At 41.2% G+C, this 230,686-nt stretch carries 202 protein-coding genes, 3 tRNA genes, 2 pseudogenes and 1 other annotated feature (1 of these 208 cut by a window edge); of the genes and pseudogenes, 73 read left to right on the top strand and 134 right to left on the bottom strand.

All coding sequences use genetic code 11. From position 1 onward, the window contains the following. The 4 genes from NE535_RS05255 to trmB form a co-directional block, all read right to left on the bottom strand. Positions 1 to 10: the beginning of a YggN family protein gene (locus NE535_RS05255; protein WP_261297613.1), read on the bottom strand. The gene continues 866 nt to the left of window position 1, outside the view; 10 of the gene's 876 nt are visible here — the first part of the coding sequence; its start codon is at positions 8 to 10; the stop codon falls past the left edge of the window. Positions 11 to 356: 346 nt separating this feature from the next. After that, positions 357 to 1,271, bottom strand: a complete 915-nt coding sequence (gene glsB, locus NE535_RS05250) for a glutaminase B (protein WP_261297612.1) — start codon at positions 1,269 to 1,271, stop codon at positions 357 to 359. After that, complete coding sequence (locus NE535_RS05245) at positions 1,272 to 1,598, bottom strand: 50S ribosome-binding protein YggL (RefSeq protein ID WP_261297611.1); 327 nt, start codon at positions 1,596 to 1,598, stop codon at positions 1,272 to 1,274. Positions 1,599 to 1,621: 23 nt separating this feature from the next. Continuing rightward, on the bottom strand, positions 1,622 to 2,338 hold the full coding sequence (trmB, locus tag NE535_RS05240) for a tRNA (guanosine(46)-N7)-methyltransferase TrmB (RefSeq protein WP_261297610.1): 717 nt from the start codon (positions 2,336 to 2,338) through the stop codon (positions 1,622 to 1,624). A gap of 154 nt (positions 2,339 to 2,492) precedes the next feature. On the opposite strand from trmB, the gene mutY reads away from it, so the two are divergent. The 3 genes from mutY (at position 2,493) to NE535_RS05225 (ending at position 4,866) form a co-directional block, all read left to right on the top strand. Continuing rightward, entirely contained in the window at positions 2,493 to 3,611 is a 1,119-nt protein-coding gene (gene mutY, locus NE535_RS05235) for an A/G-specific adenine glycosylase (RefSeq protein WP_261297609.1), read from the top strand. Between the two features lie 2 nt (positions 3,612 to 3,613). Continuing rightward, entirely contained in the window at positions 3,614 to 3,889 is a 276-nt protein-coding gene (locus NE535_RS05230; RefSeq protein WP_261297608.1) for an oxidative damage protection protein, read from the top strand. Positions 3,890 to 4,068: 179 nt separating this feature from the next. Further along, on the top strand, positions 4,069 to 4,866 hold the full coding sequence (locus NE535_RS05225) for a CBM9 family sugar-binding protein (RefSeq protein WP_261297607.1): 798 nt from the start codon (positions 4,069 to 4,071) through the stop codon (positions 4,864 to 4,866). 400 nt (positions 4,867 to 5,266) lie between these two features. Here NE535_RS05225 and NE535_RS05220 read toward each other — a convergent pair whose 3' ends face one another. Both NE535_RS05220 and NE535_RS05215 read right to left on the bottom strand, forming a co-directional pair. Continuing rightward, positions 5,267 to 5,854: a YceI family protein gene (locus NE535_RS05220; RefSeq protein WP_261297606.1), complete on the bottom strand. Its 588-nt coding sequence runs from the start codon at positions 5,852 to 5,854 to the stop codon at positions 5,267 to 5,269. Positions 5,855 to 5,979: 125 nt separating this feature from the next. Further along, entirely contained in the window at positions 5,980 to 6,528 is a 549-nt protein-coding gene (locus NE535_RS05215) for a cytochrome b (RefSeq protein ID WP_261297605.1), read from the bottom strand. Positions 6,529 to 6,908: 380 nt separating this feature from the next. Here NE535_RS05215 and NE535_RS05210 point away from each other — a divergent pair. Together NE535_RS05210 and NE535_RS05205 are read left to right on the top strand one after the other, a co-directional pair. After that, positions 6,909 to 6,984, top strand: a tRNA-Phe gene (locus tag NE535_RS05210). Between the two features lie 7 nt (positions 6,985 to 6,991). Next, positions 6,992 to 7,067 (top strand) — tRNA-Thr (locus NE535_RS05205). A 629-nt stretch (positions 7,068 to 7,696) separates the two neighbouring features. Here the strand turns inward: NE535_RS05205 and nagP are convergent. From nagP to NE535_RS05180, 5 genes are all read right to left on the bottom strand, one after another. Continuing rightward, positions 7,697 to 8,995, bottom strand: coding sequence for an N-acetylglucosamine MFS transporter NagP (nagP, locus tag NE535_RS05200; RefSeq protein ID WP_261297604.1), 1,299 nt, complete (start codon positions 8,993 to 8,995; stop codon positions 7,697 to 7,699). Positions 8,996 to 9,157: 162 nt separating this feature from the next. Beyond that, on the bottom strand, positions 9,158 to 10,318 hold the full coding sequence (gene nagX, locus NE535_RS05195) for a transmembrane glucosamine N-acetyltransferase NagX (RefSeq protein WP_261297603.1): 1,161 nt from the start codon (positions 10,316 to 10,318) through the stop codon (positions 9,158 to 9,160). Between the two features lie 54 nt (positions 10,319 to 10,372). After that, positions 10,373 to 11,524, bottom strand: coding sequence for an N-acetylglucosamine-6-phosphate deacetylase (gene nagA / locus NE535_RS05190; RefSeq protein ID WP_261297602.1), 1,152 nt, complete (start codon positions 11,522 to 11,524; stop codon positions 10,373 to 10,375). A 338-nt stretch (positions 11,525 to 11,862) separates the two neighbouring features. After that, positions 11,863 to 12,768, bottom strand: coding sequence for an N-acetylglucosamine kinase (nagK, locus tag NE535_RS05185; protein ID WP_261297601.1), 906 nt, complete (start codon positions 12,766 to 12,768; stop codon positions 11,863 to 11,865). Between the two features lie 267 nt (positions 12,769 to 13,035). Then, on the bottom strand, positions 13,036 to 15,729 hold the full coding sequence (locus NE535_RS05180) for a family 20 glycosylhydrolase (RefSeq protein ID WP_261297600.1): 2,694 nt from the start codon (positions 15,727 to 15,729) through the stop codon (positions 13,036 to 13,038). 592 nt (positions 15,730 to 16,321) lie between these two features. Here NE535_RS05180 and NE535_RS05175 point away from each other — a divergent pair. Further along, entirely contained in the window at positions 16,322 to 17,224 is a 903-nt protein-coding gene (locus NE535_RS05175; protein ID WP_261297599.1) for a sulfite exporter TauE/SafE family protein, read from the top strand. Positions 17,225 to 17,310: 86 nt separating this feature from the next. On the opposite strand, the gene NE535_RS05170 is transcribed toward NE535_RS05175, so the two are convergent. From NE535_RS05170 to NE535_RS05160, 3 genes are all read right to left on the bottom strand, one after another. Continuing rightward, positions 17,311 to 18,012 carry a SapC family protein gene (locus NE535_RS05170; protein WP_261297598.1) on the bottom strand — a complete coding sequence of 234 codons (702 nt, stop codon included), beginning with the start codon at positions 18,010 to 18,012 and terminating at the stop codon, positions 17,311 to 17,313. Positions 18,013 to 18,200: 188 nt separating this feature from the next. Next, positions 18,201 to 19,724: a tryptophan halogenase family protein gene (locus tag NE535_RS05165; RefSeq protein ID WP_261297597.1), complete on the bottom strand. Its 1,524-nt coding sequence runs from the start codon at positions 19,722 to 19,724 to the stop codon at positions 18,201 to 18,203. Between the two features lie 77 nt (positions 19,725 to 19,801). After that, positions 19,802 to 22,402 carry a TonB-dependent receptor gene (locus tag NE535_RS05160; RefSeq protein WP_261297596.1) on the bottom strand — a complete coding sequence of 867 codons (2,601 nt, stop codon included), beginning with the start codon at positions 22,400 to 22,402 and terminating at the stop codon, positions 19,802 to 19,804. A gap of 394 nt (positions 22,403 to 22,796) precedes the next feature. On the opposite strand from NE535_RS05160, the gene NE535_RS05155 reads away from it, so the two are divergent. Beyond that, entirely contained in the window at positions 22,797 to 23,816 is a 1,020-nt protein-coding gene (locus NE535_RS05155; RefSeq protein ID WP_261297595.1) for a LacI family DNA-binding transcriptional regulator, read from the top strand. A 65-nt stretch (positions 23,817 to 23,881) separates the two neighbouring features. Here the strand turns inward: NE535_RS05155 and NE535_RS05150 are convergent, their stop codons facing one another. Next, positions 23,882 to 25,168, bottom strand: coding sequence for an NAD(P)/FAD-dependent oxidoreductase (locus NE535_RS05150; RefSeq protein WP_261297594.1), 1,287 nt, complete (start codon positions 25,166 to 25,168; stop codon positions 23,882 to 23,884). 85 nt (positions 25,169 to 25,253) lie between these two features. Continuing rightward, positions 25,254 to 25,592, bottom strand: a complete 339-nt coding sequence (gene glnB, locus NE535_RS05145; protein WP_188841253.1) for a nitrogen regulatory protein P-II — start codon at positions 25,590 to 25,592, stop codon at positions 25,254 to 25,256. A gap of 236 nt (positions 25,593 to 25,828) precedes the next feature. Here glnB and NE535_RS05140 point away from each other — a divergent pair, with 236 nt between their 5' ends. Together NE535_RS05140 and NE535_RS05135 are read left to right on the top strand one after the other, a co-directional pair. Then, positions 25,829 to 26,350, top strand: a complete 522-nt coding sequence (locus tag NE535_RS05140; RefSeq protein WP_261297593.1) for a GspH/FimT family pseudopilin — start codon at positions 25,829 to 25,831, stop codon at positions 26,348 to 26,350. Between the two features lie 293 nt (positions 26,351 to 26,643). Further along, positions 26,644 to 27,168, top strand: a complete 525-nt coding sequence (locus NE535_RS05135) for a GspH/FimT family pseudopilin (RefSeq protein ID WP_261297592.1) — start codon at positions 26,644 to 26,646, stop codon at positions 27,166 to 27,168. Between the two features lie 33 nt (positions 27,169 to 27,201). On the opposite strand, the gene NE535_RS05130 is transcribed toward NE535_RS05135, so the two are convergent. The 12 genes from NE535_RS05130 to murJ form a co-directional block, all read right to left on the bottom strand. Next, positions 27,202 to 27,510: a TapY2 family type IVa secretion system protein gene (locus NE535_RS05130; RefSeq protein ID WP_261297591.1), complete on the bottom strand. Its 309-nt coding sequence runs from the start codon at positions 27,508 to 27,510 to the stop codon at positions 27,202 to 27,204. Then, positions 27,510 to 27,899, bottom strand: coding sequence for a type IV pilin protein (locus NE535_RS05125; protein ID WP_261297590.1), 390 nt, complete (start codon positions 27,897 to 27,899; stop codon positions 27,510 to 27,512). Before NE535_RS05125 ends, NE535_RS05130 begins: the two co-directional genes overlap by 1 nt. Before the next feature lie 3 nt (positions 27,900 to 27,902). Further along, positions 27,903 to 31,457 carry a pilus assembly protein gene (locus NE535_RS05120; protein WP_261297589.1) on the bottom strand — a complete coding sequence of 1,185 codons (3,555 nt, stop codon included), beginning with the start codon at positions 31,455 to 31,457 and terminating at the stop codon, positions 27,903 to 27,905. A 2-nt stretch (positions 31,458 to 31,459) separates the two neighbouring features. Continuing rightward, positions 31,460 to 31,891, bottom strand: a complete 432-nt coding sequence (locus tag NE535_RS05115; protein WP_261297625.1) for a pilus assembly PilX family protein — start codon at positions 31,889 to 31,891, stop codon at positions 31,460 to 31,462. A 37-nt stretch (positions 31,892 to 31,928) separates the two neighbouring features. Then, positions 31,929 to 32,900: a PilW family protein gene (locus NE535_RS05110; RefSeq protein ID WP_261297588.1), complete on the bottom strand. Its 972-nt coding sequence runs from the start codon at positions 32,898 to 32,900 to the stop codon at positions 31,929 to 31,931. A 9-nt stretch (positions 32,901 to 32,909) separates the two neighbouring features. After that, positions 32,910 to 33,458: a type IV pilus modification protein PilV gene (gene pilV, locus NE535_RS05105; RefSeq protein ID WP_261297587.1), complete on the bottom strand. Its 549-nt coding sequence runs from the start codon at positions 33,456 to 33,458 to the stop codon at positions 32,910 to 32,912. A gap of 259 nt (positions 33,459 to 33,717) precedes the next feature. Further along, positions 33,718 to 34,647, bottom strand: coding sequence for a 4-hydroxy-3-methylbut-2-enyl diphosphate reductase (gene ispH / locus NE535_RS05100; protein ID WP_261297624.1), 930 nt, complete (start codon positions 34,645 to 34,647; stop codon positions 33,718 to 33,720). 39 nt (positions 34,648 to 34,686) lie between these two features. Beyond that, positions 34,687 to 35,130: an FKBP-type peptidyl-prolyl cis-trans isomerase gene (fkpB, locus tag NE535_RS05095; protein WP_261297586.1), complete on the bottom strand. Its 444-nt coding sequence runs from the start codon at positions 35,128 to 35,130 to the stop codon at positions 34,687 to 34,689. Next, the gene (gene lspA, locus NE535_RS05090) at positions 35,127 to 35,645 is read right to left on the bottom strand and encodes a signal peptidase II (protein ID WP_261297585.1); all 519 of its coding nucleotides are present in this window, start codon (positions 35,643 to 35,645) and stop codon (positions 35,127 to 35,129) included. The genes fkpB and lspA overlap by 4 nt, the downstream gene beginning before the upstream one ends. 12 nt (positions 35,646 to 35,657) lie before the next feature. Then, a complete protein-coding gene (ileS, locus tag NE535_RS05085) occupies positions 35,658 to 38,480 on the bottom strand; it encodes an isoleucine--tRNA ligase (protein ID WP_261297623.1) in 2,823 nt (940 codons plus the stop codon). A gap of 31 nt (positions 38,481 to 38,511) precedes the next feature. Then, the gene (ribF, locus tag NE535_RS05080) at positions 38,512 to 39,447 is read right to left on the bottom strand and encodes a bifunctional riboflavin kinase/FAD synthetase (RefSeq protein WP_261297584.1); all 936 of its coding nucleotides are present in this window, start codon (positions 39,445 to 39,447) and stop codon (positions 38,512 to 38,514) included. A gap of 110 nt (positions 39,448 to 39,557) precedes the next feature. Beyond that, a complete protein-coding gene (murJ, locus tag NE535_RS05075; protein ID WP_261297583.1) occupies positions 39,558 to 41,126 on the bottom strand; it encodes a murein biosynthesis integral membrane protein MurJ in 1,569 nt (522 codons plus the stop codon). A gap of 258 nt (positions 41,127 to 41,384) precedes the next feature. Here murJ and rpsT point away from each other — a divergent pair, with 258 nt between their 5' ends. Further along, positions 41,385 to 41,651 (top strand): 30S ribosomal protein S20, encoded by a 267-nt coding sequence (rpsT, locus tag NE535_RS05070; RefSeq protein ID WP_261297582.1) that lies wholly within the window; start codon positions 41,385 to 41,387, stop codon positions 41,649 to 41,651. Positions 41,652 to 41,789: 138 nt separating this feature from the next. Here rpsT and NE535_RS05065 read toward each other — a convergent pair whose 3' ends face one another. Then, a complete protein-coding gene (locus NE535_RS05065; RefSeq protein WP_188841265.1) occupies positions 41,790 to 42,086 on the bottom strand; it encodes an ArsR/SmtB family transcription factor in 297 nt (98 codons plus the stop codon). A gap of 134 nt (positions 42,087 to 42,220) precedes the next feature. Here NE535_RS05065 and NE535_RS05060 point away from each other — a divergent pair, with 134 nt between their 5' ends. Further along, complete coding sequence (locus NE535_RS05060; RefSeq protein ID WP_261297581.1) at positions 42,221 to 43,657, top strand: M20/M25/M40 family metallo-hydrolase; 1,437 nt, start codon at positions 42,221 to 42,223, stop codon at positions 43,655 to 43,657. A gap of 155 nt (positions 43,658 to 43,812) precedes the next feature. On the opposite strand, the gene yaaA is transcribed toward NE535_RS05060, so the two are convergent. Further along, complete coding sequence (gene yaaA / locus NE535_RS05055; protein ID WP_261297580.1) at positions 43,813 to 44,589, bottom strand: peroxide stress protein YaaA; 777 nt, start codon at positions 44,587 to 44,589, stop codon at positions 43,813 to 43,815. A 124-nt stretch (positions 44,590 to 44,713) separates the two neighbouring features. Next, on the bottom strand, positions 44,714 to 46,150 hold the full coding sequence (locus NE535_RS05050; protein WP_261297622.1) for an alanine/glycine:cation symporter family protein: 1,437 nt from the start codon (positions 46,148 to 46,150) through the stop codon (positions 44,714 to 44,716). Between the two features lie 491 nt (positions 46,151 to 46,641). On the opposite strand from NE535_RS05050, the gene NE535_RS05045 reads away from it, so the two are divergent. The 5 genes from NE535_RS05045 to NE535_RS05025 all read left to right on the top strand — a co-directional run bounded on the left by NE535_RS05045 (position 46,642) and on the right by NE535_RS05025 (position 53,774). Continuing rightward, the gene (locus tag NE535_RS05045) at positions 46,642 to 49,008 is read left to right on the top strand and encodes a phosphoketolase family protein (protein ID WP_261297579.1); all 2,367 of its coding nucleotides are present in this window, start codon (positions 46,642 to 46,644) and stop codon (positions 49,006 to 49,008) included. A 371-nt stretch (positions 49,009 to 49,379) separates the two neighbouring features. Continuing rightward, entirely contained in the window at positions 49,380 to 50,492 is a 1,113-nt protein-coding gene (locus tag NE535_RS05040; protein ID WP_261297578.1) for an OmpA family protein, read from the top strand. A gap of 293 nt (positions 50,493 to 50,785) precedes the next feature. Beyond that, entirely contained in the window at positions 50,786 to 51,739 is a 954-nt protein-coding gene (gene tal / locus NE535_RS05035) for a transaldolase (protein ID WP_261297577.1), read from the top strand. 17 nt (positions 51,740 to 51,756) lie between these two features. Then, positions 51,757 to 53,391 (top strand): glucose-6-phosphate isomerase, encoded by a 1,635-nt coding sequence (gene pgi / locus NE535_RS05030; protein WP_261297576.1) that lies wholly within the window; start codon positions 51,757 to 51,759, stop codon positions 53,389 to 53,391. Positions 53,392 to 53,588: 197 nt separating this feature from the next. Beyond that, a complete protein-coding gene (locus NE535_RS05025; RefSeq protein WP_261297575.1) occupies positions 53,589 to 53,774 on the top strand; it encodes a DUF3545 family protein in 186 nt (61 codons plus the stop codon). Between the two features lie 126 nt (positions 53,775 to 53,900). On the opposite strand, the gene NE535_RS05020 is transcribed toward NE535_RS05025, so the two are convergent. The 4 genes from NE535_RS05020 to thrA all read right to left on the bottom strand — a co-directional run bounded on the left by NE535_RS05020 (position 53,901) and on the right by thrA (position 59,396). Then, complete coding sequence (locus NE535_RS05020; protein WP_261297574.1) at positions 53,901 to 54,452, bottom strand: hemerythrin domain-containing protein; 552 nt, start codon at positions 54,450 to 54,452, stop codon at positions 53,901 to 53,903. Positions 54,453 to 54,658: 206 nt separating this feature from the next. Next, positions 54,659 to 55,942 carry a threonine synthase gene (thrC, locus tag NE535_RS05015; RefSeq protein ID WP_261297573.1) on the bottom strand — a complete coding sequence of 428 codons (1,284 nt, stop codon included), beginning with the start codon at positions 55,940 to 55,942 and terminating at the stop codon, positions 54,659 to 54,661. Positions 55,943 to 55,977: 35 nt separating this feature from the next. Continuing rightward, positions 55,978 to 56,928 carry a homoserine kinase gene (gene thrB, locus NE535_RS05010; protein ID WP_261297572.1) on the bottom strand — a complete coding sequence of 317 codons (951 nt, stop codon included), beginning with the start codon at positions 56,926 to 56,928 and terminating at the stop codon, positions 55,978 to 55,980. Further along, positions 56,928 to 59,396 carry a bifunctional aspartate kinase/homoserine dehydrogenase I gene (gene thrA, locus NE535_RS05005; RefSeq protein WP_261297571.1) on the bottom strand — a complete coding sequence of 823 codons (2,469 nt, stop codon included), beginning with the start codon at positions 59,394 to 59,396 and terminating at the stop codon, positions 56,928 to 56,930. The genes thrB and thrA overlap by 1 nt, the downstream gene beginning before the upstream one ends. 697 nt (positions 59,397 to 60,093) lie before the next feature. Here thrA and slyD point away from each other — a divergent pair. Beyond that, the gene (gene slyD / locus NE535_RS05000; RefSeq protein WP_261297570.1) at positions 60,094 to 60,654 is read left to right on the top strand and encodes a peptidylprolyl isomerase; all 561 of its coding nucleotides are present in this window, start codon (positions 60,094 to 60,096) and stop codon (positions 60,652 to 60,654) included. A gap of 758 nt (positions 60,655 to 61,412) precedes the next feature. Here the strand turns inward: slyD and trpR are convergent. Next, on the bottom strand, positions 61,413 to 61,688 hold the full coding sequence (trpR, locus tag NE535_RS04995; RefSeq protein WP_261297569.1) for a trp operon repressor: 276 nt from the start codon (positions 61,686 to 61,688) through the stop codon (positions 61,413 to 61,415). 364 nt (positions 61,689 to 62,052) lie between these two features. Here trpR and NE535_RS04990 point away from each other — a divergent pair, with 364 nt between their 5' ends. Then, a complete protein-coding gene (locus tag NE535_RS04990) occupies positions 62,053 to 62,502 on the top strand; it encodes a c-type cytochrome (RefSeq protein WP_261297568.1) in 450 nt (149 codons plus the stop codon). Positions 62,503 to 62,593: 91 nt separating this feature from the next. Here the strand turns inward: NE535_RS04990 and NE535_RS04985 are convergent, their stop codons facing one another. Further along, positions 62,594 to 63,259: a cytochrome b/b6 domain-containing protein gene (locus NE535_RS04985; RefSeq protein ID WP_261297567.1), complete on the bottom strand. Its 666-nt coding sequence runs from the start codon at positions 63,257 to 63,259 to the stop codon at positions 62,594 to 62,596. Between the two features lie 373 nt (positions 63,260 to 63,632). Between NE535_RS04985 and hpf the strand changes: the two genes are divergently transcribed. Together hpf and NE535_RS04975 are read left to right on the top strand one after the other, a co-directional pair. Further along, positions 63,633 to 63,983, top strand: coding sequence for a ribosome hibernation-promoting factor, HPF/YfiA family (hpf, locus tag NE535_RS04980; RefSeq protein ID WP_188841281.1), 351 nt, complete (start codon positions 63,633 to 63,635; stop codon positions 63,981 to 63,983). 114 nt (positions 63,984 to 64,097) lie between these two features. Then, positions 64,098 to 64,217: a sequence feature (Phe leader region), on the top strand. 48 nt (positions 64,218 to 64,265) lie between these two features. Then, a complete protein-coding gene (locus tag NE535_RS04975; RefSeq protein ID WP_261297566.1) occupies positions 64,266 to 66,206 on the top strand; it encodes a chorismate mutase in 1,941 nt (646 codons plus the stop codon). 54 nt (positions 66,207 to 66,260) lie between these two features. On the opposite strand, the gene NE535_RS04970 is transcribed toward NE535_RS04975, so the two are convergent. The 8 genes from NE535_RS04970 to ffh form a co-directional block, all read right to left on the bottom strand. Beyond that, positions 66,261 to 66,599, bottom strand: coding sequence for a hypothetical protein (locus NE535_RS04970; protein WP_261297565.1), 339 nt, complete (start codon positions 66,597 to 66,599; stop codon positions 66,261 to 66,263). A gap of 128 nt (positions 66,600 to 66,727) precedes the next feature. Continuing rightward, positions 66,728 to 67,867, bottom strand: a complete 1,140-nt coding sequence (tyrA, locus tag NE535_RS04965; protein WP_261297621.1) for a bifunctional chorismate mutase/prephenate dehydrogenase — start codon at positions 67,865 to 67,867, stop codon at positions 66,728 to 66,730. Between the two features lie 11 nt (positions 67,868 to 67,878). Continuing rightward, positions 67,879 to 68,970, bottom strand: a complete 1,092-nt coding sequence (locus tag NE535_RS04960; protein WP_261297564.1) for a 3-deoxy-7-phosphoheptulonate synthase — start codon at positions 68,968 to 68,970, stop codon at positions 67,879 to 67,881. A 511-nt stretch (positions 68,971 to 69,481) separates the two neighbouring features. Continuing rightward, complete coding sequence (gene rplS, locus NE535_RS04955) at positions 69,482 to 69,835, bottom strand: 50S ribosomal protein L19 (protein WP_188740919.1); 354 nt, start codon at positions 69,833 to 69,835, stop codon at positions 69,482 to 69,484. Positions 69,836 to 69,869: 34 nt separating this feature from the next. Further along, a complete protein-coding gene (trmD, locus tag NE535_RS04950) occupies positions 69,870 to 70,616 on the bottom strand; it encodes a tRNA (guanosine(37)-N1)-methyltransferase TrmD (protein ID WP_261297563.1) in 747 nt (248 codons plus the stop codon). A gap of 15 nt (positions 70,617 to 70,631) precedes the next feature. Continuing rightward, positions 70,632 to 71,162 (bottom strand): ribosome maturation factor RimM, encoded by a 531-nt coding sequence (rimM, locus tag NE535_RS04945; protein WP_261297562.1) that lies wholly within the window; start codon positions 71,160 to 71,162, stop codon positions 70,632 to 70,634. Positions 71,163 to 71,182: 20 nt separating this feature from the next. Then, a complete protein-coding gene (gene rpsP, locus NE535_RS04940) occupies positions 71,183 to 71,434 on the bottom strand; it encodes a 30S ribosomal protein S16 (RefSeq protein ID WP_160053063.1) in 252 nt (83 codons plus the stop codon). A 192-nt stretch (positions 71,435 to 71,626) separates the two neighbouring features. After that, positions 71,627 to 73,000 (bottom strand): signal recognition particle protein, encoded by a 1,374-nt coding sequence (ffh, locus tag NE535_RS04935; RefSeq protein WP_261297561.1) that lies wholly within the window; start codon positions 72,998 to 73,000, stop codon positions 71,627 to 71,629. 355 nt (positions 73,001 to 73,355) lie between these two features. On the opposite strand from ffh, the gene NE535_RS04930 reads away from it, so the two are divergent. Continuing rightward, positions 73,356 to 74,144 carry a cytochrome C assembly family protein gene (locus tag NE535_RS04930; RefSeq protein WP_261297560.1) on the top strand — a complete coding sequence of 263 codons (789 nt, stop codon included), beginning with the start codon at positions 73,356 to 73,358 and terminating at the stop codon, positions 74,142 to 74,144. Between the two features lie 226 nt (positions 74,145 to 74,370). After that, positions 74,371 to 75,663, top strand: a complete 1,293-nt coding sequence (locus NE535_RS04925; RefSeq protein ID WP_261297559.1) for an HlyC/CorC family transporter — start codon at positions 74,371 to 74,373, stop codon at positions 75,661 to 75,663. A gap of 60 nt (positions 75,664 to 75,723) precedes the next feature. On the opposite strand, the gene NE535_RS04920 is transcribed toward NE535_RS04925, so the two are convergent. The 12 genes from NE535_RS04920 to rpoE all read right to left on the bottom strand — a co-directional run bounded on the left by NE535_RS04920 (position 75,724) and on the right by rpoE (position 85,785). After that, a complete protein-coding gene (locus tag NE535_RS04920) occupies positions 75,724 to 76,248 on the bottom strand; it encodes an Mpo1 family 2-hydroxy fatty acid dioxygenase (protein ID WP_261297558.1) in 525 nt (174 codons plus the stop codon). A gap of 120 nt (positions 76,249 to 76,368) precedes the next feature. After that, positions 76,369 to 76,749 carry a holo-ACP synthase gene (acpS, locus tag NE535_RS04915; protein ID WP_261297557.1) on the bottom strand — a complete coding sequence of 127 codons (381 nt, stop codon included), beginning with the start codon at positions 76,747 to 76,749 and terminating at the stop codon, positions 76,369 to 76,371. Continuing rightward, positions 76,749 to 77,486 carry a pyridoxine 5'-phosphate synthase gene (gene pdxJ / locus NE535_RS04910; RefSeq protein WP_261297556.1) on the bottom strand — a complete coding sequence of 246 codons (738 nt, stop codon included), beginning with the start codon at positions 77,484 to 77,486 and terminating at the stop codon, positions 76,749 to 76,751. Before pdxJ ends, acpS begins: the two co-directional genes overlap by 1 nt. A 71-nt stretch (positions 77,487 to 77,557) precedes the next feature. Beyond that, a complete protein-coding gene (gene recO / locus NE535_RS04905; RefSeq protein WP_261297620.1) occupies positions 77,558 to 78,262 on the bottom strand; it encodes a DNA repair protein RecO in 705 nt (234 codons plus the stop codon). A gap of 45 nt (positions 78,263 to 78,307) precedes the next feature. Then, entirely contained in the window at positions 78,308 to 79,321 is a 1,014-nt protein-coding gene (era, locus tag NE535_RS04900; RefSeq protein WP_261297555.1) for a GTPase Era, read from the bottom strand. Further along, entirely contained in the window at positions 79,318 to 79,998 is a 681-nt protein-coding gene (gene rnc, locus NE535_RS04895) for a ribonuclease III (RefSeq protein ID WP_261297554.1), read from the bottom strand. Before rnc ends, era begins: the two co-directional genes overlap by 4 nt. After that, entirely contained in the window at positions 79,998 to 80,912 is a 915-nt protein-coding gene (lepB, locus tag NE535_RS04890; protein WP_261297553.1) for a signal peptidase I, read from the bottom strand. The genes rnc and lepB overlap by 1 nt, the downstream gene beginning before the upstream one ends. Positions 80,913 to 81,088: 176 nt before the next feature. Next, positions 81,089 to 82,879 carry a translation elongation factor 4 gene (lepA, locus tag NE535_RS04885; protein WP_261297552.1) on the bottom strand — a complete coding sequence of 597 codons (1,791 nt, stop codon included), beginning with the start codon at positions 82,877 to 82,879 and terminating at the stop codon, positions 81,089 to 81,091. 148 nt (positions 82,880 to 83,027) lie between these two features. After that, entirely contained in the window at positions 83,028 to 83,543 is a 516-nt protein-coding gene (locus tag NE535_RS04880; protein ID WP_261297551.1) for a SoxR reducing system RseC family protein, read from the bottom strand. A gap of 36 nt (positions 83,544 to 83,579) precedes the next feature. Continuing rightward, positions 83,580 to 84,509 (bottom strand): MucB/RseB C-terminal domain-containing protein, encoded by a 930-nt coding sequence (locus NE535_RS04875; RefSeq protein ID WP_261297550.1) that lies wholly within the window; start codon positions 84,507 to 84,509, stop codon positions 83,580 to 83,582. A gap of 63 nt (positions 84,510 to 84,572) precedes the next feature. Then, positions 84,573 to 85,178 (bottom strand): sigma-E factor negative regulatory protein, encoded by a 606-nt coding sequence (locus NE535_RS04870; RefSeq protein ID WP_261297549.1) that lies wholly within the window; start codon positions 85,176 to 85,178, stop codon positions 84,573 to 84,575. A 28-nt stretch (positions 85,179 to 85,206) separates the two neighbouring features. Further along, complete coding sequence (rpoE, locus tag NE535_RS04865; protein WP_188841302.1) at positions 85,207 to 85,785, bottom strand: RNA polymerase sigma factor RpoE; 579 nt, start codon at positions 85,783 to 85,785, stop codon at positions 85,207 to 85,209. 232 nt (positions 85,786 to 86,017) lie between these two features. Here rpoE and nadB point away from each other — a divergent pair, with 232 nt between their 5' ends. Continuing rightward, on the top strand, positions 86,018 to 87,625 hold the full coding sequence (gene nadB / locus NE535_RS04860; RefSeq protein ID WP_261297548.1) for an L-aspartate oxidase: 1,608 nt from the start codon (positions 86,018 to 86,020) through the stop codon (positions 87,623 to 87,625). Positions 87,626 to 87,650: 25 nt separating this feature from the next. Here nadB and NE535_RS04855 read toward each other — a convergent pair whose 3' ends face one another. The 5 genes from NE535_RS04855 to nhaA all read right to left on the bottom strand — a co-directional run bounded on the left by NE535_RS04855 (position 87,651) and on the right by nhaA (position 91,002). Continuing rightward, positions 87,651 to 88,040, bottom strand: a complete 390-nt coding sequence (locus tag NE535_RS04855) for a protein YgfX (protein ID WP_261297619.1) — start codon at positions 88,038 to 88,040, stop codon at positions 87,651 to 87,653. 34 nt (positions 88,041 to 88,074) lie between these two features. After that, positions 88,075 to 88,323, bottom strand: coding sequence for an FAD assembly factor SdhE (locus NE535_RS04850; protein ID WP_261297547.1), 249 nt, complete (start codon positions 88,321 to 88,323; stop codon positions 88,075 to 88,077). Between the two features lie 37 nt (positions 88,324 to 88,360). Beyond that, positions 88,361 to 89,293, bottom strand: a complete 933-nt coding sequence (nhaR, locus tag NE535_RS04845) for a transcriptional activator NhaR (RefSeq protein ID WP_261297546.1) — start codon at positions 89,291 to 89,293, stop codon at positions 88,361 to 88,363. Between the two features lie 150 nt (positions 89,294 to 89,443). Continuing rightward, on the bottom strand, positions 89,444 to 89,830 hold the full coding sequence (locus NE535_RS04840; RefSeq protein ID WP_261297545.1) for a hypothetical protein: 387 nt from the start codon (positions 89,828 to 89,830) through the stop codon (positions 89,444 to 89,446). After that, complete coding sequence (gene nhaA, locus NE535_RS04835) at positions 89,830 to 91,002, bottom strand: Na+/H+ antiporter NhaA (protein WP_261297544.1); 1,173 nt, start codon at positions 91,000 to 91,002, stop codon at positions 89,830 to 89,832. Before nhaA ends, NE535_RS04840 begins: the two co-directional genes overlap by 1 nt. Before the next feature lie 684 nt (positions 91,003 to 91,686). Here nhaA and NE535_RS04830 point away from each other — a divergent pair. Further along, a complete protein-coding gene (locus NE535_RS04830; protein ID WP_261297543.1) occupies positions 91,687 to 92,538 on the top strand; it encodes a thymidylate synthase in 852 nt (283 codons plus the stop codon). Between the two features lie 35 nt (positions 92,539 to 92,573). Here NE535_RS04830 and NE535_RS04825 read toward each other — a convergent pair whose 3' ends face one another. The 3 genes from NE535_RS04825 to rppH are packed head-to-tail and all read right to left on the bottom strand — an operon-like array spanning position 92,574 to position 96,189. After that, positions 92,574 to 93,374 (bottom strand): sulfite exporter TauE/SafE family protein, encoded by an 801-nt coding sequence (locus NE535_RS04825; RefSeq protein WP_261297542.1) that lies wholly within the window; start codon positions 93,372 to 93,374, stop codon positions 92,574 to 92,576. 28 nt (positions 93,375 to 93,402) lie between these two features. Beyond that, the gene (ptsP, locus tag NE535_RS04820; RefSeq protein ID WP_261297541.1) at positions 93,403 to 95,637 is read right to left on the bottom strand and encodes a phosphoenolpyruvate--protein phosphotransferase; all 2,235 of its coding nucleotides are present in this window, start codon (positions 95,635 to 95,637) and stop codon (positions 93,403 to 93,405) included. A 27-nt stretch (positions 95,638 to 95,664) separates the two neighbouring features. Then, the gene (gene rppH, locus NE535_RS04815; protein ID WP_261297540.1) at positions 95,665 to 96,189 is read right to left on the bottom strand and encodes an RNA pyrophosphohydrolase; all 525 of its coding nucleotides are present in this window, start codon (positions 96,187 to 96,189) and stop codon (positions 95,665 to 95,667) included. Between the two features lie 799 nt (positions 96,190 to 96,988). On the opposite strand from rppH, the gene mutH reads away from it, so the two are divergent. Both mutH and NE535_RS04805 read left to right on the top strand, forming a co-directional pair. Continuing rightward, positions 96,989 to 97,672: a DNA mismatch repair endonuclease MutH gene (mutH, locus tag NE535_RS04810; protein WP_261297539.1), complete on the top strand. Its 684-nt coding sequence runs from the start codon at positions 96,989 to 96,991 to the stop codon at positions 97,670 to 97,672. Between the two features lie 227 nt (positions 97,673 to 97,899). Continuing rightward, positions 97,900 to 98,925, top strand: a complete 1,026-nt coding sequence (locus NE535_RS04805; RefSeq protein ID WP_261297538.1) for an adenylate/guanylate cyclase domain-containing protein — start codon at positions 97,900 to 97,902, stop codon at positions 98,923 to 98,925. Positions 98,926 to 98,935: 10 nt separating this feature from the next. Here the strand turns inward: NE535_RS04805 and oxyR are convergent, their stop codons facing one another. The 3 genes from oxyR to mnmL all read right to left on the bottom strand — a co-directional run bounded on the left by oxyR (position 98,936) and on the right by mnmL (position 101,599). Further along, positions 98,936 to 99,856: a hydrogen peroxide-inducible genes transcriptional activator OxyR gene (gene oxyR / locus NE535_RS04800; protein WP_261297537.1), complete on the bottom strand. Its 921-nt coding sequence runs from the start codon at positions 99,854 to 99,856 to the stop codon at positions 98,936 to 98,938. 171 nt (positions 99,857 to 100,027) lie between these two features. Then, positions 100,028 to 100,393 carry an Hpt domain-containing protein gene (locus tag NE535_RS04795; protein WP_261297536.1) on the bottom strand — a complete coding sequence of 122 codons (366 nt, stop codon included), beginning with the start codon at positions 100,391 to 100,393 and terminating at the stop codon, positions 100,028 to 100,030. A gap of 258 nt (positions 100,394 to 100,651) precedes the next feature. Beyond that, a complete protein-coding gene (gene mnmL / locus NE535_RS04790) occupies positions 100,652 to 101,599 on the bottom strand; it encodes a tRNA modification radical SAM protein MnmL/YtqA (RefSeq protein WP_261297535.1) in 948 nt (315 codons plus the stop codon). 521 nt (positions 101,600 to 102,120) lie between these two features. Between mnmL and gltB the strand changes: the two genes are divergently transcribed. The 7 genes from gltB to NE535_RS04755 all read left to right on the top strand — a co-directional run bounded on the left by gltB (position 102,121) and on the right by NE535_RS04755 (position 111,568). Then, complete coding sequence (gltB, locus tag NE535_RS04785; protein WP_261297534.1) at positions 102,121 to 106,569, top strand: glutamate synthase large subunit; 4,449 nt, start codon at positions 102,121 to 102,123, stop codon at positions 106,567 to 106,569. 5 nt (positions 106,570 to 106,574) lie between these two features. Beyond that, entirely contained in the window at positions 106,575 to 107,981 is a 1,407-nt protein-coding gene (locus NE535_RS04780; protein ID WP_261297533.1) for an FAD-dependent oxidoreductase, read from the top strand. Positions 107,982 to 108,253: 272 nt separating this feature from the next. After that, the gene (locus NE535_RS04775; protein ID WP_261297532.1) at positions 108,254 to 108,946 is read left to right on the top strand and encodes a 5'-methylthioadenosine/adenosylhomocysteine nucleosidase; all 693 of its coding nucleotides are present in this window, start codon (positions 108,254 to 108,256) and stop codon (positions 108,944 to 108,946) included. Between the two features lie 42 nt (positions 108,947 to 108,988). Beyond that, on the top strand, positions 108,989 to 110,008 hold the full coding sequence (locus NE535_RS04770) for a cobalamin biosynthesis protein (RefSeq protein ID WP_261297531.1): 1,020 nt from the start codon (positions 108,989 to 108,991) through the stop codon (positions 110,006 to 110,008). Between the two features lie 69 nt (positions 110,009 to 110,077). Beyond that, positions 110,078 to 110,467 (top strand): DUF2721 domain-containing protein, encoded by a 390-nt coding sequence (locus tag NE535_RS04765; protein WP_261297530.1) that lies wholly within the window; start codon positions 110,078 to 110,080, stop codon positions 110,465 to 110,467. Continuing rightward, the gene (locus tag NE535_RS04760; protein WP_261297529.1) at positions 110,464 to 111,090 is read left to right on the top strand and encodes a trimeric intracellular cation channel family protein; all 627 of its coding nucleotides are present in this window, start codon (positions 110,464 to 110,466) and stop codon (positions 111,088 to 111,090) included. Before NE535_RS04765 ends, NE535_RS04760 begins: the two co-directional genes overlap by 4 nt. A gap of 1 nt (position 111,091) precedes the next feature. Continuing rightward, positions 111,092 to 111,568 carry a nuclear transport factor 2 family protein gene (locus NE535_RS04755; RefSeq protein ID WP_261297528.1) on the top strand — a complete coding sequence of 159 codons (477 nt, stop codon included), beginning with the start codon at positions 111,092 to 111,094 and terminating at the stop codon, positions 111,566 to 111,568. 107 nt (positions 111,569 to 111,675) lie between these two features. Here NE535_RS04755 and tyrS read toward each other — a convergent pair whose 3' ends face one another. After that, positions 111,676 to 112,872, bottom strand: a complete 1,197-nt coding sequence (gene tyrS, locus NE535_RS04750) for a tyrosine--tRNA ligase (RefSeq protein WP_261297527.1) — start codon at positions 112,870 to 112,872, stop codon at positions 111,676 to 111,678. A gap of 186 nt (positions 112,873 to 113,058) precedes the next feature. Between tyrS and NE535_RS04745 the strand changes: the two genes are divergently transcribed. From NE535_RS04745 to NE535_RS04725, 5 genes are all read left to right on the top strand, one after another. Further along, entirely contained in the window at positions 113,059 to 114,528 is a 1,470-nt protein-coding gene (locus tag NE535_RS04745) for a peptidoglycan DD-metalloendopeptidase family protein (protein ID WP_261297526.1), read from the top strand. Between the two features lie 84 nt (positions 114,529 to 114,612). Beyond that, the gene (locus tag NE535_RS04740; protein ID WP_261297525.1) at positions 114,613 to 115,725 is read left to right on the top strand and encodes an anhydro-N-acetylmuramic acid kinase; all 1,113 of its coding nucleotides are present in this window, start codon (positions 114,613 to 114,615) and stop codon (positions 115,723 to 115,725) included. Between the two features lie 72 nt (positions 115,726 to 115,797). Next, on the top strand, positions 115,798 to 116,496 hold the full coding sequence (aqpZ, locus tag NE535_RS04735) for an aquaporin Z (RefSeq protein WP_261297524.1): 699 nt from the start codon (positions 115,798 to 115,800) through the stop codon (positions 116,494 to 116,496). 138 nt (positions 116,497 to 116,634) lie between these two features. Further along, a complete protein-coding gene (locus tag NE535_RS04730) occupies positions 116,635 to 117,021 on the top strand; it encodes a DUF2750 domain-containing protein (RefSeq protein ID WP_261297523.1) in 387 nt (128 codons plus the stop codon). Between the two features lie 96 nt (positions 117,022 to 117,117). Continuing rightward, positions 117,118 to 117,543 (top strand): hypothetical protein, encoded by a 426-nt coding sequence (locus NE535_RS04725; protein WP_261297618.1) that lies wholly within the window; start codon positions 117,118 to 117,120, stop codon positions 117,541 to 117,543. A 60-nt stretch (positions 117,544 to 117,603) separates the two neighbouring features. On the opposite strand, the gene erpA is transcribed toward NE535_RS04725, so the two are convergent. Together erpA and NE535_RS04715 are read right to left on the bottom strand one after the other, a co-directional pair. Continuing rightward, positions 117,604 to 117,954, bottom strand: coding sequence for an iron-sulfur cluster insertion protein ErpA (gene erpA, locus NE535_RS04720; protein ID WP_055024237.1), 351 nt, complete (start codon positions 117,952 to 117,954; stop codon positions 117,604 to 117,606). After that, entirely contained in the window at positions 117,947 to 118,771 is an 825-nt protein-coding gene (locus NE535_RS04715) for a DUF6776 family protein (protein ID WP_261297522.1), read from the bottom strand. The genes erpA and NE535_RS04715 overlap by 8 nt, the downstream gene beginning before the upstream one ends. A 63-nt stretch (positions 118,772 to 118,834) precedes the next feature. Between NE535_RS04715 and NE535_RS04710 the strand changes: the two genes are divergently transcribed. The 5 genes from NE535_RS04710 to nhaD all read left to right on the top strand — a co-directional run bounded on the left by NE535_RS04710 (position 118,835) and on the right by nhaD (position 125,856). Next, positions 118,835 to 120,559 carry a chloride channel protein gene (locus tag NE535_RS04710; RefSeq protein WP_261297521.1) on the top strand — a complete coding sequence of 575 codons (1,725 nt, stop codon included), beginning with the start codon at positions 118,835 to 118,837 and terminating at the stop codon, positions 120,557 to 120,559. 10 nt (positions 120,560 to 120,569) lie between these two features. Continuing rightward, positions 120,570 to 121,643, top strand: coding sequence for a glucosaminidase domain-containing protein (locus NE535_RS04705; RefSeq protein ID WP_261297520.1), 1,074 nt, complete (start codon positions 120,570 to 120,572; stop codon positions 121,641 to 121,643). Between the two features lie 121 nt (positions 121,644 to 121,764). After that, positions 121,765 to 122,784, top strand: a complete 1,020-nt coding sequence (locus NE535_RS04700) for an aspartate carbamoyltransferase (RefSeq protein WP_261297519.1) — start codon at positions 121,765 to 121,767, stop codon at positions 122,782 to 122,784. A 27-nt stretch (positions 122,785 to 122,811) separates the two neighbouring features. Next, positions 122,812 to 124,098 (top strand): glutamate-1-semialdehyde 2,1-aminomutase, encoded by a 1,287-nt coding sequence (gene hemL, locus NE535_RS04695; protein ID WP_261297518.1) that lies wholly within the window; start codon positions 122,812 to 122,814, stop codon positions 124,096 to 124,098. A 510-nt stretch (positions 124,099 to 124,608) separates the two neighbouring features. Then, on the top strand, positions 124,609 to 125,856 hold the full coding sequence (nhaD, locus tag NE535_RS04690) for a sodium:proton antiporter NhaD (protein ID WP_261297517.1): 1,248 nt from the start codon (positions 124,609 to 124,611) through the stop codon (positions 125,854 to 125,856). Positions 125,857 to 125,932: 76 nt separating this feature from the next. Here nhaD and NE535_RS04685 read toward each other — a convergent pair whose 3' ends face one another. Together NE535_RS04685 and NE535_RS04680 are read right to left on the bottom strand one after the other, a co-directional pair. Then, complete coding sequence (locus tag NE535_RS04685; RefSeq protein WP_261297516.1) at positions 125,933 to 126,976, bottom strand: general secretion pathway protein GspB; 1,044 nt, start codon at positions 126,974 to 126,976, stop codon at positions 125,933 to 125,935. Then, a complete protein-coding gene (locus tag NE535_RS04680) occupies positions 126,976 to 128,619 on the bottom strand; it encodes an ExeA family protein (RefSeq protein WP_261297515.1) in 1,644 nt (547 codons plus the stop codon). Before NE535_RS04680 ends, NE535_RS04685 begins: the two co-directional genes overlap by 1 nt. 128 nt (positions 128,620 to 128,747) lie before the next feature. Between NE535_RS04680 and NE535_RS04675 the strand changes: the two genes are divergently transcribed. Continuing rightward, positions 128,748 to 129,980, top strand: coding sequence for a multifunctional CCA addition/repair protein (locus NE535_RS04675; RefSeq protein WP_261297514.1), 1,233 nt, complete (start codon positions 128,748 to 128,750; stop codon positions 129,978 to 129,980). A gap of 261 nt (positions 129,981 to 130,241) precedes the next feature. Next, the gene (locus tag NE535_RS04670; protein WP_124017059.1) at positions 130,242 to 130,508 is read left to right on the top strand and encodes an Lpp/OprI family alanine-zipper lipoprotein; all 267 of its coding nucleotides are present in this window, start codon (positions 130,242 to 130,244) and stop codon (positions 130,506 to 130,508) included. 271 nt (positions 130,509 to 130,779) lie between these two features. Here NE535_RS04670 and NE535_RS04665 read toward each other — a convergent pair whose 3' ends face one another. The 4 genes from NE535_RS04665 to folB form a co-directional block, all read right to left on the bottom strand. After that, entirely contained in the window at positions 130,780 to 131,619 is an 840-nt protein-coding gene (locus tag NE535_RS04665; RefSeq protein ID WP_261297513.1) for a putative RNA methyltransferase, read from the bottom strand. Positions 131,620 to 131,704: 85 nt separating this feature from the next. Further along, positions 131,705 to 132,505: an undecaprenyl-diphosphate phosphatase gene (locus tag NE535_RS04660; RefSeq protein ID WP_261297512.1), complete on the bottom strand. Its 801-nt coding sequence runs from the start codon at positions 132,503 to 132,505 to the stop codon at positions 131,705 to 131,707. A gap of 44 nt (positions 132,506 to 132,549) precedes the next feature. Beyond that, the gene (gene folK / locus NE535_RS04655) at positions 132,550 to 133,062 is read right to left on the bottom strand and encodes a 2-amino-4-hydroxy-6-hydroxymethyldihydropteridine diphosphokinase (protein WP_261297511.1); all 513 of its coding nucleotides are present in this window, start codon (positions 133,060 to 133,062) and stop codon (positions 132,550 to 132,552) included. A 49-nt stretch (positions 133,063 to 133,111) separates the two neighbouring features. Further along, positions 133,112 to 133,465, bottom strand: coding sequence for a dihydroneopterin aldolase (gene folB, locus NE535_RS04650; protein ID WP_261297510.1), 354 nt, complete (start codon positions 133,463 to 133,465; stop codon positions 133,112 to 133,114). 243 nt (positions 133,466 to 133,708) lie between these two features. Here folB and plsY point away from each other — a divergent pair, with 243 nt between their 5' ends. Further along, entirely contained in the window at positions 133,709 to 134,320 is a 612-nt protein-coding gene (gene plsY / locus NE535_RS04645) for a glycerol-3-phosphate 1-O-acyltransferase PlsY (protein WP_261297509.1), read from the top strand. Between the two features lie 66 nt (positions 134,321 to 134,386). Here plsY and tsaD read toward each other — a convergent pair whose 3' ends face one another. After that, a complete protein-coding gene (gene tsaD, locus NE535_RS04640; RefSeq protein ID WP_261297617.1) occupies positions 134,387 to 135,400 on the bottom strand; it encodes a tRNA (adenosine(37)-N6)-threonylcarbamoyltransferase complex transferase subunit TsaD in 1,014 nt (337 codons plus the stop codon). A gap of 302 nt (positions 135,401 to 135,702) precedes the next feature. Between tsaD and rpsU the strand changes: the two genes are divergently transcribed. The 5 genes from rpsU (at position 135,703) to NE535_RS04615 (ending at position 140,477) form a co-directional block, all read left to right on the top strand. After that, a complete protein-coding gene (gene rpsU, locus NE535_RS04635; protein WP_006080725.1) occupies positions 135,703 to 135,918 on the top strand; it encodes a 30S ribosomal protein S21 in 216 nt (71 codons plus the stop codon). A gap of 7 nt (positions 135,919 to 135,925) precedes the next feature. Then, the gene (locus NE535_RS04630) at positions 135,926 to 136,369 is read left to right on the top strand and encodes a GatB/YqeY domain-containing protein (protein WP_188841385.1); all 444 of its coding nucleotides are present in this window, start codon (positions 135,926 to 135,928) and stop codon (positions 136,367 to 136,369) included. Between the two features lie 90 nt (positions 136,370 to 136,459). Next, complete coding sequence (gene dnaG, locus NE535_RS04625; protein ID WP_261297508.1) at positions 136,460 to 138,187, top strand: DNA primase; 1,728 nt, start codon at positions 136,460 to 136,462, stop codon at positions 138,185 to 138,187. Between the two features lie 147 nt (positions 138,188 to 138,334). Continuing rightward, positions 138,335 to 140,176 (top strand): RNA polymerase sigma factor RpoD, encoded by a 1,842-nt coding sequence (gene rpoD / locus NE535_RS04620; RefSeq protein WP_261297507.1) that lies wholly within the window; start codon positions 138,335 to 138,337, stop codon positions 140,174 to 140,176. 224 nt (positions 140,177 to 140,400) lie between these two features. Next, positions 140,401 to 140,477, top strand: a tRNA-Ile gene (locus NE535_RS04615). 66 nt (positions 140,478 to 140,543) lie between these two features. Here the strand turns inward: NE535_RS04615 and NE535_RS04610 are convergent. The 14 genes from NE535_RS04610 to NE535_RS04545 all read right to left on the bottom strand — a co-directional run bounded on the left by NE535_RS04610 (position 140,544) and on the right by NE535_RS04545 (position 157,704). Next, positions 140,544 to 141,266 carry a DUF599 domain-containing protein gene (locus NE535_RS04610; protein WP_261297506.1) on the bottom strand — a complete coding sequence of 241 codons (723 nt, stop codon included), beginning with the start codon at positions 141,264 to 141,266 and terminating at the stop codon, positions 140,544 to 140,546. A 78-nt stretch (positions 141,267 to 141,344) separates the two neighbouring features. Continuing rightward, a complete protein-coding gene (locus NE535_RS04605; protein ID WP_261297505.1) occupies positions 141,345 to 142,004 on the bottom strand; it encodes an RluA family pseudouridine synthase in 660 nt (219 codons plus the stop codon). Between the two features lie 82 nt (positions 142,005 to 142,086). Then, positions 142,087 to 144,204, bottom strand: a complete 2,118-nt coding sequence (locus tag NE535_RS04600) for a methyl-accepting chemotaxis protein (RefSeq protein ID WP_261297504.1) — start codon at positions 144,202 to 144,204, stop codon at positions 142,087 to 142,089. A gap of 154 nt (positions 144,205 to 144,358) precedes the next feature. Next, positions 144,359 to 145,636, bottom strand: coding sequence for a 4-aminobutyrate--2-oxoglutarate transaminase (gabT, locus tag NE535_RS04595; RefSeq protein ID WP_261297503.1), 1,278 nt, complete (start codon positions 145,634 to 145,636; stop codon positions 144,359 to 144,361). Positions 145,637 to 145,658: 22 nt separating this feature from the next. After that, complete coding sequence (gene gabD / locus NE535_RS04590; protein WP_261297502.1) at positions 145,659 to 147,107, bottom strand: NADP-dependent succinate-semialdehyde dehydrogenase; 1,449 nt, start codon at positions 147,105 to 147,107, stop codon at positions 145,659 to 145,661. Positions 147,108 to 147,137: 30 nt separating this feature from the next. Continuing rightward, the gene (locus NE535_RS04585) at positions 147,138 to 148,424 is read right to left on the bottom strand and encodes an NAD(P)/FAD-dependent oxidoreductase (RefSeq protein ID WP_261297501.1); all 1,287 of its coding nucleotides are present in this window, start codon (positions 148,422 to 148,424) and stop codon (positions 147,138 to 147,140) included. Positions 148,425 to 148,750: 326 nt separating this feature from the next. After that, the gene (locus NE535_RS04580) at positions 148,751 to 149,569 is read right to left on the bottom strand and encodes an ABC transporter permease subunit (RefSeq protein ID WP_261297500.1); all 819 of its coding nucleotides are present in this window, start codon (positions 149,567 to 149,569) and stop codon (positions 148,751 to 148,753) included. Continuing rightward, the gene (locus NE535_RS04575; RefSeq protein ID WP_261297499.1) at positions 149,566 to 150,465 is read right to left on the bottom strand and encodes an ABC transporter permease subunit; all 900 of its coding nucleotides are present in this window, start codon (positions 150,463 to 150,465) and stop codon (positions 149,566 to 149,568) included. Before NE535_RS04575 ends, NE535_RS04580 begins: the two co-directional genes overlap by 4 nt. Continuing rightward, positions 150,462 to 151,598 carry a polyamine ABC transporter ATP-binding protein gene (gene potA, locus NE535_RS04570; protein WP_261297498.1) on the bottom strand — a complete coding sequence of 379 codons (1,137 nt, stop codon included), beginning with the start codon at positions 151,596 to 151,598 and terminating at the stop codon, positions 150,462 to 150,464. Before potA ends, NE535_RS04575 begins: the two co-directional genes overlap by 4 nt. A 134-nt stretch (positions 151,599 to 151,732) precedes the next feature. Next, positions 151,733 to 152,833 carry a polyamine ABC transporter substrate-binding protein gene (locus NE535_RS04565; RefSeq protein ID WP_261297497.1) on the bottom strand — a complete coding sequence of 367 codons (1,101 nt, stop codon included), beginning with the start codon at positions 152,831 to 152,833 and terminating at the stop codon, positions 151,733 to 151,735. Between the two features lie 284 nt (positions 152,834 to 153,117). Further along, positions 153,118 to 154,482, bottom strand: coding sequence for an aspartate aminotransferase family protein (locus tag NE535_RS04560; protein ID WP_261297496.1), 1,365 nt, complete (start codon positions 154,480 to 154,482; stop codon positions 153,118 to 153,120). An 85-nt stretch (positions 154,483 to 154,567) separates the two neighbouring features. After that, positions 154,568 to 155,923: a glutamine synthetase family protein gene (locus NE535_RS04555; RefSeq protein ID WP_261297495.1), complete on the bottom strand. Its 1,356-nt coding sequence runs from the start codon at positions 155,921 to 155,923 to the stop codon at positions 154,568 to 154,570. Positions 155,924 to 155,926: 3 nt separating this feature from the next. Next, on the bottom strand, positions 155,927 to 156,691 hold the full coding sequence (locus NE535_RS04550; protein WP_261297494.1) for a gamma-glutamyl-gamma-aminobutyrate hydrolase family protein: 765 nt from the start codon (positions 156,689 to 156,691) through the stop codon (positions 155,927 to 155,929). A gap of 464 nt (positions 156,692 to 157,155) precedes the next feature. Next, the gene (locus NE535_RS04545) at positions 157,156 to 157,704 is read right to left on the bottom strand and encodes a cupin domain-containing protein (RefSeq protein ID WP_261297493.1); all 549 of its coding nucleotides are present in this window, start codon (positions 157,702 to 157,704) and stop codon (positions 157,156 to 157,158) included. Positions 157,705 to 157,895: 191 nt separating this feature from the next. Between NE535_RS04545 and NE535_RS04540 the strand changes: the two genes are divergently transcribed. Then, positions 157,896 to 159,203, top strand: a complete 1,308-nt coding sequence (locus NE535_RS04540) for an NAD(P)/FAD-dependent oxidoreductase (RefSeq protein ID WP_261297492.1) — start codon at positions 157,896 to 157,898, stop codon at positions 159,201 to 159,203. 96 nt (positions 159,204 to 159,299) lie between these two features. Here the strand turns inward: NE535_RS04540 and NE535_RS04535 are convergent, their stop codons facing one another. The 3 genes from NE535_RS04535 to NE535_RS04525 all read right to left on the bottom strand — a co-directional run bounded on the left by NE535_RS04535 (position 159,300) and on the right by NE535_RS04525 (position 162,341). Next, positions 159,300 to 160,145: a sulfurtransferase gene (locus tag NE535_RS04535; RefSeq protein ID WP_261297491.1), complete on the bottom strand. Its 846-nt coding sequence runs from the start codon at positions 160,143 to 160,145 to the stop codon at positions 159,300 to 159,302. After that, on the bottom strand, positions 160,138 to 160,539 hold the full coding sequence (locus NE535_RS04530) for a VanZ family protein (RefSeq protein WP_261297490.1): 402 nt from the start codon (positions 160,537 to 160,539) through the stop codon (positions 160,138 to 160,140). The genes NE535_RS04535 and NE535_RS04530 overlap by 8 nt, the downstream gene beginning before the upstream one ends. Before the next feature lie 305 nt (positions 160,540 to 160,844). Further along, positions 160,845 to 162,341, bottom strand: a complete 1,497-nt coding sequence (locus NE535_RS04525; RefSeq protein WP_261297489.1) for an aldehyde dehydrogenase — start codon at positions 162,339 to 162,341, stop codon at positions 160,845 to 160,847. 294 nt (positions 162,342 to 162,635) lie between these two features. Here NE535_RS04525 and aptA point away from each other — a divergent pair, with 294 nt between their 5' ends. The 4 genes from aptA to NE535_RS04505 all read left to right on the top strand — a co-directional run bounded on the left by aptA (position 162,636) and on the right by NE535_RS04505 (position 166,866). Then, positions 162,636 to 163,985, top strand: a complete 1,350-nt coding sequence (aptA, locus tag NE535_RS04520) for an omega-aminotransferase AptA (protein ID WP_261297488.1) — start codon at positions 162,636 to 162,638, stop codon at positions 163,983 to 163,985. 69 nt (positions 163,986 to 164,054) lie between these two features. Next, positions 164,055 to 165,551, top strand: a complete 1,497-nt coding sequence (locus NE535_RS04515) for a CoA-acylating methylmalonate-semialdehyde dehydrogenase (RefSeq protein WP_261297487.1) — start codon at positions 164,055 to 164,057, stop codon at positions 165,549 to 165,551. Positions 165,552 to 165,567: 16 nt separating this feature from the next. Continuing rightward, positions 165,568 to 165,933, top strand: a complete 366-nt coding sequence (locus tag NE535_RS04510; RefSeq protein ID WP_261297486.1) for a cupin domain-containing protein — start codon at positions 165,568 to 165,570, stop codon at positions 165,931 to 165,933. A gap of 210 nt (positions 165,934 to 166,143) precedes the next feature. Further along, a complete protein-coding gene (locus NE535_RS04505) occupies positions 166,144 to 166,866 on the top strand; it encodes a TorF family putative porin (protein WP_261297485.1) in 723 nt (240 codons plus the stop codon). A 73-nt stretch (positions 166,867 to 166,939) separates the two neighbouring features. Here the strand turns inward: NE535_RS04505 and NE535_RS04500 are convergent, their stop codons facing one another. The 3 genes from NE535_RS04500 to NE535_RS04490 all read right to left on the bottom strand — a co-directional run bounded on the left by NE535_RS04500 (position 166,940) and on the right by NE535_RS04490 (position 170,826). Further along, complete coding sequence (locus tag NE535_RS04500) at positions 166,940 to 168,238, bottom strand: glutamate-5-semialdehyde dehydrogenase (protein WP_261297484.1); 1,299 nt, start codon at positions 168,236 to 168,238, stop codon at positions 166,940 to 166,942. Then, positions 168,228 to 169,358 carry a glutamate 5-kinase gene (proB, locus tag NE535_RS04495; protein ID WP_261297483.1) on the bottom strand — a complete coding sequence of 377 codons (1,131 nt, stop codon included), beginning with the start codon at positions 169,356 to 169,358 and terminating at the stop codon, positions 168,228 to 168,230. Before proB ends, NE535_RS04500 begins: the two co-directional genes overlap by 11 nt. Before the next feature lie 178 nt (positions 169,359 to 169,536). Beyond that, positions 169,537 to 170,826 carry an NCS2 family permease gene (locus NE535_RS04490; RefSeq protein WP_261297482.1) on the bottom strand — a complete coding sequence of 430 codons (1,290 nt, stop codon included), beginning with the start codon at positions 170,824 to 170,826 and terminating at the stop codon, positions 169,537 to 169,539. Positions 170,827 to 171,539: 713 nt separating this feature from the next. On the opposite strand from NE535_RS04490, the gene NE535_RS04485 reads away from it, so the two are divergent. Then, positions 171,540 to 172,523, top strand: coding sequence for a hypothetical protein (locus NE535_RS04485; RefSeq protein ID WP_088729450.1), 984 nt, complete (start codon positions 171,540 to 171,542; stop codon positions 172,521 to 172,523). A 767-nt stretch (positions 172,524 to 173,290) separates the two neighbouring features. Here the strand turns inward: NE535_RS04485 and NE535_RS04480 are convergent. Both NE535_RS04480 and NE535_RS04475 read right to left on the bottom strand, forming a co-directional pair. After that, positions 173,291 to 173,446 carry a hypothetical protein gene (locus NE535_RS04480; protein WP_261297481.1) on the bottom strand — a complete coding sequence of 52 codons (156 nt, stop codon included), beginning with the start codon at positions 173,444 to 173,446 and terminating at the stop codon, positions 173,291 to 173,293. 1,014 nt (positions 173,447 to 174,460) lie between these two features. Then, the gene (locus NE535_RS04475; RefSeq protein ID WP_261297480.1) at positions 174,461 to 175,990 is read right to left on the bottom strand and encodes a M17 family metallopeptidase; all 1,530 of its coding nucleotides are present in this window, start codon (positions 175,988 to 175,990) and stop codon (positions 174,461 to 174,463) included. A 193-nt stretch (positions 175,991 to 176,183) separates the two neighbouring features. Between NE535_RS04475 and NE535_RS04470 the strand changes: the two genes are divergently transcribed. Next, on the top strand, positions 176,184 to 177,644 hold the full coding sequence (locus tag NE535_RS04470; protein WP_261297479.1) for an aminoacyl-histidine dipeptidase: 1,461 nt from the start codon (positions 176,184 to 176,186) through the stop codon (positions 177,642 to 177,644). A gap of 52 nt (positions 177,645 to 177,696) precedes the next feature. On the opposite strand, the gene dinB is transcribed toward NE535_RS04470, so the two are convergent. Then, positions 177,697 to 178,779 (bottom strand): DNA polymerase IV, encoded by a 1,083-nt coding sequence (gene dinB, locus NE535_RS04465; RefSeq protein WP_261297478.1) that lies wholly within the window; start codon positions 178,777 to 178,779, stop codon positions 177,697 to 177,699. A 132-nt stretch (positions 178,780 to 178,911) separates the two neighbouring features. Between dinB and NE535_RS04460 the strand changes: the two genes are divergently transcribed. Next, positions 178,912 to 179,595, top strand: coding sequence for an FMN-binding negative transcriptional regulator (locus NE535_RS04460; protein ID WP_261297477.1), 684 nt, complete (start codon positions 178,912 to 178,914; stop codon positions 179,593 to 179,595). 87 nt (positions 179,596 to 179,682) lie between these two features. On the opposite strand, the gene bfr (NE535_RS04455) is transcribed toward NE535_RS04460, so the two are convergent. The 10 genes from bfr (NE535_RS04455) to dnaK all read right to left on the bottom strand — a co-directional run bounded on the left by bfr (NE535_RS04455) (position 179,683) and on the right by dnaK (position 192,566). Next, complete coding sequence (gene bfr, locus NE535_RS04455) at positions 179,683 to 180,150, bottom strand: bacterioferritin (RefSeq protein ID WP_261297476.1); 468 nt, start codon at positions 180,148 to 180,150, stop codon at positions 179,683 to 179,685. 157 nt (positions 180,151 to 180,307) lie between these two features. Further along, positions 180,308 to 180,778 (bottom strand): bacterioferritin, encoded by a 471-nt coding sequence (gene bfr / locus NE535_RS04450; protein WP_261297475.1) that lies wholly within the window; start codon positions 180,776 to 180,778, stop codon positions 180,308 to 180,310. A gap of 208 nt (positions 180,779 to 180,986) precedes the next feature. Beyond that, complete coding sequence (carB, locus tag NE535_RS04445; RefSeq protein ID WP_261297474.1) at positions 180,987 to 184,208, bottom strand: carbamoyl-phosphate synthase large subunit; 3,222 nt, start codon at positions 184,206 to 184,208, stop codon at positions 180,987 to 180,989. A 23-nt stretch (positions 184,209 to 184,231) separates the two neighbouring features. Beyond that, complete coding sequence (gene carA, locus NE535_RS04440; protein ID WP_261297616.1) at positions 184,232 to 185,389, bottom strand: glutamine-hydrolyzing carbamoyl-phosphate synthase small subunit; 1,158 nt, start codon at positions 185,387 to 185,389, stop codon at positions 184,232 to 184,234. A gap of 173 nt (positions 185,390 to 185,562) precedes the next feature. Next, on the bottom strand, positions 185,563 to 186,378 hold the full coding sequence (dapB, locus tag NE535_RS04435) for a 4-hydroxy-tetrahydrodipicolinate reductase (RefSeq protein WP_261297473.1): 816 nt from the start codon (positions 186,376 to 186,378) through the stop codon (positions 185,563 to 185,565). Positions 186,379 to 186,471: 93 nt separating this feature from the next. Continuing rightward, positions 186,472 to 187,089 carry a BamJ family beta-barrel-assembly machinery protein gene (bamJ, locus tag NE535_RS04430; RefSeq protein WP_261297472.1) on the bottom strand — a complete coding sequence of 206 codons (618 nt, stop codon included), beginning with the start codon at positions 187,087 to 187,089 and terminating at the stop codon, positions 186,472 to 186,474. An 89-nt stretch (positions 187,090 to 187,178) separates the two neighbouring features. Further along, complete coding sequence (locus tag NE535_RS04425; protein WP_261297471.1) at positions 187,179 to 187,985, bottom strand: M48 family metallopeptidase; 807 nt, start codon at positions 187,983 to 187,985, stop codon at positions 187,179 to 187,181. Positions 187,986 to 188,027: 42 nt separating this feature from the next. Then, complete coding sequence (locus tag NE535_RS04420; protein ID WP_261297470.1) at positions 188,028 to 189,263, bottom strand: DEAD/DEAH box helicase; 1,236 nt, start codon at positions 189,261 to 189,263, stop codon at positions 188,028 to 188,030. A 134-nt stretch (positions 189,264 to 189,397) separates the two neighbouring features. Further along, a complete protein-coding gene (gene dnaJ / locus NE535_RS04415) occupies positions 189,398 to 190,525 on the bottom strand; it encodes a molecular chaperone DnaJ (RefSeq protein WP_261297469.1) in 1,128 nt (375 codons plus the stop codon). A gap of 124 nt (positions 190,526 to 190,649) precedes the next feature. Further along, on the bottom strand, positions 190,650 to 192,566 hold the full coding sequence (dnaK, locus tag NE535_RS04410) for a molecular chaperone DnaK (RefSeq protein ID WP_261297468.1): 1,917 nt from the start codon (positions 192,564 to 192,566) through the stop codon (positions 190,650 to 190,652). A 307-nt stretch (positions 192,567 to 192,873) separates the two neighbouring features. Here dnaK and NE535_RS04405 point away from each other — a divergent pair, with 307 nt between their 5' ends. Together NE535_RS04405 and NE535_RS04400 are read left to right on the top strand one after the other, a co-directional pair. Continuing rightward, positions 192,874 to 193,782, top strand: coding sequence for a DMT family transporter (locus NE535_RS04405; protein ID WP_261297615.1), 909 nt, complete (start codon positions 192,874 to 192,876; stop codon positions 193,780 to 193,782). Between the two features lie 131 nt (positions 193,783 to 193,913). Then, the gene (locus tag NE535_RS04400) at positions 193,914 to 194,240 is read left to right on the top strand and encodes a hypothetical protein (protein ID WP_261297467.1); all 327 of its coding nucleotides are present in this window, start codon (positions 193,914 to 193,916) and stop codon (positions 194,238 to 194,240) included. 112 nt (positions 194,241 to 194,352) lie between these two features. Here NE535_RS04400 and NE535_RS04395 read toward each other — a convergent pair whose 3' ends face one another. Then, positions 194,353 to 194,526, bottom strand: coding sequence for a hypothetical protein (locus NE535_RS04395; RefSeq protein WP_261297466.1), 174 nt, complete (start codon positions 194,524 to 194,526; stop codon positions 194,353 to 194,355). A 248-nt stretch (positions 194,527 to 194,774) separates the two neighbouring features. On the opposite strand from NE535_RS04395, the gene NE535_RS04390 reads away from it, so the two are divergent. Further along, complete coding sequence (locus NE535_RS04390; RefSeq protein ID WP_261297465.1) at positions 194,775 to 195,119, top strand: DUF3634 family protein; 345 nt, start codon at positions 194,775 to 194,777, stop codon at positions 195,117 to 195,119. An 89-nt stretch (positions 195,120 to 195,208) separates the two neighbouring features. On the opposite strand, the gene NE535_RS04385 is transcribed toward NE535_RS04390, so the two are convergent. The 14 genes from NE535_RS04385 to NE535_RS04320 all read right to left on the bottom strand — a co-directional run bounded on the left by NE535_RS04385 (position 195,209) and on the right by NE535_RS04320 (position 209,477). Then, positions 195,209 to 195,802, bottom strand: coding sequence for a DUF3833 domain-containing protein (locus NE535_RS04385; RefSeq protein WP_261297464.1), 594 nt, complete (start codon positions 195,800 to 195,802; stop codon positions 195,209 to 195,211). Beyond that, a complete protein-coding gene (locus tag NE535_RS04380; RefSeq protein ID WP_261297463.1) occupies positions 195,802 to 196,422 on the bottom strand; it encodes a chalcone isomerase family protein in 621 nt (206 codons plus the stop codon). The genes NE535_RS04385 and NE535_RS04380 overlap by 1 nt, the downstream gene beginning before the upstream one ends. A gap of 17 nt (positions 196,423 to 196,439) precedes the next feature. Next, positions 196,440 to 196,967, bottom strand: a complete 528-nt coding sequence (locus NE535_RS04375; protein ID WP_261297462.1) for a DUF2878 domain-containing protein — start codon at positions 196,965 to 196,967, stop codon at positions 196,440 to 196,442. Between the two features lie 40 nt (positions 196,968 to 197,007). Further along, positions 197,008 to 198,243: an SAM-dependent methyltransferase gene (locus tag NE535_RS04370; RefSeq protein ID WP_261297461.1), complete on the bottom strand. Its 1,236-nt coding sequence runs from the start codon at positions 198,241 to 198,243 to the stop codon at positions 197,008 to 197,010. Between the two features lie 102 nt (positions 198,244 to 198,345). Further along, positions 198,346 to 199,164: a DUF1365 domain-containing protein gene (locus NE535_RS04365; protein ID WP_261297460.1), complete on the bottom strand. Its 819-nt coding sequence runs from the start codon at positions 199,162 to 199,164 to the stop codon at positions 198,346 to 198,348. Beyond that, positions 199,161 to 200,429: an NAD(P)/FAD-dependent oxidoreductase gene (locus NE535_RS04360; protein WP_261297459.1), complete on the bottom strand. Its 1,269-nt coding sequence runs from the start codon at positions 200,427 to 200,429 to the stop codon at positions 199,161 to 199,163. The genes NE535_RS04365 and NE535_RS04360 overlap by 4 nt, the downstream gene beginning before the upstream one ends. A 71-nt stretch (positions 200,430 to 200,500) precedes the next feature. After that, a complete protein-coding gene (locus NE535_RS04355) occupies positions 200,501 to 201,271 on the bottom strand; it encodes an SDR family NAD(P)-dependent oxidoreductase (protein ID WP_261297458.1) in 771 nt (256 codons plus the stop codon). A 4-nt stretch (positions 201,272 to 201,275) separates the two neighbouring features. Continuing rightward, entirely contained in the window at positions 201,276 to 201,749 is a 474-nt protein-coding gene (locus NE535_RS04350; RefSeq protein WP_261297457.1) for a nuclear transport factor 2 family protein, read from the bottom strand. 218 nt (positions 201,750 to 201,967) lie between these two features. After that, on the bottom strand, positions 201,968 to 203,266 hold the full coding sequence (locus tag NE535_RS04345) for an ammonia-forming cytochrome c nitrite reductase subunit c552 (RefSeq protein WP_261297614.1): 1,299 nt from the start codon (positions 203,264 to 203,266) through the stop codon (positions 201,968 to 201,970). 91 nt (positions 203,267 to 203,357) lie between these two features. After that, positions 203,358 to 204,569, bottom strand: coding sequence for an NnrS family protein (locus NE535_RS04340; RefSeq protein WP_261297456.1), 1,212 nt, complete (start codon positions 204,567 to 204,569; stop codon positions 203,358 to 203,360). Positions 204,570 to 204,790: 221 nt separating this feature from the next. Continuing rightward, positions 204,791 to 206,260, bottom strand: a complete 1,470-nt coding sequence (gene phrB, locus NE535_RS04335) for a deoxyribodipyrimidine photo-lyase (protein WP_261297455.1) — start codon at positions 206,258 to 206,260, stop codon at positions 204,791 to 204,793. 15 nt (positions 206,261 to 206,275) lie between these two features. Beyond that, positions 206,276 to 207,238, bottom strand: coding sequence for a YbgA family protein (locus NE535_RS04330; protein WP_261297454.1), 963 nt, complete (start codon positions 207,236 to 207,238; stop codon positions 206,276 to 206,278). A gap of 329 nt (positions 207,239 to 207,567) precedes the next feature. Beyond that, positions 207,568 to 208,593 carry a helix-turn-helix domain-containing protein gene (locus tag NE535_RS04325; RefSeq protein WP_261297453.1) on the bottom strand — a complete coding sequence of 342 codons (1,026 nt, stop codon included), beginning with the start codon at positions 208,591 to 208,593 and terminating at the stop codon, positions 207,568 to 207,570. Beyond that, positions 208,593 to 209,477, bottom strand: coding sequence for a GGDEF domain-containing protein (locus NE535_RS04320; protein WP_261297452.1), 885 nt, complete (start codon positions 209,475 to 209,477; stop codon positions 208,593 to 208,595). Before NE535_RS04320 ends, NE535_RS04325 begins: the two co-directional genes overlap by 1 nt. 395 nt (positions 209,478 to 209,872) lie before the next feature. Between NE535_RS04320 and NE535_RS04315 the strand changes: the two genes are divergently transcribed. Continuing rightward, positions 209,873 to 212,611 carry a TonB-dependent receptor gene (locus NE535_RS04315; protein WP_261297451.1) on the top strand — a complete coding sequence of 913 codons (2,739 nt, stop codon included), beginning with the start codon at positions 209,873 to 209,875 and terminating at the stop codon, positions 212,609 to 212,611. Positions 212,612 to 212,625: 14 nt separating this feature from the next. Beyond that, complete coding sequence (locus NE535_RS04310; RefSeq protein ID WP_261297450.1) at positions 212,626 to 214,452, top strand: phytase; 1,827 nt, start codon at positions 212,626 to 212,628, stop codon at positions 214,450 to 214,452. A 336-nt stretch (positions 214,453 to 214,788) separates the two neighbouring features. On the opposite strand, the gene NE535_RS04305 is transcribed toward NE535_RS04310, so the two are convergent. Continuing rightward, positions 214,789 to 215,718: a polyprenyl-phosphate transporter gene (locus tag NE535_RS04305; protein ID WP_261297449.1), complete on the bottom strand. Its 930-nt coding sequence runs from the start codon at positions 215,716 to 215,718 to the stop codon at positions 214,789 to 214,791. Between the two features lie 138 nt (positions 215,719 to 215,856). Between NE535_RS04305 and NE535_RS04300 the strand changes: the two genes are divergently transcribed. The 6 genes from NE535_RS04300 (at position 215,857) to bamJ (NE535_RS04275) (ending at position 220,201) form a co-directional block, all read left to right on the top strand. Further along, positions 215,857 to 216,333: a hotdog fold domain-containing protein gene (locus NE535_RS04300; RefSeq protein ID WP_261297448.1), complete on the top strand. Its 477-nt coding sequence runs from the start codon at positions 215,857 to 215,859 to the stop codon at positions 216,331 to 216,333. Positions 216,334 to 216,362: 29 nt separating this feature from the next. Then, positions 216,363 to 217,247, top strand: a complete 885-nt coding sequence (locus tag NE535_RS04295) for a prohibitin family protein (protein ID WP_261297447.1) — start codon at positions 216,363 to 216,365, stop codon at positions 217,245 to 217,247. Positions 217,248 to 217,433: 186 nt separating this feature from the next. Further along, the gene (locus tag NE535_RS04290; RefSeq protein WP_261297446.1) at positions 217,434 to 218,555 is read left to right on the top strand and encodes a DUF418 domain-containing protein; all 1,122 of its coding nucleotides are present in this window, start codon (positions 217,434 to 217,436) and stop codon (positions 218,553 to 218,555) included. A 54-nt stretch (positions 218,556 to 218,609) separates the two neighbouring features. Then, on the top strand, positions 218,610 to 219,260 hold the full coding sequence (locus NE535_RS04285) for a YceI family protein (RefSeq protein ID WP_261297445.1): 651 nt from the start codon (positions 218,610 to 218,612) through the stop codon (positions 219,258 to 219,260). Next, a complete protein-coding gene (locus tag NE535_RS04280) occupies positions 219,257 to 219,634 on the top strand; it encodes a DUF1294 domain-containing protein (protein WP_261297444.1) in 378 nt (125 codons plus the stop codon). The genes NE535_RS04285 and NE535_RS04280 overlap by 4 nt, the downstream gene beginning before the upstream one ends. A gap of 96 nt (positions 219,635 to 219,730) precedes the next feature. Beyond that, positions 219,731 to 220,201 carry a BamJ family beta-barrel-assembly machinery protein gene (gene bamJ, locus NE535_RS04275; protein ID WP_261297443.1) on the top strand — a complete coding sequence of 157 codons (471 nt, stop codon included), beginning with the start codon at positions 219,731 to 219,733 and terminating at the stop codon, positions 220,199 to 220,201. 695 nt (positions 220,202 to 220,896) lie between these two features. Here the strand turns inward: bamJ (NE535_RS04275) and rsgA are convergent. From rsgA to NE535_RS04240, 7 genes and pseudogenes are all read right to left on the bottom strand, one after another. Beyond that, a complete protein-coding gene (gene rsgA, locus NE535_RS04270; RefSeq protein WP_261297442.1) occupies positions 220,897 to 221,943 on the bottom strand; it encodes a ribosome small subunit-dependent GTPase A in 1,047 nt (348 codons plus the stop codon). An 87-nt stretch (positions 221,944 to 222,030) separates the two neighbouring features. After that, positions 222,031 to 222,867: a helix-turn-helix domain-containing protein gene (locus NE535_RS04265; protein WP_261297441.1), complete on the bottom strand. Its 837-nt coding sequence runs from the start codon at positions 222,865 to 222,867 to the stop codon at positions 222,031 to 222,033. 172 nt (positions 222,868 to 223,039) lie between these two features. Then, positions 223,040 to 223,219, bottom strand: a pseudogene (locus tag NE535_RS04260) (transposase); the annotation flags it as partial. Positions 223,220 to 223,368: 149 nt separating this feature from the next. Beyond that, positions 223,369 to 223,851: a hypothetical protein gene (locus NE535_RS04255; protein WP_261297440.1), complete on the bottom strand. Its 483-nt coding sequence runs from the start codon at positions 223,849 to 223,851 to the stop codon at positions 223,369 to 223,371. Between the two features lie 457 nt (positions 223,852 to 224,308). Then, positions 224,309 to 225,299: pseudogene (locus tag NE535_RS04250) on the bottom strand (transposase). A gap of 264 nt (positions 225,300 to 225,563) precedes the next feature. Next, entirely contained in the window at positions 225,564 to 225,731 is a 168-nt protein-coding gene (locus NE535_RS04245) for a hypothetical protein (RefSeq protein WP_261297439.1), read from the bottom strand. A 43-nt stretch (positions 225,732 to 225,774) separates the two neighbouring features. Then, a complete protein-coding gene (locus NE535_RS04240; protein ID WP_261297438.1) occupies positions 225,775 to 227,064 on the bottom strand; it encodes a serine hydrolase domain-containing protein in 1,290 nt (429 codons plus the stop codon). A 188-nt stretch (positions 227,065 to 227,252) separates the two neighbouring features. Between NE535_RS04240 and NE535_RS04235 the strand changes: the two genes are divergently transcribed. The 3 genes from NE535_RS04235 (at position 227,253) to NE535_RS04225 (ending at position 230,119) form a co-directional block, all read left to right on the top strand. Beyond that, positions 227,253 to 229,001, top strand: a complete 1,749-nt coding sequence (locus NE535_RS04235) for a sensor histidine kinase (RefSeq protein ID WP_261297437.1) — start codon at positions 227,253 to 227,255, stop codon at positions 228,999 to 229,001. A gap of 13 nt (positions 229,002 to 229,014) precedes the next feature. Further along, a complete protein-coding gene (locus tag NE535_RS04230) occupies positions 229,015 to 229,734 on the top strand; it encodes a LytR/AlgR family response regulator transcription factor (RefSeq protein WP_261297436.1) in 720 nt (239 codons plus the stop codon). Between the two features lie 88 nt (positions 229,735 to 229,822). After that, positions 229,823 to 230,119: a hypothetical protein gene (locus tag NE535_RS04225; protein ID WP_261297435.1), complete on the top strand. Its 297-nt coding sequence runs from the start codon at positions 229,823 to 229,825 to the stop codon at positions 230,117 to 230,119. The last annotated feature ends 567 nt before the right edge of the window (positions 230,120 to 230,686 follow it).

Below are 230,686 nucleotides of genomic sequence, written 5' to 3'. Positions count from 1 at the left end.
TGTTAGCCATTAGGTAAATCCTTTTTAAAATGATAATCACGTTTAACAGATAACCGCAAAATAGTGGTTTTAAAACAAACAAACCAACTATTTACTCTGTAACTTAACCCCTGGTTTTGTCATTTTGAACACAGAGCGTTAATATTAAATATACTATTTGCACTAAACACTGCATTAAATAATGCACCAAACATGCCAACAACTAAAATAAATTAAAATTCATTAACTTAACAATAAAACGATATATTAAAACCAAAAAACTCCCACGCTGAAATTGCCAAATAAACTACTTATTAGGCATTTTAATCAATGGTTAATTAAGTTAACGACGTAAGAGGATTATCTGGATAAAAACGTTAGAAAATTGAACGTCCTAATTGCTGGCAAAGATGCTCTAACATAGCGGTGCCTGCCAATGAATTCCCATTAGTATCTAATTCTGGCGACCAGACACACACTGACATATCGCCAGGGATCACCGCAATAATACCGCCGCCAACACCACTTTTGCCCGGCATACCCACTCGATAAGCAAATTCACCCGCACCATCATACAAACCTGATGTTGCCAATAACGCGTTTAACTGACGAGTTTGGACAGGAGTGACTAGTTGCTCGCCGGTTAAGGTTTTACCACGGTTTGCCAGATACAGCATCGACTTAGATAAATCAGCACAGTTCATTCGTAAGGCGCAATAATGAAAATAATTTTTCAGTACCGTTTCAACGACGCCATCAAAATTGCCAAATGACTTCATTAAATAGGCGATTGCAGCATTACGCGCACTAAAAGCAAACTCAGAATCAGCAACCACTTTGTCGTATGCAATCGTCGGGTTCATACTGAGTTTACGCACTACCTCTAACATGCGCTGTTTTGGCGCACCGCTTCGGGCTTGCAATAAATCAGCGATCACCAAGGCACCTGCATTTATAAAAGGGTTTCTAGGCTTACCGCGTTCTAACTCAACTTGTACCAGAGAGTTAAATGAATGACCTGAAGGTTCTTTACCTACGCGACTCCAAATTTCATCTTCACGATAAAGATTCAGTGCCAGTGTAAGGCTAAAGACTTTAGAAATAGATTGAATAGAGAAAGGCTCAAGATAATCACCAGCACCGATTGTTTGCCCGTCAACGGTTGTAACAGCAATGGCAAGCTTAGTGTTATCAACATTCGCTAAAGCTGGGATGTAGTCGGCAACTTTACCTTTACCTAAAAGCGGCCTGACACTGTCGACCGCTTGTTGTAGTAACGCTTGGTTTAGCAATTAGCCCCACCAGATATCATATAAAGTAGACGCTTCCACTTCTTTAACTGGTTTGCCTTGCCAAAAACCGGTAACAGCTGCGATATCTTCATCGGTACATTTACCAATGTGCTGAGTGGCGATAATACCTTGCCATTCTTTATGACCACCGCCATGAAAACCTAATTGACGAGGTTCAATCACTTCATCGATAAACTGATCGACTAAACTATCAATATCCTGTTCTGACACAGACTCTTCAAACGTCCACTGGATGTCAAAACCGAACTCTTGGAACTCATCAACACGTAACTTTTTACGTAAACGACGGCTACGATTCTTTGCCATGATTTTTCTCCTAATAGACGTTATTAATCAATACGTTCGAACATTATATCCCAAACACCATGGCCTAAGCGATGGCCACGGGCTTCAAATTTTGTCAAAGGACGGTGATCGGGTCTTTCTACCACTGTGCCTGTTGCTGATTGGTTTTTATAACCAGGGGCAGCTTGCATCACTTCTAGCATATGTTCGCTGTAATTTTCCCAGTCTGTCGCCATATGGAATACGCCACCTACTTTCAGTTTACGGCGAATAAGCTGGACAAATTCTGGCTGAACAATACGACGCTTGTGGTGACGTTTTTTATGCCAAGGATCTGGGAAGAACAACTGCACACGAGCCAAAGAGCCGTCGGCAATACTGTGCTCTAACACTTCCATTGCATCATGGTGATAAACACGCAAGTTAGTGACTTGGGCTTCACCAGCATCAGCCAAACACGCTCCTACTCCAGGCTTATGCACTTCAATGCCAATGTAGTTTAGCTCAGGAGCCGCTTTCGCCATTTGCACTAAAGATGCGCCCATACCGAAACCGATCTCTAAAACCGTGTCGGCTTCGCGGCCAAATACCTGAGTTAAATCTAAAGCTTCAGGACTATAATCAAGTCCCATTGTTGGCCAGTGTGATTCAATAGCTTGTGATTGCCCTTTCGTTAAACGGCCTTCACGTAATACAAAGCTTCTGATTTTACGAAGGTACTTACCTTCTTCATTAAATTCAGCTGTGGTAACGTCGCTCATTTTCGCCTCTTTATTACAATTATGCGTTTAAAAAACGACTCTATTTGTAATAGTTAATCTTAAAATTTTATTTCAGCCCCGTAGTATACCTAATCTGCTAACAATTGTTTATATAAACCTTGTTTGATTTATTGCCTATCGCTACACTGCGAGGATGAAAAAAGTATCCTCTTTCGCTGAGCGAATCATCGCTTGGTATGACATTCACGGGCGTAAAAAGCTGCCGTGGCAAATAGATAAAACCCCATATAGCGTATGGGTTTCTGAGATCATGTTGCAACAAACCCAAGTTGCAACTGTTATCCCTTATTACCAAAAATTTATGGCACGGTTTCCAACGGTTGTTGATTTGGCTAATGCTGACCAAGATGAAGTACTGCATCTTTGGACTGGGCTAGGTTATTACGCCAGAGCACGTAACCTTCATAAAGCAGCAATTCATATCCGAGATGAATTTGCCGGTGTTTTTCCAACCAAGTTTGAACAGGTATTAGCTTTATCAGGCATTGGGCGATCAACGGCTGGTGCGGTGTTATCTTTATCTCTTGGGCAACACCACCCAATTTTAGATGGTAACGTAAAGCGAGTGCTTGCCCGCCATGGTGCCATTGATGGCTGGCCAGGACAAAAAAACGTTGAGCAAACTTTATGGGATTTAACCGATAAGTTAACCCCTATAAAAGAGGTACAAAAATACAATCAAGCCATGATGGATTTAGGTGCCAGTATTTGCAGTCGTAGTAAACCACAATGTTCAAACTGTCCTGTGGCAATTGATTGCCAAGCCCAGCTAAGCGGTAACCAACATCTGTATCCAGGTAAAAAGCCGAAAAAAACCATCCCAACAAAGCAAGCCTGGATGCTTGTGATGCTGCATCAAGGACAAGTGCAATTAATTCAACGTCCACCCGCAGGAATATGGGGGGGATTATGGTGTTTCCCACAATTTGATGATCAAGCATCTATTGAACACTATGCCCAAAAGCACCAGTTAATTAAATCTGCTATCGACTTAGTCGGATTTAGGCATACTTTTAGTCATTTTCACTTAGATATTACCCCTATTTTAGTCGTCGTCGAACATCAAGAATTATGCTTTTCAACAGCGGATATTAATGGGGTGATGGAACAAACGCCACCACTCTGGTATAACATCATCCATCCAGCCAAAGTCGGTTTAGCCGCAGCAACTGAAAAGATTTTAGCCAATCTTGCTGCTGAATTAGCTAAACACCCCGATAATGTCGCTGCCCCAATACACGTTAAGGAGTAAACATGTCTCGCACTGTAGAATGCGTTCATTTAAATAAATCAGCTGACGGCTTAGACTTCCAACTTTACCCAGGTGCCTTAGGTAAACGTATTTTTGACAATATCAGCAAAGAAGCATGGGGGTTGTGGCAAAAAAAGCAAACCATGCTTATCAACGAGAAAAAACTTAACATGATGAATGTTGAAGATCGTCAATTTCTTGAAGAACAAATGACTAACTTTTTATTTGAAGGCAAAGATGTAGAAATTGAAGGCTATGTTCCTCCTTCAGAAGATTAATCATCTCATTTAGCATAAAAGCCTAAGTGACAATTAAAGGATAAGTGTTTCGCTTATCCTTTTTTATCCTTCATAGTGGTGATAGACAAGGCAAGCTTAAAAACTCGGGTTAAGATCATTCAATTTTAGTCGCTTAGACTTGAACCCGCCTTAAGTAACTCACTAGTATAAGGAACCGCATGTTTAGCCTACCTAATTTAAATAAGACTCTATTCAAGCTGGGTTATTTAACAATGACCTTATGCAGTTTTCAGACATTTGCCGAAACGCCCTCTGCCACAAAAAATCATCCTATCGAAGTAAAATATGCTGATACACCAGTTAATATCGATGGCAAACCAGAGAGTTTGTGGGACAACGCCCCTTGGTTAGCAATCGATCAGCTTATTCTTGGTGTAAAACCAGTATTGGGTGACTTTAGTGGACGTTATAAATTATTGTGGCGTGAAGATAAACTGTATCTACTGGCTGAAATTGTTGACGATGTTTTGTTCGATAAAACTGCCGATCCGACCAAGTTATATTGGGATGATGATTGTCTTGAGTTATTTATTGACCAGGATGCGTCTGGCGGCGAGCATCAATTTAATCACAATGCATTTGCTTATCATGTTGCACTAGACAATCAAGTTGCCGACTTCAATTCATCTCAACAGGCGCAAACCTTTAACCAACACGTTTATAGCCGCTGGCAGCGAGATACGGACCATCCTGAGGTTATCTATTGGGAGCTTGCCATTAATGTTTTTCCTGACTCTTACAATGACAAACTCGCGGCAGATGATAAGTTACAGGCATTAGCCGTCACCTTGCAGCTTGGTGATATTATCGGATTTATGCTGGCCTATTGTGATAACGATGGTTCAGCCGAACGTGAAAGTTTTGTCGGTTCGCATAGCATCACCCCAATCAATGGTGACAAAAATTTAGGTTATAAAACAGCTGATGTTTTCGGTAAAATTAAACTGATTAAATAACCTCAGCTTGGGATGATAAGGCAGACTTAGATTGAGCTCAAACGATGTTGAGTTAACACGAAAGTTTATGGCCTTATCCACTCAAAATACCCATAACAAAAACCGCCATTAATGATAATGGCGGTTTTTTGTTAATATCATCGGTTAATAAGCTAAATAACCTGAACTCTGGATAACAACTTGCTTTCTAGAGGCTATTTTTTACTGAAAACTGTGTTAACTTTGTTTGCAATAGGCCAGCTATTGACGCACAAATTTGCCTTGTTCTAAGAAAAAATATCTCTCTAAAATACATGGGTTAGATATATGTTATTTAATTTCATACATTTAGCTAATCTCTTATCCAGAGTTCAGGTTAAATAATGCGAATGACTTATTCCCGAGTTAAATCAATCGCGAGCTATTTTTTAATCCCTTCAACAACCAACTCAAGCTCAACATTCGCTGAAGCAGGGCCTAAATCCATTTTCATCCCGTAGTCTTTCATTTTAAAAGTGGTTGTACCGGTAAAGCCTGCGCGGTATCCGCCCCAAGGATCATCGCCTTCACCTATCATTACAGCATCAATCGCCAACGGTTTAGTGACTCCGTTAAAAGTAAAATCGCCATTAACAACAAACTTACCATCACCTTTATCTTGTACCGAAGTTGATTTAAAGCTCGCTTTTGGAAATTTTGCCGTATTTAAAAAATCAGGGCTACGTAAATGCTTGTCACGTTCAGCATGGTTAGAATCAACGCTGTCGGTGTTGATATCAACATTGATACTCGCCTGTTCAACTTTGCTGGCATCAAAGCTAAAGTCACCGCTAAAGTCATTAAAGCGTCCCATAACAAAGCTATAGCCTAAATGGCTTACTTTAAATTGGATAAACGCATGAGCACCTTGGGTGTCGATAACATAGTCTGCTGCGTTTACGGTATTGGCAACAAACATTGGCGCTAACATGGCAGAGCTCATTACGGCTGCTATTAAGTGTTTTTTCATTGTTAATCCTTCCTATAGGTTAATGACTTTATGTATTGAGATAACTGTTTATGTGTGACTGAGCGTAACCGATATAATCAAGCAGATTAATATTTGCTTGTTAACAGATTAAACGTCTCTGCCAATTAACGCTTAATACGTAACATACGGATTAAGGTTGAATCTTTGTCTATAAAATGATGCTTTAACGCACCTGCGGCATGGATGATCACCAAACCTATCAAACTATATGCTGCATATTGATGAAATAAACCCGCAAGGTCGGCTTGATCATCAAACAATTCACCCACTGCAGGAAATTGAAACCAATTAAATACCCAAATTGCTCGACCATCTGCAGTAGAAATTAAAATGCCAGAAACCATAATGGACAGCATCAAAAGATAAATAATGCGATGAGCCCAATGAGCACTTTGTTGCTCCCACTGCTTGTGCGTTGCAACTGCTGCCGGCTTTATTGCAATAAACCGCCATAACACTCTGAGTATGGTGATAAGTAACAATAGGATCCCGACACTTTTATGAATATCGGGTGCTGTTTTATACCAGCTGCTGTAATAGGTTAAATCAACCATCCAAAAACCAAGCGCAAACAAACCTATAACGGTTACTGCTGATATCCAATGAATGAAAATGGTGATTAACCCATATCCAGCAGGACTATTGTTAAACATGACTACCCCTTTAATGTGACTTTTGATGCGTTAACACCATGTGAAACAGTTTACTTACTATTTAGTAAAGATAAATCAGTAAAAATAGCCAATATCTTTCTAAAAAATAGAAGTATTGAGTATTTATACTCTTACTACAGCTTCATACGGGACTTTAAAGACTCCTTTGGTTTAAAAAATACACTTTATTGTTCTAAAAACCATCTACTCAGCTAAAAAAACGTCATCGTGGCTAGAATGTGAGCGAACGAGTAAAAAGTTTTTAAAAACTACTTGCACGATAAAAACCATCCCTATATTATGTGCGCACTCCAGACGAGACAGGCATTACACTGTAAGCCAATTGAATCTGAAGTAGATAACTAACACTTAGTTTAGTTGCCCGAATAGCTCAGTCGGTAGAGCAGAGGATTGAAAATCCTCGTGTCCCTGGTTCGATTCCGGGTTCGGGCACCACAATTTAGCCGGCATAGCTCAGTTGGTAGAGCAACTGACTTGTAATCAGTAGGTCCCGAGTTCGACTCTTGGTGCCGGCACCATAAAAAACAAAAAAGCCACTCAATGAGTGGCTTTTTTGTATCTGCAATTTGTCTATATTTCTAATATTCCCCACATTAAACAGCTCAGTTTTAACCGTTAATAAACTGCTCGAATGGGATAACTCACCCTTACGATTAAAAGATCACTATCAGCACCAATACCAATACCAATACCAATAAATCGTGCACAAGTTTGAGGATGTTCAATAATTTCAGTGGTAATGAAGTTAGCCTCGACTCAGGCTTAGGCTTAGGCTTAGGGATAAGCAAACAGTATTTTATTGATATTCAATCTTTTAAAGCAAAACATGAGTGGTGTACTGATAACGAGCAGAATTACCTCATCAAGGTCTTAACTGCTGCAAGTAAATTCAACACGGTTAGTGGCGCAAGAAACAGGTTGATATGTATTTAATATCCCATACCGAGGTTGAGGTAATGGCTACCACCATTCACAGCCAAATTAACACCTACAAATAAACACCTATGAGGTGCGCTTAATACGATAAGCCATATAACCTCCTAGACATTACGCTATTCAGAACAAAAAAAGCCGCTCACGATCAGTGAGCGGCTTTCATAAAATAATTGATGCTGATTAAGCTAAAGCACAAGGCTCAATTTATTGCTTACTTCCAACTTTTCATTTTATGCCCTTTTACGGCATAAAATAATATAAACAGATAACATGGGAACATCACCATGTAGCCGCCTTGCATACCAAGCGAGGTGGCTGAACTAGTTAAGCCCCAAAATAGTGGGCCAAACGCCCCGCCAGCAATCCCCATAATCAATAACGCTGAGCCTGTACTGGTTAACTTGCCCATACCAGACAAGGCTAGAGGCCATACAGCAGGCCATACGATAGCATTCGCTAAACCCAAGAAAGCAATCATTAATAGCGTATCAGGTAACTGTGCGCCACCAAATGGAACTAATAATAAGTCAGCGATGACGTATGATTGGCTATCACCAAACACAATACCTGCAGTTAATAATAAGCCTAAAACCGCACTCACCATTAATGCATTTGGTTGTGAGATAAAGCGAGGAATGCAGATAATGCCGAGAGTATAACCAAGCACCATACAAAGCATGGTGTATGATGTCATCACACCATAGTTTTCAACGCCTAAGGTCAGTGCAAAAGTACCAATGGTGTCACCGGCAATCACTTCAACTGCAACGTATACAAATAACGCCACTACGCCTAGTGCAAGATTAGGATGCGATAAAGCTTGTTTAATTTGACCCTTTTCAGAACCCTGCTCTTCTTGCTCTTTTTCTAATTCTGGTAACGGAGACTTTTTAACTGCAAAAGCTAAGATACCGATAAAGATAGCCATACCAAGATATGGATAAATAAGGCTATTGGCCATTTCATCAATTTGAATTTGAGTTAGCTCGGTACCTACGCGGTCTTTGAAGCTATCAAGAATCAATGCCGTAAACACCATTGGCGCGATAACACCTGCACCTTTATTCAAAATTCCCATCACGCTAACACGGGCTGCGGCAGACTCTTCAGGCCCTAAGCGAACCACATATGGATTTACTGCGGTTTGCAGTAGCGTTTGCCCTGTACCCATAACTAGCTGTGCCAATAAAAACAACACAAAGATTTGGGTTTGCGCAGCAGGTATAAATAGTAGGCCTGCGATCATCATGATACCCATGCCTAGCGCCATACCATTTTTATAGCCAACTTTGCGGATAACCCAAGCGGATGGTAACGCGGTAAAGGTTACTGCAATGTAAAATGAAAACAGGATGAGTGAAGCTTGGAAAGGAGTAAGTTGAAGAATTTGTTTAAGATATGGCATCAAAGAGCCATTCAGCCATGTTGCAAAGCCGAGAATAAAAAACAGAACCGCGACAATTGCCATCGGTACTAAGCTACTTTTAGATTGTTCTTTCGTTGCTGTCATTTCCATAAACCTGCTCATTATTTTATTTATAGGGTCTTTGCGGTTTGTTTGGCCATGATGTGAATTGAGTCACATTGACCAACTTATTCGATAGTAGAACAATTCAACCACTAAGACAACGCTGTCATTTACAACTAAAGCATAAAAAACTCTGTCTTTAATTTAAATTCGAATAAATATTTTACGGCGATACATCCATAATAATATTAGCCATTGCACTGTGATAAAACCTATCACACTAACAAGTTGTTGAGCTGAATCAGGAAAAGCTTGGATTACGCCGCCAAACATACTGCGAGTAATATAATGCCAGTCGATTAAACTCGAACCTAAGTAAACGATGATGGCGTTTGTGCCAATGACAACGAATACAAAAGCCCATTTTTGCCATTTAAGCACATCAATCACTGCATAAAATAAGGCTAAAAAGAGTAAACTCCACCCAGACGTGACCAACACAAAGCTACTGCTCCAAAGGTCTTTATTAACAGGGATAATAGGATTTAATAACCAGCCAAGTGCCAATAACACAAGGCCACTCAGCGTCATAATCAATACTTTTGCCCAATCCCCTTTGGGGTGTTGTTTAACAATAAACTGACCGACAAACACACCAATTAATGCATTGACCACTGCAGGAATAGTTGAGAGCACACCTTCAGGATCTAATGGTCTGTTTTGATAGGCTATGCCTGGACGTAATAATCCATCAATGTAAGCATTAATACTGCCATCCATAGTAAATATTCCTGCTTGTCCGCCAGGAAACGGCATAAAGCATAGTAACAACGAATAACCGACTAATAACCCGATGGTTGTTATTATCTGAGTGCGTAATGAAGTGTGCCATACCAAAAATGCTGCAAAGAACCATGCAAATCCAATGCGCGCTAATACACTCGAAAAACGTACTTGTTCAGGATCAACAGGAACGCCCGTCCCCCAACCATGGTTATAAAGCACACCCAAGCCAATCAATAATGCTAAACGCTTAAACGCATGACGATACAAAGGCATTCGTTGTTGTAATGGCAGTTTATCTAATCGTTTAGGAGATAAACCTAATGCGACACCAGAAAGAAATATAAATAGTGGAAAAATAAGATCATACAATGTGAACCCATGCCACTGACTATGAAGCATTTGTCCGGCGGCTATTTGCCAACCAGCCCACCCCGTCAAAGCAAACATAGCTGCAAACAACCCTTCCCCACCAATAATCCAAAACATGTCAAAGCCACGTAAAGCATCGAGTGACATTAATCTTGGCTTACTGGGTTTATCTTGCTTTACTTCTCTGTTTGCAGCGGCTTCGGCAGACATTACGGCCCCTATTGTTATTATATTTTGGAACATTTGCTGGCTTAAATTGGCAGCCTATTTTGCAAATACTATTTTGCCACCTATGTAGGTTCTGCTAACTTGATTTGCGCTATTTAACAGTACCAAATCAGCTTTAAATCCTGGTTTCACTACCCCTAAGGATTTTTCTAAACCAAGGAATTGCGCCGGATACATTGATGCCATACGCAGCGCCTCATCATGGGATAGTCCTAACATTGTAACGCTATTATTTACCGCGCCAACCATATCAAGCACACAACCCGCTAACTCACCCGTAGAGGCATTAAGACGATCCCCCTGACGCACAACTTTAATGCCAAATAATTCAAAACTTGCGTCTTCACTCATACCGACGGGAGGCATGGCATCGGTCACTAACATCATTTTTCCGCGCGGTTTAGCATTAATTGCCACTTTTGCGGCTGCGCTGTGTACATGGTGTCCATCAACAATCAAACCACACCATGAATCCTGATTTTCAAGTGCTGCGCCGACCATACCCGGTTCACGAGAGCCCAGAGGTGACATAGCATTGAATAAATGAGTGAACCCGCTAGCGCCTGCATCTAATGCGGCTACCACAGTGTCATAGTCGGCATTAGAATGACCAAGGCATACACGCACGCCAGCTTTTACTAATGACTTAATCACCTGAGTAGAGACATTCTCTGGCGCTAAAGTGACCACTTTAATCCCCAAATCTTGACGACTGAAGATAGCTAATTCTTCATCACTGATTTTGCGAATAAACTGCTGTGGATGAACACCTTTTTTAGGAACGCTTAAATGCGGGCCTTCAAAATGTACACCTAATACCCCGGCTTTATTATGTTTAATCGCTTCAGCTACAGCGTCTGCAGCCTTAGCCATTACTGAAACATCGTCGGTAATTAACGTAGGTAAAAAACCCGTTGTTCCAAAGCGGGCGTGGGCGCGACCAATGGTTTCAATACATTCAACGCTAGGTAGGTCGTTAAACAATGCGCCACCACCGCCATTAACTTGCACATCGACAAATCCTGGCACAAGTGTTCCAGCAAGATGATTAACAATGTTAGGGTCGGTATCAACTACGTTTGCAGCTGCGGTAACCGCTGTAATCTTGCCAGCTTCAATGGTTACTGCCATGTTTTGATGAAATGCTTCACCATCAAATAGTCGCTCAACAATCAGGATTTGTTTCATAATACTCTCGTTTTAATTCTTAATTTTTCTTTGACGTTACAGTGTTTGAGTCACTTTTTTCAAGCCTGTTGGCGGGTCAGGGTTTATGCCTAGGGCGATAGCGACTGCTGCTGCATTGATATAAAAGCTTGACTGCTTGGCACAATACTTGTGGAAGAGCTCCAATTACTTCAGCTAACACAAGTATTTAATAGCTGAGCAATTTCATCTGCTGCAATGTGAGCTGCTTATTCCATGATGGTCTTCATTGTCATTGTCACCCTTACTACACTATAAGTATGCAGTGCCTAATAAGTTAATCGAAAAATGGTAAGTTAGAAAACTTACCATTAATGTAATTATGCGACTGACTCTGCTGAATATTGCTGCTGAGCAAACAAACATGCACCAAACTCTGGTGGCGATAGTGAAGGGGAAACTTTTATAGCAACGTCATCATCTAACCAAGTTAATAATGGCTCAGCTAGACCACCAATCATAGAAAAACGACTAGGGTTAATGGTAAATAATCTTCTTGCCAGCTCACTGATATAAGCAGCACCTTCTTTGACGATAGCAATGGCTACTTCATCGCCTTCGTGCGCAGTAGCTAACACAATGCGAGCAAGTTTTGCATAAACACTCGATGATTTACCTGCAAGGTTTTCGACGATACCAATTGCATCATCAACTTCAAAGTAGGCAAGCAATTTATCGGTTAACGCGGTTTCACAGGCGAAACCGTCAAGTGCTAACAACGCATGTTCAGCGGCTTTAAGCCCTAACCATGCGCCACTGCCTTTATCCCCTAATGCAAAACCATGACCACCTAGACTAATGCTTTGATGGCCAACATGTGCATATCCACATGAACCAGTTCCGGTAATAATGACGGCACCATCTGCACCATTATGCGCCCCAATACAAGCCGTATGCAGATCGGTTGTTAAATACATCGATTTGAAAGGGTGCTGCCAATTTGAAATTTGATCGTAAAAATGACCAACATTGACACCAGCAAGACCCAAACCGGCGACAAGTTGGCTACATGCTTCAGGAGGTAGACCCGCGTCGGCTAAAGCAAGCTGAGTGGATTCAGTAATTGATTGAAAAGTTTGTTCTAAACCATGTAATGGATTTGCTCGGCCTGAAACACCTGTGCCTATTTGCTTATGGTCTTGAGTATAAATGGTTGCACGGCATTTACTGCCACCGCCATCGATGCCAATGTAAAGCTGCGAATTGCTAAGCTGATTCTCACCCATGACTTTCCTCTCGGTATTCAGTTTAAGGTCGCTATTTTTTTGATTGTATTTGCGCCTATGAATAAGTTAAGGCTATGTTACACCCAAAATGACAGCGTTGTCATTTATTTTTTATCCAAAAATAACGCATAAAATTAAAATGAAAACTTAACCATTGAAAAACAACATCCTAGAGGCATATTTACGTTCTAAAAACTTGTCTCAGTAAAACAAAAAAGCCGTCAATAACTAAGTTATTGACGGCTTTTAAGGTGTTCAAGGCAACAACTAGTTTACAACTAGTGTGCGCCCTTTTCGCTTACCATCAGGTGTAATCGCACGGACTTCAACCTGACCTTCAACTGCAACAGGGTTAAGGTAAGTCTGCCACGCTTTACCTTGCTCTTTGTATTCAATTTGCAGTCCAGGGAAAGCAATATTTGCGGTTAACACGCCTTTATCATCAATAATGGCCCCCACTGTCGGCACTCGATATTCAATACCTGCTTTATCAAGTTTAGCTAACTCTTTATGGCCTAAATGGTTAGCCATTTTTTGCCAATCAGTAGCCTGCTGCTGTCTCATTTGAACACTAAAGTGTTGAGTTGATTGGTTATATACCGCGCCATCATATTGATACGGAACTTCCCATTCAGGTTTGTTCCATGCTCTTTCTGCTAGCATTAATAACCTTGGATAAATCATGTATTCAACTGTTTGATCGCTGCGTAATGTTTCGCTCCACAGCTGTCCCTGAATGCCATCAAAGGTTTTACCCGCAACGATTGGCCCACTGGTTTGTTTACCATTTTCATCAACTTGAGGACGATCATCAGCTTCAAATGGATTGCCTTCAATATCTAGCCATTGTTCAGCATTGGCTGGTAAATTACCTGGCATAAAGCTGAATATGTGTTTGCTATTTAACCCCCTTGATGCCCAATAATAACCGTGTTCTTTAGGATCGGCTTCATAAGGGAAATCAAAATAAAGCACTTCTGGATTTGATAAAATCGTTGTCCAGCCATTGTTAACTTGCTGATGAGCACGTTGATAGCCTTTATGCGACACAACATCCCACACATTACTTTGCGAATTTGACGGCATATTGTCTGGATTAGTATGGCTCATACCGTCGCTCCAACCTGCCGGTTGAATGCCTTTTTCAGCTAACATATTAGCTACGCGTTCAATAAAGTAAGGACCAACTAGCTTGATATCTGTTACGCCGTATTGGTTATTAGCAATAAAGTCATGACAAATAGGCGACTCTAACCATGCCCCCGCTGTTTCGTCAGCGCCAATATGGTACGTCGTTAAAGGCTGTCCGGCTTGAGTGTGCAGGGCTGCAATTTCAGTAATGACTTTATCGACAAAATGATAAGTCGATTCCATACACACGTTAAGCGTGTTGTCGTCATAATACTGAACCGATGAATATTGGGTAGTATCATTAGGGTCAGTAAGTAGGAACTCTTTTGCTGCTTGCTCATCGCCCTTGGCCATAAGATTGCGGTAACGTGCATCCATTGATTTGATTGCAGCACGTGAATGACCAGGCATATCCATTGACGGAATCACCTGAATTTGGCGCGCATCCGCATACTGAATAATGTCAATATAATCAGCTTTGGTATAGTAACCATTCACTTTAGTATCAACAAAAGGGCCACTGCCTAGCTGGGGTAAAATACAGCTTGATTCGGTTATATCATGGCATCGATTGCTGCCAATATCGGTCAACTCAGGTAAGCCATTTATCTCTAAACGCCAGCCTTCGTCATCACCCATATGTAAATGTAATTTGTTAAGTTTGTAGGCTGCCATTTGATCAAGCAGATCTAACAAAAACTGTTTACTATGGAAATTACGTGACACATCGACATGCATACCACGGTATTGATAACGTGGACTGTCATCAATTTTCATGGCATTAATGGTTAAATCGTTGACATCAACTAGCGAAGTAATAGAGGCAATTGCGTAGCTAAAACCACTGGGTTCACTTGCCTTTATCACAATGCCCGAATCAGCAACAGTTAACTGATATGATCCCGCTTTTAGGTTATCAACTGGCGATAACGCTGCAAATGAGACTTTCACACCATTTTCGGATTGTGGCACACCGATGCGTTCAAGACGGGCTAAAGCCGCTTGAATGTCATCAGCATTTAACTTTGCATCAGTAAAGCTTTGAGTGTCTAAGGTGATGCCTTGTGATAAAGAAACCGCTTTGACGTTCTCTAACAAAACTTGAGTTTGAGGTGTCGGTAATAAAGAATTTTCGATTAATGCGGGTGCAACTGATACAGCTTTATTTTGTTCAAATAAAACACCCGATTTTGCCCAGACTAATTTATCTTTATCAGTGCGCTGATACTGCCTTTTAGCATCAACAAATGCTTCGACATATGGCCTTACTTCCATGCCCGTGTCAGCATCAATTTCAACGCGCGTGCTACTGATGATCTGTGGTGCTAATTCAATTCCATTAGCATCTTTAGCAACGATATAGTAATTAGGCATAAAGTCGGTTTCAGACAATTGCCATAATTCGCCACGAAAACGCACTGTTTTTACCTGCCCCGCTTTAAAACCACCAAATTTATCCGTTGGCGTTAAACGGTGAAGATCGCCTTTAACACGCTCAATAACAAACTCGTCATTCAGTACCGTTTGAATTGGGCGCATCTGGCTAAAATAGATTTCCCAATCACCATGCAACATATCTTTTGGGCTAGTGAAATCAATCTCAGCAATAAAACAACGCTCATCCGCTTTAGCATCAGCTGGACATGCTTCTTCAGGTAAATTTGAAACTAAGCGATATTTAACGATAAGTTGATCTGCAAATTCGGCGAGATGACTCTGCTGCCAGCTGGCTGTGGCTGAAGTGGTAGTTGAAACTGTAGATTGTGATGGAGAGCAAGCTGTCAAACTTAATGACATCATTATGGCACTGAGCGCCCAAGTCGTTTTCATAGCGTCCTCGTTATATATCTTGTTTTTATTAGGGCTTATTGAGTGTGGTCTGTTGATATGATAACCAATTAATACTTCATCTAGAGTCCAACCCTTAGAATTTTACATTGTTGGTTTATTCATTACGCCACTTTATAAAATGAGTGCTCGATAAATGTTCAATTTTAAATTTAAGGAAAAAAAAAGCTGGGACATAAATCTGTTAAGACATGTACCCAGCCTATACTCGTTTCTGGGGAGAGACTAAAAGTATATTAAAGAGATAATGTCGCTCGCCCGACCGAGCTAACATTATCAAGCATGAATCAGAGACCTCTTCCTCTTCATGTTGACCTTAAATAACAGCGTTACCCACAAGCAATGACAACGCTGTCATTTATTAAGTTACCTAATTTATTTAATGAGATCTACATCTTTTTGACATAATTTTATTAACGCAAGCTTAATTTTAAACAAAGTTGTTAAATATCATCGTCTTACAAGTATTATCAACACCCAATAAAAAGTCACAGTGAATTAACATCGTCAATGACAAGTGGTGAATGCACTGATAGGATAAATTCAACTTCACCTTCTGGCTTTTTCAGGTTATATGCAGCTAAAACGTCGTTTACCTAAAATACATCCCATTATTTTTATCACCGCAATAAGCTTGATTGGTTTATGGCTGCAGTGGGCAGTGACGACCCCAAATATAGATCAACTGTTTTTAAGTCATAGCGGCTTTTTGTTTTTAGGTGTCTGCGGAGCCATATTTGCTAACGCGACAGGCGCTGGCGGCGGCGTTATTTTTATCCCAGCGTTTTCTGCTTTAGGTTTTAGTCCTGCAGAAGCGATCACCACCTCATTTCTAATCCAATGCTTTGGTATGACGGCAGGGGCCATGACTTGGTGCCATTATTACCTTAAACAACATCATCAAGATGATTCATGGCAAGGCTTTCCCATTTTGGTGGCCTGCTGCGCCCTTTTCTCTATTTCAGGCCTATGGATAAGCCAATACGCAGCACTTAGCGCGCCAGTGTCTTTACATGTCAGTTTTAGTGTATTTTCTATCGCCCTAGGCGCAATTATTATTGTAAATAGCCTTAAAAACATCAGTTCGCATTCTTTGACCACATTTAAAACTTCACCTGTAAATGATTGTATTATGCTTAGTGGGCTCAGTTTTTTGGGCGGAATAATTACAGCCTGGTTGTCGGTAGGCGTTGGCGAGATAATCGTTATCTATCTTATGCTAAGAGGATATTGCACCAAACTGGCCATTGCTACAGGCGTGGTCGTTAGCGCAATGACTGTGTGGTCTGCGACACCGATTACGCTAAGTGCTGATTCTGTTGCTAACTTTGAAGTATTACTTTTTGCGGGCCCTGGAGCATTATTAGGCGGATTAATTGCCAAACGGATTGCATTATTTTTTTCGGTGATCAAGCTAAAAATATTTTTTGCACTTTGGATTATGCTTACAGGCCTAGTCATGATAGCGGTGGCTTAGCACTGTCGTTATCAATGAGAACAAAATATACAGGCATAAAAATGGCGCATTAATCGCGCCATTTTTATCACTTGGGTATAAAACGATTAACGTCCTAATACTTCCATACGTGCTAAACGATTAACTTGGTTGATTGAGCTTAAGTGACCATATATAGGACCAAGTAAACCACGCTTTTTCAACTCTAAGAAGTCCTCATCAGACAATGAATTCAACTTTTGCTCATCAATTAGGTATAGACCATTGATATTGCGCTTCTCACCAGCAACATCAACGGTTAATGTTTGACTAATCAATAACTCTTTTTCAGCTAAAAATCCAAGAATACCGCGAGTTGCTTGATCTTGTTCGAAATGAGTGATCAGGGCTTTTTTACGAGCTTCTAAAAAGGGGGTTTCTTGCTCGCCATTAAATAACGCTTGGCCTTCAGTCTTACTGACTTCTTTAGCCTCTTCACGTATCCCAATCCACACTTTATCTTTTACTTCAGGATTTAACACTAATCCTAATGGGTAATCTCGGATCACGGCTGGGATATATAAACCTAACCACTTACCATCTTTAACACTTAAATTTTGTCCAGGCTTTAAACCTAACATAGCCACTGATTGAAACTCACCAGTCTCACTGTTTTTTACGAATACAATTGGGTACTCAGTCGCAGCACGAGCAATTTCATGCAGAGTTACAGGCACAATGTGCTGTTCTGCAACATGGTTAAAATCACTTGCAGTGATTTTAAGTTCACCATGCTTTGCTTGTTCTAGTAGAGTAATTGGGTTAGACATCTTGGCTCCTTGAGGCGCTTCTCATTCAATGTGAACACTGTAATAACGGCGCTTGGCAAACGTTATGTGTGTTTAAAATAAAATTAGTACTTGAAACTACCAAGTTATCCAGCTTTTTCAAGTGGCAACGTGGCTTATTCAAGATACTGAACATCAATAGCTTAAATAACCATCAAAAATGGTTGAAATCATACTTTTTGAAAACCGAACTGATGGATTTTTTGTAGCAAGTCTCTATGGGAAGGCAGCTGCTGACATAATAAATTTGCACGCTGCTGTATCCTATCTGCATGCTTTTTGGCTTCTATTAGCGATAGTTCGCCAATTTGAGGCGTTTTAGTCGCATACTTCATGCCGTAAAGCACATAGAGATAATTCTCAACATTAAACACTTCAAACTTTGAAAATAAATCTTCACTCATTGGGACATATTCGTTCCACAAGGCAAGTTTGTTTTGCAATCCCTCTGGAATGGTTTGTGGATCTCTATTTTCAATCCAAAAGTCAGAATCGGTGCGGTCCGAAAGACAATAATGCATCTTAGCAAACTCAACAACCCGCTCCCACGCATAGGTCATGGTTTGATTAAATCGTTCTGATAATGCAGCCATTTGTGCTGTACTCGTCGGAAAGCGATTAGCTAAATATCCAGCAGCAAAATCAGTTAGCATAATAGATGTGGCTTCAATCGGCTCTAAAAAGCCTTGAGCCAAACCTAAAGCGACACAATTTTTAGCCCAAAATTGTTTTCGATAGCCTACATTCATCGGGATCGTGCGATAAGAGTATTGATCTAAGCGTCCTTGTAAATATCGATTGAGTTTTTGCTGCGCTTGCTCATCTTCAAGATGGGCATTTGAATACACCAACCCAACACCTCGACGGGAGGATAAGGCTATATCCCAAATCCAACCGGCCTGATGAGCCGTTGCTTTTGTGTACGGCGGAATAATGGCATCTGATTCGGTTGGCACTTGAACAACAACGGCTTTATTAACAAATAACTGCTGAGATTTATCGACGAAAGGCACCTTTAATGCTTTAGCTAACAAAATAGACTCAAACCCACTGCAGTCGATATAAAAATCAAACTTTTGCTCACCACAGGTATCCAGTATCAAAGCATCTATACTGCCATCGAGGTGCAACTTAGTGTCAACCACATTGGCTTTAATATGCGTTACACCAAATTTTTGTTGCGCATTATCGGCCAATAATAATGCAAATTTTGCTGCATTTAAATGGTAAGCATACCCCTGAATAGCTTGATATTCTGGCGTTGTAATCAGCTTAGGTGCGAGGTTAGCCTCACAAACAGCATGCTGACTTGACACCAGTTTGCTGTACTCTTGCATTGGTGTTTGAAGCCATAGCGCTGATAAATCATCTCCCATTGGACTTGGTGGGTCAAACAGATGATGATAAAAATTAGTGGGTCCATGTAACCGCTTATCAAGCCAGTTTTGAAACTTAATTGATTGCTTGAATGTCACGTCACAGCGCTTGATGAACTCTGTTTCACTAATACCAAAACTGTGTAATGTCTTGCGGATAGTCGGTACAGTGCCCTCCCCCACACCAATGGTCGGAATGTCAGGTGACTCAATTAAGGTAATTGACACATTCTTGCTAAGTAACGCTTTTCCAAGATGATTAGCGGCTAGCCAACCCGCCGTACCACCACCAATGACAGCAACTTTTTGAATATTCATACGACGACCTTTGAATATAATAAAAAGCCCAGCATAGGCTGGGCTTTAAGGCATATCAATTAAAAAATTGATTCAAATTAGAAGCGTAGGTTTAAACCAAGCTTGTAACGCGCTTCACCTTCAAAGCTCCATGCTGGGTAACTATTTTTTAGCTCAGGCTTAACGTCGGCGCCATCTGGTGCAACACCTAACTGTACGCTGTCTTCTTCAAGTAAGTTAACCACTTCAAACGACACACCTAAATAATCAGTGATCTGGTAGTTAGCACTTAAATCAACAGTACCAAATGCTTGATGCTCACGGTTACCATAGAAACCTGGTAATTCGCGGATCATATATTCACTACGCCAGTTATATGCAACACGGGCAGAGAAATCATCCATTTCATAGAAACCCACTAAGTTAACAGTGTGCTTAGATGAATCAGAAAACACGCTCACTTGGTCTGGATAGTTTTCAGCATCAGCATCTGAATCAGCGAAAGTATAGTTAGCTGAATAGCCTAGGCCGTTATCAAATGCATCTTGTAATTGAAGTTCGATACCTTGGATTTGACCACCAGTACCATTTTTCTTCGTTGATACAGTCCACTCATCAACACCAGAGTTAGGGTCGACGATACCAATGCTTTGACCTAAAACCTGTGCAGAGGTAATAAATGAGCTGATATCTTTAATAAAGTAAGAGGCACCAAATAACCCGTCTGGACTGAAGTACCATTCAACACCTAAATCAGCTTGAGTTGCTTTAAACGGCTCTAAACCTACATTACCAGTATTTAATACTTCATTGCCTGCTGTGCCGTCATTGTAACCAGCTAAAGACGAAGCTGAGAACATATCACCGTAGGTAGCACGAGAGATAACTTGTGAAGCAGAAGTACGAATAATTACGTCAGATGCAACATCAAATGCGATGTTAATGCTTGGTAATACATCGTTGTAGCTTGCTTTATTAGTGCTTAACTCATCAGCATAAGTGCCGTCTGCTTGAAGCTTATAAAAATCTGATTCAGCGTCTGTAGAAATATAACGTAAACCAAAGTTACCACGCATACCTTCAGCATCGAAGTTAGCCATTGCATATACTGACAGGTTTTTCTCGTTAATTGTGCCGTAACCTGACTTATAAACAGTACCGTCAGTTGAGAAGCCGTCAATTGCTGCCCACGCATCAGCTAGCATTGCATCCATATTAGGTTTAGGCAGTGTGAAACCAGCGCCTGATGAAACTTGACCGTTGTAATACGCTGAAGCATCTTTTTCAGTAATAGAAGCTTTAACATTTGCTGGTAAAGTCAACTGAGTAACATCATGGTCTGCATAACGTAAACCGGTTTTGAATGAAGTAATTACACCTAAATCAACAGGAACTGTGAAATCAAACTGTGCATAAGTTTCTTCATCAGAGTTTGGTTGGCTTCTCAGAGCCCAACCCGCTGGCGATAATTGACCACCGAAATCTTCAGCTGTGAAGTTTTTGTTAGCGATATTAATGTCAATTACTTCGCCTCTGGCATCATATGTACCAGCGTAATCAGCAGCAGTACCTAACCAGAAACCGTAGTTAGACGTTAAATCAGTACCACCTTCAGATTTAGTATTACCTACACGGCCTTCTACTTTAAAGTTTTCGGCTTCATAGTCGAAGTTTAAGTCATAGGTATTTGAATCCATGTTTGCTTGACGGGCCCAAGTTTGCGCCCAACCTGGATTAGCGCCTTTACCGTCACGACGATAGAAAGTACAAGTACCAGAAGCGTTACGCTCTTCACATGCTGCATCTTTATCATCAGGGAACATTACAAATAAAGACGTGTTAGCGTTGTTCGCTTTCATATCTAAACTCATGATGTTTAAACCGAAGTTTAAGTTATCCATTGGGCTGTATTGGAATGCACCATTAATCGCAGTACGCTTACGCTCTTGTTCGAATGTAGTCGGAACAATATCACCCCAACCTAATAAAGATTCGATACCGTTACGTTGATAATTTGTTTCTGAACCCGCAGCAGAGATTAGGAAACCGAAGTTTTCGTCATCATTTTTCCAGCTGTAAAGGCCAGATAATTCAGGATCTGTTTCTTCTGAAATTGTACCGTAGTCACCTTTAACGCTTAAAAATAATGAACTAGCGTCTAAGTCTAATGGCTTACGAGTTTTAACAATTACAGTACCACCGACACCACCTTCCGGTAAGTCAGCTTGAGATGATTTGTAAATTTCAATACCACCGACCATTTCAGGTGGCAATAAAGAATAGTTGAAGCTACGGTCAATACCCTGTTGGTCGAACCAACCTGTAGATGCCACAGAGTGACCGTTCAACAAAGTGCGAGTTAAACTGCTTGATGCACCACGAATCGATACACCTTGGCCTTGGCCAAATTGACGATTAACAGCTACACCAGGAATACGTGCTAAAGATTCACCAACATCACCGTCAGGGAACTTACCAATGTCTTCTGCAGTCACTGCATCAACAACGGCATTTGAAAAACGCTTCTCGTTTACAGAAGCTTTTAAAGATGCACGCATACCGCGCACTTCAATTTTTTCAATATTTTCATCAGCAGCAGTGGCTTCATCTGCGGCATAAGCGCCAACAGATACAACACTGCCAAGTAGGATTGCGATGTTAGTCGCTAGTACATTTTTCTTAAAGGTTGATGGTCGCATCTTTGTTCCCCTTCCATAACTTATTATCGTTTTTGAGTTCATAACCATTCCGACGGAATGACAACGCTGTCATGTCTAGAGCAAACATTACACAAAAATTAACAGCCACGCCACAACAAAATAACTATTCGCTGTTTTTTTTTACTACTTTATTATGCAATTTATCATTATAAATGATGATAAAACTTTATAAAACATGGATGTAAATAATGTAAACACGATGTAAACACTGCTATTATCGCCTCAAAAAGCAAGCTGATCCTACCTGTTAAAAAATTGATGATTGCCTATTTTTTTAAAAACTCGCACTATTACCCGATAAATAACCCATGAAAGCGATCGATTACGGGGGATCAATTTAGTGGGTTTCGCCTGAAGAAGAGCTAACTTTTACATGAAAGTAACCATAAATGACGTTGCCAAATATGCCGGCGTGTCGATAAAAACAGTATCTAGGGTCACCAATAAAGAACCCTCAGTGAAACAAGCAACAATTGATAAAGTGAATCAAGCCATAGCAGCGCTGAATTACCAGCCCAACCTTGCAGCACGAAATCTTGCCAGCACTAGCTCTTATGTTATTGGTTTTATTTACGATAACCCAAATGCCTATTATGTGATTGATATGCAAAATGGCATTTTATCGGCGTGTAATGATCGCGGGTTTGAGCTATTGATTCATCCTTGCAATGCGAAATCTGAATCCATCTGCGATGAGCTTACTTCTATGGTGAAGCATTCAAGACTTGCTGGGTTAGTGCTGACGCCACCTATGTCTGAAGACCCAAATATATTGGCGGCCTTAGATAAGATAAACGCCAATTACGTTAGGATCATCGCCGGTGAAAACACTGACGAACATAAAGGGCTAACGGTATTGGTAAACGATAAGCATGGCGCAGTTGAAATCACTCAGCACTTAATCAGTCTTGGCCACCAGCATATCGGTTTTTTAAGTGGTGACCATCAACATGAATCGACAAAAGAGCGTTTACTTGGATTTAGAAAGGCTATTGAAAGTAACCAGTTAACAGTTAATGAAAACTGGGTTCTTGATGGAAAATATTCATTTGAATCGGGTGTAGAAGGTGCAAATAAGCTGATCGCGATGAAAAACCGCCCCTCGGCCATTGTGGCTTGTAACGATGAAATTGCAGCGGGAGCATTGTTTGCAGCCCGTTTAGCGGGGCTTGATATTCCGAAAGATTTATCGATTGTGGGATTCGAAGATAGCCCATTCTCGCGCCAAACATGGCCAAAATTAACCACTGTTCACCAACCCAATGTTGAAATTGCACAGATAGCAACGCAACTGTTGATCAATAAACATAAAGATCAAGGTGGTGAAAAATTCAAAATCTTTACACCTAATCCGGTTATACGTGATTCATCTGCATCACCTCATATCAATTAATACTCTGTACTTCATAAAAAACGTCTCCATATAGAGACGTTTTTTCTTTTCAGTATTTGCCATTATTAATGCAATTTCAGTTTTGGTCTTTTCCAACGAAGCAATTTTTGTGCAAGACGGTAAACGAACGCAGACATCCAACCATAAAGACTAATAAGGTGACGTTGATACAAAGAAATATACATAATACGAGCAAGATGGCCTTCAACAAAAAAGGTTCCAGTACGTAAGTTCCCCATTAGATTCCCTACTGCAGAAAAACGGCTTAAAGAAACTAATGAACCATAATCTTTATAAATAAAAGGTTTTTCAGGTTGATGCTTCATTTTTAAACATATGTTTTTAAATAATGTTTCAGCCATCTGCGCAGCTGCTTGCGCTCTTGGCGGCACAGGCTTGCCATTATCTTGGATCAGTTGAGCACAATCACCAAGCGCATAAATATTGTCGATGCCCTTCACTTGCATATATTGATCAACATCAATTTGATTACGAGGCGTGATAGGTAATGCAGAAAAACTCTCTAACACCTTAGGGCCTTTCACTCCGGCAGCCCAAACTTTAATATTAGCATTAATCGTTTCACCGCTAGAGGTTATAAACCCATGTTTTGTAACTTCTTTTACTTGAACGGCTAAATGTAATTTAATACCTAATTTTGATAACACTGCCTGTGCGCGTAAACTCACCTGTTCAGGTAACTGAGGCAATACTTTTTCTGCGGCTTCGATAAGGTGTATTTCTAAATGTTGTTTTGAAATATGACTATAGCCATATTCAGCAACCGACTCGATTACATGATGCAACTCAGCAGCCAGCTCAACGCCGGTTGCGCCAGCACCGACAATGCCAATACTCAATTTGTCTTGTGTTTCATTTAATTGCAACAAGGCATCTAACAGTTTGTCATGAAAACGGTTAGCGCTATTCAAACTGTCTAAAAAGATGCAATTCTGTTCTGCCCCTAAGGTGTTAAAACTATTAGAAACGCCACCCAAAGCAAGCACTAAATAATCATATTCTATTTTTCTTTGTGGAATGATGACTTCATTTTCATCGTTGATAACAGCAGCGAGTTGAATAGACTTAGTTTGTGGATCACATTGCTCAATACAGCCGCGCACATATTGATAGCCATTTTTTAAACCATGATCTCGATATTGTAAACCTTCAATCGACTGATCAATGACGCCGACAGCCACTTCATGCAGTTTAGGTTTCCAAATATGAATGGTGTTTTTATCAATTAAACAAACATCCATTTGTTTACTGAGTCCAAACTTGCGTCCGAGTCGAGACGCTAACGCTAAACCTGCAGCGCCACCACCAACAATGACAATCTTTTGAGCCATGACAACAATCCTATGAATTACATAACTTAAACAGACAACGTTTTAACAAAATTAAGCTAATAAAAAAGGCCATAAAGGCCTTAGGTCATACCGCTTCTTCGTTTTCCTCACCGGTACGTATCCGTATTACGCGCTCAACTTCAGTCACAAATATTTTGCCGTCACCTATTTTTCCTGTTCGTGCGGTATCGACAATAACATCGATAGCTTGCTCTAAAAGATCATCTTGGATCACTAACTCAATTTTCACTTTAGGTAGAAAATCAACCATATATTCAGCACCGCGATAAAGTTCTGTATGACCTTTTTGGCGACCAAATCCCTTTACTTCAGATACTGTCATGCCAGTAATACCAATCTCTGCGAGTGATTCACGCACATCATCTAACTTAAATGGCTTAATAATGGCTTCTACTTTTTTCATTTAATCACTCCTAAAAGGGCTAAACAGGCGAATTAACTTGCCTAAGATGATGTAACTTTTAAAGTTTATCGTAACAAAATGCAACTGTTCGATATCTTACTTGAAAGCAACTTATTTTTCTGCAGCATTTTGAACTTATTTTAAAACCGTATTTTCAGTTAAAAACCTAATCATCGACTATAATTTAACCAACTGCTGCGGGATGCGGCTTTATTGTTATCAAGGATGAATCAACTATGCACTTACTTCACCGTAATACTGGGTTTAATTTGGTTGAGCTGATGACCACCATAACCATTACTAGCTTGCTCTCTGTAGTAGCATTCCCATCTTTTAATGCTATTCAGCTGCAATCAAGAGTGGATAGCAATATAAGAACCATTCAACACTCGATGCAATTCGCTAGAAACATGGCCATCAGCTATGGCACAAGAGTGACTGTCTGTCCTCTAGTGCAAGGAAAGTGTAGTAACAACTGGCAGGCTGGTTTTTCTATTTTTTCAGATGCTATGCCAACAAATCAATTAGATGCACAAGATGTTATTTTAAGAGAAGTGGGTCCTTTTCATCGTCTGGATATTATTCAATATAATCGACCAGCTCTTCGGTTTCAGCCTGATGGTCTAGCATCTGGCACAAATGGCACATTCACTTATTGTCCAGAAACTTTTGATAGTCCTTATTCTAAAGCACTTATCATTAACCAAGCTGGGCGAGTGAGGTTATCGACTAAGAAGAATATCGCCTGCAAGCCTTAATCTTCTATCACGATTAAGTACACTTACTTATCAGCAAGATACATTAGCTAAACTATTAATAATTATGATTTTATATTTGCTTTGTAATTACCAAATATTAATGAAGCGCCTCTTAAAAGAGATAAAAGTTTAACATGAAAATAAATTTTACATTGTTTGTCTTCCACTTAGACACAACGCTCTTTAACAGTATTGCGAATACAGGATAAGTTTGCTTGAATGAAACAAATAAATCGCTGAATTTATACTGTCACTTGGTTATACTAAAATTAATATGCCCAAGGATAATAAAAATGAAAATTCAATTTAAAGGGTTCACACTAGTTGAGTTAATGGTCACTGTAGTAGTTGCGGGGATATTATTGACAGTAGGTGTCCCTTCTTTGGTCTCTATGTATGAAGGAAACCGAGCCAGAAGTGCTATCAGCAATATAGAATCAACTATGCTATTTGCTCGTAGCCAAGCAGTGAGTTATGGGAGCCGTGTTTCTGTGTGCCCATTTAATGGATCGAGCTGTGATGCTGACTGGACTAATGGATTTAGTGTGTTTATAGATAATGGCACTTTAGGTACTTTAGACAATACCAACGGCATACAGGATACTGTATTAAGAACAGTAGATGCGGTCAACAATAAGGATTTTATCAAATCAACTCAATCTCGTTATACCTTTAATGCCGATGGGTTAGTACATTTAGCGAGTGGAGGCACTTTAGTATACTGTGCAGGTGACAAGAATAATCCTGACTCTCGGGGTATTATCATTGGTGTATCAGGAAGAATTTCAGCTATAGAAACCGCAGTAAACTGTAACTAAGTAAGTTACAGTTTACTGTTATGATTTATGACATTATCGAACTGTTTTACTATCCAAATCTTTTGCGCTTTTAGATTTAAATTTTTCATCTAATATGGCACATTCGACAACATCTTTAATATAAACATCTTTAGAGTTTGCATCTTTATATTTGGTTGCCGGCAACTTTGCTTGCATCAGTTGAGTTGTAGACGTTTTCCATTTATAAAATGTAATGTCAAAGCCGTTAGTTGTTTCGATGTAACATTTATAATCTACCATTTCATCAGCCTGAACATTCGCAGCAGAAACGAATATTCCAAGCAATATAATTAACATTACTTTGGTTTTCATTAAGTTCATTACCAACACTCCTTAGGTGATTTTACGCCCGCAGCATCCAATGAAATAGTTAAACAGGCGCTGTCTCGTGTTGCCTGAGCGCCTTTCGCCTTAGCGGTAGCAGTGAAAATCCCCCCTGCGACGGTAGCATCAACTTCATAAAAAGTATTATCCACAACCCAAGGATCAGCACTGAACCCTAACTTAGTCATATCGGTAGTGTAACTTTTATGATCTAAATAATACTGTTCTTGCTTGTTGGCAACATTCATGAGGCCAGCTAATCCATCTGCCCTTGCTCCCTTAGTAACGAAATCAATATAACTTGGATAAGCAATTGATGCTAAAATACCAACAATAACAACTGTAATCATTATTTCAATTAAGGTAAAACCGTTATTATTTTTCATTCACTACTCGTCTATATGATAATAAATTTTATTTACGCCTAGCCCACCGCCAATACATTTATTATCACCAGGAGGACATCCATCTTCAACAGGCTGAATTTTTTTCATTTCATCACCTGCTGCACCAATCCCAATTAAATACATGTAACTGTCACCTTCACCGTTAGGTGGGATAACCAATTGAGGAGTATCGGGTACTCTTTCACCCATTTCATAATATTTTTCAGCATAAGAGTAGGTGCCTTTGTGTAAGTCAAAACCATAAAGACGTCCTTTACCAGAAACCAAACATTGATTTGATGATGATAAATCTCCAGGTACATAGGACGTAAAGAAAACCCTTCCTTGTACAATTGATGCTGCTGCTAGAGACTTTTCACCCGTATCAGTAAAGCGATAGTACCAACCTCGTTTAGTGCCAAAAACTAAGTTTTCGGCCTCAGTTTTAGGCGGTGAAGACGTGATGTCGTACAACTTATCGATAGTCAGTACTTCTGGAATTGTATTTCCACTAGAAGATGCGAATGACTTGCTAGCAACATTACGATCCTGAAGAGTAAAAAACATATCCGAACGGTTCTTATCGGAAGGATGTGGTCGATTTCCAGACCCAATAACGACAGCATCATAAGGCACATTCTGATATGTTTTAATCGTTTTCGTGCCGCTACCATCAGTCACTTGAACTTCAGAAATATTAGTGAACACAGTTTGTGCAACTGCAGCCTCAGCGAAAAATCGACGGTCTGTCGCTTTAGAGTTACCGCCTAAGCTGGCAAACTTAAAAGCTGACCATTCAGATGTTTTGTCACTTGGCAGATCAATACGCCAAACATTCGCCCCTGTATCGGTTGCATAAATTCTGTCGGTTAACTTATCACCATTACTATCTAGTATAGCGACGCTATTGGGAATACTGTCAACAATTCCAGGCAAGGCCGTGACAGCTGTGCCTGATGATGGTTGGAATGAGTGTAATAAGTTTCCAGTTTCAGCATCAAGAATATACACGCCACGCCCATTGCTATCATCAGTACCGACCTCAGCACCATCTTTTGTTGCAGGAGCATAACCTGCACCAACAATAATCACAGGCTTCGCATTATCTTTATTGGTAGAACCTACTGGCCAATTTGGGATATAAGTGACTACAGGCTCAGACCAAGTCTGGCCCATTTCAGACATACCAAGATCATCTGCACTTTTTCTCCACATAAATTTGGGCGCGTCAGGAACGGTAATATCTAATGCATAGTAAGATTTACCGCCACGTCGCATCCCCATAAACAACCAAGCTTTTTCAATGCCCGACGCCCCGGTCTTAACATGTGCAACGGGGGAACTATCGAGCCCGTATACTGAATGTACGCCGCTAGGGACATTAGCGCGAAGCTCTCGAATATTTGGTAATAACTCATAGGGCATAAAGGCCCATGACTCTGTCACGCTATCACCAGCATCTTTAAACATATGTAAAAATCCAGCATTAGTCCCAACGAGGACACGTAAGTCTGGAGTTGATTTTGTACCAAAATTGATCGCTAACGGTTTTGAATGTAAAGGGTCTCCCATTACATCTTTACGCATAGTCGTAGGTCCACCAGTATCAGAGTCAACATCCTTACCTGTCGCCCAAGTAAAGTAACTTTCTAACTGGCTAGTATCGACGCCCATATATGACGCAAGTTGTGTGTCTCCACCGGCATATATTGACGCGTTATTCTTTGAAAACGCTGTCAGACCACCACCGCTTGCAAAATTACCGTATAAGGTTCGAGTACTAGTATTGCTCAGCATATGAGCAACTCCACCAATTGTTACATCGTTACCGTCACCACCATCACTTGAAGCTTGGCACACGCTGCTTGGTGTCCAGAATGAACAGGCTGATGACTTTAGATTCCCATCAGCACCAATGGCATTGGATCCTGTTTTATCAACAATATCGCCACTACCTGTCACTTTGAACTTTTTCATGTTGCCCATCCACCGTGGACCTTGGTTGGGTACAAACATGGCATAGTAGACTGAATCGAATGTTTGAGTTCTATCAAAGTTGTTACTGGCAATTGAAGGTGATGTAAAACTGGCATTCACCTCTAAAATTTTAGTGAACACTTTCTGCAATGCTGAGCTTAATTCAGTAGCACTCTTGGCTGCAAAATATTGCCCACCACCTAATTCAGCCGTTTTAGTCAATAACAGAGCCGCATCATCAGCGCCATCACTAAAACCAATAGTAAAGGTACTGACATTTTGATCTTCCGCTAAATCAGGATTCACATCATTATTGTTCATCCAGCCAGCTAAATTAGGTAAAAAACTGGTAAACGCTGGTTTTATATTCTTAAATCCAACCGTATCCACTCTAGGTAATGCTTTAATCATGCTGTCGGCATTATTATCTAACGTTGGCACACCATCGGTTATATAAACCACATAGGCTCTGTTTTGACATTCTTTAAAGGGTGATTTGTAGTTGGAGCCACTCTCGATTGTGGTATCTCTTGGCGGTTTATTTGGGGTATAACTGTAACCAGACGGTTTTTTGTCTTTATCACCAAAAGTTACCGACTTGCCGGAGAAATAGCGATAAGACTCATAAAGCGTTTCACATAGAGGAGTATTAGTTTGTGGGTTTAAATCTGTAATTGTATTCAATAAAGTAATTTTATTGGCTTCTGACATGGTTTTAATGCCTGAAATAATTCGACCACCGTCAGCATCACCTTCATCAAAAGCATTAATATTAAAAATGGCTAAGCCAAAATCGACACTAGGCGTGGTAACAATAGTGTTTTTAATCACTTCTTTAGCGATATCGATACGGCTTTTGGGTTCGATCACTTTTGGACCATGGTACCAACGTAAATAATTATCTGAATATAAGGTGATTGCTTGTCCGGTACCAAAACCCGTTTGTTTGGCTTTAACTAATGCCGCATCAATTTCACTTTGACTCGAACCACTGCCTACTTCGGTATACCTTTGAGGAGTCTTTTTTGTACCCGCACTGTCTATGGGAAAACCACTCGGTTGATCTTTCGCATTACGCCACTTTTTATTATCTATATCATCAAAGCAATCTATGACCTCAATGTTAGCACCATTGTTGTCAGGCACTTCTTTCCAAGTACCATTTTGACCAGAAAACGAATACTCACGAAAGAATCCGGTAAATACGCCATAGTCATTTAAATATTCCCATGATGTTTCACAACCATTAATATCGCCTAAAAAGCGACGACTTTCTGAAGGACTGTCTGGGACGGGAAGCGAGGTATTATCAATGCCGCCTTTTGTAAAATAGACCATTCTTTCTTGCAATGAATTATCACTGCCAACGGCTGGGTAGGTGACAGATGGGTCATAACCAGCTTCAGCACTATTTTCGATAGTTCTCATTGAACCTGAATTATCAAAAATAATCAGTACTTGCGGCCTAGAACCCGTTCGGGCTGTCGATTCGAATACATATAATTCTGTATCATCAGCGAAACTAGAAGCCGAAAATCCCACAACGGCGAAAAGGGCTGATATTAGTAAATATCTAAACATGATTAGCTCCCAGTTAACACTTCTTGCTCGATACCGGATACCACGGTAACTCGCCCTAATTGACTACGGCCAAATGCTGCTGCACTTGATATTTCAACACGTCGACAACTGATTAAATTAGCTGAATTGGCTTTAGTACTACGCTGACAACTTACGTCCCCATTTGTCATTGGAGTCATGGTATTTGTTACCCCTAGTGCGGCATCATTAGCTACAGTCACCGCAGCCATATTTGCCATTGTAGTTCCTTGATTTGCTACAATAACTTTATCTTGAGCCCCTTGTGCCGACATCATCGCTTCAACTCTTTCTGAGCCTGCACCAGCCATGCGTAAAGATTGAGTAGCATTAACAGCTAAAGCAACACCAATCACTGTCATAATCACCAAAATTATCAGTGAAAAAAACAACACTATCCCTTGCTGTTTTTGTATTGAAATTTTCATTTTTATCACCTTAGTATCATTGATACTAATTTCTTATTAATACAGGATTTTCTAACACAACTGTCGTTGATACCACTTTCCTTCGATAATGATCATTCAGCGGTCCTATGGTTTTATCGCCCAATTTGTAGGTAACATCATTATTATAGCTATTGTCTTTGTCAGCTGTACGAACAAGCAGAAACAGTCTTAATGACACTAATCGTTGAAATAACTCATTATCCCACATCAAAGGTGTGACATTTTGCACAGGCATATAACTATCAGCAGTATCATCTCCATTGTTATCAAAACCATAGAGTATTCGCATATTTTCAATACCTTCAACTAGCTGTTCATCATTTTTCATGCCATTACCAATTGAGAGTGTTCTGCGTTTTAACACTGGGATATCGCCATCTCTCTCAATATAATAAATGTGATGTTGGTATTCCCAGATACGACTATTAGATAATGCAGGCGGAACAGCACTGCCATTGAAAATCTCAATCTGGCTTGAAGTCGAAGCAGCATAATAGCGAGTATTATTCATGTTAGCGGCTAAAACTGACGGTCCGATTAAACGTTTTACCTGAATAACATCTGTACCGTTTTTAGGTGTTATACAGGTAAAGCTTTCACCACTAACGCCCGCTTCATATCCCCAAAGCCGTCTAAAGTGCGAAGGTTGATTATTTGGAAAGCTAGCATTATTAGCACCAGCACCAACACAATCATTTGGCACAGCTGTTGCCGAAATAGTGGTATTAACCCCAACCACAAAATCAGTACCTGTAATATCCCCTGTAAACCCTAGCTGACTTAAATCTCTTTCCATTATGGCTAATGCAATACGGCCATTTTCTTGTAATTGATTAAAATGACTAGTTGTAGTGACATTAGTTGATGACATACTGAACATCGCGAAAAGGCCAGCTGTTAAAAACAAACTGATCACCATTGCGACCATTAGTTCTACAAGTGATAATCCTACTTGATATTTAAACAATTTTGTCATCATTTTACCTTACATGATGGCCGTATTTATAATGAGTGCGCGTCGTCTATCACTTGAAGTACCGCAGCCTTTAGCAAAGCTACTGGCATCACTTAGTCCATCGGAAGAAGCGCTAATTCCTCGCCATGTTAATACAACAGTCACATTCATTCCGCTAACATTTATACATGCCGTCGCTGAATCTAATCCACCAACACGGTCTCCGGCGACTTTTTCATTGTCGCCAAGAAACAGTTGTTGCCATTGGTATAGATCCCATAAACGGGTTTCAATGCGACTGCAAATACTATTTCCACCAATAGCAACATCACAAGCTTTACTTGGTGCAGCAGACGCTCCTGTGTAAGTACCAGCATAATTGACTATCTCAGGACGATTCATGCGCATGCGATTAACAATATCATTGGCATAATAAGAAGCTTGAGTTTGCTGGAAGGATTCAAAGCTACCTCTTTTGGCGACAATGTGTAGATTGAAAATGCCAATTAGGCCTATCACTAGAATAACCAGTGAGACCATCACCTCAATGAGAGAAAATCCTTTGACTTTAGCTTGCATGTGTCAAGCCTTCGACAATCGCCATAATTTTGACCTCAAAAATATCGTTTTAAGCTTAAAAATCTATAACTTATACCGTATGTGTAGACAAATAATTCTAACTTACAAGTTGGTAACAATCTAGTTTAATCTGTTTACGTTTGCGTAAAGCGACTATAACTAACAACTATACTCCGATTAAAATTTAAGCACAAAAAAACCCGTAACTAAAAAGCTACGGGTTTATTTAATACAGTATGACTGAGAAAAAGCGCTTACGCTACCTTAACTCGGCAGGCACTGCAAAAACGATATCTTCTTTGCGCCCTTCCACCTCAGTGATCACGCTAGGCGCATGTTCAGCAATCGCATTTACAACCTGCTGAACTAACACTTCTGGGGCCGAAGCTCCAGCAGTAACAGCGACTTTGGTGACGCCTTCAAACCATGAAGGTTCAACATCAGCGGCAGTATCTACTAAATAAGCCTGGGTTCCAGTTTTTTCAGCTAGTTCACGTAATCTATTTGAATTTGAGCTGTTTTTAGAGCCTACAACAATGAGTAAATCAACTTGTTCAGAAAGTTGTCTTACCGCATCTTGACGGTTTTGAGTCGCATAACAAATATCATCTTTACGCGGACCTTCAATAGAAGGGAAGCGTGCTTGTAATGCAGCAATAATATCTAGTGTGTCATCAACAGATAATGTTGTTTGAGTAACAAAGCATAAATTATCAGGATTTTTTACCGTTAGGGCATTAACATCTTCTGGCGATTCAATTAAATAAACCCCGCCGTCATCATTATCATATTGCCCCATTGTGCCTTCAACTTCAGGATGGCCTTCATGACCAATCAAAATGCACTCAATACCTTTGCGGCTAGCTCGGGTCACTTGTAGATGCACTTTAGTCACTAATGGGCACGTCGCATCAAATACTTTTAAGCCACGAGTTTTAGCCTCTTTTCTTACTGCTTGTGAAACACCGTGAGCACTAAAAATAACAATTGAATTGTCAGGTACTTGATGCAGCTCTTCAACAAAAATGGCACCGCGATCTTTTAAGTTTTGCACCACATAACGATTGTGCACCACTTCATGACGAACATAAATCGGCGGTTCAAATAGCTCTAATGCGCGCTCAACGATACTAATAGCCCGATCAACCCCCGCACAAAAACCTCGAGGATTCGCTAATAAAATATTCAATTTGGCAGAGGTAGGATCAACTTTTAACATTGCTAATGTTTACTCCGTGATGACTTTGACAACGTCCAATTCAAAAGTGACTTTACGCCCAGCTAAAGGATGATTTAAGTCTACAGTGATTGAATCACCCAATGTTTCACGCACGATACCAGGAATTTCACTGCCACCGGGGCCTGCAAAACTGACAATGACACCAGGCTCTAATTTCATGTCCGCCGGAAAACGACTCCGATCCATATGGTGAATCGCATCTGGATTCGACTCACCAAAAGCATCTTTAGCCTCTAGGGTAAAAGTATGCTTATCACCAGCAGTTAAATTAATAATCTGTGCTTCCAAAGCAGGACTTAAACTTTGATCACCGATATTTAATCGTGCAGGTTTGCCAGATGCTTTAGTGCTATCAGCAGTAGAGCCATCTTCAAGAATGATATTCATATGACAAACAATCGCGTGAATATCTGGCTTATTTAAATCGGTCACTTTGGTTGCTCCTGTTCAGCATTTACTACATCAGGTTTAAATGCTTCCCAAATAATCAGTACTGCACCAATAAAAATAGCTGAGTCGGCAATATTAAATGCAGGGTAATGGCTGGTGTTCCAGTAGAAATCGATAAAATCGACAACAAAACCATGCATTAAACGATCAACTAGATTACCTAATGCGCCACCTATGACTAAGGTGTATGCAAGGTTTGTACGCAGCATTTGATGTGATTGCTTTCTTAACCATATAGTCAGTATTGTACTAAATCCTATGGCTACTACAGCAAAAAACCATCTCTGCCAACCACCTGCATCACTTAGAAAGCTAAAGGCTGCACCGTAATTGCGTACATAAGTAAAATTAAAAAATGGCAACAACTGAATTGAGTCATATAATTCAAACGTATTCAGCACCCATTGTTTAGATAGCTGATCTGCAATAAACACAAATACAGCTACCCAATACCAACGCAAGCCACTGTCCTTCCAATTTAATGGAGCAGTACTCATAAAATCATACCCTTATGCAAACTCGCGTTTTTCGCCTTCACCTTCAATATTGGTCACACAGCGTTGACACAATGTTGGGTGAGCTTCAATGGTGCTAACTTCTTCACGGTGATGCCAGCAACGTTCACACTTTTGCGCATTACTTTTGGTCACCACTAATTTAAGGCTTTCGAGCTCTGTAACCACTGCATCTGCTGGTGCATCGGCTAAAGGTGCAACAACGGCTTTAGAAGTTAGCAATACAAAGCGTAGTTCATCATCTAACTTAGCCAACTGCGCCATAAGCTCGGTATCAGCAAATAGCGTCACTTCAGCTTCTAATGAACCACCAATACGCTTATCACGACGGGCTTGTTCAATCACTTTGTTAACTTCATTTCTAACCGTAAGCAGCTTCTGCCAATATTCATCGCTTAAGTCAGAGTCAAGCGTTACAGATTGTAATCCTTGATACCATTCTTCAGTAAACACATACTTTTCACGTTTACCCGGTAGTAACTGCCACACTTCATCCGCGGTGAAGCTTAAGATTGGTGTGATCCAACGTACCATAGCTTCAGCAATGTGGAATAAAGCCGACTGACAACTACGACGCGCATTACCATCTTGTTTAGCGGTATATTGGCGGTCTTTAATAATATCTAAGTAGAATGCACCCAGTTCAACTGAACAGAACTGCATTAACTTTTGAGTGACGAGATGGAAGTTATATTGATCGTATGCGGCAATAATTTCATTTTGCAACGCATCTGCACGGCGCATAACCCAGCGATCTAATGCCACCATATCTTCTGGGGCTACCATATCGGTTTCTGGATTGAAGCCATTCAAGTTAGCCAATAAGAAACGCGCGGTATTGCGTATACGTCGATAAGCATCAGCACTGCGGTTTAGAATTTCATCTGAAACCGTCATTTCACCGCTATAATCAGTTGCGGCAACCCACAAACGTAGAATATCAGCACCGAGTTTGTTGGTAACTTGTAATGGCGCTATCACGTTACCGACAGACTTAGACATTTTGCGGCCTTTACCATCAACGGTAAATCCATGTGTCAGCACTTGCTTGTATGGCGCTTTGCCATTCATAGCCGTTGAAATCATCAGTGATGACATAAACCAACCACGATGTTGATCGCTACCTTCAAGATACAAATCAACTTCATGGCCTTGGAACTCAGGACGTGATGCTACAACCGATGAGAAGGTTGAACCAGAGTCGTACCACACGTCGAGTGTGTCTGTCACTTTGCGATATTGTGAAGCTTCTTCACCAAGTAGTTCAGACTCATCTAAATCCCACCAAGCTTGAATACCCTGTTGCTCGATACGGTGCGCGATACGCTCCATCAACGAAACACTATCAGGGTGTAACTCTTCGGTTTCACGGTGTACAAATAAGGTGATTGGCACTCCCCATGTGCGTTGACGTGAAATACACCAGTCTGGACGGTTCTCAACCATTTTCTCGATACGGCTTTGACCCCAATCAGGTACCCACTGTGTTTTTTCAATTTCAGCTAATGCTTGAGTACGTAGGCCTTTGTTATCCATCGAAATGAACCACTGTGGCGTTGCACGGAAAATAATCGGGGTTTTGTGGCGCCAGCAATGCGGATAACTATGACGATAAGCTACATGATTCAGTAATGCGCCTTTTTCTTTTAAAAGTGCTACCACGTTATCATTGGCTTTAAACACATGTTGACCAGCAAAGAATTCAGTATCAGGCTTAAATACGCCATTATCACCCACAGGGTTTGCAACTTCTAAATCATATTTTTGACCAACAACAAAGTCGTCTTGACCATGACCAGGTGCTGTATGAACAATACCCGTACCAGCGTCGGTGGTAACATGGTCACCTAAAATTGCGGGGACATCAAAACTTAAAAAAGGATGTTTAAAGCGCGTTAATTCAAGTTCTGCACCTTTGATTTCACCAATAATAGTATGTGAATCAAATGCAAAACGTTCAACACATGACTCAACTAACACCCGACCTAAAATCACCGCTGCGGTTACACCCTCTTTGGTGTATTCCACTAAGCTGTAATCTAATTCAGGACTGAGTGACAATGCGCGGTTAGCCGGTAATGTCCAAGGAGTGGTTGTCCAGATGACCATAGAAACGGGATAAGCGTAATTTTCAACGCCGAACTTAGCCGCAATGGCTGCGCTATCAGTCGCTTCAAAAGCCACATCGATTGCGGGTGACGTTTTATCTTCGTATTCAACTTCGGCTTCAGCTAACGCTGAACCACAATCGGTACACCAGTGCACAGGTTTAACACCTTTATGCAAGTGGCCACTGTCAATCACTTTCGCCAGTGAGCGAACAATATTCGCTTCAGTGCTGAAGTCCATGGTCAGGTATGGGTTGTGCCAATCACCTAACACGCCTAAACGGATGAAGTCATCACGTTGACCTTCAACCTGAATAGCCGCATATTTACGACATTCTTCACGAAACTCTGCAGCAGAAATTTTCTGCCCAGGCTTACCCACTTTTTGCTCAACTTTCAGCTCAATAGGTAAACCGTGACAATCCCAACCAGGGATATAAGGCGCGTCAAAACCTGACATGGTTTTAGACTTGATAATAATGTCTTTTAGGATTTTATTAACTGAGTGACCAATATGAATACTGCCATTCGCATATGGAGGGCCATCGTGCAAAATAAACGGTTTACGACCCGTTCTATTTTCACGAATGTGTTGATACAGCCCATCTTGCGTCCAGCGATTTAACATTTCTGGCTCGCGATTAGCTAAGTTACCACGCATCGGAAATTCAGTTTCCGGCAAATTCAAAGTCAGTTTATAGTCGCTCATTGATCCCATACCGTTGTTTAAGCTGAATACATCAGCTTGCATCAAAGCTGAACAAAGCCTTGGCTTCATTCGCATCATTCAAAATTTGTTTTTTTAGTGCATCGAGTGATTCAAAAGGTTGTTCATCACGAATTTTTGCCACTAATTCTACTTCTACTCGCTTGCCATACAAGTCACCATCAAAATCGAATAAGTGCACTTCTAATTGGCAAACTTGGCCTTGCACCGTTGGTCTAAAACCAATATTAGCAACACCCTCATATATATCACTGTCATCCCAAAACAAACGCACTGCAAATACACCGCGTACTGGAACAACTTTCCTTTTTAAAGCAATATTTGCCGTTGGAAAACCTATGGTTCTGCCAATTTTTTGTCCGTGGGCCACTCTACCACTTAAGATAAAGGGGTGTCCCAGCAACCGCCTTGCTTGCTCTAAGTTACCAAGCTGCAGTTGCTCGCGTACTAAGGTTGAACTCACACGTTGCGAGCCAACAATAAAACTTTGCGTACTCACCACGGTAAAACCAAATTCTTTTCCTGCAGCGACCAACATATCAAAGGTGCCTTCACGGCCTTTGCCAAAACAAAAATCGTCACCAACTACGAGGTATTTCACCCCAAGCTTATTAACAAGTAAATCTTCAATAAAAGCTTGTGCGGGTTGACTGGCAAAAGAAGGTGTAAAGTTAATACACAATAAACGGTCGACTTCTAGCTCATCAAGTAAACGGACTTTATCACGCAGCAAGCTTAACCTTGCAGGCGCTTTGTCGCCACGAAACAATTCTTGTGGCTGAGGCTCAAAGGTCATTATCGTTGCAGGTAACTGAAAATGATGCGCTTTATCTACCAAACGTTTTATCACTTCAGCATGGCCACGATGCACACCATCAAAGTTACCAATGGAGAGCACGCACCCATGATGAGAAGGTAATATATTGTGTATACCGCGGATTAATTCCATTACGCCAATGCTTGCCCAAGTAATTTGATGATAGTAAATCGGCAGATTATATACCCAAAGCCCTATTCACTTAAACCCACTAACTCTATTAAGCCCGTTTAATTCTATCTTTATCGTGAAACAGGGGCTTTTTTAATTTTCCATGGCCTCACGCCAAGTAAAAGCAACGTCATTAAATAACTGATTGCACCAGCAATAATTAAGGTGATAAGCATCAGCATTCGATGACCAATATTCCAACTCAGCCACTGAGATTGATCTGGGGAGAAATAAAATAGCAAACCAGACATCACAGCTGTAGCAACAATAATTTTAAAGGTAAAAATCAAAGTAGAACGGCTGACTTGATACACCCCAGCTTTATGCAGACCTCGATACAGTAACCCAGCATTTAGCAGTGCGGACATTGATGTTGCTATCGCTAAGCCTACATAACCAAAAGGAATAGCAAAAATAAGGTTAAAAAACATATTGGTTACCATAGCAATTATGCCAAATTTAACCGGTGTTTTAGTATCCTGCCTTGAGTAGTAGCCTGGGGCTAACACCTTAATCATCATAAAGCTCAGCAGGCCGGCACCATAAGCCACTAGACTGTATGAAGCCATTTCAACATCTGTGATGCTAAATGCTCCACGCATGAATAGCACCATTAACATTGGTTGAGCGAGTAAAATCAAGCCGAACATCGCGGGCATACCCAAAAGCAAAATAGCTTTAACTCCCCAATCCATTGTGTGACGAAACCCTTCTCCTTCAGCATTAATATGCTTTTTTGAGAGCGCAGGTAAAATCACCGTGGCGATGGCAATACCAAATAATCCGAGCGGAAACTCAAGCAATCGATCGGCGTAATATAGCCAGCTAATCGATCCCGTCATTAAAAAGCTGGCTATAAAAGTATCGAACAGTAAGTTGATTTGCGAAACCGAAACGCCGAAAAGCGCAGGGATCATTAAAGTGCGAATTTTAACCACACCAGGATGATGCCACCCCCATGAAGGTTTAACTAAAGCACGATCTTGGATTAAAAAAGGAATTTGAAATATAAATTGTACTAGGCCACCAACAAAAACACCCCATGCTAATCCAATTTCAGGGCTTTCCATGGTAGGCGAGACATATAAAGCAAATGCAATGATCGAAATATTAAGAAAAACAGGCGTAAACGCTGAAACAGCAAAGCGACCTCTGGTATTTAAAATTGATCCTGCTAAGGCGGTAAAGGTGATAAACCACAAATAGGGGAAGGTGATTTTCAGCATTAATGATGCAAGTTCAAATTTTTCGGCATTCGGGCCATCATTTAACCAATCTAAAAACCAGCCTCCGCCAAACAATGCCGCTAATATAGGTGAGCCTAATACCCCAAAAAGTGTCACCAATGTAACTAATCCCCCCAAGGTACCGGCAACTTTACCGATTAACTCCCTTGTTTCTTCTGGAGTATGCTTTTCTTGGTATTCAGTTAAAACAGGTACAAAAGCTTGTGCAAAAGCACCTTCTGCAAACAGTCGACGTAAAAAGTTTGGTATTTTATTCGCGAAAAAAAACACATCGGCACTACTTCCCGCACCCATTAGGTTTGCAATGACAACATCCCGCACCAAACCCAATACGCGTGAAATCAATGTCATAGCACTAACAATCACACCTGATCTTATTAACTTTTTACTCAATTGGCCCCCTGAAGCACATCCTGCCCACAAAATTTAATGGGATTTGTCACAAATATTCTAACCAAGCCCTGTCACATAGGCGAAAGAGCTGTTAGAATTGCCGCCACATATTACACGAGTGGGTTGAAGATAAGCACGCTCGATTGAAATTTTTATCTTTATGATGGCATTTCAATCATTGTCGTTGACAAAGCGACAAAAAGCAGGCATATTCCTCGGCCTTTAAAAGTATCAAATCCAGTTTTTAGGAGTTGCACCTTGGCTAATAGCAAGTCTGCAAAGAAGCGCGCGCTTCAGTCTGAAAAGCGTCGTCAGCATAATGCAAGCCGTCGCTCTATGTTACGTACATACGTTAAAAAAGTTATCGCTGCTATCAAGAGCGGTGACCACAAAGCGGCTACAGAAGCGTTCGCAGTTGCACAACCAATCGTTGACCGTATGGCGACAAAAGGCCTTATTCACAAGAATAAAGCTGGTCGTCAAAAGGCACGTTTGAATGCTAGAATCAAAGCACTAGCTGCTTAATTTTAGTAATCAATTTAAAAAACCGGCTTAGGCCGGTTTTTTTATGCCTAAAATTTAACCCTATCTTATTTATGTTTTTTGTTGCAATAAAAAAGCCTTAATCAGGTTAATGATTAAGGCTCAATACAAAATTGAAAACTAGTGGCAATACATATTATTTAGCACTTGAATTAACGCTTTCACTTCATCACTTTTTAACGAGTAATAAACAGTTTGTGCTTCTTTACGTGTACACACTAAGTCATCCTTTCTTAACCATGCGAGGTGCTGTGATAACGCAGACTGACTCAAACCTAGCTTTTTATTCATATCGCCAACGCACATTTCACCATCATTTAAAAGGTGGCATAAAATAAACAATCTACGTTCGTTTGCTAGTGCCTTCAGTAACACAACAGCATGATCGGCTTGTTGTTGCATTTTTTCTATATTCATCACCCGAAATACTCTCCTCATCTAACCTTAGCCTAATATAGCGTCACCTTAAAAATAGAGTCGGGACATGAAGCACACTTTTTGGTAGATTGTTTAAAAAAGTGAGACATAGTTAGAATATTTGAAGGAAACTCATGAAAAACTATACGCACGTCAGCTTAACCGCCTTATTTACAATGGCATTATTAGGCTGTCAACCGACCTCCTCCTCGGTTCAAAAAAAACCTGAATTGGTCATAAATAATTCACAAGACGCAATCATTAGTCAGCAACTTGCCCAAAAAGCCTTAAATTCAAATGTCGCTTATGACATCGTTGAATCACTGACGGTAGAAGTGGGTCCAAGGTTAGCTGGAACAGACAAAGATATCATGGCGGTTGATTGGGCCATGGAAAAGTTATGGTTGATGGGATTTGATAAAGTTTATAAAGAATCTGTTCAAGTACCCGCTTGGTCTCGCGGCCATGCAAGTGCCAGTATCATAGCGCCATATGATCAGCCTCTAGTGATTACCGCACTAGGTGGAAGTGTTGCGACCCCAATTAAAGGAATTCAAGCTCCGATTGTACGATTTGAGTCATTAGAAGAACTTACATTAGCCTCTCCTGGTCGCATAGAAGGTAAAATAGTATTCATCGACCATAAAACTGAGCGTCATAAAGATGGTAATGGTTATGGTGTGACTGTGGGTGGTCGTTCAAAAGGTGCCGTTGAAGCCGCTAAAAAGGGAGCGGTTGCTATTGTCATTCGTTCAATAGGCACAAATCACGACCGTATGGCACACACTGGCATGATGCGATATGAAGAAGATGTACCTAAAATTCCTGCAGCGGCAATGTCTATTCCTGATGCAGAACTGATTAACGACATGCTTAAACGCGACCCTAATATTGTGATGTCATTAAATATGACCTCAGAAAACCTTGGTATTGCAACATCATATAATGTCATCGCCGAAGTGACTGGCAGCAGTAAGCCTGACGAAATAGTGCTAATCGGAGCACATTTAGACTCATGGGATGAAGGCACAGGTGCAATAGATGATGGCGCAGGTGTGGCAATTGTGACCGCTGCGGCAAAGTTAATTCAAGATCTGCCGCAAAAGCCAGCTCGCACTGTAAGGGTTGTCTTATATGCTGCTGAAGAAGTGGGCTTGGTCGGCGGTAAAGCATACGCTGCTCAACATGCGGATGAATTAGATAAGCACTATATTGCGGCAGAATCTGATTTTGGCGCAGGACCAATTTATCAAATAGACTTCAATGTCGCACCTAGCAGCTTTAGTCAGGCACAACATCAAGTCTCTGCAATGACGCTATTTGGCGTCGCGTTAGGCACAAACGATGCGTCTGGTGGCCCAGATGTATCTATGATGCCGGGTTTAGGCGTTCCTGTTGCATCATTAAAACAAGATGGTACCGATTACTTTGATTACCACCACACGCCTAATGACACCTTAGATAAAATTGATCCCAAGGCATTAGCCCAAAATGTGGCTGCTTATGTTCAATTTGCTTATATGATGGCGCAATCTGAAATTGATTTAAGACCGTTAGCTTCGTCTAAATAATTTCAATGTCATATTGATAAAAAAGCCCTTATTAAGGGCTTTTTTGCATTAACTGATAAAGCGCTATTTAAGCTGAGGTCTGGTTTAATAGGTAACCTTCATTGCACTCATGACCAACAATCCCTTAGCTTACAATCTTTAAAGCCTTACAAGCTCTAAACTTGCTCTTCTCGTAAAAACACAGGGCTATTCGGGGTGGATTGCGCGGGACTATAAAAATAGCCTTCAAGATCAAATTCGAGTAATGCTGATAATGTCTTAGGTTGCTTATCTATCAAGTATCTTGCCATCAAACCACGGGCTTTTTTGGCATAAAAGCTGATGACTTTGTATTGTCCATTTTTGCAATCTTTGAACACTGGCGTAATTAACTGACCATTAAGTTGTTTTACTTTTACCGACTTAAAATACTCATTAGAAGCTAAATTAATAATGATGTCATCACCTTGTTCTAGTAATGCATTATTTACCTCTTTGGTAATGGTATCGCCCCAAAAAGCATATAGGTTACTTCCATGAGGATTAGCAAGCTTTGTTCCCATTTCAAGGCGATATGGTTGCATTAAATCTAACGGCTTAAGTAATCCATATAAACCAGATAGTATGCGTAAATGTTGCTGTGCTGATTGAATTTGTGCTTCAGATAAACTATCCGCATCAAAGCCTGTATAGACATCACCTCTAAAAGCAAAAATGGCTTGCTTGGCGTTATCGGGAGTAAAGTTGGGCTGCCACTGTGCAAATCGGGCTGCATTTAACCCTGCAATTTTATCACTGACCTTCATCAAGCTGGCTATATCAACTGGCGAAAGCTCACGACAAACCTTAATAAGTGATTCACTGTAGGATAATAATGTTGGCTGAGTGAATGTTTTCGTCGCAGGGGGATTTTCAAAATCTAATGTTTTGGCAGGTGATACTAAAACCAGCATAGTTTGCTCCTCTTTCTTAATTAGGTTTATGATACGTGACTAATATAAAAAAACCATGCTAAATCAGCATGGTTTTTTCGATTAAGCTAACGCACATTTTCAATGCATTATATCTTTCTACTATCTATGACTTATGTTTTGCGGAGCCGTCAGGCCAAATCTTTTCTTCTAATTGATCAGCTAACTCCGGAAATTTACTGGTATCAAATACGGGATCTTTGCCAGCCTTAACTTGCTCGCGATAGTCATTAATGACTCGAATAGCTAAACCTGATAGTAATGAAATGGCGACAATATTCACCAAGGCCATTAAGCCCATTGAAACGTCGGCTAAATCCCACACCAAACCAATTTTAGCCATAGCACCAAACATGACCATGCCTAATACAATCAATCTAAAAATGGGTAACGCCTTTTTACTATTACCTGATAAAAACATCACATTGGTTTCAGCATAAGAGTAGTTTGCAATAATCGAAGTAAAACAAAATAGCAAAATGGCAGCTGCAATAAATCCACCACCCCAACTGCCAACATGTGAAGATAGGGCATTGATTGTCATACCAATACCTTCACCAGAGCCTGCGGCCTCACCTGATAATAAAATAATTGCTGCTGTCGCGGTACAAATCACGATGGTATCGAAAAATACCCCCATCATTTGAATGTAACCCTGTGATGCTGGGTGATTCGGATTAGGAGATGCGCTGGCGGCAATATTTGCCGCACTGCCCATACCGGCTTCATTTGAAAACAAACCACGTGCGATACCAGCTTGCATGGCTTGCGCAACACTATAAGCAATGGCACCACCAGCCGCTTCTTGCCAACCAAACGCACTATTGATAACAAGCATAAACACTCTAGGCAGCTCGGTTACATTCATCATTACAACTACAAATGCCATCAAGATATAAGCCAGCGCCATCACAGGTACAATAAATTCAGAAACCTTAGCCACTTTCTTTAAACCACCCATAATAACGACGCCGCTAAAGGCTGTGATCCCAATCCCCACATAAAGCGGATTAAAATCAAATACCGTCGTCATTGCGCCAGCAATGGTATTAGCTTGAACAGCATTAAAGACTAGACCAAAACAGATAATGAGTAGAATGGAGAATAAAATCCCCATCCAACGCTGCCCTAAACCTTTCTCCATATAATAAGAAGGGCCGCCGCGATATTGTCCATCCACATCTTTAACTTTGTAAACTTGAGCAAGTGTGGATTCGATCATTGCTGTGGCCATGCCTAAAACCGCAATAGCCCACATCCAAAAAACAGCCCCTGGCCCTGCAACACCTATTGCAAATGCTACACCAGCCATATTACCTGCACCGACACGCGCTGCCATACTGGTACAAAATACTTGAAAAGATGACAAGCCATTCTTTCCTGGTCGGCGACTTATAGAAAGTAACTTAAGACCATGACCAAACTGGCTAAACTGAATAAATCCCAGTCTAATGGTGAAATATAACCCTGCACCCACTAGTCCGTAGACTAATAATTTGCCCCATAGGAGGTCATTTAAAAAATTAACGATCGTCTCTAACATTGCCATAATGCTTGTCTATTCCTTTGGGATAGCTTTATTTTGTGCAACCTAAGTATAAGCACGACAAAATAAAAATATCTTAGTTATTTGATTATTATAGATTTAATGTAATAACTGAGTAATAACCCGTTATTTAACTGGCTTCATTATACTCATTCAACAAACTATCTCTAATTTAGTTTGCCCAACTAAACTGAAATTTCAGTGTTAATTGTATTTTTTTAACAAGAGCAAATTAACACGAGCTGTCAAACTGATCTTGATAAGCTGATCGCAAAAAAACATTCCTCCCCCGCCAGAATAACAAATCGACAACCTTATAAACTGCTCAAAATTAAACCCGTTAACACTTCAAAAACAATACTGCTGTTTTTTTATCCCATCTGGTTAGCAAAAGTTTGAACCATCACACATTATTAACCACAAAATAAGAATACAGTGTTCTTAAATTAAGACTAAGTATTTTATATTTCACTATGTACGAGGCCACTATGACAACTGCTAATGAAATTATTGCTCTGAAAAAATATGTTAGAGCTACCAATTTTCTTGCTACTTCACAAATTTATCTTAAGCAAAATGTATTGTACAAACGCAAGCTTGAGCACACGGATATTAAGCCAAGATTATTAGGCCACTGGGGAACATGTCCTGGTATCAACTTTGTTTATGCCAACGTAAACCGTCTTATCGTTAAACATAACCGTGAATTCATTTATCTTGTTGGCCCAGGACATGGTTTCCCTGCAGTACAAGCTAACTTGTTTATGGAAGGTTCATTAAGCCATTTCTACCCAGAAACAATTCCTTTCACAGAAACGGGTATCGAAGATATCTGTAAGAAATTCTCAGCAGCTTACGGTTACCCATCACATGCTAACCCTGAAGCACCGGGACAAATTTTAGAAGGTGGTGAGCTAGGTTACTCATTATCCGTTGCTTGGGGCTCTGTTCTTGATAACCCCAATCTTATTGCAACCTGTTTAATCGGTGACGGTGAAGCAGAAACAGGTCCACTAGCTGCATCTTGGTATGCTAACCGATTAGTGTCTCCTGCTAATAACGGTGCGGTATTACCTATAGTGCATATCAATGGTTATAAAATTTCAGGTCCAACTCGTATGGGCCGAATGAGCCATGAAGAACTTGATTTAGAATTCCGTGGCCTTGGTTACCATCCAATCATTGTTGATGATGAACTTGATACTGACATCTATGAACAGATGACAGCAGCAATGGATTTATCTTATGACATGATCACAGATATTCAACGCCGAGCTCGTTCAGGTGAAGATGTCGTTAAGCCACGCTGGCCTGTCATTTTAATGAGAACAGCAAAAGGCTGGACTGGTACGTCAGAATACGCAGGCAAGAAACTTGAAGGTAACTGTGAATCGCACCAAGTTATTGTCAACAACTGTGCTACCGATAAAGGCCATTTAGAGGCGCTTGATCAATGGTTAGCCAGCTATAAATTTGATGAGTTAGTCCAAACTACAGAATCTGGCGAACTGGTCTTTGATAAAGACATTTTATCACTCGTGCCACCAAAAGATTTGTGTTGTGGCCGTCAACGCCTAAGCTACGGTGGTGAAGTGGTACGCGCATTAGCCAATCCTGATCTGGCTAAACTAGGTTATGGTCCTGAAACACCTCGCGGTCAACGTGGATACTCTATGTTGAAAATGGGCCAATGGATGCGTGATGCCTTCAAACTGAACCGCGATCAACGTAACCTGCGTATTTTTAGCCCTGATGAAACCTATTCAAACCAATTACAAGCTGTGTTTGAAGAAACAGATCGCGCATGGCAATGGCCTATTGAAAGCTGGGACGAAGATATGTCTCGTGATGGCCGAGTGATTGAGTTGTTATCTGAAAACTTACTTTTCGGTATGCTTCACGGTTACACTGTAACCGGTCGTCACGGCATGTTCCCAACGTATGAGGCTTTCTCTCAAGTTGTGTCATCAATGGCTGACCAATACTGTAAGTATGTGCATGCTAGCCAAGACATTCACTTCCGTAAGCCAATCCCTGCGTGTAACGTTGTGTTGTCTTCACTATTAGAACGCCAGGATCACAATGGTTATTCTCACCAGAATCCGTCATTCTTGGGCGCAATGTTAGAGAAACATCCAAACATTATCTCTGCTTATTTACCAGCAGATGCTAACAGCACTCTGGTTTATACTGAACGCGCATATGCAGACCGAGATAAATTAAACATTATCGTAGCGGGTAAAAAATCACTACCACAATGGTTATCATTAGAAGAAGCGCGTAAGCAGGCTAAAGATGGCATCATGGTGTGGGATTTCGCATCGGATGAAAATCCAGATGTAGTACTAGCTGGTTGTGGTGATTATGCCACTCAAGAATGTATGGCTTCACTCGTACTCATCCGTGAGATTTTACCTAGAGTGCGCATCCGTTTTGTGAGTGTATCTGAACTCCACAGCAGTGGCCTTGGCAGCCTTAAATTCCAAAGCAAGCCTTGGATGATGGATGAAGTCTTCACTGAAGATAAAGGCGTGGTATTCAACTACCATGGTTATCCAAATACTATCAAAAAACTCGTATTTGATTATAAAGGTAACCGCCGTTTCCGTATTAAAGGTTATGAAGAAGAAGGTTCAACCACCACACCATTCGATATGGGTGTACGTAACGGGACTTCTCGTTATCACTTAGTGATAGATATGGCCTATAAGTTGTTCCAACAAGGCGTGATTGACGAAACACAACATGTTCGCATAACAACAGACATGCTTCAGCGTTTGGTTGACCATAAGAACTACATCAAAGCAAATGGTGTTGACCCTGAAGAAATTGAAAACTGGGTATGGACAAGATAAGCATTTATTCAGTATTAATTAAACGCCATACAAATAATACTTAATCAAATAAATGCGTCCCATGGGCGCATTTATTATTTGAGGACACTTTATTAAAACGCCCCCTCTATCAGCAACATAATTCTAACACCCAGCACACCCCCCCCAAAAAAATGTAAAATAAACTGAAGATGTCAATCCCCTAACTCTTCCTTTATTTTAACGTTAAACATAAATTAATCATTTTTACTATGGCAAATCACTCAATTAGCAACGATAATTACGCCGCTGACTAAAACATAATGGATTCACCTATCAAGTGTCAGCTTCACATGTTTATAACAAACTAGAAGCATGTGTATTGGTGAAGTAAAATAACAAAGGACTTATAAATGATGAAGAACACATTAAAAGTAGTATTACTCACCTCTATGTTACCTTTTGCTGCATCTGCAGCAGAAGGAATGTCTCCTTGGTATGTAGGTGGCGGTTTAGGCGTAAACAACTACGAGCCAAACTGTGACCAAAAAACCATGAAAGTATGTGGCGAAGACGACCCGTATGCATGGGATGTATTCGGCGGATACTTATTCAATGATTATTTCGGTGTGGAATTAGGTTACCGTGACCTAGGCCGTGCTGAATGGGTTGACTACAGCAACAAATTAAATGATGTTGGTGCTCGTGGTATGACTTTAGGTTTAGTTGCGTTTTACCCATTTGCTGACAAATGGTCTTTATCAGCAGAAGCTGGTGCAATGAACTACCTAATTTCTAACAAAAAGCAGTGGAACACTGAATACTATAGCGACAGTGGTATTGCACCATATGTTGGCGCTGGTATCGGTTACAACTTCACTGAAAACCTAAAGTTAGCAGCTAAGTACCGTCGTTATGAAAACTTAGACGAAGAAAAGTGGAACACACTTTCTATGGAAAGCAACTACTGGGGTCTTGAACTAAGCTACCGCTTTGGCTCTGCCGCCCCTGCTGCTGTTGCCGCTCCAGTTGTTGCAGCTGTAGCTGCTGATGTTGATTCAGACAATGATGGTGTTGTTGATCGTTTAGACAAATGCCCTAACACACCAAGCGACCATAAAGTAGATGCTACAGGTTGTACAGTATATGAAATGGCAACAACTAAGCATGACTTAGGTGGCATTTTATTCGCTAACAACTCTTCTGTGATCAATCAATCTTCATATGCTGATATCGAAAAGTTAGCAAACTACATGAAGAAAAATCCAGAGCACACAGTGATCATTGAAGGTCATGCTTCAAATGTTGGTAAAGCGTCATACAACATGACACTTTCTGAGCGTCGTGCTAACTCTGTTGCACAAGCTTTAGAAAGCAAATATGGTATCAGCAGCAACCGCATCAAGTCTGTTGGTTATGGTATCACTAAGCCTATCGTTGAAGGCAACACACCTGAAGCGAATAAGCAAAACCGTCGTATCGAAGCTATCGTTACCGGTACTGAAAAGCGCGCAGTACTAAAATAATTTAGTCTATAACGCTAAAATGAAAAGCCGCTGATTTCAGCGGCTTTTTTGTTTTATGAACAATCTAAAACACCATAAATTGTTGCTTTAAACCTAATTAGCATACTAGATATTTAAGCTAAGTTATTTCATCCGTAATCAAATACGGAATTAAGCTACAATAAAAAACCGAATTTAAGTAAAAAGCTGTAATTTTTCGTAATTTTTTTACAAAAAAAGTTGGAATAAAGGGTAAAATCGCTTCTAATAAAGGGATTGAAACATTCATTTTGCTTATCGAGAGGAAACGTTACATGGCCAACGCACTCACTCAACTCAAATCATTTACCACAATTGTTGCAGATACAGGTGACATTGAGGCAATCAAACGTTATCAACCAGAAGATGCGACCACCAATCCATCATTGATTTTGAAAGCCGCACAAATTCCTGAGTATGCCTCTTTAATCGATAATGCTGTTGCTTGGGCAAAAAGCCAAAGTAACGATCAAGCTCAACAAATTGAAGATGCTGGTGATAAACTTGCCGTTAACATTGGCGTTGAGATCCTAAAACTTGTCCCTGGTCGTATTTCAACTGAAGTAGATGCGCGCCTTTCTTTCGACAAGCAAGGTTCTATTAATAAGGCGCATAAGCTTATCAAGCTTTATAAAGAAGCTGGAATTGATAAATCCCGCATCCTAATCAAACTAGCTTCAACCTGGGAAGGTATCTGCGCAGCGAAAGAGCTAGAACAGGAAGGCATTAACTGTAACCTCACCTTATTATTTAGTTTTGCTCAAGCAAGAGCCTGTGCTGAAGCTGGTGTTTATCTTATTTCTCCTTTCGTAGGCCGTATTCTTGATTGGTACAAAAAAGATACCGGCAAAGACTACACCGCAGAAACGGATCCTGGTGTGATTTCTGTTACTGAAATCTATGATTATTACAAACAACATGGCTATAGCACCGTAGTGATGGGAGCGAGCTTCCGTAATATCGGTGAGATTATTGAATTAGCAGGTTGCGATCGCTTAACCATTGGACCTGCTCTATTAGAAGAGTTAGCCAATACTGATGTCATTGTGACTGAAAAACTTAAAGTGGTCTCGGCATCATCAACTGCGCCGACTGCGCTAACAGAAGCAGAGTTCCGTTGGGCATTCAACGAAGATGCTATGGCAGTGGATAAATTAGCCGAAGGGATCAGAAACTTTGCAGTCGACCAAGGTAAACTTGAGGTCATGCTAAAAGAGAAATTAAGCTAAACAAGGACTGTAAATTAATGACTCAATTAACACAATCAGCCACATGGCAACAATTAGCCACTCATACTGCGGCATTACCGCACATGCGTGAGTTATTTGAGAAGAATGACCAACGCTTTAATGCAATGCACTTAAAGAGTTGTGGGCTATTACTGGATTATTCAAAAAACCGTGTAAATGAAGAGACATTGGCATTATTGTTCAAACTTGCCAATGAAGCACAGTTAACAGATAAAATTGCTGGCATGTTCTCAGGTGACATCATAAATAACACCGAGCAACGCGCGGTATTGCATACCGCTCTTCGCAGTAAAGCTTCGCAAACCATCAACGCTGAGGGACAAAATATTGTGCCTGAAGTGCAACAGACCTTGGCTAAAATGGCAGAGTTTGTAGAGCAAGTTCAAAGCGGACAATGGACTGGCTATACAGGTAAAGCCATCACTGACATCGTCAGTATTGGTATTGGTGGATCTTTTCTTGGGCCTAAAATTGTCACCCAAGCTTTGCGACCTTATTGGAAAGGCTTAAATTGTCACTTTGTGGCCAATGTTGACGCCACTTCGATTTGCGAGAAGTTAAAAGGATTAAACGCAGAAACCACTCTGTTTGTTATGTCGTCAAAGTCCTTTGGTACCCAAGAAACACTCACAAATACATTAAGTGCCAAAGAGTGGTTTTTAGCTCAAGGCGCATCGCAGCAAGACGTAGCACAGCACTTTGTTGCCGTCACATCTAATGTGGCCAAAGCTACTGAATTTGGAATGGATGCTAACAACATCTTCCCTATGTGGGATTGGGTTGGTGGACGTTATTCATTATGGTCAGCCATTGGATTACCTATTGCACTTGTTATTGGTATGGATAACTTTAAAGAACTGTTATCTGGTGCCTTTGACATGGACCAACATTTTCAGCAAGCTCCTCTAGAACACAACATGCCTGTGATCATGGGGATGCTATCTGTGTTGTATAGCAACTTTCATGGTGCCCAATCTCATGTGATTTTAACTTACGATCACTATTTACGTGGTTTACCTGCTTATTTCCAACAACTGGATATGGAAAGCAATGGCAAGTCCGTTACCTTGAATGGCACAGCGGTAGATTACAGTACTGGCCCAGTTATATGGGGAGGCGAAGGTACAAATGGTCAACATGCTTATCATCAGCTGTTACACCAAGGTACTGCACTGATCCCTGCTGATTTTATTTTGCCGCTACAAAGTCATAATCCGCTCGGTGAGCATCATAATCAGCTAGCATCAAATTGCTTCGGCCAAACCCAAGCGTTAATGCAAGGTCGTACCTACGAAGAAGCATTAGCCGAAATGAGCTCAAGTAAGCTTGATGATGCTCAAAAGCAGCTTATTGCTAAACATAAAGTGATGACTGGCAATAAACCTAGCAATACTTTATTGATGGATAAGTTAACGCCACCGACCTTAGGTGCATTAATTGCACTGTATGAACACAGAACGTTTGTTCAAGGGATAATTTGGCAAATCAATTCATTTGATCAATGGGGTGTGGAATTAGGAAAAGTACTAGGCAATGATGTACTAGACCGAATCGGGGCCGAAAATGACGCTCAAGCGTTAGATTGTTCCAGCAATTCTTTAATCAATTTGTATCGTCAAGGACAGATTTAATCACTAAAAAAGCCAGCGAAAGCTGGCTTTTTATGAGTTTGAATTTAGCAATTTCAGCATAGAATCCTAGCGAGTGATTTATTTATTCATCAAAGCTTAACCTCAGGTTAACATTAATGAAACATAACTATTGCACCCTATGATGGAAATATGTTATTTATCTGCATAGAGACATCATAATAACAAGGGAGGTTACCATGGATCGTTTAGATTATGGTTGTGCGTTAGATGAAGTTGTTGAAAGACCAAGCCGTACAAAAAGTTCAAACAAAAAACGTAAATGGCGCGAGATTGAAGCAATTAAAGATAAGCAGCGCTTACTGAAAGAGTTACAAGATATTGATGACTCTTTCGAATTTGATGCAAATACTTTAGTATTATAAATATTAGCTCAAGTGAATATTTATTCAATTATGCATGAATATAAAAGAGCACCCTAGGGTGCTCTTTTTGATCTATCTACTTGTACTCTATCAGACTTAATCTAATAGGGAATTACGACAAATGCGCTATAACTTCATCTTTTTATCGACATTGGCAATATACGTGCGAAGATCATCAAAAATTGCATTATCATTTTCACTAAATAGTGGATCATCAACTAGTTTTTTCTGGCATAAATGTTCAATTTTCTGCCAATCTTCCCCATCCAATGATTTAGCAAAATGAGGAAATATTTCTTGTTCCTCAAACTGCATATGTGCAACTTGGAGCTTAATATAATTGGCTAAATCATTAATTAACTTCTCTCTTGAAATCACGATATCAGAAAGGATCATATTTAAACTGTACATTAAAGAACCTGATACCTGGGCCAGCTTGTCATGTTCATCATGAAGCTGCTCACTGTTTGGCACTGACATTTTTTTTACGTAATATTGATAGGTAATATCTTCTAATGGGTGGTGGCTGTGTTCAGCATAACCTTGCATATACTCAACAATGTCTCTAACAAGGTTGAAGTTAACTGCTTCACCTTCAATTAATCGGTTATTTTTATTGCTGAGTATGTCCAATAATATGGCTATATGTTGGTGATCTCGCTTTAATCGCTTAAGCATAGTCTTCTCCGTCATGTAAACCTCACTAGTCTATATTTTAGTCAAAACTCATAGTATTTCCCAATCTACTCTATTGATAAATATTAGTTATGACCAAGATCATGTTCTAGAAAAATATCTCAATCCCCTAAAACAAAAAAACACTCAAAAAGTTGAGTGTTTTTTAAATAGCAAATCAATTATTAATCGAGTCTAACTCGCAAGATTTAACGAAGCGTAGCAAATAAATGAGATTTTAACTGACTGAAATCAGCATCCAATTCAACTGATAGAATTGGCTTATTCGCTACGGCTTCTAGTTCAGGAGGAAGCGGTAAGTCAACTTGTAACTCACGATCAACAACATCTTTGAATTTCGCAGGGTGAGCCGTGCCTAAAAAGATACCGTATTCATCTTTAGCCAGCAATTGACGTAAACCCTGAGCGGCAATTGCAGCATGCGGCTCTGATTGATAACCTAATTGATAAAGATTTTTTAGTGCTTCTGAGGTTTGTAATTCATTCAACGCTAAGCCTGTAATATCAGATAACGGCCAGCCCATTTGCTGACAAATCGCTTCTACTCGAGGCCAATTACTTGGCTCGGACACATCCATTGCATTAGACATAGTTGCCACTGTATCGTGCGGAGCCCAATCCCCATTTTCAAGATAGCGCGGCACTGTATCGTTGCTATTGGTTGCAGCAATAAAACGTTTGATTGGCAAGCCCATAGCTTTGGCAAACAAGCCTGCGGTTAAATTACCAAAGTTTCCGCTAGGCACCGATACCACAAAGTTTTCATGACCTGCTTTTTTGGCTTGGGCAATCGCTTCAAAGTAATAACATATCTGCGCTAACAAGCGGCTAATATTGATTGAATTTGCCGAGTTTAATGCCAGCCCTTCGCGCACTTCCGCATCATCAAATGCTTGCTTAACGAGATGTTGGCAGGCATCAAAATCAGAATTCACCGCCACTGTATGGATGTTTTTACCTAAAGTGGTGAACATCTTTTCCTGCAGTTCACTGATTTTTCCCTTAGGATACATCACCACAACTTGCACTTTGTCTAGCCCATAAAAAGCATCTGCTACTGCTGCGCCAGTATCGCCTGAAGTGGCAGTTAAAATGGTTAATCCTTTATCTGCTGACAATAAATTAACGCATTGAGCCATAAAGCGGGCTCCAAAGTCTTTAAATGCTAAAGTAGGGCCATGGAACAACTCTAAACAACTACGATGGTAATCAACCTCGGCAAGTGGCGCTTCAAAGGTAAATGCGTTATCCACTAAACCATCGACATTATCCTGACCTAACTCATTCGCAAGCCATGCGCCGAGTACCTTCTTACTGCGCTCAGCAAAAGGCATTGCCAACAAGTCATCAATATTGTTTAACACTGGAATTGATTTAGGAAAAAATAGCCCTCTATCTTTACCTAATCCCAACTGTACTGCTTGACTGAAGTTCACTTCCTGAGAAGGATGTTTTAAATTATATAATTGCATTACCATTACCTATAAAATTGAATACGGTTTGTCAGTTAAACGAGGCGAGTACCCTGTTCATCTAATTGACATACATGGGCAAAACCACCTTGTTCTGTCACATAATGTTGCTCTAACCACGCTTTCGCCTGTTGTGCTTTTTCTAATGAGTCGGTTACGCTAAATAAGGTTGGTCCGCTGCCGGATATCCCAGTTGTTAGCATTCCTTGCTGTTGCAGTGCTTCTCTAGCATCAAGGTAACCTGGGATCGCTGCTGCGCGATAAGGCTCTGCTAATACATCTTTAAGCACTTCAATCGCCATGTCTGCATCTTGCTGGTAACTGGCATGCACAAATGCACTCAAGTAACGACCAAACTCTATCGCCACAGCTTTATCGTATTGTGCTGGCAATAAGGCGCGCATTTTTGCAGTGGATAATGAAATACCAGGATATGCCACCACCCAATACCATTGCTTAAAGCTTGGAATAGGCGCGCACACTTTTTTAGCGGTGTTAAGCATCAGTTGCATACCGCCTAAGTAACATGGCGCCACGTTATCATAATGAATACTACCTGATATTTGCCCTTCAAATTCGCCCATTAATAGCAATAGCGCTTGTTGGTCAAATGGCTGTTTAAAATGTTCATTCAAGGCATAAAGTGCAGCAACAACCGAGCTAGCACTAGAACCTAAGCCACTGCCTACGGGTAAATTTTTCTCTAATACTAATTTTACCCCGTCGGTTCGCTGTAATTTCTCAAGAAAAAATACTGCACATTGATAGACGATATTTTCAGTCAAATTGGTTGGCAGTTTATGTGCCCAAGCCCCGACTTGCTCAAATTCAACACCTGTATCGATATTGCTAATTGTGACACGGTCACCTAACAAACTGCCATCGATTGGGGCTAACGCCGCCCCTAACAAATCAAAGCCTACGCCGACATTTCCCATAGAGGCTGGTGCATAGACAGTGATTGCTGCTTGATTACTTTTATCCATTACAGCCCTACCTCACGTGTCCAATTAAGTGTTCTTAATACATCGGCAAAGACACCTGCAGCAGTCACGTCAGTACCGGCGCCGTATCCACGTAATACAAAGGGAATAGGTTGATAATAACGGCTATAAAATGCAAGGGCATTCTCGCCACCTTTTACGCTGTATAATGGATCGTTTGCATCAACTTCTATTATGCGAACATGACACTTGCCTTCGTCGATTTGGCCAACATAGCGCAACACTTTACCTTCGGCTTGCGCTTTGAGTACACGCTCTGAAACTTGAGCATCTAAGCTAGGCAATTTAGCCATAAATGCGTCCACATCACCGCTATCATCAAAATCATTTGGTAAAACCGATTCAATGTTGATATCGCTTAACTCTAACGCTAAGCCGACCTCCCGGGCTAATATCAGCACTTTGCGAGCAACGTCCATTCCGCTTAAATCATCACGAGGATCGGGCTCTGTAAAGCATTTATCACGAGCAATTGATGTAGCTTGCGACAAACTCATGCCCTCATCCAGCATACCGAAAATATACGATAATGAACCTGATAAAATACCATTAAACTTATGCAGTTTATCACCCGCACATAAAAGCTTTTTCAAATTATCAATCACGGGTAGGCCTGCACCCACGGTTGTTTCATATAAAAATTGACGACGTTGCTCTAAACTAACTTTGCGTAATGATTGATAAAACGCATAATCACGAGTGTTGGCCTTTTTATTAGGAGTAACCACATGAAAACCTGCATTCATCACATCTAAATAGCGGTCGGAAACTGCGGCGCTTGAGGTACAATCTACTAACACTGGATTGAGTAATTGCTGCTCTTGCCCAAACGCTAGTAAGGCATTTAAATCATATGCTTGAGCATTATCACTTATTAATCCTTGCCAATTGGATAAATCAACGCCATTACTATCGAGTAGCATTTGACGTGAATTAGCAATTCCGCAAACGCGAATACTGATATGTTGCTCTTTGAGCATTTCATTCTGTTGTTTTATTTGCTCAAGCAGCCCTGCTCCAACATTCCCCGCGCCAACTAAAAACACATCAACATATTGCTGCACATCAAAGAAAGCTTGATGACAAGCCCCTATGGCATGCTTAGTTTTACCTTGCTGAATGACCGTCGATATTGAACGCTCAGAAGACCCCTGGGCAATCGCTATGATATTAACGCTCGCTTTGGCCAGCGCACTGAAAAACTTAGCCGCAACGCCTTTATGAGTTTTCATCCCATCGCCAATCAAGGACACAATCGCTAAACCTTGACGTAACTCGATAGGTTCTAACAGTTCAGACTTTATTTCTAATTCAAACTCTTGTTCTAATGACCATTTAGCTTTAGCTGCTTCGCTGGTTGCCACACAAAAACTAATGCTGTATTCAGAAGAACTTTGCGTAATAAGCGATACCGAAATACCACTACGTGAAATAGCCGCCAATGTTCGGCTGGCCATCCCAACCATGCCTTTCATACCAGGGCCTGATACGTTAAACATTGTTTGATCGTCAAGATTCGAAATGGCCTTAACTTGCAGTCCCGTTTTATCGGCATCGTTAGACACTAATGTGCCTGGTGCAGATGGGTTAAAACTGTTTTTGATGTAACAAGGAATATGATATTGAGCAATAGGAGCAATTGTTTTAGGGTGCAAGACTTTTGCCCCAAAATAAGAAAGTTCCATGGCTTCTTGATAGCTGAGCTGTGACAATAACTTCGCGTCTGTCACCACTCTAGGGTCTGTATTGTAAACGCCGTCAACATCAGTCCAAATCTCACAACTTGAGGCATCTAAACATGCCGCCAGTACTGCTGCAGAATAATCAGAACCATTACGACCTAAGGTGACAATTTTTCCATGGGCGTCCGCAGCAGTGAAACCCGGCATCACCCAGACTCTGTAATCATTTAAAGGCAGCACAGAAAAACGTGGCTTACTTACATTAATATCCACAACAGACTCTAAAGGCTGCCCATGTGCAAGGAATAACGACACAGGATCTAATTGTGCTGATGTAATCCCCTTCGCGAGCATAACTTGTTCCATTAATGCCGCAGATAAGCGCTCACCAGACACCACGATTGCAGCTCTTACTGAATCAGGGCATTCACCCAATAAGCAAATCCCTTCTAGCTTATGTTTCCATTGCAGCATTTGGTCATTTAACTTCACTTGCAGCACAGCCTGCTGCGCTGACGATAACAACTGTTCGCTTGCTTGTGCATATAAAGTATTAAATACGGTATCGATATGCTGAACAACAGCCTGATATGATTCCCCCTTTACCGCTAAATCAACCATCTCTAACAGCGCATTAGTAATCGTTGCTGGCGCTGAAAGTACGGTTGCTACAGGTTCTAACTTAGAAGACTCAGCAATAATATCTGCCGCCATTAAAAAACGCGGCCAATTTGCTAAAGATGTACCACCAAATTTCATTACTTTCATTTCGTCTTCTCCAGTCAAATACATGACATCAATGCAAAAATTTATAATAAAAAAGCCCGCTTCCTTTGTGGGGAAGCGGGCTATTTATTGAATTCTTTTTAGGATGTATCAGCCCGCCCCCACTATGGTAATAGTGGTGGTTGTAATAATTGTTGTAATAACAACGTGCTTATATGCTGACATCTTGCTCACTTACTAAATTCAGGTTCGAAGCTGTATACGTAATCTTACTCGTTTACGTAGCGCCTTATTGACTAATGCTTACAGAATTGCTTTTTTAGCACTATATTGTCAACCCCGCTTGTCGATTTATTTACATATTAACTAACATTTAAGTTGATTTATTTAAGATTACATATTTCACAATCTGAAACATCAATACAATTAGCAATGAAACCAAGCAAACACTTCATTTACGCTAACGTAAACGCGAAGAATGGTAGATTTAAAAACTGTATATTTTTCATAGCATAAAGTAAGAGTTGGGCTAAAAGCCTATTTATCTACCGCTTAATGATACTTAATATGTTAACAAGAAAGCTTAAACCCTTTTCATTTTGGTAAATCAACGTCCAAGATCAAAATAATTAGAATTTAAAGCATTTAATCACTAGAAATTTAGCAAAACCTGATGTAAATCATCGCAGCAAAAATAAAAAAAATGTATTATGCGCCGATATCAGCTATTGGAGTCTTTATGAAAATCTCAAAACATGCAGCAGTAACTATTCATTACCGCCTAAGCGATGCTCAAGGTCAATTGTTGGAAAGCTCTTTTGATGCTGAGCCAATGATTTATTTACAAGGCACTGAAAACCTTATTCCTGGTCTAGAAGCAGAATTAGAAGGTAAAGTTGCTGGTGATAAATTTGAAGCAACTATTCCAGCAGAACAAGCCTATGGCGAATATCACGAGGGTTTAAAGCAAGAAGTCCCTTTAGCCGCTTTTGGTGATATCGAAGATATCGTACCGGGTATGCGCTTTATTGCAGAAACAGAAATGGGCCAACGTCCAGTGCAAGTTACCGAAATCAAAGATGATACCGTTGTTGTTGATGGTAATCACCCTCTTGCTGGTCAAGCTTTAACCTTCAATGTTGAAGTTGTTGATGTTCGCGAAGCTACAGCAGAAGAAATTGCTCACGGTCATATTCATGCCCACGGCGGCAGTTGTGGCGGTGGTCATGATCACGACCATGAACCATGTGACACTCAAAAACCTGGATGTGATGGTAATGGCGGCTGCGGTTGCCACTAACACGATATAAGCTTCAAAACTGATTAAGACTAGTAGGTGATAATCATCACACTAGGATCAGTAAAAAGGTTGAAATCTATAGAAGTCGCAGGCTAAAAAATAGCCTGCGACTTTTTTTATGGACTATAATTAATACAAGTGCGGTCGGTAAAACGGGCGCGTCTTAAACCGTGTTACGTACACGTTTCCCCATCTTTTTGATTACGGAAGATTTTTGAACTTTGGGTAGTGAACGAGACTTTTAATCGTAATAATAATTAATGAGCAGCGACGGAGTGCTTATGTTAATTAAACCTGTATACGAGCTTTTACCTTACACTTACATCGTAATTGGTGGTGTAAGCGTGCTAATACTGCAACAACAGTATGCGATAGCCGCCGCCATTTTGCTTTATTTATCAGGAGCCCGAATTTATAACCTTCGCTCTGAGAATCGACGAACGGATATAAAACGCAAGCGTAGGGAAGGTGTCATGCCTGACTGGTTGTATGCCTACATGCCATTTTTGTACATATTGTCAGCCGCATTGCTTTATCGTTTTTACCCTAAAGACTCTAGTGCGCTATTGGCCATCTGTTTATTGACCTTCGGTACATATTTATTACTTAGAAGATCGACCTACAGGAGGCACAAAATTCCCGCCTTAAGGGTCTAAGCATTCACAGTAAGAATGATATAAACAACAAAACCGCTTGATATTACCAAGCGGTTTTTCATTTTGTTCAGTTGTGCTAAGTTTATATTTATTGTCAATAACTTATAAAATCAACTTTTGTACTTGTTCACGCTGCTCTGCTGACATATTTTTAAGGTAATTTGAACAACGGGTAATAGTCGCAATACTCACCTGATACTCCGCAGCAATTTGTCTTTGACTTAACTCTCCAGCCAATAAGGTTTGAAACACCTTTAGTCGTCCAGCTATCGCGCTACGTTCTTCTTCTGTTAGTAATAATCGAAATAAAACGGCTAAATCATCATGATTCGAATGAGTCAAAATTTTCTCGACTACTAAACTCCAGTTCGCTCTCATAGTTGCTCTCTTTAATAAAGTCATATAGATAATAACAAGTAACCCGCTGAAAGCAAAAGCTAGCCGTAAAGTAATAGGCCTTACATTTATCGTGGATGATTATTTGTACAGAATATCAAAATAAACTAATATGACCATAAAAATTAAATAACATAAAATCATAGAATTAATGCCAAATCTTTTGTAAAGCATGGTTTAACATCCAACTTAAAATCGAGGTAAATCATTAATCTAAATGGCAAGCTGAACACTAAAATTAAGCTTTTGTAAATTTCGCTCACATTCGGAAACAATCTAAACGTGATATCCGTTTGAAAATCTGTAAAATAATGTCATTACCCACCTAATAATTATAGAGAATATGATGAAAAAACTATTGATTGCAATGACTGCTACTGTATTGCTTGTACCAAGTGTTTATGCAAATAACTTTAAAGACACTGAGCATGCAATTGACTACCGTAAATCGGCGTTTGGCCTAATCGCTTATAATTTTGGCGACATGGGTGCGATGCTTAAGGGTAAAAAAGACTTCGATGCCGCTGTATTTGCTAGTCGTGCAACCAATGTTGCTGCGCTTTCTAAAATTCCACATGAAGGATTTATCACTGGTTCGGATAAAGGTGATACCGATGCACTCGCTAAAATTTGGGCTGATAAAGCTGATTTTGATAGTAAGATGACTCAGTTCCAAGAAAATGCTGCTAAGTTAGCAATTGCTGCACAGGGTAGCGACTTAGGTCAAATTAAAGATGCATTCGGTAATACAGGACAAAGCTGTAAAGGCTGTCATGATGTCTATAAGAAAGACTAAGCTAAATACCAAACTCTAAAACATCAAACCCCATACTCTTATTCAGAAATATGGGGTTTTTCATATCAAACCTAACAACATCTTACTGTATTTACATATATTTTACAGCATTGGCTAACACACTAAACCAAACACAAGCAAAGATAATCGCAAAAAGAACCAATCCAATCCAAGCTTGACGCATTTTAGGTTGTAGCCCTTCTACTTTGAGATGTTTATAGCCAGTGAACATCGCCTTAATAAGATTCTCGCCTTTCAACAGATAAATCACCACAGCCAAAACGTGCATCGCAGAAAATCCCAAAATTAGATTGAAATTTTGTTTATGCAGCCAAGTCATTGTGCTTGCGGTTGCAGATGAAACATAACTATAAAGTGGGCCTTCGGTGAAAATATCATCAGTTGCAAATAAACCGCTGACTAACTGAATTGTCAGCAAACTGAGCAACAAAAGTACCATATAACCTCCCATAGGATTATGACCTATGGATTCTGGCTTTTGTGGACTAGAGGCATATTGAATGACTTTTTTAGGGGAACGAACAAAGTGACTAAATCTAGCAGTATCACTCCCCATAATCCCCCAAATCAGACGAAAAGATAAAATCGCCATTAGAAGGTAAGCAAATACTTGATGAAGGCTCATTTCACCAGCATCAGCACTCCACCATAAACCAATAAGGAGAGCAAGCATGCTCCAATGAAATACTCTTACAGGTAAGTCCCACACTTTGATTTTTTTCGACTGAGAATGCATCTAATAACTCGACTTGAATAAATGTTTAATCATTCGCCATTGCGAACCCCTTAGGCATTATAAAATTTTTTATATCAATTAGGTGAATTCGAAACGTAAAGAAATGTAAGAAATATTACGATTGATGTAGACAGGAGATTTTAACGAGAAATAAAGTCAAAAAAAGAAAACACGCTGGGTTGTTATCCATTCAAATATGCGCCTTAAAAAGTGGCTTTACAAGCGGTTTTCAGTATCTTTTTAATGAAAATGTCTAAGCGATCAAATTTGCTTCTTTCAGTAAAACCCCTATCAAATTATGTGATGAAGATCACATTTTATATGTAATAACTTGGTAATCTGAAATTAAGCAATACAACAGAAGGTTCAAAATATGCTGAAAATCACTAGCAAGCAACTTGAAGTCACTGCCCCTATTCTTGAACGCATCGAAGGACAAATTGAAAAATTAACAAGACACGATGTTCAATTAATTAATCCACATATCATCATCACGCAGGAAAAGCAGCTCTTTAAGATAGAAGCCTCTATAGGCTTGCCAAGTGGAGAATTATTTGCCCAGGCGAAAAATGAAAACCTTTACGCAGCAATCACTGCAATGGGTAAAAAGCTGGAGAAACAGCTAAATCGCCTGACCGATAAACCCCAAGCTCAACGTCATGCTACATTTGAAAATGCAGAAGATGACTTTGAATATGTATATAAGGAGGAAACAGCAGCTTGATTTTATTATTAAACACACAGAGCGCATCCTCGGATGCGCTTTTTATTGCTCTTTCTGCAAAGTGAGTAATTTTACATTGACACTTATCAAGCTACGTTTTAGTTTTAAGCCATGAATCAAATATTACGTCGCGTTTTTATTTTCTTTTTTATGCAGCCCAAATAGGGAGGCGGTTTTTCTGTATCAAAAAGAAAATGAAAATACCAAAGCCTCCCAACGGGAGGCTTTTTAGTTTTTACTCGTAAATGAAGTAAATCAGTTAAATTATATTAAGAGGTGAGTATGAATAAACCACAAGGGTTAAATCTAACTCGAGAACAAATTACATCGTTGGATAACGAATTACTGACCTTACTCTCAAAACGTCGAGAATTAAGCCTTGAAGTAGCCCGTAGCAAAGAAGTCGATGTCAGACCTATCCGAGACACCCAAAGAGAGAAAGAGCTGTTAGAGCGTCTAGTACAGCAAGGACGCGAAAAAGGCCTTGATGCGCATTTTGTTATTTCGCTATATCAAAGCATTATTGAGGACTCTGTACTTAACCAACAAGCTTTTTTGCATAGTAGAGCAAACCCTGACACCCAAAAACAGCAATACACTGTAGCGTTTTTAGGGGCAAGAGGATCATACTCTTACTTAGCTGCAACACGTTATTGTGATCGACGCCAGGTCACTATGGTTGATTTTGGTTGTCAAAGCTTTGATGACATTGTCAACGCAGTAGAATCTGGCCATGCTGATTACGGTTTTTTACCCATAGAAAATACCTCTTCAGGATCAATCAATGAAGTTTATGACGTATTGCAACACACCAGTTTATCGATTGTTGGTGAAACCACCATTGAAGTCGGACATTGTTTACTGGCTAAACCTGGGGCAAACACGGCTGAAATTAGAACAGTTTATGCCCATCCACAACCCATTAGTCAGTGCAGTCGCTATTTAAGCCAACATCCTGAGTTTAAACTAGAGTACTGTTCCAGTAGTGCTGAGGCGATGGCGAAAGTGATTGAAGCGGATAATGCAAACGTTGCAGCTATTGGCAGTGCAGAAGGCGGTGCTTTATACAAACTAACCGCAATTGAAGATGGCCTTGCCAATCAAAAAATAAATCAAAGCCGTTTTATCGTGGTCGCCAGAAAAGCTGTCGGTGTACCGACACAGCTACCGGCAAAAACCACCTTAATTATGGCAACAGGTCAAAAACCAGGAGCGTTAGTTGAAGCCCTGTTAGTGTTAAAAGCCCATAACTTAAACATGTCGAAGCTTGAGTCAAGGCCAATACCTGGTACACCATGGGAAGAAATGTTTTATATCGACATCGATGGCAATCTTGCACATCAAGATGTTCAGCAAGCCATTAAGGAATTGGAACGTTTAACTCGCTTTATTAAAGTGCTTGGCTGTTACCCTTGCGAGTCGGTAAAACCAACTCAACTATCACAAGCTCAGCTGTTAATTGAACCCGATAGCTCCAAAAAAACTGAATTAACTACAACCAATACCAACATGTTAGAAGCAAAGTACAGTCGAAAATATAAATCACAAGACAGCGAAGTGCATTGCAAGCATTTGCAAGTTGGTGGCACTCACTTTGGCGCATTTCAATTTGTTAGTAATCCTCAAAATGAAACTGAATTAGCCAGTCTTGCAAAACAAAGTAAGGAAATGGGTTTTCAAGCCATTATTCTTCATCAGTCTTCAACTTTTATTGGTGATAGCAAGCTTAAAAAATATTTTCAAATTATCGAACAAGCTGGTCTTGTCAGTGTTATCTATGTTGAACACGAAGCCGACATCACCTGCAGCCACTTAGCTGATATGGTAATGTTAAGCGGCCAGAATATGTATAATCAGGATTTATTAGATCAGCTAGGATGTTTGAATCTGCCAATAATAATTGAGCGTAATCACATTGCCAGTTTAGAAGATTGGCTGTCCTCAGCGCAAACAGTGCTAACCAAAGGCAATCAACAGGTGATTCTGTGTGATTCTGGTATAAGAAGTTTTGCAAAACCCGATACTATAAACTTAGACTTGTCTTCATTAGTTGCGGTTAAGCAAACATGCCACTTGCCGATTATTTGTAACATTAGCAATGAAGACGAAACCTTAGGTTACAGCCAAGCTAAAGCAGCAAAACAGTTACAATCAAACGGGATTGTATTGTCCTACCCTAACACGACAGCCAGTAGCCGTTTACTCCACGATCTCTATCAATAGGTAAAAACAAAAATGCCGGTAAATACCGGCATTTTTTTATTGCTAAGTGATAACTTAAACCATCAAACCTTCATTTAAGCTTACCCAACCTTTAAATATGCGATAACTAAACCAACTGATACCAAGCAAGTACATGGTGATACTTAACCATGTAGGGTTGAAGCAATAACCGGCAATAAAGAAAGGGCATAAACCGATAATGCTTAGCCTCTGCCAGCGAAGGTGAGAACCAAGCAATGAATTAGGTTGAATGTTCTTCTGAATAAGATTAAGCCAAAAGCTAACTAATACGGGAATTAAAAATAACGGAAAAGCACTCATCATGGCATATAGAAAATGACCGACTGTTTTATCTTGCGGTGTCGATGTAGACAGCATATTGGATGTTGTCATGGGCTCATCTCCATGGTGAATGATAAAAACTACACAAATTGCATCATGACAACACAATAATCTTTTCACAACACTATAAACATAAGCCCTAGACTAAATTTACGCAATCAACAAACGATGAAAAATGCTTAACCTGCTTTCATATCATTAACTGATTGCAACATCGCTCTGCTTTCATGTTGAAACTGTGGTGCAAAATCACCGAACCATTTTGCCACACGCTTAAACTCTTCTACAAATGTGCTTCTGTCGCCAGACTTTAACAATGCAAGCGCATTTCGATAGTTGTCTAAATAGTCACTAATCGCGTCTTGGCTTCCTTGTTGGGCAAAAATAATATCGGCATAAAGCTCAGGATCTTGAGCAAACAATCGCCCTACCATAGCCAGCTCTAATCGGTAAATTGGTGAACTAAACTGTAATAAAGTATCAATGTCGGCCTGCTCTTCACATAAATTCATGCCATACACAAAGCTAGAAAAGTGACGCATTGCCTGAACCAGTTGCATCGCTTTATCATGTTTGACCGGTTCAGCTTCAACAATTCTCGCCCCCCAAATAACTATTTGATCTAGCAGCCATTGATAAGCTTCAGCATGACGTCCATGACAAACCACAATGACTTGTTTGGCGAGACTGCCAACATCTGGACCGAACATAGGATGTAAACCAACGACAGGTCCTGTATGTGCACTAAGCATGGCTTCAACCGGTTGCTCTTTGATTGAAGTTAAATCCGCTAAAATACATGTTTCAGGTAGATTGGTGAGATGTTCTCGTATCACATTACAAGTGACTTTGATGGGAACAGTGACAATCACTAATCCAGCACCATCAAATAAGCTATTGGCACGGTGCCAATCATCTTTATCTAAGCTTTTCACTTGATAACCAGATAATGTTAGCATTTGGGTAAATAACTGCCCAAGCTGACCTTCGCCGCCCACAACCACTATATGACCTAAATCATGCTTGACCTGTTTAAAACCAACATCTTTTTCATTCAAATAAGATTCACGCATTAATCGACGTAGAATATCCTCAATCAGCTGTGGTGACACATTCATTTTTTGCGCTTCATCACGACGTTTTGCTAACATAGAAGCTTCACGTTGCGGAGCGTAAATTGGCACTCCGGCAGCATGCTTTACCGCACCAACTTGGGCGACTAAATCTAAACGTTTACGTAATAAATGAAGAAGTTGTTGATCAACCCCATCAATTAAATCGCGTAGTTTTTCTAAATCAGCGGTGGTTTTTTCGTTCATCATACTTTTCATTAACCATTAACAACTTGCAGCATATCGAATCGAGTCGGAAGCACTGCAGATAATTGGTTAGCGCCTTGTCGTAATATCGTTTCTGTGGTGGTCCAATCGATACAAGCATCTGTAACAGACACACCATATTCGAGTTCATTTAAAGGTTTATTCGTGCTTTGATTACCCGCATTTAAATGACTTTCTAGCATAACACCAATAATGGATTTATTGCCCTCAACAATTTGATTAAATACGTCTTCACATACTTGTTTTTGACGATTGTGATCCTTAGAGGAATTTCCATGGCTACAATCAACCACAAGCCGTGCATTTAGTTTGGCGTTGTGAATTTGTGTTTCACATTCTGCAACACTTTGTGCGTCATAGTTTGGTGAAATTCCACCACGTAGAATAATATGCCCATCAGGGTTACCTGCCGTTTGTAATAAACTGACCTGCCCTTCTTGGTTGATCCCCATAAAACGGTGACTGCTTGCAGCCGATTTTAATGCATTAATAGCAACATCTAACTTACCTTCGGTACCATTTTTGAAGCCAACAGGCATTGATAGCCCCGATGCCATTTCACGGTGAGTTTGTGACTCAGTTGTACGTGCACCAATTGCCGACCAGGTAACCAGTTCTGAGATATATTGCGGACTAATCGGATCGAGCGCTTCTGTCGCTACCGGTAATTCCAGCTCTGCTAGCCAAATCATCAACTCACGCGCCATTCTTAAGCCTTTTTCAACATCAAAAGACTCATCCATATTCGGATCATTGATTAAGCCTTTCCAACCAACAGTTGTACGAGGCTTTTCAAAATACACTCGCATTAAAATATAAAATTCATCACTGAGTTCATCATGTAATTTTTTGAGCTTCAATGCGTATTCTTTAGCTGCATCGATATCATGTATAGAACAAGGTCCTGTTACCACAAGTACACGGCTATCTCGCTTGTGTACAATATCCGCAACCGTTTTACGTGCATCTAAAATATAGCGATATGCATGTGCAGAAAGAGGTAACTCTTGCTTAAGTTGAGTCGGTGTAGAGAGCACTTGCTCAGAACTAATATGAACGTTGTTAATGGTATCTTGCTGCATGATATCAACTCACTTTTTATCTTTTAAAAGGCAACAATGTAAAGCTTGCTAACAGTAATTAACACCTTACATGTAATTTTGTAATGATACACCATTACATCTTAGCGCTAACTATGCCTGCGAGTCAGAATGATATCAAGGGTTATTTCAATCAAAATGTGAAAATGTTGTATTGACCCAAATGACGCGCCCATTTTTAGTAGATGTAACATATAAATAGATTTCTTTAACTTAACAATTTCAGCTGGTATGGCTAAATTAAAAAAGAAGTTAATAAAACTAAATGAAAGAGTAGCAAGATAGTGGCTTATCCACTTTTGATTGAATAATTTGCTTTTTTGCTTTTTTGCTTTTTTGCTTTTTTGCTTTTGTGCTTTTTTGAACGATATTGTTGATATACCGATAAAACCTAAAAATCATCGCACCTCTAGCCTCAAGTATAAAAACAAAAAACCGCCTATCGGCGGTTAGTTGTGCGAACACTGCATCTTTTAAACTAAATTGATAACTATTACTTAGTTGCCAATTTTTCACGGATACGTGCAGATTTACCTGAACGCTCACGTAAGTAGTAAAGTTTAGCACGACGAACACGGCCGCGACGCTTAACTTCGATGCTAGCAATTAATGGGCTGTGCGTTTGGAAAGCACGCTCAACACCTTCACCATTAGAGATTTTACGAACTGTGAATGCAGAGTGCAAACCACGGTTACGTTTTGCGATAACGATACCTTCAAAAGCCTGAAGACGCTCTTTATCACCTTCTTTTACGCGAACTTGAACTACTACTGTATCACCAGCACCAAATTCAGGTACGTCTGTTTTCATTTGCTCATCGTTGAGCATTTTAATGATGTTGTTCATAACTTACTCCGTTCTAGAATAACTGAAGCGATGACTATTCGGACGTGTCCGTTTCGTTAATAAACTGCACTAATAGTGCTGTTTGTTCGTCAGTCAGAGCTAGATTTTCAAATATTTCTGGTCGTCGTAAAAAAGTTCTTCCGATACTTTGTTGCAACCGCCAGAGTCTAATTTTTTCGTGGTCGCCGCTTAGCAACACTGCTGGTACATCCATGCCATCTAAGTTTTCAGGGCGCGTGTAATGAGGACAATCCAGTAACCCATCAGAGAAAGAATCTTGCTCTGCTGAAGCTTGCTTACCTAGTACACCTGGTACTAAACGCGCCACTGAATCGATTAAAGTCATTGCTGGTATCTCACCGCCCGAAAGCACGTAATCACCAATTGACCACTCTTCATCCACTTCAGTTTGAATGATGCGCTCATCGATACCTTCGTAGCGACCACACACTAAAATCAAACTGTCTGATTTAGCTAACTCAGTTACGCCTTGCTGATCCAGCTTGCGTCCCTGAGGGGATAGATAAATCACTTTCGCTCTGTCACCCGCTGCAGCTTTTGCTGCATGAATGGCATCTCGTAAAGGTTGCACCATCATTAACATTCCAGGTCCACCACCGTAAGGGCGATCATCAACCGTGTTGTGTCTATCATGGGTGAAATCACGAGGATTCCACGTTTGCACCTCAAGCAGGCCGTTTTTTACGGCTCGACCCGTCACCCCAAAGTCTGTAACGGCACGAAACATCTCTGGAAACAGGGTTATAACCCCTAACCACATGTGTTGTACCTCGACTTAGAAGTCAGGATCCCAATCCACTGTTATCTGTTTACCTTGCAAATCCACTTTTAAAATGAATTGTTCAGGGACAAAGGGGATCATACGTTCCACTTTGCCAAAAGCATCTTTGGCATTAGCTTTAACAAGTAATACGTCGTTTGATCCTGTTTCCACGATCTGGTCAACAATACCCATGTTATAGCCGTTACTATTTGTCACTTCACATCCGATAAGATCTCGGTGATAAAATTCATCATCACTGAGTTCTTTCATTTGTTCAGGCATAATTGCAATTTCACAATTTGTGAGCATTTGCGCCTGTTCCCGTGACGATACTCCTTCAAGTTCTGCGATAATCGCTTTACCTTGTGAGCGCCACTGGCTGACTTTAACTTCACGCCATTCCCCTTGGTCATAAATGAGCCATGGAGAATAATCAAAAATGCCTTCAACAGAATCGGTATAGGCAGTGATTTTTAGCCAACCTTTAATGCCGTGACTTGCGCCTAATTTTCCCAGCACAATCGGCTGTTGGTTACTACTCATCAATCTATACCTAAACGCAATTAAGCAGCTGCTTTACGTGCGTCTTTAATTAACTTAGCAACACGCTCAGATGTTGCCGCGCCAGTAGCAACCCAGTGCTCAACACGGTCTAAATCTAAACGTAAAGTTTCTTCTTGACCACGAGCTAGTGGGTTGAAGAAGCCTACACGTTCGATGAAACGACCGTCACGAGCATTGCGGCTATCAGCAACAACGATATTGTAAAATGGACGCTTTTTTGCGCCGCCACGAGCTAAACGAATGGTAACCATGCGTTTTATTCCTCTAATGATTTGCTAGAAGCAAAAATAAAAACTGGAACCCGTGTTCGCGAAGGTCCCAGAAAGAAAGCCGGAAGATTTTACCTGACTTTGAAACTATTGCAACCCAATGTGCCGTTTTTTACAGCAAAACTGGATTATAGTTGCAAAGCAAGTGTTCTCTTACGGAGATTGAAATATAAATTAACGGCCAGGCATTTTCATGCCAGGTGGAAGCATACCGCTCATTCCTCGCATCATTTTTTTCATGCCGCCTTTGGATGACATTTTTTTCATCATCTTTTGCATTTGAGTAAATTGTTTCAATAAACGATTTACATCTTGAATTTGTGTACCTGAACCTAACGCGATACGACGCTTGCGTGACCCTTTGATAACATCTGGGTTTTTACGCTCTTTGGCTGTCATGGAGTTAATAATCGCTTCCATTTGCCCGGTCATTTTTCCATCTTGAACTTGCGCTAAGGCTTCTGGAGGCAGTTGACCAACACCAGGCAGCTTTTCAATCATGTTCATCATGCCGCCCATGTTTTTCATTTGCTGCAATTGTTCACGAAAGTCTTCTAAATCAAAGCTACCACCAGCTTTCACTTTTGAAGCAAGCTTCATGGCTTTGTCTTTATCGACACCACGTTCCACTTCTTCAATGAGAGACAGCACATCACCCATACCAAGAATACGCGACGCGATACGATCTGGGTGGAAAGGTTCAAGGGCGTCAGTTTTTTCACCAACACCTAAAAATTTAATCGGTTTACCGGTAATACTACGAATTGATAACGCTGCACCACCACGAGCATCACCATCAACTTTGGTTAAGATAACCCCAGTAAGTGGTAATGCTTCATTAAAGGCCTTAGCCGTATTTGCCGCGTCTTGACCTGTCATAGCATCAACAACAAATAAGGTTTCAATCGGTTTTATCACCGCATGAAGTTCTTTAATTTCGTCCATCATGGCTTCGTCAACATGCAAACGACCTGCAGTATCAACAATAACAACATCAATAAACTTTAATTTGGCATGAGCAATAGCCGCTTTAGCTATATCTAAAGGCTTTTGGCTCACATCTGAGGGGAAAAATTCAACCTCAACTTCTGCGGCTAGTGTTTCAAGCTGCTTAATAGCCGCGGGACGATAAACGTCAGCACTGACCACTAATACTGATTTTTTATGGCGAGTGCGTAACAACTTACTAAGCTTAGCGACAGAAGTGGTTTTACCCGCACCTTGTAAACCAGCCATCATAATTACGGCAGGTGGTTGTGCAGCTAAATCTAATGCTTCATTCGCCTCGCCCATTGCGCGTTCAAGTTCACTTTGAACAATCTTAATAAAAGCCTGTCCTGGACTTAAACTTTTTGAGACCTCTTGACCAACTGCGCGCTCTTTGACGCTGTTAACAAATTCTCTTACCACAGGTAACGCAACATCAGCCTCGAGCAAAGCCATGCGGACTTCACGTAAGGTGTCTTTAATGTTGTCTTCCGTTAATCGACCACGACCACTGATATTTTTTAGTGTTCTTGATAGTCTGTCAGATAGATTCTCAAACATTTAACTGCTCTTAATACGCTTCTCGATAATGCGCACTATTATACTCAAAATTTTTTAAGATGCGCGCTTGTGTGACAATTTATTCATTTTTAGTCCAAACGACCGGATAACCTTGGTATAAAAGCATTGGCTTTAACACAAACTCAATCGATTTTTCCTGTGTTTAGAGCATCATTTATGACACAACGTAAATTATTTGCAGCTAAGAGTAGGATACTGTTAAATTTTGCGTATTAGGTCACTGCCCTTATAGGGTAACTTCATGTTAGTCTAACCCTATAATGCCCGTGTACTTTTTATGGCTTGATATTTTATCCAGTCAACATGTCTGTATAACTTGATAGGTTCAAATCGGATGGTTATTTTTTCTGCTTCGGCTATGTTGTTTTATTGTATTGCATTGATCCTTGCTACTAGCCGGCTATTTCATGCTGATGGCCCTAATCGCAAACTCATTATGATCATATCTGCTCTGGGTGTGGTGATGCATGGTTTTGCCTTATCGAATTCCATTTTTACCCTTGATGGGCAAAACTTCAGTTTAACCAATGTAATATCAATGGTTAACTGGATCATCGCCTTTACCTTTACCGTGACATTACCACGACTAAAAGTCATTGTTGTATTACCGGTAATTTATGCCTGTTCTATCATATCTGTTGCTTTACTGTGGTTGTTACCACCTCAATTTATTACTCATTTTGAACTACATCCAGAAATTTTGGCCCATGTAGTGCTATCACTGATGGCTTATAGTGCCTTGATGATTGCAGCACTTTACGCACTCCAGTTATGGATGATTCAAAATAAGCTCAAAACCAAAAAAATGATCATGAGCCCTTCAATGCCACCGCTCATGACAGTTGAGCGTCAGCTATATCACTTAGTAGTCATCGGGTTTGTGTTACTCAGCCTGTCACTGATTACTGGATTTGTCTTTCTTGAAGACATGTTTGTCGAAGGAAAAGGCCACAAAGCGATATTATCTATCGTCGCTTGGTTGGTTTATGGCGCAATGCTTTGGCAACATTACACTATAGGTTGTCGTATCCGAACGGCGGTGCTTTATAGCTTATCGGGAGCAGGTTTATTGTCACTAGCCTACTTTGGTGCCCGTATTGTCAAAGAACTTATCCTCAATTAATTACCTTTATTTGTGTTTGAATATAACGGCTATCTAGCTAGATAGCCTTATCAAAGCCCACTACTTTTTTGCAAGTTTATTGCGATAACAACCACTTTCTTTTGCAGTTTAGGGATAATATCCCAGCATATCTCTTGACTCTTTTTGTCAGTCATTAATAATGTCCAACTTAACTCATCCATTTTAGCTGTAAATACAGCTTGTATGCTTTTACGGAGCCCCCTTCTTGGACGCTATATCTACCAGCGCACTCCTGATTTTTCTTTTGGTTTTATTACTGATCTCAGCTTATTTTTCTGGTTCAGAAACCGCCATGATGACTTTAAACCGCTACCGGCTTCGTCATCTAGCAGGTAGTGGACACAAAGGCGCCCAAAGAGCGTTAAAAATGCTCGATAGACCAGATCGCTTAATCGGTCTTATTCTTATTGGTAACAACTTAGTCAATATCCTAGCATCCGCTATCGCGACAATTGTTGGTATGCGTTTGTTTGGTGATGTGGGCGTTGCTATTGCCACTGGTGTTTTAACCGTAGTGGTATTAATTTTTGCAGAAGTCACTCCTAAAACCTACGCTGCCTTGCACCCTGAAAGAATTGCTTTCCCTTCAAGCATACTTCTGAAATGGTTACTCATTCTTTTACTTCCTTTGGTCAAATCACTCAACATTATCACCACTGGATTTTTACGCTTGATGGGCATAAAAACCGTACAAACGGATGATGCATTAAGCCAGGAAGAACTTCGAACCGTAGTGCATGAAGCCGGCGCTTTGATCCCGCAACGTCACCAAGAAATGTTGCTATCGATATTAGACTTAGAAAAAGTTACCGTTGAAGATATTATGATTGCGCGTTCAGACATATACGCCATTAACATGAACGATGACTTTAAACTGATTAATAAACTAGTCACTCAAAGTCCACATACTCGGGTATTGGTATATCGGGACACCATTGATGATGCTGTTGGCTTTATTCACTTACGTGATGCTCTTCGCCTACAATCGAAAGAGCAATTCAGCAAGTCATCATTGTTACGTGCCGTAAAAGAGCTGTACTTCATTCCAGAAGGCACACCGCTGAACGTACAGCTAGCCAATTTCCAACAGAATAAAGAACGTATTGGCCTTGTGGTTGATGAATATGGTGATATCCAAGGACTCGTGACACTTGAAGATATATTGGAAGAAATCGTCGGTGATTTCACCACATCTATGATGACCACCCCGAGTGAAGACATTAATATTCAACAAGATGGTAGTTTCTTGATTGATGCAACCATTAACATTCGTGATTTAAACAAAGAAATGAAATGGGACTTCCCCATCGATGGTCCTAAAACCTTAAATGGCTTAATTGTGGAGTATCTTGAAGATATACCTGCAGCTAAAACAAGCCTTCGTTTAGCGGATTACCACATTGAAGTCATAGAAGTTGCCGACAATATGATCAAACTGGTCCGTATTATGCCAAACTCACCCATTGTTGATAAAAGCGATGACGATGAAATAAGTTAGTATTTTCATTAGATAATAAAAAAGGCGCTTAGCGCCTTTTTTATTCAGAAAAATCAATGACTACAATCCTCGTTTAGCCGCTTCAATAGCTCTACGCTTATCTCTGGCGATTGGTGTAATTTCAGCATTTAGCTGCTTTTCCCAACCCAATATAAAATACAATTCTGCCATTAAGAAGAATGGACCAATCAGCAATTGGTTCAAATCATCCATGAATGCAGGCTTGGCTTTTTCATATTTATGGCCAACAAATTGAATTATCCAGCCAATGATAAATATTGAGATAGCCAGCATGAATGGCTGTGCCGTATGAACCGCCATCTCCGAGGTAATCAATACAGGAATAATAAACAAGGTTAACCCTAAAGCCAATTTGACATGAAGCTTGTAGTAATAAGCCAATACAAACAACATCAATACCATAGCCGCACTTAATTCCACCCCTGCAAGTTCGAAACGGATCGTGCCTAACATCAAAAAGGCCGACCAAATAATCATTGGCACCCCAAAAAAGTGCGTTCTGATGTTTTTGGGATTCAAATGGACACTTTTGTAAGTGGCTAGTTGTTCTACGGCGGATTTCATAATGGCTCTCAAAGTATATTGTTATAATGATGTTAATTTAGCGCATCTGTGTTCATTTTAAAAGCTCATTAAAAAAGGCGCTAATGCGCCTGATTAAAATCCATAACAATAACTCAGCGACTAACTTTCTAGGATCACTGTCGCCACCGCATAATGTAGTTCATCTGCGATGCTGATAAATCCATGACGACCATTCAATAACTCAAGCCGAGCTTTAGCACCATCACTAAAAGTCAGAATTGGCGCACCGTTTTCATCATTATCAATATGAATATGCTGAAAAGATACCCCACGGCCAATACCCGTGCCTAGGGCTTTAGCAGCAGCTTCTTTAGCGGCAAAACGTTTTGCGAGAAAACGTTCTGGTAATTTGGATTGTAAATACACAGTAAACTCAGCATCGGTTAAAATACGCTTAGCTAACTTGTCGCCAATGCGTTCACGTTGTTCACGTATTCGTGCAATTTCAACAATGTCAGTACCTATGCCAATAATTGCCATTATTCGCCTCTGCGACCTTCAAGCATCAACTGCTTCATATCGCGTACGGCCTTTTCAAGCCCATCAATTGCAGCGCGCGCAACGACGGCATGGCCAATATTTAACTCATATAATTCCGGGATCGCCGCAATTGGCTTCACATTATGATAATGCAGCCCGTGTCCAGCATTAACCACTAAGCCTTTACTGTGGGCATAAGCAGCCATTTCTGCAATACGTTTTAGCTCTGACGCCTGTTCTGCATCTGTGTGTGCATCAGCATAACAACCTGTATGTATTTCAATGTAAGGTGCACCAGATGCAACAGCTGCATCGATTTGCAGTTTGTCTGCGTCGATAAATAAAGACACTTTAATGCCATTTGCTGCCAAGCGGGTTACTGCTGAAGTGATTTTATCTAACTGACCAGCGACATCTAAGCCACCTTCTGTGGTTAGCTCTTCACGCTTTTCAGGCACTAAGCAAGCGTAAGCCGGCTTAACTTCACACGCAATCGCGATCATTTCTTCAGTTACAGCAAATTCAAAATTCATTCGCGTCTTAAGGGTTTTTGCTAATAAATACACATCTCTGTCTTGAATATGGCGACGATCTTCACGTAAATGAATGGTAATACCATCCGCGCCAGCATGCTCGGCAACAGCAGCCGCATGAATTGGATCTGGATAATTAGTGCCACGAGCCTGACGAAGGGTCGCAATATGATCGATATTAATACCTAAAAGAATAGCGCTCACGGAAGGTTCCTTAACGTGATGACAAAATAGTGTGAATGTTATTGTACTGACAACTGTGGTTGAATTCGAGATTATTTAATGAATAGTTGACGGCTTAATAATGGCTTAGTGCCTAGCAAAGGCGCTAGCAAGAAACGCATTAAGCCTTTAGCCGAGTTAAGGTGCTCAGCGGGCAAATTTTCAAGCTGAAGAGCAATCAACATTGCACCTGGCACTACACTTTTACCGTGGTTAAATACGCCTACAGCATGCTGTAATACAGGAATAAAGCCACAATCGGCTTCTAAACGATAGAAACTCTGGGCATCAATCGCATTCCCCTCAACATCATATTGCAAGGATGGTAATGCACCTAGCTCGAGTAACAATGCTTTCTCAAAAAAGCGTAAGTGGCTTGAGCAAAAGGCCTTAGCCAAAGCTAAAACACTTCGATGATAAGCTAAAAATAACGCTTCGGTTTGGTGCTCAACCGTTAATAACCGTACGGTAAGTTCGTTTAAATAAAACCCTGAATACAAGCTATTGCCTGTTAATGGAATGGCTGGGGCGGCAGCTTCAATATGGGTAATAGTTTTTAACGATAAATTCTTGGCTTCAGACTGGGCACTAAATTGAATAATGAGGGGTTGAAAAGGTTGTAAAATGGACTTAATGGAACGTTTACCGCTGCCAGTGCGAACGATGGCATCAACTCGCCCGACACCATCAATGAGTAAGTTAACTATCACGCTAGACTCACGATAAGCACGGTGATGTAAAACATAGCCACGTTTCATTGTGGCCATGTTAATGTCACCTGATGAGTGTTACCGCCAAAGTGGTTAGTCTTCACCATAACCTAAGCTACGAAGCGCACGTTCATCATCAGCCCAACCCGATTTAACTTTGACCCAAATCTCAAGAAACACTTTATTATCAAATAGGGTTTCCATATCTAATCTGGCTTGGGTAGCAATGGTGCGTATACGTTCGCCTTTATTGCCAATAACCATGCGTTTCTGGCCATCACGTTCAACTAAAATCAGTGCATTGATTTGATAGACACCATTGTCCATCATTTTAAATTGCTCAATTTCAACGGTGCAATCATAAGGTAATTCATCACCTAAAAAGCGCATTAGTTTTTCACGGACAATTTCCGATGCCATGAAACGTTGTGAGCGATCGGTGACATAATCTTCAGGAAAGTAAAACGGTGCTTTAGGAAGTGACGTTTGCGCTAACTCTAAAATACGCTGCACGTTAGTGCCTTTATTCGCTGAAATAGGCAAAATATCATCAAAGTCAAATTTCTTGCCCAATTCACTTAAATAAGGGAATAAGGCCTCTTTATCTTTGATGTTATCAACCTTATTAATGGCTAACACAATTTTACGATCGTCGTTACGATGCTTGATTTTTTGTAAAACCATTTCATCGTCAGCAGTCCAGGTCATGCCATCAACAACAAAAATCACCATAGACACATCAGCCAATGAACTGGCAGCGGCACGGTTCATTAAACGGTTAATGGCGCGCTTTTCTTCAATGTGTAAACCTGGCGTATCAATAAATACGATTTGTTTAGGGCCATCGCTATGAATACCCATAATACGATGGCGCGTTGTTTGTGGCTTTTTAGACGTAATGCTGACTTTTTGGCCAAGTAATTTATTCAGTAAAGTCGACTTGCCCACATTAGGACGGCCAACAATGGCAACCATACCGCAATAAGTCACATCATATTGAGCTGTGGCCTCGGGTGCTGCAAGGTTCATTCTTGACAATAACTCATTTAAGCTTGGCTCATTTTCAGCCTGTGCTTGTTGATCTGGCAAGTCGTTTTTCTTGGTCATTTGTTCAGTAACTCCAACACCTGAGCGGCCGCTAGCTGCTCAGCTTTTCTTCTTGAACTTGCTACGCCAATAACGACATCAGCCAAATCCGTAATACGACACTCAACCGTAAAGGTTTGATCGTGTGCTTCACCTTCAACTTTAACCACCTGATAGTCAGGTAACGGCTTTTTAAAACCTTGAAGGTGCTCTTGTAAAATAGTCTTAGGATCTTTTTGATTGATGCCTGGCTTAATTTTAGCTAAACGTTGCTCATACCAGCTCAATAATAAAGCACGGCAAGCATCAATGTTCGCATCTAGATAGACTGCACCAATGATGGCCTCAACCGCGTCAGCCAAAATAGATTCACGTCTAAAGCCACCACTTTTAAGTTCACCTGGACCTAAAAATAGGTAATCGCCTAACTTAAACTCTTTAGCAATCAAGGTAAGCGTATCGCCTTTCACCAATGTTGCACGCATACGACTTAAATCACCTTCCGTAGCTTTGGGAAACTGGTGATATAAAGCGTCCGATATCACAATAGATAAGATCGAATCACCTAAAAACTCTAAACGCTCGTTATGTTTATTTGCTGCACTGCGGTGAGTCAAGGCTTGGATCAATAAGTTAATGTCGTTAAATTCATAACCTAAGGTACGACAAAGTCTAGGTAAGTTTTTAATCGGTTCCATTACTTAATTCCACCCGTGCGCTCAAAACGAACTCCACTTGGTACCCACGTAGGTAAAAAATCGCTTGCTTCGCGGTCAAACTCAAAACTTACCCAAATAGCGACCGCTTTACCAACAAGATTAGCTTCTGGCACGAAGCCCCAAAAACGACTATCTGTACTGTTATCGCGGTTATCACCCATGGCAAAGTACTGCCCTTCTGGTACAACAAACTCACCGGTTTGTGTCCCCGCTTGCTGATAAAAATGCTGTCTAAAATCAGGGCGAGATGGATTGATTAAAATATCATGCGCAAAGCCAGATGTTATTTCAGTGTAGCGAGTCAAAGGGACATTTTCTTGAGTAAACTCACCTTGGTTAAGTTCAACATGTTCAATAACCAATGGCTCTGGACAAACATTATCTGTGCTACATTTAGGCTGGATACTCAATTGCTTATTACGGTATACCACTGTATCACCCGGTAAGCCTACAACACGTTTAATGTAATCAATTGATGGGTTTTCAGGGTATTTAAATACAAATACATCGCCCCGCTCTGGCTCACCAGTTTCGACTAATTTGGTGCGCCATACAGGATCTCGTAAGCCATAACTGAATTTTTCAACCAAGATAAAATCACCCACTAGCAAGGTGGGCATCATTGACCCTGATGGTATTTGAAATGGTTCGTAAATAAATGAACGCAGAATCATTACAAATGCAATCACAGGAAAAATAGAGTGCGCGGTTTCGACTAACACTGGCTCGCGAATAATTTTATCAATTGCTTCGTCACTGAGTTGTTTTGAACCAGATTGAGCTAAAGCCAATTTCTCTTTGCGTTTAGGGGCAAAAAATACCACATCAATCAGCCAAATCAGACCGCTGATAAGGGTGACAAGTACAAGAATGGTAGAAAAGTGAGCTGCCATTACTGATAGAACTCCTAATTATAAGTCTTACACTTTAAAGGTTATTATCTAAAAAAACAGTGTAAGCCATTGTCGACGACTCATTACTGACAAACTTTTGCAGATAAATTAGATTTATTATAACGATAACGCCGCTAAATGCGGCGTTATCTTAGAAGCAATTGAGTTAATTATGATTAATCATTTAACTTCAATACTGCTAAGAATGCCTCTTGAGGCACCTCAACGTTACCCACCTGCTTCATACGTTTCTTACCTTCTTTCTGCTTATTAAGCAGTTTCTTCTTACGTGAAACGTCACCACCATAACACTTAGCGGTTACGTCTTTACGCAGGGCTTTAATCGTTGAACGCGCAACAATTTGACTGCCAATCGCGGCTTGAATTGCGATATCAAACATCTGTCTTGGAATAAGCTCTTTCATTTTTTCAACAAGGGCTAAACCACGATGACGAATATTAGTGCGGTGAATGATCATCGCAAGTGCATCAACGCGATCGCCATTGATCAGGATATCTAAACGCACCATATCAGCAGGATCAAAACGAATGAAGTTATACTCCAATGACGCATAACCACGACTTGTTGACTTCAAACGGTCAAAGAAGTCCATGACCACTTCTGCCATTGGGATATGGTAAGTAACCGCTACTTGGTTACCGTGGTAAACCATATTGGTTTGCATTCCGCGCTTATCAATACATAAGGTAATCACGTTACCCAAGTATTCTTTTGGCACTAGAATATTCGCTTCAACAATTGGCTCACGCACTTCTTCAATGTTATTTAATGGTGGCAAATCTGATGGATTATCAACATAAATAATATCACCATTGGTCATTTGCACTTCATAAACTACAGTTGGCGCAGTGGTGATCAATTCAAGATTATATTCGCGCTCTAAACGCTCTTGAACGATCTCCATGTGCAGTAAACCAAGGTAACCAATACGGAAACCAAAGCCAAGTGCACCCGATGTTTCTGGCTCGAAAAACAGTGATGCATCGTTTAGTGATAATTTGTTCAATGCTTCACGGAAGTTTTCATATTCGTCTGTCGAAATAGGGAAAACACCCGCATAAACCTGAGGTTTTACTTTTTTAAACCCTGGAAGCGGTATCTCTGCACCATGTTTGGCATGAGTTAAAGTATCACCTACTGGTGCGCCATGGATCTCTTTGATACCAGAAATCACATAGCCTACTTCACCCGCTCGTAGCTCAGGCTCGTCCTGTTCTTTAGGCGTAAAAATACCGACGCGATCCGCGTTATAGTTTTGTCCGGTAGACATCACTTTAAACTTGTCGCCTTTCTTTAGCACACCATGTTTAATACGTACTAAAGACACCACGCCTAAATATGCATCAAACCAAGAGTCAATGATCAGCGCTTGTAAAGGTGCATTTTCATCGCCTTCTGGGGGAGGGATTTTAGCCACAATTTCTTCAAGTACATCTTCAATACCAACGCCCGTTTTAGCTGAGCAACGCACAGCATCCATAGCATCAATACCAACAATATCTTCAATCTCGGCAGCAACCCTATCTGGCTCAGCTTGAGGTAAATCGATTTTGTTTAGCACAGGAACCACATCAAGGTTCATATCTAACGCGGTATAACAGTTCGCTAACGTTTGCGCTTCAACACCTTGACCAGCATCTACCACTAACAATGCACCTTCACAGGCGGCTAGTGAGCGAGACACTTCGTATGAAAAGTCTACGTGTCCTGGAGTGTCAATGAAGTTTAATTGATAAATGTTTCCATCTTTAGCTTTATAGTCCAAAGTCACGCTTTGGGCTTTAATGGTAATGCCACGCTCACGTTCAATGTCCATTGAATCGAGAACCTGAGCAGCCATCTCGCGGTCACTTAAGCCGCCACAAAACTGGATAAGACGATCCGATAAGGTGGATTTGCCGTGGTCGATATGGGCAATAATTGAAAAGTTTCTAATGTGTTTCATTATGAGGCAATGACTACTACTAAAAAGGGTGAAAAATATGGTGTGAAATTGTACCTGATAAGGGTGCTAATACCAATCAGATTCATCATCCATATCTAAATCAAGCCTAAAATTGTCTAAAAACAAAGGCTGAATTTCATTGAATGAACTAAATTTTGCGGAATAAATCGACCTGCTGGCCTAAATTACTGATGATAACGGGTTGTGCGTTGGCTTCAATCTTATGTGCAAAGTATTTGCCTATTCGCCAACTTAACGCGGCCCCAAATAAGGCTAGAATCATTGCACTAAGATTAGTATCAAGCTCAAGGCCAAACGCTAATAAATGCCCTATGCCAGCGAATAAAAACAGCCCTAACAGAGGAAGCAAATAGACCAATGCCGCAGCTTGAATAATCACACTTTCAGGAAGACCCAACTTCAACATATCGTTCTTTGCGTAAGGCTGTTCACTTGCAATAGAAAATCTCTGTGTTTTAACAGAAAAGGCTTTAGCCACTGCAGATGTGCCACAATTTTCATTATTAGCACAGTGATTACAAGCACTTTTTAACTCAACCTCTACCATTACCCAACCGTGTTGATAATCAACCACTTTAGCCAACTCCTCTAATAAAGAACTTGGCTCAGGTTGGCGTTCGGCAAATTTGGGTCGATTAGACATAATCAAATTACTTATGGTTGATGGGTAATTATCGCGCTACTTTAACGCTAAACTTCGGGCAATGCGCTCTAAAGTTTGACTTGGTACTTTACCTAAAGCGACCACTTCGGCGTTACCCACTTTTTCAACCACCATAGACAAGCCATTTCTGGTAACTAATTCTTCGGGCATTGGGCCTTCAGGCGCTCTAGCAACATAAACCGAAATATTGGCTAAGCCATCAGTCAAGGCAATATATTCAACGGGCTCGTGAATACCGATTAAACGATGATTATCACTGACCACCATATCAAACCCCTGCGGTAACCAGGTAAACTGCCAATCTTGTGCATCTTTACGATCGGCTTGTTTGATTACATCAGGCCAATCATGTTTGCTGGCTTCAACTAAAATACTGGGAGACTCTTTGAATTCAATGAGTTCAATAACCATTGTCTGTTCAAGTAATTGTTTTTCACGATTAAGCGTGTCATATCGCAAGGGTAAATAGGTTTCTAAATCTAGCCAGATTTGAGCATCATAACGATATTCGTCTTTGGCAATAAATCGGATCATCTGACCAGCCCTACCTGCAATGCGACTGCGGCCGCCAAGCACGAATTGATAGCCCTGCTCTAGCTTACTTATGTCACCATATAAAGATACAGGCCAAACCCCCTGAATAAGGCTGGCATTAACACTGTATGGCGGTTGGTCATGCTCTAAAAAGGTAACGGTATTATTTACTTTGACCGCATTTTTGGGCGGACCATTTAGGTATTCTAAATAGGCTATTCGCTTATCATCTACCGTACCTTGTAAAAATACCAAAGGACGTACATGATCAGCTTGAATTTGCACAACAGAGGCCTTGAACTGTGTTTCGCTAAGTGCTTGGCTCATGTTGACAAGCCAATCTTTTGCTGACAATTCTTCACTATGGCTAAAAGGGGAGATGATTAACAGTGCTAGCAGGAAAAGGCGCAAGCTAACTCCTAGAAAGTAAAACAGCAATGGCCTATTAAACCATTGCTGAATGGAGAATAAAAGTTATTGGTTGATTTCAGCTTGGTTAGCTTGCTCAACTTGAACACCTGGATTTAAGCGTTGTTGAAGCATGTGATCTTGAATGTAAGCGTTAATACGTTTGCGCTGTTCAAGCACTTGCTCGTTTGTATAACCTTGCTGATTCGCTACCGGCCCTGTTTGTAAACTCACAGGAGACATAGTTCCCACTAGCGGACGGGTGTTAAACACGGGTAATGGCGACTCTACGTCTTGAGATTGATCGTAAGACTGCACACCAACAATGGCAACTAACGCGACACTAGCAGCAATAGCATATTGACCAAACTGCTTAAACAGTGATACCACATTCGATGTATTTGGCGTGTTGGCCGCAACGCTTTGTTCTTCTATCACGATGCTATTTTTAGGGGCCATGATCGTAGGCTCTAACTCAATAGCAGCTGCAATACTTGCTGTAATATCTAAGTCGATGGCCGTGGGAAGTTCACCACGCATCGCATCACCAATCATGTGATAACGTTGCCACTCTTGATGAGAATCAACATCAGATGCAAGTTGAGTTAATGTTTGCACATCAACTTCGCCATCAACTGCTGCAGATACCCATTCTTGACTTGATTTAACCATTTTTCACCTATCTTAAATAATAAGGCTATTACTTTTCCAGTAGAGGCTGGAGCTGTTTATCGATTGCTTCTCGAGCGCGAAATATTCGCGATCTTACCGTACCAACGGGACAATCCATTATATTGGCAATATCTTCGTAACTCATACCATCTAATTCACGTAAAGATATCGCCATTTTTAATTCTTCAGGCAATTTATCGAGAGTATCAAAAATCACTTTACTCATTTGATCTTTCATCAATAAACGCTCTGGTGAAGCAAATTCTTTTAAAGCATCACTGCCTTCATAGTATTCAGCTTCTTCTATATCTACATCATTCGCAGGCGCTTTTCGCCCTTGAGAAGTAAGAAAATTCTTTGCCGTATTAACGGCTATTCGGTACAACCAGGTATAAAAAGCACTATCACCACGAAAGTTAGCAAGTGCACGGTAAGCTTTAATAAAAGCTTCTTGTGTTACATCAGCTACATCCGCTTGATTTCGAACATATCGTCCAATCAGGCTCATGACTTTGTTTTGGTATTTCATTACCAACAGGTTAAAAGCGTTTTTATCGCCTTGCTGTACACGCTCAACTAATTGTTGATCACTATATTGTCCACTCATCCGAGCCGACTACTCCTAAATCTGTATCACTGATATTCAGTCGCTCGAATCCTGTTCATATAAGTAGACTGAGCATTTCGATAAAAGTTCGATAAAATATAAAAAAAAATTCATTTTGCTGGCTTTTTGCCAAATAAACACGAAATAGCACGAACAAAATATCGGCTTAATGTACCCAAGTATGGTGTTTTGATTTACCATTACTGAACCATTTCTTTACCCATGATACCCGATGACACAAGCAGTTGAATACCAATCTGACATTTTGGTTATAGGTAGCGGTGCGGCAGGGCTCACTTTAGCACTCCATTTGGCAGAAACATCTTCTGTGATTCTTCTCTCTAAAGGCCCTTTAGCTGAAGGTTCAACCCTTTATGCCCAAGGTGGCATTGCTTCCGTATTTGATGAAGGTGACACGATAGAATCTCATGTAAATGACACCCTTATAGCGGGTGCCGGATTATGCGATAAAACCGTAGTGACTTTTACCGCTGAAAATGCCAAAGCGTCTATGCAGTGGCTGATAGATTGTGGTGTGGCTTTTGATAAAGAAGAAACATCAGATAATCAAAAAGATGCGCCTTATCACCTCACCCGAGAAGGCGGTCACAGTCATCGTCGTATTTTGCATGCTGCTGATGCAACAGGCAAAGCAGTACAAACCACACTGCAAGAACGCGCCCTTACCCATCCCAATATTCGCGTGTTAGAACGCTATAATGCAATTGACCTCATTACATCTCGTAAGCTTAACCGCCCAGGTAACCGTGTTCTTGGTGCTTATGTTTGGAATCGAGATAAAGAGCACGTAGAAACCATTACCGCTAAATTTGTTGCACTGGCAACGGGTGGATGTTCAAAGGTTTATCAATATACTTCCAACCCAGACATTGCCAGCGGTGATGGTATTGCAATGGCGTGGCGCGCAGGTTGCCGTGTAGCCAATATGGAGTTTAACCAATTCCATCCAACGTGTTTATACCATGCTGAAGCCAAAAACTTCTTACTATCAGAAGCATTAAGAGGTGAAGGCGCTTACCTTCGTCGTCCTGATGGCAGTCGTTTTATGCCTGAATTTGATGAACGAGCTGAACTCGCCCCTCGAGATATTGTCGCAAGGGCTATTGACTATGAAATGAAACGTTTAGGTTCCGATTGTGTCTATTTAGATATTAGCCATAAGCCTGCTGACTTTATTATTAAACATTTCCCGACTATTTATCAGCGTTGTTTAGAGTTAGGAATTGATATCACCAAATCTCCTATTCCAGCGGTGCCTGCGGCACATTATACGTGCGGCGGCGTAATGACTGATTTACATGGCCAAACTGATTTAAATGGCCTATATGCTATTGGCGAAGTGGCCTATACCGGACTGCACGGCGCGAATCGTCTGGCAAGCAACTCTTTATTAGAATGCCTCGTGTTCGCCAGAGCTGCATCTCAAGATATTGAAAGCCAGCTTCAAAAAATTAAAATGCCAATTAATGTGCCTAACTGGGACGAAAGTAAGGTGAGCAACTCAGATGAAGAAGTTGTCATTGCCCACAACTGGCATGAGCTAAGACTGTTTATGTGGGATTATGTTGGCATTGTACGAACGGATAAACGATTAGAGCGTGCACTGCGACGTTGTATGATGTTACAACAAGAAATCCAAGAATATTATTCTAATTTCCGTGTGAGTAATAACCTGCTGGAATTACGAAACCTGGTGCAAGTGGCTGAACTAATTATTCGCTGTGCGATGGAGCGTAAGGAAAGCCGAGGATTGCATTATAATATTGATTACCCTGAACTTCTTGAAAATTCAGGACCAACAATTTTACAACCAAACTAAATATGTTTCGTTAAATAAAATGTAATTAACTAGACTGCTGTGCAAGACGACATAAGGTTCTATACTGAGTGTCGTCTAGCATATCAGCCCATACACAACATATTTGTCGAGAGTGATCTTCAAACTCAAGATAAAGCATACAAAATAAAGGACAAATAAAAGCCGGTTTACCAAATTTAAACAAGTCTTCTGTCGCTAATCGGCCACCTGAAACCCCATCTAATACTATCTGGCATTGCCAATGCCTTAATCGACAAAGTTGTCTAATGAACACGATGATGACGACAACAATACACCCGTAAAAAATGAGCGTTAATAAAGTTGATTCTAGGCTTGGCCAGGCGATGAAACTCGTCATCACGACAGCAAATATTAGCCAGTAACAAAGGTATTGATGAAACGACGCCCTCAACACAAAGAGACTTGTGCGAGGGACCTTTACTGTTTGCTTATGGTGCTGGGCGTCCACGAACTTTTATTACCATCGCAGCTAAATCGACATCAGGGCATTGTTCATGTCCCATAAACCAAGCAAATAACTCAGGATCTTCACACTCTAATAAGCGAATAAACGTTTGCTTATCGTTATCAGGCAATTGTTGATAATGTGTCTCAACAAAGGGTTGAAACAATACATCAAGTTCTAGCATTCCGCGACGACAAGCCCAGCGAACTCTAGCTATATTCATTAATTCCAACACATACTCCTGCAATAATAAGGACTAACCACTAGGGTTAATCAGCGAAACCTAAACGATTATCAAAATCTTGTACTTGTTGATCTAACCCTAAAAATAAATCGGTAAAATCAGTTTCAAGTAAACTTTTTACTGCGGGATGTTGAATCATTCGCTCAGCAAACATGACATGATATTCTTCTTTAATATCGGAGGTTTCACCTAATAAAACCATTCCTTGCGAAAGTATATCATGTCGATAAATAGACGGTGCAACAAAAATACCACGTTTGAAATACCCAAAAGCTTTCATCATGGCTGCATCATCAAACTCACCTAAAATACTCACGTTAAGATTTTTTTCAGCGAACCAACTATGCAGTTGTTGCCCAAGAGAAGTACGGATCCCGGGGATCAATAATTTCTCTTGTTCTAAACAAGTAGGAAATGGCGCATCGATTGAGTGAGCGCAAAAAAAACTTACCCCACATTCACCCAACTTTTTAGATAAAATATCGCTATATTTTAACGATTCACCCGCACAATCCGATAAAATTATATCTAATTTGTGCTCACGTAAACGAGCTATCAAGCTCTCATGGGTTGATTCATAACATGCTAAATGTATAGAGCCGTCATGTGGAATAACCGTTAACAATACCCGGCTTGCAAGCGCTTTTGAGAGCGCATCAGCAATGCCAACCTCAAAAAGAACCGATGTATCTTTTTGGTAGTTGAGCAAATCAAGCATTTCATAACTCAAATTAAACATTTTATCGGTATAGCGAAAAACAACCTCACCTAATTCGGTTGCTTCTAAATTACGTCCAACACGTTTAAATAATGACCCCTTTAAACGATTTTCTAATAAGCGCATCTGTCCCGTTATTGTTTGCGGCGTTAAACATAAGGCTTCAGCGGCTTTGGCAACGGACCCTTTGCGCTTAACCATCCAAAAATAGTAAAGGTGATTATAATTTAGATGTTGCATAACATACGCCTTTTAAAGAATACGCTTTAATTAACAGGCTAACTGTAATTAGCTATATTGAGAGGAGCATTTACAAAGCAATGAAATCCCTCTGACTTATAAAAAAAATCGCCCACAAGCGTGAGCGATTTTAGACAAGTAAAAAATACATTACTGCTTACGACAATCCATCAGCGAATTAATGACTGACTCAAGTTCATCACTGTTTGAAACGTTATCCATTGCTACCTGTTCAGATAAAGCATCTACAATGTCACTTTTAATCGGTACTTGGCTGGCGCAATATTTACTGTTCGCTTTTTGATAGCGTTTTCCAGCTCGATATTTTAATGCCCTAGACTCATAACTATTGGCTTCCACTTTCTTTGCAGGTACATCTTTACGGTACATTAACGCACCATCAACCACCCCCTCAAGATAGCTTGTGCAACTTGGACTCGTTGAATCTTTTAAGCACACGTCAAATGAGTTTGCAGACACTGGGAAAGTAAACACCCCGAGGCTTGCCACTATAGCGACAACAGATAACGTTTTCATTATTTGGCTCCTTTTTTCGGTAACACCTTGTCTAACCAGAAGTACCCCAATAAAGCCGCAAGTAATGAACCTGTCAAAATGCCTAATCTTGCAAAATCACCAAACGCTGCTGGTGAGTTTTCAAATGCAAGTGAAGCAATGAAAACTGACATGGTAAAACCAACACCACACATAGCCGCCACAGGAGCAATATGTTTCCAACCTATACCTGGTGGTAATTCTGCCCATTTAAGCTTAACCGCAATAAAGCTAAACAGTAAAACACCAATAGGTTTACCCAACACTAACCCTAAAATAATACCAATGGTAATGGGTTCAGCAAAAGAGGCAAAAGTCATATTAGCCAATGATAAACCAGCATTAGCAAATGCAAACACAGGTAAAATTAAGAACGTACTCCAAGGATGTAAGCTATGCTCTAGGTGCTCTGAAGGCGATGTGCCATCTTTAGCCCTTAATGGAATACAGAAAGCGATAATCACACCTGCCAATGTAGCATGTACGCCCGACTTCAATACTGCAACCCAAAGAATGAATCCAAGTAATCCATACGGTGTTAATGATGTCACCCCTTTTCGATTTAAGACAACCATTAGTGCAATCGCAATAGCTGCAATAATCAAACTCAGCATCGATAAATCTGTACTGTAAAAGAGTGCAATGATGACAATAACACCCAGATCATCAATGATCGCCAGCGCTAATAAGAATACTTTTAACGCGACAGGAACGCGATTTCCGAGTAACGCCATAATACCCAAAGCAAAAGCAATATCCGTAGCAGCAGGAATAGCCCAACCCACTTGAGTTGCAGGATCTGAGTAGTTAAACATCAAATAAAATAGCGCAGGAAATAGCATACCGCCAATAGCGCCAAAAGTAGGTAAAGAGGCTTTTGCGACTGTAGATAATGCCCCTTCTAATAGTTCACGCTTAACTTCTAAGCCTATCAACAAGAAAAATAGTGCCATTAAACCATCATTAATCCACAACAACAGTGGCTTATCAATATCTAATGCACCGACACGAACTTGTACTTCAGTATTTAAAAAACCTTCGTACAAACCAGCTAATGGTGAATTTGCTAAAATCATGGCCAAGGCGACAGAAATCATTAAGATGATCCCGCCAGCGGACTCTTGGCTCAGGAAGTTTCTAAGTGCTTTTTCCATTTGTAACTCCTAAAAATCGATGCTTTGAGTCTATACCAGAACATTAAAACAAATATAATCGAATGTTTCGAGCTTATACATCGAAAAAACCGAGTTGAGTGCACATTTATTCGTTTTTACTTACTTAAAGGCCATAAAATCACTGTTATTCCATTAGTCAGCTCTTTCCACTAATCATCAATAACTTATCAATTTGATGATAAATGCAACATAAATGTTAAAAAACATTTATCAACCAGTATTAAAATTGATTGCAATGTAAACAACAGTTGATTTTATTAGGGTAAATTCACTTTCAGAAATAAGCATAGCTTTATATTTATTAGGCTGATGATAATCCCATAATTTAACACCGCACAAAATGCACTCACGAGCACTCAGCTCCCCTGATGCCATTAATCAAGAAAAAACACTTTTTAGTCTGCTAAAAAGCTAAATAATAGCCAACATATAGCGTCTTAATTTAACAAGTAAAGGCATTTGCAGCTTACACATCTTAATTTGGATTAATCAAAAAAAAACGATAACCTACTGAATTTGATCTAACGCCTTATATGCGGCAAAAGTCTATCTCCAAAGTGCAAATTACTTTAAGTATAAATAAATATCGATAAATAATGGGTTTATGCCTAAACGACACAAAGGTATACTCAGCCGATAACGCACAATAAAATCAGGGACACCATGAAACAGTATTTGGATCTTTGCCAACGTATCGTTAATGAAGGCACTTGGGTTAATAATGAACGGACAAACAAGCGTTGTTTAACCGTCATTAATGCCGACCTGACATACGATGTTGCCAATAATCAATTTCCACTGGTAACAACTCGAAAAAGCTTCTGGAAATCAGCAATTGCTGAAATTATCGGTTATATGCGCGGTTACCAAAGTGCGGCAGAGTTTCGCGCTCTTGGCACCAAAACCTGGGACGCTAATGCGAACTTAAATGAAGCATGGTTAAAGAACCCAAATCGTAAAGGCGAAGATGATTTAGGGTTAATATATGGTGCCTTAGGACGAGCGTTTCCAAAACCTAATGGAGGTCATGTTGACTTACTGCAAGGTATTGTTGATGACCTTTCTAAAGGGATTGATAATCGTGGCGAGATCCTGACATTTTTACACCCAGGCGCATTTGACTTAGGCTGCTTACGCCCATGCATGTATGAGCATCACTTTTCATTATTAGGTGACACCTTATATCTGAACAGTACACAACGCAGCTGTGATGTTCCGCTTGGGTTAAATTTCAATATGGTTCAGGTTTACGTATTATTGGCATTAATGGCGCAAATAACGGGTAAAAAACCAGGTCAGGCCTATCACAAAATTGTTAACGCCCATATTTATGAAGATCAACTAGCACCAATGCGCGATATTCAACTCAAGCGTGAACCTTTTGCCTCACCTCAGTTAATCATCAATCCAGATATTAAGAGCCTTAAAGATATTGAAACTTGGGTCACATTAGATGATTTTGAAGTTGAAGGTTATCAGCACCACGATGCGATTCAATATCCTTTTGCGGTTTAACATGTATATTGATATTCAGTTAACTAAACCATGAGTTAACTGAATATCATTTTTAAACCCACAATAAATAATAGGCCTGCAAAGGCCTTTTTTAGTTTTGGCGTAGGTAGTGTGCTAGCCGCTTTAACGCCAAGTGGTGCAAAGATCATTGAACTAATAATGATGCCAAATAGCGCAGGAAGATAAATATACCCTAGGGTACCAGAAGGTAAATCTGGCGCATCAAAGCCTGCAACCACGTATCCTGTGGTGCCTGCAATCGCAATCAAAAAACCCGTCGCGGATGAAAAACCAACGGCCTGTTTCATCTGTAATCCACAGAAGCTTAAGAAAGGCACTAATAATACGCCACCACCAATGCCCATCATTCCTGCGACTAATGCAATAATCACAGAGATCAAGAACAAAACGCCATCGCCAGGCATTTTCCCCTCACCCTTAGATTTAAACGGGAATGCCATTTGCAGAGCCATTAACACCACAAAAACCGCAAAAGCTTGCTGCAATTGATCTGATGGGATCAACTCAGAGACAAAACCCGCAGAAAGTGCACCAATAATAATCCCCGGTAAAATTGGTTTAAATAATGGCCAGGGGATATTGCCGCGTTTGTGATGCGCGGTAGCAGAAGACAAAGAAGTTAAAATAATCGTGCTAAGCGACGTTGCGATCGCCACGTGAGTTAATTGTGAAGAGGTTATGCCTACCCAAGGCAAAATGTACAGCAACGCTGGAACAATAATAAGACCGCCACCAATACCCAGTAATCCGGCTAAAAAACCCACTAAAGAACCTAATGCTAAACAAATAGCAAAAATAAGTAGAAAATTGTCCAAGGTTGTCCCCTAAAATACGCCCTGCGGTTTAATGCAATATATCTTCTAAGTGATGTTGTTCAGTAAAGGTTTGCAGAAGTTGCTTCACTTGCGTGGCATTTGACACGGCTAAACATCGCTCTAATAACAAATTAAGTTGATTGCATGACACACGCCTAAGCAAATAATTAATCCGCGCTAAGCTTGCTTGGTTCATACTAAGTTTTGTGTAACCCATAGCGACCAAAAGCAAAGCCCCATAAGGCTCGCCGGCAAGCTCACCACAAACACTGACATCTAATTTGTACTGTTGACACTCATCTAATGCGCGCTTTAATGCCCGTAAAATACCGGGATGATAACTATCAAACAAAGAGCTAACACTGGGATTATTGCGATCAACTGCCAATAAATATTGCGTTAAATCGTTACTGCCCACGGAAACAAAATCAACTCTTTTTGCAACATCGGCCAATTGATACAACAATGCAGGCACTTCTAACATCACGCCAATTTTAGGACGAGTCAAGACACTAGCGAGTTCAACATTTAGCTCTTCATAAGCTTGCTCTAAATATTCTAAGGTTTGATCAATTTCATCTAGATTACTGACCATAGGCAACAGGATTTGCAATTGCTGACCTGACCCGCCCGCTTGCAACATTGCTCTTAATTGCACTAAAAAGAGTTCAGGATGATCTAAAGATAATCGAATTCCACGCCAACCAAGAAAAGGATTATCTTCTTTGATCGGCAAGTACGGTAATGGCTTATCACCGCCAACATCAAGAGTGCGCATAACAACCGGTCTTGTTCCTGCGGCGCTCAGCACTTGTTGGTAAACCTTAATTTGTTCGGCTTCACTCGGGAAGCGCTGGTGCAACATAAACGGAATTTCAGTTCGATATAAACCAATCCCATCCGCTCCATCAGCAATGGGTGATTCCATACCACTTAGTAAGCCCGCATTGAGATATAGATGAATACGACGGCCATCTAATGTTTCAGCAGGAAGGGTTAGCTCTGCAGAAAAACGCTTTTGCTTTTCAACATCAGCATTTATCAGCACACGATACTCATCAACCACAGTTGGAGAAGGTGAAACTAACAATTGGCCACGAGTGGCATTTAGCACCAATAATTTATTATCAATATTGGTATCTAAAACCTGTTCAACACCAATTAAAGCGGGGACCCCTAGTGCGCGCGCAAGTATGGCAGCATGCGCATTCACCCCGCCTAATTTAGTGACAATACCGGCTAATTTATGCCGAGGGAATTCAGCCAACATTGTGGCATCAACTTCTTTGGCAACCAGTATGACTGGAGTATCAGGTTCTAATTCTAATCGATCGGGCTCAATAAGCTGACGTAATACTTTTTGGCCTAACTCACGAATATCACTGGCACGTTCTTTTAAATAGGGATCGTCCATCGCCAAGAACTGTTCGATATAACGGATGGAAACTCGGCTAACAGCGGATTCTGCTCGCCATCCGCCAGCCACTTCACGAACGTATTCACCACCAAGGCTGTTGTCATCAAGTAACAGTTTAAAAGCAGAAAATATAGAGGCGACGTCTTCGGCTTGATCATTTTCAAATCGTTGCGATAGGGCGTTTAACCTATCTCTGCTGCGGTTAATTGCCAACTTAATACGATGGGTTTCGTGTGCAATGTCTTCACACGCTAAATCAGCTTGCTCTAAAGATATCGCACCACCAAGCACAAATCCTTTGGCAATTGCAATGCCACTTGATGCTGTGGTGCCACTAAATACCACTTTGTCTTGGACATTCGAGATAGCCGCTCTATTTTTTAGACTGCGAATAACCACAGCTAACTGCGCAGCTAGCGTCATTAAAAAGGCTTCTTCCCCCTCACTAAACTGTCTAGGTTCGGGTTGTTGCACCACGATGACGCCAACAACCATCTTTTGGTAAATGATCGGTACAGCCAGAAAGGCGCGATATTCTTCTTCTTCTACTTCGGGGAATAATTTAAAGCGGGGATGCACTCTTGCATCAGCCAGATTAACCGCTTCTTCACGCTCAGCGGCTAATCCGACCAACCCTTGTGACAAGGGCATTTTCACATTGCCAATAGCAGAACGCTGCAGTCCTTCAGTCGCAGAAAGTACAAGCTGTTGCTGCTCAAGAAGATAAACCGAACAACACTGGGTTGCCATAGCTTGCTTGGTTTGAACAACCAATAACTCAAGCGCAACGTCTAACGTATTAGCCGCAGCGACTGCCTGTGTAATGTCCCTAAGTGTATTTAACACTTTCTTCCCGTCCTTTAATTATGGCAGTTAATTTCGGTTGCGACCTCTTCGTCTATTTTGATGAACTTCTCTGGCTTGCAGTGCTAGAGTCGTCACAGCAAACTCTTTCATCACCTTACGATAAACATCTCGTTTAAAAGACACTACCTGCCTAACAGGATACCAATAACTGACCCAACGCCAATCATCAAACTCTGGATGACCCGATGAATTCAAGTTGATGGTATTGTCATGCCCTTTCAGTTGTAGCAAAAACCATTTCTGTTTTTGTCCGATACACACAGGTTTGCTGTCTTGTCGAATTAACCGCTTTGGTAAACGATAACGTAACCAAGCACGAGAAGTTGTCAGAATTTGAACATGTTCAGGTAAAAGACCGACTTCTTCATATAACTCACGATACATAGCTTGCTCAGCAGTTTCGCCTTCATCAAGCCCCCCCTGTGGGAATTGCCAAGAATGCTGACCAAAACGTCTTGCCCACATTACTTGACCGAACTTGTTACAGATAATGATGCCCACATTTGCGCGAAAGCCGTCGCTATCAATCACATGGACTCCAATTTCACAAAAATTTCATTAATGTGATTGTTTCACAAAGCTTGGCTATCGGCAAACCCCTATTTTCAACATAATTTGGGATAAATATGGATTTTAAGGTATTTTATCAACAGCACGAATCGTTGTAATGATGTGTTATCCACAAAATCTGTGGATATCTCTGTTTGAAACTTCCGTAAACTGGGTTATTTGATTAAAAAAACAGTCATAGACTATTGATTCAAAAAAAACACAAAATAAAATTAAACCAATAAAAACAGACTTTTAAATATTAACCTCGCAATTAAAACGCATCAAAACCAATTAAAGCTCACTTTTTAACCGCACTTAAAGTTATTCTACAAACATCATCGACACAATAAAACTTATTCACAAATAACAACCGAATATTTATAAAAAAAGCGATTTTTTCGTTAAAAAAGTCATTGACGATAGCTTTTACATCGGTTAAGACAATAACTTTACTGTGTTATTCAACAAAACTGTGGATAACTATGTGTGAAATACTAGGGATAAAAGCGTGTAACTTTTTTAAAAGGCATTTATACAAAAAACAAAAAGCATTTAAATGCCTTATTTTCATAAACTTAAAAGATCATTTTCAGAATGAATAACTTGATCTTATTTTGATGGTTGTTTTTTGACCGAACAGGTTTAATGACCTCAAATTAATCGCGATCAACTGGCTATGTTTTTTAGGGCTATGAAAACAATATGACTACAAACAGTTGCACTTGATGCTGATATTGATAACCTAACCTGCATATTTGCACTCAATAAACTTACCGTTATGCCAAAGCCATCACCTAAAACTATTCATGAATTGATGCTGCGAGCCAACGCGATGGCAGGCGTATCTTTAGCAGATATTGCTGCTGAACATCATATTCCGGTTCCCAAAGATCTTCGGCGAGATAAAGGTTGGGTCGGTCAACTAATTGAATTAGAGCTTGGTGCGTTAGCGGGATCAAAACCCGAACCCGATTTCATTCACTTGGGGGTTGAATTAAAAACCATCCCGATAGACAAGCTCGGGAAGCCATTAGAAACCACCTATGTGACTGTTGCACCATTAACAGATATTCATGGACTGACATGGGAGCAAAGTGTCGTGTTTCATAAGCTTCAATGTGTTTTATGGGTACCAATTGAAGGTGAGCGACACATACCTGTGGGACAAAGGCGTATTGGAACCCCTTTGCTTTGGTCGCCATCAGTAAAAGAAATGGCCTTACTCAAACAAGATTGGGAAGAAATAATGGAAAAAATTGCGCTAGGCAATGTGGATAACATAACGGCTCGTCATGGTGAAGTATTACAATTGCGCCCCAAAGCTGCAAACAGTCATACATTAACAGAAAGCATTGGCCCTGACGGCAACATACAATTATCCAATCCACGTGGTTTTTATTTAAAAATACCCTTTACTCAAAAAATTCTGAGTAATGCTTTTTTGCCAAACACAGCATCATAACATTAAATAAAACTCGCATTTGAGCGTTAATAAGCTAGGAAGTTTCGTTAAAAGTATCGTTTTCTCGGCATCTCTTGATCTAAATCACAATTACCACTAACACAAGTAGGGTTTTTTCGTTAAAATGCCGCCTCCTTTGCAGTCCACTTCGGATTAAATTTTTACTCGTGAAAGCCAAGAAGCAATTGAGAAAACTCGCGTTTGCCATAATAGCTTGGTGCTTTGCTATGGCCGCATTTGTTTTTTTCCGATACGCACAAATGCCAGAGCTGCCACAATGGGCTGTTGGGCAAGGCGATCTTGCAACATTGGCCATTTTTATGGGCTTTGTATTTGGTTGCTTGCATTGGATGTCTAATCTGATTGCCGATTTCAGCGCAATCAGCCGCCTGCCCTACCTTTTTTCAGTGATATTCAAAGGCCTATTTTTACTCCTTGGCGCAACAACATTGGCTTATGTCACACAGTTTTTAAACATGTGGGCCATTGAAAACCATATGGTGACCTTACGCCAAATGCTAACTGCACATGTACTTTATAGCCCGTCATTTCAAGCATTGGTTGTGTATCTTGTCGTTGTTAGAGTGGGCCTCGCGTTCATTGAACAAATGGGGTTATTGGTTGGACCCAGAGTATTACTCAACATTGGACTGGGTAAATATCACAAACCCAGATATGAACAACGCTTGTTCTTATTTTTGGATATGGCATCTTCAACTTCACATGCTGAGTCATTAGGTGACTACCGTTTTTCAAGATTAATTCAAGACAGTTTTAGTCTACTGGCTGATACGGTGATCAGAAACGATGCCGAAATTTATCGTTACATGGGTGATGCTGTGCTGATCCATTGGCCGTTAGAAGAAGGTATTCAGCAAGATCGCTGTATGAATATCTATTATGAATTTTGTAATGAACTTCAATGGCAAAGAAAATACTTTGAAGAACAATATGGATTCGTGCCTAAATTTAAAGCTGCAGCTCATTGTGGCCAGGTTGTTGCTGCCGTTGTTGGCGTACACAAACAAGAAATCAGCTTCTTTAGTGATGTATTAAATACCCTTGCTCGTTTGCAAGACCAATGTAATCCTCTCGGCCAACGAATGCTTTTATCTGGTGATTTAGCACATCGTTTGGAACAACAAGGCAGCAATTATCAATTGCAAGATCTTGGTTTAATACCACTAAAAGGAAAACAGCATCCTATCGAGGTTTATGCTGTTTCCCCTAAAAGACACGATATCAAGCTGTAGTCGTTAATCGCTATTTTTTAGCCAGCACTTGCGGCATCAACTTTTGTTGAATCGCTAAGCCTAAGGTTCTAAATGTGCTAATCCTGCTAGTGGTTTGTCGCCAAACCAAACCAATATCGCGATAAGGCGCCTCACCCGGTGGGTCCATCACTTTCAGTTCAGTGTCATTCAAGATGCCGGCATCAATCGCCATTTGCGGTAAGAAGGTTGTTCCCAGTTTACTGTTAACCATCTGCACTAACGTGTGCAAGCTTGTGGCTGCAAAAGGATTGATTTTAGCACTATCACCTAACTGACAAGCCGTAATCGCATGGCCCGTTATACAATGCTCGGCCTGCAACAAAAATATACTTTCATCAGGCATAGATTGATAATCAATTGGCTGTACCACATCATCGGACATTTCTTGATGCATCACCATTTTGAAAGGGTCAATACCCACTTTCATACTGTGAAAACCGCTGGTGTCGACCGGTAAAGCTAAAATCAATAAATCTAACTCGCCTTTTGCCAACGCATCAAGCAAACGCTCTGTGGTGTCTTCTTTCAATAATAGAGACAATTGGGGATATTCTTGTTGGCAGAGCTTTACCACTCTACTGAGCAAAAAAGGCGCGATGGTGGGAATGCAACCTAGACGAATTTCGCCTGTCATTGGTGCCCCCTGGTTTTTAACTAACTCCACCAAATCATCGACGTTAGTTAAAATGTCACGAGCACGTTCAACCACTTCTTCACCAATTGCTGTAAACATAAATGATTTATGATCACGCTCTATAAGCTGGTAGCCCAATTGCTCTTCTAAATTTTGAATACCACTAGATAGCGTTGATTGACTGACAAAACAAATTTTGGCAGCACGATTAAAATTCTGCTCTTGATATAAGTTAACCAAATAATATAGGTTCTTAAGACTAGGGAGGTTTTTCATGTAATCGATTATATAAGACCAAGGTAATTCAAATAATGAATTAACAATGCAAGAATGACAAGGTCAGTTTAATGAGCAATTACACAAAATCAGTAAAAATAAGTAAAAAAATGCTCCTTGTATTAAGGAGCATGATGAGTTTGCTTTTAAGCGACGATCGGTATTGAGAAATTAAGCTTTAGCTTCTAAGAATAACTTCAACTGCTGTAAATCACGTTCAGCATGTTCAACAATACCCGCTAACCACACTTTGTGCTCAGCATCCCATTGAACTTCTTCGCCATGTTGAAGTAACTGAGCAAACTGTTGAATACGCTTTAAACCAACTGAACCTGCTGCACCTTTAAACTTGTGGGCTTCTGAACACAATGTCTCTTTATCGCCAGCGTCATTTGCTTTGACTAAACTGCCAACATATTCAGGCATTAATTGTTCAAATAACACGACACTTTTCAATAATGTGCCAGCTCCGATTGCACTGATATATTGCTCAAGAGTATTAAGATCTAAAATAGCATCTAACTGCGTTACGGACATGTAGGGCACCTCTATTAAATTAAAATTCTAAATCGAAATCTATTAAATTAACTTTATAATACCCCGTCTTTTGCCCTATGCAAGCTTTGCGCAACGTATGTGTGCTAAACCTCGCACCAACCAACAACTTGGTAACAATTGTATAAACAACTATTCATCAAGGTAAAAAAAACATCTTAACAATTACACTCACAACCTAATATATTCAGCTATATAAATGTAATATATAACGATTAATCATCTGCTTGATTGCAGCGCTCAATTGTTACTGTTGTCACTGAGTCCGCTTCCCTGTCCGCCTTTAACTGCTAATGAATCGACAATAGCCACCAATCCATCCCATCTAAAGCCGCACCAATCTGGAGCGATTAATAATGGTTTTTTAGCATATGCTGTCACTCTATGATAAATAATGCTCTTTGGGGTGTTGCGGATCAGCGCAGTTGCCGCGTCGGCATAGTCTTGAATGCTTAACAATGAAAAAGGTTTATAGCGCCATTGCTTTGCCATGGTACTGCCTTCAACAATATGCAAAGGGTGCAGTTTTATTCCATCAACTCCTACAGCCAAAACGCGTTTGAGGCTAGCCATATAATCGGTTAACGTTTCATTAGGCAAACCTAAAATAAGATGACAACACACTTTAAGCCCACGCAACCGAGCACGAGTTACGGCATCCTGGTATGCTGCAAAATCATGCCCTCTGTTAATGCGTTTTAAAGTATGATTGTTTGCGGTTTGCAAACCTAATTCGAGCCAAACGTCGACACCAGATTTTTGATAGTATGCCAGTAAGTCTAATACATCATCTGGGACACAATCGGGTCGAGTTCCAATGTGTAAAGCCACAATTTGTGAATCCTGTATGGCTTCATCGTATTTAATTTTTAACTGTTGATATTCTTCATACGTTGATGTGTACGCTTGAAAATAAGCAATATATTGACTGTCGCTATGACTGTTGCTTGCACGTTGATTGTGTTTCAAGTTCACTTTAGCCGAATCAAGTTGTACAGCAATTGACTGCAAATCCCCCTGCTGTTCATTAAAAGAAGCCACATTGCAAAAGCTACAGCCTCCAACACCTAATGAGCCATCCCTATTGGGGCAGGTAAATTTAGCATCTATAGTGAGCTTTTTTAGTCTTTTACCATAACGCCTCTTACAAACAGCGCCATATGTATTGACGAAATCATCTAAGCCCATATTTAATCTCTACCTTATTGCAAAACGGCGCTTAATTTAGGATAAAATCAAACAGCAAACTTAGATTTAAATCAAAGAAAGCGAGTTTAACTCAGGCCCAATGCAAAGGTTGCATACAGGTCATAATTGTTTAAAACAATATCAACACATTTTAAATTACTAAAAGTGAATATTTAGTCAAAAAACTCATTTATGGCCACTTCCACTGTGTTCGGAATAAAATTCACTATTTTTATTTCAAAAACAATTCCTATCCGTTGTTACCAAAAAGTTACAAACAAAATGAGCCAAGATTAAAATTGTTTTTATTCATAACGTTATACACCAAAAACCACAGTTTACGTTAACGTAAACATGACAAATAATTACAGTTAGTTAGTAATAATATTTCAGAATAATGCAATAAATGCGTTTGACCTTTGTACTAACTCAGTTTAATTTGAGAGGTTCGGGTGCATATCTATGGAATTTCTTCACATTTACCCCGAGTCGTATCAGTAAAGGTTTTAGGGGGTTTTTGTATGAGCTTATATCATCCCAGTTTCGAACGGGACAATTGCGGGTTTGGATTGATAGCACAAATGGATGGTGATGCCAGCCATAGAATCGTGCGCACTGCAATTCATGGGCTCGATCGCATGAAACACCGTGGTGGTATTGCATCTGATGGACGCACAGGTGATGGCTGTGGTTTATTAATGCAAATGCCGACCCAATTTTTTGAAGCCATTGCTGCAGAGAATGACTGGCACTTAAGCCGCAAGTTCGCTGTAGGCATGCTATTTCTCAGTCAAGATCAGCAAAAAGCTGACGAAGCTAAATTTATTTTAGAAAAAGAATTACAAAGAGAAACACTCAGTGTTGCAGGTTGGCGTAAGGTTCCAATCAATCCGGACGTATTAGGTGAGATTGGCCGTAATAGCTTGCCACAAATTTATCAGGTACTTATTAATGCACCTGTAGGTTGGCGTGAAAAAGACTTAGAACGTCGCTTGTATATGGCTCGTCGTCGTCTTGAACAACAAATAATCGATGATAATGACTTCTATGTCGCCAGCTTATCTGGTCAGGTAATTGTCTATAAAGGCCTAATGATGCCTGCAGACTTGCCATCATTTTATTTAGACCTCGCCGACATTCGTTTAAAAAGTGCGATTTGCTTATTTCACCAGCGCTTTTCAACCAATACGTCGCCTAAATGGCCTTTAGCTCAACCCTTTCGCTACTTAGCGCACAATGGTGAAATCAACACCATTACGGGTAATCGCCAATGGGCGCGTGCGCGCGCTTATAAATTTAATTCGCCTTTGCTGCCTGATTTGCAACAAGCTGCTCCGTTTGTGAATGAAACCGGCTCAGACTCTTCCTCTTTGGATAACATGCTAGAAATGTTGTTATCTGGTGGTATGGACTTATACCGCGCCATGCGTTTGCTTATTCCACCTGCGTGGCAGTCAAACCCTGAAATGGATGACGAGTTAAAAGCATTCTACGACTTTAACTCTATGCACATGGAACCATGGGATGGTCCGGCTGGGATAGTCATGACCAATGGTCGTTTTGCTGCCTGCGCGGTTGATCGCAATGGTTTGCGTCCATCTCGTTACGTTATCACCAAAGATCGCATTCTTACTTTAGCTTCTGAGGTCGGTATTTGGGATTACGCTGCGGATGAAGTGATTGAAAAAGGCCGTGTAGGTCCTGGTGAGCTATTAGTACTCGATACCTTAAATGGTCGTTTACACCAATCATTTGAAATTGATAATGACTTGAAGCGTCGTCACCCATACAAAGAATGGATGGCTAAAAACAGCCAAACATTAATCCCTGCGGAACAAATTGAACCAAGCAAACAAGGCTCAAGCCGTTTTGATGCAAAAACCTTATTGCAGTATCAAAAGCAATTTGGCTTTACTCGTGAAGAGTTAGAGCAAGTGATTTGGGTACTGGCCAGCCAAGGTGAAGAAGCGATTGGTTCAATGGGTGATGATACGCCAATGGCGGTATTGTCAAAAAAATCACGTTCTCTGTATGACTATTTCCGTCAGAAATTTGCCCAGGTAACTAATCCTCCCATTGACCCATTGCGTGAAAAACACGTCATGTCACTGACGACCTGTATTGGACGCGAGCAAAACTTATTTAGTGAAACCACAGGCAACGCTTATCGCGTTATGTTTAATTCACCCATTTTATTATTTAGTGATTTTAACCAGTTACTGGGCCTAGATAGCACTAACTATCGCGCGAATACTGTAGATTTAAACTACGATGGTCACGAAACACTGGAGCAAGCCATTCATCGAATTACCGATGAAGCAGAGCGTTTAGCAAGAAGTGGAACAACACTACTCATTCTATCTGATCGTGCCGTCGACAAAAATGCGCAGGTTATTCCTGCGGCTATGGCTGTGGGAGCGGTTCAAAGACGCTTAGTTGATAAAAGTTTACGTTGTGATACCAACATCATTGTTGAAACAGCTTCAGCTCGTGATCCACATCATTTTGCAGTATTACTCGGCTTTGGTGCGACGGCAATTTACCCTTACCTTGCCTATGAATCGATTGCGGCTATGGCCAAACAACATGCTGTCGAAGATATTACCAGCTTGATGCTTAACTTCCGTTATGGCATAGAAAAAGGCCTGCGTAAAATCATGTCAAAAATGGGTATCAGTACCGTCGGTTCTTATCGTTGTAGCCAACAATTTGAAGCCGTCGGCTTAGCCAGTGATGTGATTGAATTATGCTTTAAGGGCGTGATCAGCCGAATTGAAGGTGCTAGTTTCAGCCATATTGCTGACGATCAAAAAATACTGCACACCGCAGCTTATCGTGCACATGTGCCACTGCCTCAAGGTGGATTACTCAAATATGTTGAAGGTGGTGAATACCATAGCTTTAACCCAGATGTGGTTAACACGCTTCAAGCATCATTAAAAAATAAAGATTATCCAGCATACAAACAGTTTGCCAAGTTAGTGGATGAACGCCCCATTGCGACTCTACGAGACTTAATTGGTATCAAAGGCAGTCAAGCAGCAATCGACTTAGACAAAGTGGAAGATGCCAGCCATTTATACACTCGCTTCGATAGCGCCGCGATGAGTATTGGAGCATTAAGCCCTGAAGCACATGAGGCATTAGCGGTTGCCATGAACCGCTTAGGTGGCCGTTCTAACTCAGGTGAAGGTGGAGAAGATGCGCGTCGTTTTAACACCGAACGTAACTCAGCCATTAAGCAAATTGCTTCTGGTCGTTTTGGTGTCACAGCCCACTACCTTGTTAATGCTGATGTATTGCAAATCAAGGTCGCACAAGGCGCAAAACCAGGTGAAGGTGGTCAATTACCGGGTCACAAAGTCAGTGTTGAAATTGCTGGATTACGTCATGCTCGTCCTGGTGTAACCCTAATTTCACCGCCACCACATCATGATATTTATTCAATTGAAGATTTAGCTCAGCTGATTTTCGATTTAAAGCAAATTAACCCAACGGCACTGGTTTCTGTGAAGTTAGTGTCTGAGCCTGGTGTGGGAACCATTGCCACGGGTGTAGCCAAAGCATACGCCGATATGATCACCATTTCAGGCTATGATGGCGGCACAGGGGCAAGCCCAATTACTTCTGTAAAATATGCAGGTTCCCCCTGGGAGCTTGGTCTAGCTGAAGTTCAACAATCATTGGTCGAAAACGGCTTGCGCCATAAGATCCGCTTACAGGTCGATGGTGGCTTAAAAACCGGAACAGATGTGATTAAAGCGGCGCTATTAGGTGCTGAAAGCTTCGGTTTTGGTACCGTGCCAATGATCGCATTAGGGTGTAAATATCTGCGTATTTGCCATTTAAATAACTGTGCCACCGGTGTTGCTACTCAGGATAAGAACTTACGTGATAACCATTACCACGGACTACCTGAACGGGTAATGACTTACTTTGAGTTTGTGGCACAAGAAGTCCGTGAGTGGATGGCGGCATTAGGCGTAAGCCAATTCGAAGATTTAGTCGGCCGTAGCGAATGGTTACATGCACTTGAAGGTCAAACAGCTAAGCAACAAGGCTTAGATCTTGCCCCCATTTTGTACAAACCAGTGGTGCCAAGCTCATCATCGCTCACTTGGAAAGAAATTAACCCACCATCTGATGTCGGCCAGCTAAACCAAACCTTACTAGCCGATTGTAAGCATGCTGTTGATGCTGGTGAGCCACATGCATACCAATATGCTATCAATAATACCGACCGCTCAGTGGGCGCGACGCTATCAGGCTATATTGCCAAAGTACAGGGTGTTGCTGGAACCAAAGAACCTATTTCGCTAGGTTTTAGTGGCAGTGCAGGCCAAAGCTTTGGGGTATGGAATAGCCCAGGGTTAAACCTCAAATTATGTGGTGATGCCAACGATTACGTCGGAAAAGGTATGTCAGGCGGTAAGATTGTTATCCACCCTCCAATTGGGAGCCCATTCCAATCTGAACGCAGTGCCATTTTAGGAAACACCTGTTTATACGGCGCTACTGGCGGTAAGTTATTTGCTGCAGGTCAAGCTGGAGAACGGTTTGCGGTGCGTAACTCTGGCGCAATTGCTGTGGTGGAAGGTTTAGGTGATAACGGCTGTGAATACATGACCAGCGGGATCATTGTTGTACTCGGTAAAACAGGCGTTAACTTCGGTGCTGGTATGACGGGAGGATTTGCGTATGTATTTGATCAATTCAGCCGCTTTAATCGCCGTGTGAATACCGAATTAGTCGATACCTTAAAAGTCGAATCAACCATCCATCGTCAACACTTAAAAGGCTTGATTGAAGCCCATGTTGCTGAAACAGGCAGTGAGCATGCCAATATGATTTTAAGTGATTTTGACAATTGGATTGACTGTTTCGTACTGGTTAAACCTAAAAATATTGCCGTTGCTGATCTGTTAAAAATAGAACAGAAAAGCCCTGAATTAGTTGTTAAGGCGGGATAATAAACATGAGTAATGATTTTCAATTTATCGAAGTTGGCCGTGTTGATCCAACCAAGCACGCCGCAGAAAAACGTGCTACTCAGTTTATTGAGATTTATCAGCCGTTTACTCAACCACAAGTAAGCAGTCAAGCCGATCGTTGTTTAGATTGTGGCAACCCATATTGTGAATGGAAGTGTCCATTACACAACTACATCCCTAATTGGTTAAATTTAGCCAAACAGGGGCGTATTATGGAAGCTGCGGACTTAGTCCATGAAACCAACACCCTGCCAGAAATTTGTGGCCGAGTGTGTCCTCAAGACAGATTATGTGAAGGCGCCTGTACTCTCAATGAAGACTTTGGCGCTGTGACTATCGGTAATGTAGAGAAATACATCACTGACACCGCAATCTCTCAAGGCTGGCGTCCAGATTTAAGCAATGTGACTCCGCGTAAAGAACGCGTTGCCATAATTGGTGCTGGGCCTGCAGGTTTAGGCTGTGCAGACATACTTGCCCGAAACGGGGTGCAAGCTGTGGTATATGACAAGTACCCTCAAATTGGCGGTCTGCTCACATACGGTATTCCATCATTTAAGTTGGATAAAACCGTCATGGCGACTCGCCGCTCAGTGATGGAAGGTATGGGTATTCAGTTCAAATTGAATACCACCATAGGTCAAGATATTAGCTTCCAAAGTTTGTTAGATGAATACGATGCTGTTTTCTTAGGGATGGGAACTTACACCGCCATGCCTGCAAAATTACCTAACGAAGATGCTCAAGGTGTTTTACAAGCCTTACCCTATTTGATTGGTAACACGCACAAAGTTATGGGGACATCTGACGCTGCAACACCTTACATCAACCTAGAAGGTAAAAATGTTGTGGTGCTAGGTGGTGGTGACACTGCAATGGATTGTGTTCGCACCGCAGTACGCCAAGGCGCAAAAAGCGTCACTTGTGCTTATCGTCGTGACGAGGCAAACATGCCAGGATCGGTGCGTGAAGTACAAAATGCTCGCGAAGAAGGCGTTAAGTTCTTATTTAATCGTCAGCCTGTTGCCGTTAAAGCGGACAATGGTGTTGTGGTGGGCATTGAGTGCGTTGAAACCCAAATGGGTGAAGCCGATGCGACAGGACGTCGCCGTGCTGAAGTCATTGCCGGTAGCGAACAAGTGCTAGAAGCCGATGCGGTTATCGTCGCCTTCGGTTTTCAGGCCAGCCCTGCCGCTTGGTTTGAAGATTTTGGCATTGAAACCAATGAATGGGGACTTGTTAAAGCAACCAAGACAGATGCTAACCCGTTCCAAACGACTAACCCTAAAGTATTTGCTGGTGGGGATATGGTACGAGGATCAGATCTTGTTGTTACCGCGATAGCTGAAGGCCGTGATGCCGCATTAGGTATTTTAAACTTTATCGACTAAAGCTGTTAACCCAGTTTGCTTGTGAATTCGCACACCTTAGGGTGTGCATTTTTTTGCCTCGCGTTTAACTAAGTTGCTGACAACTTATGTTACAAAGTCGATTGCCCATAACTTTCCCAAAAAATCTTAGACTAAACTCAACATTAAATCAGTAAAATAGACTTATCCCAAACTATGCAGCAACAGAATGAATAGAGTTTTCACAAAGCCTATTCTGGCGTGATATATTATTCACCAAATCAATTTGTTTAAAACTCGTTTAAGGTTACCCAATGAAAATCGGTATTATCGGCGCTATGGAGCCCGAAGTCGTTCATCTTGTTCAAGCTATTCATTCTCCAGTTCATACCACCATTGCCGGTATTGAGTTTATTAGCGGCAAAATTGCTGACAAAGATGTGGTGGTTACCCGCTCTGGCATTGGCAAAGTTGCCGCAAGTATCGCTACAACCTTACTGATTGAGAAATTTGCTGTCAGTCATGTGGTTAACACTGGCTCTGCAGGTGGATTTGTTGATGATCTCGCCATTGGCGATATTGTTATTTCATCAGAAGTACGTCATCACGATGTTGATGTCACTGCATTTGGCTATGAAATTGGTCAAATGGCGCAACAACCTGCAGCATTTATCCCTGATGCCACACTCGTAAAAGCTGCCCAACAAGCCGTAACATCATTAGGTGAAGTGAAAGCGATTGAAGGATTAATTTGCACTGGTGATAGTTTCATTTGCGATCCACAGCGCACTAAAGTAATGCTTACAAACTTTCCAACGATGGCGGCATGCGAAATGGAAGGCGCAGCTATCGCACAGGTTTGTCATCAATTTAACACGCCATTTGTGGTTATCCGTTCGCTGTCAGATAATGCGAATAATGATTCACCTGTCGATTTTGATTCATATATAATCAAGGCTGGACATCATTCAGCGATGATGGTCATCGCGTTATTGCAACAGCTGTAACATAACGCCCTGTGTGAGCTTGCGACGGATATGCAAATCAATATGGAAAGTCTACTACTGCAAAACGAGCTCATCCAACAATGCCTAGTGCTATTGGCTGCTATTACTGTGGCGCAAGTCGCGCCTCTTCCTAAGCGATGGCAGCCATTTAATGGCTTTAGAATGCTAGCAATTGAACTGGCATCAAAAGTAAATCATAGTAATCGTCCTGTGTCGCAACAAATGACCGCTGGAATCTTAGCAACCTTGTTATTGGTTACCCCAATCACTTTGATCGCTAGTTTTTTATTGGAATTTGCCGCATTCCCCTGGTTTTTCGATTTTATTGTGTTGTACTGCTGCATCAGTGATTATCAATTTACCCACCAAGCAAAACGCATTCAAATTGCGCTTGAACAAAATAACAATCAACAAGCCAAGGAATTGTTAGCTCCCTGGGTTAGCCAAAGCACACAAAGGTTGTCGAGTATTGGTTTATGTAAAACAACAATAGAGAAGACCCTCACTTCGCCCATTTATGGCAGTATTTCAAGTATTGTTTTTTTCACTGTCGGCGGCGCATCAACGGTCATTGCTGTTCATTTATTAAAGCAATTAGAGTTATCATGGCCACCCTATCAGAAAAAATATATCAACTTTGCTAGCTTCATCAGTCAATTTAATCGAGTGTTATTTTTTGTACCACAATGGATTTGGCATTGCTCCTTAGCGATTCAATTTGGTCAGTTAGGTTTAAAAAGCATGTGGGTGAGTGACACACAAAGTCAGGGACTCAATAACGATTACCGCACTCTTCATCTTGGGGCCACATTACTCAAAGTTGAACTGGGCGGACCGCAACAGTTTTTATCCACTTCAACAACTCAAACGTTAGCTTATAAACAAGATCCTGCTTCAGACGCGAATGTTGAAAAAGTGACCCTCGCAAAAGTCATTGCAGGACCATTGCCACAATATCAACATATTCAGCTAGCGATAAAAGCCAGTCAAAATGGTAAGTTTTTCTTCCTAAGCTTGGTAATTTTGTTGCCTTTACTTTGGGCAGCGTTACAAACGTTGTAAATCAGCAATCAAAAACGGTATTATTCGCGGCTGTTTTTTTCATGAATGCTTTTTCAATAGGAAAGCCAATTGTTCAATAATTTACATGTATCACTGACCACTCCAGCATTACTTTTTCCAGCAATTTCATTGTTATTACTGGCGTATACCAATCGATTTTTTGCATTAGCGGCATTAATTCGTCAGCTTAGCCAAGCAGGAAAGCCAGTAAACGATAACCAAATCAGAAACCTCAAACAACGCATTAACCTCATTCGCAAGATGCAAGAAGCCGGTGTTAGCAGCTTTGCCCTGTGCGTGTTATGCATGATTTTTCTCTATACTGGTTTTAATCAAACAGGCTCAATCATTTTTGGTATCAGTCTATTGTTATTGCTGTATTCTTTAATTTTGTCAGTCATCGAAATCCGTATCTCAGTAGATGCCCTCAACATTCACCTGAAAGAGTTAAGTAAATGAGTCAATGGATCTATTTTTTTGACCTTTGCGGCACAGCGGTATTTGCCTTATCAGGGGCATTAGCGGCCGGGAAACACCGAATGGATCCCTTTGGTGTGATCGTGTTGGCATCTGTCACCGCAATTGGCGGCGGCAGTATCCGTGATGCATTATTAGGTACCACGCCTGTATTTTGGATTACTAATCACAACTACATCATTGTCATATTAGCAACCGTTATGGCTTGTTTAGTGTTAGTGCGTAAACCACACAAATTACCGCCAATGACACTGCCGGTAGCCGATGCTTTTGGCTTGGCATTATTTACCGTTATTGGCGCTGAGAAAGCCTTATTACTGGGGCACTCTGGCATGATTGCTGTAGTAATGGGCCTGATTACGGGCGTTGGTGGAGGGATTATTCGAGATCTACTCTGTCGCCAAGTGCCTATGGTTTTACGAACTGAAATATACGCGACGGCTTCAATTATAGGTGGGATATGTTATACCTTGAGCTTACTCTCTGGAATGGATAGTATGACATCGATGTTTTTGGCCATGTTAAGCACCTTAATTATTAGATTAAGCGCTATTCGCTGGCATCTGTCATTACCCGCATTTGATTTAAAAACGAAGAGACATTGATGTGCGTTTAATTAGCCTACTATTTTGCATCATTTTCAGCTTTCCTGCACAAGCAAATATCGGTGATATGCCTGTCGAGCAGCAATTAGCGATGCAATATATTAAAGCCTACACTGAACATGACTTTAAAACCTTGAGGCAATTCTACACCCGTGAAAGCATATTTTTTGATAAAACAGCGGGAGTTGAATATAAGGGTGAACGGCATATTATTGATTTTTTAACACGAGCCCACGAGGGCGTGTTGGAATATCGGCTTAATATCGAGCATATGTTTAATAATGGATCGATTGTTGTGATTATCGGCAGTTATCGATTACGAGGCCCTGGCGATCAATACGGTAAGCCAGGCAGAATCATTGATATTGCTGTTCCAGGTGTCACTACGTTGAAGTTTGATAAAAATACCCAGCGTTTAATTGAGCACATGGATTTAATGGATTACCAAACCATGGCTGACCAATTAGAATCTCAGTAATACGCCATTATGATTTATAGTGATTATCAATCCGCCAATGCATTCATCGATAAACAGACAATAAAAAAGGCTCTTAAGAGCCTTTTTTAATGCTTAATTCGTACTAACTAGTTTAACACTACTTTAGCAAATTTACGCTTACCGACTTGCACTACCGCCTCAAACCCTGCGTTAAATACTTGACGATTGTCTTCGGCTTTTTCGCCATCAATCTTCACTGCGCCTTGTTTAATCATTCGCATCCCATCAGAGGTCGAACCCACTAAACCAGCATCTTTAAGCAAGTTAGCAATAGCTAACCCTTCACCCGCTTCAAGGGTAACCGTTTCAATATCATCAGGTATCGCACCTTTTTGGAAACGATTGATAAACTCTTGATGCGCAGCTTCAGCGGCAGCTTCATCATGAAAACGCGCAATAATTTCTTTGGCTAAAGTAATCTTTATATCACGAGGATTAGTGCCATTTTGCACCGCATCTTTAAAGCCAGCGATCTCTTCTAATGGACGGAAAGACAACAGCTCAAAGTAGCGCCACATTAAATCATCAGAAATCGACATAATTTTGCCAAACATTTCATTGGCAGGTTCACTCACGCCAATGTAGTTATGGGCCGATTTAGACATTTTTTTCACGCCGTCCAAACCTTCAAGCAATGGCATCATAATAACCGTTTGTGGTTTCTGCCCTTCGGCTTTTTGTAATTCACGTCCCATCAGTAAGTTAAACTTTTGGTCTGTGCCGCCAAGCTCCACATCAGCTTGCAGTGCAACCGAGTCGTAACCTTGTAGTAATGGATACATAAACTCATGAATCGCAATTGACTGACCTGATGCATAACGCTTTTTAAAATCGTCACGTTCCATCATACGCGCAACCGTTTGCTGAGAGGCTAGACGGATCATACCTGCGGCGCCTAGCGGCTCTAACCAGCTTGAGTTAAATTCGATACGCGTTTTAGCGGGGTCTAAAATTTTATACACCTGCTCTTTATAAGTTTCTGCGTTAGCAAGTACTTGCTCACGAGTTAACGGTGGACGTGTACTATTTTTACCACTTGGATCACCGACCATACCGGTAAAATCACCAATCAAGAAAATCACTTCGTGACCTAACTCTTGAAAAGTACGCATTTTGTTCAAAATGACCGTGTGTCCTAAATGGATATCGGGTGCGGTAGGATCAGCACCAAGCTTAATCTTAAGTGGGCGACCTTCTTTGAGTTTTTCAATGAGATCTGTCTCAAGTAAAATTTCGTCTGTACCACGTTTGATCTCTGCCAACACTTGATCTAAATCAGCCATCTCTACTGCAACTCCTAGAGCATAATCATAAAGGCCTGTTTATCTTTGCTGTAAAAACAACCTTGAAAGATCAACAGACCCTGATAAATAAAAATAAAGAGGACTATGTTACTTGTTAGCCACAGCAAATGAAAGAGTGTACACTTACTGGATAACAACAAGAGTGGGAAATTGGTACTAGAGTCAATGGCAAAGCTGATTACATTATTTAAGTTGCTGCCTAAAGCACATCAAATAGCCTTAGCAATATTGGCTATATTCACATCTTTAATTTTGATGTTTCCCTCAGAAGATGCACAGGCTTCTAAACAAACATCAATGGAGCCTTCAGCTAAACTCGAAAGCCACACTCGCTACCAAGTGCCTTTAGCTTTTAGAAGCCCTAGCGCACCCGAAACATCCGCTAAAAGCGATAACAGCGAAGACCAAACAACATTACCCACAGCCGATGATGAAGCCTTCAGCGCTCACCTCTCCTCTTTATCTTCTGGCTCTAAAACTGATCAGATCATAGATCGTATTGATGGTGAGTTAAAAGCACAGCAAAAAGCATTAAAAGAGGCAGCTGAACTTGAAAATCAAGTTGAGTATTATGAAGTTACCAAAGGCGACACGTTAGGCGGCTTATTCAATCGTGCAGGACTTACCGCAAAAGATGTTTATGACATTACCCGCCTCCCGCTAGCGAAAAAGAATTTACTTAAAATCATTCCTGGCGAAGAGATTGCAATCAGTAAAAATGCGCAAGGTGAATTAACCGAGTTAAGCTATCGAATGGATAAAATTTCCACTTTAGTTATCACCAAAGCAAATGATAAGTATAAAGAAACCGTCAACAAAAAATCACTCGAAACTCGACAGTCTTTTATTACTGCCAAAATAAAAAGTAATTTTTGGAGTGCAGCTGCCGATGCCGGTTTATCCGCTAACCACATTATGCAATTGGCTAACATTTTCGGTTGGGATATCGACTTTGCGTTAGATATTCGTAAAAACGATCACTTTTCTCTGATTTTTGAACAAGAATATGCAGATGGACAATTTATTCGTACAGGCAATATTTTAGCCGCCGAGTTTGTTAACCAAGGCGAGCGTTATACCGCAATTCGTTACAAAGATGGCCAGTACTACTCAGAAACAGGTAACAGTATGCGTAAAGCTTTTTTACGTTCGCCTGTTGATTTTAAATACGTAAGTTCTAACTTTAACCCACGTCGACTGCATCCTGTGACAGGTCAAGTAAAAGCCCACAGAGGGGTGGATTATGTGGCGGCCATTGGCACACCAATCAAGGCGGCGGGTGGTGGTAAAGTCATTGAGTCAAGCTACAACCAGTACAATGGTAATTACGTATTTATCAAACACAACGATACCTATACCACTAAATATTTGCATTTAACTAAGCGCAGCGTTAAACGTGGTGATACTGTAAAACAAGGTCAGATTATTGGCACTCTTGGACGCACTGGCCGAGTGACTGGCGCACATTTACATTACGAGTTTATTGTCAATGGCGTACACCGTAATCCGCGCACTATTGATCTGCCAAAATCCTTACCGATTAACCGCAGTGAAAAAGCAAAATTTGATGGGTTAAGTAAACAACTGATGGCACAACTTAAATCAAACCAAGCGCAACAAGTCGCCAGCAATTAATCCCTTACCTATATTGTATGGGTGAATATACTTTTACCCATACAAGTCATTGAGTTATTACCCTGATCACAAGGAATGTCATTAATGTCGCAGCCTGAATATTATATTGGCCTTATGTCTGGTACCAGTATGGACGGCGTTGATGCCGTATTGGTTGATTTTAGCAGCGGTTACCCTTTGCTTGCCTTCGCCCATACAGAAGCCATTCCTGAACACTTATTAAAGGGTCTTCAACGTCTTTGCCAGCCATCAACGGACGAAATAAATCGTTTAGGCCGTATTGATCGCAGCGTCGGGCTATTATTTGCCAAAGCGGTAAATCAATTATTAACTCAGGCTGGTGTCAGCCCAAGTGAAGTGATAGCGATTGGGTCTCACGGTCAAACCGTCAGACACATGCCAAATTTAGAAATGGGCTTCACCTTACAAATTGGTGATCCTAATACTATTGCAGTTGAAACGGGTATAGATGTTATTGCCGATTTTCGCCGTAAAGACATAGCCTTAGGTGGTCAAGGTGCACCGCTTGTGCCCGCTTTCCACCAGCAAGTATTTGCCAAATCAGACACTTCCAGAGTGATATTAAACATTGGTGGTATTGCCAATATTACTTACCTTCCTGGTGATTCAAATCAGGTGTTAGGGTTTGATACCGGCCCAGGAAACAATTTGATTGATGCTTTTATCCAACAAGTCCAACAACAGCCCTTTGATAAAGATGGTGAGTGGGCGGAGTCTGGCACATCCAACCCTGACTTATTAAAGCAGCTATTATCCCATGCTTATTTTTCATTACATTACCCTAAAAGCACTGGACGCGAGCTATTCAATCAAGCTTGGTTAGAGCAGCAGCTTTCTGAGTTTAGTCATTTAGATGAAGAAGATATTCAATCAACATTGCTCGACCTAACCTGCCACAGCATTGCCAATGATGTGAATAAACTAAACCCAGAAGGGGAGATTTACGTTTGTGGTGGTGGCGCACTCAACAAAGCCTTAATGCGAAGACTTAGCCTACTTTTACCAGGATATAAACTGGCGACAACGACTGAGATTGGCGTTGATCCTAAATGGGTAGAAGGAATCGCTTTTGCGTGGTTAGCCATGCGCTATGAACATCAATTACCTGCAAATTTGCCTGCTGTAACGGGTGCAAGTAGAGAAGCCGTGCTCGGTGGAAAGTTCTCAGCAAAATAATTTTTTATATTGACAACTTACTGTTTTATAGACTTTACTTGACAAGTTGGCTCATTAACAAGGAATTAAGTTATGGATATAAAACAAAAGATGTTAGCAGAGTTTTTAGGTACTCTCTGGCTAGTATTAGGTGGTTGTGGCAGCGCTGTACTTGCTGCGGCCTTTCCTGATGTAGGGATAGGACTGCTTGGAGTATCATTTGCTTTTGGTTTGACGGTACTCACCATGGCTTACGCCATTGGGCACATTTCGGGGTGCCATCTAAATCCTGCGGTGTCATTTGGATTATGGGCAGGTGGGCGTTTCGACGCCAGTGAACTACTTCCCTATATCATTGCACAAGTTTCAGGTGCAACAATGGGTGCGGGTATTTTGTATTTAATTGCATCAGGACAGGATGGATTTTCATTAAGTGCTGGTTTTGCATCAAATGGTTTTGGTGAACACTCACCAGGCGGCTATGACTTAATTGCAGTATTGATTTGTGAAATTGTCATGACGTTGTTTTTCTTGCTGATTATATTAGGTGCAACCGATGATCGCGCGCCCAAAGGCTTTGCACCTATTGCGATTGGTTTTGGTTTAACCCTTATTCACCTGATTAGTATTCCGGTATCTAACACTTCAGTGAATCCCGCACGAAGTACTGGGCCAGCACTGTTTGTGGGTGATTGGGCGCTGTCTCAACTGTGGTTATTCTGGGTTGCACCAATTGTTGGCGCTATTTTAGCTGGGATAATTTATCGCAGTTTTAATCCCTCGACCAAATAATTTTTACATCCGCTATTTAAGAAAAGTCCGACAGTGTTCGGACTTTTCTTTTTCAATTATTCTTGTCAATGGTATCATGCGCACATAATTGTCCCTGATCAGCATAGCTATTGCTGATTGCAGCCATATGAGAACCACATGAGCACTAAAGAAAAAACCATCGCTGAACTAATGAACCTAACGCCTGAAGGCCGTTATGACTATATGATTGAGCAAGTAAAAGCCAATAAAGTCATTTGGTCTTTACAAGATAGCGATGGCTGCGTGATGCTAACCACCGAAGATGAAGATTGCATCCCTATGTGGCCATCTGAAGAAACGGCAGCACTTTGGGCAGTTGATGATTGGAAAGATTGTGAACCTTTAGCGATTCCCCTTGATGAGTTTCAACAGCGCTGGGTGAGTGGCATGGAAGATGATGACTTGTTTATTGCCGTTTTCCCTGTTCAGGAAGACTTAGGTGTTGTCGTCGCTCCTTTTGAAGTTGACCAGCGTTTAACGCCTAAAAGCGACAAGAAACACTAATTTATGATTAATCCAATGGATGCTAAACCTAAAGTTGTGACGCCAGTGCAAACTAATACTTTGCCAGATGCCGATGCTTTATCTGCCACTTCGTCCATGCAACCTGCAAAACCAACGTTGCCCAAGCGTTTAACTGCGCTGATGCTTATATATGCTGCAGCGTCATTCAGCGGGTTGATGTCCGCAGGTTCGGTATCCGATTTAAGCTCAATGTTATGCATGTTGACTTTATTGATGGTAATTGCGGTATTTGGACGCCAAAAAGCAGCGTTATACATGCTAAGAGGTTACAGCGTATTGCAACTAGCGTTTTACAGTTGCTTGCCTGCTATCATGTACGATCCAGAAAACCTCGTCGCCGGTCCAACAACGGTTGATTTGGGTTTGTTTCAGGCCGTGGTGTCTGATTGGATAATTTTTAGTGTTTTAATATTTATGGGTGCCCTTCAAGTTTGGATAAGCTTTGATAGCAAAGTAAAAGCTTGGTTTAAACCAAGGCAAAGCATGAACATTATGAGTTAATCCCTTTGAACAACAAAAAAGCCGTCATAAGACGGCTTTTGTGCTTCAGAGTTAAATTAATTACACAGAGAAGCTAGCACCACAACCACAGGTTGTTGTTGCATTGGGATTTTTAACAAAGAAGCGAGAACCTTCTAAGCCAGAGGTGTAATCCACTTCACCACCAACAAGGTACTGTAGGCTCATTGGATCTACCACTAATTGTACGCCTTGCTTTTCAATAGTGAAGTCACCTTCATTGACTTTTTCATCAAAAGTAAAGCCATACTGAAAACCTGAACAACCACCGCCGGTAACATAAACTCGCAGTTTTAATTCAGGGTTCTGTTCTTCTTCTAACAGCCCTTTTACCTTGGTCGCCGCAGCATCGGTAAATTGGATCGGCATTGCTGCATCAGTTTGTTCAGTCATTACTACCTCTTACTTCAGTTTTCTGCGGTGAATTATCCGATACCTGACTGTTTTGTTCAAGTATTACCCGAGGTTCTTTTTGATTGTCTGTGACTTCGGTGGTTAATGAAGCAATATCGGCAATATTAAATACCTGTTCAATCTCGCCGCCTTTCACGCCTCGCGCTGATTTCACTAGCACCTTAACCTTCACTCTTTGCAACTCAAATCCATCAGGCAAGATAAAATCGCTATCCATTATATGAAAATACTTAAAGTCGATACTATTCTTTTTACCCAACAACTTACTCAAAGTTAGTTCAGTCACTTTATCATCCATAATCCCAATGAATACAGCATCAACAACCACTTTTAAATTAGCCTTACGCTTTTGTTGCTGAGTTAAGATAACTCTAAGCTGTTGTTGTTCAGGCAATATTCCAGCATTTATTTCAACATTGTGGATCATCACCCCTTCAACTTCAGCATCGGCCACCATTACGCTTCGATAAAATGCCAACTCTTTTTCTAGTGCTTTTTGACGAACTAATTGCTCACTGAACATTTCCTGCAAATTTTTATTGGCTTCTTGTTCTATAGTTAACGCTAAATTACGACTGGCTAATACCTTGGCCTGTGAGTCAAGCTCAGATAATAATTTACGTTTACCGCTAACGCTATTTGGCGCGGCCTCTGGTGCCAAGGATAACCAAATTTGATGTGATAAGGCCCCAGTGACGAAAGCGACTAATACCAAAGCGATAAGATAGGAACTTGATGAACGCTTTTTTCGTTCGATTGATTTGAGAGTGTCCAGCATGCGATGATAATTTAGCATTAGGTAACAAGCCCTTAATAAAATACAATATAAAAGTAACTACAGGGAAGCAAGAGCGTAACAGTGCAACTCAAACTTAATAAAGCTGCTATTATTCACGCCAAAAGGGCCACACGCAAATATCTGAACAACGAATTTCGCGATAAATTATCACAAGCGAAAATAAGTGTTCAACTCTGTGCCCTAGCATTGCTGTTTGCGGTTATCGCGTCCAGCGTGATTATTCTATTCCGACTCATGTTGGTATGGGCTGAGCAGTATACCCATAGTGATGCAACTAGCTTCAATAATGTCCTAACCGATTGGCGTTCTTATTTACCCCTGATCGGCGCATTGTTAATTTGGTTATTATCATTATTGGGTTCGAGACGTTATCGCCGTATGGGCATAGCCTATGTTTTACATCGCTTTAAAATCCATTACGGAAAAGTCCCTCTTCAATCTGCTGCGGGCCAATTTTTTCAAGCCCTTATCGCACTGGTAACAAATTTTTCGGTAGGACGAGAAGGTCCAGCAATTCATTTAGGTGCCGTGAGCGCCAGTGTCATGGCTGAGAAGTTTAAATTACCCGATAACAGTGTCAGGATCATGTGTGCCAGTGGTATTGCTGCTGGTATCGCTGCAACCTTTAACGCACCTTTAGCTGCAGTACTGTTTGTGTTTGAAGTAATTGTTAGAGAATATAAAATTCATTACTTTTTCCCCATCATGTTATCTGCCATTTGTGGCGCAGTTTCAAGCCAGATAGTGTTTGGTAATGTCCATGAATACGATCTTATAAACGTGATCCGCATTCCGCTCGATCATTATCCTATATTATTGCTGGGTGGTTTAGGCTTAGGTTGCACGGCAGCGTTATTTAATCACTCATTATTAAAAGTCACCGCTAAAGGCCAACATTGGCCATTGTTCTACCGGTTGCTCATCGCTGGTTCAATCACCACTTTAATTGGTTTGGTATTACCTCAAGCTCTCGGTTCTGGTGATTTAGCGATCCATGAAGCCATTAGCGAGTCACCCAACCTGTGGTTTTTAATTGCGCTATTGCTGGGAAAAATGCTGGCAACCATCGCCGCTATTGGCTTTGGTGTGCCTGGTGGATTGATTGGTCCGTTATACGGTATTGGCGCTTTAGTCGGTGCAATACTGGCGCTGATCAGCAGTGCGCTATTCCCATCTATTGCGCCTTACGTTGGACTTTATACCGTTATAGGCATGACAGCCATGATGGGCGTGTGTTTAAGTGCCCCACTTGCGGCGTTAGTGGCTTTACTTGAATTAACCAACGATGCATCCATTATTTTACCGGCGATGTTTGTCACCATTCCTGCTTTTTTAGTTGCTTATCAGGGATTTAACACCAGCTCTATTTTTATCAAGCAACTAGAGATTATGGGCTTGGAATATAAAGTCGCGCCGATGAATCAAGGCCTACAGAAAAAAGGCGTCAGAGTATTAATGAATAGACGCTTTGTGGTGGTAAATGACGATGATGAATTATTACTTGAAGTGTTAAAACGTGCAGAAGGTCGACCAGTGTTAGTTCGTAATGCAGACCATCAGATAGAAATGCTCCGATTAGAAATCCAATCATTTGAAGATGAAACCACCTTATCACGGCATTTGATGGTCGGGTTGCCGGATTCAGCGACACTGAATGAAGCTTATGAGGCGCTTGCAGCAAAACGGTCGGGAGAGGTCTATATTTATCGTAACACCCCAAATAATGTTATAGGCGTGATCAGCTGGGCTAATTTATTACAAGAAATTCGATCTGGCCAACTATAGGACTAAAATAATGAAAATGATCACAAAACCATTTTGGGCGCTGCTAGTTATTGGCATATGTTCAGCATTGACTTATAGCATATTTAGCCTATCTACAGACAATGATGAGTCCCTTGATATCAATTTAGCCGATGTTAAAAATACCACAGATGCTAAAACAGACATAAAACTAGCCCCATTAAACGCCTTTACTGACAATGAACCAGACCAATTACAAAGGAGTTTTTCGTTAATATCTGATAATCGTCCAACCCAAAAGCCTGCAAAGGTGCCGATTTATTCGTTAGACAGTATTAAAGACCTCTTCGATTCACTTAATTATAATTCCCAAAGCTGGCAGCAAGGCAATCGTGAAGTACCAAGACTGACCTTCAGTACCGTCACCGAAAAATGGCAGCGAAATGCAAAAAATATTCCTGTAGATGAGAAGAAAATGATTTTCTTCCGCTTGATGGCGCCACTGATTTTACTCAGTAATGAAAAAATGTTGCTGGAACGCAGATATATTGAGTCTAAGGCCAACAGCGATGAAAAAGTGATCAAGCTTGCCTTAAAATACAAAGTAATTGATGAAGAAACACGACAAAGCATCGAAAGCCTTTCAGATGAACAACGAGCCACTTTGCTTAATCGCGTTGATATTGTGCCGCCCTCTTTGGTGTTAGCACAAGCTGCCGAAGAAAGCGGTTGGGCAACATCTCGATTTACGATTGAAGGTAATGCTTTTTTTGGCCAATGGGATTTTAGTGGTAATGGCATGGTACCAAAGCAACAACGTACCGAACTCGGTAATTATGGTATTGCAAAATTTGACTCACCACTGGCGTCGGTCATTGGATATCTCATTAATATCAACACCAACCAAGCTTATCAAAAGCTACGTGATTTACGTGCCAAGTTGAGGAAAAACAATGCCCCAATAAGTGGACTGGAATTAGCGGGGACATTAGATAAGTATTCTGAACGCGGCCAAGCTTACATAGACAGTTTACGCGCGATGATCCGCTATAATGGTTTAGATCAAGTTGATGAAGCTTATCTATCTGATGCTAATCCGATTCATTTGATAACAGGTTCACAGTAATCTAGTTTAACTGTGCAAGATTGTCTGCTACAATTTCGCCTCAGCCACCCTACACAACTTGGGTAAATCTCGCGCTGAATTTCAAGCAAGATTTACCCCCCAAATATTGGAAATCAGGCTGATGACTCAGTTCGAAGGTTCACATATCCTTTCCGTAAACCAGTTAAATCTGGATTCAATTACTACCATTTTTGATGTCGCCAACAAAATGACCCCTTATGCGCTGCGAGAAAAGCGTACTAAGGTATTAGAAGGTGCGATTCTTGGTAATTTATTTTTTGAACCCAGCACCCGTACCCGTGTTAGTTTTGGTTGTGCATTTAACCTACTCGGTGGACATGTACGAGAAACCACTGGAATGGCATCGTCTTCGCTGTCAAAAGGGGAATCTTTGTATGACACAGCACGCGTGCTGTCGACCTACTCAGATGTTATCGCTATGCGCCACCCTGATGCATACTCGGTAAAAGAGTTTGCTGAAGGCAGTCGTGTGCCAGTGATTAACGGCGGCGATGGTCCTAATGAGCACCCAACTCAAGCCTTGCTTGATTTATTTACCATTCAAAAAGAACTCAGCCACGCAGGTATGGGCATTAATGGTATGCACATCGCAATGGTGGGTGATTTGAAATATGGCCGTACTGTGCATTCGCTATCACGCTTGTTATGCATGTATAAAGATATCCAGTTCACATTAATTTCACCTACTGAACTGGCAATGCCTGACTATGTGATCGCCGACATTGAAAATGCTGGCCATAAGATCAAAATAACCGAACAACTAGAAGGAAATCTGCATCAAGCTGATATTCTTTATTTAACCCGTATTCAAGAAGAGCGTTTTCCTTCACAGGAAGAGGCGAATAAATATCGGGGTAAATTCCGATTAAATCATAATATTTATACTCAACACTGTAAATCGAACACTGTGATCATGCACCCTTTACCACGTGATTCACGTGAACAGGCAAACGAGCTTGATAACGACCTAAACAGCCACCCAAGTTTGGCTATTTTCCGTCAAGCGGATAACGGATTATTAATTCGTATGGCACTGTTTGCATTAACGTTAGGTGTTGAGAACCAACTCGAAAAATATGAATGTCCTGTTAACTGGTATTCACGTAAAGCTGATCGTTAATCAGCGGCAATAAATTAAGGATTACACATGACCCGTTCCGAAACACTATTTGAACAGGCTAAAAAAACCATTCCTGGCGGCGTAAACTCACCTGTGCGCGCATTTAACGGCGTAGGTGGCTCACCATTATTTATCGAAAAAGCTGATGGTGCTTACATCTATGATGCTGATGGTAAAAAATATATCGATTATGTCGGATCATGGGGACCGATGATTTTAGGGCATAACCATCCTAAAATCCGTGAAGCGGTATTAGCAGCGGTTGAAAATGGTTTATCTTTTGGTGCCCCCACAGAACTTGAAGTCAAAATGGCTGAAAAAGTGATTTCTATGGTGCCATCAATGGAACAAGTACGTATGGTGAGCTCAGGCACTGAAGCCACCATGAGCGCTATTCGTTTAGCGCGTGGGTTCACTAACCGTGACAAAATCTTGAAATTTGAAGGCTGTTATCATGGTCATGCAGACTGCTTACTGGTAAAAGCAGGTTCAGGTGCATTAACTTTAGGCCAACCTAGCTCACCGGGTATTCCTGAAGACTTTGCCAAGCACACACTCACTGCAACCTACAATGATTTAGCGTCGGTACGTGCATTGTTTGAACAACACCCAACAGAAATTTCTTGCATCATTCTTGAGCCAGTTGCTGGCAACATGAACTGTATTCCTCCTGTTGAAGGCTTCTTACAAGGTCTGCGGACAATTTGTGATGAATTTGGTGCATTACTGATTATTGATGAAGTCATGACAGGTTTCCGCGTATCTATGAGCGGTGCACAGGGGCATTATGGCGTTAAACCTGACTTAACCACTTTAGGTAAAGTGATTGGCGGCGGTATGCCAGTAGGCGCATTTGGTGGCCGTAAAGATGTTATGCAGTTTATCGCACCGACAGGCCCTGTTTATCAAGCAGGTACATTATCGGGTAACCCTATTGCAATGACCGCAGGTTTAGCGCAAATGGAAGCCTTAAACGAACCTGGTTTATATGAAGCACTTGCCGCTAAAACCAAGCGTATTGCAGAAGGCTTTAAAGCTGCTGCAGATAAACACGGCATTCCATTAAGCATCACTTATGTTGGCGGTATGTTTGGTTTCTTCTTCACAGAAGATAAAGCACCAATGACCTCATTCAGCCAGGTGACCAAATGTAATATGGAACACTTCCGTCATTTCTACCATGCAATGCTAGATGAGGGCATTTACCTAGCGCCTTCAGCCTATGAAGCTGGATTCTTATCTATGGCGCATGGTGAAGAAGAGATTAGTTATACTTTAGCCGCTGTTGACCGTATTTTTGCAGCAATGAAATAACACCTGTTTTAGTCTGGTACAATGCTAAGGCCAATCGATTCAGATTGGTCTTTTTATTGGTTTGATTCCTGCCATTAACGCTTACAGCCACGCTTACCAACATCCGAATATCAAACCGCTTTTATCTTTGTGACTGCATCAGATTTATGTCCATTGAAGCCGTTATTGATATGTTGATCTGTTTTTTTTCCTGACAATGAAGCCAATAACCTCAATTTGAGTCTATTAAAATCCATCGAACGTTCCAAGTTAAGTGGAATTGGATAATGATAAAAATTCACTGCCAAAATTGATAATTATTCAATAACATATGTTGAATATTTCGCTTGATAACGATTATTGTTCTGAGTTGCATTTATTTGCCTAAAACAATGAGAAGCCTGTTGCAGAAATAGCCATAGTGTGATGTGATCCGCACCGCCTGAAGAAAGCTTAATTGAAACTTAATTAAGCTAGCTTAAATTCATGACATAGCAGCTATGTCATTAACAAGCCGTTGGAATTGCCGTTATGCTAGAAACCTTTCTGCTCACTCTTGCTGTACTCGCACTACTTAGTATCATTTTTGAAGAAGTTACCCACATAAACAAAGCTAAGACCACCTTATTTTTAGGCTGTGTGTCTTGGATTACCTTATTTATTGCCGCTCAAACGCCTGAGAAATCAGCCTTGATTTCAGAGGAATTGAACGAGAACTTATTAGAAATTGCCACATTATGGCTATTTTTAATGTCGACAATGACCTTTGTGGCCTACCTTAACGCGAAGGGCATGATCCAGGTCATGGTGCAAAAAATCTTCCCACAACAGGTTTCAGTCAGAATGCTGATGCTGCAAGTGGGGATGTTTTCCTTAGTATTATCGACATTTTGTGACAACGTAACGGCTACCTTAGTATCACTAGGGTTACTGACAACGTTTAATTTAGATAGCCAAATGCGTCGACGCATGGCGGTTTTGATTATTTTTGCCGTCAACTCTGGTGGTGTTGCACTGATCACCGGCGATGTTACCACCTTGATGATTTTCCTTGCAGGCAAGGTGCATATCTCTGAATTGTTAGTATTGTTTATACCTGCGTCTATTAGCGTATTGTTATTAGCTGTGTTGTTTTCTTTAAAAGCTGAAGGGTCTGTCAGCACCACGCCTATGGCGCAGTCTTACAACACTGTCGATATCGTTATTGGGGTAATTTTCCTGATCACTATCATTTTGACTATGCTACTTAACGTGCTATTCGCAATTCCCCCTGTACTGACATTTTTAGCCGGTTTATCGGTGATGTTTTTAGTGGGACGTAGCAATAAAAGTAAAGATGAAGAAGTACAAATTTTAGAATATATCCGTCAGGTTGAGTACGATACCTTATTGTTCTTCTTAGGTATTTTATTACTTGTCGGTATGCTAAAAGAAATAGGTACACTGCATTTATTAACTGAAGTCTACTCTATGTACGACCCCAGTATTTCTAACTTTTTCACAGGTGTGGGTTCTGCGGTACTGGATAACGTACCATTAACTGCGGCGTTATTAAAAGCGGATCCAGTGCTAACAACAGCACAATGGTTAGGCTTAACATACTCTGTGGGGGTGGGCGGATCATTACTCGTCATTGGTTCCGCGTCGGGTATCATCGCTATGAGTAAAGTGCCCGAGTTAACCTTCGTCAGTTACTTAAAATATGTGCCAGCACTCTTACTATGTTATTGCTTAGGCTATTCATTAACATTATTTTTAGCGAATCACTTACACGGTTAATCTTTATTTACCACACACAAAAAAGGCGCTTAGGCGCCTTTTTTATTACTCGTTCATCATATACAAGATTAAATGATTAAATTGCAGGCACTTTAAACTCTTGACCATCAATATCTAAAATGATATCCCGAGGACGAATTTCAATAATGGTTAATTTATCTTGGATCATATCGCCCTGTTGTAACTCTTGGCCATCAACATTTAACCAGCGATTACTGGGCTCTGTTGAATACACATGCGCAACAATATTAAACTCGGGAATACGCAGCTGAAGGCTGGCCGGTAAATCACCGTATTTGGGGATCCCCTGTGGCTTAGATTTTGGAATAGGATCTAATTTAGCCTCTGTCACATCGCGATTAGCTGACTGCTCGTACTCGACATCTTTTAAAGCCGCAGCAAATGCATCGGCAAGATTGTTATCTTGATTGACACGCTCCTGGCGAACCGACCGAAAATCAACTTCATTTGCAGCCATATTGACTTGAAGTTTTAAGGCTTCTAACTCTTGCAAGCCGCGCTGATTTGCATTCGCACCTAAAATAATCGGTTCAGCATCAAGAGTATCATTTGATTGTTGATACGCATTCTGTAGTTGTTGATCGTATTGCTGACTTAATTGCTGTAATTGCTCTATGGTCAATGCATCAGATGAGTTAACAGTGGCCGCGTTTGGTTGTTGTAACAAAGCTTGCTGGTGATTTTGGTTGCTAATAGGCTGTTGCAGGCGAAGTTGCGGCTCAGTCATTGCTGAAGATGACAGTGGTTTAGGCCGAGGCAATGCCACTTTGCCAGCTAAACTGAAATCTGCCGTAGTTTGTGTCTCTTCTTCTAAAACCTGCTTAGATACCACTGGCATAATATTGGTCTCTGGCGAAACAGACTTTGCCGACGGCACATCAAGATTAGCCACGTCTTGATGAGCAGTATTGAGCAAGGTATTTAATCCCCACGCACCGGTAATAGCGACAGACATAGCAAGCGCGAGTAAAGTTACTTTGGTTGCCAAACCACGTTTACGCTGGATCAGAGGTGATGCAGGGCGTGGCGTCAAAACCGGATCATATACTCCGGCCGATTGTTGTTTTTGTTTACTTACCGCATCCAATAAAATTGACATTATTGACGCTCCGTCAAACTCAATCTAGGACCAGTTTGGCTCAGATATAAGTTAATTTGCACCAGAGTTTGACTGCCTGCTATGCCATCGGCTTTTAATCCATGCAAACGCTGAAACGACATGAGATGCTGTTCTAATTGACCATCAAACTGGCTCACTAAACGCGCAGGACGTTGATCAATCATGGCTAAACTATTCTCTAACCACTGCACCTGCGCTAAAGGCGCACTTTGGCCAATTTCTCTTGGCATGGCTTGATCCGACTGCCATAAAATTTCAAAGGTGCCACTGAAGTGGCGATCAAACCAATCCTTACCCACCCAAAATTGTTGTTCACCTAATTGCAATAATATTTGCTCATACTGACGCTCAACAATCACCCCATAAAATGGGTTGATTTTTGCATCTTGTAAATACACCACCGCAGGATAATTAAGGCGCATAATGCTATTCCAATTACCTTGCTGTTGGTAACAGGTTAATCCTTGTTGTTGTGCAGCCTGACAAGGGGTTAGCTCGCTAATTGGTTGCAATTGCCATAAACCAAATAACGCAGCAAAAGCCACATCAATATTCTGGCTTTGTGCCATAGCATTCTGCATCACCCTTTGGTTGGCATTCATCGCACTCGAATTAACCTGCAATGAAGTCTCTGCAGGCAGTGGATTTGCCACAGCTTGTGTTACAGCAGCCGCCGTTGGAGTGGGTTGATTATTGGATAACTCTGCAGATAAATTAGATTCACCACTTTGATTGAAAACATAAAATGCCGCAGAAAAAGTAAATAATGTTGCAACAGCAATTGCGCCATACCAACGTTTATCATTGTTAGGCAGGGATTCACCCAACACCTCCATAGCGGCCTGATCAACCATTTTATGATCTATCGGCACCTTAGATTGGCCATACCCTGCCATCAATGCTCTTTCACATAAAAGATTTGTCAATCGAGGGATCCCACCACTGTAATGGTGCAACCTGCGAATCGATTTTGCAGTAAATAAGGGCTCGTGCCGTCCACCGACTTGTAAACGATGCTGCACATATAATGCTAACTCATCAGCATTAAGCGGTAAAAGATGATATCGAGCAGTAATACGCTGTGCAAGTTGGCGCAGGTCTTGGCGTTTTAGCAGTTGTTGTAATTCTGGCTGGCCAATTAAAATAACCTGTAATAGCTTTTTAGTATCGGTTTCAAGGTTAGTTAATAGCCTTAACTGCTCTAACACCTCAGAACGTAAATGCTGTGCTTCATCAATAATAAGCACCGTATTACGGCCATTTTTATGACTATTGAGTAAATATTGGCTCAATAAATCGGTAAGTTGCTTAATACTGGGGTTTTCGCCATAGACAATGCCAAGTTCATCACACAGGGTAGCCAGTAACTCTTGCTCAGTTAATGAAGGATTGAGAATAAATGCGGTATCGGTATTTTCAGGTAACTGCTGTAATAAACAACGCGATACGGTTGTCTTACCGGTTCCCACTTCACCAGTAAGCAACACAAAACCGCCGGTTTCACCTAAACCATAAGTCAAATGCACCAGAGCTTCACGGTGACGGTCACTTAAAAACATGTAATGTGGATTAGGAGCAATAGAGAATGGATTATCGTTTAATCCATAAAAAGCTTTATACATACGACTTAGCATCCTTAACTAAAACTGACGGCTCAAGTTAATCCCTGCGAGGTTGCTTGTCAAAAGTTAGCCGCAAAAATCGAACTCTGGTAAGATTTATTCACTATATTGACCAAAAGTGACCCCAAATGAAGATCTATTTAGTCGGTGGTGCTGTGCGAGACAAACTTCTTGGCCTTCCAATAAAAGACAAAGATTTTGTTGTGGTAGGCAGTAATGTTGAAGAAATGCAGGCAAAAGGCTATCAGCAGGTAGGCAAAGATTTTCCTGTGTTTTTACATCCTAAAACACAACAAGAATATGCACTTGCCAGAACTGAGCGCAAAACGGGTATGGGATATCAGGGTTTCGACTGCTATGCCGCCAAAGATGTCAGCTTAGAGCAAGACCTATTACGCCGAGACTTAACGGTTAATGCAATTGCTGAAGATGAATCAGGTAACTTGGTTGACCCTTATGGTGGTCGACAGGATATTGAACAAAAAATTCTTAGACATGTATCAGACGCGTTTATTGAAGATCCGCTAAGGGTATTACGCGTAGCTCGCTTTGCGGCGCGCTTTCATCATATAGGCTTTACTATTGCCCCTGAAACTCAATCGCTTATGCAGCAAATAGCACAGTCGGGTGAACTGGCACATCTTACTCCCGAACGAGTATGGCAAGAACTAGACAAAGTATTAAGCGGTAATAACCCTGAAGTGTTTTTTCAAGCGCTACGTAACTGCGGCGCATTGAAAGTGATATTACCTGAAGTTGACGTGCTATTTGGCATTCCTCAACCCGAGAAATGGCACCCTGAAATTGACTCTGGGATACACACCTTATTAGTACTGGCACAAGCAAGTATATTATCGACAGATAAAGCGATTAGATTTGCAAGTTTAACCCATGATTTAGGCAAAGCCCTTAGCCCCAAAGAAACCTTACCTAAGCATCATGGGCACGGTCAAAAAGGTGTACCGTTGATAAAACGTTTATGCCAACGGTTACGTGTGCCAAATGAATATCGTGATTTAGCGATTTTAGTCAGCGACCAACATCAAAATATTCATAATGCTTTTGAACTAAAAGCTGAAACCATTATCAAAATATTCGATAAAGCAGATTTTTGGCGTAAACCACAGCGATTGAAGCAAATGTTAATTTGTTGCCATGCCGATATGCGTGGTCGCACCGGGTTTGAATACGCTGAATATCCGCAACAAACGTATCTTGAATCCTGCTTCAGCGCAGCAAGTGACGTCGATGTTAAGCAAATCATATTGGGTGGATTTCAAGGCGCAGAAATTAAACAGCAATTGCACCAAAAAAGAATCGAAGCCGTGCAAGCTTTAAAACAACAAATCAAAAATAAATGAACTTATAGCGTAAACAGCTATGGGGGGGGAAAGCTGCTTTTTTATCAACTATTTTAGGATAAATCACTCTTTCAGCTAAAATTGGGCACGAATCCCCCCAATACGCATTGAAATGCTTGCAATTTTCATTTATTTAACTACTTTAGATAAACATTTTGTTGTTTACCTATAGCAAATAACAAAATGTGTGACATAATTACGCCGCTGCAAAGGCATAGGCTTTTGCGCTAAAACTACAACCTATATTTAAGGGATTTACCCATGAACAAAAAAGTACTGATGATTGCTGGTGTTGCTATGACTGCTTTACTAGGTGGCTGTGCTAACACTACTGCTCTAGAAGAAAGCGTTGCTAACTTAGGTAACAAAGTTGATCAACTATCTGCAGAAGTTGGTTCTTTAAAGTCTGAGCAAAGCAAATTATCTGCTGATGTTAAAGGCGCTAAAGCTGCTTCTATGGACGCACAAGCTGAAGCTAAACGTGCTAACGACCGTTTAGACAACATGGCTTCTTCTTACAAGAAGTAAGACATAGCTATAAAGAATTAGCTTATTTTCATAGGTTGATTATTAGGGCTTGAATGTGGATTAGCTGCTATGCAGTTTGAATCAACTTCAAGCCTTAATTATTTGTGTTTGTTAGATATTTTTAATGCTCAAAAAAAACTGTATAAGTTTCCTTATCCAGCCCTTGTTGTTGTATTACCCCAATACCATCCTATTTTATCGTTAAATTTGATATTCGTTGCAACAGCATAAGCAATCAATAACCCGCTCAGATCCTGCCTTTAAGCACACTCTAAATCTGCTTTAGTACCAATACATCAAACTCACATTTCAATCCATCAATTGACTTAGCTTTAATTTGATGACGAAGCTCATCATTAGCGCGCCACGCAAACAAAGAACTGTCTAGCAATCCTAACGCCTGATCGCCACTGACATTGATATCAAATGACACGCACTCTTGGGTGTCAATACTTAAACGCTTAGGAATATTGATTTGAAATGGTTTCTCCACCAAATCGGGGTAAACCTGTTGTTTGATTTGCCACAAATGCTGATGACTTGGCTGCACTAATACTATCCGACCATCATCTTTTAATATTCGAATACATTCCTGACCTTTTATTGGCGCATCGAACAAAGTCACAATATCAATGCTGTTATCGGCAAAAGGTAACGCCTTCAGTGCACTAAAAATCAAACATGCGGGTGACTGTAATTTTGATGCCGCAAATAAGGCATTTTCGGCATCTGATACCCCCCAAGTAGACACATTATCAGCTTGTTGCTGTGAGACCAAAAAAGCATGAATTTGTGCTAAATAATAGCCATCACCACATTGATAATCTAACCAGTTAACCTGTTTTTTATCAGTTGTCAGCGACAGCATTAATTGCTTTAACGTATCAACCAGAGGCTGAAAAACACCGCTTTGCAGTAAAAACTGTCGTGCGCGCATTTGTTGTCGACTTACCGATGATTGCGGTGTTTTTGCTTTTACTTTCACCAAAGGGTAATAGCCTTGTGCTAAACGGTCAAAATGATGCTTTGCATCGCAGTATAAACCTTTTGAAGCATCGTGTTGATGCAATGGCTGGGCACAGGTCGGGCAAATTAATGGAGAAATCATCATAAATAAACTTTTAATAAGAAAAAAAACTAAAAATAAAAAACGGGTAAAAATACCCGTTTAATTCATTTGATACTGACTCGGAATATTATAAATACAATAAACCGAGCAAGATGCTACCTAATATTAGTCGGTAAATGACAAATGGGGTCATGCCTATTTGACTAATAAACTTCAAGAAGTAATGAATACAGATATAAGCAGCCACAAATGATACCACCAAACCTAAACCTAATGCTTGATAGTCAATCGGTAACGGGCTTTCTATCAAGTCTTTAGTCACTAATAACGCAGCGCCACAACTTACTGGAATAGACATTAAAAACGAAAAACGCGCTGCGGCCTCTCGGGTAAGTCCCAACATTAATGCAGCGGTCATTGTCGCACCTGAACGAGAAGTACCAGGAATTAATGCCATAGCTTGTGCTACACCAATTAGTAGAGCTTTTTTCCAGCCCATCTGAAACTCATTCAGCTGGGCTTTTGACATTCGGTCTGCAACCCACAACAATAATCCAAAAAAGATAGTTGTAATTGCGATAACTAAAGTATTACGTAAATGGGTTTCAATAAAATCTTTGGCCATAAAACCAACGATAACTGCAGGAATGGTGGCCAATAAAATCCACCATGACAATTTACTTTCCTGCGTTTGAGTACCAGTAGCAAAACTTTTAATCCAAGCCTGAGTTAAGGTCACTATCTCTGTGCGAAAATAAATAATCACCGCAAATAATGACCCCGTATTTACCGCCACATCAAATGATAAGCCCTGGTCTTCCCACCCTAATAATTGCGCAGGTAAAATTAAATGTCCTGAACTTGAAATAGGTAAAAACTCAGTTAAACCTTGAATAAGAGCCAAAAATATAACTTGTAGCGATTCCATATTTGTCCTTGTTTAAATAACGTGATGCATGCAGATTTAAATCATCAAACACTGGTACAACGTAACTGGGGTGAGAAAGTAAAAGGCACTGGCCATAAATGTTGCTGTTGCTTGTCGTATTGCTGCCAAAGTGTTTGATATGACAATCCAACAACGGGATGCAATACATCAGGGGCTAACTCTGCCAATGGCCAAAGTACAAAAGCATTAAATAGAATTTCACCACGAGGAAGTTCAACAGGCTGGCGGGTTATTTCGTCATTATAAAGTAATAAATCAATGTCTAAGCTACGGGGGCTAAATTTTTTCTCGCCTCTAATTCGGCCATTGGCTTGTTCGATCATCTTAAACGTTGCTACAACGTCTTCAATCGACATGTCGGTATCTGCACAGGCAACCATATTCAAAAAGTTAGTGCCTTTAAAGCCAACCGATTCACTCTCAAATACCCGAGACAAAGACAAATGTCCAAAATGTTGCTGCAAATCCAACAATCCAGCTTGGAGGTGTAGTTCAGGTTCAATATTCGTGCCTAAACTGATATAAATTTTTGCCATTAAATGTGTTAACCCGGGTTATTAATAAGATAGCGTATCAAAAGTCGTTTTAAACATTGCCACGTTCAATTTCAACCCCAACTGATGCGGCATGAGGCACGGCACCAGGTTTCATTACCACTACTTTCACCCATGGCACATTGAATTCATTCAGCAAACACTGGGCAACCATTTCAGCGACAGTTTCTATCAATTCCAATGGTTTTTCGGTAATCAAGGCCGTTAAACGGTTCGAGACGGTTTCGTAGCATAATGCATGGGCATAATCATCACTAGCAGCGGCGAATCGATTATCCCAAGCCATGTCTAAATCAATTAACAAGGTTTGATGGATTTTCTTTTCCCACTCATAAATTCCAATCACAGTTTCAATTTTCAACTGCCTGATAAGCACTTTATCCATGTGAACCTCCAGAAAAACCTATATTGTTAGACTGTTCAAAATTAATTGCAGATAAACAGTGATATTCTCACCGTCTGGCCTTTTGCCTGCAAGCGTAAAGCAGTAGGATAAGCCAATACCAAAACAAAGGTAACGAATTTAATTCATGCCACGGAACTTGTTTTTGATTCTTGCAGAATGATTTGCAACAGCGCATTTAAAAAACATGCGCGATAATACCCTAAGACGAGTAAGGAAACCAATTTGAACACCATAGTCATAACCGTTTTGATGATAATTGTTGCATATTTGGCAGGTTCGATCTCAAGTGCGATATTAGTTTGCAAAATGAGAGGTTTACCAGATCCAAGAGAAAACGGTTCTGGCAACCCTGGTGCAACAAATGTATTAAGGATTGGTGGTGCCAGTTCTGCATTGCTGGTGTTGTTTTTTGACATGCTAAAAGGTGCTATACCGTCTTACCTTAGTTATTTACTAGGTTTAGATGCTGCATCCCTTGGTTTTATTGCTGTTGCAGCCTGTTTAGGTCACATTTACCCAGTATTTTTTCAATTTAAAGGCGGTAAAGGCGTTGCAACCGCTTTCGGTGCTATGGCCCCTATTGGTCATGATTTAGCACTTTGCTTAGTGGCAACTTGGGTTGTATTAGTCTTTATTACCCGCTACTCCTCCGTTTCAGCCATGGCAACAGCAGTACTTGCCCCCATGTACACATGGTGGTTGGATGAGCGCTTCGTGCTGCCAGTAGCCATGTTATCGACACTGATTTTAATTAGGCATAAAGATAATATTGAAAGGCTGCGGATTGGCGAAGAAACAAAAGTGAGCCGAAAAAGAAGTAATAAAAAAGCTTAACGGTATTTAACACGTTAAGCTTTAATGACTCATCTTATCTAATCTTGCATATCAGGCGCTAACGTTTTAAACCGCAGGTAATGAATCTAAAGGCCAACGAGGAACACCTTTAACGGCTAAGTCTTCTACTTGTCCTGCTTTCAGTCGCTGCATTCCCGCATACGCAATCATGGCGCCATTATCAGTACAAAACTCACCCCTTGGGTAATACACTTTCCCACCCATGTCTTGCATCATTTTGGCCAAAGACTCACGCAAACGCGTATTCGCGCTCACGCCACCGGCAATAACCAAACGCTTATACCCAGTTTGCTTTAGGGCACGTTTACACTTGATGGCGAGTGTATCAACCACAGCCTCTTCAAATGCCCTAGCGATATTGGCACGGGTTTGCTGATCATCCGGCTCCGCGGCAATAGTGTTAGCTGCAAAGGTTTTTAAACCTGAAAAGCTAAAATCAAGGCCCGGTCTATCCGTCATTGGACGCGGAAATTTGTACCCCACTTCTAAACCTTGCGCAGCCAATTTAGCTAAGCGCGGACCGCCTGGATAATCTAATCCCATCAATTTCGCGGTTTTATCAAAAGCCTCACCCGCGGCATCGTCAACAGACTCGCCCAATACAAGGTATTGACCAATTCCATCCACTTGCACCAACATTGAGTGACCACCAGATACCAACAAGGCAACAAACGGAAACTCAGGCGCATCATCTTCAAGCATCGGGGCTAATAAGTGTCCTTCCATGTGATGCACGCCTACCGCAGGTTTCCCCCAGGCATACGCCAATGAACGGCCAACACAGGCCCCCACTAATAATGCACCAATTAAGCCAGGACCCTTGGTAAATGCCACGCCATCAATATCATCAATAGAAGAGTTTGCTTTAGTCAGTGCTTGTTTAATTAACGGAATAATTTTACGTACATGATCACGGGAGGCCAACTCTGGCACCACGCCACCATAGTCAGCGTGCAACTTTACTTGGCTATATAATACATGTGAAAGCAGGCCTTGCTGATCATCATAAACGGCGATGCCAGTTTCATCACATGATGTTTCAATACCAATAATGCGCATAATGTCTTGTTCCTGTAAAATTAAGCGGCTAATTCTAGCCTTTGGTGCAAGTTTTCTCCAGATAAAATCAACAGACAAATGTAACGATCGTTTTTGATCGCTTATATAAGTTTAAAATCAGCTATTTATTGTTTTTTAACTGGCCTTAAGCAGACAATCTGAACAAAGGGTTTACAAAGACCCTTAGCTCGGTGTAAAATTCCGCACCATTTTAATTAGCCTTTTGGCTATTTAAGGGTTTAAGTTTCGAACTTAAAACACTTAACATAACCAACTCAACTACACCTAAGGGGTGATGGCGTATGCCAATTATTAAAGTACGTGAAAACGAACCATTCGACGTAGCTCTTCGTCGTTTCAAGCGCTCTTGTGAAAAAGCTGGTATCTTAGCTGATGTACGTGCTCGTGAATTCTACGAGAAGCCAACTACTGCACGTAAGCGCGCAAAAGCAGCTGCAGTTAAACGTCTAGCTAAGAAGCTTTCTCGCGAAAACGCACGTCGCGTACGTTTATACTAATCTCATTATGAGCCTAGTCGATAAGCTAAAAGACCAAATGAAAGACGCTATGCGTGCCAAAGAAAAGGTACGCTTAGGCACTATTCGTATGGCACTTGCCGCCGTTAAACAAGTTGAAGTGGATACCCGCGAGACTTTGAATGACGAACAGGTAATAGCTATCTTAACCAAGATGGTCAAGCAACGTCGTGATTCAATTGCTCAATATGAAGCAGCGAATCGCCCAGAGCTTGCAGCAGCTGAAGCAGAAGAAATTCAAGTCATTGAAACCTTCTTGCCAACACCATTAACTGAAGCAGAAGTCGCAGCGATTATCGATGCAACTATTGTTAAAGTCGGTGCTGCATCCATGGCGGATATGGGCAAAGTTATGGGAGCATTAAAATCTGAAGTTCAAGGCCGTGCAGACATGAGTGCCATAGGTGCTTTAATCCGCGCAAAATTGAAATAATCAGGCGTTAATGTTGAATAAGCCGTGCACCTGCACGGCTTGTTTGTTTTAATTAGTTGATAAAGTGACTTCGAGAATTTATAGCAATCAATGGCGATCCCTCGTGATTTTATCAATGAGCTAATTGCTCGTACTGACATTGTCGATCTTATCGATCGAAAAGTGCCATTGAAAAAAGCTGGCAAAAATCATTCGGCATGCTGCCCTTTTCATAGCGAGAAATCGCCCTCTTTTACTGTCAGCAGAGATAAACAGTTTTATCATTGCTTCGGCTGTGGTGCACATGGCAATGCTATTGACTTTGTTATGGAATACGATCGATTAGAATTTGTCGATGCGATCGAAGAACTCGCCAGTCAACTTGGTTTAGATGTACCACAAGAAAATGGCAACGCAAAACGCCAGGATCACGGATTAAGTCGTGATTTATATCAATTGATGGAAGAAGCCAATTTATTCTATCAAAGCCAGTTAAGACAGCATCAAGATAAGCAAAAAGTACTAGATTACCTTGATTTCAGAGGCTTATCAGATGATGTTATTAAACATTTCGGCATAGGTTTTGCGCCTGACGGCTGGGACGGATTATTAGGCCGCTACCGTCAAAACCAATCAGCACAAGACAAATTACTTACCGCCGGCATGTTGATAGAAAACGACAGCGGTAAGCGTTATGACCGTTTTCGTGACCGATTGATGTTTCCAATCCGCGACAGACGCGGCAGAGTTATCGGCTTTGGCGGAAGAGTTTTAGGTGAAGGCACCCCTAAATACTTGAATTCCCCAGAAACGCCCATATTTCATAAAGGCAACGAGCTTTACGGCTTATACGAATTAAAACAGCTTCATCGCGATCCACAACATGTGTTGATTGTCGAAGGCTATATGGATGTCGTCGCACTAGCACAATTTGGTGTTGATTATGCCGTTGCCTCATTGGGCACATCAACGACAGCTGAACAATTTCAATTGTTAGTTCGTAGTGCCAAAGAAGTCATCTGTTGTTATGACGGTGATAGAGCTGGACGTGAAGCTGCATGGCGAGCACTTGAAACGGCCTTGCCGCTTTTAAAACCTGGGGACATGGTAAGATTCATGTTTTTACCCCAGGGTGAAGATCCTGACACCATGGTCAGAAAAATAGGCAAAGCTGCTTTTGAGGAGCTTATACAACAGGCAATGCAGTTACCTGAATTTCTGTTTGAAACCTTAAGTAATACCCATGGAACCGATAAAGGTGCCCTTGCAAAACAGGCCATAACTTTAATCGAAAAAGTACAAGACAGCGTATTACAAAACCTGTTGTTAGAAAGTTTGTCCCACAAATTGGGCATGAACAGCAGTGATGATTTAAAGAAAAAATTAGGTTTTGCGGTCAAAAAGCCGCAGCCACTTAATGCCAAAGGATTACAAGGGCGAGGCACACCGTTAAGATTAGCGATTGCATTGTTAGTGCAAAAACCAAGCTTAGGCTTTGGACTTGCCCCGCAACCAGCATTAAACAAAATTCAAATGGCTGGCATTGACTTGCTGAATCATTTGCTTGAAATAACTCGAACTCAACAATTTAATAGCGCACAACTACTTGAGATACATAGAGAGCACGAACAGAAGAGCACTCTAATAAAGTTAGCCCAATGGGACCATCAAGTGGCGGATGAAAATGTGTTGACCGAGTTTAAACAAACCCTGATATGGTTGACTAACCAATATATAGAACAACGCTATCAGGAACTTAGTCTTAAACAGACTTTGACGAAAGCTGAGAAAATGCAGCTTACTAAGCTGATTTCAATAATGAAAGGTGTTGCGAAGTAACCCGAAAATGACAAAACTTTCGCGGTTAAAACAACGCCATGGACTAGCTAAGATGAGTCCACACAGCTATAATTGACGATTTGCGTGACACTAAGCTAGGCTCAGTGTCCTATCGTTATTTCAGTTCCCCAAACTTGGATGATATCTATGGATCACACTCCGCAGTCGCAACTTAAACTGTTGCTCGCTAAAGGTAAAGAGCAAGGTTATTTAACCTATGCAGAAGTGAACGACCACTTACCTGCAGACATGGTCGATTCTGATCAGATTGAAGATATTATCCAGATGATAAATGACATGGGTATTCGTGTGTTTGAAGAAGCACCGGATGCCGATGACATGATGATGTCGGAAGACAACACAGACGAAGATGCAGCAGAAGAAGCTGCTGCCGCTCTTGCTACCGTTGAAAGTGAATTAGGTCGTACAACTGACCCTGTGCGTATGTACATGCGTGAAATGGGTACGGTCGAGCTTTTAACCCGCGAAGGCGAAATTGTTATTGCAAAGCGTATTGAAGAAGGTATCAATACCGTTCAATGCTCAGTGAGTGAATACCCACAAGCCATTGCAATGATCTTAGAGCAATTCGACCAGTATGAAGCTGACGAAATACGCTTGTCTGATATTATCTCTGGATTTGTAAACCCTGACGAAGAAGACGTTGCCCCAACGGCAACACACATAGGTTCTGAACTATCTGATGATGAATTAGATGATGAAGACGATGATGACGATGATGATGACGATGGCGAAGAAGAGGAAGAAGGTCCAAAAGGTCCAGATCCTGAAGAAGCTAAAGAGAAATTCACTCAATTACGTGAAGCTTACGAGAAAAGCTTAGCGATCATTGCAGAGAAAGGTCGCGACCATCCTGAAGCAATCGGCTCGTTATTTGTTATCGGTGAGCTATTCAAAGAATTCCGCTTAGTCCCTAAGCAATTCGACCGTTTAGTAAAAAGCATGCGTACCATGATGGATCGCGTGCGTGTTCAAGAGCGTCTTATCCTTAAGCTTGTTGTTGAACAAGCAAAAATGCCGAAGAAAAACTTCGTTAAAGCATTCACAGGTAAAGAAACCAGCCTTGAGTGGTTTACCACTGAAATGAACAGCACTAAACCATACGCAGAAGGTTTACGTATGGTTGAAGATGACGTTATTCGTTGTGTAAACAAGCTTGATGCCGTTGAAAAAGAAACCGATTTAACCATCGCTGGCATCAAAGACATTAACCGTCGTATGTCAATCGGTGAAGCGAAAGCGCGCCGTGCTAAGAAAGAAATGGTTGAAGCTAACTTACGTCTGGTTATCTCGATTGCTAAAAAATACACCAACCGTGGTTTACAATTCCTGGACTTAATTCAGGAAGGTAACATCGGTCTGATGAAAGCGGTTGATAAATTTGAATACCGTCGTGGTTATAAGTTCTCAACTTATGCAACTTGGTGGATCCGTCAGGCGATTACACGCTCGATTGCTGACCAAGCACGCACAATCCGTATTCCAGTACACATGATAGAAACGATCAACAAGCTAAACCGTATTTCTCGTCAAATGCTTCAAGAAATGGGCCGTGAACCATCTCCTGAAGAATTGGCAGAACGTATGATGATGCCTGAAGATAAAATCCGCAAAGTACTGAAAATCGCTAAAGAGCCAATCTCAATGGAAACCCCTATTGGTGACGACGAAGATTCGCATTTAGGTGATTTTATCGAGGATACTACCCTCGAGCTACCTTTAGACTCAGCGACTAGCGAAAGTCTAAAAAATGCAACGCATGAAGTGCTAGCAGGCTTAACAGCCCGTGAGGCAAAAGTATTGCGTATGCGTTTTGGTATCGACATGAATACAGACCACACGCTAGAAGAAGTGGGCAAGCAGTTTGACGTAACCCGTGAACGTATTCGTCAAATTGAAGCAAAAGCGTTGCGTAAGTTACGCCACCCTTCACGCTCTGAGATTTTAAAATCATTCTTAGATGACTAATCACTAGTGATACTTATTGAATCAATATGTTTTTAATCTTGATTCATCAAAAACCTGCTTCGGCAGGTTTTTTTATGCTTTTTTTATGTCCCATAGCACGCTTTTTGATTAACAGATAACCAATTGAATCAAGATACTAAAATTCAATGAAAATCACGGGTGACAAGCAGAGATAAACTTCGTATAATTCCCCCCGCTTTCGATAGTGACGACTATCTTAAGTCGGCCCCTTAGCTCAGTTGGTTAGAGCATACGACTCATAATCGTCAGGTCCCCAGTTCAAGTCTGGGAGGGGCCACCAATTTAAAACAAAAAAGCCCATTTTATAAATGGGCTTTTTTGTGTCTCTAATTTATCAATCAGTCGACTATTCATTCACTTTATAAGCGGGATCTTTTTCTAAATGCGACTGGGCTAAGGTAATAGCTTGTACCGCGCGAGAATTAAACTCACGTTGATACAGGGTATAAACAACAAAAAGACTAGCAAAAATGAACGCCGATGGATGTAAAAACCAGCACAAGGCCGCCATCGCAAAGTAGTATGACCGCAGGCCATAGTTGTATGAATGTGCGGCTTGATCTTGTACCACGGCCATCTGCCTTGCATACGCCAGCAAATTTTTATCTGTGCCAGATTTATCCAGGGGCGCAGCTCCTATCATCACATTGACGAAACCATACTGACGCATTGACCAAGTAAACTGGAAGAAGGCTAATACAAAAATACAAGCCAATAACGCCAGTTTCACTTGTACCAAAGCGTGATCTGGCGATACAGAAAATGGAATAGAGCCAATAACCATTTCAAGTTTTTCAACCTGTGAGAACAAGGTCAGCACACCCGCTAAAATAAGTAATGTTGTAGAAGCAAAAAAGGCAATGTTGCGCTCAAGATTGGCCAACAATGCCGCCTCGCCGACTCGAACCTCTTTGGCAATGATTTGCGACATCCAATGAATTCGTTGTTGATGCATAACTCTGGCAATACAGTTAGTGGTTTTAGCTTTGCGCTTTGAAAACTGGGTATAGCCCAACCAACAGGTAAGAAAGGTCACCAAAGCTAAATAATCTAACGCTGTCCCTATCATGCAGATTCCCTATAAACTTAATAATTAATATCTTTTGGTTATATTATGCACCAGTTTTATGACGTCATGAATGATTATTTAAAACTCACTCTGACTCTCTATTTTCATTCTCACGCTGGTAATGGGATGAACAAATGACAAACTACTGGCATGAAGCATTAATCGTGGCGCGAGTTTCTGTGAGTTACCCAAGGTATACAGATCGCACCCTATAATAGGGTGACCAATATACTGGCTATGCAGCCTTAGTTGATGGGTTCTCCCTGTAATTGGACTATATAGCACTTTCGTCACGGGCTGACCTTGGCCTAATAGGTTGGTTTCCAACACGCGGTAATGGCTGTGAGCCGTTTTGCCCGTGTCACACACCTTCATTAAAGGAAAATCACCTTTAGCTATAGGGGCTGTGATGTCGCCTTCTAAGGCAGATAACTCGCCTTGTAATATCGCAGTATAGGTTTTATCGACTTCGCCATTTTGAAACTGTTTCGTCAGTAGGCCATTAATGCCTTTATTTAATGCCACCAGCATAATGCCAGAGGTACCAAAATCTAACCTATGTATTAGCGTACAACATGGAAAGTCCTTTGTGAGGCGATGATGTACAGAATCTAAATTAAGTGGATTTTTTCCCGATAAACTTAACAGACCAGAGGGTTTGTTAATGATCAATAAGTGCTCATCTTGAAACAAGATATCAATATGACCAAGACAAGGGGGCGCAATAAACTCTGTCATTAGATAACCATCTAAAAATAAAAATGCAGCATAAACAAAAGGTGGCCATTGGGCCACCTTTTAACTGTAATAGCTAAGACAATTAGGTTCTTAGTTTACCTAATTCGCTATGCTGTTGTTGTACTAACTCAGCTAACGATTGGCTACTTTGTTGAGCTTCATCTGCAAGCTGTGACAACTCAGCGGCTGAATCTGAAATACCGGTAATATTTCGACTGACCTCTTCAGTAACCATACTTTGCTCTTCCGCCGCCGTAGCGATATGAGTCACCTGCGATGACACTTCATTAATCTGCACCACAATCGCATTGAGAGATGATAAAGCCATTTCTGTTTGCTCAACGGCAAGCTGCGCACCTTGAGCACCTTTATCAATAATGCTGGATGCATTACGAACTTCTGATTGCAACGAATCAATCAGTTTAGTGATTTGATCAGTAGAGTTTTGTGTTTTTGACGCTAACGCTCGAACCTCATCTGCCACCACAGCAAAACCACGCCCTTGCTCACCAGCTCTTGCCGCCTCAATCGCCGCATTCAATGCTAACAGGTTAGTTTGCCCCGCAATTGAACTAATGACTTCTAGAATACCGCTGATATTGCCACTACTTTGAGAAACCAATTCAACCGCTTTTTGCGCTTGAGCAGACTCAACAGACATCTCATTCACGTAGCTCATTGCTTTGGTAAGTCGCTGCTCGCCCTCTTTAACATTCTTAGTCATAGACTCTGTTTCGTGGGCGGTTTGCTCTGAGGCTTTAGCCACTTCTAACGCTGCGGCACTCATTTGATTCACCGCGGTAACGACACTGTCAATTTCAGCATATTGACGATTAACACTTTCACGGGTTAATTGCGCAATTTTGGCAGACTTTTGACTTTCAGATTGTGAACGATCGGCCAAACCTTTAAGGCCAATAATCAGGTCTCTCAGTTTAGTGATAAAGAGATTAAATCCTTTTGCTAACGCAATGAGTTCGGCATGTGAATCCACATGAATAGACTGGGTTAAATCCCCTTCTGCGCTGCCTAAATTTTCTACCCTTTGTTGGATCATATTCAGCGGTGAAATAATGCTGCGGATCACTATGCTAATTAGGCCAATAGCAATCACTGACACAATAGCCCCAAGCATTAACAACAAACTCCCCAATGATGCCGCCATCTCATCCATGGCATCGTCCATTTTAGTAATTGCCGCAAATGCTTGCTCTTTCGGCACCTCAATAACCAATGACCAGGTAGCCTGAGCTAGTGGAATTTGAATAGGAAAAGCCACAGCTATAATGTCATCATCACTGTAGATTTGATTACTGTTATGCAGCTTCATTAATTCAGATGCTTTTTGAGGAGGGATAGACTCAGCAAGCGGCCTAGCTAACTTGTCATAATGGCTGGCAGCAACCACAAGGCCACGTTGGCTTAACAAAGTAACTTTCGCTTTTCCCTGATACAAACTTTGTGATAATTGAACGATTAACTTTTGAAAAATAGGTAAATTAACATCAACCCCAACCATACCTTTAAATTGTTGATTAACCAAAACTGGCACGGTAAGTGAGGTCATTAATGCATTATTACCCGGGGTGATCTCATACAAGTATGGTTCCATCAAACAAGGTTTTTTGGTGTCTTTGACGCATAAATACCATTCAGCCTCCCGTATGCCAAATTCATTAAGAGTTTCAACATACTTTTCTTCAGCATCATCCACTTGTTGATGTTCTGTTGTACCGTCATCATTACGGGTGTAATAAATCTCTAACCCACCATTATCAGGCACACTGTGACTAAAATTTTGCAGATAATCACTGTCTCTACCGTCGTAGCCGTTTGCCTCAAATTGGGCATACATGGAAGATATTTGCGCATTCTTGCGTAAGTTAGCAACGAGCAGAGCTTCTAGTTTTGAACGGTCAAGCGGTTCATTTTGGGCGGTGTATTCTGCCATTCCAGAAAACGAAAAAGGGATACGGTAAGCCTCATTAATAAACCCAGCAATTTGTTGACCATACTCGGCAGCCTTTGCGGATAATTTTTGACTAATTTCTTGATGTAAGGTGTCATCCACTTGTGCAGACAATATTTTATTTTTATCGCTTAATCCCCACCATAAACTTAATGATAACGTTAATACGATCAGCAAGAACAATCCTGAAGTAATCCAAAGTAATTTTGTTTTGACAGGCAATGCCTTCATATTTTAACTCCGCTTTTATTATCATTATTATTGTTTTGCTAAAATTGCAAATACACACTTTAGTCTAGTCTAGATTCTTGAAAACGTGAGGCTTAGGGACAAAAAAAGCCCTATTAGTAAATAGGGCTTAAATATCATGCAAACCTAATAGAATTTACCCTTTAAAAACAACGCCAAAGACTTCATCCATAATCGCCAAACCAGCATCAACTTGTGCATCTGGCGCGGTTAAAGGCACTAACACGCGTAGAACGTTTCCGTAGGTGCCGCAAGACAATAAAATCAATCCACGCTCGCGGGCTTCCGCTAACACTTTTGGACAATATTGCGGTGCTGGTTGGCCATTTTCCATCAGTTCAATGGCAATCATTGCACCTAAACCACGTACCTCAGCAATTTGGCTATATTTGCTTTGCATTGCCGTAATAGATGCTTTAATGCGGCCACCTAAGCTATTGGCGCGCTCAAGTAATTGTTCCTGCTCAAAAACCTCAATTACCGCTAAAGCCGCAGCACATGCCAACGGACTGCCGCCGTAAGTACCGCCTAAGCCTCCAGGGCCTATCGCATCCATCACCTCTGCACGCCCGGTTATCCCAGATAACGGGAAACCACCAGCAATTGATTTAGCAAAAGTAGTAATGTCAGGTGCAACACCCATTTGCTCCATCGCAAAGAAGGTGCCCGTACGACCCGCACCAGTTTGCACTTCATCTGCAATTAACATGATGCCATGGGTATCACACAATTGACGTAATCGTTGCATAAAACTTGGCGATGCGGCATAGAACCCGCCCTCACCTTGAACTGGCTCAAGTATTATCGCGGCGATATCGCTTGGCTCAGCATCATTTTTGAAAATTCGCTCAATTGAAGCCATTGCAGCATCTTCAGATACACCATGTAGCTCACAAGGAAATTCAGCCCTAAATACGTTCGCTGACATTAACCCCATACCTTTACTGTATGGTGCGACTTTACCGGTTAAGGCTAATGCCGCGATTGTGCGACCGTGATAACCAGAAGTAAATGCAATCACTCCCGCGCGCTTGGTATAAGCTCGAGCGACTTTAACGGCATTCTCAACCGCTTCTGAACCGCTGGTAAATAAAGCGGTTTTCTTAGCAAAATCACCTGGCACTAAATGATTGAGTTTTTCGCACACTTCAATGTAGTTTTCATAGCCAAGCACCATAAAACAAGTGTGCGAAAAATCGTTTAATTGCGCTTGAACAGCCGCCTTCACTTTTGGGTGCAAATGCCCCGTGTTTAACACCGCAATGCCACCAGCAAAATCGATATATTCACGACCTTCTACATCCCATACCGTGGCATTTTCAGCACGCTGGGTAAAAATAGGGTGAATTTGCCCTACACCTTGAGCTACCGCTGCTTGGCGACGGGCCATTAATCCTTCGTTTGTTTTACTCATTGCCTTCTCCCCTTGATGCGGACTAAACCGACATGCAGATATATTTCATTTCGAGGTATTCCTCGATGCCAAATTTAGAACCTTCGCGACCTAAACCGGAAGACTTAATACCACCAAATGGTGCGACTTCATTAGAGATTAACCCTGTGTTAACGCCGACCATGCCATATTCAAGTGCTTCTGCCACTTTGTATACCAATGAGATATCTCGACCATAAAAATAGGCCGCTAAACCAAACTCAGTATCATTAGCTTGTTTGATAACATCATCAACACATTCAAATTTAAACACTGGCGCTAATGGACCAAAGGTTTCTTCGCGAGCCACTAACATGCTTTTGTCTACATCGCGTATGATGGTTGGTTGAAAGAAGTACCCACCTAAGTCATGGGCCTTTCCGCCAGCGACAATGCTAGCGCCTTTACTTATCGCATCATCTAAATGACATTGTACTTTAGCCACCGCATCAGCATTAATTAATGGTCCAGTTGTGACGCCTTGTTCGGTACCTGCACCCACTTTTAACTTGCTGACTGCATCGGCAAATTTTTGAATGAAAGCATCATAAACGCCAGCTTGCACGTATATCCGATTAGCACAAACACAGGTTTGTCCGGCATTACGGTATTTAGCAATCATAGCGCCATCAACGGCGGCATCTAAATCAGCATCATCAAATACGATAAACGGCGCATTGCCGCCCAATTCCAAAGACATCTTTTTAAGCGTAGGCGCACATTGCTGCATCAGCTTAATACCAACAGCGGTTGAACCAGTAAACGATAACTTCCGCACAATAGGACTATCACAAAGGGTGTTACCAATAGCTATGGCATCACCGGTGACCACACTAAATACGCCTGCAGGAATACCTGCACGATGAGCCAACTCAGCTAACGCCAAAGCCGTAAACGGTGTTTGTGGCGCAGGTTTAACCACCATAGTACAACCTGCGGCTAATGCTGGCGCGGCTTTACGAGTGATCATTGCCGCTGGAAAGTTCCATGGGGTAATCGCCGCAGTCACACCAACAGGTTGCTTGATAACAGTCAGTCTTTTATCGGCTTGATGCCCAGGAATAGTATCGCCATAAACGCGCTTAGCTTCTTCAGCAAACCATTCAATAAATGAAGCGGCATAGGCAACTTCGCCCTTTGCTTCAGCTAAAGGTTTGCCCTGTTCGGTTGTCATTAGCAGCGCAAGATCATCTGCGTTTTCAATTAATAGCTCAAACCAACGTCGTAACTTACTACTGCGCTCTTTAGCGGTCAGTGCACGCCAGGCAGGCAATGCTTTATTGGCCGCATCGATGGCCACCGATGTCTCAGCCGCCCCCATAACTGGTACGTGGCCGATAATCTCATGATTGGCAGGATTGGCAATCGCAATGGTTTCACCAGAGTTGGCAGCGACCCATTGGCCGTCGATGTAGCATTGTTCGTGTAATAAGCTTGGATCATTCAACACCATGACGAGCTCCTTTATCTCAATAATCCGAAGTTAAATGCCGAACTTATCGCGCATTGTGTAATACCAGGCACCTAGTGCACTAAACGGCACTCTTAAAGCGTGTCCACCTGGGAATGGATAGTGCGGTAATGCCGCAAACGCGTCAAATCGGGTCGCCTGACCGTTTAGCATTTCAGCCAGTAATTTACCGGCTAAATGAGTGTAGGTAACACCATGACCGCTACAACCTTGTGAGTAATAAATATTATGGCCAATACGCCCTACTTGCGGTAAACGCGATAAGGTCATTAAAAAGTTACCTGTCCAGGCATAATCGATTTTTACGTCTTTTAATTGCGGGAAAGTTTTCAATAATTTCGGTTCAATTAGCGCTTTAATATTGGCAGGATCACGAGCGCCATATACCACACCACCGCCAAAAATTAACCGCTTATCACCGCTTAAACGATAATAATCAAGCAAGTAGTTACAATCTTCTACACAGTAATCTTGCGGTAAAATACTGGCGGCAAGCTCATCAGAAAGCGGCTCTGTGGTCACCACTTGGGTGCCACAAGGCATTGATTTAGCATGCAACTCTGGTAACAACTTGCCGAGGTAGGCGTTACCCGCAACAATCACAAATTTACATTTCACCTGGCCATGAGCTGTGCGCACAACGGGTGATGCCCCATCGTCTATATCAATGACTGCAGAGTCCTCAAAAATCAATCCGCCTAACGACTCAACAGCACGCGCCTCACCTAAGGCTAAATTCAGTGGGTGAATATGACCACCACTTTTATCCAATAAGCCACCAACGTACAAATCTGTGTCAACCACTTTGCGAATGGCATCTTGATCTAATATTTCAAGTTGTTGATTGTGTCCATGGGCTTCCCATAGATTTTTTTGAGACTGTAAATGGCCCATTTGTTTTTTATTCATAGCAGCAAAAACGCCACCATCTTTTAGGTCACAGTCAATATTATATTTGGCAATACGTTCGCGAATAATGCGCCCGCCTTCAAATGCCATTTGGCCAAAAAGTTTTGCCTGTTCTTTACCAACCACTTTTTCAATACTGTCGATATCACGACTAAAAGAGTTAACTATTTGGCCACCATTTCGGCCAGAAGCTCCCCAACCGATACGGGCGGCTTCAAGTACCACAACCTTCATACCGCTCTCTAAAAGATGCAGCGCAGAAGACAAACCTGTGTAACCTGCACCAACAATACAAACATCTGTTTCTATTGATGACTCAAGTCTAGGACGCTCCACTTTATCGTTGGCCGATGCGGCGTAATATGAACTAGCATGAGGTGTCGCGGACATAGCATTTCCCTTATATGTACATTGCAAAATACAACTGTCTAATCCTACACCTAGGCTAAAATAAAAACTAGCAAAAAACACATAATTATTTACAGTTCGTTTAAAATATTAAACACAAAATATAAGACAATCTTTGTTTAATAAGAATTGTTTTAGCATGGGTGTGAATGGCTCAGGTTTATCGCCAAAATGTTTGCTATTAATGTGTTTCGCTGACTTGATATCTGTCAGTTTGCTAACGAACCCGAGTGGAAGTAAGCAATAAAAAAGCGCGTAGATTATCCAATAATTTGAATCATCACGCGCTTTTTTTAAATATGATGAAATTAAGATCCCATCGCTTCTTTGGCTTTTTTCTCTGCGCGTCTGGTCAAATACCATGACAAGAAAGCAACCAAAGATACCGCTAGAATAATAATCGTCGCTAACGCGTTAATCTTAGGTGAAACACCTAAACGCACCGATGAAAAGACCACCATAGGCAAGGTTGTTGACCCAGGACCTGATGCAAAGCTGGCAATAACCAAGTCATCTAACGATAAACTGAACGACAACAACCAGCCAGCAATTAATGCTGGTGCGATCATTGGCACAGTAATCAAGAAGAAGGTTTTTAGTGGGGTTGCCCCTAAATCCATTGCAGCTTCTTCAATTGACTGGTCTAACTCACGTAACCGTGACGACACAACGACCGCAACATAGGCCGCACAGAATGTTGAATGTGCTATCCATACGGTTAACATACCGCGCTCTGCAGGCCAGCCAAAAGTATCTGCCATTTGTACAAAAAGCAGAAGTAATGACAAACCAGTGATTACTTCAGGCATAACCAGCGGTGCGGTGATCATATTTGATAAGGTTAACTTAGCCCATGAGCGACGGAATCGTGTCATGACGAATGCCGCCATAGTGCCAATAATAACCGCCATCGTTGCGCTGTAAAATGCAATACGTAAACTCACCCATACCGCATCTAAGATTTGCTCATCACGAAATAACTCACCGTACCATTTAGGTGAAAAACCACTCCACACGGTAACAAGCTTAGACTCGTTGAATGAATAAATAACCAAAATAAACATTGGCGCATACAGAAATAGCAAGCCAAACCACAGCATCACTTTAGAGAAACTTAACTTCTTCATGCATCGTTCTCCATGTTGCGTGACTGATATCTATGGAACAAGGTTATTGGCACAATAAGCAGAGCTAACATCACAATGGCAAGTGATGACGCAACAGGCCAATCGCGGTTATTAAAGAACTCTTGCCACAGTACCTTACCAATCATTAATGAGTCAGGACCACCTAGCAATTCAGGAATTACGAACTCGCCCACAGCAGGAATAAACACCAACATTGAGCCCGCTACCACACCGCCCATAGCTAAAGGCAAAGTGATTTTCCAGAAAGTATTAAAGCTACTTGAACCTAAATCTGATGCAGCCTCAATTAAGCTCATGTCCATCTTCACCAAAGTGGCATATAGCGGCAAAATCATAAACGGTAGATAGGCATAAACAATGCCGATATAAACCGCAAAATTTGTGTTCAACATTTGGATAGGTTCAGAAATAACCCCTAACCACATTAAGAAGTTATTGATTAATCCTGTGTTACTTAAAATCCCCATCCAGGCATACACTCGAATTAAGAATGAAGTCCAAGAAGGTAACATCACCAGTAACAATAATACCGGCTGAAATCTTGCAGGCGCTCTGGCTATGGCGTACGCCATCGGGAAACCCAGTACTAAACAGCCGATTGTGGCAATTAATGCCATTTTGAGTGATGTTAAATACGCCATGTAATACATGGAGTCTTGTAACAACAATAAATAATTACCTAAATTTAAAAATATCGATAATGACTCGTCAATATAACTAAATGTTGCTTCATACGGAGGAATTGCAATTGCCGCAGTTGAAAAACTCAACTTAAGGACGATTGCAAACGGCAAAGCAAAAAACATCAGTAGCCACAAATAGGGCATGCCTATTGTGAGATGTCGGCCTCTTAGGCGCTTAAATGGATTTATCATGAATTTAATACCACCCCACTAGTGTCTTCCCAGCTGATGTATACTTCATCTTCCCAAGTTGGGTTATCAGCACGACGTTCACGGTTTGCCATTGAACATTGGACAATTTGGTTGTTTCTCAGTTTGATATAAAACACTGAAATACCGCCTAAATAAGCAATGTCATGTACAACGCCTCTCGCCCAGTTATATTCACCCTCAGGTTGCTCGCGGGTAATAATGGTTTTCTCAGGTCGTACGGCAAGTAACACTGTTTTATTATCTAGGCTGGTGGAAATACCATGGCCAATATAAAAAGGCTGTTTTAAGGTAGGTGATTTGATGATAGCGTGGTCGGCTTCATCTTCAATAATATCGCCTTCGAATAAGTTAACAGTACCGATAAACTCAGCCACCATACGGCTATTTGGCGCTTCATAAATGTCCATTGGGCTACCCGTTTGTGCAATCCAACCTTCATTCATAATAGAAATTCTACCCGCCATGGTCATGGCTTCTTCTTGGTCATGGGTTACCATCACACACGTTACGCCAACCGCTTCAAGAATATCGACCACTTCAAGCTGCATTTGTGTACGAAGCTTTTTATCTAATGCGCCCATAGGCTCATCAAGTAATAGTAATTTAGGACGTTTAGCTAATGAACGAGCTAAGGCAACACGTTGACGTTGGCCGCCCGATAACTGATGTGGCTTACGCTTAGCGTATTTTTCCATATGCACCAGCTTGAGCATCTCTTCAACACGCTGAGCAATCTCAGCTTTAGGCATTTTGTCTTGTTTAAGACCAAAAGCGATATTCTGTTCAACTGTCATGTGTGGAAATAATGCATAAGACTGGAACATCATATTAATTGGACGTTCGTAAGGAGGCATGTCGGTGATGTCTACGCCGTCCAGAAAAATACGGCCTTCAGTTGGTCTCTCAAACCCCGCTAGCATACGCAGCAAAGTCGATTTACCCGATCCTGAACCACCTAATAATGCGAAAATTTCACCCTGATTGATGGTCAATGAGACGTTATCGACCGCACGGACATCATCAAAAAGTTTACTAACACGATCAATTTTGAGAAGTACTTTATCTTGCGTCTTTGTGGTTGGTTTATTAGTGACGCCCGAGGTGTTTACCATAATACTGCTCCGCCTATTTGGAGTATGTGTTCTGTAACGTTGATTATTATTTTGGGTTACATGAAACATTAAAATCTGATTGATGAAAGACTAAACTTAATAGGGCGAGTTTCCTCGCCCTATTAAAAACCTGATTACTGACCAGATTTCACTTTAGTCCACGCGCGCGTCACAACACGTTGAATTTTCATTGGGCGAACATCACCAATGTAAAGCTTATCAATGACCGCTTGTGACGGATAAATTGCTGGGTCGTTTTTAATTGCCTCATCGACTAATTCCTGTGCTGGTGCATTTGGATTAGCATAAGCAACATAGTTAGTGATTGGTGCGATAACCTCTGGACGCAATAAGTAGTTAATAAACTTGTGTGCGTTTTCAACGTTAGTTGCATCTTGTGGAATAGCTAACATATCAAACCACAGGTTTGCGCCTTCTTTTGGAATTGAATAACCAATCTTGTTACCGTTTCCAGCTTCATCAGCACGAGCTGCTGCTTGGAAAACATCACCTGAGAAACCATAGGCGACACAAATATCGCCATTGGCTAAATCAGAAATGTAACGTGAAGAGTGGAAATAAGTGATATATGGGCGCACTTTAGCAAGTACTTCAGCCGCTTTTTCATAGTCAGCTGCATTTTTGCTGTTTGGATCTAAACCTAAGTAAATCAGCGCTTGTGGCAACATATCGTCCGCAGAATCTAGCATTGAGAAACCACATGATGCAATTTTCTCAGCATACTTAGGATTAAAGATAAGTTCTAATGAATCAAATGGCGCATCTTCACCTAACACAGCTTTAACTTTATCGATGTTGTAACCGATACCATTTGTTCCCCATAAATAAGGCACTGAATGTTCATTAGCTGGATCAGCTTTTTCTAGTTGCTTCATTAAATCAGGCTTTAAATTGGCATAATTAGTCAACTTAGCACGATCAAGCTTTTGGAACGCGCCAGCCTTAATTTGTTTTGCCAAAAAGTGATTTGAAGGCACAACGATGTCATAACCGCTGCGTCCTGAAAGCAATTTAGCTTCAAGCACTTCGTTACTATCGAAAACGTCATAAATAACGCGAATACCAGTCTCTTTTTCGAAGTTTGCTAAGGTATCTTCAGCAATATAATCAGACCAGTTATACATCTTTACCACTTCTTCAGCATGCAGCGAGGTGCTAGCAAATACCGACGCTGAGATAAGCGCGATGGTAGACAGTTTGTTCAGTAGCTTCATATGTTCTCCCTTACTTGGATAATGGTCAGATCTGGGCTGACAGTTTTTCGCTTTTAAAGCGTTATTATCATTCCCTTATAAAAAGGAAATTATCCAATGCTACATCGTATTTCTGCATCGGTAACATCACAGCAAAATGAAAATGCTATAACTTTTTGGATTCTATCAAAAACCTTTTCAATTACTAGATAGTGACAATCTAATTGATTAAAAAATCACTACTACACCATAAGCATGCAATTGATAGCCATTGAATGCCAAGGCGTAAAGTCTGTTTATTCGCGCTATTTAAGCGCTAAGCATTGCGTATACGTATCATTTAACGCAAGTAATGCTTTTTCAATTAACTCATCTATTTGTGCTTTAGTAATGACTAAGGGCGGCGAAATAATCATGGTGTCGCCGACCGAACGCATCACCAAACCATGTGCAATACAGGCGTCTCGGCACCAAGTGCCCACACCGATGTTTGACGGATAACGTTGACGCTTAGCTTTATTTTGCACTAGCTCAATTGCACCCACCAAACCTAAACCGCGCACTTCACCCACTAATGGATGCTCAGCGAGTTGCTGTAAAGCCTGTTGGAAATATGGTGCGATTTCAGCGCCCACTTTTTCAACCAGCTTTTCTTGCTTGATGATATTGATATTTTCTAATGCTGCCGCTGCCGCTACAGGGTGCCCCGAATAAGTGTAACCATGGGTGAACTCGCCACATTGTTGCTTAATAACATCTGCAACTCTGTCTGCAATTATTACGCCACCCATTGGCACATATCCTGAAGTCATCCCCTTAGCAATCGAAATAAGATCCGGTTGCAAATCAAAATACTCTGCGGCGAACCAGTGACCTGTTCGGCCAAAACCACTGATCACTTCATCAAGAATAAGTAAAATGTCATATTTAGCTAAAATACGTTTAATTTCAGGCCAATAGGTCGATGGAGGAATAATGACACCACCCGCGCCCTGGAAAGGCTCAGCAATAAATGCGGCAACATTGTCTTCGCCCAAGGCTAAAATTTCAGTTTCTAATGCTTGTGCAGCTTGTAGGCCAAATGCTTCTGGCGTTAAATCTCCGCCCTCTTGATACCAATAGGGCTGCGCGATGTGCACTATTTTTGGGATAGGTAAATCACCTTGTTCGTGCATGCCAGACATGCCGCCCAAACTTGCACCCGCAACGGTAGAACCATGATAAGCATTATGGCGACTAATAATGGTTTTCTTGTTAGGTTGCCCTTTTAAATCCCAGTATCGGCGCACCATACGCAAATTAGTATCATTTGACTCTGAACCTGAACCCGTAAAAAACACAGTGTTCATGTGTTTAGGGGCTAATTCAGCAATCGTTTTTGCCAGTTCAATTGCCGGTGGATGGGTGCATTGAAAGAAGCTGTTGTAATAAGGCAGTTGCTGCATTTGCTTACTTACCGCATCAACAATCGATTGTCTGCCATAACCCACATTGACACACCAAAGCCCAGCCATACCATCAAGCAACTTTTTACCTTGCACATCCCAAATGTAAACGCCTTCAGCACGTTCAATCACGCGGGTGCCTTTTTCACCAAGGCTTTTAGAGTCTGTAAATGGATGGATAAAATGTGCTTTATCGGCTTGCTGTAATCTTGTTAAGTCTGTCATACCCGTTCCTTTATCGCTGGCAATAAACCACTATTGCCAGCGCGTCAATCAAAATGCAGAATCACTGAAAATATTACGATTAGGCTTAAACCGTTAACAATAAGAACTCACGTTCCCAAGAACTTACCACGCGGCGGAAGTTCTCTAATTCAGCTTGCTTCACCGCCACAAAACCTGTGGTAAATGATTGGCCTAGGTATTCAATACACGCTTCACTGTCTTGCATTGCCATTAACGCTTCTTCTAACGTTAGTGGTAAACAATATTCATTATTGGTGCGACTTTCGTTTGCACGACCAGTAACAGGTGTTGATGGACGTAAACCTTTTTCCATCCCAATAAAGCCACATAATAAACTGGCTGCGATAGTTAAATAACAGTTCGCATCGGCGCCTGGAATACGGTTTTCAATACGACGATTTTGTGGTGACGACTCTGGAATACGTAAACCACAAGTGCGGTTTTCTACGCCCCACTCAAGGTTTACAGGCGCTGATGTACCTGGTAAAAAGCGGCGGAAAGAGTTTGCACTTGGCGCCATTAAAGGTAACAGCTCAGGAATATATGTTTGTAAGCCTGCAATGTAATTCAAGAATAACTGACTTTGGGTACCATCTTCTTTAGTAAAAATGTTTTTGCCGGTTTTCTTATCAATCACACTTTGGTGAATATGCATCGCACTGCCGGGCTCGTCGGTTACAGGCTTAGCCATAAACGTGGCACAAACATTGTGCTTTAATGCGGCTTCTTTTAGGGTGCGTTTAAAGACGAACACTTGGTCAGCTAATGCTAACGGATTACCGTGGCTGAAGTTAATCTCCATTTGCGCTGGGCCATCTTCATGGATCAAGGTATCAATATCTAAGCCTTGGGCTTCACACCAATCATACATGTCTTCAAATAGTGGATCGTATTCGTTAGCGGCATCTATAGAGAAAGACTGACGACCGGCTTCAGGGCGACCTGAGCGACCAACTGGAGGCTTAAGGGGTAAGTCATGATCGTCGCTACGCTGAGTTAGATAAAACTCCATTTCAGGGGCAATGACCGGCTCCCAACCTTTATCTTCATAAAGTTTAAGCACTTTTTTAAGCACGTTACGTGGAGAAAGCTCAATTGGGTTACCCATACGGTCATAACAATCATGAATAACTTGTGCGGTAGCTTCAACGGTCCAAGGCAACATAAATACCGCATTTTCATCTGGCACACAGACAAAATCGATGTCTGCATCATCAAGTAACGAGTAAAAAATACTGTCATCGATAAAATCGCCAGTCACAGTTTGCAGTAAAACACTTTCAGGAAGACGCATGCCTTTTTCGTCGATAAACTTATCTACTGGTGCAATTTTACCGCGGGCAATACCCGTCATATCACTAATAACACACTCTACTTCGGTGATTTTTTTGTCTTTTAAAAACGCTATTAACTTGTCCATTTATTATTTCTCTCGTTTAGCAGCATGCAAACGGCAGGCATTGCCGAAGGCATCAAAAATTGATGAATAAAACCGGTTATCTTGTACTTTCCACTCAGGATGCCACTGTACCGCTAGTGCGAAAGCTTGAGCCTCTTTAACAGAGAACGCTTCTACTAATCCATCCAGAGCGTGTGCTTCTGGCTGTAACCCTTTACCCAAACGATCTACACCTTGAGTATGAACAGAATTCACTTCTGCAAAGTCACAGCCCCATGCATCGTGGAGCAATCCACCTGGAACAATATCGATTTTATGTGACAAGCCGTACTGCACATCCAGTGGAGCATTTTTATCTTCACGATGTTCAATATATTGGCCAACTTCATGTAACTTTTGATGCAAACTACCACCAAACACCACATTCATTTCTTGAAAACCGCGGCAAATACCTAACACAGGTATGCCGGCATCAATAGCAGCTTGAATTAACGGTAAAGTCGTCGCGTCACGTTTCGGATCATGGTGAGTGCCTGCAGCACTGCTTGGACCTTGATAATGATGTGGTTCAACGTTAGATGGTGATCCTGTAAATAAGATACCGTCTAAACGAGAAAGTAACGCTTGGATGGGTAAATCTATACCTAATGAAGGGATCACTAAGGGAAAACCCTTTGCGCCGTTCACTACGCTAAGCAGGTATTTTTCACCCACGATATTAAATGGGTGTAACCCTATTTGTTGATTACATGCCACGACCCCAATCATTGGGACATTTGACAAAGACATATCACACCTACTTGAACTGCGAGAACGCAGTGTACCTTTCATTCTGTTTGGAAGTTTATTACCTATTAAATTGTCAACTTTGCGATACATCTACAACCGATGACTGACTTAATAAACTAATATTTTGTGTTCGTTTTTTCACACACTACACCTAATTTTGAAACTAGGCAATAGCAATAATACAACTGAATTCACTTTTATTATTCTAACCAAAAAAAACCCTTCAAACGCACTAAAGTTAAGAGTAAATGGTTATTAAAAGGCAATAAAATGGAAATTAAAAATATATATTCGGGCACTAAACAAGACTCTAAACATAACAAGCATCCAGAATATCGAACAATCCTGTGCTTAATATTATTTACATTAACCGGAGCAGATAAATGTCTTTAAGTGAAAGAACTTAAAAGGGGATTAACCGAAATAGCACGGAGCATGAACACTTGCTCCGTGGTGCGGGAGGACTAAAAATCGCCAGGGGTGGTGGCGCTAACCAATTTACAGGGTTCTGTGAATGGGTTTGAAAAATGATGCGGTAATTCACTACTGAAGTAATAACTATCACCTTTTTCTAAAACAAATGTTTCATTAGCAACGGTGAGCTCTATTTTCCCCTCCAGAATATATGCCCCTTCTTCACCACGATGTTGCAACATATCATCACCAGTACTGGTTCCTGGTGGATAGGTTTCAAGCATTAGCGACATGGTTCGGTTAGGATAATCTCGGCCAATCAGTTTATACACTAAATCACCGGTCCCAATATCGAGGAGTTCTTCAGAGCGATAAACCACTTTTTGCTCACCGACAGTGCCTTCTTCGATAGAGAAAAACTCTACCAATGACATAGGGATGCCTGCCAGCACCTTTTTTAAAGAACTGATCGAAGGGCTGACACTGTTTTTTTCAATCATAGAAATAGTGCTATTAGTAACACCTGCACGTTTAGCTAATTCGCGTTGAGAAAGACCGCGCATTTTTCGAACAGCTTTTAAGCTTGCTCCAATATCCAATTTATTTCTCCTGAAAAAACATCCTGCTCAAAACACCTGTTTTGTATCTGCAATTTAACATCGTTTCATCAACTGATGAAAGGAATTGTATTCTAGCTTAATTCAGTGTTAAATAAAATGCACAACATGTCGATTAAAACTTACCTGTTAGCAGTTTTTTTACTTTTAACAAAAATACCGTCGGAGACGCTATGCCAAAACCTTCACCTATCCATAGCGATAACTATCCAGATTCCTTTTACTTTCATAGTGCGAAAGAATTATTTGAACATCCACAATTAACAGAATCGATTCACGTTGATGTCTGTGTTGTCGGTGGTGGTTTTAGTGGTATTAATACCGCGATTGAACTCGCACAGAAAGGATTTAGTGTCGCGGTTTTAGAATCGAAACGCATTGGCTGGGGAGCTTCGGGTCGTAATGGTGGTGAACTGATCCGTGGTATCGGCCATGATGCCAGCCAATTTAAAAATGTTATCGGTACCGAAGGCGTCAACGCCATTACCCAAATGGGATTTGAGGCGGTAGAAATTGTTAAGCAGCGCATTAAACAACACAATATTCAATGTGATTTACAAATGGGCTACTGCGATCTTGCCGTTAAACCGCGACATCTGCGCGAGTTAGAACAAGAGTTTGACGATTTAAAGCAAGCGGGCTATCAACATGAAATTCAGCTACTTGATAAAGCCCGAACCAGTGAAGTGATCCAATCAGATTTTTATCAGGGAGCACTTGTCGACATGGGAAGCGGCCACTTGCATCCGCTAAATTTAGTATTAGGTGAAGCACGTGTAGCACGTGAAATGGGCGTACATATTTTTGAAAATAGTCCCGCTGAGCATATTTTCAAAGGCGCTAAACCCGTCGTAAAAACGGCTAAAGGCGAAGTAAATTGCCGATTTCTAGTGCTTGCCGGTAATGCTTACATTGGTCACAAACTCAATGATTATGTAGGTGGTAAAGTATTACCTGCGGGTAGCTATTTATTAGCCACTGAGCCGCTTACACCTGAAGAATGCCAAGCTATCATTCCACAAAACATGGCATTTGCTGACATGCGGGTAGCATTAGATTACTTCCACTTATCGGCAGATAACCGCCTATTATTTGGGGGGTTATGTACCTACTCAGGCAAAGATCCACGTAACATTGAAGCGGCGCTTAGACCGAATTTAGAGCATGTTTTCCCACAATTAAAAGGCGTTAAAATTGATTATCAATGGGGAGGCATGATTGGTATAGGCGCAAACCGAATGCCACAAATTGGCCGATTACCCGATGCTAAAAATATCTTTTATGCTCAGGCATATTCAGGGCATGGGGTGAATGCCACACATATGGCAGCTAAACTCATTGCTGAGGCGATTACAGAGCAAGCTGAGCGCTTCGATATTTTTGATAAAATAAAACACATGACCTTTCCAGGGGGGCCGCATTTTCGCTCACCAATGCTCGCTGCCGGCATGCTTTACCATAGATTTAAAGATATCTTTTAATATTAACGACGCTATCAACCGCTCCGGCTGTACTCGTGCTTACGTAAGCACGAGTGAAGTCGGAGCGAATGCATTCGCATTAGGTAAGCACTATGTTCAAGGTTTCAATCGAGTAATAGGCAGTGTTTCACTGGCTCCCCATTCCGCCCAAGAACCATCATATAACATCACATTTTGTGCGCCTGACACTTTAGCCGCAACCAGTAAAATGCACGCTGTAATCCCTGAGCCGCAGCTAAAAATGAGTTGCTCTGCATCATCATTAATCGTGTGTTTGAAAAATGTGGTTAATGCCATTGGGGACTTTAATCGATAACCATCAAGCACGTTGGCAAACGGTAAATTTACCGACCCAGGAATATGGCCACTTCTCACTCCAGCTCTGGGTTCTGGCGCTAACCCATTAAATCTTCCCTCGGCTCTGGCATCAATTATTGTGACACCTTGTTTGTCAAAAGTGCATAACACCATGTGACTATTACAAACGCCCCCATTTTGCGGTGTAGCTGTAACATTACCTAACTTGATTGGCGTGATATATTGATCTGCAGTGGGTAAATTTTCAGCCATCCATTGGGGCAAACCACCATCAAGAATATACACTTTATCAAATCCCATGGTTTTGAAGGTCCACCAGGCTCTGGGCGCAGAGTACATCCCCTGATTATCATAAATCACCACAACACTATCCTGATTAATCCCCAGTTGTTGCGCCGACTGAGTAAACTGTTCTACTGTTGGCATGGCATGCGACATGGATGAGTGGTGATCAAAAAAATCCTGTTCCAGCTGCATATTTATAGCATTTGGAATACACCTAAACTGTTCATAAACCAGGGGCTCTTTACCTAGCACCACTTCCATACTGGCATCCAGTAAAATAAAGTTGGTGTCGTCTAGATGCTCGACTAACCAGGCTGTTGAAACCGTAATGTTATTCATGATTTTTTCCTTGATAATAGGACGGTATAAATCGATGGGTTAACCAGGTTAAATAGCTAAATAACCCAATACCAACCCCGTCAGCCATTAAGTCTGCGATATCTAAAGTGCGGCTTGGGATAAAGCCTTGGCTAATCTCTTCACCGAGAACAAACACTGCAACTAAGCATGACCCAATATATACACTAAAGCGACCCAATTTGATGGTTTCGAACTTTAACGTGATATTAGCTAAGAAGGTTAATGTGCCAAATAATAAACAATGGCCCACCTTGTCACCATAGGGAATATGTTTGATTAACTCAAAAAAGATACTTGATCCTCCCGTATTGGCAAGATAAATAATCCAAATAATAAAGCCTAGAAAAGCCCCAGCTATTAATGCTGATAACATATAAAACCGTGATGAAAACATTCTAAGAGCATCCTGTGTCATAAGATGATGTCTATCCTAGTATATAGACAGCAAAAATGTGTATGAATCTCAAGTAATAACCTCAACTTGGATAAATACCAACTAATCGTGTCCGTTGAATATCTTTTACCTTGACACTAAGCAGTATTTTTCAGAGCCCCAAGTGCCATTAACAACAAAAATAGCTACATTACAATTACTTGCAACGAATCTAGCAACAAAAAGCCCTATGATAAATGATCACAGGGCTTATTTTACATCAGATTAATGACGCGGTTAATAAATTACAAGGCAATCCAGGTTGCTTTGATTTCTGTGTACTTGTCGAATGCATGTAACGATTTATCTCGACCGTTGCCTGATTGCTTATAACCACCAAATGGTGCTGTCATATCGCCTCCATCATAATGGTTAATCCATACCATTCCACTGCGTAATGCTTTGGCTGTCTTATGCGCTTTAGAAAGGTTTGATGTCCACACACCTGCAGCTAAACCGTAAATGGTGTCATTAGCAATTTGAATCGCTTCATCCATACCATCAAATTCAATCACAGATAACACTGGCCCAAAAATCTCTTCGCTAGCAATGGTCATTTTGTTATTCACTTCAGAGAATATCGTTGGTTGTACATACACACCACCGGTATCCGCCATGACTTGTTTGCCGCCTTGCACTAAGGTTGCACCTTCATCTTCACCCGCTTTGATATAACCTAAAACGTTTTCCATTTGCTGGGTATCGACCATCGCACCAGTAACGGTATTTGGATCTAATGGATGACCTGGCTGCCAAGATGTTAATTCTTCAGCAATAAGTTGAATCAACTCATCTTTGATACCTGATTCAACCAGTAAACGCGAACCTGCAGTGCAGACCTCGCCCTGGTTGAATGCAATCGCAGATGCTGCAGCTTGTGCTGCCGCTTTTAAATCAGGAGCATCGTTGAAAACGATATTAGGGCTTTTTCCGCCAGCCTCTAACCAAACACGCTTCATATTGGATTGCCCAGCATAAATCATCAGCTGCTTGGCAATTTTTGTTGAGCCAGTAAATACCAAAGTATCAACATCCATATGTAACGCTAATGCTTTACCAACTGTATGACCAAAACCAGGTAATACGTTTAACACACCTTTAGGAATACCCGCATCCAATGCAAGCTGCGCCATTTTAATCGCAGTTAAAGGTGACTTTTCAGAGGGTTTTAATACCACACTATTACCCGTAGCTAGCGCAGGGCCTAACTTCCAACATGCCATGATCATTGGGAAGTTCCAGGGCACAATGGCAGCAACAACACCAACAGGCTCACGGGTGATCATGCCTATTTCGTTGTGTGCAGTAGGGGCTATTTCATCATAAATTTTGTCGATGGCTTCGCCACACCATCTGATTGCACGAGCAGCCCCCGCTACGTCAACCGCTTTAGCAAACTGAATAGGTTTACCCATGTCGAGGGTTTCAAGTAACGCCAGTTCATCTGCATTTTGCTCTAAAAGCTCGGCAAAACGGATCATTACGGCTTTACGTTTTACAGGAGGAAGTAGCGACCAAGTACCCGCTTCGAACACGGCCTTAGCATTTGCCACAGCCATGTTTGCATCTTGATAATCACAACTGGCGACTTTAGCTAGCATGCGGCCATCAACTGGGCTAATACAATCGAATGTTTCACCCGATTGTGCAGATTTATACACACCATTAATCATGGCATTGCCATTAATAGTGAGACTTTTTGCGAGTTGTTCCCATTCGCTACGATTTGTTGGAGAGCTCATTGCCACCTCGACATCCTATATGTGCATGTTTGGCCTTAATCAACATTAATACGCCAAACAACCTGACTTAAATTACAGAGTGTAATTGATGCTTCAAATTATGCTGAACTGATAAAAATTTCAATATATTTTACAAAAATGTCCAATTTACTTTAATTTTTTACTAAAACCTCTTCCATGTTCATTATATTTGATATAGCGTAGCAAATATTGACCATCAATAGATGTATTGGCTACAAAATAAGTGTACTGAGTAACACTATTTTCAGTGCGATTAAGAACAAGGAATTATCAATGCAACAACAACCGCCTCAATCAAACAATTCGTCGATTGCAACGCCAGACATGGCGAGTTATTGGATGCCATTTACTGCCAATCGGCAGTTTAAGGAAAATCCAAGATTACTGACCCAAGCTGAAGGTATGTACTATACCGATGATCGTGGTCAAGCAGTGCTAGATGCCACTGCAGGTTTATGGTGTTGTAATGCGGGTCATGGCCGCAAAAAGATTTCTGAGGCAGTTAGCAAACAAATTAATCAAATGGATTACGCCCCTTCATTTCAGTTGGGGCATCCATTGGCATTTGAATTAGCCAACAAACTCACCCAACTGAGTCCTGATGGTTTAGATAAAGTATTTTTCACTAATTCAGGTTCTGAATCTGTTGATACCGCATTAAAAATGGCACTGTGCTATCACCGCGCAAATGGTCAACCTTCTCGTACTCGCTTTATTGGTAGAGAGCTGGGTTATCACGGCGTGGGTTTTGGCGGAATTTCTGTTGGAGGCATTGGCAATAACCGCAAAACCTTTAGCGGTCAGTTATTGCAAGGTGTCGATCATTTACCACACACCTTAGATATTGCTAACAATGCTTTCTCGAAAGGCTTACCTAAAAATGGTATTGAAAAAGCAGAAGTATTAGAGCAACTCATTACCCTGCATGGCGCAGAAAACATTGCCGCGGTGATTGTTGAACCCATGTCTGGTTCAGCGGGTGTCATTTTACCCCCTGATGGTTATTTAAAACGATTACGTGAAATCACCCAAAAGCACGGAATTTTATTGATATTTGATGAAGTCATTACCGGATTTGGCCGATTAGGCGCGGCGTTTGCCAGTGAGTTTTGGCAGGTTACGCCAGATATCATCACCACAGCCAAAGCTATTAACAATGGTGCAATTCCAATGGGTGCTGTATTTGTCAGTAACACGATTCATGCAACCTGTATGCAAGGCCCTGAAAGCATGATCGAGTTTTTCCATGGTTACACTTACTCAGGTCATCCGGTAGCAGCCGCTTCGGCATTAGCCACTTTAGCTATCTATCAAGAAGAGCAACTTTTTGAACGCGCTAAAAATCTAAGCCAATACTTTGAAGATGCCGTTCACAGCTTGAAAGGCTTACCGAACATTATCGACATTCGCAATATTGGTTTAGTTGCCGGCATCCAGTTTGCCCCTAGTGATAAAGGCGCTGGTAAAAGAGGTTATGAGATATTCGACCACTGCTTTAGAAATGGCACCTTGGTCAGAGCTACCGGCGACATTTTAGCCCTGTCACCACCGCTAATTGTCGAAAAGTCGCAAATTGATGACATGGTAAATAGCCTGTCTGATGCGATCCTTGCCGTAGGTTAACGCCGACGAACCTGATTACTGAACAGCACAAACACAAATACATTTACACTATTAATAGAAAGGTTTTTTATGCTCACTTTATCTCATTACGTCAATGGCAAGCACACTGAATCAAGTCAACGCCAACAACCTATTTATGAACCCGCTAGTGGTGAGCTTCGCGGGCATGTGTCGTTAGCATGTAAACAAGAAGTCAGTCATGCCGTTGAAATAGCAAAACAAGCTTATCAAACATGGTCACAGGTTACCCCGCTCAATCGCGCGCGTGTGTTATTCAAGTTCAAAGCGTTGATGGAACAAAATATTGATGAGCTAGCGGAGCTAATCACGCGTGAGCACGGTAAAGTATTAGAAGATGCCAAAGGTGAATTAGTCCGTGGTTTAGAAGTGGTAGAGTTTGCTTGTGGGATTCCACACTTACTCAAAGGCGAGCATACTCAACAGGTTGGCGGCGGTGTAGATTCATGGTCAGTGAATCAATCTTTGGGGGTTGTCGCGGGGATCGCGCCGTTTAACTTCCCAGTGATGGTACCTATGTGGATGTTCCCTATTGCCATTGCCTGCGGTAATACTTTTATTATGAAACCTTCAGAAAAAGATCCTAGTTCAGTGATGCGCATGGCTGAATTACTCACTGAAGCAGGTTTACCTGATGGGGTATTTAATGTCGTTAATGGCGACAAAGAAGCCGTTGATACCCTACTAACTCATCCAGATGTTCAAGCCGTAAGCTTTGTCGGCTCGACTCCTATCGCCGAATATATTTACAGTACGGCATCCGCGCACGGTAAACGGGTACAGGCATTAGGTGGTGCTAAAAACCATATGCTATTAATGCCTGATGCTGATCTAGACCAAGCGGTAAAAGCGCTTATGGGCGCAGCCTATGGCAGTGCTGGCGAACGCTGTATGGCCATTTCAGTGGTATTAGCGGTTGGAAATAGCGGCGATAAATTAGTAGAAGCGCTGTTACCTCAAATTGAAAACCTTAAAGTCGGTAACGGTTTAACGCCAGAAATGGATATGGGTCCTTTAATTTCAGCTCAACACCTACAAAAAGTCCGCGACTATGTGGAAAAAGGCGTGGCAGAAGGAGCTAAACTGATTGCCGATGGCAGAAGTTTATCGGTAAAAGATCAGCAACAGGGTTATTTTTTAGGTGCATGCCTGTTCGATAACGTCACCCCTGAGATGACCATTTACCAAGAAGAAATTTTTGGTCCTGTATTAGCGATTGTTCGCGTAAAAGATTACGCCGAGGCGCTTAACCTAATCAACAAACACGAGTTTGGTAATGGCACCGCGATCTTCACTCAAAACGGTGAAGCTGCAAGACATTTTTGCCACCATGTTGAGGTTGGTATGGTTGGAGTTAACGTGCCCATTCCTGTGCCAATGGCATTCCATAGCTTTGGCGGTTGGAAACGTTCACTGTTTGGCCCACTGCATATGCATGGACCTGATGGCGTGCGCTTTTATACCAAACGCAAAGCCATTACTGCAAGATGGCCAAAAGCATCGGTAACCACTGAAGGATCGGCGTTTATTATGCCGACAATGAACTAAATTCGAGTACCTAAACATGACCAAACTGATCAGTGATATAGAGAGCTTTGCAACATCATCAGCTGAAATAGATCAATACCATTTACCTGATGAAAAAAGACTTAAAGGCAACCCATTGCAAAGCGTGCAAAATCATTATGCTAGCCCATGCGCACAATTTAATGTAGGTATTTGGCAAAGTGACATTGGCTGCTGGAATATCACCTATACTGAGCATGAATATTGCGACATTTTGGAAGGCACTAGCATCATAACCGATGTTAATGGCACCAAGCTGACTGTCAATGTGGGTGACAAGTTTGTCATTCCTGCTGGCTTTAAAGGCACATGGGAAGTCGTTGCACCATGCAAAAAGGTTTATGTCATTTTTGAAGCTCAATAAGCACTTACCGTACAAGTTTAGTTTTTATAAAGTAAATAATAACTTGCAAATTGCACCAAAACGGTTCAAAAATAGTACAAGTTATAGATAATGATGTACCTGTGATACCCGCCACGGAGTATAAAACCAAAACGCATATTTTTGGAAAAGTTGGCACCATCAGTTTTACCCTACAAAACTGAGAATATAACTATAATTGGAGAAGATATCGTGTCTAAAACATTCACAAAAACAAGACTAGCGCTATTGGCCGGCCTAACCCTTTCAGCTTCAGTGCTTTCAAGCTCTGCAATGGCTGAATTTTCGGGTGAAGTTTCAGTAACAAACGACTATCGCTTTCGCGGTGTATCTCAAACGGCTGGTGATCCAGCATTACAAGCAGGCGTAGATTGGAGTGCTGAAAACGGCTTCTTCGTAGGCGCTTGGGCAAGTAACATCGATTTTGATGAAGAAGATTACAATGGCCCAGATATCGAGTTAGATATCTATGCCGGTTACTGGGGTGAAATTAACGACGATGCCAGCTGGGATGTCACCTTATATCGTTATAACTATCTAGGAGAAAGTGATTTAGATTACCTAGAAGCCACTGTGGGATTTGACTTTTTTGGTGCTAGAGCCGCTTACTGGTATACCAATGATTACGGTGGAAGTGATTTAGACTTACACTATATAGACTTAAATTATGGTTGGGAATTTGCTGAAAACTGGAGTTTAGATTTCCATTACGGCTATAACTTCGGTGATGCACTCGACGACGGTGAAGGATTTGATAGCTACTCTGATTACTCAGTAGGTGTCTCAGCTGATTTTTCAGGCTTTGGTCTATCACTCGCTTATCTCATGACCGATTTAGATGGCGATTATGCAGTAGATGACGGTGTTTACAAAACCAAAGACACGGTACTTGCCTCTGTAAGCTACGCATTCTAAAACAGCGTTAATCCTTTACAAAAAAGCTTACTCTATTGAGTAAGCTTTTTTTCATCTCTACGTTACACCATGGTTATTTTCGGCTGGTGTAATCCCCCCACGCAAGCCATTTATAAGTGGTTAAGGCATCCAGAGCCATTGGTCCTCTAGCATGCAGTTTTTGGGTACTTACCGCCACCTCTGCGCCTAAACCAAATTGAGCGCCATCAGTAAATCGGGTGCTAGCGTTGACATATACCGCAGCTGAATCCACTTGATTCATAAAGTAACTTGCCGCGTGAATGTCATCGGTTAATATCGCTTCAGAGTGGCCACTTGAATGCTGACGAATATGAGCAATTGCCGCATCAATATCTGCAACCACTTTTATGCCTAAGGTTAATGATAACCACTCTGTCGAAAACGACTCATCGTCGGCGGGTGTGATATCAAAGCCTAATCCACTTAAATACGCCTGAGATTGCTCACACACATAAAACTTCACCCCAAGGCTATGTAAATGCGCAGCCACCTGAGGTACAAATACTTCTGCAACCTGCTGATCAATTAGCAAAGTATCTAGGGCATTACACACGGTAGGTCGTTGCACTTTAGCATTGGCAATGACCTCAACGGCACGGTTCAAATCGGCTTTTTTATCTACCAATAAATGGCAAATACCAATTCCGCCCAGAATTACAGGAATACTTGATTGTTCGGCGCATAAGCGTTGTAGATTATGGCCTCCACGCGGAATAATCATATCGACATATTTATCTAAGCGCAGTAACCCGCTCACAATTGCCCGCTCTGGCGATGCAATTAATTGCACCGCATCTTCTGGTAAATTCAAACTATTGAGCGCGTCACGGATAACGCTACTGAGTACCTTATTCGACTCAATGGTTTCTTTGCCACCACGTAAGATAACCGCATTACCGGTTTTCAGTGCTAATACCGCAATATCAACGGTCACATTCGGGCGAGCTTCATAAATCACCCCTACCACCCCAAGAGGCACACTACGTTGGGTGAGTCTTAAGCCATTATCAAGTAACTGGCTAGCGGCTTCTTTACCTATAGGGTCTGCCAGCGCTATCACATTATCAATATCACCGATAATGCCCGCTAATCTTGCTTCATCAAGCAATAAACGGTCAATCATGGCATCTGTTAAGCCATTAGCTTTAGCCGCAGCAACATCTTTAGCATTGGCGGCCAATATAGCACTAGCATTGTCAGCTAAACGCTCACTGATGGTACTGAGTAAATTATTTTTCTGGGCAGACGATAAGCTGGCAAGCGTAAAACTTGCCGCCTTGGCGCGTTGACCTAAACCAATCAAATATGCATTGATTTGTGCTTGGCTGGCGTCATCCTGGCTAGCTGACATGAGCTTTCTCCTTGTTTTCTAATACAACCATGTCATTGCGGTGCACTGCAGCATCACCATAGTCATAACCTAAAATATCTTCGATTTCGTTGGAATGTTTACCGCTGATTTTACGTAAATCTGCCGCGCAATAACGACTGATGCCCTTAGCCAACACACGCGTATCAGTATTCACGATTAATATGGTGGCGCCTCGTTCAAATTCCCCTTCAATGCGGGTGATCCCTTTTGACAATAAACTGCGGCCACTTTCTACAACCGCACGGGCAGCACCGTCATCCACAACCAGCTTACCTTGGCTAGCAGGACCGGCTAAAATCCACTGTTTGCGGCTTTCTAACGGCGAATCTATCGCACTAAAATGAGTACCTACAGACTCTCGCAGAGCCACTTTATTGATCACATCGGGATGATGCCCTGAAGCTATCACCACTTCTATTCCTGCACGTCTAGCAATATCCGCCGCCTCAAGTTTAGTCGCCATACCGCCAGTGCCTAAACCTGAAACCGAGCCACCCGCTAATAAACGCAAGCTGTCATCAATATTCACCACTTGTTTTATCAACTGAGCATTGGGATTTGTGCGAGGGTCAGCATCAAACAAACCTTTTTGATCGGTAAGTAAAATCAATAGGTCTGCATCACACAACAAAGCCGCACGAGCCGATAAATTATCGTTATCGCCAACTTTGATTTCATTGGTTGCTACCGCATCATTTTCATTAATAATGGGGATAATATTGTTATCTAATAAGGCATTTAATGTATCGCGCGCATTGAGGTAGCGCTCTCGGTCTTGCAAGTCTGCACGGGTTAGCAATAGCTGCCCTACATGCAAACCATATAAACTGAACAGTTGCGACCAAGCCAGAATTAATTGACTTTGCCCCACAGCTGCAAGCAATTGTTTATGCGCCATGGTATCGGGCAAAATGGGGTATTGCAGATGTTCACGTCCTGCGGCAATTGCACCAGAAGTGCATAACACTACTTCGACACCAGACTTCATTAAATTAGCCATTTGTCTGGCTAATTCAACCATATGTGCCTTGTCTAATTTCTTGCTGCCAGAAGTCAGTACACTGGTACCTAACTTCACTACCACACGGCGATAACCCATTTAGCCTTCTCTCTAATTTGATTGATAAAGTTCCGAACTATTTTTATACCCAATTCAACATTGAATTCCTAGATAAAGCTGCAATCAAATGGGTTTTAGTGAGTATTATTTGTGATCTGCCATAAAAAAGGGTTATGCATTGCATAACCCTTAATTAAATAGCGCTAATCTAGTGAAGTTAGCCGTAAATAAACTTCACCAAAAACAACAAGGCAATAAATACCACACCTGCATTTAAATCTTTAATGCGGCCCGTTAACAGCTTTATCACTAAATAAGAAATAAAGCCGAAACCGATAGCATTTGCAATCGAGAATGTTAACGGCATCAATAAACAGGTTACCACCACTGGCGCGGCTTCAGTTAAGTCATCCCAATCAACATTGATAAGACCAGACATCATTAAAATGGCGACATAAAATAATGCCCCTGAAGTCGCATAAGCTGGGACCATTCCAGCCAAAGGTGAGAGAAACAATGCGGCTAAAAAGAGTAAACCAACCACAACGGCGGTTAACCCTGTACGACCACCAGCACTAACACCTGCAGTACTTTCGATATAACTCGTTGTGGTTGAGGTGCCTAATGCAGCACCGGTAATGGTGGCAACACTGTCCGCGGTTAATGCGCGTTTTACTCTTGGTAAACGCCCTTTATCATCTAAAAAACCACCACGTTGAGCCACAGCAACTAAGGTTCCTGATGTATCGAATAGATCGACAAACAAGAAGGCAAAAATCACTGAAATCATACTGATTTCTAATACGCTAGATAAATCCATTTTCATGAATGTTGGCGCAATAGAAGGTGGTAATGACATTAAACCGTTGTATTGCACATCACCAAATAGCAAGCCTAAAACCGTCACTATCATGATGCTTAAGATTACCGCAGCTTTCCAGCCACGCTGCACCATAGCAATAATCAGGAAAAATCCAAGAGATGCCATCACAGCCGGAAACGAGGTGATATCGCCCATAGTGACTAACGTGGCAGGACTTGCCACCACAATACCCGCACTTTTAAGACCGATTAAGGCTAAAAACAGACCGATACCGGCAGCGATACCTAATCGCAATGACATAGGAATACTGTTAACAATCCACTCCCGAATTTTAACCAGGGACAGCACTAAAAAGCAGACACCAGACATGAACACAGCGCCTAATGCGGTTTCCCAGCTGTAACCCATTTCACCGACGACTGTGTAAGTGAAAAACGCATTCAGTCCCATTCCTGGTGCTAACGCAATAGGGTAATTTGCTAATAATCCCATGATTAAACAGCCAATCGCCGCAGCTAAACACGTTGCTACGAATACTGCACCATGATCCATCCCTGCATCAGCAAGCATCATTGGGTTTACAAAGATAATATAAGCCATAGTTAAAAAGGTAGTCAGTCCGGCAACCACTTCTTGTTTTAACGAGGTATTGTTTTGTTTCAGTTTAAATAGTTTTTCTAACATGGAACCATGTTCCTTGGGTGAGGTTAATTAATATTGTTATTATTTTGAGCGATTTCGATAATTTGACCCCGAATGCTCAAAGCCGCGAAATTATATCCTGTAACATGTCATAAAATCATACTTTGGTCGCAAAAACACCTTATAAAGCCTGAAAACAGACTTTTGCTAAAAGGTTAATCATAGTGGTTGATACAAACAGCAGAGCATGAGTTAACTGGTTTCTGGATAAAAGTGTGTAGGCCTTCGAATGAAGGCGTTGGCATTTTGGGCTTATAACATTTGGCTGAGTTGGAATTGGGATTTGTGTTTAAAGTCGAATCTTCATTGTTGTTAAAAGCCTGCGGCTCGCTTATGTGCAGATACTGCTTCGGGACGCTATGCGTCATCCCTGACCGCTTAACGAAAACATCCCTGTTTTCGATACCCTCAGCCGCATCTACACTTGGTTATTTGATCTCTTCGATTTAACCTTTCGGGTATCAATCGGATAATAAAAGCTAAATCGTTTTTGGACATTTGTGAGTTACGAAGTGCAGTCTGTGAAAGCTCGGAACAGAAGTTCATTTACCGAGAATTGCACATCGTTTACGTTGATTTGCATTATATAGTCTAATCTACGCGCCAGCGCCAGCTATCTCACCAGTCCAACATATTGATCTGTTGAGATTAATTATCTACACTTAAGCTCCATGCTAACGACAGAATTTTTATTGATGATTATTACAAATAATAGAGTATTAGCTCTTTCGTCTATCGCCGTGTTGTTGGCTGGTTGTTCTCCATCCTCCGACCTAACTGTTAGCGGAAGTGTCAGTGATTACAAAGGTTCAGCTAGCATTACTCAAGGTCTCGCAAAAACAGTAGAAGAAAACCTTTTTGAGTGTGCGAATGGTCGAAGCCGTGTTGCAGGCATTGGTGAAATTGCTGATGCTAGCGGAAAGGTATGGACAGTTCCTGCTCAAAACCATTTTACAACTGCGCCAAAAGCGGTCGATCTTTATGAAGAGTGCGCCAACATCACTCCTGAAAGCATTGCCGATGTGGACGAAGACTCAGTCCCTGTGACCATAGTTGATGCAAATGGTGAAGAGATCACTGGTTACATCTTTGCTGACAACTACTTCGAGTTATATATCAATGGTCAGCTTGTTGCGGTAGACACCGTACCCTTTACGCCGTTTAACTCTAGTATCGTAAAGTTCAAAGTAAATAAGCCATACACTATTGCTGTAAAAGTAATTGATTGGGAAGAAAACTTAGGTTTAGGTACAGAAGATAACCGTGGCAAGGCATTCCACCCAGGTGATGGTGGCTTTATCGCAAGCTTTAGTGATGGCACTGTGACGAGTTCCGACTGGCAAGCACAGACATTTTATACTGCACCAGTCTATGATTTAAGCTGCCTGAGTGAGGTTGATGGTAAACGCTTATCGGAGAACTGCACAACAAAAGGCACAGATAACGGTGCAAATGCTTATGCAGCTCACTGGGAGACCCCAAGTAACTGGATGGCAAAAGACTTCGATGCCGTTTCATGGCCTCAAGCGACTGAATATTCAGAAGATGAAATTGGTGTGAACAACAAAAAATCTTACATGAACTTCATTGAGAAATTTAGTGGTGCTGGGGCAAGTTTTATTTGGTCAACAAACGTTGTTTTGGATAATGAAGTCCTACTGAGGTACGAAGTGAAATAACTTTAACCTCTCACTTCAAGAAGCAGTTATATCTCAACTTAACAGATATAGCTGCTTACCTTTCTTCGTTCGTTACTTCTACAGCTTCTTTCCTTCCCCAACAGGTTATGGGGCAAAAGTGAGTTACAGACACCCACAGTCTAATTCATTTATCTCTGCTCAATTATGGAAGACCATAACTTCAATCTAACCCATTGCCTGCCGCTGGGATGTTCAGGATGAACGGAATGTCGCGGTCACATGGATGTGAAAGAGCGACCTTATGTGCAGATAATCCAGCGAGACGCCGCAAGCACATCCATGTGGGCTTAACCAAAACATCCATGTTTTGGATACTCGCTGGCTCATCTGCACCCGAAATTTTCACATCTTCGATTTAACTTCATTCGTAACAATTCCATAAGAAAAGCTTGGATGTTCGGTTTGAATTGAGGTCATCGAAAAAAGGCCGTGAGCTTGGCATGGATGCCAAGCTAGCTTTCGTTGGGCCAGGGATGGCCCATCGGAAGCGTTAGGGCTTTTTGACAATGAACGAAGCAGGAAACAGATGAGGTTTAAAGCTGGATCGATCCCCATCGAAAATTATGCGCTTTTCAGCATTTTTCGTCTGGGGCGCTGAGGGTTTCCAAAGGGGCGCAAGCGTTTTGCCCCTTTGGTCTGGTGTGGGCGAAGCGCCACGACGTTAGTGGCCGCAGGCCATATTTCCAAACAAACTTTGGGGCAAAAACATGTTAGCATTTTTGAAATAATCTTATACCACTCACTATTTAAAACTTTCCGATTAAGTAAATACTCGAAAGGTTCATTATGGTGATTTGCGAGCCGACCATCCGACCCATGGATGGGTCGGCTGAGCTACAAGGACGTACTTGCTGCGTGTCGGTGAGTAAATGCCATACTGAAACTATATAGATAAACTGCATGACACATTCTTTACTATGAGCGAAGTTTCATGCTCATAATGGCCGTAGGCCATATTCCAAACAAACCTTGGGGTAAAACCAAGCTATCTTTCAAATCAAAACTTATAACAAATGAAGCTAAATCGAAGAGATAAAATGACCCAGTGTAGATACGGCTGAGGGTATCGAAAACAGGGACGTTTTCGTTAAGCGGCCATGGATGGCGTACCGCGTCCCGAAGCAGTATCTGCACATAAGCATGCTGCAGGCAATTGATTACCATAAAGGTAAAAGCACAAACAGACACAACCAACTCCAACGCAGATAGACACGAAACCAAACATTACCAATGCTGCCCAACGCTACTCAGCTAAATAAAAAATGCCAAACCTTCATTCGAAGGACAACAAACTTTGGGGACATAAACAACAGACAAAAAAAAGCCTACTCATAAGAGTAGGCTGACATGTATCAAGCATCCAATTGGGGAAAAGGAAAGCTAGTATCACTTGGGGGAGTGATAAGGGAATCAATCAAGTTGATCAATTACCCGAGTCAAAACGTCAAAACGACGAAAAAAAGGTGGTGAATAGTCAAACGGAAATAAGTAAAGCGATTTAAAACTTCATGGCGAATAGACCGCCACGCAAAACCTCTGGGTTAATCCAAGTGCTCTGCCAATAAATTTTGCCATTGCCTAAATAAGACATAATACATTCTCCAAATTAAAGTTGTTAAACCTAGTAGTGGCTCTGGTCCGTGGAACTTACTTTTTCTCAATCCATTGAGACAACTTTCTTTCACTCTTTTCCTTGGAGATAACATCCATCCTGGATTTACTAGTATTGACGGCATCACGCCAGCCAACGAGAAACATTATACGAAACTGTAATTAAATTACAAGTATTTTTTGATCTTAATCATAAAAAACCTTTATTAGGTAATATCATTACAAAATAAAGGTTTTAACAATTACAGATCAAAACATTAACATTTCCTCAAGTTGTTGTTATTTAATCAAAAAACACCAACGAATCAATCATTGGTAAAATGTAATAAAGCAACCAAAGGTTGTGCTGTCGGTTTACCGTATAAAGGGTCACCTTCTGTCGCACTGCCTGCGATGTCGATATGGGTATAACTCAGCGGTAAATCACTTTGCAAACCATGTAAATCTAACCCTGATGCTTTTAATAAAAAGGCAGCAGGATATTGATGACCACGTGCGGTAACAGATGAAGGTCCATTATTAGATGAGATCACATCGGCTGAGCCATTTTTATCTGCGACTTTATCGAAATCCTCAGGGCGTAAATAAGACACCTCAAAAGGTTCAGCCCATTGTTGACCAATCTGTTGCAGCTTTGCAGCAACGCCTTGCTGTTTGGCCACGGCATTTTCAACTAAGGCACTATAACCGCCGTAAGCGCGAACAACGTGCCCCGTTAATGTGGCCACCGAGAACAAGCTTGGGGCTGTAGATTGGCTTGCTTGAATACGTAGATGTGATAATAAGTCGGCCAGTACTAAGCGCCCTTCTGCATCGGTATTACCGATACGCACACGCACGCCAGCATGACTTGTTATAATTTCATCGGTAACAAACGCTTCGCTGCCAATGCTATTGCGCACCAAACCTAACTCTGCAATGACCTTAATCCCCTTAGGTTTAAGCAGTGATAATGTTTTCATTAACCCCGCAACCGCAGCTGCGCCACCTTTATCGCGGCTCATGCCTGCCATGCCGCCGGCTATTTTAATATCCGCCCCGCCGGTATCGTATACCACGCCTTTACCTGCAAATAACAAGGTTTTTGTTATCTGCCCCTCACCGGTATATGCCAGTTTCACCACCCGAGGATGATGCCTTGCAACATCAAAAGAACTGCGGCCAACCGCACTCAACAAAGGGTAATCTTTGAGTAAAGTGTTTTTGTCCTCAACAACGGCAACATCAAGACCACTGTCTTTAAAAGACTCAACACAGTAATCGGCAAAATGAATCGCACTCATGCGCTCTGGCTCAGTGCCACATAAATCACGCGCTAACACTCTGCCCGCTTCTAGGGCATTTAACACATCACTTTTGGGTAGACTGCTCATAACACCTATCGCATTAAAAGCCGGTGATAATGATTGGGCTTCGCGGGTTTCAAGGGGTTGCCATAACGCTTGTCCACATGCCAGCGCGGCGACTTCAGTTGCAAAACTGAACCGATGATCTTTTGATACAGCCACAATTAATAAAGGTTTTTTGGCCCCAGCATCTTTAGCAATCGTAATACCTTCTTTGGCGGCTTTAGCATAAATACGCACGTCGGCGTAGTCATCATCTCCGTTGACTGGCGCGATAATCAAGCGCCCACCAGCCAATCCTGGAGCAAATAATAAGGTGGCTTGTTTACCAACCCGATGATCAATTTGCTTGGCATGGTCGGCCAACAAAGTAATTTCTTGTTGGGCAACGTCATTAAGATTAGGGGTAACGACCACAACGGCATCAAAACCCTCTCCATCAAAAATCGCTTGATCGTTATTTACATCAATAACAGGTACCTGAAACATGATTTTTCCTTATTCTTGTTGTCACTATGGCGATGGAAGCGAGTAAACTTTTTTAAGATTACATCAGCTTTTAAAGTTAATTAATATTTACATAATAGCGTTTATACGTCGAAGAAAAACCCGCTGTGTCACAATGGCATTTAAACAGCCTATGGTAGAATAATGCCATATTTATTCAGATTGAGGACGTTCCGTGACCGCATTAAACCAATTATACCCACAACCTCTATGGCAATGGTTCGAACAAATTTGTGCTATTCCCCACCCATCTAAGCATGAACAAGCATTATCAAATCACATTCAGCAATGGGCAAAAGGTAAAGGTCTTAGCGTTGTTGAAGACAAAGTCGGTAATCTTATTATCCGCAAGCCTGCCACACCAGGCATGGAAAACCGCAAAATTGTTGTGCTTCAGGCACACATTGATATGGTGCCACAAAAGAATGCCGACAAAGTGCATGACTTTGAAAAAGATCCCATTGAAGCCTATGTTGATGGCGAATGGGTAAAAGCTAAAGGCACTACCTTAGGTTCAGATAATGGTATTGGTATGGCATCTGCTTTAGCTGTGCTTGCCAGCGATGACATTAAACACGGCCCACTAGAAGTGTTATTAACCATTGATGAAGAAGCCGGCATGACGGGCGCTTTTGGATTAGAAGCGGGTTATTTAGACGCAGAGATTTTGATCAACACCGACTCTGAACAGGAAGGTGAGATCTACATGGGTTGTGCTGGCGGTGTGGATGCGCAGATATCTGTGCCCTTGTCATGGCAAGCACCTGAATTAAGCAACCAATCATTTAAACTCACATTGTCGGGTATTAAAGGCGGCCACTCTGGGGTAAACATTCACCTTGGTCGTGGTAATGCGAATAAATTACTGGCGCGATTCTTATTTAAATATAGCGATGAATTAGCCCTAGAATTAGTCGATTTCACCGGTGGCTCACTGCGTAATGCCATCCCTCGTGAAGCCAGCATTAGCTTTATGTTACCTGCTGAAAATGTTGATGCCTTAAAACAAGCTATCAGCGACTTTCAAGCCGTAGTGCGTGCAGAGTTAGCGATTGCTGATCCAAGCATGCTACTGACCCTTGCATCAATTGACGCGCCAGCGAAAGTGATGGGTGAAGATGCGCAAAACTGTTTAATCGATTTCTTACATGCTTGCCCCAATGGCGTGATGCGCATGAGCGATGAAGTTGCAGGCGTTACAGAAACATCGTTAAATGTGGGCGTGATAAATACTGAACAGGAAAGCGTTGAAATATTATGCTTAATTCGTTCATTAATTGATTCGGGTCGTGATGAAGTGCAAGGCATGTTAAATGCGTTGGCTAATTTAGCGGGTGCCAGCATTGAGTTCAGTGGTGCTTACCCTGGCTGGAAGCCGGATAACAGCTCGCCGGTTATGGCGATTGTGCGCGACACCTATAACGACATTTACAAGAAAGACCCAACCATTATGGTGATCCATGCTGGTCTTGAATGTGGCTTATTTAAAGAACCCTACCCCACCATGGACATGGTATCGATTGGCCCAACCATTCGCTACCCACATAGTCCAGATGAAATGGTGAACATTGAAACCGTAGGCCAATACTGGCAATTATTGTTAGCAGTATTAGAGCGCATTCCTGAAAAAGCTTAAACCGCTGGTACCGCTAGCTCAGCTTTAATTTCAGCAGTTGAGTGAGCGGAATTTAAAACTGCAAATCGAGTTGGGTAACTGACTTAGTTTGCAGTTTTTTTTCATTCGACGCATTCATATCTGCCAAGCCAACACTGACCCCTAACAATCTTATGCCTCTACCATTACTGCGCGCTAATGCTTGTGCTAATAAGTCATAAAACAGATTAACTGACATTTCAGCACTGCGATGTTCTATGGTGGTTTGCTTAAAATCATTAAATTTAATCTTTACCACTTGCTTGTTAATCAGCCGGTCTTTGGCGCTGCGACTGACTCTGGCAGCTAACTCTTGGATTAATTGCGGCATGACCTGATGACATTGCGCGAGGGTAAAAATGTCTTTTGCGAGGGTGGTTTCTACCCCAACTGACTTTCTTACTCGATTACTGGTAATCGGCCTACAATCGATACCATTGGATCGTTCAATAAGTACTGCACCAAACTTTCCAAAAGCTTCAAGCAATTTATTTTTAGGATACTGCTGCACATCGGCACAGGTTTCTAGCCCTAATAACGACAGCTTTTGCGCCGTCACTTTACCCACTCCAGGAATTTTCTTTAAAGGCAAGGTACGGACAAATTCAGGAATTTCATCAGGGGTTATCACATACTGACCATTAGGTTTGTTTAAGTCGGATGCTATTTTGGCTAAAAACTTAATTGGCGCGACGCCCGCCGATGCCGTTAATCCTGTTTCAGATTCAATGTCTGCTCGAATAGCTTTAGCAATTAAAGTGGCACTACCGTGATGTAACTGGCAATCAGACACATCAAGAAATGCCTCATCTAAAGATAAAGGTTCAATCACATCACTATATCGATTAAATATCTCTCTTATCTGCTGCGATACCTCTTTATAAACCTGCATCCGGCCGGGCACTAATACCAAGTTAGGACACAGCTTTAATGCATGATAGCTAGACATTGCTGAGCGAACACCAAATTGACGAGCCGCATAATTGCAGGTACTGATCACTCCACGACGATCACTGCGTCCACCTACTGCAATGGGTTTATCACGCAATTCAGGAAAATCACGCATTTCAACAGCGGCAAAGTAACAATCCATGTCGATATGAATAATTTTACGCATAGTGTTATCAAAAATGATCAGGATGATTGATAATACTGTATATAAAAACAGTATTCAATATGAGGGCGGCTAACAAGTTATCAAATAACTCAAGGTAACGGATTTAATATTTAAGAAGAGTGAACCCATTGCATGTTATGCCTAAGTCTCTATGATGCTCAATCAACTTATTACAATGGACGTAAACCGATGCATGTGCCTGAAAAATGGAAAATGACAGCAACCAGCGATATTCAAAAATTTATTCAACAACATGGTTTTGCCATGATTGTTTCAAGCGATTTAGAAGCATCACATCTACCGCTATTGCTTGAGCCATCAACGACAGAATATGGCGTGTTGTATGGCCACTTTGCCAGAACAAACCCACACTGGAAAAACATCGTCGGCCGCTCGGTTCTGTGTGTTTTCAATGGTCCGCACGCGTATATTTCACCAACCTGGTATGACGCTTATCCGGCAGTGCCAACTTGGAACTACATTACTGTTCATGCCAAAGGGGTGCTTGAGCTAACCGATGATAAGACAACCTTAGCGATGCTCAATGCCACTATTGGTAAATATGAACCCAGTTTACTCGAGTCATCCTCAGGCACGAATGAGGGCTTTATTCCCCAAGCATTTCAAGACAAGCTCATCAAAGGAATTGTCGGGTTTAAAATTGTGATTAGCGAATTACAGGCAAAACAGAAACTAGGCCAACATCGCTCTTTAGCGGATCAACAAGGCGTGGCGACAGGGTTAGCAAAATCAGCAGATTTAGAGGCTCAACACTTACTGAGCTATATGCAAGCCAATAATATCGGTATCGGCTGATATTTTATAAAGTGACTGACATAAATAAAAAGCCCAATGTCTTGCGACATTGGGCTTTAAATTAAAATGTAGGGTTAAACCAATAAATTACATTTTAGTTTGTAGATAGTTTTGTAAACCAACACGTTCAATTAAACGTAATTGCTTTTCTAACCAGTACATGTGATCAGACTCAGTATCATCAAGTAAAACCTCTAAGATTTCACGGGTTTGGTAATCGCCTTTTTCTTCACATAGCTTAATAACTTTACGTAAATCGTCAGCAACTTTGTATTCGTACTGTAAGTCATTTTTCAGCATTTCTTGCACATCTTTACCGATGTTTAGCGCTTCACGGCTAGCAACATCTGGCGTGCCTTCTAAAAACAGAATGCGCTGCACTAATTTAGCAGCATGGACTTTCTCGTCGTCAGACTCATGAAGAATACGAGTATATAACTCATCAAATCCCCAATCTTCGTACATATGAGCATGGACAAAATATTGATCCATTGCTGATAGTTCGCCTGTTAATAAGCTGTTTAGTGCGTCAATGACTTCTGGATTGCCTTTCATAATCTTGTCCTATTCGTCTTAAATTTGTGATTGAAGCAGGTGCTTAATATGAGGTTGAGCAATCAATGCCTATATCTCAATCCAAACTATATACCCAGCTTCATCTCCACCTTTAAGTAGCTTTTAACGCTAATCGAGGTGACATAATATTGTGCTATTAATCTTTAATTTGTGATTGAAGATAGTTTTGGATGCCAGTCTGGCCGATAAGCTCTTGCTGAGACTCAATCCAATCTAAATGCTCTTCTTCATCTTCAAGCAAGTCTTCAAGTAAATCACGGGTTACGTAGTCTTGTTCTGTTTCACACAATTTGATCACGTCGCGGAGTACCGCAATTTGCTCTGTTACCGCTTCTTTATCGCAGCTCAACATTTCTTCAGCTTCTTCACCAATACGCAGCTTATCAAGTTGCTGTAAATTGGGTAGACCTTCAAGAAACAGTACACGCTCAATGAGTTTGTCAGCGTGCTTCATATCCTGAATCGATTTTTTGTATTCTTTTTCGTTTAGCTTCTCTAAACCCCAATGCTTAAACATACGCGCATGTAGGAAGTATTGGTTAATCGCTGTCAGTTCAAAGGTTAATACGCGATTTAACTGACTGATGACTTTTGGGTGACCTTTCATAATGATGTCCTTGATAGCAAAACTTGATCTGGATCAATATCGAACAGGATAGTGCAACACGCTACAAAATGCAAATTTTCCTTTAAATTCATATACATAGTATTGATAACCATTATCATTATAACTAAGATTTGTAACTTAGGTTAAATAGCGCTCATAAAAAAAGCCTTCAAAATGAAGGCTCTTTACAATGTATGCTCGCTAAAAACTAGCCAGTGATACGTTTATGCAACTCTTGCACCGAGTTTACATTGGTACGGTCATCTGCCGCATGTGCAAGACATGTAGCAAAAGCCGCATTCAATGTTGTGGTGTAATTCACTTTATAACGTAATGCACCGCGACGGATTTGACGTGAGTCTTCAATCGCCTGACGACCTTCAGTAGTGTTAACAATGTAGGTGTACTCATCGTTCTTGATACGGTCAAGAATATGTGGACGACCTTCATGAACTTTGTTCACCAAACGAGGGTTAATACCCGCTTCACCTAACACAACTGCGGTACCATGGGTTGCATCAATCTCGTAACCAAGCTCAATTAACTTAGCGGCAAGTGCAGCAACACGCTTTTTATCACTGTTACGAACAGATAATAAAGCACGCCCAGATTTAGGCACTTCAGACGTCGCACCTAACTGCGCTTTAGCATACGCTTCAGCGAAGGTTTCACCCACACCCATCACTTCACCTGTTGAACGCATTTCAGGCCCTAATAAAGGGTCAACGCCAGGGAATTTATTGAAAGGTAACACCACTTCTTTTACCGAGAAGAATGGCGGGATAACTTCTTTAGTGAAGTTTTGCGATTTTAAGCTTTGGCCAGCCATCACTCGTGCAGCAATTTTAGCTAACGGAACGCCAGTCGCTTTAGACACAAATGGAACAGTACGCGCTGCTCGTGGATTAACTTCAATCATATAGATTTCGTTATCTTTCACCGCAAACTGGACGTTCATTAAGCCAATAACACCTAACTCGAATGCTAACTTAGAGACTTGCTCACGCATTTGTGCCTGAATATCTGCGCTTAAGCTGTATGGAGGTAATGAGCAAGCAGAGTCACCAGAGTGAACGCCTGCTTGTTCAATGTGCTCCATAATCGCGCCAACAACCACGGTCTCGCCATCACATACTGCATCAATATCCACTTCAATCGCATCATCTAAGAAGTGATCAAGTAATACGGGTGATGCGTTAGAGACTTTAACGGCTTCTTTAAAGTAGCGCAGTAAATCTTGCTTGTCGTATACGATTTCCATCGCACGGCCACCTAATACATACGATGGACGAACCACTAGCGGGTAACCAATTTTTTCAGCTTCGATAACCGCACTTTCAACCGTTGTTACCGTTGCGTTTTCAGGCTGCTTCATACCAAGACGTTGAATCGCTTGCTGGAAGCGCTCACGGTCTTCTGCACGGTCAATCGCATCAGGACTAGTACCAATAATTGGCACACCGGCGGCTTCTAGTTCACGCGCAAGTTTAAGTGGCGTTTGGCCACCATATTGAACGATAACGCCCTTTGGCTTTTCGATACGAACAATTTCTAATACGTCTTCAAGAGTTACTGGTTCGAAATAGAGGCGATCTGAAGTATCGTAGTCGGTTGAAACCGTTTCTGGGTTACAGTTAACCATGATGGTTTCATAGCCGTCTTCACGCAAAGCTAACGCCGCATGAACACAACAGTAATCGAACTCAATACCTTGACCGATACGGTTAGGACCACCACCTAATACCATGATTTTTTCACGATTTGATGGGTTCGCTTCACACTCTTCTTCATACGTGGAGTACATGTAAGCGGTATCGGTTGAGAATTCCGCCGCACAGGTATCTACACGCTTATAAACAGGGTGAATTTCGTGACGTTGACGTAATTTACGAATTTCGCTTTCATTCACGCCAAGTACGTCAGCTAAACGCGCATCAGAGAAACCTTTACGCTTTAATTGGCGTAAAAAGTGTTGCTCTAAACCTGACATGCCTAACTCAGCCACTTTTGCTTCTTGGGCAATCAAATCTTCGATTTGAATCAAGAACCAGTGATCAATGTTAGTTAACGTGAAAATGTCATCACGGCTTAAACCTGCACGAAACGCATCAGCTATGTACCAAATACGGTCGCAACCTGGCTCTTTTAATTCATGACGGATTGTTTGCATGGCTTCAGGTGATTGTAAATCGACAATCGGGTCGAAACCACTACGGCCTACTTCAAGACCACGTAATGCTTTTTGCAATGACTCTTGGAAAGTACGGCCAATAGCCATCACTTCACCCACAGATTTCATTTGCGTTGTTAGACGGTCATTGGCACCGGCAAACTTTTCAAAGTTAAAGCGTGGAATTTTAGTCACAACGTAATCGATTGCAGGCTCAAACGATGCTGGTGTTTTACCACCAGTAATATCGTTACTTAGCTCATCAAGGGTAAAACCAACCGCTAACTTAGCGGCGATTTTAGCAATCGGGAAACCTGTCGCTTTTGAGGCTAGTGCAGATGAGCGCGACACACGCGGGTTCATCTCAATAATCACCATACGACCGGTTTTAGGACAAATACCAAACTGTACGTTTGAACCACCGGTTTCAACACCAATCTCGCGCAGTACTGCTAAAGAAGCATTACGCATTAATTGATATTCTTTATCGGTTAAGGTTTGCGCTGGAGCGACTGTGATTGAGTCACCAGTGTGAACACCCATTGGGTCGAAGTTTTCAATCGCACACACGATAATACAGTTATCGTTGCGGTCACGAACCACTTCCATCTCGTATTCTTTCCAACCAATTAATGATTCATCAATCAATAACTCGTTAGTTGGCGACAAATCTAAGCCTTGAGAACAAATCTCTTCAAACTCTTCTTTGTTGTATGCAATACCGCCACCGCTGCCACCCATGGTGAATGATGGACGAATAATACACGGGAAACCTACCATATCGAGAACGCCATAGGCTTCATCCATATTGTGGGCAATACCCGCACGTGGACAATCTAATCCGATAGATTTCATGGCTTTGTCAAAACGGCTACGGTCTTCTGCTTTATCAATCGCGTCAGCTGTTGCACCAATCATTTCAACGTTAAATTCTTTTAGTACGCCTTTCGCTTCAAGCTGAAGTGCGCAGTTCAGTGCCGTTTGTCCACCCATTGTAGGTAGAATGGCATCTGGACGCTCTTTAGCAATAATGTTGCGTACAACTTCCCAGTGAATTGGCTCGATATATGTCGCATCGGCCATTTCAGGGTCGGTCATAATTGTGGCTGGATTAGAGTTAACCAGGATCACACGGTAGCCTTCTTCACGAAGGGCTTTACAGGCTTGAGCACCTGAATAATCGAATTCACACGCCTGACCAATTACAATTGGACCGGCACCTAGGATAAGAATACTTTTTATATCGGTACGTTTTGGCATTGCTTCTCTCTTCTCCCAGATAACTACTTAGCGTGCTGACGATATTGTTCAATAAGCTCGATAAAATGTTCGAACAGTGGCGCGGCATCGGTTGGCCCTGGGCTAGCTTCAGGGTGTCCCTGGAAACTAAATGCAGGCTTGTCGGTTAAATGGATACCTTGTAAAGAGCCATCAAACAGCGACTTGTGTGTCACTTTGATATTGGCGGGTAATGTGGTTTCATCTGCAGCAAAACCATGGTTTTGACTGGTGATCATCACAGTACCTTTTTCGATATTGCTCACAGGGTGGTTTGCACCATGGTGACCAAATTTCATCTTTAAGGTTTTTGCACCTGAGGCGAGTGCGAGTAATTGGTGACCTAAACAGATACCAAATACTGGGATGTCTGTTTTTAGGATTTCTTGAATCGCGGTGATGGCATAATCACATGGCTCTGGATCGCCAGGACCATTTGATAAAAACACACCATCTGGGTTCATTGCTAAAACATCTGCAGCAGGCGTTTTAGCGGGTACAACGGTAACATCACAACCACGGTCAACTAACATACGTAAAATATTACGTTTTACGCCGTAGTCATAAGCAACAACTTTGTATTTTAATGCCGATTCTGGCGTGTCAGAGGGTAAACCACCGACTAACTTCCAGCTACCGTTACGCCATTGATAAGCTTTATCGGTAGTCACTTCTTTGGCTAAATCCATGCCTTTCAAGCCAGGGAATGCTTTTGCTTCCGCTAAGGCTTTTGCTTCGTCTAGATCACCCACCATAATACAACCGGCTTGGGCACCTTTTTCACGCAGGATACGGGTTAACTTTCGGGTATCGATATCCGCTATACCAACCACGTTATGCGCTTTTAAATAATCACTTAAAGATTGTTGGTTACGGAAGTTACTAGCAATTAACGGCAAATCGCGAATGATTAAACCACAAGCATGAACCGAATCCGATTCTGTGTCTTCATCATTAGTACCGGTATTACCGATATGCGGATAGGTTAAAGTTACTATTTGGCGTGAATATGATGGATCCGTTAATATCTCTTGGTATCCGGTCATTGAAGTGTTAAAAACCACCTCTCCAACTGAAATACCTGATGCACCAATTGCAGTGCCAGAAAATACGGTTCCATCTTCGAGTACGAGTAAGGCAGACTGTGTCAACGCGACCTCCAGAAAAGAGCCAAGCCATTGAAATTATTTTATTTTATTTTGCACTAAGATACCAATTTCCGCTGTTTTACGAAATTTTGACAAATTTCGGCGATTTTACAGGAATTCCCCAAAGTCGTCTATAGCGGTAAAACTGTTTTTCAAAAAAAACCACCATATCAATGGTGGTTTTTAATTTAATCATTTAGTCCAAGGACCTGCTGCATATCATACAGACCCGGATTTTGATCATATAGCCAATACGCTGCACGCATTGCACCATTTGCAAATGTCATACGACTAGATGCTTTATGGGTGATCTCTAATCGTTCACCAATATCGGCAAACATTGCAGTATGTTCACCCACTAAATCGCCAGCACGTATCGTCGCAAAGCCAATGGTTTCACGATCACGCTCGCCAGTGATCCCTTCGCGGCCGTAAACAGCACACTTTTCAAGATCTCTACCTAGCTTTTTAGCAATCACTTCACCCATTTTAAGTGCTGTACCTGAAGGCGCATCTTTCTTAAAACGGTGGTGGCCTTCAATGATTTCGATATCGGTGTAATCACCCATCACTTCAGCGGCAAGTTCTAGCAACTTCCACATCAAGTTAACGCCAACAGACATGTTAGGAGCAAATACCACAGGCGTTTGCTCTGCATATGCACCAATCAGCTCTTTTTGAGCGTGATTAAAGCCTGTTGTTCCTATGACCATGGCTTTACGATTACGCGCACACCAGTCAAGATGAATAATTGACGCTTCGGGCGAAGTAAAATCAATTAGCACATCAAAATCATTGATCACATTGTCTAATGAATCAGTGATGGCAACATCCATCGAGCCAACACCTGCTAACTCACCAGCATCAACACCAATTAAGGTGGAACCAGAACGCTCTATGGCTGCGCCAAGATGGATGACTTCCTGATGTTTAGCTGATTCAATTAACGTGCGACCCATACGGCCACTGGCACCCACAACGGCGACTCTCACTTTTGCTGTCATATGTCCTCCCAGTGAAAGTCTGCTAAGCATCTTACACTTGATAAATCGGCTATATACAAAAACGCCTAAGATGTCTTAGGCGTTAATTAACGATTAGATAATGTCTAACAATTCAACTTCAAACACTAATGCAGTGTAAGGAGGTATAGATGCACCTGCACCACGTTCGCCATAGGCTAAGTGATGTGGAACGAATAATTTAAGCTTGGTACCGACTGGCATTAATTGTAATGCTTCAGTCCAACCAGCAATAACACCAGAGACAGGGAACTCAGCAGGTTGACCGCGAGTCACAGAGCTGTCGAATACGTCACCGTTTAAGAAAGTACCGTGGTAGTGAGTACGTACTGTAGAATCAATTGTTGGCTTCTCGCCATCACCTTGAACAAGCACTTCATATTGAAGACCTGATTCAGTTACGATAACGCCATCACGTTTAGCGTTGTCAGCTAAAAATGCATCAGCTTCTGCAGTTGCATTTTCTGCAGCTGCTTCTTGTGCAGCTTGTAAACGACGGCTAATTTCAGTGAAAGCCGTTTGTAGGTCTTCCATAGACACTTGGCTTTCTTTACCTGAAAATGCATCTGCTAAACCAGCTTGAACAGCAGGGATATCAATTCCTTCAAAAGGGTTGGCGGCTAATTGCTCACCCATTTGACGACCTACACCATAACTTGCATGCTGCTCCATTGTGCTGAACACATCTGACATAATTTCTTTCTCTCATTTGAACAATTAAAAATTTCACGGAGTTTATCACATTTAAACCGCGCTTGCTGCGAAAATGCCGAATAATATGGCTATTTTCGGCCGTTGATTTTACATTCTGTCAAAGACTGTTTTCTAGCTTGAATATAAAGCGGCATAACTTGGTTTTGAGCCGCTTGTAAATCCTCAATGCGAGTGCTGTGTGATGGATGGGTAGACAGTAATTCAGGCCCCTGACTACCACCGGCTTTCGCCATATTCTGCCAAAGTGTGACACTCTCTTGTGGATTAAAGCCAGCTTTTGCCATTAACTCTAATCCAACAATATCAGCTTCACTTTCTTGATACCTGCCAAAGGGTAAAATAATACCGACTTGAGTGCCTAAGCCTAAACCTGCCATATATAAATCTTTATTGGCAACACCGCTAGCACCCAGTGCTGCATCAGCCACCTGCATGCCGATACCAGTAAGCTGCGAACGCGATACTTGCTCATTGCCATGTTGCGCTAATACGTGGGCAACTTCATGGCCCATTACCGTCGCCAGTTGGTCTTGGTTTACGGCCACGTTTAATAAACCGGTATACACCCCAATATGCCCACCGGGTAATGCAAAGGCGTTAACCTGTTCCGATTCAAATAACACCACTTCCCATTGCTGACTTTGATCTGGTAAAACCGCAGTGATCCGTTTAGCAATGCAGTTCACATAAGCGGTTTTGATTTTATCTTGGCTAATCTTTTGATCTTTTTTCATCGCGGCAAAAGATTGCGCGCCCATTTGTTGCATCTGCGCGTCAGAGAATAATAAAGTTTGGCTTCTACCCGTTGGTGATTTAGTGCTAACACAACCGAATAATAACGCGGTAATACAAAGCGATAATGCCAATTTATTCATTTTTCTATCCTTTTAAAAATACTCGTTGATCTGAGGTTTACTTTATCGAGACCGATTGCGTTTAGCAAAATCACTCATGGTCTTTTTATTTGCTGTACGGCGATTGGCTTGTTTGTCACGCGGTGGCCGCTTACTATCACGATTAATAGGCTTATCGGTAACCGGAAAATCAGCCAAAGTTTGCAGGGGTAAGGCGTGATCTGTTAAGTGCCTAATAGCCTCTAAACCAGCTAATTCAGCATGGCTGACTAATGATAGCGCGATGCCGCTTAAACCCGCTCGTGCTGTGCGACCAATACGATGTACATAAACAGTGGCTTGCGGTGGCAACTCGAAATTGACCACCACTGGCAAGGCTTCGATATGAATACCTCTGGCTAACACATCGGTTGCTATCAACACTGTCAGTTGTTGCTGCTGAAATTGAGCCAATGTTTGCGCTCGAAGTTGTTGCTCTTTGTCGCCGTGCATAGCGGCAGCATTGATCCCTGCTTTTAACAGTTTTTTGCATAGTGCATCAGCATCATCTTTGGCATTCACAAACACCAACACTTGAGACCATTGATGCGACTTAATCAGCTCAATAAGGACTTTAGCCTTACTACCTTTGTTTACATGATAAATGGTTTGCGCAATATCTTCGACTGGACGATTAACGGTACTTGCTTCTATCCGAGTAAATGGCTTAGATAAAATATTGCTGGCTAATTCCGCTAAGGTTTCTGGCATGGTGGCAGAAAATAACAGGGTTTGCCTTGGTGGCATTAACGCCAGTAAGGCATTTAAATCATTAATAAACCCCATATCCAGTAAACGATCCGCTTCATCTAACACCAAGGCCTGTAAATCTGCAAAATTAAGCACACCTTGTTGCACTAACGCTAATAATCTCCCCGGTGTGGCAACAATAATATTGACTGTTTTTGTTAGGCGCTCAACTTGTGCAGTGATTTCTTCACCGCCACAAATAACCTCAAGTGTAAGATTGATGGCCTGACTGAGTGGCATTAAGCTTTGACCCACTTGTGCGGCCAGCTCGCGTGTCGGCACAATAATGACCGCAGACAAACAGTGAGTATTCGTCGGTATATTTATGCGGTGCAATAAAGGCAAACCATATGCGTAGGTTTTACCACTACCAGTTTGTGCTAACGCCAATACATCCTTACCCGTTAAAACAGCGGGAATAGCTTGCTGTTGAATGGGACTTGCCACTGACACACTAGCTGGTAATGCATCGATTAAACCAGAATGAAGAGAAAATGAGGTCAATGTCATTGAATTGCGCCTAGTTACAAGGAAAAGAATTTTCCAACAATGGCCCGATTATATCATTCACTCAAACAAAAAAGGCTGCTTACTTAAGTAAACAGCCTTGCTTTTGATATTTCGTTTAACCTAGCTGATTGCCATTAGCTATTTAAATCTTGAAAGAATTTTTTCACGCCATCAAAAAAACCTTCTGCTTTTGGGCTATGTTTTTTTGATTCGCCAGTTAACGTGGCTTCAAATTCACGTAATAATTCTTTTTGCTTTTCATTTAGGTTAACCGGAGTTTCCATAACCACTTTACACAGAAGATCGCCGACTGCATGGCTACGTACTGACTTAACCCCTTTACCACGTAAGCGGAACATACGACCCGTTTGAGTCTCTGTTGGGATTTTAAGGCTGACTTTACCATCAAGTGTTGGCACTTCAATCTCGCCGCCTAAGGCTGCTTTACTGAAAGAAATTGGCACTTCACAATAAAGATTATTAGCATCACGGGTGAAAATACTGTGCTCACGTACACTAACCTGAACATATAAATCACCTGGAGGCGCACCAAATTCACCTGCTTCACCTTCTCCGGTTAAACGAATTCTGTCGCCGGTATCAACACCTGCTGGAATTTTAACCGACAAGGTTTTGCTCTTTTCAACTCGGCCTTCACCATGACACTTGTTACAAGGATCTTTGATGATTTTGCCGCGGCCATGACACGTTGGACAAGCCTGTTGAACAGCAAAAAAACCTTGACGCATCTGTACCTGGCCCTGGCCATGACAGGTGCCACAAGTGGTTGCTTGCGTGCCTTTTTTCGCGCCGCTGCCATCACAAAGATCACAAGCAGCGAGTGTTGGGATGCGTAATTCTTTGGTTAAACCGCGAACGGCTTCTTCAAGAGATAACTCTAAGTTGTAACGTAAATCACTGCCACGTGCTGCTTGACGCTGACCACCACGACGTCCACCGCCGAAGATATCACCGAAAACATCACCAAAAATATCACCGAAGTCGCCTTGTCCACCATGACCGCCGCCACGATTAGGATCGACACCCGCATGACCAAATTGATCATAAGCCGCTTTTTTATCGCTATCGGTTAAAATTTCGTAGGCTTCTTTAACTTCTTTAAAGCTCGCTTCTGCCGCTTTATCACCAGGATTGCGGTCAGGGTGAAATTTCATCGCTAAACGCTTGTAGGCTTTTTTAATTTCACGTTCACTGGCATCACGACCGACACCAAGAACTTCGTAAAAATCACGCTTTGACATAGTGTTTTGCTTCTCGAAGGTTTGCTTAAAATTGATTAAGTATGATTGTGCAAACGGGCGTTAGAGGTAAGCCTCAACGCCCGCTTTATACTAACTAGTTGCTTTCGCTATCAAAAGTAACTAATTATTTTTTGTCGTCTTTCACTTCTTCGAACTCAGCGTCAACAACATCGTCAGCAGGGTTAGCTTGCTTGCCAGCATCAGTTGCTTGCTCTGCGCCGCCTTGTGCTTTAGCTTGAGCAATTTCCATCAACTTAGCAGAAGCTTCGATTAATGCTTGTGTCGCTTTATCAATGGCTTCTTTGTCATTGCTTTTAACAGCAGCATCAACTTCAGCCATTGCAGCTTCGATTTTCTCTTTGTCTTCAGCGGGTAAATCATCACCAGCTTCAGTCACTTGTTTTTTAGTTGAGTGTACTAAACCATCTGCTTGGTTACGCGCTTGAACTAACTCTTCAAACTTGGCATCTTCATCCGCGTTAGCTTCTGCATCACGTACCATTTGCTCAACTTCTTCATCAGACAAACCAGAGTTAGCCTTGATGGTGATGTTTTGCGCTTTACCGGTTTTCTTGTCAGTAGCAGACACTTTTAAGATACCGTCAGCATCGATGTCAAAAGCAACTTCAATTTGTGGTTGACCACGTGGTGCTGGCTCAATGCCTTCTAGGTTAAATTGACCTAAAGATTTGTTGTAGCTAGCTTGCTTACGCTCACCTTGTAGCACGTGAATGGTCACCGCACTTTGGTTGTCATCAGCAGTAGAGAATGTTTGGCTCGCTTTAGTCGGGATAGTGGTGTTCTTCTCGATAAGCTTAGTCATTACGCTACCCATGGTTTCAATACCAAATGATAACGGTGTTACGTCAAGTAGAAGTACGTCTTTCACCTCACCAGAAAGAACACCAGCTTGAATCGCAGCACCTACGGCAACTGCTTCATCTGGGTTAACATCTTTACGTGGCTCTTTGCCGAAGAAGTTAGTTACCGCTTCTTGTACTTTAGGCATACGTGTTTGACCACCAACTAAGATAACTTCGTTGATGTCTGATACTGATAAATCGGCATCAGCTAAAGCGACTTTTAACGGCTCTAAAGAACGCTGGATTAAGTCTTCAACTAATGACTCTAACTTAGCACGAGTGATTTTAACCACTAAATGCTTAGGACCTGTTGCATCAGCTGTGATGTAAGGTAAGTTAACTTCAGTTGAGTTGGTGCTTGATAATTCAATTTTCGCTTTTTCAGCCGCTTCTTTTAGACGTTGCATTGCTAAAGGATCTTTACGTAGATCTAAGCCTTGGTCTTTTTTGAACTCGTCTGCTAAATAGTTAATTAAACGGTTATCAAAGTCTTCACCACCTAAGTGAGTGTCACCATTGGTTGCTAATACTTCAAATGTTTGGTCACCGTCATTGCTGTCGATTTCGATGATTGAAATGTCGAATGTACCACCACCTAAATCGTATACCGCAACAATGTTGTCGCCTTGTTTTTTATCAATACCATAAGCTAATGCCGCTGCTGTTGGTTCGTTGATAATACGCTTAACTTCAAGACCCGCGATACGGCCAGCATCTTTTGTTGCTTGACGTTGTGAGTCGTTAAAGTATGCAGGAACAGTAATTACCGCTTCGGTAACTTCTTCACCTAAAAAGTCTTCTGCGGTTTTTTTCATCTTTTTCAAGATTTCAGCAGAAACCTGTGGTGGAGCCATTTTGTTACCACGTTGCTCTACCCATGCATCGCCATTATCTGCAGCGATAATTTTGAAAGGCATGATGTCGACGTCGCGCTGAACTTCGTCATCTTTAAAACGACGACCAATCAAACGCTTGATTGCGAAGAAAGTATTAGCAGGGTTTGTCACTGCTTGGCGTTTTGCAGGCTGGCCTACAATTGTTTCATCATCGGTATAAGCAACAATAGAAGGGGTTGTACGATCACCCTCTGCGTTTTCAATCACGCGTGCTTTACCGCCATCAAGGACAGCCACACATGAATTTGTTGTGCCTAAGTCGATACCAATAATTTTGCCCATGAGGTCCTCCGAAAATTGACGATATTCGTCATAAATTTGTTGTCTGATATTGATATGGGGGGCACTGAGATGATTTCAAGCATTTTTTTACTTTAAAATCTTGGCTTTTTTACCGCCCAAATCCTTCTTACCAATGTATATAGGGGCGCGAATTTCATTTACAAGGGGCAAACTTAAAAATTTATGCTGTTTTCCTAATATGAGTTATGGAAAAATACAAATTGGATATTGCATGCAATTTTCCGAGATGATATTTGCCGCTTTCAGCAGTGCAGTATTGTTACTATTAATCTTTGAGGATGTCATCGTGAACTCAACCCAAATAGCCTACCTATATGGTTTAGGTGCCGTGTTATTATGGTCTACGGTAGCCGCAGCATTTAAAGTTGCGCTGGATTACTTTACTCCCTTACAACTTGTTTTAGTGGCCGTGCTAACGTCTATCGCAACACTGAGTATTATCTTGTTGATGGAAGGTAAGCTCAATTTAGTGAGTCGCCAGTTTTTACAGCGCCCGACATTTTATCTCATCAGCGGGATGTTAAACCCATTTCTTTACTATTATGTTCTTTTTGCTGCTTATGATTTATTACCCGCACAACAAGCTCTGTCTTTGAATTACACTTGGGCGATTTTATTACCTATATTGTCAGTTCCCTTTTTAGGGCACTCGCTGAGTAAAACCGACATGATTGCTGCGATGATTGCTTATGTTGGAGTGTTCATTATTGCGACAGGCGGCAATTTCACCACCATGAGTTTTGAGAGTCCAATAGGCATTTTACTTGCCTTGTTGAGTACTGTTTTGTGGTGTCTATATTGGATTTTCAACACGAAAGATAATGGTAATGCCATTGTCAGCTTACTGCTTAGTTTTACGCTAGGATTGCCGTTTATTGTTATTACGCTTTTATTAACAGATAAACTACCGACATTAACTGCAGAAGCCCTATTTGCGGGTATGTATGTTGGACTGTTTGAAATGGGCGTGACATTTGTATTGTGGTTAATCGCATTAAAAAAGACTGATAAAGCAGCGAACATGAGCACCATGGTTTTTTTGACACCGGTGTTATCTGTTGGTTTTATCACCTGGATATTAAAAGAAAATATTGCAGCAGCAACCTATCTTGGTCTTGGATTTATCTTGTCGGCCCTTGCTCTGCAAAAACTGCTTCCTCGTTTTGTGTGTAGACCCGGATCACAATTAACATAATCACCACAAAAAAGTTGAAAAAATAATCAGTTGTCACTATAACTATCAATACACATACCTTTATCTACCTTTAGCATCAATCAATTGTCTCGACATATAAACAAGTAAGCAGTAATGGAGAGGTGACGGCAATGGGATTGCCTAGATGGAACTTATCAAATAAAGCCGAACGTATTTTTCGAATCACAGTGCTGACAATTGTCGGGCTGATTTTGATTTATGAAAAAATCTATGGGTCAAGCTCTACCCAATACGCAGCCATGTATTTGTGTGTATTTTCTTTAGTCGGCACATTCTTATCGAATGCCGTCCAAAAGCGCTACTTTACTTCTGTCATGGAATACGCCCAAGTATTCAGACTTGTCGCATTACTGATGATGCTTTGCTTTTTAATCATTTGGATTTACATCACCTTAGAGAGTACATCTCAGGCAGCATTGGTTGCAGGAATCGTCTAAAACTCCTGTACTTCAGATAACAAAACCCACAAAAATTAATGCCCTACTTGAAAAGTAAGGCATTTTGACAGTCGTGTACAACTGAACTGCAGTGAGATAACGTTAGTTGTGATTACTTCAATGAAGGCACTTTATTTTGCAGTAATTGCTGCTGCATGCTGCGCCAACCGCTCGAAATAGTAGAAAGGTGTTCACGACGTTCAGGAAATTGGTTAGCAAGATTGTTCATTGTCATAATTTGTAATTCGCACAATTCATTCCAACGCTTAGCATTTGATATCGACATAACATTATCCTTAATGAGATTAAAATCCATTTACAACGCCTGATCAAGGTCAACCGTGTTTGATTGAGTCACAACAATAAAAACATAAAACCTGATGTAATAAAAATGTAACACAGCTTTTATGTTTGCGCCAATGAGTGATATTAATATTTTTGCTACAAGCCACTTTTTTAGTAAAAAAAGATTGCACCAAGGATAATCAAGCGTATCTTAAATATAAGAATAACAAAGCTTAAAGGACGCTTTACATGACAGAAACTGTATTCAAAATTTTATTTATCGCGGTGTTATTTTTTCTTGCTTACAAACTAATTTTTTCTGGTAAACGTGGGCTAACCCTATTTGAAATGCATTTCAAACAGGGGCGTTTAAATAAGCACAAAGGTAAAATTCCGGAAAAATTTGAGAGAGAATGTCGCGCCTTTGCCAAAGAACATAAACTGACATGTACTGTTCGCGCAGAAAAAAATAATCAGGTTAGGTTGCATGTCTCTGCTAATGTAGGTGATAACTTAACTCAACAAATCAGAAATATATTCCCCTTTGAATATTATGATCAAAAGCACATCGACAATTCAAAGCTAAAAGGATAATGCTATTTACGCTTTCAAAGTAAGCCTTGAGCTTTTACTGGCTAGTTATCAAAAGATAACCTGAGCTTGATATCATTTTCAATTTCAGGTTATTTTCTTTGAATCACGAGTGTGACCTCAGCCACTTTGATGCCAAATTTGTTGATATCGCTTTTATTAATAATGGTTTTGTTATCAACTAAAAACATCCAATCATCAAACTCAACCTCATACTCGCTGCCATCAACCAGTAATTTCATATCATAGCGCCAACGAAGAGCACTACCGTTAGCCTCACCTTTAGCGATGCCTAATATGTCATCAGCACGCCCCTCAAACTGACCATTACCTAAATCAGTGAGATACCATATGCGCGTTTGCTTTTCGCCATCATCATAAATAAACCATTCTTTTAACTCACCTTTATTACCTTGCCAGCTACCTGTCATGGTCACGGTAAACTTGCGAGTTACCTTACCAGAGTAATCTTGCACTATGCCAGAAGCGGTTAATTCACCATCAAAAAATGCGGCTAAATTCAATGTAGGGTTGCTATTAGTATAATCTTCGATGGATGCCGATGAGCAAGAGAATAAGCTAATGCAAGCCGCAATCACTGCGAGTTTTTTTAGCCACTTAACATGCCATAAACGAGAAGCAGAATATCGAGTAGCTGATGAAGCTGATTTTAACAAAATCCTCATTATTTATTTGCTCCAATTAACTGTTGACGTAGCTTAGGATGCGTTGTTTTTTCTGACAACCAAATCCCGATAAATGCTTCACTAAAACGTTGGTCTGCTAGTTGATAAAATGGTTTATCGTTAAATAAAAACTCAGCTTGTTGATCATTGTGAATGATAAAACTTAAGCGATCATTTTGTTTCACATCCGGCCAGGCTGAGATTAAGTGCGATTTAATTTGGTTAATTTCGGCAGCAGCAATACCATTTTTTTGCCATTGCTCAATGGTGGCATCGATAAGCTCTTGCGCTGAAATATCACGGTGATATTCAATATCTAGCATTAATGGAAAGCGCTGTGGTTGATAAACACCATCCAAGGAGTATAACTTTGCCAGATACACATCAAACCAAAGCACATCCATATCGGCCTCGCCGACTTGGATAAGTTTCAAAGGCATATCATGGGGCACTGAAGAACCTAACGACTGTTGATTTACAGCAGTCTGCGGCTCAAATGGATCTTGGTTGAGCTGCTTCTCATCAATTGAACTTTGATATTGTGCCAATACAACCCGAGGAACTACTAATAATGTGAGTAATATTATCTGCCCTAGTCGCCATTTAGTTTCAATGTGCATTTCATTGCTCCGCTAACTTAAACATGATTGGCTATCGTTAATGATGACTTCAATCGTGCTGCTATAGTCATTGATACGGGAAATAACACACACCAGATCACAACAAGAATACAGGTTGAATAAACGGTGCCAAACGGAAGTACCACAGCGCCAAAATTAGCACCAGCCAGATAGCTTAAGCTTCCCGATATACCGCCGAGTATCACCTGTAAAGGTAGATGTAATTTATGTGCAAAAGCCAGACTAGAGTTCAAGGTCAGTGCAAAAAAAATCCATAATAATGCCAGCCACCAAGGTGAGATAGAAAACTCAAACACGCCAAAGTAAATCAGACAGATATCAACAAAAATACCCAATGAACTCACGGCTAGCACAACCCAAAAATCCCTTTTTCTGTTTTTTGATACCACAAAATGAAGTAAGACTAATAATATCGAAATGATAATAAATTGGTTTTGGTACAACACCCCAAGCCACCAAATACATTGGAAACTGAGGGCGTTAAACACGACAGACAAGGTCGAGGGGGATAAGGTAGACTTCATCTCCCCCCCTTAATATCAGTTGTATTACCCCATTCGTTTATTAGCATCGATAGCTTGGTCTAACGGCGGTTAAGTGTACTGTGCTGGTTGTGCGCTCTAAGAAACCACCTTCACAATAACTTAAGTAAAACTTCCACATGCGGATAAAATCATCGCCATAACCTAACTCTGTGATCGTTTCTTTAGCATGATCAAAATTATCATGCCAATGCTTCAAGGTGCGAGCATAGTCTAGGCCAATATCATCAATAGACCATATCACCATATCGGTTTTGTTAGCGATATGACGCGACATCTCACTAATTGAAGGCAAGCAACCACCTGGAAAAATATAACGCTGAATAAAGTCGACACTTTTGCGATAACTATCATAACGTTGATCGGCTATGGTAATTGCTTGAATTAGCAATTTACCTTCAGGCTTTAACAGATGTTGTAGCTTTTCAAAAAATCCCGGTAAATATTCATGCCCAACCGCTTCAATCATTTCAATCGATACCACACGATCATATTCACCTGTCAGTTCGCGGTAATCTTGCTTTAACAGGGTAATTTTATCCGCTAAACCTTCGCTATTAACACGCGCAGCCGCATAGTCATACTGTGCATCTGAAATAGTGGTAGTGGTAACCGAGACGCCGTAATGCTTTGCAGCATAAATAGCTAACGCGCCCCACCCTGTGCCCACCTCTAAAAGAGTTTGTCCTGGTTGTAAATCTAAACGCTGACAAATGGTGTCTAACTTGTGTAATTGCGCCTCTGCAAGACAAGCATCATTAGTGGGATAAATTGCACTTGAGTACATCATTTCTGGGTCTAAAAATGTTTGGTACATATCATTGCCCAAATCATAATGAGCCAGAATATTTCTTTTTGAGCCCGATTGAGAATTTCGGTTAAACACGTGCTTAACTCGATTGATACCATTACTCAACCAGGAAAAATAACGTTCAATGTTATCTAATAGTGCTAAGTTTCGGGCAAATACTTGCACAACTTTTGTCAAATCAGGGCTACACCAGTGTCTTTGAATATAAGCTTCACCTGCACCAATTGAACCACCAAATACGACCTGACGATAAAAACTAGGATGCTGAACTTGCATGGTGGCATGTAACGGACTGTGTTGATCTCCAAATACATGGGATTGAGTACCATCAACTATCGTCAATTGTCCCTGAGCCAGATTTGCTAAAGCACGCAGTAAAATCTTTTTAGCCAAACTGTCTGATAACGAGGCTTGAGCGATACTGCTTTCGGTTGCGATGTTGTCCATGTCTGACTCCATTTAAATACAAGGTACTCTTTAATTTTTAATATCAACTAGCAATACGCACCTGAAAGAATTTTGGATTCATTTTTGAAACTAAATCAGCATTTAAGTTGGCAGCTTAACTTTGGGTTTGCCAACAAAAGGAATACGCTTAATAAACAACTTCATGGCCTGCCAATAAATACCCATAACAATTTTTGCGGTCATTAAAGGATAGCCCAATACAAAGCGTTGAATATTCTTGGGTGTAAAAGGTTGGCGTTTTAATGCAATAGTGGCGTCAAATAACTTAGCGTTTTGATCATTACGATTCTCGATAGTCACTTTAAGATGCTCCTGCGGCGGCACAATTCGCCATAAATAGTGCATATCTAAGGTCATAAACGGAGAAACATGGAATACCTTATCTGTATGCGTGGTATTTGCTAAATCAACCAAATAGCAATGCCGTTCGTTCCAGGGAGTATTACTGACTTCTGCCAACATATATAAAGGAGCATCGTCTTGATAACAAAAAAAGAAGTTAACGGGACTAAAATAAAACCCGAAATGACGAATTTGGCCACAAAACACTACACGGTTACACGCCGTTTGGGCGCCTAAGTGCTTTATGGTGGTTAGGGCACGCAATTTTAACGCAGCGACCGAAGGCAAATGTTTTGCTTTGAATTGCAAAGCAAAATCCTCACCAAATTGCTTATCAATGCTGTTGAGGTAATCTTCGGCTTTAAAGGTTAATAATGCCCTACTCTGGTCAAATAATTTAGATGAACTGACTAGTTGGGGTAATTCGTCTAAATCTAACGCCATCATGGCAATATCGTAACCAAAACTGTGGCGTTTGGGTGCATGTCTTCTATGGCTGACTTTGCCATAATAAATACCACTTTTAAAATCACGCGTTTGCGCCGAAGAATCGGTCATAAACTGATCCCAAATTGATTGCACACATCTACAGCACTTCTAACACCATCTTCATGAAAACCGTTATACCAATATGCGCCAGCAAAATAAGTATGACGTTTACCAGATATTAAGCTGCGTTTTACTTGAGCTTGCATACTCGCTTCATTAAAAACAGGATGAGCATAATTGAATTTTCGTAATATTTTGCTTTCATCAATTAAGTCAGTTTGATTTAAGGTCACGCAAAATGTCGGCGCATTTTTGGGTAAGCGCTGTAAAATATTCATATTATAAGTGACGCTTGCAGGTCTATCTGCAATGGCAACTTCGTCATCACCTTCTAAACGGTAATTCCAACTTGCCCAGGCGGAACGTCGTTTAGGCAATAAACCAATGTCGGTGTGCAACACCACTTCATTATTTTGATATGCCATAGCCGATAAAATGTGTTGCTCATCAGTGCTAGGGTCGCTCAACATCGCCAGCGCTTGATCGCTATGACAGGCTAAAATAACATCATCAAAATGCTGCCATTCGCCATTGGCGATTTGCACTTTAACCCCCTCATCGGTACGCATAATTGCCGTAACAGGGCTATTCAATAAAATATTATTTTTGAAAGGCTCAATTAATGCTGGTATGTAACTTCGCGAACCGCCTTTTAATACAGACCACTGTGGACGGTCACTAATATTCAGCAAACCATGGTGTTGAAAGAAGCGGATAAAAAAGCGCAACCCAAAAGCACGCATGTCATTGATGCTTGAAGACCAGATTGCCGCACCCATTGGTAAAATGTAATGCTCGCAGAAAAAGTCACTGAACTGATGTCTGTCGAGGTACTCGCCTAAACTAATTTCTGGGTAGTTGTCTGATTCATAAATGGCTTTACAGCTATTATTAAAACGCACGATTTCTGCCAGAAATCGATAAAAACTCGGACGTAATATATTGCGTTTTTGGGCAAATAAACTCCAAAGAGTATGGCCATTATATTCAAGGCCAGTATGAGCGTTGTGAACACTGAAGCTCATTTCTGTTGGTAACGATTCCACGGCTAACTTTGCCATTAACTTTTCAAAACGAGGGTAAGTTCTGTCATTAAATACAATAAAGCCTGTGTCTATCGCATAACTTTCACCATCGACTTCAACATCGACTGTCGCAGTGTGGCCACCAATATAATCATTCGCTTCAAATACAGTAACATGATGCTTACTGCTCAGTAAGTGCGCGCAGGTTAACCCTGATACTCCGGTTCCTATTACGGCAATTTTTTTCATTATTATTTTTCTCCACAACCACATTCACGCTAATACTGTTGATACGTATTTTTCAGCCAATTAGATCGTTGTTATTTTGTTGGCTTTTCAGCAAGTATTTTAATTAATAACATCTCAGGTAACCAAGATAAGCACTTCAATATAAAGGTAAACCTTTTAGGAAAGTGGATTTCAAACTGACGTTTTCCCATTCCTTCATAAATCCGCTTGGCAGCTTGCTCACTGCTCACTCTCATCGGCATAGCAAAATCATTTTTGTCTGTTAATGGCGTTTTAACAAAACCTGGGCAAATCACACTCACACCGATAGCTTTATTCGGTTTTGCTGCTAAATCCAAACGTAAACTGCGGCCTAAATAACTAATAGCAGCTTTAGATGCGCCATAAGCCTCAGCTCGTGGAAAGGGTAAATAGGTTGCACTTGAGCTCATCAACCCCAGTTGCCCCCCTTTTGCCATTAACGGCAAAAAGGCTTCAATACAATAACCAATAGCAATTAAGTTGGTGGTAATCACCCGACTAAACAGTGATGAATCAAATTCGAAAACATTTTCTATGTATTCACAGGTACCAGCATTTAGTATCACTTGCGTAAGTGACACATTTTTTTGCAACAGGTATTGGCTTAACGCTGCACTTGCGGCGTTGACTTGCTCGGGCGCTGTTATATCAAATGTCAAAAAGTGGTGAGTATTTAATTGATTAAGTATCGACTCATTTCTTCCACATGCGATGACATGAAAACCCTGAGCGATATAATAATTGACGCAGGCAAGGCCAATACCGGATGTTGCTCCGGTAATCAGCACAGCCTGAGATGATGTTGCGCTCTGCGAAATCATAAGTTCAACCTATGCGTTTTTTAAGCAAATTGATTAACCCACCTAACAGCGGGACATGTTGGTACAGCATTTGACCTGCATCGAAATAATCTCGATGAAAATAAATTTTGTCGTTGAATTTAAGCAAGCTTGAACCATCTACATGAATAGTTTGGCCTTTATTTAACTTAGGATGCGAATAGCTCATTACCCAATATAGCGCAGCCTGATGTTGACATTCACTCAAGACTATTTGATGAATATCAAATTCAATATGAGTAATGTTTTGGTATAAATTAGCAAAATATTCCGTTAATGCTGCCATTCCATCTACTTGATGCAAAGGGTCTTGAAAATGCACATCTGAACTGTAGACTTCTGTTAATTTTTGTAAATTATCTTTATTAAGCTTTTGATAAAGCTCAATAAACAACCCAACAATCTCAGGTGTGTTGTCGTTAGGTAACGCGAATTCGGTTACATTTAACGTATTTTGCATATTCTGCTCTCTTGTATCGTTCGCATATTTACCATAAAACGCAATGTAGTAAATTACAATGCCTTATATGACAACAACATATATTGTCTTGGGGACAATATATGTGATTTATTTCACTTACAAAAAATACGGCAATCAGCAGCAAATAGATCAAAAAAAGCGCTTAATATTTTAAGCGCTTTTTTATCAATAAAATCGAATGTCAATTGTGATATCAGTTAATTTTCATAACCCTGGCGAGCAACTGGGTGCCAGTGTTTATCGACTTCATCTTTAATAAACATCACTTTTGCGGCTTCTGCGGCATCTTTATCAAAACCAATTACAGCATGTGCTTTCTCTTTGGTACTGATGTCAGGGTAATCCACCTTTTCGACATCAAGCTGTTTCAATATCATTGCCAGCAAAGTGCGCGACAAGGTCACTTGTTCAATCGCTTTATCCAATAAAGCGTTCCCCTCTTCGGGGTTATGAGCGTACAAACCATGGGAGGCCATGGCAAAATCCCAGCGCCATTGCCCATGACGAATGCCCATGATGGCGTCATTCATTAATGGCCATGTTGCTCCAGCATCCCAAGCTGCTTTTGCCTCAAAATGTGCTTTAACCAGTAAGTCTTCAACTTGGCGAGCTTTAGTATTAATTTGTTGTTTTTTTTTAGCTAATGTTTTGCTAATCGCCTGCTGACTAGAGTGACAAGCCTTACAGGTATTATCGAAATGTTCTAGTGCGTTGCCGACTTTATGATCGGTAAACTCATTACCTTTATCATCGGTTGCAGGTGGCATATGGCAGGTGATACAGGTAACGCCAGCTTCAGCATGTTTGCTGCGGCTCCAATGCTCAAACTCTGGGTGACGCGCCTTTAACATCGGTGTTTTTGAAATAGGATGGATCCATTCATAAAAACGGCGGGTGTCATAATACTTTTCAATATCATCGGCGGTGCTGCCAAATATCCATGGAATATTGACTTTATCACTGCGCTCAGGCTGAAAATAATACGTCACATGACACTGACCGCAAACTTGAGCACCTTGCATGCTGGTATTTTGTTTGTCGAAAGGCAGCTTTATTTTGGCCATAGCATCCTGTGCATGTGGACGAGGTAGCGCCAATTTAGCACTGCCGTCTTCATGACAATCGCTGCAATACACCACTGATTTAATTTCAGTGCCTAAATCGGTAAAATTGGCGCCAGAAAATCCTTCTATACCCATTTCGTTCATCAATCTTGGAGCATCAGGTGTTTTGCAGGTCCAACAACTGGCTGAAAGCCCTTTTTTACCTTCTTCGACTGACACGCCAGTACGTAAAATATGAGTGACATCAGCCACCGCAAATTGATGCCCACGAGGGCTGTTGTACTCTTTTGCAAAAGACGAACCGGCCCATAAAATGATGTTAGCTGGATATGCTGCTAGCATGTCTTCTTTATCGGCTTGCTCTGATGTCGCCAACCAAGTTTGATATTGATTAGGGAACTTAGTCTGGTTAGTCTCATCAACATTTGCCATCGCAGGCAAAGCGTATATCACACCTGCGCCAGCAAGGATTGACACTAACAAATGGTATTTACTTAATAACATAGCTCACTCTTCTTATATTTTACCCAGGACGACCATCTAATCGAGGTTTAGTTAAAATAGGGGCGTAATACCACACAAACATACCAAAACTAATAAACCAACACGCCCCAGCTAACCATAACCAAGTGGAGGAATATTGCGGCGCAAGTAAAGGCATTACGGCGCGTAATATTGCCGCTAGCGGCAAGCAAGAAAAGGCCAGTATCATATTAGGGCCTTGATAAATATTACGACTAGTATGACCTAAAGAGACGCGCGATATCATCGACAAACACAAAGATGCAATCCCCCCAACAGCAAATAAATGCAGTAACGTACGGTATGCAAACTCGTTGTTGATATTCCAAGCCATCGCAAGCAGGGTTGCAGGTAACGCCCAATATGAAACATGTAAAGACCACAACATAGGTTCTTTAAAGGTTTTGTGCCCTTTCCAACCCAATACTCTAATCAATTGTAATAGTCCGGCGCTAAACAAAATACCTTGTTCAATTTCACGCGGAAATATATGAAATACTGACTGCACAAACAAAACACCCATAACCAATATTAACGTTAATTCAAGTGCTTGTATGGGATCAGGCTTTGAATGTTGTAACTTCATCGCAGTGAAAAAGGGGATCACTCGCCCACCAACGACGGTGATCACCATTGCCAACCACCAAATCATTGCCTGCCATAACTGTGTCGATAGCGAAAAATTACGTTCATACAGGGCATAATAACTGACTAAGTTAACAACCAGCGCCAGCATAATCATTATTGGAAAACCAATGTTTCGCCACTGTTTTACTTTATAAATACAACGCCATAGAGTGGCTGCTGTAATACCTAAAAATAAGGTATCAAATAATGCTGGCAGCCAAATAGGAATATCAAAAGGCATTAATAACAGCAAACGAGCGACTAACCAACAGCTGAACGTTACCGCTAACAAAGGCCCTTTCATTGTCGGTTGATTTGTCCAGGTTTGTGCTGCCGTAAGCAAAAATCCGCTCACGATAGCCAGTGCAAAACCAAACAACATTTCATGAGGATGCCACCATAGCGGCAGCACATTGGCCCAAAACTGACCATTAAATAAACTGTATTGTGGCGTAAACCAGCCCATTAACCATAGCGGAATATACAAAGCAGCAACAACGGCCCCTCCCAAGAAGAACGGTCTAAAGCCTAATCGCCAAATTGCAGGTGTTTGCTCAATGTCACGGGGGTCATCAATGTTTAACATTTATTATCGCCTTAAACATGCATTAAATATAAATCTTTAATGCAGTTTAAGCTCATCAATGCTTTCGTTCAATAACAATAGCGCTCAATGATGAATAATTACCTAAAACTGTGATCTACGCGTTACTTGCGCAATAAGGATTTTGACAGAAACGAGGACCAACGACGCTGTTGTGATTGTTTTTGTTCTAGTGAAAAAAGTTATTAGCCACCATGATGAGGCTAACCCCGTTTTAGTGCTCCTAAGACCTCAAGTGCGCGCTTTCTAGCAAAGCCATGCTCAACGATGGGCGCAGGGTAGGCCTTTTCTTGCTTGGCGCGTTCAGAAAATAAATCGGCCATTGAATTAATATGCTGTGCTTTTAGATGTGGCTCGTGGATATGCTTTAAGCTCCAATCGGCAACTTCAGGTACAAAATGTTTTATAAAGCTCGCATCAGGATCAAACTTACTGCTTTGAGTCATAGGATTAAATACCCTAAAGTAAGGTTGGGCATCACACCCTGTGCCTGCTGACCATTGCCAGCCACCATTGTTAGCGGCTAAGTCGCCATCAATCAGCTGTTGCCTAAAGTATTGTTCACCCCAGCGCCAATCTACCAGCAAATGTTTAGTTAAAAAACTTGCCACGACCATGCGTAAACGATTGTGCATCCAACCCGTTTGATTAAGTTGACGCATGGCAGCATCAACAATCGGGTAACCTGTTTGCCCTTTACACCATGCACTAAATTCATCAGCATCATTACGCCACTGAATGTTATTGCCCAATAGATTGAAGTTTTGCCCACGAGACAGCCGCGGAAATGCCACTAACAAGTGACGATAAAACTCGCGCCAAATTAACTCGTTCAACCAAGTTTTGGCTGGGCTTGCCTCATTAATTAATGCATCAGGGTAATAGTACAAAATAGCGGTAATACATTGGCGAGCACTGATTACCCCTATCGCTAGATAAGGAGATAATCGACTAGTGCCCTCTAATGCCGGAAAATCACGTTGTAACTGATAATCGGCTACATCTTGTTTTAAAAACCGAGTTAACATGTCTCTGGCAACACCTTCACCACAATCCCAACTTTCACTACTGACGGGGTTGGGATAATAATCACCAAGACTAAAATGTATTGGAGCAGGCACATCAATTGGCACTTCAAATATAGCCGCTTTAAGCGGTTTAATCAGAATGCTTGCAGCCTGCTTTTTCCATTCTTTTGCAAACGGGGTAAACACCTTATACATTTGCCCGGCTTGATTTTGCACACTGCCAGGTGCTAACAAGCAGTCTTGATCAAGCAAATGCAGCGGCAAGCTGGCGTCTATTAAGGCTGCATCACGTTGGCGCTCGTTAAACTCAGGTTCATTCGCGGCATAAATCACCCCGATGTCATGCACGGCGCAAAACTCGCTTAACCATGGCGCTATGTCAGCAAAAGTATTTAACTGCACCACGGTTAGTTCAATACCAATTTTTGCCAAAGACTGGGCTAATAAATTGACGTGCCGCTCAATAAAATCGATTTGGATTGCTGCAACATCATGCTCAGCCCATTGCTGTGGGGTAACAAAATACAGCGCTTTCACTTGGCTACCGTATTGCTTGGCAAAAGTACATGCCATCGCCAGCGCAGGATGATCGCTGATGCGAAAATCCTGCCTAAACCATACTGCACAGTTAACATTTTGCTGCATCAATACGACTCCAACTTAGTAAGCATAACGCAATTTAAGCTCTTCTGGGTGTGGGTTTAGATACACTTGGTTTTCAATATATTCAGTTGGAAACTCTTTCAAATAATGATTAATCAATGTCATAGGCACCAATAACGGCAACAGACCTTGACGGTATTTCATAATGGCATCGGTTAACTCTTCTTTTTGGCGAGCATTTAAATGTTTCTTAAAGTAGCCCTGAATATGTTGTAACGTACTGGTGTGATTTTTACGGGTTGCTTTGACTTTTAACGCCGTCATTAAGCCTTCAAAATAGGTTTGCGCCGACGCCTCTAAATCTTCAAGGTTAGCGAGAACAGGTCCAAGCTCGCGATACCACTTAGGACTATGTGCCATTAATAGATATTTATAACGTGAATGAAACAGGATTAATTTGTGCTTGGTGAGTCCTGATGCCATCATATTGCGCCAATCATGGTAGGCATAAACGCGAGTAAAAAAGTTCTCTTTAATGACCATATCATTCAAGCGCCCTTCTTCTTCAACAGGCAGGTAGGGATACTTATCCATCAAGGCTTTAGCAAACACCCCTACACCTGTTTTCGTGCTGTTATTAGTGCCCTTCTTATACTCTAAAACACGTTCCATACCGCAGGTTGGTGATTTAGCACAAAAAATATAACCGCCTAGATTGCCGAGTTCCTGCACTTTATTTTGGCTAAATTCGTGCAGCTTTGCGGTAACATCTAACGTGCCGTCAGCACTTTGAATTAGCAAAACATCGCCATCTTTAATTTGACGAATACTTTTACGTGGCGCACCCATACCGATGGCCATTTCAGGGCAAATACTGGTGTATTCAAAAAACGGCGCAATTTCTTTCGCGCAGTAGTAAGAGTTTTTATGGCCACCATCAAAACGAACCTCACTGCCTAACAAGCAACTACTGATACCGATTTGGATTTTTTGCGGAACAAATTCTTGAGGTTCACTCATCTTTACGCACTCCTGTGGCGGTAAATAACATCTAATAAAAAAATACGTGTTAGTAATGAAAATAGTTCAATTTAAAGAGAAAAACTTAAATTTAGCTAAATAAAAAACAGAGCCTAGGCTCCAAAGCGCAACAGTTAATTTTACAAACTGTTGATCAAAGTGCTGTGTGGTGAGTCATTTGAAGCATAAGCAGGTGCACATGAAATTTAACCTTAATCCTAATCAGTCATCCAGCCCCTTTTTAGCTATAGACGATAGTCAATAACTATAGAATCCTGCTGATGTGCAGGTTTTGAAAATAATAGATGTCTTCACTGGCTTCAATGGTCTTAAGTTGATAACCAGTCTTTAAAATAACTAGGAAGTTGGCCAGTCCAACGCTTAAAAGAGCGTCTAAAATTATTGCTGTCTGCAAATTTTAATTGTTTTGCGATAAGAGTGTTTGAACAGCCATTAATAACGAGTAAATAAATCGCTTGCTGTAATTTTACTTCGTCCTGTAGCTGCTGGAATGTCGTATTAAAGTCTTTCAAACGGCGTTTAAGAGTTGCTGGGCTGAGTGATAATTGTGCTGCTATTTCTGGAAGTGTGGTGCTTGTTTGGTAAGACTTTTTTAAATGCAGTCTTACAGCTGCAGGCAAGCCGATATTAAATGGCTTTTGGAAATACTGATATCGAGCAAGTCGTTTAGCCTGCAAAAAGCTTTGACTATTTCTGAGTGAAAAGGCTGTTTGGTTTAGTGATAAGTCAAAGCTAACAACACCAATAGGTTGATTGAATGTGAGTTTGTCTCCAAGGTATTTGTAGTATTGGTCAATATTACTTGGAGAGCTATAAGGCAATGAAAAATGTCCTTGAAAGCGACAGTGAGTGAGTTGTTTAAAGCATGAGACCAAGCTTGATAAAGTTAATTCAGTAAAAAACTGTTGTAGCTCAGGTAAACTTAAATCTTGTTGGAACAGTATATGTTGTTGGTTTTGCGTATGCCAACGTGATGTTTGCAACCAAGGTTGTAAAGACCAATAGTGACGTTGCCAAAAAAATTGAGCTTGCGAAAAGTCTCTGCTACACAATAGCCCTTGGGTCAAAATGCCACTTTGAGTTGTAAGCCATTGTTGGCCTAATATAAAGGCAAGATCATTGCTAGGCCATAATTTTATGGCATTGCGTATCAGAGTTGATAGCTGAAGGATGCTAATATGACTATCAACTAAGGTGAAGTCTTTTTCAAAAATACGAGTACCGGTCAATAATAAATGGATCGGCACTTGGCGCTGACGAAAAAGTGAAAAAATGGTTGCTGGTAGCAATTGAATATTGATGCACTTAGTATCGGCATAAGCTACAGCATGCATTATATTGCCTTTGGCCAACATTGTTGTTTGACCTGTTCTAATTTAATGTTTACTTGCTCAATAAACTCTTCTGCATTATTTATATTTTTTTTCCCTTCAATAGGTAAAAACTCAATAGCATAGCTCGCTTGGCAATCTAACTTTTTAATGGCATTAATGAGCTCTATTGCCATGGCGTCAGCAAATGTTTCACTACAGTTTGGTAGCATAATGATAAATCTATCACCTGCGTATCGGCAGACTAGATCCTGAGTTCGCAACTGAACTGCAAGCATTTGAGCAATATTGATCAAACGCTGATCTCCTTGGGAGAATCCATATTTTATATTGATTTGATTGAAATTATCTAAGTCCAGCATGATTAGTGCTGTAGATTGGAATTTAGCCATATTGTGATTGAGCTGAATACGCATCGCGCGAGCATCACACAGTAAAGTTAACTGATCGACTAATTGATGTTCACGATAAAATTGCTCTCGCGTTCTCAATTGTTCATTGATAGTAGCTTGCTCATCTCGCCATAACCATAAGCCTACAGTAAGCACGATAAGACCTAAGGGGGTAGGGATTTTTTCAAAGAACTTAAACCATGAAGGTAAACTTTCACTTAAGAAAAACTCATCTAATAAGTCCATATAACAACCTAAACAGTATCCCGTTAGGCCAATAGTTAATAGCCAAGTCACCCGACCACCGGGACGCGCAGATAATATAAGCACTAGCCAACTCGCACCTAGCACTAATAACGCCCCTTCAGAAACCACATCTAGTAAATCAATATTATTAGTTAGTTTTAATTGTGCTTGTAATAAACACAAACTAAATATCAAGGAGAACAAAACTGCAATACTAAGATTTATTTTAACCTTATGATTTGTAGTCATTAAACTAATTTTCATCTGTTAAATAGGTGCGTTAACTGTAAGTGATCTATATGACAAATATGTGAATGAAAACTTATTACAAAAGCAGTCAAATTAGCTCAACCAAAGTGAATTTTTTATTGTTTGTTATCCTTTTCATAGTAAATGATTCAACATTTTTGAACTTGTTAGATTACTTTACTTACACTTTCCATGTTTTTACTGATGTTTACTAAAGTTTGAAAGCATGGATTGAAACCTTAAAGACAGTCAATCTAGCTCAGATGTCGCTATTTGTTACCATAATCCACCTGTTTAATGCCCATACCAAAACAAGTGTCACACCGTTGTCATTTAATACACCTAATTTTGCGCTCAATAACTGAAAACTAATGACAACATTAAAGGATATCATTATGAAGACGTCGCGTTCTCTTTCCCCCATTTATATGGCTCTAGCCGCAGCGAGTTTAGCTGTTGTACCACAGGCTTGGTCTGGTCATATTCAAGGGATAATTAAGGATGAAAAAAGCCAGCAACCCTTACAAGGGGCACTGATTAGTATTGAAGAGTTGAACTTGCAACTCCAGTCTAATCGAGATGGGCGGTTTTTCTTTCCAGAAATAGAAGCGGGTGAATATACCTTAGTTGCTCACTATTTAGGTGGTTCAACTTATAAAGAACGCGTTGCGGTAGCTACAGATGGGGTGACTCATACTCAAATCCAACTTTCTGGAGATGGGCTTGAGCATATTCAGGTTGTTGGACAACATGGTGCGTTAAGCAACTCTCTTAACCGACAAAGAGCCTCAGATAATCTCGTGAGTATCTTAAGTGCTGATGCATTAGGAAATTTTCCTGACACCAATATTAGCGAAGCATTACAGCGTGTACCTGGATTATCGATTGAGCGTGATCAAGGAGAAGGTCGATTTATCCGTGTTCGTGGTCTCGCGCCAGATTATAACGCGGTATCAATGAATGGGGCACGATTACCTTCACCAGAAAGTGACCGTCGAGCCGTAGCATTAGATGTGTTACCCGCAGATTTATTACAGTCAGTTGAAGTCTCAAAAACATTAACTCCCGACATGGATGCAGATTCATTAGGTGGCAGTATTGAAGTTAAAAGTTTATCAGCCTTTGATCGTGATGACACCCATATCAACATAAGTGCTGAAGCGTCACATGATGAGTTAACTCAGAATATAAATCCAAAATTAGCGGCCAGTTACAGCGATATATTTAATGACGTTTTTGGTGTAACTGTCGCAGCAAGTTGGTACAACCGTGATTTTGGTTCGGATAACGTAGAAACTGGTGGTGACTGGGCATTTGACGACACTTCATTATTGGAAGTCGCAGAGCAAAGAGATTATGAAATTAATCGTGAGCGCTTAGGTATTGGAGTTAATTTTGACTTTCGCCCTAATGAAAACAATGACCTATATTTACGCACTTTATACAGCGCCTTTGTTGATAATGAAACGCGAAATGGCAATGAAGTGTCATGGGATGAAGGGGTTTCAGAAGGAGTAACAGGCACAGTAGAAGCGACTCGCTCACTCAAATCTCGAGAAGAGACGCAGAAAATTGGTTCTCTCGTATTTGGTGGCCAATCAAGGTTAGATAAATGGACTGTTGATTATCAAGCAAGTTGGAGTCGTGCAACAGCAGATAAGCCAAGAAATATCGCTGGTGCAGAGTTTGAAAGTGAATTTGACGATGTGTTATTTGAAAACTCTCAAATACCGAAATTGATCGCTCCTGATAGGTTTTACAATGCATCAGAATACGAACTTAAAGAAATCGAAATTGCAGAGTCAAGTGCCGAAGACACTATAGCTTCAGTGCAATTTGATTTAACTAAAAATGGTTTAATAACAGACATGCCATTTGCGGTTAAGTTTGGAGCTAAATACACCGCTAGAACTAAAGAAAATAGCGAAAACATATGGATTTATGAAGATTTTGAAGACCAAGGTGTAAATGGAGAACAGCTATTAATGACCGCCTATTCTGGTGCAGAATCTGACTATAATCTTGGGCGATTAGGCCCTTCAATTATGGCCGCCCCAGTTTGGAATTTAGTGAACAGTCTAAACCCAGATAACGCCGTGGATGAAATTGAGTCAACGATCAACGACTTTACTATTGATGAGGATATAACCGCTGCTTATCTGATGGGACATGTCGATATTGATAAGTTACGTATATTAGCAGGCGTGCGATTTGAACACACTAGTTTGCAAACCTTTGGAACAGGGTTTAATGAAGAAGAGGATGACTTTATTGCCAACAATACTGAACGAGATTATGAGCATTGGCTACCGAGTATTCATGCAAATTATAAGTTTAGTGAAAATACAGTATTCCGCGCTTCATGGGGAAACTCCATCGTTCGACCTACGTTTTCACAACTTGCTCCAGGATTTCTAATCGAAGTTGATGACGATGAAATAGAAGCAAGTTTTGGTAATCCTGATTTAAAGGCACTTGAGTCGACAAATTGGGATCTGAGCATAGAGCATTACATGGGTGGTGTTGGCGTGATCTCAGCTGGGGCATTTTATAAAGAGATCAAACATTTTATTTATGAAACCGATTTAGGTGGCTATGACAAATATGCCAACTTTGATACAGCACAAACCTTTATTAATGGTGATGATGCAGATATTACCGGTGTTGAACTTGCCTATGTTCAAGATTTTGTGTTTTTACCTGAAGCTTGGCGAGGGTTAATTTTTACCGGCAATGTAACCTGGAGTGATTCTAATGCTCAAATTGCTTGGTTAGATGATGGGGTGCAATCGCGAAATATTCCGCTGCCGAGTCAATCTGATATCACCGCAAATGCATCACTTGGTTATGAAAATGCTTACGTGAGTTTTAATTTATCTGCAGCTTATAAATCAGAGTACTTGATTGAAGTGAATGAACTGGATGATGCCAACTTTGATATTTATCAGGATGCTCACACTCAGTGGGACTTTGTTGCAAAAGGATACCTTACAAACACAGTGACCATTTATTTGAAAGGTATCAATCTGACTGATGAGCCACTCTATGCCTATACAGGGCGATCTAACTATAACGCACAGTATGAAGAATATGGCCGTACGATTCAGTTAGGCATCCAATTTATCAATATGTAAATCAAGGAATAATAATGAAAAAGCTCACCATAAAAATAAAAGTAGCAGGCTTATTGACCTGTATGTTTGGCTTGAATTTACCTGTTGCCGTTAATGCAACCTCAGCTCATTTACCAATTGGCCCCATGGATGGTAGTCAGTCAGCTAAATGGAATGATAAGTGGTTATATGCCAGTGAAAAACAAGGTTTGTTTTTGAGCGACAAGCAAGCCGTAAGGCAAGTTGTTGCCGGAAACTTCACCTATCTCGATGTGGCTAAAGATATTGCGCTTACTTACGATATTAATGCAGACCAGATTAAAGCTATTCGTCTAGCACAGCCTAAAATGCACACATTAGGCTTGCTGCCTAAGCGCGATATAGAAATTGAATGGTTGTGTCTACAACCAAGAGAGGCTGATAACAATTTGTATGCATGGATAGGCAATGAGGCCGGTCAAGCAGAACAATGGCTATTAATGAGTAAGTCTGAGTGGAAACCACAGCTATTACGCAGTCTTTCAGTAACAATGGGCGCAATAAACTGTGCGGTAGATTCGCAACATGAACAGCTATATGTGATTGAAAATGCTACCGGTATTTGGAGGTACCCCGCGGCGCCATTTGCTCCCGCTGAAGGCGAATTGGCTTTATATCAAAAAGAGAATAGCTTTACTGACATCGGTTTATATAATGGCGAGATATTGATTTTTAATGATTCAGGCCAAATCTTTGGTGTTGACGGAGAGTTATATAGTCAAGCAATTGAAGGTCTAGATGAATTAGAAAGCTTTGCTGTTGATGCCACGAATATGACTGTGTACTCAGATGCTGATGGGCGATATTACCAGTTACCATGGCAAGCCGTAAAAGCTCAAGCTAAAGCTAATAATGAGCTTATTGTCGAAATACCCACCCAAGTAGAAAGTGGCACTGCCGATAGAGCAGGTGACACCATGGACGATCCTGCTATTTGGGTACATCCAAAATTTCCAGAGAAAAGCCGTATATTAGGAACCAATAAGCGCTGGGGCTTGTTAAGTTTTGATATGCAAGGCCAACAAGTTCAAGCGCTAGAAGTGGGGCGAATTAACAATGTTGATGTTAGACAGAAGGTCATGCTTGGTGGCCAATATCGCGATATCGCAGCCGCAAGTAATCGTGATCGTGACAGTTTGAGTTTGTTTGAAATCGACTCACAAGGTGATATCACTGTACTGGCAGAGCAACCAACCAGCCTTAAAGATATTTATGGTTTATGTATGTATCAGCCTAAACCTGATGAACTATATGCTTTCGCCAACGATAAATCGGGCATAATCGCTCAGTATCGACTGTCTTGGCAGCATGGCGGTTTAATTGCTAAAGAGGTTGGACACTTCACTGTGCCGAGTCAGCCTGAAGGTTGTGTCGCTGATGATGACAAACAGCAATTATTTGTAGGAGAAGAAGATGTGGGGATCTGGCAGTTTGATTTAACCCAATCTCCAATCAAGGGAAAACTGATTATTGAAGCTGGCGGACCATTGGTAGCTGATGTAGAAGGGATTGACTTGTACCATAAAAATAATGACGAAACTTATTTGGTCGTGTCAAGCCAAGGTAATGACAGTTACTTGCTTTACGAAGCTAAAAAGCCATTTGCTTATATTGGCCGCTTCCGGATCGGTGTGAATGGAGACAAAGGCTATGATGGTAGTGGTGAAACCGATGGTTTAGCAGTAACAGCTCGACCTGTAGGACAAGGTGTTTGGTCTCAAGGTATGCTGGTGGTGCAAGATGGGCGTAACCGACTACCTGATGCACATCAAAACTTTAAATGGGTACCTTGGAGTATGATCAGTGAAGCACTAGGTTTGTAGTGTTTTGAGTAGAGCATGTCTATTACTGCTTATTTAAATTGAGTAATAACAAGGCTCTATGGGTAATAACATCGAGTATAACGCCCCATTTACCACGAGTTCATTTAATTAATCTCGTTAAAATGGGGCGATTCTATGTTGGCTAGAGGCGGTGGGAAGCGATAATAAATGCATATCAAACAGCCCTTTGCAGCGTTAACAAGGCTCAAGATTTACTGTAAGCGATTGAATATTGTATTTTAAACTTATTATTCATCTCTTAACATGAGTTGAGGTAAAAAAACAGAGCCTAGGCTCTGTTTCATTGTGATTGGATTACATGATGACATCAATCAACTAACTGGATTTGTCCGTATGCTGATTTCCGACTAACTCAAGCCCCCAAACTAAGGCGATACCTAATATGGCGCAAGCAATGGCTAGACCGATTTGATGCGACTCGCCAGTGATGGTTTGAAAATCAAACGGGGAAAGATTTTGCTCCAATAAAGGCACTTGCTCGCCTTTAGAGTTTTCACGCCAGGTTAGCACCTGTTTCCATGGCCAAATTTTGCCAAGGGTGCCCAACATTAAACCGATTAAGAACATCAAAGTTGCATCATGAAACTTACGTAATAAGGCCGATAATACATGGCTAAAGCTTAATAAGCCCACAGCACAACCGCCGGCAAAACAAAGTAAATAGGCAATATCAAACTCCTTTGCCGCAGCCAATACCGCAGGGTACATTCCCAATAGCAGTAAAATAAAGCTACCTGAAATACCCGGTAAAATCATCGCACAAATAGCGATAATGCCCGCAAAGAAAAAGTTGATATAAGTGGCATCCATAGCAATAGGGTTAAGTATCGTAATCCCCCAGGCAAAAGCCACACCACAGACAAATAACGCGATTTTCAGCAACGAAAAATGACTGACCTGTTTAAGCATATGCACCACAGAGAATAAAATCAGCCCAAAGAAAAATGACCACACGGGGATCGGATGTGTTGCTAACAACCACGAGATTAATTTAGCTAAGGTAAAAATACTGGTTAAAATACCACCAAAAACACAGACTAAAAACGGCCCATTTATGTGCATAAATGCCGCTTTAAAACCTTGTGATTTAATCACCCCAAATAGCGATGGATTGATTTTACGAATACCATCCAGTAGTGGGTCTAAAATACCGGTAATAAACGCAATGGTCCCACCTGAAACGCCAGGCACTACATCAGCGGCGCCCATGGCCATGCCTTTCAAATACGTTGTAAATAACTTCAAAATTAACCCTAATCAGTAGTTTGAACACGATAATCTAGCTGGCGATTATACCCACTTGCTGATGGGCAAACCACTAGCAGAGTGTTAACAATAATGCTAACCTCATCCGACCAGACAAATAATCACCAGTAATGGATTATGAATAACAACAAACCTAATAAAGTCATGGCGTTATACCACAAGGTTACTCGCTACCCTTTCGGCGATAAAATTTTTTCTAAAATGGTATCCCGTATGGCACCGTATTTCGGCACTATTCACCCTCATATCACTTCGCTGCAAGAAAATCGCTGCGAATGTTTAATCAAAAAGCGCAAAATTGTGCAAAACCACATTGGTACTGTACATGTTATTGCGATTTGTAACGGCCTTGAAATGGCAATGGGGACTATGGCTGAGGCCTCTATTCCTAAGCACCTTCGTTGGATCCCTAAAGGTATGTCAGTAGATTATACCGCTAAAGCCGGTAGCGATATTTTGTGTGTCGCAGAGGTAAAACCAGAACAATGGCAAGTCGGTGATATGTTAGTCGACGTAAAAGCTTATGACACCAATGGTGTTGTGGTGGTTCAAGGCCATATCAAACTATGGATTTCAGAAAAACCACAAAAATAAATCATCTTCAATTTTGCTAGGGAAGCACAATGTTAAAAAATGGTCTAACAACAGGCGACAATCATTTAAGTAAAATCATTCCAGGGGTTATCTTTGTCAGTTTATTAACAGGTCTTTATGGCAGTTGGTATACGGTCGATCAGGGTGAACGAGGAGTATTACTGCGCAATGGTAAAATTATCGATACAGCCGAACCAGGCTTAGGGTTTAAAATTCCGTTAATCGATACAGTCGTCAAAATCTCTACTCAAACTCATACTGCCAGTTATCAAGCGCTGCAAGCTTATAGCCGCGATCAACAGCCTGCAACACTGCGAGCATCCGTCACTTTTAGTGTGCCGCCAGACAGGGTTGAAGAAGTTTATGCGAACTTCAAGGGTATCGATTCTATGGTGTCAAGATTGTTAGACCGCCAGGTGCCTACCCAAGTTGAAAATATCTTTGGTAAATACACCGCGATTTCTGCGGTGCAAGAAAGGGTTAAGTTTGGCATTGATGTCACTGACGCTATTACAAAGTCAATAAAGGGGCCGGTGACGATTAGCTCGGTGCAAATTGAAAATATTGATTTTAGTAACGCCTATGAAAAATCAGTAGAAGACAGAATGCGCGCCGAAGTTGAAGTGCAAACCCAATTACAAAATCTTGAAAAAGAACGAGTCAGTGCGCAAATTGCTGTCACTCAGGCACAAGCTGAAGCCGATTCACAATTGGCCCGCGCCATTGCTGAAGCGGAGAGTATTCGTATTAAAGGTGATGCTGAAGCATCAGCAATTAAAATCCGCGCAGAAGCCTTGGCTCAAAATCAAAATTTAGTTGAACTGACTAAAGCCGAGCGCTGGGATGGGAAGTTGCCAACCACTATGTTGCCAACAGGGACAATTCCATTTTTAGAAGTGCAAAAAAATAAATAGCAAATCGCTTATTAGGTAAATAAGCGTCAAAAGATTTACTTTGCCTTTCAAAGCAATTTGTTAGGCAAATTATTTTTATTTATGACGTGATTAACATCAATGATAAAAAGGAATTCAATCATTAATAGCAATCCCCTTCCCAACGAGCCCCAAACGCCTGACAATCTGGTTAGCATTGCCACACCCGTGATCAAAACACCCCCAGAAAGATTAGCTAACCTAGATGCCATTCGAGGCTTTGCATTACTGGGAATTTTGTTTTTAAATATTTATTTCATGGCAAATAATTTCTACGGTTATGCACCGCATCACCCCGAAAAAACGGCCGATATAGTCATTGAAGTTATCAGTAACTTTGTATTTGAAGGCCGCTTTATCAGTTTATTTTCGATGTTGTTTGGTGCTGGTTTATCGCTCCAATTTTGTAAAGCCGGCAATGATGATACTGCGCATCACACAGCCAAAAAACGACTACATTGGCTTATGATATTTGGGCTGGTTCATGGCGTGTTTATTTTCTCTGGAGACATCTTACTCACCTACGGTTTATGCGGATTACTGGCCTATAAATATTGCGCGTTAGCCCCTAAAACATTATTAGCCAAGTCGATAAAATTTATCTTGCTTGCAATGGTGGTGATTGCATTACTATCAATTACCATTGAAGACGAGCCCTTTTATCGCGGCTCAGCTTATTATTTGCAGCAGTTAGATATTTGGACCGGCAGTTACGCCACCCAGGTGATGATGCAAGGCATGATGGTAGGCTACATGCTGTTAATCATCCCTATTAGTCTTTTATGGTACGGCGCAGGGTTAATGCTAATTGGCATATACCTGATGAAACAAGGCTATTTTCACCGCGGCTTCAGCGCAAAACAGTTAGGAATATTTGCCGTTACAGGCATAATATTTTCTGGTTTTGACAGCGTATTAAGCCTGTCTAGCTCTGCAATGTTAAAAGAAATATCAGGTATTTTTATGATGCTTGGCGCTATACCCACCGCACTGATTTATTGGCATATTATTGTTAAACTCTGTCAAAACAACCCGCTAAAATTAACCTTATTACAAAACCTAGGGCGAGTATCATTAAGCTTTTATATTCTACAATCTATTTTAGGTGTGCTGTTATTACGCCATTGGATGCCACAATGGCAAATGTCGTTTGATCGTATTGATTATATGTTACTTGCCATAGCATTAAGTGTGTTACAACTGAGTCTGGCAGCACTATATGTACGCATTTTTAATCAAGGCCCCTTAGAATACCTAATGCGAGTGCTGTCTAAACGCATCAATACCTAAAAACAAAATGTTTAGCGCTAGCAATCACTCAATCAGCTGATTAAAGGAATATTCTTGCAAACTACTCATAAAAGTAACCGCCAAAACCGTCATTTATTCGGAATATTGTTTATTCTCATTAGCCTGTCAGGTTGCATCAGTTGGGTCACGCCGTCTGTGACACCAGAACTCACTCAGCTTCAACCCGGTGAATTTACCTTAGACCCCAATCATGCGGCATTGATTTTTAAAATAGCGCATTTAGGGTTATCTACCTATGTGGGTCGGTTCAATCAATTTGATGCTCAACTGCGTTTTGATCCCAATAACATGCAAGCAGCATCACTAGAAGCCAGCGTGCAAATCAGCTCAATTGACGTCAACAATGAAAAACTTGAAACCACCCTGCAAAATAGCACTTGGTTTGATAGTAAAAAGTTTCCTCAAGCACTTTTTAAAAGCCAAAAAGTGACGCCGATTAACTCTGCCAGCTCAGATAATCAATTTGCCTTTGAAGGTTTGCTAACGTTACATGGCGTGACTAAGCCCGTTACCTTCAGCGCGACATTTCATGGCGGGACTGACAACTGGATGACAGGTAAATATACGTTAGGTTTTAGCGCGGTAGGCACCATTAAACGGTCTGATTTTGATATGAGCAGTTACATCCCCATCGTGGGCGATGAAATAACCCTAGAGATTTACGCGGAGTTTTTAAAACAATGATGATATTTGCCTTAATCATGCTAGTTATCTGGCTGGTGTTTTTAATGATCGGCTATGGATTCTATGCACTTTCGCCCTGGGTTATTAGCCTATTTATTGGCATTAACCTGTTGAGTTTCATAATAACTTGGTATGACAAGCGCATTGCGACTCAAAACCAAACATCGGCCCAAACTCAACGCAATCGTATTAGTGAAAAAACCTTATACCTTTACGCCTTAATCGGCGGCTGGCCAGCCGCCATTATTGCCCAACAATACTTTCGCCATAAAACACAAAAAAATGCCTTCAAATATCGGTTTTGGTTATCCATCGTTATCAATATAGTGCTTACTCTGGGGATCAGTTATTTGTATCTGCTGTATACCCTTTAAAACGTAAATGCCTTAACACTGAGCGGCTGTATCCATTGCATAAACTAGGGTAAACTGACGCATCATTTTAACGGATAATAACCAAGAGAATTTTTCATGCGCATGATCATTGCCGTAGCGGTAATCGCTTTAGTTATTTTTTATTTTTTTAGTCAGATGAACAATCAAAAAGCCGCCAAAGAAAACATTGCCAAAGGCAGCGCTTTTTTAGCGGAAAACGCCAAGCGTGATGGGGTAATTCAAACCTTGTCTGGCTTGCAGTATGAAGTGCTCACTAAAAGTGACAATACCGAACACCCTACAGCCAAAAGTAATGTTACTGTGCATTACCACGGTACGCTAATAGATGGTACGGTTTTCGATAGCTCTGTTGAACGCGGCCAAACGATTGCATTTCCACTTAATCAAGTGATTAAAGGCTGGACCGAAGGTGTGCAATTAATGACTGTTGGTGACAAATTCCGTTTTTACATTCCAAGTCAACTTGCCTATGGCAACCGTTCAACGGGTAAAATTGTGGGCGGGTCTGTGTTGATTTTTGATGTCGAGTTATTTGAGATTAACTAACCTCAACTCGGGTTAATAGATGAACCCAAAGCCATTAGATCCAATTAAATCTTCATAGACGTCACAGTGACTACAATTGACATCAGATTGGCATCAGCTTGACTTCAAGTGCAAATAAGCCAGCGAGACGCTGGCTCTTGGTTTTAAAATCAGCATCCATGCTTTGGATACTCGCTGGCTCATCTACAACCGCATTATTATCTCTTCGATTTAGCTTTATTGATGGCGGTGGGAACACAAGAGATAACTCGGAACTAGACAAAAGTGTGTAGGCCTTCGAATGAAGGCGTTGGCATTTTGAGCTTATAACATTTAGCTGAGTTGGAATTGGGATTTGTGTTTAAAGTCGAATCTTCATTGTTGTTAAAAGCCTGCGGCTCGCTTATGTGCAGATACTGCTTCGGGACGCTATGCGTCATCCCTGACCGCTTAACGAAAACATCCCTGTTTTCGATACCCTCAGCCGCATCTACACTTGGTTATTTGATCTCTTCGATTTAACCTTTCGGGTATCAATCGGACAATAAAAAGCTAAATCGTTTTTGGACAATTGTGAGTCAGCGATTTTGCTAAATCAGCATTTAACGGATTATCTAAGGTATGGCAAAACCTATAAACTGCATGCCTAATTAACCATACCTCCATACACACAACAATTGGAAAAATGCAGGATTAATCATTTAAGTAAGCGCGGTTCAATAACCTTTCTTAAATTGCTTTGAGGCATTCTGAGTGCTATTGATTAGCTTTCCGAGGGCTTTATCTTTAGAGCGTTTTTCAGCCAGAGTCGCTCCGTTTAGCGCTTGCTCTTTGAGCAATTTTTGATAACTATGCAGACGCCTTTCTGCTAGTTCACCCGCTTTTATTGCTCGTTGAACAGCGCATCCCGGTTCACTGCCATGCGAGCAGTCTGAAAAACGACATTGCTGTGCGAGCTCTGTTATCTCTGCAAAGGTCTCGCTAACCCCTTGTTCACTACTACCTAACTGTAACTCACGCATTCCGGGGGTATCCATTAGAATGCCGCCGTTTGACATTACTTTTAACGCTCTGTGAGTGGTGGTGTGGCGACCCTTACTGTCATCTTCTCGAATACCGCTCGTCTGCTGAGATTCAAAGCCCAACAAGTTATTCACGAGGGTTGATTTGCCAACGCCTGATGAGCCCATAAAGGCGATAGTTTTTCCATTACGACAATAAGGTTCAAGTGACTTAATATCCTGCTCATCTAGCGCATTAAGAGTGTGCACTTCTAGCATGGAGTCTAGCTCCTGCACTTGCTCTCGCTTGCTGTCAGCGTCTTCACACAGATCTGCTTTAGTTAAGAGGATCACCGGCTCTACCATCGCTTCACGAGCTAGCGTTAGGTAGCGCTCAATTCTGCTCAGGCTAAAGTCATGATTGAGTGAAGAGACGATCATCACCGTATCAATATTGGAGGCGATTAGCTGGGTAGAGACCTTTGAACCCGGCGCTTTGCGTTCAAACAGTGATTGACGCTCTAGGCTTCGATGTACTCTTAGTTGGTCATCAAATAGCAGCCAATCACCAACACAAATTTTTTCATCATTAACTGTAAAAGTTAGGCTTTGCTGGCCTTGTTCCGAGATAACCACAACACGGTCACGATGATGCTCAATCACTCGAGCCACACTATAATCTGTCAAATCTTCTAGACTAAGTTGCTGCTGAAAAAAAGGTTTCCACCCAAGTTGTTGAAATGTTGGGATTTGACTACTCATGCGTTGTACTCTCACGTTTAATGATTTCACTCATCATAGAGTGTCCTTGTCTGTGATGATTGAATATTTCCGACAACCTTAATCTGACTATGAGCTAACGCCACCATAAGCATCAATTGTCAGCCCTCGCTGTTTCTCATAGGTTTTGGGGGTAAAGCCTAACGTCTTTTTTAGGTAGCGGATCAAATGAGGTTGATCGCTAAAGCCAAACATGAACGCAACCTCAACCCAATCTAGCTCAGTAGAATCCCGTTGATAGAGGTATGCTAGCATCGCCTCTAGGCGATTCATGGATTGGCACTGTTTGAGGGTTAGCCCAGTTGTGCGCTGAAAGCTTCTTTCTAATGTCCGCTGCGAGCAGTAAAGCATCTCACCCAAACCGGAAATGGTACTTTGATCGAGATGTTGCAGCGCCTTACGGGTGATCTTGCTGTGCTGATCCTCAACGCATTGTTCTAGCCAAGGGCCGAGTACAGTATCTAACTGGTCAACACATTGCTGTGGATTGGTTTGAGCTAATTCAATTAAAGCGTTTTCATCCACGCCCAACTGCTTGAACAGCATTGAGTCTTTAGCTAGCTCAACCTTATCAAGTGCCAGTGGGTTTTCAGAAAATTCAGGTAAGCAATATAGAGCGCCTACGTGGAACTTTATCCCAAGATGAACAAAGGCCTTAGAGTGGTCTAACTCGAAGGTTTGTTGATGAGGATAAAGCCAATGACTTCCAACTCCCATAACAGTACCGGGGTTGAGATCATAAAGGTAGGCTTGGCTATGAGGCGAAATAATCAAATGCGCCGAAGGATCAGGGTTGAGCTTTGGATACTGAAAGCACTCTGAATCATGGAGTTTTTCGATCAACCAGTAGCATTCAACATATTTGGCAATGCGAGAGGATTGAGGGGGTTGTAGCCAATGGTTCATGCCGTTCACCGACTGCTTGGATAGGGAATTAATACTATAAACCAGATCAGCACAAGCATAAATAATCCCCTGCTAGGGTCTCGTAAAGGGTTGACGGTTTATTTGGAGTCAAATTCAATCCGAACAATTCGGTTTAACAGCCAGGCACAAAAATGCCACCCATTTTTTGAACAATAGCAAAGACGGTCGCTAACTCTAGAATGCGTGAATCAACCCACTCGCGCCGATGCTCAAAATTCTCACCCGTTGATTTATCAAAGCCGCACAAAAACGCCTTACGTACCACACGCGAACAACAGTGATAGTAAGGCGTATCTTCTAGGCTAACGATAGTTTGTCTTGGTCTGGCCATCTTTATTTACCATTTTAGAAGCGTAAATAAAGCGCAGTTTATCGCTCAATATTTAGCCAACAATCTTGGGTGTCTGAATTATCTTTACCAAACACCGGGGGCAAAACCAGAGCGAAGCGGCGGTTTTGACATCCGCGTGATTTGGCTTGTTAGAGTGCAAAAGCACAGTTGACGACGTTTTCATATTCTGTAACGCTAAACTTGAAGGGGCCTATTTCCTTGATTGGATCCGGATCCTCGTACCCATTCTCGTATGCAAATTCACTCCAGATATACTCCTCGCCAACTTTGGTGATTTTACACCCATAAGCGCCACAACCTATATCAGCGCACTCTGGACAAACATAAATTAGGCTTCTGCCAGACTCAGTTTCAGGCGGCTCTTGAAGTAAAAGCTGTTTTAAACTGTGCTTATTTAGATTATCCCAGCCTCTTGCGAAGCAGCCGAGGAAATCACCGTGACCACCAGCCTTACTTACTAGTTCAGCCAAAAGTGATTTTCCATCTATCGTGAAGTCAGAAGAATAACTTTCGTGCACAACCGTTCCGTTATCTTCACTACCTTCCCTGTGTTTAATTTTAAAATCTAGCACCATTTCTCTCTTGCACTCTAACATTTTATTAGTGCGCATGCGCGTTTACCTCATTAGACCAGTAAAAACGCGCATGCGCGTTTTCCAAACCTATTATCTAATTTTGAAAAGTTATACATCAATGATTTAAAATGATTTTGTTTGTTTTTGGCTGGAAAAACGCGCAAACTAATGAGGTTGAAAACACTCAAAAGCATCTAATTTTAAATACGACTGTATACCCATACATTGTTAGTCGCTTTACGGTAGAGCCAAACATTAGGCAAATAGAAACAACACAAAAATGCCACCCATTTTTTGAACAAAGAACATAACTCGTTTTCATGGCTTTGGCGAGGGTTACGATCGATGTGTTCAACTCATCAATTTTTATCGATATGGCTAAAATATTATCCTTAAATGAGTGATTTATGGTCATCTAAGAAATTTAGCACATCAGAAAAACTTGTTAACCATCAAGTGTTAAAAGAATTGTAATTTGATTGGGGATGATGACTTAAGCGCACAGCCAGCGCTGACAATTTGCAGCGCCTTGTCGTCGCTTTCGCTCTAAATGCTCACAATATTCAGTTAATGCGGGTAATGCTCCGACAGCTCCTTTAAATAATGCACCAAATTCAGTAGTGATTTTAAGCCAATTCTCTGCGGGGATGTTGAGTCTATTCAGTATGTCCTGGCTACTTGAGCTAATGGCACCACGCTTATCTTCTCGAATTATCCGACCGGTATCTTCAACTAAGACGATGTAGTCTTTCACGCTGAACATAAGCCCGTTAGGCATATTAAGTCGCTCATTACCCACAAACGGTAATAGCTCTGGTGGTTGCTCGCCTTTCATTGCTGAATTGATACGGCGCTGAATACTGGTGTAATCTGATTTTTCAGGGGTTGCGGCCATTTGAGCACGAATTGGGTTTAAATCGACATAAGCCATACAGGCTAAAACTGCGGCTTCATCAAGCAAAGCCTGAGATTTAAATCTGCCTTCCCAGAATCTTCCGGTACATTTATCTTCTTTGTTAGCCATTCTGGCTATAGGCTCACTGAGTGAGCGCATAAACCAACTGATATCAATTAAGCGATTACGGTATTCGGTAATGCATTCGTTAACCGTTTGAAGTTCAAACTGGTTAAGGTCTTCCTCTTTAAGGTATTTGTGCGTGAGTAACGTACCTTTAAAGCCCTTGTGCCATTGAATGAGCACTTCTTTATCTGACCACTTTTTTGCTTTGTCAGCATCGACTTTAACCACGACATGTAAATGATTGCTCCCTGCTTATTAACAAGAATGCATAAGCACAGATATCAATAGCAAAGACGGTCGCTAACTCTAGAATGCGTGAATCAACCCACTCGCGCCGATGCTCAAAATTCTCACCCGTTGATTTATCAAAGCCGCACAAAAACGCCTTACGTACCACACGCGAACAACAGTGATAGTAAGGCGTATCATCTAGGCTAACGATAGTTTGTCTTGGTCTGGCCATCTTTATTTACCATTTTAAAAGCGTAAATAAAGCGTAGTTCAGCGCTTAATATTTAGCCAACAATCTTGGGTATCTCAATTATTTAGCCTTGGATGTATCAATTATTTTTTAAAATCAGCCAACAATCTTGGATGTCTCAATTATTTTTTAAAATCAAAAAACAAAAAAACTTCAATGTACTCACTAATAACTTCCTCTAAATGGCTAACAAACATGCAAATTAAATTACACCCACAATGAAACATTTATCTTTCATTAAATTAGTCACTTAAATTTCAATTCTTGTGTATTAGCATTGGTATGTTTATTTTCCTTATCAACCCGCTTTCCTTCTTGAACTTCTGAGGTGATTTCATAAACAATTACTGGAGCGGCGCATCCAGCTAAAAAAATCACCAGCACGATAGCTGCAAATTTTGAGAGCTTATTCATGTTATTTTTCCTTATCAAAGATTGTTAAGTTGATTGGCAATTCTTATTTTATTTGCATCACAAACTTCTTTGCTTTGCGTCGAGCCATAAATATATACAGCAGGCTCAGAACAAAAATGACCAAACATCCAATAGCTGCTGTTTTTAACATTTTAGGGATCATGTGACGCAGCATGTACATATCTGGGTTACCGGTTTCCCACAACGTCCATTGTGTAGCAGTATCAGCGGCCAGCGCACTGTTACCAGTCGTTAACATAATGATGCCGTTGCCTGTGCTAGGATTTACACGCAAGCTTGCATTCAAAGAAGGTGATTGCCCACCATGCCCAATTATAAAATCGCCAGCATTATTACTGGCAAACAGCATGACGCCTAAGCCCCAAATATCTATTCCCATGCTAGTCGCGTTTGGGGTTCGCATCTGTTTAAGCGTCGATGCAGAAAGTAAATCGGGAGTGTTACTTTCCATTTCTGCAAGCGTAATGTTGTGGTTTAAGAATTTGACCAGATCATTCGCGCTGGTATACAAGCCCGTTGCAGCCAATGAAGTGTAATAAGGATACTGCCTAACGGTGCCTTTATCGTCGAAGTATTGCGCTAAATTGCCACCAAACTGGTCTTTGTCATAACTGGTCTTTGTCATATTCAGTGGCTCAAACACTGCACGATGCATGTAAGCACTAAAGGACATACCGCTAACTTCTTCAACAATCAGTTGCAGTAAATTGTAACTCCCACCCGAATACTTAAATTGAGTACCAGGCTCAATACCTACCAATACTTGGCCGTTAACTCCCTCATCGGCGTCTAAGGCTTGGGTTAAATGCTGTTCAAGTGCTTGTACTTGTTCTGCGCTTGAAAAACCATTGTGACCTAAGCCATCGGTTATCCCCGCGGTATGGCTTAACAAACGGCGTATGGTGACTTGTTCGTTATCAAACTGACTAGGCGGCAATTGCCAACGCGTGAGATAATTTGCTACAGGCGCATCTAAATCAAGCTTACCTTGCTCGACAAGTTTCATAACACCATAAGCCGCGACCCACTTGCCCAATGAAGCAACACCAAATACTGTGTCTGTTGTCACTGTTTCGCCTTTAGAATAGGAAAACTCATCGAATACCTTTCCCTCATTGATTAAGACAAAAATACCGTTTCCCTTGGCTTCAGTTTTGATTGATTTAACCGCTTCAGCCATAAAAGAGGCGTTATCATTGGTCGGAGCAATGGGTTCTTTAAACCAGCCTTGGGTGGTTGATACAACATTAAGTAAAACCCAGAGGCTCATCACACCCAGAACGACCGATACCCATTTAACAAAATTCATCATGACAGTGTCTCGCTATGTTGTTCGGCTCACAAAAACCGATATTCATTTTTGACTGGTCATCACAATAAGCTTCAGGTGGTTAGTTTGGTGACAGAAATGCTTCAACTGCTCGTGAACATCATCAACGACATTTCACTTCGGGTTAATTAACGTAGAATGCACGGTATAAATAAAAACCGGATCGAAACATGGGCAAATACAAACCAATCATCTTTCTTTTGCATGTTGCGCTTATTTTTTTCTCTGCATTACCGGCGTGGTCACAAAACAACAACTCGGCAGATACTGAATATCGCCCAAGCATGCCGAACAATGTATTTACTCAGATTCAAATAAGGCCCATAAAAAGCAATGAATCCAGCACAAGTATTCAATGTCACGCCTCCGGAGTAGACCAAAGTGACTGGCAACATATTAGCTTCAGTGAACTGCCTCAAAACCAGTTTTTTTGTCTGCGAGCAAAGATCAATATTCAGCGGGAAACACTATCGAGCAACCCTTCGTTATTAGTTGGTATGTTAGGTTCCACAGATTTTAGATGGGACAATAAACCGCTGATTTCAAATGGCTTACCTGCACGGTCGTTTATTGATGAAGATCCAGGGACAATAAAAACCTTGGTAAGACTATCAGATGACTTATTGAACGATGGGGAGCACATGTTGAGTGCAACCATATCGACTTTCAAGGTTGGCAAAGAGCTCGATTCTATCGGCTATGTATTGGCCATAGTCGATGAACAAAAGTTAGCTAATATGGTTTTATTGGTGAGCATGTTGAGTGCTTTTTTCATCGGTGTCTTAGTGATTCTGTTTGTTATCTTTCAACTGGTAAATTGGCTGTATCAAGCAGAAAAATCCTATCAAATGTTCAGTGTTCTATGCTTATTCGCCGCGCTTCTATTAAGCGTAGAACAAGCAAAGTTCTGGTTAGATTATCCCTACAATTGGCATGCACTGCGGCTGTCTGTCATCCTTGTGCTTACCTTCATTACAAGTTTCTTGCTACCTATGTTTTACGTCGCATACTTTAGACTTAAGCAGGTCAAAATATGGGTAACATCCAGCCTAATAAGCTTGATCATTATTTCCTTACTGGATCTTAGTTATGACACCACCAGTGTGGTTCTTTTCTTTGCTGCTTTATTCTGGTCGCTTGTTATTAACCTGCTGCAAATAAGAAAAAGTGGACAAGGTAAAGCCGTTTCTGTGCTTATCCTCATTGGTATCGGCTTCATTATTTTCTACCCCGAATATTTTGTAGAGTTTGGTTTTGCGATGTTTTTTATCGCTATTGTTATCACCATGTTGGTGGCACTAATCAAAGAAATGAGACAGCACAAAGCACGTTCATTAAAAGCGGAGCGCATCAAAACTGAACTGCTTAGACGTAACATGCAGCCACACTTTTTGATGAATTGTTTAACTCAGTTAATGGAACTGATCGAAACCAAACCACAGGATGCCCTTGTCTTGATTTCTGCTTTAAGTCAGGAATTCCGGCAACTGACTCAGCATAACGAGCAAGACTATGTCCCGCTATTCGACGAGATTGCCTTATGCAAAAACCATATACAAATCATGTCAATCCGCTATCAGAAAGATTATCAATTAGCGGTAGTTGGCGAAGTGGAAGGGATTTGGGTCCCCTCTGCTATATTGCATAGTTTGGTAGAGAACTGTTTTACCCATAACAAAATATCCAGTGATAGAACCTTCGAACTTAAGGTAACTCAAGCAGGTAGACAGGTAAATTTGACCTTGATAACACCGATCGAAAACAACACCAACCACCAAGGTACAGGCAGTGGAAACCATTTTATTCATGCTAAACTAGCCGAGTTGAATCAAAAAGAAGCCGAGTTTGCCAGCTATGAGTCTGGTGACAACTGGATATCACAGATCAGCTACTTAAACATCAACACAACAGCAAATTAATAACGAGAACGATATGGTAATTGTCATTGTTGAAGATGAACCACTCATACAGCAACGTATCCAACGTCTTACTGCAGAGATCTTGATTGCAAAATCCCCCAAAATAATCTGCTTTGATGATATCGATAATGCCGAATCGTTCCTTAGCGAAAATACCATTGATGTCTTACTGCTTGACTTGAATTTAATGGGCCGTGATGGCTTCACACTATTAAAAAGTAAACTTGCAGCGGCATTTCATACCATTATTATTTCGGCTTATGCAGAAAAAGCAATTGAAGCTTTTGAGTATGGCGTCTTAGATTTTATCGCCAAACCCTTTACCAAAGAACGGCTTATCCAGGCTTTTGAGAGACTGTTACACAACCGAAAAAGCGAATACCATAGCTGTAAATATTTAAGCGTAAAAAAAGCCGGAGAGCTCCAGCTGATATCCCTCGAAGACATTAATTATATTCAAGCAGACGGTCACTACACTTGGCTTAATCTCTCCTCTTCGGATGAAGTCATGCCAACAAAAGTGCTGCACAGTAAAAACATTGAGAAAATTGAGCAACTACTTCCCGAAAGCTTTATGCGCGTTCACCGCTCATATCTGGTCGATATGCGAAAAGTTAAGTCTGTTAGAATCCAAGAAGGAAGTAAGTACACACTATTGCTCAATTCAGGAGAGGAAGTTCCTGTCGGAAGAACGAAGTATGAACAAGTAAGAAAACAGTTAAGCGGTATTTAACTATTTAATCGAGAGGCTTGAATAGCACGCAATGTATAGAAAATTGTCGCGATTTTATAGGCTCCATAACACTTAAGAAGAATACTATATGAACGACTTTGAACGTAAAGAATTGATCGAAGAAAGTGGCAAACTGCACAATATTGTTGAAAGTAGTTACTTGAGCAATACAGCAAAAAAAGACGATGAGCAGTGGCTCGAAAAACAAAGAATACTGCTTGCTGACATGGCAATTCATCTGCTGCAAACCGCTATAAAACCGGGCGAATTGGAAGTCGAAAAATTGACGAATAATATTCACGCCATTTTAACCATCGCAGATCAGTTCATCCCGCACGCTAAACTTAAGAATGCGACTGAAAAACTCTATCAAAACAACGTATAGAAAAACTACAGGGTATAGCTTTGGGCGAATTTAGCCACTTAGACTTTTATCTAGCCAAAGTGAGCTTTCAACTAAATTTTTCGATTAGGTGGCTCGTCAAAGATTTCTTTGGTCTCAAAATTAAAGCCTCGAAGAAAAAACCATATCGTTCAACATTTTTAACTCATCATGAAGCTGGCCAATTGTCACTGTGATAGTCAATGGAGATGAAGTATCTAATTGGTAAAAATCTGCATCGTTGAATGAGTAAGAGCATCCTGCACCTAGAGCCAAATCAATGGCATCTAAAATTGTTGACCTACCAGAATCCCCTGGCCCGATTAGACAGTTAAGCCCAAGCTTTGGATTCCAAGAAAGATTTTAATTGTTCTAAAGTTTTGTATATCAATATGACGAATAACCGACATGCCAAATCCCTTCGCTAGCAAGCATAAAATAATAGTTAAGTTAACACTTTAAGCTTTATGAAGATGAATCGCCACCGTAATTACAGTCACTATGTAGCATTACTAAAATTTGGCCAACAACCATGTCACAGAATCTCCTTGCAAACGGTGCCGAAACAAG

The organism is Shewanella holmiensis (assembly GCF_025370255.1).
Classification (GTDB): Bacteria; Pseudomonadota; Gammaproteobacteria; order Enterobacterales; family Shewanellaceae; genus Shewanella; species Shewanella holmiensis.
The sequence above is the reverse complement of the archived record's forward strand: the minus strand, read 5'-3'. Positions and strand labels throughout refer to the sequence as shown.

What these genes read in the sequence shown, in the direction of transcription:
- NE535_RS05120 (WP_261297589.1), bottom strand. Translation starts at nt 31,457, where the DNA reads ATGTTTAGATATTTACTAATATCAGCCCTTTTCGCCGTTGTGGGATTT.
- NE535_RS04490 (WP_261297482.1), bottom strand. Translation starts at nt 170,826, where the DNA reads ATGTTAGAAAAACTATTTAAACTGAAACAAAACAATACCTCGTTAAAA.
- NE535_RS04390 (WP_261297465.1), top strand. Translation starts at nt 194,775, where the DNA reads ATGACAGAAACTGTATTCAAAATTTTATTTATCGCGGTGTTATTTTTT.
- NE535_RS04585 (WP_261297501.1), bottom strand. Translation starts at nt 148,424, where the DNA reads ATGTCCGCGACACCTCATGCTAGTTCATATTACGCCGCATCGGCCAAC.
- NE535_RS04700 (WP_261297519.1), top strand. Translation starts at nt 121,765, where the DNA reads ATGACTCAGTTCGAAGGTTCACATATCCTTTCCGTAAACCAGTTAAAT.
- NE535_RS04530 (WP_261297490.1), bottom strand. Translation starts at nt 160,539, where the DNA reads ATGTTATCAGCATTAATAGCTGGGGCTTTTCTAGGCTTTATTATTTGG.
- NE535_RS05050 (WP_261297622.1), bottom strand. Translation starts at nt 46,150, where the DNA reads ATGTTAGAGACGATCGTTAATTTTTTAAATGACCTCCTATGGGGCAAA.
- gltB (WP_261297534.1), top strand. Translation starts at nt 102,121, where the DNA reads ATGAGCTTATATCATCCCAGTTTCGAACGGGACAATTGCGGGTTTGGA.
- NE535_RS04460 (WP_261297477.1), top strand. Translation starts at nt 178,912, where the DNA reads ATGTTATGCCTAAGTCTCTATGATGCTCAATCAACTTATTACAATGGA.
- NE535_RS04280 (WP_261297444.1), top strand. Translation starts at nt 219,257, where the DNA reads ATGATGATATTTGCCTTAATCATGCTAGTTATCTGGCTGGTGTTTTTA.
- NE535_RS04880 (WP_261297551.1), bottom strand. Translation starts at nt 83,543, where the DNA reads ATGTCTAATCGACCCAAATTTGCCGAACGCCAACCTGAGCCAAGTTCT.
- NE535_RS04225 (WP_261297435.1), top strand. Translation starts at nt 229,823, where the DNA reads ATGAACGACTTTGAACGTAAAGAATTGATCGAAGAAAGTGGCAAACTG.
- NE535_RS04775 (WP_261297532.1), top strand. Translation starts at nt 108,254, where the DNA reads ATGAAAATCGGTATTATCGGCGCTATGGAGCCCGAAGTCGTTCATCTT.
- NE535_RS04610 (WP_261297506.1), bottom strand. Translation starts at nt 141,266, where the DNA reads ATGATAGGGACAGCGTTAGATTATTTAGCTTTGGTGACCTTTCTTACC.
- NE535_RS05170 (WP_261297598.1), bottom strand. Translation starts at nt 18,012, where the DNA reads ATGTCTAACCCAATTACTCTACTAGAACAAGCAAAGCATGGTGAACTT.
- NE535_RS04315 (WP_261297451.1), top strand. Translation starts at nt 209,873, where the DNA reads ATGAAGACGTCGCGTTCTCTTTCCCCCATTTATATGGCTCTAGCCGCA.
- tal (WP_261297577.1), top strand. Translation starts at nt 50,786, where the DNA reads ATGGCCAACGCACTCACTCAACTCAAATCATTTACCACAATTGTTGCA.
- NE535_RS05110 (WP_261297588.1), bottom strand. Translation starts at nt 32,900, where the DNA reads ATGACAAAATTGTTTAAATATCAAGTAGGATTATCACTTGTAGAACTA.
- potA (WP_261297498.1), bottom strand. Translation starts at nt 151,598, where the DNA reads ATGGTAAACACCTCGGGCGTCACTAATAAACCAACCACAAAGACGCAA.
- NE535_RS04330 (WP_261297454.1), bottom strand. Translation starts at nt 207,238, where the DNA reads ATGAGTGAACCTCAAGAATTTGTTCCGCAAAAAATCCAAATCGGTATC.
- erpA (WP_055024237.1), bottom strand. Translation starts at nt 117,954, where the DNA reads ATGACTGAACAAACTGATGCAGCAATGCCGATCCAATTTACCGATGCT.
- NE535_RS04600 (WP_261297504.1), bottom strand. Translation starts at nt 144,204, where the DNA reads ATGAAGGCATTGCCTGTCAAAACAAAATTACTTTGGATTACTTCAGGA.
- hpf (WP_188841281.1), top strand. Translation starts at nt 63,633, where the DNA reads ATGCTGAAAATCACTAGCAAGCAACTTGAAGTCACTGCCCCTATTCTT.
- NE535_RS04675 (WP_261297514.1), top strand. Translation starts at nt 128,748, where the DNA reads ATGAAGATCTATTTAGTCGGTGGTGCTGTGCGAGACAAACTTCTTGGC.
- NE535_RS04535 (WP_261297491.1), bottom strand. Translation starts at nt 160,145, where the DNA reads ATGAATAACATTACGGTTTCAACAGCCTGGTTAGTCGAGCATCTAGAC.
- NE535_RS05020 (WP_261297574.1), bottom strand. Translation starts at nt 54,452, where the DNA reads ATGCTTAAGCGATTAAAGCGAGATCACCAACATATAGCCATATTATTG.
- NE535_RS05125 (WP_261297590.1), bottom strand. Translation starts at nt 27,899, where the DNA reads ATGAAAAATAATAACGGTTTTACCTTAATTGAAATAATGATTACAGTT.
- NE535_RS04500 (WP_261297484.1), bottom strand. Translation starts at nt 168,238, where the DNA reads ATGTCAGCTAGCCAGGATGACGCCAGCCAAGCACAAATCAATGCATAT.
- nadB (WP_261297548.1), top strand. Translation starts at nt 86,018, where the DNA reads ATGACACAAGCAGTTGAATACCAATCTGACATTTTGGTTATAGGTAGC.
- mnmL (WP_261297535.1), bottom strand. Translation starts at nt 101,599, where the DNA reads ATGGGCTTAGATGATTTCGTCAATACATATGGCGCTGTTTGTAAGAGG.
- ffh (WP_261297561.1), bottom strand. Translation starts at nt 73,000, where the DNA reads ATGTTTGAGAATCTATCTGACAGACTATCAAGAACACTAAAAAATATC.
- NE535_RS04265 (WP_261297441.1), bottom strand. Translation starts at nt 222,867, where the DNA reads ATGAACCATTGGCTACAACCCCCTCAATCCTCTCGCATTGCCAAATAT.
- recO (WP_261297620.1), bottom strand. Translation starts at nt 78,262, where the DNA reads ATGAAACGTGGCTATGTTTTACATCACCGTGCTTATCGTGAGTCTAGC.
- NE535_RS04375 (WP_261297462.1), bottom strand. Translation starts at nt 196,967, where the DNA reads ATGAAGTCTACCTTATCCCCCTCGACCTTGTCTGTCGTGTTTAACGCC.
- NE535_RS04580 (WP_261297500.1), bottom strand. Translation starts at nt 149,569, where the DNA reads ATGAAGAAGTTAAGTTTCTCTAAAGTGATGCTGTGGTTTGGCTTGCTA.
- ribF (WP_261297584.1), bottom strand. Translation starts at nt 39,447, where the DNA reads ATGGAATTAATCCGCGGTATACACAATATATTACCTTCTCATCATGGG.
- NE535_RS04745 (WP_261297526.1), top strand. Translation starts at nt 113,059, where the DNA reads ATGGCAAAGCTGATTACATTATTTAAGTTGCTGCCTAAAGCACATCAA.
- NE535_RS04540 (WP_261297492.1), top strand. Translation starts at nt 157,896, where the DNA reads ATGCCAAAACCTTCACCTATCCATAGCGATAACTATCCAGATTCCTTT.
- NE535_RS04805 (WP_261297538.1), top strand. Translation starts at nt 97,900, where the DNA reads ATGGCCGCATTTGTTTTTTTCCGATACGCACAAATGCCAGAGCTGCCA.
- NE535_RS04300 (WP_261297448.1), top strand. Translation starts at nt 215,857, where the DNA reads ATGAATAACAACAAACCTAATAAAGTCATGGCGTTATACCACAAGGTT.
- ileS (WP_261297623.1), bottom strand. Translation starts at nt 38,480, where the DNA reads ATGAGCGACTATAAACTGACTTTGAATTTGCCGGAAACTGAATTTCCG.
- NE535_RS04840 (WP_261297545.1), bottom strand. Translation starts at nt 89,830, where the DNA reads ATGAAAACGTTATCTGTTGTCGCTATAGTGGCAAGCCTCGGGGTGTTT.
- NE535_RS04975 (WP_261297566.1), top strand. Translation starts at nt 64,266, where the DNA reads ATGAATAAACCACAAGGGTTAAATCTAACTCGAGAACAAATTACATCG.
- dapB (WP_261297473.1), bottom strand. Translation starts at nt 186,378, where the DNA reads ATGACAGCAAAAGTGAGAGTCGCCGTTGTGGGTGCCAGTGGCCGTATG.
- rpsU (WP_006080725.1), top strand. Translation starts at nt 135,703, where the DNA reads ATGCCAATTATTAAAGTACGTGAAAACGAACCATTCGACGTAGCTCTT.
- bfr (WP_261297475.1), bottom strand. Translation starts at nt 180,778, where the DNA reads ATGAAAGGTCACCCAAAAGTCATCAGTCAGTTAAATCGCGTATTAACC.
- NE535_RS04760 (WP_261297529.1), top strand. Translation starts at nt 110,464, where the DNA reads ATGAGTCAATGGATCTATTTTTTTGACCTTTGCGGCACAGCGGTATTT.
- trmD (WP_261297563.1), bottom strand. Translation starts at nt 70,616, where the DNA reads ATGTGGTTAGGGGTTATAACCCTGTTTCCAGAGATGTTTCGTGCCGTT.
- thrA (WP_261297571.1), bottom strand. Translation starts at nt 59,396, where the DNA reads ATGAAAGTAATGAAATTTGGTGGTACATCTTTAGCAAATTGGCCGCGT.
- folB (WP_261297510.1), bottom strand. Translation starts at nt 133,465, where the DNA reads ATGGATAAAGTGCTTATCAGGCAGTTGAAAATTGAAACTGTGATTGGA.
- NE535_RS04385 (WP_261297464.1), bottom strand. Translation starts at nt 195,802, where the DNA reads ATGAGGATTTTGTTAAAATCAGCTTCATCAGCTACTCGATATTCTGCT.
- NE535_RS04795 (WP_261297536.1), bottom strand. Translation starts at nt 100,393, where the DNA reads ATGTCCGTAACGCAGTTAGATGCTATTTTAGATCTTAATACTCTTGAG.
- NE535_RS04555 (WP_261297495.1), bottom strand. Translation starts at nt 155,923, where the DNA reads ATGGACAAGTTAATAGCGTTTTTAAAAGACAAAAAAATCACCGAAGTA.
- NE535_RS04830 (WP_261297543.1), top strand. Translation starts at nt 91,687, where the DNA reads ATGAAACAGTATTTGGATCTTTGCCAACGTATCGTTAATGAAGGCACT.
- NE535_RS05135 (WP_261297592.1), top strand. Translation starts at nt 26,644, where the DNA reads ATGAAAATTCAATTTAAAGGGTTCACACTAGTTGAGTTAATGGTCACT.
- NE535_RS04310 (WP_261297450.1), top strand. Translation starts at nt 212,626, where the DNA reads ATGAAAAAGCTCACCATAAAAATAAAAGTAGCAGGCTTATTGACCTGT.
- phrB (WP_261297455.1), bottom strand. Translation starts at nt 206,260, where the DNA reads ATGCAGCAAAATGTTAACTGTGCAGTATGGTTTAGGCAGGATTTTCGC.
- NE535_RS04740 (WP_261297525.1), top strand. Translation starts at nt 114,613, where the DNA reads ATGTCGCAGCCTGAATATTATATTGGCCTTATGTCTGGTACCAGTATG.
- glnB (WP_188841253.1), bottom strand. Translation starts at nt 25,592, where the DNA reads ATGAAAAAAGTAGAAGCCATTATTAAGCCATTTAAGTTAGATGATGTG.
- NE535_RS04605 (WP_261297505.1), bottom strand. Translation starts at nt 142,004, where the DNA reads ATGACAGAGTTTATTGCGCCCCCTTGTCTTGGTCATATTGATATCTTG.
- thrC (WP_261297573.1), bottom strand. Translation starts at nt 55,942, where the DNA reads ATGCAATTATATAATTTAAAACATCCTTCTCAGGAAGTGAACTTCAGT.
- NE535_RS04525 (WP_261297489.1), bottom strand. Translation starts at nt 162,341, where the DNA reads ATGAGCTCTCCAACAAATCGTAGCGAATGGGAACAACTCGCAAAAAGT.
- bfr (WP_261297476.1), bottom strand. Translation starts at nt 180,150, where the DNA reads ATGAAAGGCAATCCAGAAGTCATTGACGCACTAAACAGCTTATTAACA.
- NE535_RS05045 (WP_261297579.1), top strand. Translation starts at nt 46,642, where the DNA reads ATGACAACTGCTAATGAAATTATTGCTCTGAAAAAATATGTTAGAGCT.
- bamJ (WP_261297443.1), top strand. Translation starts at nt 219,731, where the DNA reads ATGCGCATGATCATTGCCGTAGCGGTAATCGCTTTAGTTATTTTTTAT.
- NE535_RS04985 (WP_261297567.1), bottom strand. Translation starts at nt 63,259, where the DNA reads ATGCATTCTCAGTCGAAAAAAATCAAAGTGTGGGACTTACCTGTAAGA.
- NE535_RS04480 (WP_261297481.1), bottom strand. Translation starts at nt 173,446, where the DNA reads ATGCAGTTTATCTATATAGTTTCAGTATGGCATTTACTCACCGACACG.
- NE535_RS05155 (WP_261297595.1), top strand. Translation starts at nt 22,797, where the DNA reads ATGAAAGTAACCATAAATGACGTTGCCAAATATGCCGGCGTGTCGATA.
- NE535_RS05220 (WP_261297606.1), bottom strand. Translation starts at nt 5,854, where the DNA reads ATGAAAAAACACTTAATAGCAGCCGTAATGAGCTCTGCCATGTTAGCG.
- NE535_RS04565 (WP_261297497.1), bottom strand. Translation starts at nt 152,833, where the DNA reads ATGAAGCTACTGAACAAACTGTCTACCATCGCGCTTATCTCAGCGTCG.
- NE535_RS04660 (WP_261297512.1), bottom strand. Translation starts at nt 132,505, where the DNA reads ATGGAATCGCTACAAGTTATATTTTTGGCTCTTATTCAAGGTTTAACT.
- proB (WP_261297483.1), bottom strand. Translation starts at nt 169,358, where the DNA reads ATGGGTTATCGCCGTGTGGTAGTGAAGTTAGGTACCAGTGTACTGACT.
- NE535_RS04425 (WP_261297471.1), bottom strand. Translation starts at nt 187,985, where the DNA reads ATGAATAAATTGGCATTATCGCTTTGTATTACCGCGTTATTATTCGGT.
- NE535_RS04990 (WP_261297568.1), top strand. Translation starts at nt 62,053, where the DNA reads ATGAAAAAACTATTGATTGCAATGACTGCTACTGTATTGCTTGTACCA.
- NE535_RS04670 (WP_124017059.1), top strand. Translation starts at nt 130,242, where the DNA reads ATGAACAAAAAAGTACTGATGATTGCTGGTGTTGCTATGACTGCTTTA.
- NE535_RS04930 (WP_261297560.1), top strand. Translation starts at nt 73,356, where the DNA reads ATGGTTATTTTTTCTGCTTCGGCTATGTTGTTTTATTGTATTGCATTG.
- yaaA (WP_261297580.1), bottom strand. Translation starts at nt 44,589, where the DNA reads ATGCTGGTTTTAGTATCACCTGCCAAAACATTAGATTTTGAAAATCCC.
- NE535_RS05140 (WP_261297593.1), top strand. Translation starts at nt 25,829, where the DNA reads ATGCACTTACTTCACCGTAATACTGGGTTTAATTTGGTTGAGCTGATG.
- mutH (WP_261297539.1), top strand. Translation starts at nt 96,989, where the DNA reads ATGCCAAAGCCATCACCTAAAACTATTCATGAATTGATGCTGCGAGCC.
- NE535_RS04320 (WP_261297452.1), bottom strand. Translation starts at nt 209,477, where the DNA reads ATGACTACAAATCATAAGGTTAAAATAAATCTTAGTATTGCAGTTTTG.
- nagX (WP_261297603.1), bottom strand. Translation starts at nt 10,318, where the DNA reads ATGTCTGCCGAAGCCGCTGCAAACAGAGAAGTAAAGCAAGATAAACCC.
- nagP (WP_261297604.1), bottom strand. Translation starts at nt 8,995, where the DNA reads ATGACAGCAACGAAAGAACAATCTAAAAGTAGCTTAGTACCGATGGCA.
- NE535_RS04730 (WP_261297523.1), top strand. Translation starts at nt 116,635, where the DNA reads ATGAGCACTAAAGAAAAAACCATCGCTGAACTAATGAACCTAACGCCT.
- thrB (WP_261297572.1), bottom strand. Translation starts at nt 56,928, where the DNA reads ATGGATAAAAGTAATCAAGCAGCAATCACTGTCTATGCACCAGCCTCT.
- NE535_RS04705 (WP_261297520.1), top strand. Translation starts at nt 120,570, where the DNA reads ATGAAAATGATCACAAAACCATTTTGGGCGCTGCTAGTTATTGGCATA.
- NE535_RS04725 (WP_261297618.1), top strand. Translation starts at nt 117,118, where the DNA reads ATGCAACCTGCAAAACCAACGTTGCCCAAGCGTTTAACTGCGCTGATG.
- NE535_RS04515 (WP_261297487.1), top strand. Translation starts at nt 164,055, where the DNA reads ATGCTCACTTTATCTCATTACGTCAATGGCAAGCACACTGAATCAAGT.
- NE535_RS04235 (WP_261297437.1), top strand. Translation starts at nt 227,253, where the DNA reads ATGGGCAAATACAAACCAATCATCTTTCTTTTGCATGTTGCGCTTATT.
- rpsP (WP_160053063.1), bottom strand. Translation starts at nt 71,434, where the DNA reads ATGGTTACCATTCGTTTAGCTCGTGGCGGCGCAAAAAAGCGTCCATTT.
- NE535_RS05165 (WP_261297597.1), bottom strand. Translation starts at nt 19,724, where the DNA reads ATGAATATTCAAAAAGTTGCTGTCATTGGTGGTGGTACGGCGGGTTGG.
- NE535_RS04970 (WP_261297565.1), bottom strand. Translation starts at nt 66,599, where the DNA reads ATGACAACATCCAATATGCTGTCTACATCGACACCGCAAGATAAAACA.
- nagK (WP_261297601.1), bottom strand. Translation starts at nt 12,768, where the DNA reads ATGGGTGAGAATCAGCTTAGCAATTCGCAGCTTTACATTGGCATCGAT.
- NE535_RS04325 (WP_261297453.1), bottom strand. Translation starts at nt 208,593, where the DNA reads ATGCATGCTGTAGCTTATGCCGATACTAAGTGCATCAATATTCAATTG.
- NE535_RS05180 (WP_261297600.1), bottom strand. Translation starts at nt 15,729, where the DNA reads ATGAAAACGACTTGGGCGCTCAGTGCCATAATGATGTCATTAAGTTTG.
- NE535_RS04685 (WP_261297516.1), bottom strand. Translation starts at nt 126,976, where the DNA reads ATGTCAATTTTATTGGATGCGGTAAGTAAACAAAAACAACAATCGGCC.
- rpoD (WP_261297507.1), top strand. Translation starts at nt 138,335, where the DNA reads ATGGATCACACTCCGCAGTCGCAACTTAAACTGTTGCTCGCTAAAGGT.
- NE535_RS05160 (WP_261297596.1), bottom strand. Translation starts at nt 22,402, where the DNA reads ATGCGACCATCAACCTTTAAGAAAAATGTACTAGCGACTAACATCGCA.
- NE535_RS05130 (WP_261297591.1), bottom strand. Translation starts at nt 27,510, where the DNA reads ATGAACTTAATGAAAACCAAAGTAATGTTAATTATATTGCTTGGAATA.
- mutY (WP_261297609.1), top strand. Translation starts at nt 2,493, where the DNA reads ATGAAAAAAGTATCCTCTTTCGCTGAGCGAATCATCGCTTGGTATGAC.
- gabT (WP_261297503.1), bottom strand. Translation starts at nt 145,636, where the DNA reads ATGAGTAAAACAAACGAAGGATTAATGGCCCGTCGCCAAGCAGCGGTA.
- NE535_RS04665 (WP_261297513.1), bottom strand. Translation starts at nt 131,619, where the DNA reads ATGATGATTTCTCCATTAATTTGCCCGACCTGTGCCCAGCCATTGCAT.
- trmB (WP_261297610.1), bottom strand. Translation starts at nt 2,338, where the DNA reads ATGAGCGACGTTACCACAGCTGAATTTAATGAAGAAGGTAAGTACCTT.
- tyrA (WP_261297621.1), bottom strand. Translation starts at nt 67,867, where the DNA reads ATGAACGAAAAAACCACCGCTGATTTAGAAAAACTACGCGATTTAATT.
- nhaA (WP_261297544.1), bottom strand. Translation starts at nt 91,002, where the DNA reads ATGGAAAAAGCACTTAGAAACTTCCTGAGCCAAGAGTCCGCTGGCGGG.
- NE535_RS04510 (WP_261297486.1), top strand. Translation starts at nt 165,568, where the DNA reads ATGACCAAACTGATCAGTGATATAGAGAGCTTTGCAACATCATCAGCT.
- NE535_RS04340 (WP_261297456.1), bottom strand. Translation starts at nt 204,569, where the DNA reads ATGTTAAACATTGATGACCCCCGTGACATTGAGCAAACACCTGCAATT.
- nhaR (WP_261297546.1), bottom strand. Translation starts at nt 89,293, where the DNA reads ATGCAACATCTAAATTATAATCACCTTTACTATTTTTGGATGGTTAAG.
- NE535_RS04870 (WP_261297549.1), bottom strand. Translation starts at nt 85,178, where the DNA reads ATGGTTAAATCAAGTCAAGAATGGGTATCTGCAGCAGTTGATGGCGAA.
- NE535_RS04350 (WP_261297457.1), bottom strand. Translation starts at nt 201,749, where the DNA reads ATGCAAAATACGTTAAATGTAACCGAATTCGCGTTACCTAACGACAAC.
- lepB (WP_261297553.1), bottom strand. Translation starts at nt 80,912, where the DNA reads ATGGCAGCTCACTTTTCTACCATTCTTGTACTTGTCACCCTTATCAGC.
- NE535_RS04770 (WP_261297531.1), top strand. Translation starts at nt 108,989, where the DNA reads ATGGAAAGTCTACTACTGCAAAACGAGCTCATCCAACAATGCCTAGTG.
- NE535_RS05040 (WP_261297578.1), top strand. Translation starts at nt 49,380, where the DNA reads ATGATGAAGAACACATTAAAAGTAGTATTACTCACCTCTATGTTACCT.
- dnaJ (WP_261297469.1), bottom strand. Translation starts at nt 190,525, where the DNA reads ATGTCAAAGCGTGATTTTTACGAAGTTCTTGGTGTCGGTCGTGATGCC.
- NE535_RS04680 (WP_261297515.1), bottom strand. Translation starts at nt 128,619, where the DNA reads ATGTATAAAGCTTTTTATGGATTAAACGATAATCCATTCTCTATTGCT.
- rimM (WP_261297562.1), bottom strand. Translation starts at nt 71,162, where the DNA reads ATGAGTAGTAACCAACAGCCGATTGTGCTGGGAAAATTAGGCGCAAGT.
- NE535_RS04355 (WP_261297458.1), bottom strand. Translation starts at nt 201,271, where the DNA reads ATGATTTCGCAGAGCGCAACATCATCTCAGGCTGTGCTGATTACCGGA.
- NE535_RS04370 (WP_261297461.1), bottom strand. Translation starts at nt 198,243, where the DNA reads ATGGACAACATCGCAACCGAAAGCAGTATCGCTCAAGCCTCGTTATCA.
- NE535_RS04395 (WP_261297466.1), bottom strand. Translation starts at nt 194,526, where the DNA reads ATGTCGATATCAAATGCTAAGCGTTGGAATGAATTGTGCGAATTACAA.
- NE535_RS05025 (WP_261297575.1), top strand. Translation starts at nt 53,589, where the DNA reads ATGGATCGTTTAGATTATGGTTGTGCGTTAGATGAAGTTGTTGAAAGA.
- NE535_RS04245 (WP_261297439.1), bottom strand. Translation starts at nt 225,731, where the DNA reads ATGAATAAGCTCTCAAAATTTGCAGCTATCGTGCTGGTGATTTTTTTA.
- slyD (WP_261297570.1), top strand. Translation starts at nt 60,094, where the DNA reads ATGAAAATCTCAAAACATGCAGCAGTAACTATTCATTACCGCCTAAGC.
- aqpZ (WP_261297524.1), top strand. Translation starts at nt 115,798, where the DNA reads ATGGATATAAAACAAAAGATGTTAGCAGAGTTTTTAGGTACTCTCTGG.
- acpS (WP_261297557.1), bottom strand. Translation starts at nt 76,749, where the DNA reads ATGGCAATTATTGGCATAGGTACTGACATTGTTGAAATTGCACGAATA.
- aptA (WP_261297488.1), top strand. Translation starts at nt 162,636, where the DNA reads ATGCAACAACAACCGCCTCAATCAAACAATTCGTCGATTGCAACGCCA.
- NE535_RS04360 (WP_261297459.1), bottom strand. Translation starts at nt 200,429, where the DNA reads ATGAAAAAAATTGCCGTAATAGGAACCGGAGTATCAGGGTTAACCTGC.
- rplS (WP_188740919.1), bottom strand. Translation starts at nt 69,835, where the DNA reads ATGAACAACATCATTAAAATGCTCAACGATGAGCAAATGAAAACAGAC.
- NE535_RS04240 (WP_261297438.1), bottom strand. Translation starts at nt 227,064, where the DNA reads ATGATGAATTTTGTTAAATGGGTATCGGTCGTTCTGGGTGTGATGAGC.
- NE535_RS04420 (WP_261297470.1), bottom strand. Translation starts at nt 189,263, where the DNA reads ATGACATTGACCTCATTTTCTCTTCATTCTGGTTTAATCGATGCATTA.
- NE535_RS04475 (WP_261297480.1), bottom strand. Translation starts at nt 175,990, where the DNA reads ATGTTTCAGGTACCTGTTATTGATGTAAATAACGATCAAGCGATTTTT.
- NE535_RS04380 (WP_261297463.1), bottom strand. Translation starts at nt 196,422, where the DNA reads ATGCACATTGAAACTAAATGGCGACTAGGGCAGATAATATTACTCACA.
- NE535_RS04365 (WP_261297460.1), bottom strand. Translation starts at nt 199,164, where the DNA reads ATGACCGATTCTTCGGCGCAAACGCGTGATTTTAAAAGTGGTATTTAT.
- NE535_RS04715 (WP_261297522.1), bottom strand. Translation starts at nt 118,771, where the DNA reads ATGCTAAATTATCATCGCATGCTGGACACTCTCAAATCAATCGAACGA.
- NE535_RS04550 (WP_261297494.1), bottom strand. Translation starts at nt 156,691, where the DNA reads ATGTCTTTGTCAAATGTCCCAATGATTGGGGTCGTGGCATGTAATCAA.
- NE535_RS05245 (WP_261297611.1), bottom strand. Translation starts at nt 1,598, where the DNA reads ATGGCAAAGAATCGTAGCCGTCGTTTACGTAAAAAGTTACGTGTTGAT.
- hemL (WP_261297518.1), top strand. Translation starts at nt 122,812, where the DNA reads ATGACCCGTTCCGAAACACTATTTGAACAGGCTAAAAAAACCATTCCT.
- NE535_RS04630 (WP_188841385.1), top strand. Translation starts at nt 135,926, where the DNA reads ATGAGCCTAGTCGATAAGCTAAAAGACCAAATGAAAGACGCTATGCGT.
- NE535_RS04960 (WP_261297564.1), bottom strand. Translation starts at nt 68,970, where the DNA reads ATGCAGCAAGATACCATTAACAACGTTCATATTAGTTCTGAGCAAGTG.
- NE535_RS04400 (WP_261297467.1), top strand. Translation starts at nt 193,914, where the DNA reads ATGGGATTGCCTAGATGGAACTTATCAAATAAAGCCGAACGTATTTTT.
- nagA (WP_261297602.1), bottom strand. Translation starts at nt 11,524, where the DNA reads ATGAAACAAATCCTGATTGTTGAGCGACTATTTGATGGTGAAGCATTT.
- NE535_RS04920 (WP_261297558.1), bottom strand. Translation starts at nt 76,248, where the DNA reads ATGAAATCCGCCGTAGAACAACTAGCCACTTACAAAAGTGTCCATTTG.
- NE535_RS05065 (WP_188841265.1), bottom strand. Translation starts at nt 42,086, where the DNA reads ATGAATATAGAAAAAATGCAACAACAAGCCGATCATGCTGTTGTGTTA.
- oxyR (WP_261297537.1), bottom strand. Translation starts at nt 99,856, where the DNA reads ATGAAAAACCTCCCTAGTCTTAAGAACCTATATTATTTGGTTAACTTA.
- dnaK (WP_261297468.1), bottom strand. Translation starts at nt 192,566, where the DNA reads ATGGGCAAAATTATTGGTATCGACTTAGGCACAACAAATTCATGTGTG.
- carB (WP_261297474.1), bottom strand. Translation starts at nt 184,208, where the DNA reads ATGCCAAAACGTACCGATATAAAAAGTATTCTTATCCTAGGTGCCGGT.
- nhaD (WP_261297517.1), top strand. Translation starts at nt 124,609, where the DNA reads ATGCTAGAAACCTTTCTGCTCACTCTTGCTGTACTCGCACTACTTAGT.
- NE535_RS04345 (WP_261297614.1), bottom strand. Translation starts at nt 203,266, where the DNA reads ATGGCAAATGTTGATGAGACTAACCAGACTAAGTTCCCTAATCAATAT.
- NE535_RS04485 (WP_088729450.1), top strand. Translation starts at nt 171,540, where the DNA reads ATGATTATTACAAATAATAGAGTATTAGCTCTTTCGTCTATCGCCGTG.
- NE535_RS04575 (WP_261297499.1), bottom strand. Translation starts at nt 150,465, where the DNA reads ATGATAAATCCATTTAAGCGCCTAAGAGGCCGACATCTCACAATAGGC.
- dinB (WP_261297478.1), bottom strand. Translation starts at nt 178,779, where the DNA reads ATGCGTAAAATTATTCATATCGACATGGATTGTTACTTTGCCGCTGTT.
- NE535_RS05230 (WP_261297608.1), top strand. Translation starts at nt 3,614, where the DNA reads ATGTCTCGCACTGTAGAATGCGTTCATTTAAATAAATCAGCTGACGGC.
- NE535_RS05175 (WP_261297599.1), top strand. Translation starts at nt 16,322, where the DNA reads ATGCAGCTAAAACGTCGTTTACCTAAAATACATCCCATTATTTTTATC.
- NE535_RS05060 (WP_261297581.1), top strand. Translation starts at nt 42,221, where the DNA reads ATGAAAAACTATACGCACGTCAGCTTAACCGCCTTATTTACAATGGCA.
- lepA (WP_261297552.1), bottom strand. Translation starts at nt 82,879, where the DNA reads ATGAAACACATTAGAAACTTTTCAATTATTGCCCATATCGACCACGGC.
- tsaD (WP_261297617.1), bottom strand. Translation starts at nt 135,400, where the DNA reads ATGCGCATTATTGGTATTGAAACATCATGTGATGAAACTGGCATCGCC.
- NE535_RS04780 (WP_261297533.1), top strand. Translation starts at nt 106,575, where the DNA reads ATGAGTAATGATTTTCAATTTATCGAAGTTGGCCGTGTTGATCCAACC.
- gabD (WP_261297502.1), bottom strand. Translation starts at nt 147,107, where the DNA reads ATGGTGTTGAATGATCCAAGCTTATTACACGAACAATGCTACATCGAC.
- NE535_RS04255 (WP_261297440.1), bottom strand. Translation starts at nt 223,851, where the DNA reads ATGCGCACTAATAAAATGTTAGAGTGCAAGAGAGAAATGGTGCTAGAT.
- folK (WP_261297511.1), bottom strand. Translation starts at nt 133,062, where the DNA reads ATGGCAAAAATTTATATCAGTTTAGGCACGAATATTGAACCTGAACTA.
- dnaG (WP_261297508.1), top strand. Translation starts at nt 136,460, where the DNA reads ATGGCGATCCCTCGTGATTTTATCAATGAGCTAATTGCTCGTACTGAC.
- era (WP_261297555.1), bottom strand. Translation starts at nt 79,321, where the DNA reads ATGACCAAGAAAAACGACTTGCCAGATCAACAAGCACAGGCTGAAAAT.
- lspA (WP_261297585.1), bottom strand. Translation starts at nt 35,645, where the DNA reads ATGAGTACTGCTCCATTAAATTGGAAGGACAGTGGCTTGCGTTGGTAT.
- pilV (WP_261297587.1), bottom strand. Translation starts at nt 33,458, where the DNA reads ATGCAAGCTAAAGTCAAAGGATTTTCTCTCATTGAGGTGATGGTCTCA.
- bamJ (WP_261297472.1), bottom strand. Translation starts at nt 187,089, where the DNA reads ATGTCAGATGTGTTCAGCACAATGGAGCAGCATGCAAGTTATGGTGTA.
- NE535_RS04230 (WP_261297436.1), top strand. Translation starts at nt 229,015, where the DNA reads ATGGTAATTGTCATTGTTGAAGATGAACCACTCATACAGCAACGTATC.
- rsgA (WP_261297442.1), bottom strand. Translation starts at nt 221,943, where the DNA reads ATGAGTAGTCAAATCCCAACATTTCAACAACTTGGGTGGAAACCTTTT.
- pgi (WP_261297576.1), top strand. Translation starts at nt 51,757, where the DNA reads ATGACTCAATTAACACAATCAGCCACATGGCAACAATTAGCCACTCAT.
- NE535_RS05225 (WP_261297607.1), top strand. Translation starts at nt 4,069, where the DNA reads ATGTTTAGCCTACCTAATTTAAATAAGACTCTATTCAAGCTGGGTTAT.
- NE535_RS04560 (WP_261297496.1), bottom strand. Translation starts at nt 154,482, where the DNA reads ATGACAGACTTAACAAGATTACAGCAAGCCGATAAAGCACATTTTATC.
- tyrS (WP_261297527.1), bottom strand. Translation starts at nt 112,872, where the DNA reads ATGGCTGATTTAGATCAAGTGTTGGCAGAGATCAAACGTGGTACAGAC.
- trpR (WP_261297569.1), bottom strand. Translation starts at nt 61,688, where the DNA reads ATGAGAGCGAACTGGAGTTTAGTAGTCGAGAAAATTTTGACTCATTCG.
- NE535_RS04295 (WP_261297447.1), top strand. Translation starts at nt 216,363, where the DNA reads ATGTTAAAAAATGGTCTAACAACAGGCGACAATCATTTAAGTAAAATC.
- rnc (WP_261297554.1), bottom strand. Translation starts at nt 79,998, where the DNA reads ATGGAACCGATTAAAAACTTACCTAGACTTTGTCGTACCTTAGGTTAT.
- rpoE (WP_188841302.1), bottom strand. Translation starts at nt 85,785, where the DNA reads ATGAGTGGACAATATAGTGATCAACAATTAGTTGAGCGTGTACAGCAA.
- NE535_RS05215 (WP_261297605.1), bottom strand. Translation starts at nt 6,528, where the DNA reads ATGTTTAACAATAGTCCTGCTGGATATGGGTTAATCACCATTTTCATT.
- NE535_RS05150 (WP_261297594.1), bottom strand. Translation starts at nt 25,168, where the DNA reads ATGGCTCAAAAGATTGTCATTGTTGGTGGTGGCGCTGCAGGTTTAGCG.